General features: G+C 69.5%; 195 protein-coding genes, 7 tRNA genes and 13 pseudogenes (2 of these 215 only partly in view). 102 read left to right on the forward strand and 113 right to left on the reverse strand.

The window, feature by feature from the left end:
- The 3 genes from HUV60_RS16315 to HUV60_RS16325 all read left to right on the forward strand — a co-directional run.
- On the forward strand, positions 1-207 hold the 3' portion of the coding sequence (locus HUV60_RS16315; RefSeq protein WP_257850571.1) for a Dabb family protein. 87 nt of this gene lie to the left of the window's left edge; the window shows 207 of its 294 coding nt (coding positions 88-294); its start codon lies off the left edge, out of view; it ends in the stop codon at positions 205-207.
- Between the two features lie 162 nt (positions 208-369).
- Positions 370-1,299 carry an RNA polymerase sigma factor SigF gene (locus HUV60_RS16320; RefSeq protein WP_257851675.1) on the forward strand — a complete coding sequence of 310 codons (930 nt, stop codon included), beginning with the start codon at positions 370-372 and terminating at the stop codon, positions 1,297-1,299.
- Between the two features lie 245 nt (positions 1,300-1,544).
- A complete protein-coding gene (locus tag HUV60_RS16325) occupies positions 1,545-2,492 on the forward strand; it encodes an RNA polymerase sigma factor SigF (RefSeq protein WP_257850570.1) in 948 nt (315 codons plus the stop codon).
- 153 nt (positions 2,493-2,645) lie between these two features.
- On the opposite strand, the gene HUV60_RS16330 is transcribed toward HUV60_RS16325, so the two are convergent.
- Positions 2,646-2,843, reverse strand: a complete 198-nt coding sequence (locus tag HUV60_RS16330; RefSeq protein WP_257850569.1) for a hypothetical protein — start codon at positions 2,841-2,843, stop codon at positions 2,646-2,648.
- A 267-nt stretch (positions 2,844-3,110) separates the two neighbouring features.
- On the opposite strand from HUV60_RS16330, the gene HUV60_RS16335 reads away from it, so the two are divergent.
- The 3 genes and pseudogenes from HUV60_RS16335 (at position 3,111) to HUV60_RS16345 (ending at position 6,026) form a co-directional block, all read left to right on the forward strand.
- A complete protein-coding gene (locus tag HUV60_RS16335; protein ID WP_257850568.1) occupies positions 3,111-3,635 on the forward strand; it encodes a MarR family winged helix-turn-helix transcriptional regulator in 525 nt (174 codons plus the stop codon).
- A 21-nt stretch (positions 3,636-3,656) separates the two neighbouring features.
- Positions 3,657-5,318 (forward strand): annotated as a pseudogene (locus tag HUV60_RS16340) (MDR family MFS transporter); the annotation flags it as partial.
- A 237-nt stretch (positions 5,319-5,555) separates the two neighbouring features.
- Positions 5,556-6,026 (forward strand): PPOX class F420-dependent oxidoreductase, encoded by a 471-nt coding sequence (locus tag HUV60_RS16345; RefSeq protein ID WP_257850566.1) that lies wholly within the window; start codon positions 5,556-5,558, stop codon positions 6,024-6,026.
- 64 nt (positions 6,027-6,090) lie between these two features.
- On the opposite strand, the gene HUV60_RS16350 is transcribed toward HUV60_RS16345, so the two are convergent.
- Genes HUV60_RS16350 through HUV60_RS16365 form a run of 4 tightly spaced genes read right to left on the reverse strand, consistent with a single transcriptional unit; the run spans position 6,091 to position 12,435 of the window.
- Positions 6,091-8,346 (reverse strand): ArnT family glycosyltransferase, encoded by a 2,256-nt coding sequence (locus tag HUV60_RS16350; protein ID WP_257850565.1) that lies wholly within the window; start codon positions 8,344-8,346, stop codon positions 6,091-6,093.
- A complete protein-coding gene (locus HUV60_RS16355; protein WP_257850564.1) occupies positions 8,343-10,022 on the reverse strand; it encodes a glycosyltransferase in 1,680 nt (559 codons plus the stop codon). The genes HUV60_RS16350 and HUV60_RS16355 overlap by 4 nt, the downstream gene beginning before the upstream one ends.
- A 50-nt stretch (positions 10,023-10,072) precedes the next feature.
- Positions 10,073-11,698 carry a sensor histidine kinase gene (locus HUV60_RS16360; RefSeq protein ID WP_257850563.1) on the reverse strand — a complete coding sequence of 542 codons (1,626 nt, stop codon included), beginning with the start codon at positions 11,696-11,698 and terminating at the stop codon, positions 10,073-10,075.
- The gene (locus HUV60_RS16365; protein ID WP_257850562.1) at positions 11,695-12,435 is read right to left on the reverse strand and encodes a response regulator transcription factor; all 741 of its coding nucleotides are present in this window, start codon (positions 12,433-12,435) and stop codon (positions 11,695-11,697) included. The genes HUV60_RS16360 and HUV60_RS16365 overlap by 4 nt, the downstream gene beginning before the upstream one ends.
- Before the next feature lie 47 nt (positions 12,436-12,482).
- Here HUV60_RS16365 and HUV60_RS16370 point away from each other — a divergent pair, with 47 nt between their 5' ends.
- On the forward strand, positions 12,483-12,731 hold the full coding sequence (locus HUV60_RS16370; RefSeq protein ID WP_257850561.1) for a hypothetical protein: 249 nt from the start codon (positions 12,483-12,485) through the stop codon (positions 12,729-12,731).
- Positions 12,732-13,013: 282 nt separating this feature from the next.
- Here the strand turns inward: HUV60_RS16370 and HUV60_RS16375 are convergent.
- Positions 13,014-13,334 (reverse strand): annotated as a pseudogene (locus HUV60_RS16375) (DUF2797 domain-containing protein); the annotation flags it as partial.
- Positions 13,335-13,500: 166 nt separating this feature from the next.
- Here HUV60_RS16375 and HUV60_RS16380 point away from each other — a divergent pair.
- Together HUV60_RS16380 and HUV60_RS16385 are read left to right on the forward strand one after the other, a co-directional pair.
- Positions 13,501-13,932 carry a DUF7144 family membrane protein gene (locus HUV60_RS16380; RefSeq protein WP_257850560.1) on the forward strand — a complete coding sequence of 144 codons (432 nt, stop codon included), beginning with the start codon at positions 13,501-13,503 and terminating at the stop codon, positions 13,930-13,932.
- Positions 13,933-13,960: 28 nt separating this feature from the next.
- A complete protein-coding gene (locus HUV60_RS16385; protein WP_257850559.1) occupies positions 13,961-14,506 on the forward strand; it encodes a potassium channel family protein in 546 nt (181 codons plus the stop codon).
- A 67-nt stretch (positions 14,507-14,573) separates the two neighbouring features.
- Here HUV60_RS16385 and HUV60_RS16390 read toward each other — a convergent pair.
- Both HUV60_RS16390 and HUV60_RS16395 read right to left on the reverse strand, forming a co-directional pair.
- A tRNA-Arg gene (locus HUV60_RS16390) sits at positions 14,574-14,646 on the reverse strand.
- A gap of 188 nt (positions 14,647-14,834) precedes the next feature.
- Positions 14,835-14,925, reverse strand: a tRNA-Ser gene (locus HUV60_RS16395).
- Positions 14,926-15,325: 400 nt separating this feature from the next.
- Between HUV60_RS16395 and HUV60_RS16400 the strand changes: the two genes are divergently transcribed.
- Positions 15,326-19,888, forward strand: a complete 4,563-nt coding sequence (locus HUV60_RS16400) for a hybrid sensor histidine kinase/response regulator (RefSeq protein ID WP_257850558.1) — start codon at positions 15,326-15,328, stop codon at positions 19,886-19,888.
- A 147-nt stretch (positions 19,889-20,035) separates the two neighbouring features.
- Here the strand turns inward: HUV60_RS16400 and HUV60_RS16405 are convergent, their stop codons facing one another.
- From HUV60_RS16405 to HUV60_RS16415, 3 genes are all read right to left on the reverse strand, one after another.
- Positions 20,036-21,691 carry a long-chain fatty acid--CoA ligase gene (locus tag HUV60_RS16405; RefSeq protein ID WP_257851674.1) on the reverse strand — a complete coding sequence of 552 codons (1,656 nt, stop codon included), beginning with the start codon at positions 21,689-21,691 and terminating at the stop codon, positions 20,036-20,038.
- Between the two features lie 136 nt (positions 21,692-21,827).
- Entirely contained in the window at positions 21,828-22,388 is a 561-nt protein-coding gene (locus HUV60_RS16410) for a SigE family RNA polymerase sigma factor (protein WP_257850556.1), read from the reverse strand.
- A 645-nt stretch (positions 22,389-23,033) separates the two neighbouring features.
- Positions 23,034-23,360, reverse strand: a complete 327-nt coding sequence (locus HUV60_RS16415) for a hypothetical protein (protein WP_257850555.1) — start codon at positions 23,358-23,360, stop codon at positions 23,034-23,036.
- Between the two features lie 356 nt (positions 23,361-23,716).
- On the opposite strand from HUV60_RS16415, the pseudogene HUV60_RS16420 reads away from it, so the two are divergent.
- Positions 23,717-24,254, forward strand: a pseudogene (locus HUV60_RS16420) (bifunctional DNA primase/polymerase); the annotation flags it as partial.
- Here HUV60_RS16420 and HUV60_RS16425 read toward each other — a convergent pair.
- Positions 24,244-24,503, reverse strand: a pseudogene (locus HUV60_RS16425) (hypothetical protein); the annotation flags it as partial. The pseudogenes HUV60_RS16420 and HUV60_RS16425 overlap by 11 nt on opposite strands.
- Before the next feature lie 83 nt (positions 24,504-24,586).
- Between HUV60_RS16425 and HUV60_RS16430 the strand changes: the two are divergent.
- On the forward strand, positions 24,587-25,348 hold the full coding sequence (locus HUV60_RS16430; RefSeq protein WP_257850553.1) for a GntR family transcriptional regulator: 762 nt from the start codon (positions 24,587-24,589) through the stop codon (positions 25,346-25,348).
- A 154-nt stretch (positions 25,349-25,502) separates the two neighbouring features.
- Here HUV60_RS16430 and HUV60_RS16435 read toward each other — a convergent pair.
- Together HUV60_RS16435 and HUV60_RS16440 are read right to left on the reverse strand one after the other, a co-directional pair.
- Positions 25,503-25,589: transfer RNA gene (locus HUV60_RS16435), tRNA-Ser, on the reverse strand.
- A 65-nt stretch (positions 25,590-25,654) separates the two neighbouring features.
- Positions 25,655-27,208, reverse strand: coding sequence for a S1C family serine protease (locus tag HUV60_RS16440; protein ID WP_257851672.1), 1,554 nt, complete (start codon positions 27,206-27,208; stop codon positions 25,655-25,657).
- A 321-nt stretch (positions 27,209-27,529) separates the two neighbouring features.
- Here HUV60_RS16440 and HUV60_RS16445 point away from each other — a divergent pair, with 321 nt between their 5' ends.
- The 3 genes from HUV60_RS16445 (at position 27,530) to HUV60_RS16455 (ending at position 30,424) form a co-directional block, all read left to right on the forward strand.
- Positions 27,530-28,357, forward strand: coding sequence for a glycerophosphodiester phosphodiesterase (locus HUV60_RS16445; RefSeq protein ID WP_257850552.1), 828 nt, complete (start codon positions 27,530-27,532; stop codon positions 28,355-28,357).
- Positions 28,358-28,593: 236 nt separating this feature from the next.
- Entirely contained in the window at positions 28,594-29,232 is a 639-nt protein-coding gene (locus HUV60_RS16450; RefSeq protein WP_257850551.1) for an ATP-binding protein, read from the forward strand.
- A gap of 202 nt (positions 29,233-29,434) precedes the next feature.
- Entirely contained in the window at positions 29,435-30,424 is a 990-nt protein-coding gene (locus HUV60_RS16455; protein ID WP_257850550.1) for an SEC-C domain-containing protein, read from the forward strand.
- A 610-nt stretch (positions 30,425-31,034) separates the two neighbouring features.
- Here the strand turns inward: HUV60_RS16455 and HUV60_RS16460 are convergent.
- On the reverse strand, positions 31,035-31,700 hold the full coding sequence (locus tag HUV60_RS16460) for a bifunctional DNA primase/polymerase (RefSeq protein ID WP_257850549.1): 666 nt from the start codon (positions 31,698-31,700) through the stop codon (positions 31,035-31,037).
- Positions 31,701-32,227: 527 nt separating this feature from the next.
- Between HUV60_RS16460 and HUV60_RS16465 the strand changes: the two genes are divergently transcribed.
- A complete protein-coding gene (locus HUV60_RS16465; protein WP_257850548.1) occupies positions 32,228-33,781 on the forward strand; it encodes a PP2C family protein-serine/threonine phosphatase in 1,554 nt (517 codons plus the stop codon).
- 342 nt (positions 33,782-34,123) lie between these two features.
- A complete protein-coding gene (locus HUV60_RS16470) occupies positions 34,124-35,644 on the forward strand; it encodes an aminopeptidase P family protein (RefSeq protein ID WP_443047315.1) in 1,521 nt (506 codons plus the stop codon).
- Positions 35,645-35,798: 154 nt separating this feature from the next.
- On the opposite strand, the gene HUV60_RS16475 is transcribed toward HUV60_RS16470, so the two are convergent.
- Positions 35,799-36,263, reverse strand: a complete 465-nt coding sequence (locus HUV60_RS16475) for an ATP-binding protein (protein WP_257850546.1) — start codon at positions 36,261-36,263, stop codon at positions 35,799-35,801.
- Positions 36,264-36,483: 220 nt separating this feature from the next.
- On the opposite strand from HUV60_RS16475, the gene HUV60_RS16480 reads away from it, so the two are divergent.
- The 9 genes from HUV60_RS16480 to HUV60_RS16520 all read left to right on the forward strand — a co-directional run bounded on the left by HUV60_RS16480 (position 36,484) and on the right by HUV60_RS16520 (position 46,785).
- Positions 36,484-37,377 (forward strand): hypothetical protein, encoded by an 894-nt coding sequence (locus HUV60_RS16480; RefSeq protein ID WP_257850545.1) that lies wholly within the window; start codon positions 36,484-36,486, stop codon positions 37,375-37,377.
- 258 nt (positions 37,378-37,635) lie between these two features.
- Positions 37,636-38,382, forward strand: coding sequence for a YcnI family copper-binding membrane protein (locus HUV60_RS16485; RefSeq protein WP_257850544.1), 747 nt, complete (start codon positions 37,636-37,638; stop codon positions 38,380-38,382).
- Between the two features lie 92 nt (positions 38,383-38,474).
- Entirely contained in the window at positions 38,475-39,128 is a 654-nt protein-coding gene (locus HUV60_RS16490) for an SCO family protein (protein ID WP_257850543.1), read from the forward strand.
- Positions 39,129-39,208: 80 nt separating this feature from the next.
- Positions 39,209-39,652 (forward strand): copper chaperone PCu(A)C, encoded by a 444-nt coding sequence (locus tag HUV60_RS16495; protein ID WP_257850542.1) that lies wholly within the window; start codon positions 39,209-39,211, stop codon positions 39,650-39,652.
- Positions 39,653-39,665: 13 nt separating this feature from the next.
- Complete coding sequence (locus tag HUV60_RS16500; protein ID WP_257850541.1) at positions 39,666-41,720, forward strand: copper resistance CopC/CopD family protein; 2,055 nt, start codon at positions 39,666-39,668, stop codon at positions 41,718-41,720.
- A gap of 6 nt (positions 41,721-41,726) precedes the next feature.
- Positions 41,727-43,031, forward strand: coding sequence for an iron uptake transporter deferrochelatase/peroxidase subunit (gene efeB, locus HUV60_RS16505; RefSeq protein ID WP_257850540.1), 1,305 nt, complete (start codon positions 41,727-41,729; stop codon positions 43,029-43,031).
- 93 nt (positions 43,032-43,124) lie between these two features.
- Positions 43,125-44,057: a prephenate dehydratase gene (pheA, locus tag HUV60_RS16510; RefSeq protein WP_257850539.1), complete on the forward strand. Its 933-nt coding sequence runs from the start codon at positions 43,125-43,127 to the stop codon at positions 44,055-44,057.
- 641 nt (positions 44,058-44,698) lie between these two features.
- Positions 44,699-45,976, forward strand: coding sequence for a serine--tRNA ligase (gene serS / locus HUV60_RS16515; protein WP_257850538.1), 1,278 nt, complete (start codon positions 44,699-44,701; stop codon positions 45,974-45,976).
- Positions 45,973-46,785 (forward strand): HAD family hydrolase, encoded by an 813-nt coding sequence (locus HUV60_RS16520; RefSeq protein ID WP_257850537.1) that lies wholly within the window; start codon positions 45,973-45,975, stop codon positions 46,783-46,785. The genes serS and HUV60_RS16520 overlap by 4 nt, the downstream gene beginning before the upstream one ends.
- Positions 46,786-46,833: 48 nt before the next feature.
- Here the strand turns inward: HUV60_RS16520 and HUV60_RS16525 are convergent.
- The 10 genes and pseudogenes from HUV60_RS16525 to HUV60_RS16570 form a co-directional block, all read right to left on the reverse strand.
- A tRNA-Ser gene (locus HUV60_RS16525) sits at positions 46,834-46,918 on the reverse strand.
- A 330-nt stretch (positions 46,919-47,248) separates the two neighbouring features.
- Entirely contained in the window at positions 47,249-47,503 is a 255-nt protein-coding gene (locus HUV60_RS16530) for an SGM_3592 family protein (RefSeq protein WP_443047525.1), read from the reverse strand.
- Positions 47,504-47,681: 178 nt separating this feature from the next.
- Complete coding sequence (locus tag HUV60_RS16535) at positions 47,682-48,401, reverse strand: ABC transporter permease subunit (protein ID WP_257850535.1); 720 nt, start codon at positions 48,399-48,401, stop codon at positions 47,682-47,684.
- Positions 48,402-48,412: 11 nt separating this feature from the next.
- Positions 48,413-49,324, reverse strand: a complete 912-nt coding sequence (locus tag HUV60_RS16540; RefSeq protein ID WP_257850534.1) for an ABC transporter ATP-binding protein — start codon at positions 49,322-49,324, stop codon at positions 48,413-48,415.
- Positions 49,321-50,238, reverse strand: coding sequence for an ABC transporter permease (locus HUV60_RS16545; protein ID WP_257850532.1), 918 nt, complete (start codon positions 50,236-50,238; stop codon positions 49,321-49,323). Before HUV60_RS16545 ends, HUV60_RS16540 begins: the two co-directional genes overlap by 4 nt.
- Positions 50,228-51,271, reverse strand: coding sequence for an ABC transporter ATP-binding protein (locus HUV60_RS16550; RefSeq protein ID WP_257851671.1), 1,044 nt, complete (start codon positions 51,269-51,271; stop codon positions 50,228-50,230). The genes HUV60_RS16545 and HUV60_RS16550 overlap by 11 nt, the downstream gene beginning before the upstream one ends.
- Positions 51,272-51,542: 271 nt before the next feature.
- Complete coding sequence (locus HUV60_RS16555) at positions 51,543-52,787, reverse strand: IS110 family transposase (protein ID WP_257850531.1); 1,245 nt, start codon at positions 52,785-52,787, stop codon at positions 51,543-51,545.
- A gap of 540 nt (positions 52,788-53,327) precedes the next feature.
- Positions 53,328-54,230: an LLM class flavin-dependent oxidoreductase gene (locus HUV60_RS16560; RefSeq protein ID WP_257851670.1), complete on the reverse strand. Its 903-nt coding sequence runs from the start codon at positions 54,228-54,230 to the stop codon at positions 53,328-53,330.
- A gap of 192 nt (positions 54,231-54,422) precedes the next feature.
- A pseudogene (locus HUV60_RS16565) lies at positions 54,423-54,806 on the reverse strand (NUDIX domain-containing protein); the annotation flags it as partial.
- Positions 54,807-54,820: 14 nt separating this feature from the next.
- A complete protein-coding gene (locus tag HUV60_RS16570) occupies positions 54,821-55,771 on the reverse strand; it encodes an FkbM family methyltransferase (RefSeq protein WP_257850530.1) in 951 nt (316 codons plus the stop codon).
- Positions 55,772-55,940: 169 nt separating this feature from the next.
- Here HUV60_RS16570 and HUV60_RS16575 point away from each other — a divergent pair, with 169 nt between their 5' ends.
- The gene (locus HUV60_RS16575; protein WP_257851668.1) at positions 55,941-56,867 is read left to right on the forward strand and encodes an HAD-IIB family hydrolase; all 927 of its coding nucleotides are present in this window, start codon (positions 55,941-55,943) and stop codon (positions 56,865-56,867) included.
- 91 nt (positions 56,868-56,958) lie between these two features.
- On the opposite strand, the gene HUV60_RS16580 is transcribed toward HUV60_RS16575, so the two are convergent.
- From HUV60_RS16580 to hisC, 5 genes are all read right to left on the reverse strand, one after another.
- Positions 56,959-58,023 carry a M23 family metallopeptidase gene (locus HUV60_RS16580; protein WP_257850529.1) on the reverse strand — a complete coding sequence of 355 codons (1,065 nt, stop codon included), beginning with the start codon at positions 58,021-58,023 and terminating at the stop codon, positions 56,959-56,961.
- Between the two features lie 202 nt (positions 58,024-58,225).
- Entirely contained in the window at positions 58,226-61,777 is a 3,552-nt protein-coding gene (gene cydD / locus HUV60_RS16585) for a thiol reductant ABC exporter subunit CydD (RefSeq protein WP_257850528.1), read from the reverse strand.
- 12 nt (positions 61,778-61,789) lie between these two features.
- Complete coding sequence (gene cydB, locus HUV60_RS16590) at positions 61,790-62,794, reverse strand: cytochrome d ubiquinol oxidase subunit II (RefSeq protein ID WP_257850527.1); 1,005 nt, start codon at positions 62,792-62,794, stop codon at positions 61,790-61,792.
- Positions 62,795-62,815: 21 nt separating this feature from the next.
- Entirely contained in the window at positions 62,816-64,321 is a 1,506-nt protein-coding gene (locus HUV60_RS16595; RefSeq protein WP_257850526.1) for a cytochrome ubiquinol oxidase subunit I, read from the reverse strand.
- A gap of 244 nt (positions 64,322-64,565) precedes the next feature.
- Positions 64,566-65,645 (reverse strand): histidinol-phosphate transaminase, encoded by a 1,080-nt coding sequence (hisC, locus tag HUV60_RS16600; protein ID WP_257850525.1) that lies wholly within the window; start codon positions 65,643-65,645, stop codon positions 64,566-64,568.
- A 568-nt stretch (positions 65,646-66,213) separates the two neighbouring features.
- Between hisC and HUV60_RS16605 the strand changes: the two genes are divergently transcribed.
- The 3 genes from HUV60_RS16605 to HUV60_RS16615 all read left to right on the forward strand — a co-directional run bounded on the left by HUV60_RS16605 (position 66,214) and on the right by HUV60_RS16615 (position 69,874).
- On the forward strand, positions 66,214-67,326 hold the full coding sequence (locus tag HUV60_RS16605; RefSeq protein WP_257850524.1) for a LacI family DNA-binding transcriptional regulator: 1,113 nt from the start codon (positions 66,214-66,216) through the stop codon (positions 67,324-67,326).
- Between the two features lie 403 nt (positions 67,327-67,729).
- Positions 67,730-68,821: a metallophosphoesterase gene (locus tag HUV60_RS16610; protein ID WP_257851663.1), complete on the forward strand. Its 1,092-nt coding sequence runs from the start codon at positions 67,730-67,732 to the stop codon at positions 68,819-68,821.
- 183 nt (positions 68,822-69,004) lie between these two features.
- A complete protein-coding gene (locus tag HUV60_RS16615) occupies positions 69,005-69,874 on the forward strand; it encodes a hypothetical protein (protein WP_257850523.1) in 870 nt (289 codons plus the stop codon).
- 186 nt (positions 69,875-70,060) lie between these two features.
- On the opposite strand, the gene HUV60_RS16620 is transcribed toward HUV60_RS16615, so the two are convergent.
- The gene (locus HUV60_RS16620) at positions 70,061-71,560 is read right to left on the reverse strand and encodes a VWA domain-containing protein (protein WP_257850522.1); all 1,500 of its coding nucleotides are present in this window, start codon (positions 71,558-71,560) and stop codon (positions 70,061-70,063) included.
- Between the two features lie 100 nt (positions 71,561-71,660).
- Positions 71,661-73,475: a phosphomethylpyrimidine synthase ThiC gene (thiC, locus tag HUV60_RS16625; RefSeq protein ID WP_257850521.1), complete on the reverse strand. Its 1,815-nt coding sequence runs from the start codon at positions 73,473-73,475 to the stop codon at positions 71,661-71,663.
- A gap of 256 nt (positions 73,476-73,731) precedes the next feature.
- Here thiC and HUV60_RS16630 point away from each other — a divergent pair, with 256 nt between their 5' ends.
- A complete protein-coding gene (locus HUV60_RS16630) occupies positions 73,732-75,453 on the forward strand; it encodes a YibE/F family protein (RefSeq protein ID WP_257850520.1) in 1,722 nt (573 codons plus the stop codon).
- A 136-nt stretch (positions 75,454-75,589) separates the two neighbouring features.
- Here the strand turns inward: HUV60_RS16630 and HUV60_RS16635 are convergent, their stop codons facing one another.
- The 4 genes from HUV60_RS16635 to HUV60_RS16650 form a co-directional block, all read right to left on the reverse strand.
- Positions 75,590-76,024 (reverse strand): SsgA family sporulation/cell division regulator, encoded by a 435-nt coding sequence (locus tag HUV60_RS16635; RefSeq protein WP_257850519.1) that lies wholly within the window; start codon positions 76,022-76,024, stop codon positions 75,590-75,592.
- 98 nt (positions 76,025-76,122) lie between these two features.
- Entirely contained in the window at positions 76,123-76,836 is a 714-nt protein-coding gene (locus HUV60_RS16640) for an IclR family transcriptional regulator domain-containing protein (protein ID WP_443047526.1), read from the reverse strand.
- A gap of 321 nt (positions 76,837-77,157) precedes the next feature.
- Complete coding sequence (locus tag HUV60_RS16645; RefSeq protein WP_257850518.1) at positions 77,158-77,367, reverse strand: DUF5326 family protein; 210 nt, start codon at positions 77,365-77,367, stop codon at positions 77,158-77,160.
- 151 nt (positions 77,368-77,518) lie between these two features.
- Entirely contained in the window at positions 77,519-77,836 is a 318-nt protein-coding gene (locus HUV60_RS16650; RefSeq protein WP_257851660.1) for a cupin domain-containing protein, read from the reverse strand.
- Between the two features lie 59 nt (positions 77,837-77,895).
- Between HUV60_RS16650 and HUV60_RS16655 the strand changes: the two genes are divergently transcribed.
- The 6 genes from HUV60_RS16655 to HUV60_RS16680 all read left to right on the forward strand — a co-directional run bounded on the left by HUV60_RS16655 (position 77,896) and on the right by HUV60_RS16680 (position 82,667).
- On the forward strand, positions 77,896-78,273 hold the full coding sequence (locus HUV60_RS16655; RefSeq protein WP_257850517.1) for a phage holin family protein: 378 nt from the start codon (positions 77,896-77,898) through the stop codon (positions 78,271-78,273).
- Between the two features lie 5 nt (positions 78,274-78,278).
- Positions 78,279-78,770, forward strand: coding sequence for a low molecular weight protein-tyrosine-phosphatase (locus HUV60_RS16660; protein WP_257850516.1), 492 nt, complete (start codon positions 78,279-78,281; stop codon positions 78,768-78,770).
- On the forward strand, positions 78,767-79,939 hold the full coding sequence (locus tag HUV60_RS16665) for a cystathionine gamma-lyase (RefSeq protein WP_257850514.1): 1,173 nt from the start codon (positions 78,767-78,769) through the stop codon (positions 79,937-79,939). Before HUV60_RS16660 ends, HUV60_RS16665 begins: the two co-directional genes overlap by 4 nt.
- A 225-nt stretch (positions 79,940-80,164) precedes the next feature.
- The gene (locus tag HUV60_RS16670; RefSeq protein WP_257850513.1) at positions 80,165-81,070 is read left to right on the forward strand and encodes a LysR family transcriptional regulator; all 906 of its coding nucleotides are present in this window, start codon (positions 80,165-80,167) and stop codon (positions 81,068-81,070) included.
- 87 nt (positions 81,071-81,157) lie between these two features.
- Positions 81,158-81,640, forward strand: coding sequence for an NUDIX domain-containing protein (locus HUV60_RS16675; protein WP_257850512.1), 483 nt, complete (start codon positions 81,158-81,160; stop codon positions 81,638-81,640).
- A gap of 154 nt (positions 81,641-81,794) precedes the next feature.
- Positions 81,795-82,667, forward strand: coding sequence for a GNAT family N-acetyltransferase (locus HUV60_RS16680; protein ID WP_257850511.1), 873 nt, complete (start codon positions 81,795-81,797; stop codon positions 82,665-82,667).
- A 71-nt stretch (positions 82,668-82,738) separates the two neighbouring features.
- Here HUV60_RS16680 and HUV60_RS16685 read toward each other — a convergent pair whose 3' ends face one another.
- Positions 82,739-83,161, reverse strand: a complete 423-nt coding sequence (locus HUV60_RS16685) for a GlcG/HbpS family heme-binding protein (protein ID WP_257850510.1) — start codon at positions 83,159-83,161, stop codon at positions 82,739-82,741.
- 168 nt (positions 83,162-83,329) lie between these two features.
- A pseudogene (locus HUV60_RS16690) lies at positions 83,330-84,076 on the reverse strand (MFS transporter); the annotation flags it as partial.
- A gap of 417 nt (positions 84,077-84,493) precedes the next feature.
- Between HUV60_RS16690 and HUV60_RS16695 the strand changes: the two are divergent.
- On the forward strand, positions 84,494-84,958 hold the full coding sequence (locus HUV60_RS16695; RefSeq protein WP_257850509.1) for a MarR family winged helix-turn-helix transcriptional regulator: 465 nt from the start codon (positions 84,494-84,496) through the stop codon (positions 84,956-84,958).
- A gap of 143 nt (positions 84,959-85,101) precedes the next feature.
- On the opposite strand, the gene HUV60_RS33930 is transcribed toward HUV60_RS16695, so the two are convergent.
- The 3 genes and pseudogenes from HUV60_RS33930 to HUV60_RS16705 all read right to left on the reverse strand — a co-directional run bounded on the left by HUV60_RS33930 (position 85,102) and on the right by HUV60_RS16705 (position 87,859).
- The gene (locus HUV60_RS33930) at positions 85,102-85,464 is read right to left on the reverse strand and encodes a helix-turn-helix domain-containing protein (RefSeq protein WP_443047528.1); all 363 of its coding nucleotides are present in this window, start codon (positions 85,462-85,464) and stop codon (positions 85,102-85,104) included.
- A gap of 9 nt (positions 85,465-85,473) precedes the next feature.
- Positions 85,474-86,771 (reverse strand): annotated as a pseudogene (locus HUV60_RS16700) (ISAs1 family transposase).
- A 491-nt stretch (positions 86,772-87,262) separates the two neighbouring features.
- The gene (locus tag HUV60_RS16705; protein WP_257850508.1) at positions 87,263-87,859 is read right to left on the reverse strand and encodes a hypothetical protein; all 597 of its coding nucleotides are present in this window, start codon (positions 87,857-87,859) and stop codon (positions 87,263-87,265) included.
- A 284-nt stretch (positions 87,860-88,143) separates the two neighbouring features.
- Here HUV60_RS16705 and HUV60_RS16710 point away from each other — a divergent pair, with 284 nt between their 5' ends.
- Both HUV60_RS16710 and HUV60_RS16715 read left to right on the forward strand, forming a co-directional pair.
- On the forward strand, positions 88,144-89,394 hold the full coding sequence (locus HUV60_RS16710; protein WP_257850507.1) for a hypothetical protein: 1,251 nt from the start codon (positions 88,144-88,146) through the stop codon (positions 89,392-89,394).
- 325 nt (positions 89,395-89,719) lie between these two features.
- On the forward strand, positions 89,720-90,118 hold the full coding sequence (locus HUV60_RS16715) for a hypothetical protein (RefSeq protein WP_055592324.1): 399 nt from the start codon (positions 89,720-89,722) through the stop codon (positions 90,116-90,118).
- A 225-nt stretch (positions 90,119-90,343) separates the two neighbouring features.
- Here HUV60_RS16715 and HUV60_RS16720 read toward each other — a convergent pair whose 3' ends face one another.
- The 8 genes and pseudogenes from HUV60_RS16720 to HUV60_RS16750 all read right to left on the reverse strand — a co-directional run bounded on the left by HUV60_RS16720 (position 90,344) and on the right by HUV60_RS16750 (position 96,630).
- On the reverse strand, positions 90,344-90,658 hold the full coding sequence (locus HUV60_RS16720) for a hypothetical protein (RefSeq protein WP_257850506.1): 315 nt from the start codon (positions 90,656-90,658) through the stop codon (positions 90,344-90,346).
- Between the two features lie 52 nt (positions 90,659-90,710).
- The gene (locus tag HUV60_RS33935; RefSeq protein WP_443047529.1) at positions 90,711-91,280 is read right to left on the reverse strand and encodes an ISL3 family transposase; all 570 of its coding nucleotides are present in this window, start codon (positions 91,278-91,280) and stop codon (positions 90,711-90,713) included.
- Positions 91,208-92,044: pseudogene (locus HUV60_RS16725) on the reverse strand (transposase); the annotation flags it as partial. The gene HUV60_RS33935 and the pseudogene HUV60_RS16725, both read right to left, overlap by 73 nt.
- 124 nt (positions 92,045-92,168) lie before the next feature.
- Positions 92,169-93,782, reverse strand: a complete 1,614-nt coding sequence (locus HUV60_RS16730; RefSeq protein WP_257850505.1) for a TniQ family protein — start codon at positions 93,780-93,782, stop codon at positions 92,169-92,171.
- Positions 93,779-94,486 (reverse strand): TniB family NTP-binding protein, encoded by a 708-nt coding sequence (locus HUV60_RS16735; protein WP_257850504.1) that lies wholly within the window; start codon positions 94,484-94,486, stop codon positions 93,779-93,781. Before HUV60_RS16735 ends, HUV60_RS16730 begins: the two co-directional genes overlap by 4 nt.
- Before the next feature lie 32 nt (positions 94,487-94,518).
- Positions 94,519-96,043: pseudogene (locus HUV60_RS16740) on the reverse strand (ISKra4 family transposase).
- 81 nt (positions 96,044-96,124) lie between these two features.
- Complete coding sequence (locus HUV60_RS16745; RefSeq protein WP_269441195.1) at positions 96,125-96,364, reverse strand: hypothetical protein; 240 nt, start codon at positions 96,362-96,364, stop codon at positions 96,125-96,127.
- Positions 96,361-96,630 (reverse strand): hypothetical protein, encoded by a 270-nt coding sequence (locus tag HUV60_RS16750; RefSeq protein WP_269441196.1) that lies wholly within the window; start codon positions 96,628-96,630, stop codon positions 96,361-96,363. The genes HUV60_RS16745 and HUV60_RS16750 overlap by 4 nt, the downstream gene beginning before the upstream one ends.
- A gap of 317 nt (positions 96,631-96,947) precedes the next feature.
- Between HUV60_RS16750 and HUV60_RS16755 the strand changes: the two genes are divergently transcribed.
- Positions 96,948-97,364, forward strand: a complete 417-nt coding sequence (locus tag HUV60_RS16755; RefSeq protein ID WP_257850503.1) for a hypothetical protein — start codon at positions 96,948-96,950, stop codon at positions 97,362-97,364.
- Positions 97,365-97,698: 334 nt separating this feature from the next.
- Here HUV60_RS16755 and HUV60_RS16760 read toward each other — a convergent pair whose 3' ends face one another.
- From HUV60_RS16760 to dnaB, 14 genes and pseudogenes are all read right to left on the reverse strand, one after another.
- Positions 97,699-98,634 (reverse strand): aminoglycoside phosphotransferase family protein, encoded by a 936-nt coding sequence (locus HUV60_RS16760; protein ID WP_257850502.1) that lies wholly within the window; start codon positions 98,632-98,634, stop codon positions 97,699-97,701.
- 220 nt (positions 98,635-98,854) lie between these two features.
- On the reverse strand, positions 98,855-99,265 hold the full coding sequence (locus tag HUV60_RS16765) for an HAD family hydrolase (protein ID WP_257850501.1): 411 nt from the start codon (positions 99,263-99,265) through the stop codon (positions 98,855-98,857).
- Positions 99,216-100,046, reverse strand: a pseudogene (locus HUV60_RS16770) (IS701 family transposase); the annotation flags it as partial. The pseudogene HUV60_RS16770 and the gene HUV60_RS16765, both read right to left, overlap by 50 nt.
- 25 nt (positions 100,047-100,071) lie before the next feature.
- Complete coding sequence (locus HUV60_RS16775; protein WP_257850500.1) at positions 100,072-101,358, reverse strand: IS256 family transposase; 1,287 nt, start codon at positions 101,356-101,358, stop codon at positions 100,072-100,074.
- Positions 101,351-101,512 carry a hypothetical protein gene (locus HUV60_RS16780; protein ID WP_257850499.1) on the reverse strand — a complete coding sequence of 54 codons (162 nt, stop codon included), beginning with the start codon at positions 101,510-101,512 and terminating at the stop codon, positions 101,351-101,353. Before HUV60_RS16780 ends, HUV60_RS16775 begins: the two co-directional genes overlap by 8 nt.
- 95 nt (positions 101,513-101,607) lie before the next feature.
- Complete coding sequence (locus HUV60_RS16785; protein WP_257850498.1) at positions 101,608-101,838, reverse strand: hypothetical protein; 231 nt, start codon at positions 101,836-101,838, stop codon at positions 101,608-101,610.
- A gap of 238 nt (positions 101,839-102,076) precedes the next feature.
- On the reverse strand, positions 102,077-103,519 hold the full coding sequence (locus HUV60_RS16790; protein ID WP_331461996.1) for an NF041680 family putative transposase: 1,443 nt from the start codon (positions 103,517-103,519) through the stop codon (positions 102,077-102,079).
- Between the two features lie 228 nt (positions 103,520-103,747).
- Complete coding sequence (locus HUV60_RS16795; RefSeq protein ID WP_269441197.1) at positions 103,748-105,046, reverse strand: ISAs1 family transposase; 1,299 nt, start codon at positions 105,044-105,046, stop codon at positions 103,748-103,750.
- Positions 105,047-105,281: 235 nt separating this feature from the next.
- Positions 105,282-105,587 (reverse strand): transposase, encoded by a 306-nt coding sequence (locus HUV60_RS16800; RefSeq protein ID WP_257847782.1) that lies wholly within the window; start codon positions 105,585-105,587, stop codon positions 105,282-105,284.
- Positions 105,588-105,940: 353 nt separating this feature from the next.
- On the reverse strand, positions 105,941-106,405 hold the full coding sequence (locus tag HUV60_RS16805; protein WP_257850495.1) for a hypothetical protein: 465 nt from the start codon (positions 106,403-106,405) through the stop codon (positions 105,941-105,943).
- The gene (locus HUV60_RS16810) at positions 106,398-108,530 is read right to left on the reverse strand and encodes a transposase (protein WP_257850494.1); all 2,133 of its coding nucleotides are present in this window, start codon (positions 108,528-108,530) and stop codon (positions 106,398-106,400) included. Before HUV60_RS16810 ends, HUV60_RS16805 begins: the two co-directional genes overlap by 8 nt.
- Positions 108,527-108,937, reverse strand: coding sequence for a TnsA-like heteromeric transposase endonuclease subunit (locus tag HUV60_RS16815; RefSeq protein WP_331462048.1), 411 nt, complete (start codon positions 108,935-108,937; stop codon positions 108,527-108,529). Before HUV60_RS16815 ends, HUV60_RS16810 begins: the two co-directional genes overlap by 4 nt.
- A 206-nt stretch (positions 108,938-109,143) precedes the next feature.
- A complete protein-coding gene (locus HUV60_RS16820) occupies positions 109,144-109,470 on the reverse strand; it encodes a TnsA-like heteromeric transposase endonuclease subunit (protein WP_257850493.1) in 327 nt (108 codons plus the stop codon).
- Between the two features lie 231 nt (positions 109,471-109,701).
- The gene (gene dnaB / locus HUV60_RS16825) at positions 109,702-111,180 is read right to left on the reverse strand and encodes a replicative DNA helicase (RefSeq protein WP_257850492.1); all 1,479 of its coding nucleotides are present in this window, start codon (positions 111,178-111,180) and stop codon (positions 109,702-109,704) included.
- 460 nt (positions 111,181-111,640) lie between these two features.
- Here dnaB and HUV60_RS16830 point away from each other — a divergent pair, with 460 nt between their 5' ends.
- Positions 111,641-112,978, forward strand: a complete 1,338-nt coding sequence (locus HUV60_RS16830) for an MATE family efflux transporter (RefSeq protein WP_257850491.1) — start codon at positions 111,641-111,643, stop codon at positions 112,976-112,978.
- A 93-nt stretch (positions 112,979-113,071) separates the two neighbouring features.
- On the opposite strand, the gene rplI is transcribed toward HUV60_RS16830, so the two are convergent.
- The 4 genes from rplI to rpsF form a co-directional block, all read right to left on the reverse strand.
- Positions 113,072-113,518, reverse strand: coding sequence for a 50S ribosomal protein L9 (rplI, locus tag HUV60_RS16835; RefSeq protein WP_257850490.1), 447 nt, complete (start codon positions 113,516-113,518; stop codon positions 113,072-113,074).
- 18 nt (positions 113,519-113,536) lie between these two features.
- Positions 113,537-113,773, reverse strand: a complete 237-nt coding sequence (gene rpsR, locus HUV60_RS16840; protein WP_003949403.1) for a 30S ribosomal protein S18 — start codon at positions 113,771-113,773, stop codon at positions 113,537-113,539.
- Between the two features lie 42 nt (positions 113,774-113,815).
- Complete coding sequence (locus HUV60_RS16845) at positions 113,816-114,415, reverse strand: single-stranded DNA-binding protein (protein ID WP_257850488.1); 600 nt, start codon at positions 114,413-114,415, stop codon at positions 113,816-113,818.
- A gap of 77 nt (positions 114,416-114,492) precedes the next feature.
- Positions 114,493-114,783, reverse strand: a complete 291-nt coding sequence (rpsF, locus tag HUV60_RS16850; RefSeq protein ID WP_062188887.1) for a 30S ribosomal protein S6 — start codon at positions 114,781-114,783, stop codon at positions 114,493-114,495.
- 319 nt (positions 114,784-115,102) lie between these two features.
- On the opposite strand from rpsF, the gene HUV60_RS16855 reads away from it, so the two are divergent.
- The 3 genes from HUV60_RS16855 to HUV60_RS16865 all read left to right on the forward strand — a co-directional run bounded on the left by HUV60_RS16855 (position 115,103) and on the right by HUV60_RS16865 (position 117,807).
- On the forward strand, positions 115,103-115,417 hold the full coding sequence (locus HUV60_RS16855) for a hypothetical protein (protein ID WP_257850486.1): 315 nt from the start codon (positions 115,103-115,105) through the stop codon (positions 115,415-115,417).
- A gap of 184 nt (positions 115,418-115,601) precedes the next feature.
- The gene (gene femX / locus HUV60_RS16860; protein ID WP_257850485.1) at positions 115,602-116,723 is read left to right on the forward strand and encodes a peptidoglycan bridge formation glycyltransferase FemX; all 1,122 of its coding nucleotides are present in this window, start codon (positions 115,602-115,604) and stop codon (positions 116,721-116,723) included.
- Between the two features lie 52 nt (positions 116,724-116,775).
- Entirely contained in the window at positions 116,776-117,807 is a 1,032-nt protein-coding gene (locus HUV60_RS16865) for an alanine racemase (RefSeq protein WP_257850484.1), read from the forward strand.
- Between the two features lie 198 nt (positions 117,808-118,005).
- On the opposite strand, the gene HUV60_RS16870 is transcribed toward HUV60_RS16865, so the two are convergent.
- A complete protein-coding gene (locus HUV60_RS16870; RefSeq protein WP_257851655.1) occupies positions 118,006-119,514 on the reverse strand; it encodes a glycosyltransferase family 87 protein in 1,509 nt (502 codons plus the stop codon).
- Between the two features lie 99 nt (positions 119,515-119,613).
- Positions 119,614-122,289, reverse strand: coding sequence for a transglycosylase domain-containing protein (locus HUV60_RS16875; protein WP_257850483.1), 2,676 nt, complete (start codon positions 122,287-122,289; stop codon positions 119,614-119,616).
- Positions 122,290-122,683: 394 nt separating this feature from the next.
- Here HUV60_RS16875 and HUV60_RS16880 point away from each other — a divergent pair, with 394 nt between their 5' ends.
- The 4 genes from HUV60_RS16880 (at position 122,684) to HUV60_RS16895 (ending at position 126,443) form a co-directional block, all read left to right on the forward strand.
- A complete protein-coding gene (locus HUV60_RS16880) occupies positions 122,684-123,367 on the forward strand; it encodes a PadR family transcriptional regulator (protein WP_257850482.1) in 684 nt (227 codons plus the stop codon).
- Between the two features lie 43 nt (positions 123,368-123,410).
- Positions 123,411-124,493 (forward strand): inositol-3-phosphate synthase, encoded by a 1,083-nt coding sequence (locus tag HUV60_RS16885; RefSeq protein WP_257850481.1) that lies wholly within the window; start codon positions 123,411-123,413, stop codon positions 124,491-124,493.
- Positions 124,494-124,594: 101 nt separating this feature from the next.
- A complete protein-coding gene (locus HUV60_RS16890; protein ID WP_257850480.1) occupies positions 124,595-125,857 on the forward strand; it encodes an MFS transporter in 1,263 nt (420 codons plus the stop codon).
- Positions 125,858-126,143: 286 nt separating this feature from the next.
- Entirely contained in the window at positions 126,144-126,443 is a 300-nt protein-coding gene (locus tag HUV60_RS16895) for an LppU/SCO3897 family protein (RefSeq protein ID WP_257850479.1), read from the forward strand.
- A 98-nt stretch (positions 126,444-126,541) separates the two neighbouring features.
- Here the strand turns inward: HUV60_RS16895 and HUV60_RS16900 are convergent, their stop codons facing one another.
- A complete protein-coding gene (locus HUV60_RS16900; RefSeq protein WP_257850478.1) occupies positions 126,542-128,011 on the reverse strand; it encodes a CCA tRNA nucleotidyltransferase in 1,470 nt (489 codons plus the stop codon).
- Between the two features lie 251 nt (positions 128,012-128,262).
- Here HUV60_RS16900 and HUV60_RS16905 point away from each other — a divergent pair, with 251 nt between their 5' ends.
- The 7 genes from HUV60_RS16905 to trxA all read left to right on the forward strand — a co-directional run bounded on the left by HUV60_RS16905 (position 128,263) and on the right by trxA (position 138,921).
- Positions 128,263-130,686 (forward strand): DUF6049 family protein, encoded by a 2,424-nt coding sequence (locus HUV60_RS16905; protein ID WP_257850477.1) that lies wholly within the window; start codon positions 128,263-128,265, stop codon positions 130,684-130,686.
- Positions 130,687-130,730: 44 nt separating this feature from the next.
- Positions 130,731-133,052: a murein biosynthesis integral membrane protein MurJ gene (gene murJ / locus HUV60_RS16910; RefSeq protein WP_257850474.1), complete on the forward strand. Its 2,322-nt coding sequence runs from the start codon at positions 130,731-130,733 to the stop codon at positions 133,050-133,052.
- A gap of 141 nt (positions 133,053-133,193) precedes the next feature.
- Entirely contained in the window at positions 133,194-134,891 is a 1,698-nt protein-coding gene (locus HUV60_RS16915) for a serine/threonine protein kinase (protein ID WP_257850473.1), read from the forward strand.
- Positions 134,892-135,718: 827 nt separating this feature from the next.
- Complete coding sequence (gene sigM, locus HUV60_RS16920) at positions 135,719-136,444, forward strand: RNA polymerase sigma factor SigM (RefSeq protein ID WP_257850472.1); 726 nt, start codon at positions 135,719-135,721, stop codon at positions 136,442-136,444.
- A complete protein-coding gene (locus HUV60_RS16925) occupies positions 136,441-137,385 on the forward strand; it encodes an anti-sigma factor family protein (protein WP_257850471.1) in 945 nt (314 codons plus the stop codon). The genes sigM and HUV60_RS16925 overlap by 4 nt, the downstream gene beginning before the upstream one ends.
- 192 nt (positions 137,386-137,577) lie before the next feature.
- The gene (gene trxB, locus HUV60_RS16930) at positions 137,578-138,546 is read left to right on the forward strand and encodes a thioredoxin-disulfide reductase (protein WP_257850470.1); all 969 of its coding nucleotides are present in this window, start codon (positions 137,578-137,580) and stop codon (positions 138,544-138,546) included.
- Positions 138,547-138,588: 42 nt separating this feature from the next.
- The gene (trxA, locus tag HUV60_RS16935) at positions 138,589-138,921 is read left to right on the forward strand and encodes a thioredoxin (protein ID WP_257850469.1); all 333 of its coding nucleotides are present in this window, start codon (positions 138,589-138,591) and stop codon (positions 138,919-138,921) included.
- Positions 138,922-139,010: 89 nt separating this feature from the next.
- Here the strand turns inward: trxA and HUV60_RS16940 are convergent, their stop codons facing one another.
- From HUV60_RS16940 to rpmH, 9 genes are all read right to left on the reverse strand, one after another.
- Complete coding sequence (locus tag HUV60_RS16940) at positions 139,011-139,628, reverse strand: GNAT family N-acetyltransferase (protein WP_257850468.1); 618 nt, start codon at positions 139,626-139,628, stop codon at positions 139,011-139,013.
- Positions 139,629-139,963: 335 nt separating this feature from the next.
- Complete coding sequence (locus tag HUV60_RS16945; protein WP_257850467.1) at positions 139,964-141,067, reverse strand: ParB/RepB/Spo0J family partition protein; 1,104 nt, start codon at positions 141,065-141,067, stop codon at positions 139,964-139,966.
- On the reverse strand, positions 141,064-142,140 hold the full coding sequence (locus tag HUV60_RS16950) for a ParA family protein (RefSeq protein ID WP_269441198.1): 1,077 nt from the start codon (positions 142,138-142,140) through the stop codon (positions 141,064-141,066). The genes HUV60_RS16945 and HUV60_RS16950 overlap by 4 nt, the downstream gene beginning before the upstream one ends.
- A gap of 344 nt (positions 142,141-142,484) precedes the next feature.
- Positions 142,485-143,204 (reverse strand): 16S rRNA (guanine(527)-N(7))-methyltransferase RsmG, encoded by a 720-nt coding sequence (gene rsmG / locus HUV60_RS16955; RefSeq protein WP_257850465.1) that lies wholly within the window; start codon positions 143,202-143,204, stop codon positions 142,485-142,487.
- A 115-nt stretch (positions 143,205-143,319) separates the two neighbouring features.
- Positions 143,320-143,832 (reverse strand): Jag family protein, encoded by a 513-nt coding sequence (locus HUV60_RS16960; protein ID WP_257850464.1) that lies wholly within the window; start codon positions 143,830-143,832, stop codon positions 143,320-143,322.
- A 15-nt stretch (positions 143,833-143,847) separates the two neighbouring features.
- Positions 143,848-145,119, reverse strand: coding sequence for a membrane protein insertase YidC (yidC, locus tag HUV60_RS16965; protein WP_257850463.1), 1,272 nt, complete (start codon positions 145,117-145,119; stop codon positions 143,848-143,850).
- A gap of 3 nt (positions 145,120-145,122) precedes the next feature.
- A complete protein-coding gene (yidD, locus tag HUV60_RS16970) occupies positions 145,123-145,494 on the reverse strand; it encodes a membrane protein insertion efficiency factor YidD (protein ID WP_257850462.1) in 372 nt (123 codons plus the stop codon).
- Complete coding sequence (gene rnpA, locus HUV60_RS16975; protein ID WP_257850461.1) at positions 145,491-145,862, reverse strand: ribonuclease P protein component; 372 nt, start codon at positions 145,860-145,862, stop codon at positions 145,491-145,493. The genes yidD and rnpA overlap by 4 nt, the downstream gene beginning before the upstream one ends.
- Before the next feature lie 21 nt (positions 145,863-145,883).
- Positions 145,884-146,021: a 50S ribosomal protein L34 gene (gene rpmH / locus HUV60_RS16980; RefSeq protein ID WP_030215407.1), complete on the reverse strand. Its 138-nt coding sequence runs from the start codon at positions 146,019-146,021 to the stop codon at positions 145,884-145,886.
- A 375-nt stretch (positions 146,022-146,396) separates the two neighbouring features.
- Between rpmH and dnaA the strand changes: the two genes are divergently transcribed.
- From dnaA to HUV60_RS17025, 9 genes are all read left to right on the forward strand, one after another.
- Positions 146,397-148,331, forward strand: coding sequence for a chromosomal replication initiator protein DnaA (gene dnaA, locus HUV60_RS16985; protein WP_257850460.1), 1,935 nt, complete (start codon positions 146,397-146,399; stop codon positions 148,329-148,331).
- Positions 148,332-149,401: 1,070 nt separating this feature from the next.
- The gene (gene dnaN / locus HUV60_RS16990) at positions 149,402-150,532 is read left to right on the forward strand and encodes a DNA polymerase III subunit beta (protein ID WP_257850459.1); all 1,131 of its coding nucleotides are present in this window, start codon (positions 149,402-149,404) and stop codon (positions 150,530-150,532) included.
- A 299-nt stretch (positions 150,533-150,831) separates the two neighbouring features.
- On the forward strand, positions 150,832-151,707 hold the full coding sequence (gnd, locus tag HUV60_RS16995) for a phosphogluconate dehydrogenase (NAD(+)-dependent, decarboxylating) (protein WP_257850458.1): 876 nt from the start codon (positions 150,832-150,834) through the stop codon (positions 151,705-151,707).
- 150 nt (positions 151,708-151,857) lie between these two features.
- On the forward strand, positions 151,858-152,979 hold the full coding sequence (gene recF, locus HUV60_RS17000; protein ID WP_257850457.1) for a DNA replication/repair protein RecF: 1,122 nt from the start codon (positions 151,858-151,860) through the stop codon (positions 152,977-152,979).
- The gene (locus HUV60_RS17005) at positions 152,976-153,521 is read left to right on the forward strand and encodes a DUF721 domain-containing protein (protein ID WP_257850456.1); all 546 of its coding nucleotides are present in this window, start codon (positions 152,976-152,978) and stop codon (positions 153,519-153,521) included. The genes recF and HUV60_RS17005 overlap by 4 nt, the downstream gene beginning before the upstream one ends.
- A 444-nt stretch (positions 153,522-153,965) precedes the next feature.
- Positions 153,966-156,026 carry a DNA topoisomerase (ATP-hydrolyzing) subunit B gene (gyrB, locus tag HUV60_RS17010; protein ID WP_257850455.1) on the forward strand — a complete coding sequence of 687 codons (2,061 nt, stop codon included), beginning with the start codon at positions 153,966-153,968 and terminating at the stop codon, positions 156,024-156,026.
- 42 nt (positions 156,027-156,068) lie between these two features.
- Positions 156,069-158,660, forward strand: coding sequence for a DNA gyrase subunit A (gene gyrA / locus HUV60_RS17015; RefSeq protein WP_257850454.1), 2,592 nt, complete (start codon positions 156,069-156,071; stop codon positions 158,658-158,660).
- An 18-nt stretch (positions 158,661-158,678) separates the two neighbouring features.
- Positions 158,679-159,425: a DUF3566 domain-containing protein gene (locus HUV60_RS17020; RefSeq protein WP_257850453.1), complete on the forward strand. Its 747-nt coding sequence runs from the start codon at positions 158,679-158,681 to the stop codon at positions 159,423-159,425.
- 120 nt (positions 159,426-159,545) lie between these two features.
- Positions 159,546-159,619, forward strand: a tRNA-Ile gene (locus HUV60_RS17025).
- Between the two features lie 461 nt (positions 159,620-160,080).
- Here HUV60_RS17025 and HUV60_RS17030 read toward each other — a convergent pair.
- Positions 160,081-160,458 carry a DUF6344 domain-containing protein gene (locus HUV60_RS17030; protein WP_257850452.1) on the reverse strand — a complete coding sequence of 126 codons (378 nt, stop codon included), beginning with the start codon at positions 160,456-160,458 and terminating at the stop codon, positions 160,081-160,083.
- A gap of 338 nt (positions 160,459-160,796) precedes the next feature.
- Between HUV60_RS17030 and HUV60_RS17035 the strand changes: the two genes are divergently transcribed.
- On the forward strand, positions 160,797-160,925 hold the full coding sequence (locus tag HUV60_RS17035) for a DLW-39 family protein (protein WP_003999697.1): 129 nt from the start codon (positions 160,797-160,799) through the stop codon (positions 160,923-160,925).
- A gap of 306 nt (positions 160,926-161,231) precedes the next feature.
- The gene (locus tag HUV60_RS17040) at positions 161,232-162,431 is read left to right on the forward strand and encodes a hypothetical protein (RefSeq protein WP_331461998.1); all 1,200 of its coding nucleotides are present in this window, start codon (positions 161,232-161,234) and stop codon (positions 162,429-162,431) included.
- A gap of 161 nt (positions 162,432-162,592) precedes the next feature.
- On the opposite strand, the gene HUV60_RS17045 is transcribed toward HUV60_RS17040, so the two are convergent.
- Positions 162,593-164,332 (reverse strand): serine/threonine-protein kinase, encoded by a 1,740-nt coding sequence (locus HUV60_RS17045; protein ID WP_257850448.1) that lies wholly within the window; start codon positions 164,330-164,332, stop codon positions 162,593-162,595.
- Between the two features lie 167 nt (positions 164,333-164,499).
- Complete coding sequence (locus HUV60_RS17050) at positions 164,500-165,048, reverse strand: helix-turn-helix domain-containing protein (protein WP_257850447.1); 549 nt, start codon at positions 165,046-165,048, stop codon at positions 164,500-164,502.
- A gap of 182 nt (positions 165,049-165,230) precedes the next feature.
- On the opposite strand from HUV60_RS17050, the gene HUV60_RS17055 reads away from it, so the two are divergent.
- Positions 165,231-165,303, forward strand: a tRNA-Ala gene (locus tag HUV60_RS17055).
- A gap of 219 nt (positions 165,304-165,522) precedes the next feature.
- Here the strand turns inward: HUV60_RS17055 and HUV60_RS17060 are convergent.
- Entirely contained in the window at positions 165,523-166,224 is a 702-nt protein-coding gene (locus HUV60_RS17060; RefSeq protein WP_257850446.1) for a DUF5324 family protein, read from the reverse strand.
- Between the two features lie 322 nt (positions 166,225-166,546).
- On the opposite strand from HUV60_RS17060, the gene HUV60_RS17065 reads away from it, so the two are divergent.
- A complete protein-coding gene (locus HUV60_RS17065; RefSeq protein WP_257850445.1) occupies positions 166,547-167,074 on the forward strand; it encodes a peptidylprolyl isomerase in 528 nt (175 codons plus the stop codon).
- Between the two features lie 129 nt (positions 167,075-167,203).
- A complete protein-coding gene (locus HUV60_RS17070) occupies positions 167,204-168,091 on the forward strand; it encodes a rhomboid family intramembrane serine protease (RefSeq protein ID WP_257850444.1) in 888 nt (295 codons plus the stop codon).
- Between the two features lie 309 nt (positions 168,092-168,400).
- Here HUV60_RS17070 and crgA read toward each other — a convergent pair whose 3' ends face one another.
- The gene (crgA, locus tag HUV60_RS17075; RefSeq protein ID WP_257850443.1) at positions 168,401-168,655 is read right to left on the reverse strand and encodes a cell division protein CrgA; all 255 of its coding nucleotides are present in this window, start codon (positions 168,653-168,655) and stop codon (positions 168,401-168,403) included.
- A gap of 140 nt (positions 168,656-168,795) precedes the next feature.
- Between crgA and HUV60_RS17080 the strand changes: the two genes are divergently transcribed.
- The 6 genes and pseudogenes from HUV60_RS17080 (at position 168,796) to HUV60_RS17105 (ending at position 173,182) form a co-directional block, all read left to right on the forward strand.
- Positions 168,796-169,575: a DUF881 domain-containing protein gene (locus HUV60_RS17080; RefSeq protein ID WP_257850442.1), complete on the forward strand. Its 780-nt coding sequence runs from the start codon at positions 168,796-168,798 to the stop codon at positions 169,573-169,575.
- 124 nt (positions 169,576-169,699) lie between these two features.
- A pseudogene (locus tag HUV60_RS17085) lies at positions 169,700-170,362 on the forward strand (class E sortase).
- Between the two features lie 52 nt (positions 170,363-170,414).
- Positions 170,415-170,576, forward strand: coding sequence for a hypothetical protein (locus HUV60_RS17090; RefSeq protein WP_176726179.1), 162 nt, complete (start codon positions 170,415-170,417; stop codon positions 170,574-170,576).
- Positions 170,573-171,211 (forward strand): aminodeoxychorismate/anthranilate synthase component II, encoded by a 639-nt coding sequence (locus HUV60_RS17095; RefSeq protein ID WP_257850441.1) that lies wholly within the window; start codon positions 170,573-170,575, stop codon positions 171,209-171,211. Before HUV60_RS17090 ends, HUV60_RS17095 begins: the two co-directional genes overlap by 4 nt.
- Positions 171,208-172,404, forward strand: coding sequence for a class E sortase (locus HUV60_RS17100; protein WP_257850440.1), 1,197 nt, complete (start codon positions 171,208-171,210; stop codon positions 172,402-172,404). Before HUV60_RS17095 ends, HUV60_RS17100 begins: the two co-directional genes overlap by 4 nt.
- A 13-nt stretch (positions 172,405-172,417) precedes the next feature.
- A complete protein-coding gene (locus HUV60_RS17105; RefSeq protein ID WP_257850439.1) occupies positions 172,418-173,182 on the forward strand; it encodes a class E sortase in 765 nt (254 codons plus the stop codon).
- 324 nt (positions 173,183-173,506) lie between these two features.
- Here HUV60_RS17105 and HUV60_RS17110 read toward each other — a convergent pair whose 3' ends face one another.
- From HUV60_RS17110 to HUV60_RS17140, 7 genes are all read right to left on the reverse strand, one after another.
- Entirely contained in the window at positions 173,507-173,677 is a 171-nt protein-coding gene (locus HUV60_RS17110; protein WP_257850438.1) for a hypothetical protein, read from the reverse strand.
- A gap of 188 nt (positions 173,678-173,865) precedes the next feature.
- Positions 173,866-175,872: a Stk1 family PASTA domain-containing Ser/Thr kinase gene (gene pknB / locus HUV60_RS17115; RefSeq protein ID WP_257850437.1), complete on the reverse strand. Its 2,007-nt coding sequence runs from the start codon at positions 175,870-175,872 to the stop codon at positions 173,866-173,868.
- Between the two features lie 169 nt (positions 175,873-176,041).
- Positions 176,042-177,514, reverse strand: coding sequence for a peptidoglycan D,D-transpeptidase FtsI family protein (locus tag HUV60_RS17120; RefSeq protein ID WP_257850436.1), 1,473 nt, complete (start codon positions 177,512-177,514; stop codon positions 176,042-176,044).
- On the reverse strand, positions 177,511-178,947 hold the full coding sequence (locus tag HUV60_RS17125; protein WP_257850435.1) for an FtsW/RodA/SpoVE family cell cycle protein: 1,437 nt from the start codon (positions 178,945-178,947) through the stop codon (positions 177,511-177,513). The genes HUV60_RS17120 and HUV60_RS17125 overlap by 4 nt, the downstream gene beginning before the upstream one ends.
- A gap of 27 nt (positions 178,948-178,974) precedes the next feature.
- Positions 178,975-180,525 (reverse strand): Stp1/IreP family PP2C-type Ser/Thr phosphatase, encoded by a 1,551-nt coding sequence (locus HUV60_RS17130; RefSeq protein WP_257851653.1) that lies wholly within the window; start codon positions 180,523-180,525, stop codon positions 178,975-178,977.
- Positions 180,526-180,657: 132 nt separating this feature from the next.
- Entirely contained in the window at positions 180,658-181,167 is a 510-nt protein-coding gene (locus HUV60_RS17135; RefSeq protein WP_042163133.1) for an FHA domain-containing protein FhaB/FipA, read from the reverse strand.
- A gap of 10 nt (positions 181,168-181,177) precedes the next feature.
- Positions 181,178-182,029 (reverse strand): FhaA domain-containing protein, encoded by an 852-nt coding sequence (locus tag HUV60_RS17140; protein ID WP_257850434.1) that lies wholly within the window; start codon positions 182,027-182,029, stop codon positions 181,178-181,180.
- 645 nt (positions 182,030-182,674) lie between these two features.
- Between HUV60_RS17140 and HUV60_RS17145 the strand changes: the two genes are divergently transcribed.
- Positions 182,675-182,758: transfer RNA gene (locus tag HUV60_RS17145), tRNA-Leu, on the forward strand.
- A 348-nt stretch (positions 182,759-183,106) separates the two neighbouring features.
- Here the strand turns inward: HUV60_RS17145 and HUV60_RS17150 are convergent.
- Positions 183,107-183,238 carry a hypothetical protein gene (locus HUV60_RS17150; RefSeq protein WP_257850433.1) on the reverse strand — a complete coding sequence of 44 codons (132 nt, stop codon included), beginning with the start codon at positions 183,236-183,238 and terminating at the stop codon, positions 183,107-183,109.
- A 280-nt stretch (positions 183,239-183,518) separates the two neighbouring features.
- Between HUV60_RS17150 and HUV60_RS33580 the strand changes: the two genes are divergently transcribed.
- The 5 genes from HUV60_RS33580 to HUV60_RS17175 all read left to right on the forward strand — a co-directional run bounded on the left by HUV60_RS33580 (position 183,519) and on the right by HUV60_RS17175 (position 187,782).
- Positions 183,519-183,920: a TetR family transcriptional regulator gene (locus HUV60_RS33580; RefSeq protein ID WP_331461999.1), complete on the forward strand. Its 402-nt coding sequence runs from the start codon at positions 183,519-183,521 to the stop codon at positions 183,918-183,920.
- Positions 183,917-184,162: a hypothetical protein gene (locus HUV60_RS33585; protein WP_331462000.1), complete on the forward strand. Its 246-nt coding sequence runs from the start codon at positions 183,917-183,919 to the stop codon at positions 184,160-184,162. The genes HUV60_RS33580 and HUV60_RS33585 overlap by 4 nt, the downstream gene beginning before the upstream one ends.
- Positions 184,163-184,420: 258 nt before the next feature.
- A complete protein-coding gene (locus tag HUV60_RS17160) occupies positions 184,421-185,884 on the forward strand; it encodes a DUF2252 domain-containing protein (protein ID WP_257851652.1) in 1,464 nt (487 codons plus the stop codon).
- Positions 185,885-186,520: 636 nt separating this feature from the next.
- Positions 186,521-187,378 (forward strand): hypothetical protein, encoded by an 858-nt coding sequence (locus tag HUV60_RS17170; protein ID WP_257850432.1) that lies wholly within the window; start codon positions 186,521-186,523, stop codon positions 187,376-187,378.
- A 74-nt stretch (positions 187,379-187,452) separates the two neighbouring features.
- Positions 187,453-187,782, forward strand: coding sequence for a rhodanese-like domain-containing protein (locus HUV60_RS17175; RefSeq protein ID WP_257851649.1), 330 nt, complete (start codon positions 187,453-187,455; stop codon positions 187,780-187,782).
- A gap of 635 nt (positions 187,783-188,417) precedes the next feature.
- Here HUV60_RS17175 and HUV60_RS17180 read toward each other — a convergent pair.
- From HUV60_RS17180 to paaA, 5 genes are read right to left on the reverse strand one after another with little or no spacing between them, the layout of a single operon-like run.
- Positions 188,418-189,476, reverse strand: a complete 1,059-nt coding sequence (locus HUV60_RS17180; RefSeq protein ID WP_257850431.1) for a 2Fe-2S iron-sulfur cluster-binding protein — start codon at positions 189,474-189,476, stop codon at positions 188,418-188,420.
- On the reverse strand, positions 189,476-190,066 hold the full coding sequence (gene paaD, locus HUV60_RS17185; protein ID WP_257850430.1) for a 1,2-phenylacetyl-CoA epoxidase subunit PaaD: 591 nt from the start codon (positions 190,064-190,066) through the stop codon (positions 189,476-189,478). Before paaD ends, HUV60_RS17180 begins: the two co-directional genes overlap by 1 nt.
- The gene (gene paaC, locus HUV60_RS17190) at positions 190,060-190,815 is read right to left on the reverse strand and encodes a 1,2-phenylacetyl-CoA epoxidase subunit PaaC (protein WP_257850429.1); all 756 of its coding nucleotides are present in this window, start codon (positions 190,813-190,815) and stop codon (positions 190,060-190,062) included. The genes paaD and paaC overlap by 7 nt, the downstream gene beginning before the upstream one ends.
- Positions 190,812-191,099 (reverse strand): 1,2-phenylacetyl-CoA epoxidase subunit PaaB, encoded by a 288-nt coding sequence (gene paaB, locus HUV60_RS17195; protein ID WP_257850428.1) that lies wholly within the window; start codon positions 191,097-191,099, stop codon positions 190,812-190,814. Before paaB ends, paaC begins: the two co-directional genes overlap by 4 nt.
- On the reverse strand, positions 191,096-192,094 hold the full coding sequence (paaA, locus tag HUV60_RS17200; RefSeq protein ID WP_257850427.1) for a 1,2-phenylacetyl-CoA epoxidase subunit PaaA: 999 nt from the start codon (positions 192,092-192,094) through the stop codon (positions 191,096-191,098). The genes paaB and paaA overlap by 4 nt, the downstream gene beginning before the upstream one ends.
- A 391-nt stretch (positions 192,095-192,485) precedes the next feature.
- On the opposite strand from paaA, the gene HUV60_RS17205 reads away from it, so the two are divergent.
- Genes HUV60_RS17205 through HUV60_RS17215 form a run of 3 tightly spaced genes read left to right on the forward strand, consistent with a single transcriptional unit; the run spans position 192,486 to position 195,527 of the window.
- Positions 192,486-193,361 (forward strand): DUF5819 family protein, encoded by an 876-nt coding sequence (locus HUV60_RS17205; protein ID WP_257850426.1) that lies wholly within the window; start codon positions 192,486-192,488, stop codon positions 193,359-193,361.
- Positions 193,358-194,680: an HTTM domain-containing protein gene (locus HUV60_RS17210; RefSeq protein WP_257850425.1), complete on the forward strand. Its 1,323-nt coding sequence runs from the start codon at positions 193,358-193,360 to the stop codon at positions 194,678-194,680. Before HUV60_RS17205 ends, HUV60_RS17210 begins: the two co-directional genes overlap by 4 nt.
- Positions 194,681-194,690: 10 nt before the next feature.
- On the forward strand, positions 194,691-195,527 hold the full coding sequence (locus HUV60_RS17215) for a TrmH family RNA methyltransferase (RefSeq protein ID WP_257850424.1): 837 nt from the start codon (positions 194,691-194,693) through the stop codon (positions 195,525-195,527).
- Positions 195,528-195,550: 23 nt separating this feature from the next.
- Here the strand turns inward: HUV60_RS17215 and paaN are convergent, their stop codons facing one another.
- On the reverse strand, positions 195,551-197,242 hold the full coding sequence (gene paaN, locus HUV60_RS17220) for a phenylacetic acid degradation protein PaaN (protein WP_257850423.1): 1,692 nt from the start codon (positions 197,240-197,242) through the stop codon (positions 195,551-195,553).
- 245 nt (positions 197,243-197,487) lie between these two features.
- Here paaN and HUV60_RS17225 point away from each other — a divergent pair, with 245 nt between their 5' ends.
- On the forward strand, positions 197,488-199,002 hold the full coding sequence (locus HUV60_RS17225) for a 3-hydroxyacyl-CoA dehydrogenase (RefSeq protein WP_257850422.1): 1,515 nt from the start codon (positions 197,488-197,490) through the stop codon (positions 199,000-199,002).
- Complete coding sequence (locus HUV60_RS17230) at positions 198,999-199,589, forward strand: TetR/AcrR family transcriptional regulator (RefSeq protein WP_257850421.1); 591 nt, start codon at positions 198,999-199,001, stop codon at positions 199,587-199,589. The genes HUV60_RS17225 and HUV60_RS17230 overlap by 4 nt, the downstream gene beginning before the upstream one ends.
- Before the next feature lie 30 nt (positions 199,590-199,619).
- Here HUV60_RS17230 and HUV60_RS17235 read toward each other — a convergent pair whose 3' ends face one another.
- A complete protein-coding gene (locus HUV60_RS17235; protein ID WP_257850420.1) occupies positions 199,620-200,114 on the reverse strand; it encodes an Lrp/AsnC family transcriptional regulator in 495 nt (164 codons plus the stop codon).
- A 190-nt stretch (positions 200,115-200,304) separates the two neighbouring features.
- Here HUV60_RS17235 and pdhA (HUV60_RS17240) point away from each other — a divergent pair, with 190 nt between their 5' ends.
- The 6 genes from pdhA (HUV60_RS17240) to HUV60_RS17265 all read left to right on the forward strand — a co-directional run bounded on the left by pdhA (HUV60_RS17240) (position 200,305) and on the right by HUV60_RS17265 (position 207,729).
- Positions 200,305-201,477: a pyruvate dehydrogenase (acetyl-transferring) E1 component subunit alpha gene (gene pdhA, locus HUV60_RS17240; protein ID WP_257850419.1), complete on the forward strand. Its 1,173-nt coding sequence runs from the start codon at positions 200,305-200,307 to the stop codon at positions 201,475-201,477.
- Entirely contained in the window at positions 201,474-202,478 is a 1,005-nt protein-coding gene (locus HUV60_RS17245; RefSeq protein ID WP_257850418.1) for an alpha-ketoacid dehydrogenase subunit beta, read from the forward strand. The genes pdhA (HUV60_RS17240) and HUV60_RS17245 overlap by 4 nt, the downstream gene beginning before the upstream one ends.
- Positions 202,478-204,028 carry a dihydrolipoamide acetyltransferase family protein gene (locus HUV60_RS17250; RefSeq protein ID WP_257850417.1) on the forward strand — a complete coding sequence of 517 codons (1,551 nt, stop codon included), beginning with the start codon at positions 202,478-202,480 and terminating at the stop codon, positions 204,026-204,028. The genes HUV60_RS17245 and HUV60_RS17250 overlap by 1 nt, the downstream gene beginning before the upstream one ends.
- 73 nt (positions 204,029-204,101) lie before the next feature.
- Positions 204,102-205,157, forward strand: coding sequence for an NTP transferase domain-containing protein (locus tag HUV60_RS17255; protein WP_443047322.1), 1,056 nt, complete (start codon positions 204,102-204,104; stop codon positions 205,155-205,157).
- Positions 205,154-206,638 carry a molybdopterin molybdotransferase MoeA gene (locus HUV60_RS17260; RefSeq protein ID WP_257850416.1) on the forward strand — a complete coding sequence of 495 codons (1,485 nt, stop codon included), beginning with the start codon at positions 205,154-205,156 and terminating at the stop codon, positions 206,636-206,638. Before HUV60_RS17255 ends, HUV60_RS17260 begins: the two co-directional genes overlap by 4 nt.
- A complete protein-coding gene (locus HUV60_RS17265; protein WP_257851646.1) occupies positions 206,635-207,729 on the forward strand; it encodes a potassium channel family protein in 1,095 nt (364 codons plus the stop codon). The genes HUV60_RS17260 and HUV60_RS17265 overlap by 4 nt, the downstream gene beginning before the upstream one ends.
- A gap of 117 nt (positions 207,730-207,846) precedes the next feature.
- On the opposite strand, the gene HUV60_RS17270 is transcribed toward HUV60_RS17265, so the two are convergent.
- Positions 207,847-208,698: an ABC transporter permease gene (locus HUV60_RS17270; RefSeq protein WP_257850415.1), complete on the reverse strand. Its 852-nt coding sequence runs from the start codon at positions 208,696-208,698 to the stop codon at positions 207,847-207,849.
- Entirely contained in the window at positions 208,695-209,714 is a 1,020-nt protein-coding gene (locus tag HUV60_RS17275; RefSeq protein WP_257850414.1) for an ATP-binding cassette domain-containing protein, read from the reverse strand. Before HUV60_RS17275 ends, HUV60_RS17270 begins: the two co-directional genes overlap by 4 nt.
- A gap of 217 nt (positions 209,715-209,931) precedes the next feature.
- Between HUV60_RS17275 and HUV60_RS17280 the strand changes: the two genes are divergently transcribed.
- Complete coding sequence (locus tag HUV60_RS17280) at positions 209,932-210,912, forward strand: NAD(P)H-quinone oxidoreductase (protein WP_257850413.1); 981 nt, start codon at positions 209,932-209,934, stop codon at positions 210,910-210,912.
- A 50-nt stretch (positions 210,913-210,962) separates the two neighbouring features.
- On the opposite strand, the gene HUV60_RS17285 is transcribed toward HUV60_RS17280, so the two are convergent.
- Complete coding sequence (locus HUV60_RS17285) at positions 210,963-211,703, reverse strand: hypothetical protein (RefSeq protein ID WP_257850412.1); 741 nt, start codon at positions 211,701-211,703, stop codon at positions 210,963-210,965.
- Between the two features lie 194 nt (positions 211,704-211,897).
- Between HUV60_RS17285 and HUV60_RS17290 the strand changes: the two genes are divergently transcribed.
- The gene (locus tag HUV60_RS17290) at positions 211,898-212,446 is read left to right on the forward strand and encodes a bacterial proteasome activator family protein (protein WP_257850411.1); all 549 of its coding nucleotides are present in this window, start codon (positions 211,898-211,900) and stop codon (positions 212,444-212,446) included.
- A gap of 87 nt (positions 212,447-212,533) precedes the next feature.
- Here the strand turns inward: HUV60_RS17290 and HUV60_RS17295 are convergent, their stop codons facing one another.
- Positions 212,534-214,198: a protein kinase domain-containing protein gene (locus HUV60_RS17295; protein WP_257850410.1), complete on the reverse strand. Its 1,665-nt coding sequence runs from the start codon at positions 214,196-214,198 to the stop codon at positions 212,534-212,536.
- A 358-nt stretch (positions 214,199-214,556) separates the two neighbouring features.
- Between HUV60_RS17295 and HUV60_RS17300 the strand changes: the two genes are divergently transcribed.
- Entirely contained in the window at positions 214,557-216,161 is a 1,605-nt protein-coding gene (locus HUV60_RS17300; RefSeq protein ID WP_257850409.1) for a protein kinase domain-containing protein, read from the forward strand.
- 104 nt (positions 216,162-216,265) lie between these two features.
- Here the strand turns inward: HUV60_RS17300 and HUV60_RS17305 are convergent, their stop codons facing one another.
- Entirely contained in the window at positions 216,266-217,297 is a 1,032-nt protein-coding gene (locus HUV60_RS17305) for a phosphotransferase (protein WP_257850408.1), read from the reverse strand.
- Positions 217,298-217,747: 450 nt separating this feature from the next.
- On the opposite strand from HUV60_RS17305, the gene pdhA (HUV60_RS17310) reads away from it, so the two are divergent.
- Genes pdhA (HUV60_RS17310) through HUV60_RS17320 form a run of 3 tightly spaced genes read left to right on the forward strand, consistent with a single transcriptional unit; the run spans position 217,748 to position 221,552 of the window.
- Positions 217,748-219,079 (forward strand): pyruvate dehydrogenase (acetyl-transferring) E1 component subunit alpha, encoded by a 1,332-nt coding sequence (gene pdhA / locus HUV60_RS17310; protein ID WP_257850407.1) that lies wholly within the window; start codon positions 217,748-217,750, stop codon positions 219,077-219,079.
- Position 219,080: 1 nt separating this feature from the next.
- On the forward strand, positions 219,081-220,058 hold the full coding sequence (locus HUV60_RS17315) for an alpha-ketoacid dehydrogenase subunit beta (RefSeq protein ID WP_257850406.1): 978 nt from the start codon (positions 219,081-219,083) through the stop codon (positions 220,056-220,058).
- A gap of 15 nt (positions 220,059-220,073) precedes the next feature.
- A complete protein-coding gene (locus tag HUV60_RS17320; RefSeq protein ID WP_257850405.1) occupies positions 220,074-221,552 on the forward strand; it encodes a dihydrolipoamide acetyltransferase family protein in 1,479 nt (492 codons plus the stop codon).
- Between the two features lie 23 nt (positions 221,553-221,575).
- Here HUV60_RS17320 and HUV60_RS17325 read toward each other — a convergent pair whose 3' ends face one another.
- Together HUV60_RS17325 and HUV60_RS17330 are read right to left on the reverse strand one after the other, a co-directional pair.
- Positions 221,576-221,971: a hypothetical protein gene (locus HUV60_RS17325; RefSeq protein ID WP_443047323.1), complete on the reverse strand. Its 396-nt coding sequence runs from the start codon at positions 221,969-221,971 to the stop codon at positions 221,576-221,578.
- Positions 221,972-222,197: 226 nt separating this feature from the next.
- Positions 222,198-223,097 carry a D-alanyl-D-alanine carboxypeptidase family protein gene (locus HUV60_RS17330; RefSeq protein WP_257850404.1) on the reverse strand — a complete coding sequence of 300 codons (900 nt, stop codon included), beginning with the start codon at positions 223,095-223,097 and terminating at the stop codon, positions 222,198-222,200.
- A gap of 494 nt (positions 223,098-223,591) precedes the next feature.
- On the opposite strand from HUV60_RS17330, the gene HUV60_RS17335 reads away from it, so the two are divergent.
- Both HUV60_RS17335 and HUV60_RS17340 read left to right on the forward strand, forming a co-directional pair.
- Positions 223,592-224,245 carry a GntR family transcriptional regulator gene (locus HUV60_RS17335; protein WP_257850403.1) on the forward strand — a complete coding sequence of 218 codons (654 nt, stop codon included), beginning with the start codon at positions 223,592-223,594 and terminating at the stop codon, positions 224,243-224,245.
- Positions 224,242-225,549, forward strand: a complete 1,308-nt coding sequence (locus tag HUV60_RS17340; RefSeq protein WP_257850402.1) for an MFS transporter — start codon at positions 224,242-224,244, stop codon at positions 225,547-225,549. The genes HUV60_RS17335 and HUV60_RS17340 overlap by 4 nt, the downstream gene beginning before the upstream one ends.
- A gap of 78 nt (positions 225,550-225,627) precedes the next feature.
- Here the strand turns inward: HUV60_RS17340 and HUV60_RS17345 are convergent, their stop codons facing one another.
- Positions 225,628-226,452, reverse strand: coding sequence for a maleylpyruvate isomerase family mycothiol-dependent enzyme (locus tag HUV60_RS17345; protein ID WP_257850401.1), 825 nt, complete (start codon positions 226,450-226,452; stop codon positions 225,628-225,630).
- Positions 226,453-226,669: 217 nt separating this feature from the next.
- Here HUV60_RS17345 and HUV60_RS17350 point away from each other — a divergent pair, with 217 nt between their 5' ends.
- Positions 226,670-227,488, forward strand: coding sequence for a carbon-nitrogen family hydrolase (locus HUV60_RS17350; protein ID WP_257850400.1), 819 nt, complete (start codon positions 226,670-226,672; stop codon positions 227,486-227,488).
- 31 nt (positions 227,489-227,519) lie between these two features.
- On the opposite strand, the pseudogene HUV60_RS17355 reads toward HUV60_RS17350, so the two are convergent.
- From HUV60_RS17355 to HUV60_RS17375, 5 genes and pseudogenes are all read right to left on the reverse strand, one after another.
- Positions 227,520-227,900, reverse strand: a pseudogene (locus HUV60_RS17355) (TetR/AcrR family transcriptional regulator); the annotation flags it as partial.
- A 1-nt stretch (position 227,901) separates the two neighbouring features.
- Positions 227,902-228,416 (reverse strand): annotated as a pseudogene (locus HUV60_RS17360) (LURP-one-related/scramblase family protein); the annotation flags it as partial.
- Positions 228,417-228,447: 31 nt separating this feature from the next.
- The gene (locus HUV60_RS17365) at positions 228,448-228,696 is read right to left on the reverse strand and encodes a DUF6458 family protein (protein WP_257850399.1); all 249 of its coding nucleotides are present in this window, start codon (positions 228,694-228,696) and stop codon (positions 228,448-228,450) included.
- A 146-nt stretch (positions 228,697-228,842) separates the two neighbouring features.
- Positions 228,843-230,141 (reverse strand): M18 family aminopeptidase, encoded by a 1,299-nt coding sequence (locus tag HUV60_RS17370; RefSeq protein WP_257850398.1) that lies wholly within the window; start codon positions 230,139-230,141, stop codon positions 228,843-228,845.
- Between the two features lie 143 nt (positions 230,142-230,284).
- Positions 230,285-230,686, reverse strand: the 3' portion of a protein-coding gene (locus HUV60_RS17375) for an acyl-CoA dehydrogenase (protein WP_257851644.1). Its footprint extends 1,425 nt past the window's final position; the window shows 402 of its 1,827 coding nt (coding positions 1,426-1,827); its start codon lies off the right edge, out of view; the stop codon is at positions 230,285-230,287.

Consider the following 230,686-nt stretch of genomic DNA (forward strand, 5'->3'; position numbering starts at 1 on the left):
TCGCTCGGGGGCAGGATCCCGGAGATCCGCTTCTGGGAGTGCGCCTGGAACATCAGTGACCGGCCCGTCGCCTACGACTTCGCCATCAACTCGGCGTTCGACGACGTCGGCGCGCTGCGTCGGTATGTGGAGCACCCGGAGCATCAGGCGGGTGTCGGCCTGTGGCGCGAGTTCGCCACGTGGGTGATCGCCGACTACGAGTTCTGAGCCTTCGCCCCAGCAGCCCTCCGTCGCGACGACGGGGGGCTTTCCCGCATTCCCGGCACCACTCGCCCTCAACACGGAATATGCGGTGCTTGCACACAGTGAGCATGTCTTGTGATGCTATGACTGCTTTTGACGGATGAGTTGACCGATGAAGAGGTGGCGTTGACCGTGTCGGCCAGTACTGCGCCGCCCCAGGACCAGGTGTCCGCCCTGACTCCGGCTTCGGCTCAGTCCCCGGACACCCCGGCCACGCCCGCCGCCCCTCCCGCCTCCCTCGCCGGCCCTCCCGACACTCCACCGTCCGCCGCCGCCCTGTCCCCTGCCAAGCGACGCGGGGCGGACACCCGGGCGCTGACCCAGGTGCTCTTCGGCCAGCTCAAGAACCTTCAGCCGGGCACGCCGGAGCACACCCGCGTACGTGCCGCGCTCATCGAGGCCAACCTGCCGCTCGTGCGCTACGCAGCCGCCCGCTTCCGCTCCCGCAACGAGCCGATGGAGGACGTGGTCCAGGTCGGCACCATCGGGCTCATCAACGCCATCGACCGCTTCGACCCGGAGCGGGGCGTGCAGTTCCCGACGTTCGCGATGCCGACGGTGGTCGGCGAGATCAAGCGGTACTTCCGCGACAACGTCCGCACCGTCCACGTACCGCGCCGGCTGCACGAACTGTGGGTGCAGGTCAACAGCGCGACCGAGGACCTCACGACCGCCTTCGGGCGCTCCCCGACGACCGCCGAGATCGCCGAACGGCTGCGCATCACCGAGGAGGAGGTGCTCTCCTGCATCGAGGCCGGACGGTCGTACCACGCCACCTCCCTGGAGGCCGCACAGGAGGGCGACGGACTCCCCGGGATCCTCGACCGGCTCGGCTACGAGGACCCGGCACTGGACGGTGTCGAGCACCGCGACCTCGTCCGGCATCTGCTCGTCCAGCTCCCCGAGCGGGAACAGCGGATCCTGCTGCTGCGGTACTACAGCAACCTCACCCAGTCGCAGATCAGCGCCGAACTGGGCGTCTCCCAGATGCACGTGTCCCGGCTCCTCGCACGCAGTTTCCAGCGGCTGCGTTCCGCAAACAGGATCGATGCGTAATCCCTGAGAGCGAATCGCTCACCAGTACCCTTACATGCCTTTCTGGCCTGAAACACCACCAGACCCCTTGTTTCCAGGGCCGATTCACGGAATCGATGTCGACATGTCACTACAGCGCGTTGCCGACATGTGACATTCTGCCGGAAGCGCGTTTGCCGAAGCCCCGGCTCCGGTATTCAGGTGAAGGCTGCGTTCCTCGGACGGGAGCGTCGGCCGCGACCGTCCCGCGACCCAAAGGGGGTGGCATGTCCGCAGACCAGGGCAGCTCGAAGGTGCTCACGCTCACGGAGAGCGAGACAGCTCCCAATGCTCTCGACGTACTCGGCCCCATCGACGATGCTCCGGCCCTTGCGGCCGCGCCGGCTCCAGATCTTCCGGAGGCAGTCCTTCCGGAGACAGTCCTTCCGGAGGCAGTCCTTCCGGACACGGCGGCGATCGACACCCGCACCCTGTCCCGTTCCCTGTTCCTGCGGCTCGCCGCACTCGACGAGAACAGTCCGGAGCACGGCTATGTCCGGGACACCCTGATCGAGCTCAACCTCCCACTGGTGCGGTACGCGGCGGCCCGTTTCCGCTCGCGCAACGAGCCGATGGAGGACATCGTCCAGGTCGGCACCATCGGGCTGATCAAGGCGATCGACCGCTTCGACTGCGAACGTGGCGTGGAGTTCCCGACGTTCGCGATGCCGACGGTGGTCGGCGAGATCAAGCGCTTCTTCCGCGACACGTCGTGGTCGGTGCGGGTGCCGCGCCGGCTGCAGGAACTGCGCCTGGCGCTGACGAAGGCCGGCGACGAACTCTCCCAGAAGCTCGACCGCTCCCCGACGGTCGCCGAACTCGCCGCGGTCCTGGGCGTGTCCGAGGAAGACGTCGTCGACGGACTCGCGGTCGGCAACGCGTACACGGCGTCCTCGCTGGACTCCCCGGCGCCCGAGGACGACGGCGGCGAGGGCTCGCTCGCGGACCGCCTCGGTTACGAGGACATGGCGCTGGAGGGCGTGGAGTACCGGGAGTCGCTCAAGCCCCTGCTGGCCAAGCTGCCGCCCCGGGAACGGCGGATCATCATGCTGCGCTTCTTCGCCAATATGACGCAGTCACAGATCGGCGAGGAGGTCGGCATCTCCCAGATGCACGTCTCCCGGCTGCTCACCCGGACCCTGGCCCAGCTGCGCGAGGGCCTCATCGCGGACTGAGACACACCGACCGCCGGTAGCCACTGGCTCTCGCCATCGGACATCGGCCCATGGGCTCCATCGGCCACCGGTTACCGGTACCGGCCCGGACCTGCGGCCGCCGGGGCGCCCCTCACGGGCGCAACGGCGGCCTCCGCGCGTCCTGCCGCCGGGTCAGCCCAGCGCCAGCCAGGCCACGGCCGCGACGATCGCCACGGCGACGACGACGCCGACGATCAGACCGATACGCGGACCGCCACCGCTCGTCGCGGTGGCCTGCTGCCCCTGAGGGGCGTCGTCGACGAACGCGCGGAACATCTGGGTGCTGCCGGCGGGGTCGTGGTTGCCCTGCGGGGCCTGGGAGTTAGCCATGGCCCGAGACACTAGCGAACCGCGCGCACAGGCCCCAAGCGGGGGCGCCTCCCGGGCGCCCGCACGGAGCGCCCGCACGGAGCGGCCCCGATGGCGGCCGGAGCGCCAAGCCGGTAGGGCGGAATGGCCGACGAACCGCCCCACCTGCGCATTTACGATTCACCATGCGTGTCTTTGCCAAGTTTTGGGTACTTGAACCTCGTTCTTTATGTGCCTTCAGCAACCATCCCCTTCTACCGTTGCCCTAAGCAACGAACGGGAGGTGTCATGGCCGAGCAGGCGCGGTACGAGGAGCTGGTACGGCAGCTCAGTGCCTTCAGCACGGTGAAGCGGGAGCTGCGCCGGAACATGTCGGCCGACTTCCACAGCGGCTCCGCCGCCGTGCTGACGGCCATCGGCCGACACGGCGACATGCGTATGAGCAGGCTCGCCGAACTGCTCGCCGTCGATCTGTCGGTCACCAGCCGCCATGTCACCCATGTGGCCGAGCGCGGCTGGATCGAGCGCTCCCCCGACCCGGCCGACAAGCGCTCCCGCATCCTGCGCCTGACCCCGGCGGGCCAAGACCAGCTCGACGCGTTGTTCCGACAGGCCACCCAGCTGCTCGCCGAGCGCCTGGACGACTGGTCCGACGACGAGATCGGCCTGCTCGCCCAGCTCATGTCCCGGCTTCGGGACAGCTTCAGCGACTGCCGACCCACGCCCCGTGCGACACCACCGCCGAGCCCCGCACCACCGGCGCCTCGCGCCCCGCAGGACACCGAGACCGCCCCTGCACCCGTACACCCGTAAACGAGTAGGAGAAGGAAGTCCATGGCAACGACCACACCGACCGGTGTGCGGGCTCGGGCCGGGCACGGGGGAGACTCCTCCGGAAACGGCGCTCCGATGTCCCACCGGCAGATCCTGGAGGCGCTGTCGGGCCTGCTGCTCGGCATGTTCGCAGCGATCCTGTCCTCCACCATCGTCTCCAACGCCCTGCCCGAGATCATCACCGACCTCGGCGGCGGCCAGAGCGCCTACACCTGGGTCGTGACGGCGGCGCTGCTGTCGATGACGGCGTCCACCCCCCTGTGGGGCAAGCTGGCCGACCTGATCAGCAAGAAGACGCTGGTCCAGACGGCCCTGGTCATCTTCATCGTGGGCTCCGTGGTCGCCGGCACGGCGCAGAACCCCGGCATGCTGATCACCGCCCGGGTCATCCAGGGTCTCGGCGCCGGTGGTCTGACCGCGCTGGCCCAGATCATCATGGCCGCGATGATCTCCCCCCGGGAGCGCGGCCGCTACTCCGGCTACCTGGGCTCGACCTTCGCCGTCGCGACCGTGGGCGGCCCGCTGATCGGCGGCGTGATCACCGACACCTCGTGGCTCGGCTGGCGCTGGTGCCTGTACGTCGGTGTGCCGTTCGCGCTGATCGCCCTGGTCGTGCTGCAGAAGACCCTGAAGCTGCCGGAGACCAGGCGCAGGGTGAAGGTCGACTGGCTCGGCGCCTTCTTCATCACCGCGGCCGTCAGCCTGCTGCTCATCTGGGTCACCTTCGCCGACGACAAGTTCGCCTGGGTGTCCTGGCAGACATACACGATGGTCGGCGGTGCGCTGCTGCTCGCCCTGGTCTTCCTGTTCGTCGAGGCGAAGGCCGCCGAGCCGATCATCCCGCTGCGGCTGTTCCGCAACCGCACCATCACGCTGGCCTCGGCCGCCTCGCTGTTCGTCGGTATCGCGATGTTCGCCGGAACCATCTACTTCAGCCAGTTCTTCCAGCTGGCTCGGAACGAGTCCCCGACCATGTCGGGTGTGCTGACCATCCCGATGATCGGCGGTCTGTTCGTCTCCTCGACCGCCTCCGGTCTGATCATCACTCGGACCGGCAAGTGGAAGGCCTGGCTCGTCGTCGGCGGCGCGCTGCTGACCGCCGCTCTGGGGCTGCTGAGCTCCATACGCCACGACACCCCGTACTGGCACATCGGCGTCTTCATGGCGATCATGGGACTCGGCGTCGGCATGATGATGCAGAACCTGGTGCTGTGCACGCAGAACCAGGTCGATCCGAGCGACCTCGGAGCCGCCAGTTCCGTCGTCACCTTCTTCCGGTCGCTCGGCGGCGCGGTGGGCGTCTCGGTGCTCGGCTCGGTCATGTCGACCCGGATCAGCCACTACGCCCAGGACACCATCGGCTCGCTGAGCCCGCAGGAGCAGGCCGCCGCCGCCAGGTCGGCCGGCTCCGGCGCACTGCCGGACATGGACCTGCTGCCCGACGGCATCCGCACCTGGCTGGAGAGCGCCTACGGCCACGGCATCGCCGACATCTTCCTCTACGTCGCCCCGATCGCCTTCCTCTCCTTGCTGGTGACGCTGTTCATCAAGGAGGTCCCGCTGCGGACCTCGGGCGCGCTGGCCCAGGCCGCCGGGTCGCTCTCCGCCGTGCCGGTTCCGGTGGCTGCCGGGACGACGGGCGGGACCACCGGCGGGGCGGCAGAGGCCGACACCGGTGCCGACGCCGACGCCGACGCCGACGCCGCGAACGTCCCGAGCCGGTCCGGCTCCGGCTCCGGCTCCGGCTCCGGCTCCGGCTCCGGCAAATAATCCGGGACCGCACGGTCCCCACGGCCCCGGTCCGCGGCGGCCGGCGCGCTCTCAGCGGAGGCGCGCCCCGCCGCGGGCCGTTCTTCTTCGCCGCGGGTGGAGGGAACCCGCCGGCCCTAGGCTGGCGCCATGGCACCGAACATCGCGACGAACACCCGCGTCTCCCTCGACGAGTTGCTGGACTTCGTACGGCCCCGGCACCGCGCGATCCTGCTGACCCGGCGGGCCGACGGAAGTCCTCAGGGGTCGCCGCTGACCTGCGGGGTCGACGACTCCGGCCGGATCGTGCTCTCCACCTACCCCGAGCGCGCCAAGACCCGCAACGCCAAGAGGGACACCCGCGTGAGCCTGATCGTCCTCAGTGACGACTGGAACGGGCCCTGGGTACAGGTCGACGGCACCGCCGAGGTCGTCGACACGCCCGAGTCGGTGGAGCCGCTCGTGGAGTACTACCGGAACATCGCCGGTGAGCACCCCGACTGGGACGAGTACCGGGCGGCCATGGTCGAGCAGGGCAAGTCGATCATCCGGATCACCCCGGAGCGGTGGGGCCCGGTGGCGACGGGCGGTTTCCCTGCACGGCTGGCCGAGGGGGAATAGCGAAAGGGCGGTGGCTCCCGGTGCCACCGCCCTTCGCCTGCTTGCCTGCGCCCGCTGAGCGGCGTCAGCCGTCGGCCTTCCGGGTGAGGTCGTAGAAGGTGGCCGAGCCTGCCGTCACCTCCTTGAAGTTCTCCTCCACCCAGGACGTGATCTGCGAAGAGGTGCTGGAGTCACCGGAGCCGTCGCCCTCGCCCGTGCCTCTGCCCATACCGCCGCCCACGCCACCGCCGGCGACGAAGTAGTGGATCTTGCCTTCCGTCACGTACTGCTGGAACTGGGCAAGGGACGGCGACGGGTCGGTGCCGTTGAAGCCGCCGATCGCCATCACGGGTTCGCCGGTGGCGAGTTGGTAGCTCGCGGCGTTCTGGGCGCCGATCGCGGCGGCGACCCAGGTGTAGTCCTCGGCGTCGGTCTCCAGCAGTTCCCCGGCCTCGGGGTCGACACTCGCGCCGCCGAGCAGTCCGCCCGTGCCGCCGCCACCGCCGCCCGGCATGCCGTTCTCGGCGCTGCCGCCGATACCGCCCTGCTGGTTCCGGCCCCTTTGGCCGTCCTGGCCCATCGGTCCGCCGCCGGGGAAGCCGCCATTGCCGCCATTGCCGCCGTTGCCGTCGGTGCCGCCCCCGGGCGGGGCCTGGCCCTGCTGGTTCTGCCGGCCCTGACCTCCCCCGCCGGGGAAGCCGCCGCCTCCGCCAGGACCGTCACCCCCGCCCTGGCCACCCCTGCCGCCTGTGCTCGCGCCCGCCGGACCCGCCGTGACGAGGGAACCTGTGTGCCCTTCCTGCACCGTGCTCAGCGTGTACGCCGTCGGACCGGCCAGCGCCACCACCAGCGCCGACCCGGCCACCGCGAGCGCCGGGCGGCGGCCGAGCCGGCCCACGAAGACCAGTCCGAGTGCCGCGGCCAGCCCGCCGACCAGAACCAGCCACTTCAGCCAGGGCAGGTAATCGGGCGTGCGGGCGAGCAGGACGTACCCCCAGGCGGCGGTGGCCGTCGCGGCGGCCGCGAGGGCGAGGGACGCAGGAACCGAACGGCGCCTCTCCCACAGGGCGACCGAGCCCATGCCGACCAGTGCCGCGACGTACGGCGCGAGGGCCACCGTGTAGTACTCGTGGAAAATGCCGGCCATGTAGCTGAAGACGGCGGTCGTCATCAGCAGCGAGCCGCCCCAGACCAGGAACGAGCCGCGCGCCGGGTCGGTCCGCCCGGCCCTGCGGGTGAGAACCAGCCCCGCGACCAGCAGGATCAGCGCGGCGGGCAGCAGCCAGGAGATCTGGCCGCCGATCGAGGAGTTGAACATCCGGTCCCAGCCGGTCTCACCCCACTGCCCGCCCCCGGCACCACCGCCGGGCCCACCGGCGCCACCACCGGCGACACTGCCCGTCTCCTCGCCGTTGAGCCGCCCGAGACCGTTGTAGCCGAAGGTCAGCTCCAGGAAGCTGTTGTTCTGCGAGCCGCCGACGTACGGGCGAAAGGACGCGGGCCACAGTTCGACGACCGCCACCCACCAGCCGCCGGAGACGACCAGCGCGAGGGCCGCCCATGCCAGCTGCACCAGCCGCTTCCTCAGCTTCACCGGGGCGCAGACGCCGTAGACGAGCGCGAGGGCCGGGAGGATGAGGAAGGCCTGCAGCGTCTTCGCCAGGAACGCGAAGCCGATCGCGGCACCGGCCCACACCAGCCACTTCGTACGGCCGTCCTCCAGGGCCCGGACGACGAGGTAGCAGGCGAGGGACATCAGCAGCGCCAGCATGGCGTCGGGGTTGTTGAACCGGAACATCAGCGCGGCGACCGGCGTCAGCGCCAGTACGGTGCCCGCGATCAGACCGGCGGCCGGACCGAAACGGCGACGCACGGACGCGTACACGACGGCGACCGTGCCGACGCCCATCAGCACCTCGGGCACGAGGATCGCCCAGGAGTTCAGGCCGAAGAGCCGCACCGAGAGCTCCATCGGCCACAGCGAGGCCGGGGGCTTGTCCACGGTGATGGCGTTCGCCGCGTCCAGCGAGCCGAAGAAGAACGCCTTCCACGACTCGCTACCCGCCTGCACGGCCGCCGAGTAGAAGGAGTTGGCGTATCCGGACGCGCTCAGGTTGTACAGGTACAGCAGCCCGGTCGCCAGCAGCAGGCCGAGGAAGGCCGGGCGCGCCCAGTGGGGATCCTCGGACCCGCCGCGCCACAGTCTCCTGGAGAGCGGCTGCCGCGGTTCACCCGCCGCGGGGGCAGGAGCAGGGCGGGAGGCCGACCGGGGTGGTCCCCAGGGGGCGGGGTCAGCCCCGGGACTCGCCCCGGGACTCGTCTGATCGGACTGCGTGGTCATCGAGGGTTCCTCGGGTCGGTGTCGGCCGGGCCGGACGCGCGGGAGGCGCGGGAGGCGCGGGTGGCGCGGGTGGCGCGGGTGGCGCGGGGCACGTAGGGCGGGCACGCCGGCGGGAGCCGCATGGTCGCGTCCCGCCAGGAGCGGTCGGTGTCGGAGGTGTCGGAGGTGTCGGAGGTGCCGAAGGTGTCGGAGGTGCCGAAGGTGTCGGAGGTGCCGAAGGTGTCGGAGGTGCCGAAGGTGTCGGAGGTGCCGAAGGTGTCGGAGGTGCCGAAGGTGTCGGAGGTGCCGAAGGTGTCGGAGGTGCCGAAGGTGTCGGAGGTGCCGAAGGTGTCGGAGGTGCCGGAGGTGCCGAAGGTGTCGGAGGTGCCGGAGGCCCGGACCTGCGGCGCGATGTCGCCGTGGTGACGGAGGGCATGGGGGGCGCGGTCCGGGAACACCCATGCCCGGAACAGCAGGAACCGCAGCACCGTCGCGGCGAGGTTGGCGGCGATGAGGACCGCCAGTTCGGTGGAGTGGGCGGGATCGCCGGCCGCGGCGTCGAGCGCGGCGAGCGAGCCGGCGGTCAGCAGGAGGCCGATACCGAAGACCACCAGCCCCTGCGCCTGATGCCGCACCACGCCGCCGCGCCCCCGCACCCCGAAGGTCAGTCGGCGGTTGGCAGCCGTGTTGGCGACCGCCGAGACCAGCAGGGCGAGCCCGTTGGCGGTCTGGGAACCGGTGAAGCTCCGGAAGCCGCTGTAGAGCAGCAGGTAGAGCAGGGTGGACAGCACGCCGACGGTGCAGAAGCCGACCAGCTGCCGTGCCAGCCCTCTCGGTACGCCCGTCAGTTCGCGGTCGCGCGGGTCGTCGCCGAAGGGCCTGGCCAGCCGGTCCAGCGGCAGTGAACCGGTGGCCAGCGCCCTGCCGACCCGCCACACGCCCTTGAGGTCGTCGGTCGCCGTCCGGACGATGTGCACGGTCGAGTCGGGGTCGTCGACCCAGTCGACCGGTACCTCGTGGATCCGCAGCCCCGCGCGCTCGGCGAGCACCAGCAGTTCGGTGTCGAAGAACCAGCCGCTGTCCTCCACCAGCGGGAGCAGCACCTGGGCGACGTCCCGGCGGATCGCCTTGAACCCGCACTGCGCGTCGGAGAAGCGGGCCTGGAGCGAACCCCGCAGGATCAGGTTGTACGAACGGCTGATGAACTCACGCTTGGCACCCCGCACGACCCGCGAACTCCGGCTCAGCCGGGAGCCGACGGCGAGGTCCGAGTGACCGGAGATCAGCGGGGCGACCAACGGCAGCAGGGCGTTCAGGTCGGTGGAGAGGTCCACGTCCATGTAGGCGAGGACGGGTGCGTCCGAGGCCGACCAGACGGCCCGCAGGGCCCGGCCCCGCCCCTTGTGCTCCAGCCGGAAGGCCCTCACCTCCGCGATCCGCTCCGCCAGCCCCGCCGCCACCTGTGCGGTGGTGTCCGTGGAGGCGTTGTCCGCGATCGTGATGCGGAACGCGTAGGGGAAGGTGCGGGTGAGGTGCCCGTGCAGTCTGCGGACGCACGGCTGGAGGTCCTTCTCCTCGTTGTAGACGGGGATCACTACGTCCAGGACCGGCGTGGCTGCTCCCTCGACCGGGAGGTGCTCCCGGGCCGGCAGGTGCTCCCACGCCGGCCCGCTGTCGGAGAAAAAGTCGGTTCGCATGACACCAACTCTTCTCAAGTCCCCTGTTCTGACCGTGTGTTGAGGCTGTGCTACACCTGTGAGTACGGAGCCTGGGACGCAGACACGTGGGGGTACGGGGACGCGTAGGACGCGGGCGCCGGCTGCGGTGCGAGCGGGGAGAGCGGTGCGAGGGCGGGCAGCCGGAGCGTGAACACCGTCCGCCCCGGCACGCTCCGGACGGTCACCGCACCGCCGTGCGCGGTCGCGACGGCCTGCACGATGGCCAGCCCCAGACCGGTCGAACCACCGGCCGGAGAGACCACGGAGGCCGAGCCGCCCGAGCGGGTGCGCGCCGCGTCTCCGCGCGCGAACCGTTCGAAGACGTGCGGAAGCAGCGCCGGCGGGATGCCGGGCCCGTTGTCCTCCACCTCCACGTACAGCCAGGGACCGTGGAGCAGCACCCTCGCGGTCACGGTGGTGCCCGGCGGCGTGTGGGTGCGGGCGTTGCCGAGCAGGTTGACGAGCACCTGCTGGAGGCGGGCCGCGTCGGCGTGCGCGGTGGCGGGTTCGTCGGGCAGCTCCAGCCGCCAGTGGTGGTCCGCGCCGGCCACGCGGGCGTCGCTGACGGTGTCCACGACGAGCGGTACCAGGTCGGTCTCCTCAAACTGCAGGGGGCGCCCGGCGTCCAGGCGGGCGAGCAGCAGCAGGTCCTCGACGAGCAGGGTCATCCGGCCCGCCTCGGACTCGATCCGCCGCAGCGCGTGCCGGGTGTCGGGGCCGACCTTTTCCCGTCCCCGCCGGGTGAGTTCCGCGTAGCCCCGGATGGAGGCCAGGGGCGTACGCAGCTCATGGCTGGCGTCCGCGACGAACTGCCGTACCCGCGTCTCGCTCGCCTGCCGGGCGTACAGCGCGCCGTGGACGTGGTCGAGCATCCTGTTCAGGGCTGCGCCGACCCGGCCGACCTCGGTGTGCGGATCGCACTCGGCCTCCGGGACCCGTTCCTCGAGGGTCACCTCGCCGTGGTGCAGCGGCAGTTCGGAGACACGGGTGGCGGTGGCGGCGACCCTGCGCAGCGGACCGGTCGCGACGCCTACGAGGACGAACCCCGCGATTCCCGCCGCCACCAGCCCGGCGCCGGTGACACTCACCTCGACCAGGAGGAGGGTGCTGATGGTGTCGTCGGTGTTCTCGGTCGGCAGCGCGACGTAGAACACGCCCTTCCGGCCACCCAGGTACTCCACGCGGTACTCGCCCAGCCCGGGGATCTGTGCGGTGTGCGGCTTCTCGTCGCGGGGGACGGCGGCGAGCGCGGCGAGCTGGGCGTCGGTGAGCGGCTCGGCCTCGGGCGTCGTGAACCCGTTCTCCTCCTTGGAGTTGCTGACGGTCCCGTCAGTCACCCGGTCGTCCTCGACCGTCGCACCGATGGTGCCGATGCCCTGCGGGCCGGTCACGACGAATTCGAGCGGATCCTGGTCGTCCAGGTGCTGGGGCCACGGCCGGCCGTCGTCGGGCCCGCCGACGGCACGCATCGCCACCTCGTGCAACTGCCCGTCCAGCTGCTCGTACAGATGCGAGCGCAGGGCCAGCGTCGTCACCGTGCCAATGACCGTGCACACCATGGCGATCAGCACCACGGACGCGACGACGAGCCGGGTCCGGAGCGTGCGCGGTGTGCCCGCTCTCCGCCGTGGACGCGGCCGTCGCCGTCCGCTCACGACACCGCGGGCTTGATCAGGTACCCGGCACCGCGCCGGGTGTGGATCATCGGCTCCCGGCCGGCGTCGATCTTCCGGCGCAGATACGAGATGTACAGCTCGACGACGTTCGCCTGCCCGCCGAAGTCGTAGGACCACACCCGGTCGAGGATCTGCGCCTTGCTGAGCACACGGCGCGGGTTGCGCATCAGGTAACGCAGAAGTTCGAACTCGGTGGCGGTGAGGTGGATGCCCACCCCGCCCCGGGTCACGTCGTGACTGTCCTCGTCCAGCGTGAGGTCGCCGACGACCAGCAGGGACTCGGACCGGCGGTCGGCAGCGCCGGAGCGCCGGATCAGCCCGCGCAGCCGCGCGACGACCTCCTCCAGGCTGAACGGCTTGGTCACGTAGTCGTCGCCGCCGGCGGTCAGGCCCGCGATACGGTCCTCTACCGTGTCCTTGGCGGTGAGGAACAGGACGGGCACGTCCTGGTGCTCGCGGCGCAGCCGCCCAAGCACGGCCAGCCCGTCCATGTCCGGCAGCATCATGTCCAGGACGACGGCATCGGGCCGGAACTCGCGCGCGGCCCGGACGGCGCCCTGACCGTCCCCCTCGCTGCGGATCTGCCAGCCCTCGTAGCGCAGGGCCATGGAAAGGAGTTCGGTGATCGACTGCTCGTCGTCCACCACAAGCACGCGGACGGGGCTCCCGTCCGGCCTCAGCAGTTCGGTGCGCCCCTGGGGCGAGGTCGTGGTCATGCTCCACAACCTCGCGGGGACCTCTGAGAGGGCCCTTTCGTAAGTCTGTGTTTTCCCTGAGAATCCCGGTGCGCGACGGGGTGGCGCGCGTTTCGGCCGGTGCTGTCGGCGAGGCCGGCCTTGTCGCCGAGGCCGGCGAGGTGTGCAGGCAGCCGGGCGTACGGCGGGCGAAGCCGACCGCCCAGCCGTTCAGCCACCGCGCCATGCCGGACTTGTGCGGACAGAGCATGGCCGTGAAGGCGCGTACCCCGAACTCCCTCAGCGGATCGGCCCGTTCGCTCTCCTGCTGCCGGTAGGTGATCGGCCACTCGACCCCGCCGGTCAACGGTCCGAGCGCGTCGAAGTAGGCCCACACCCTGCGCAGCACCCGCTCCGGCATGAAGTGCGTGTGCACGTCGACCAGCCCGGGAAGACCGGGAAGACCGGGCCCCTCCCCGAACCGCCGCACCTCGACGGATTCCGAAGCAGCGGCCGAGCCCGCCGCCGACACCGACTCCGCCGCCGTGAGGTGATCACCCGTACCCCCACGATCACCCGTGGCCGCCCCCCGGGTCCCCCCGTACGGCGGGACCGAACGAGCAGACCGCGCCCTGTTCCAGCAGCCGCGCCGGGCCCCGGGTCACCCCGGTGATCCCCGCCTTGACCATCCCCGGTCCGAACCACGCCAGATACACCCGGTACGGCCACGGAGTGCGCCCCCCGCACTTCCGCGCCGGCACCACCCGCACCGAGCGGACACGCGTGCCCCCGCGCCCCGCCACATGTCCGTACGCCCCCTTCCTCGACCGCGAAGGCCACTCGTTTCCCCAGGTCAACGCGGTACGCCGCCCGCCCTCCCACACCAGCACGAGACCGTCCGCCGACCAGCGCAGCCCCGAGCATCTCCATACCCGTGCCATCTCCGACGAGAGTAGGGGCGGGCACTGACAACGCCCCGCGTCCACTCCCTGCCCGTCCACACCGAGGTGCCGAGTGCCCCCCGTGGTGCAAACCTGGAGGAGGCGCCGTGCACCTCGGCGCCCACTCGGGGACAGACCGCTCGGGGACAGCCGGAAGGGCGAGCACATGGCAAGCAATGTCGGCGGAACACACCGGGCAGGCTGGGAGCCGCGCAGCGCCTGGGCGACGAGCTGGACAGCGGCCGCGGCGGTGCTGATGACCTTCGGCGGGATCATGGCGATCTTCCAGGGGATCGCGGCCATCGCCGAGGACGACGTCTTCGTGACCACCAGCAACTTCACCTACGCGTTCAGCCTGACCGGCTGGGGCTGGGTGCACCTGATCCTCGGCGCCCTCGTCCTGGCCGCCGGGCTCGCCCTGTTCAGCGGGGCGGTCTGGGCCCGCGTCACAGGCGTCGCACTGGCCGGCCTGAGCATGCTCGCCAACTTCGTGTGGCTGCCCTACGCGCCGGTCTGGTCGATCGTCCTCATCGTCATCGACGGCTTCATCATCTGGGCCCTGTGCTCACCACGCCGCGAGACGACGCCCCAGACCTAGGAACACCACCCCGGCCTCCCCCCGCCCCATGGAAAGCAGCGAGAAGAAACCCGCCACGGCATCGAGCAGCGTGTGGCGCCGACTCGCCCAGACGGCCGGCGCGACCGTTCTGGTCACCGCCTACTTCCTGCTCCCCCTCGACCGCCTGGGCCCCCGCCAGCCCGTTCTGAGCTGGACCCTCTTCGGCCTGGCACTGGGTCTCATCGCCGCCCTTCTGCTCCAGCAGATCGGCCACGTCCTGCTCGACCACCCACACGCCCGGCCCGGACTGGTCATCCCCCTGCTGATGTGCCTGTCCATCCTGGTCTTCGCGACGGCCTACCAGGCCCTGGCCCAGCACCCCGGCGAACTCGTCGGCCTCGCCACCCGCCTGGACGCCCTCTACTTCACGCTGGTCACCCTGGCCACCATCGGCTACGGCGACATCACCCCCCACGGCCAGGCGGCCCGTCTGGTCGCCATCCTCCAGATCCTCTACACCTTCATCTTCCTCACCGCGGCCGCCACAGCCCTGAGCCGCCAGCTCCACACCACGCTCCTCCGCCACAGAACCGATCACCGGCACAAATCCTGATCCCGCCCGGTCCCTTTTCCGGCACGCAAGAGCCCCGCCGGTTCGACCGGCGGGGCTCTTGTCTCTGTGCACTCGGCAGGATTCGAACCTGCAACCTTCTGATCCGTAGTCAGATGCTCTATCCGTTAAGCTACGAGTGCGCGTTTTTCAGTTTCCTCGCCGCTCCCAGCCCTCTGCGGGCTCGCTCGCGGCGACAGGAAGAACATTACATGACCGCCACCGCCATGTGAAATCCGTTTGGCCCACCCCTTGTGACCTGGGGGAACAGCGGTTCGGACCGATATACAACGAAGCCCCGGCCAGGCGGGCCGGGGCTTCGCAATCGGTGCGGAGGCGGAGGGATTTGAACCCTCGATGGGCTTTAAGGCCCAAACCGCATTAGCAGTGCGGCGCCATAGACCGGACTAGGCGACGCCTCCGTGCACACCATCCCTCGCGCGAGCGCGGTTCATGTGGTGCGTGCCGATGATGACACAGTCGTGCGTGGTGTCACCAATCGCCCCCCACGGTACTAGGCGCGACGGCCGCAGAGCAAAGCTCTTCCGGCAGGCGCACGGCGGGCGCGTCGTCACCGTATGCGGGCAGGCCGAACCGCGTGGAGGTCCCGCAACGGTTCGGGGTGCGGCGGGACGGGCCGTGGCCGGTGACGGGCGGCGGAAGCGTTACGTCACCTTCACGTTACGTTACGTGCGACCTCGGTCTCATCCGGCGTCGCGAGAGCAACCCCAGCCCTTAGACTCCCTCGCGTGACACGTCGGGGGCCGGTTGGCAAGATGGCCCGGACGGTCGGCACGCAGCGGAACAGGAAGGAAGCGCCTCGTGAGCAGCAGGCCATCCCGAGGCACTGCTCGCCTCGCAGCCATACTGGACGCACTTCCGGACGCCTTGGTGCTGGTCAACGCCAACGGAACGGTCGTCAACGCCAACACCATCGCCCTCGAGGCCTTCGAGACCCCGGGCACGGCGCTGGTGGGGCGCGGGCTGCTCGACCTGCTGCCGGAGTTCGACTCCAAGCTCATCCCCGGCTCCATGCGCCGGCCCGACCACATCGACCCGCGGGCCCGCACCAAGCCGACGCGGATGGTCGCCCGGCGGACCGACGGGACCGAGTTCCCGGTCGAGGTCACCAGTGCGAATCTGGAGACCGGCCAACAGGCCTACGACAATTACGGCTACGCCGGCGACGAACTGCTGATGCTCGTCGTACGCGATCTGTCCGGCACCGTGGACACCGAGGCCGAACTGGCGCGTTCGCAACGGCAGACCGAGATGATCCTGCGGGCCGCCGCCGAGGGCGTCGTCGGCACGGACACCGACGGGCGGATCGTCCTCGTCAATCCGGCCGCCGCCCAGATGCTGGGCTACCGCGCCAGCGACCTCGGCGGACGTGAGCTGCACACCCTCATCCTGCACTCGCGCGCCGACGGCTCCCCCTTCCCGTACGGCGAGTCCCCGCTCGCCGACACCCTGCGCTCCGGACGCAAGCACCGGGTGCGCGGGCAGGTGCTGTACTCCAAGAGCGGCGACAGGGTGTCAGTCGACCTGACGACCGCGCCGGTACGCGACGGCGACCAGCTCGTCGGCGCCGTCATGACCTTCACCGACCGGCGTCCGTACGACACGCTCGTCAAGGAGAAGGAAGAGACCGAGCGGCAGCACGCCGAGGAACTGGAGCGGCTCGACGAGGAGCACGCCTCCGAGCTCACCGCCCTGCGCCAGAACCACGTCCGCGAGCTGGAGGAACTGCAGGAGGCCCACACCGAGGAACTCGCCGCGAACGAGGAGCGGTACGCCGCGCTCGGCGAGCGGGAGAAGGACCGCTTCGAGGCCCTCACCGGCCGGCACGAGCAGTTGCTGACGCTGCTCGGGCAGTCACTCAGGAGCCCGCTGGAGGAACTCCGCCGCGACCTGACCGCGCTGGCCGCCGACGACGCCGGACAGCTGTGGCCCGAGGCCAACCAGGTGCTCCACCACCTGTCGGCCGGCTACTCCCGGATCACCACTCTCATCGACAACGTCCTCGGCTTCCAGCGGCTCGACTCCGGAACAGAGAAGATCACCCGTACGAAGGTGATGCTCGACGCCGTCGTCGCCGCCGGTGTCGACGGGGCCGTGGAACTCATCGGGCCCGGCCGGGTGCAGTTCGCCGTGCACGCGCCGCCCATCGAGGCCGAGGTCGACGCGCACCTGCTCGCCACCGCCCTCGCCCACCTCGTCGCGGATGTCGCGGGCGTCGACGCCACCGGCAACACTCCCGTGTCGGCGGGCGGTTATCTGGACAACACGGTCGTGGTCGCGGCGGCACAGCGCGGCGAGGTCGTACGCATCGAGGTGCGCGGGCCGTACAGCGGCGGCGACCCGGTGCACGAACCGATCGTGCGCGGGATCGTACGGGCGCACGGCGGTGTGCTGCAGACGCACGAGGTACCGGGGATGAGCGGCAGCGCGTTCGTCCTCGAGGTGCCCATCGGGGCCGGTGCGGGTGTGGTCGCCGCAGGCCAGGCGCCCGCTCAGCTCGCTCTGCCCGCTGGAGCACCCGCGGCCGAGGGGCAGGGCGTGGCACCGGTGCCCGGAGCCGCGCCAGGCGCGGCTCCGGCCGAGGAGGCTGCCGCGGGCGGTCAGCGGGGTTCCGGTGGCGGACGGCGGAGGGCCCGGCGGTCCTCGGTGGACGCGTTCCTGGACAGCAAGGTGCCGGGGGCCGACGACGACTCCGGCGCCGGTACGGACGCCACGGCACCCACCGGCCGGCGCAGGCGCCGGGCGTCCGCGGAGCCCGTACAGCCCGTACAGGTTCCGGCTCAGGCGTCCGGCGGGACCGGACGGCGACGCGGTCGGCCGGCCGAGGGCTCGGAGGCCGCTGCTGCCGCCGTCGGCCCGGGTGCGGGTGGGGTCGTCGGCCCGGCCGGTGCGATCGGCTCCGGGTCCGGTGTGTCCGAGGGGGCCGTTGTCACGGCCGCCGAGTACGCGGCGGGGTCCGCCGCCTCGAACACCGGGCTGGGCGGGACCGTACCGCCGCAGGGCGTGCCCGTCCCCGCCGGGGGGCAGCGTGCCCGGCAGGCCTCCGGTGAGCAGCACGCCCTGCCGCCCGCGTTGCCCGCGGTGGGCGGCGGGGACGGAACGGCCGGTGTCTCCCAGGGGCAGGGGCCTGACCAGGGGGAAGGGCAACAGGCTCAGGCAGCCGGGCGACGCCGGCGTGTGCTGGCGGCGGCGACCGAGCGGGCGGCGGCGCAGGAGGCCGCGCCCCGTACGGTGTTCGCCCTGCCGCCCGCCGAGCCGGACCAGGGGGAACAGGCCGGGGCCGTCGACGTGGTCGGGCAGAGCCCGGCGCAGGGGCCGGCACAGGGCCCGGTTCCCGTGACGGCGCCCGGACCGGCTGCTTCCGGGGCCGCGCCGATCGACGGGGGGCGCCATGACGCCGCCCCTCACGACCAGTCTGACGATCACACTCCTCCGCAGCCGCACCCCACCAGCGCCCCGACGGGCCGCCGCCGACGGGCCGCCGCCCAGCCCGCCGAGCAGGGCACGGCGCCTTCGCCGGCGCAGGCCGCTCAGGCTCCGGCATCGGGGGTTCCGGTTCAGGCCCCGGGGGGCCCGGCCGGAGGTCCCGCTCAGCCGGTTCCCGTACCGGTCGCGCCGGTGCAGGGTGCTGCACCGCAGGGAGCGGCCCTTCCGTCGGGCGCTCCGCCGCAGGACATCACGGTGCAGGGGCACATGGCCGCCGTCCCGGGACAGCTGCCGCAGGCACAGGCGCCGGGGCAGGCATCCCACGATCAGCTCCAGGCGGCTTCCGCCGGACAGCCGTTGCCCCAGCCGACAGCGCTACCGCCCGCTGCCCGGGAACAGCCCTCGGCGCAGGGACAGGCGCAGCCCGTCGCTCCGGCCGCGGAGCAGCCCGCCTCCGTGGCCCAGCCGCTGCCGGCCGAGGCCGCGCCTGGGCAAGGAACTCCTCCGCAGGGCGACCCGTCCGCGCGGCCTCCGTGGCCCGCCCCCGGTGACACCTCCGGCGCCGGAACTCCCGTACCGCCGAACGGCATGCCGGCGCCGACGCCCGCGCCGGCCGCCCCGCTGCCTCCCGAGAGCGCGACGCCCGCGCAACGGACCGCTCAGCCGCTCCCCGTCGAAACGGCGGCACCGTCGGTGCCGGTGGACCCGAACTCGACCCAGGGGCGTGCGTTCAGTGTGCGCACGCTGGGGCAGGGCGTGCCGTTCACCCGGCAGGCCGCCCAGGTCCAGCAGCCGCTGCCGTCGGCCACGCCGCCCCCGCATCAGCCGGGCGGCTCGGGCCGCCGCCGCAAGCTCGGTACACGCCCCGAGCCGGCCGCGGGCCAGGAGCAGAGCGCGCACCCGTACCCGGCGACCGGCTCCGCCCCCACCCAGCGGCAGGCCCAGGCAGTGCCCCAGACCCCCGCCCGCGCCCAGGCGCCCGCGCAGACACCGCCCCCGCAGCCCCCGTCACAGACCCAGCCGCAGCACTCGATCGCCGGTCAACCGGGCCAGCCGGGCCAGTCGCGGCTCGCACCCACGACCGAGGGCACGGGACGCTCGTACGCCATAGGAGCACCGGACGCGGACGCGGCCGAGGGGCCCGAGCCGCTGGACGGTCCGGGCGGGGCCGTCGAGGTGGCGGACCTCCCTCGTCCGCAGCCGATGGACGACGAACTGCCGCCTGAGCCCTTGGACAACCCGCGTCGGCTGCTGGTGTGGCCCGCGCCGGACGTCGCCACACAGCAGGCGCTGAGCGACCGCGGCTACCGGCCGGTGATCGTGCACTCGCGTGAGGAGGTCGACGCCCAGATCGCGGCGTTCCCCGCCGCGCTGTTCGTGGACCCGCTGACCGGGCCGATCACCCGTACGGCGCTCCAGTCGCTGCGGACGGCGGCGGTGGCCGCCGACGTACCGGTGCTCGTCACGGCCGGACTGGGGCAGGCCTCGCGCGACGCCGCCTACGGCGCCGATCCCGCGGTACTGCTGAAGGCCCTCGCGCCGCGGGACAGCGAGCAGCATCCGCCGCGGGTGCTGCTGATCGAGGAGCACGCGGAGATCGCGCTCGCGCTGACCGGAACGCTGGAGCGGCGCGGCATGCAGGTCGCGCGGGCCGCGGGCGACGCGGACGCGGTGGCGCTGGCGGGGCAGTTCCGGCCGAACCTGGTGGTGATGGACCTGATGCAGGTACGCCGTCAGCAGGCCGGGATCGTCGACTGGCTGCGGGCGAACGGGCAGCTCACCCGCACCCCGCTCGTCGTCTACACCGCCACCGTCGACCAGGGGGACCTGCCTCGGCTGGCCTCCGGCGAGACGGTGCTGTTCCTCGCGGAACGCTCCACGAGCGACGAGGTGCAGGACAGGATCGTCGACCTGCTGGCCCGCATCGGCACCAACTGAGGCACGCCGGTCCGTACCGGGGGTGCCGCGCCTTGCCTCCGGGCGTATGCCGACGCGGCCCCGCGCACGTCGGCCCGGTGGTCGACCGGCGCATGCGGGGCGCTTCACAGTGCGTCCGGCGCGCGCCGAGGTGCGCGCCGGAGCCCGTCAGAGCTGGGTGATGTCCAGTGTGCCCTCGGCGTACTGCCTGCGCAGCACCTTCTTGTCGAACTTGCCGACGCTCGTCTTCGGCACCGACTCGATCACGGTCCAGCGCTCGGGCAGCTGCCACTTGGCGATCCTGCCCTCGCCGGCGAGGAACTCGCGCAGCGTGGCGAAGCCTGCGGTGGAGCCCTCCTTGAGGACGACGGTGGCCAGCGGGCGCTCGCCCCACCTGTCGTCCGGGACGGCAACGACGGCGGCCTCGGCGACGTCCGGGTGAGCCATCAGCGCGTTCTCCAGATCGACGGAGGAGATCCACTCGCCGCCGGACTTGATGACGTCCTTGGCCCGGTCGGTGAGGGTGAGGAAGCCGTCGGGCGAGATCGTGCCGACGTCCCCGGTCTTCAGCCAGCCGTCCTCGCTGAACTTGTCCGCGGGGCGCAGGGGTTCGGCCTCGGTACCGTTGTAGTAGGCGCCGGCGATCCAGGGGCCGCGCACCTCCAGCTCGCCCGCGGACTCGCCGTCCCAGGGAAGGCGTTCGCCGCCGGGGCCGGTGAGCCGGGCCTCGACACCGGTCGGGAAGCGGCCCTGGGTCAGGCGGTAGGTGAACTCCTCGTCGGTGCCCACGGCATGGGCCGGCGGGCGGGCGATGGTGCCGAGCGGGGAGGTCTCCGTCATGCCCCAGGCGTGACAGACCCGCATGCCCAGCTGGTCGAACGCCTCCATCAGGGAGGGCGGACAGGCCGAGCCGCCGATGGTGACCTGGGTGAGGGAGGAGACGTCCCGCGGCTTGGCCAGCAGTTCGGCCAGCAGGCCCTGCCAGATGGTGGGGACGGCGGCGGCGTGGGTCGGGCGCTCGCCCTCGATCATCTCGGCGAGCGGCGCGGGCTGCAGGAAACGGTCCGGCATCAGCATGTTGACGCCGGTCATGAAGGTGGCGTGCGGCAGACCCCAGGCGTTGACGTGGAACTGGGGGACCACCACCAGCGAGGTGTCCTGGTCGGTCAGACCCATCGACTCGGCCATGTTGACCTGCATCGAGTGCAGGTAGATCGAACGGTGGCTGTAGACCACGCCCTTGGGGTCCCCGGTCGTGCCCGACGTGTAGCACATGGCCGCGGCGGCACGTTCGTCCAGCTCGGGCCAGTCGTAGGCGGTGGGCTTCCCGGCGATCAGGTCCTCGTACTCGTGCACCCGTACCTGCGCCCGCGCCGCGGCGTCCGCCAGCGCGGAACGGTCCCCGGGGCCGGACACGACAACGTGTTCGAGCGACTTCAGATGCGGCAGCAGCGGAGCGAGCAGTGGAACCAGCGAACCGTTGACCAGGACCACCCGGTCGGCGGCGTGGCCGACGATCCACACGAGCTGCTCGGCCGGAAGGCGGAGGTTCAGCGTGTGGAGCACCGCGCCCATGGAGGGGATCGCGAAGTACGCCTCGACATGCTCGGCGTTGTTCCACATGAGGGTCGCGACCCGCTCGTCGCCGGTCACTCCGAGGTCGTCGCGCAGGGCGTGGGCCAGCTGCGCCGCGCGGGTGCCGATCTCGGCGTAGGAACGGCGGTGCGGGTCGCTCTCGCCGGTCCAGGTGGTCACCTGTGACGTGCCGTGGAGCACCGACCCATGGGTCAGGATCCTCGAAATCAGCAGCGGTACGTCCTGCATGGTGCTCAGCACGGCGTCCTCCCGGGCGACATTGCCTACGCGGCGGTAACGGATGTGCTGATTCTGCGCACATACCGCTTGGTATGTCACTAGGGGGACGGATGATCGATCACACCCCGCGAAACGACTTTTCCGGTCAGGATCGGACTAGACCCAGCTCAGCGTCGTCCCGCAGCTTGCCGAGCGCCCGCGACACGGCCGACTTCACCGTGCCCACCGATACGCCGAGCACCTCGGCCGTCTGCACCTCACTGAGGTCCTCGTAGTACCGCAGGACGACCATGGCGCGCTGCCGCGCGGGCAGCCGCATGATCGCCCGCCACATCGCGTCGCGCAGCGCCTGCTGCTCGGCCTGGTCGTCGGCCGCGGACGGCGGATCCGGCTCGGGCAGTTCCTCGCAGGCGAACTCGTCCACCTTTCGCTTGCGCCACTGCGACGTCCGGGTGTTCAACAGCGTCCGGCGCACATAGCCGTCGAGCGCACGGTGGTCCTCGATGCGCTCCCAGGCGACGTACGTCTTGGCGAGCGCGGTCTGCAGCAGATCCTCCGCGTCACTCGGGTTCCCGGTCAGGGACCGGGCGGTACGCAGGAGCACCGACTGGCGGGCCCTCATGTACGACGAGAACGACGGGTACGGGAGGGTCTGCGTCGCTGGAGCAGCGGCGTTCGAAGCGCTGGTGCAGACGGGTGTGGTCATGCCTCAACGCTATGAGCGGGGCGCGTCCGGCGGATCGGCCCCAGGTCCCGAAGCCACGTCCCCCTCAGGTTGTAGGGGCCGTGCCTGCTGCACCTCCTGAGGGTGGACGAGCGGTGGAGAGCCACTGCGGGTTCACCCCTGAGGGGAGGCACACCAGCACCCAGGGACCTCACCCGTCCCCCAAGGGCTCTCCCCGACATCCTGGGCGCCCCCGCGCCCCGAGCGCCGAGGTCTGTATGCCCACGTCCTCCGCCACGAGAGCCCGCCTCTCGTGCGACTTCACCGCGCCTCGAACGGCAGCGGGCACCCCAACCCCCAGCGGCTCCCCGGCCCCTCCCTCACCGTCGGCCCCCGCTCACGCGGCCCCTCGTCGTCCCGCACCGCCTCCTCTCCCCCCCTTATCCCCTCACGAGCCATGAGGTTCCCGACCGGCCGCCAGACATCACCTCCTTTTCAGCTCCACCCCCTCACGCACACGCACACACGGGTACAAGCACAGGCACGCGGACCGCCTCCCACCCGATCGGGGAACCCGCCCCCGCGAGACATGTGCGCGGCTGTGCCGAAACACCGACGCGCACACGCCCCGCGCCCCACGAAGCACACCCCGCGCAGGCCGTCAGAGGACCGCCGGCCCCCCGCGCCTCACCACCACAGCGGGGCGAAGCTGATCGCCACGTTGTCGTTGCCCTGACTGACGGCCGTGAAGGCGGAGCCGTTGACCTGGGCGGTGCTGCTCTGGTTCGAGGCACCGGAACCGACGGCCTGCTGCTGCGAGGTGGCCGAGTTGCCGAAGTTGTCCCCGCCGACGCCGCTTCCGACCACACCCGCCGTGGCACTCGCGGCCGTGGCGCTCGAGCCGTCCTCCGCGAGAGCGCCGCTCTCCGCCGCCGCGACGCCGGTGAAGAGGGCTGCCGCCAGCGGAAGGGCGGAGACGGCGGCGATGACGCGGGCGGTACGGATGCTTGCCATGTTGTGTTTCCTCCAGGACCGAGGACACACCGGCTCATGACCGCGTGTGTCCGATATACGGCTGTCACCAGGAAAGTCGGCCGACCGCCCCGGGCTGTACTCGACGTCGCAAGAGCAGGATTGCCCACCGAATAACCGCGAACCACCCCTGAAGCCATCATTCGCACGCAAGCGTGAGGACAAGTCAATAAACCCCTACCGAACCCCTAATCCATCCTCTCCGCTCGAAAAGGGCACCTCGCATCAAGCCCCACAAGAGGTGAAGCGTTTCGGCACACTTCCCGCCGCCCGCGCGAACCCCGGCGCGCCACCCCACCCCTCTTCCTTTCTTCGAACATACGTACGAACATAGAGGCATGGCCACCACCGACCGGCAGGCCACGGCGCCGGCCCTCGCACACGCCCTGTCCGCCGCCGAACGCGGACTGGCCGTCATCCCGCTGTCCCGGACGAAACTCCCCGCGCCGCGTTCCCCACACCGCGACGAACCCGATTCCCGTCCCGATCCCGCCATCCGCTGCCGCGGCGAGTGCGGCCGCCTCGGGCACGGTGTCCACGACGCCTCTGCCGACCCCGCCCGCATCCGCGCACTCTTCGCCGCCGCCCCCCAGGGCCACCGGCTACGGCATCGCCTGCGGACTGCCCGCGCACCACCTGATCGGCATCGACCTGGACACGAAGACCAGCACCGACCCCTCCGCCGCCCTGCGCGAACCGGCCCTGCGCCACCTGTTCACGATCCCCTCCACGGTGGTCGTCCTGACCCCCAGCGGCGGCCGCCACCTGTGGCTCAGTGGCCCGCCGGACGTCGTCGTCCCCAACTCCGCGAGCCGGCTCGCCCCCGGCATCGACGTCCGGGGCGCCGGCGGCTACCTGGTCGGCCCGGGCTCCCGACATCACCCGTCGCGGGGACCGTTTGCGTACGACCGCCCAGAGGGTGCGGTCGTACGAACTGGTGGCGAGGAGGCCGAAACGGTCGGCCGTGGCCACCGCGTCCAGCACCTCCCGCCACGACTGTGCGGAGAGTGTTTCCGGCACCTCCGCCTCGATGGCCGTGCAGTCGTCGCGCTCCTCCACGCGCGTGGCGGGCCCGACGGCCGATAACCGGGCCGCGACGGCCCCCGCGCGCTCCTTGGAAGCAGGCGCAGGACAGCCCTTCGATCAGCGGCGACCACTTCGAGTGAAGCTGATTAACCAGATCAGAGCTAGTGGACCAGCTTCTCCATATGCCTGAGCAACCGCCCTATCTCCGCATCGCCGACGAGCTACGGCGGCGGATCGCGGAGCACGAGTGGGAGCCGGGGGAACGACTCCCCTCCCGCGCCCAGATCGGCCAGGAATACGGCGTCGGTGACAACGTGGTGCGCCGGGCGCAGGAGTTGCTGATCTCCCAAGGTGTGCTCGAAGGCCGCGCCGGTTCCGGCACCTACGTCGCCGAGCCCCGACAGCGCGTGTGCGTGGTCCGGTCGTCCGCGCGGAATGGTGAGCAGCCCAGCGGCTCACCATTCCGCGCGGACATGAAGACCGTGGGCAGGCACGGGGACTGGGAGAGCCGGACCGAGGCCAAGGTCCCCGCCCCGGCGGAGATCGCTGCGCGGCTCGGTATCGCCGAAGGCGATCTGTGCGTACGGACCGCGTACGAGTTCCTCGCAGACGGGCGGCCGGTACAGCTGTCGACGAGCTGGGAGCCGTACGACCTCACCGCCGGCACACTCGTCGTCCTCCCCGAGGGAGGGCCGCACGCCGGGGCAGGGGTCGTGAACCGCATGGCCGCAATCAGCATCACCGTCAGCCACGCCGTGGAGCAGCCCGAGCCACGGCGGGCGACCGCCGAGGAGGCCCCACTCCTGGGCATCCAGAAGGGCTCACTCGTCACGCACATCCGACGGACGTACTACAGCGACCAGGGCCGCCCCGTGGAGACCGCGGACATCGTCGTACCCGCCGCGCTCTGCGAAATCGTCTACGAGATCCCGAACTCTCGATAGCCGTCCGCGCGTGCCCCCTACGTGCCCCAGCGTGCCCCTTGCGTGCCCGTTCGAGCGGGAAACCGCGGGGAACAGCGGGGAGCAACAGGGCCGGACATGAGAACGACCCCCGACCGAATTACCAGGTCAGGGGCCGTTCTCACTGCTCGTCGTGCGGAGGCGGTGGGATTTGAACCCACGGTGACATCGCTGCCACGACGGTTTTCAAGACCGTTCCCTTAGGCCGCTCGGGCACACCTCCCCGCGCCCGCCGGGTGATCGGCGGTGCGGGGACAAGGGTAACGGGTCGGTGCGGGCGGGGTGGGATCAGCTGTCGCCGACGCGGGAGCCCAGGGTGAGTTCCGTGGTCTGCTCCTTGCCGTCACGCTCGTAGGTGAGGGTGACCTCGTCGCCCGGCTTGTGGGTCCAGATCTCGCCGATCAGGGTCGGACCGGAGTCGATGACGCGGTCGTCGAGCTCGGTGATGACGTCACCGGGCCGCAGGCCGGCCTGGTCGGCGGGACCGTCGGGGTCGACCGCCTCGGAGCCGGCGGCACCCTGTTCGGTGATCTTCGCCCCGCCCGTGCCCTCCTCGAGGGAGACCGACGCGCCGATCTTGGCGTACACCGGCTTGCCCGTCTTGATCAGTTCCTGGGCCACGTACTCGGCCTGGTTGATCGGGATGGCGAAGCCCAGTCCGATGGAGCCGGCCTGGCCGGTGCCGAAGCCGCCGTTACTGGTGGACTGGATGGCGGAGTTGATACCGATGACGTTGCCCTGGGCGTCCAGCAGAGGTCCACCGGAGTTGCCCGGGTTGATCGAGGCGTCGGTCTGCAGGGCGCTCATGTACGAAGCCTGGCTGCCGGCGCCGTCACTGGAAGCCACCGGGCGGTTCTTGGCACTGATGATGCCGGTCGTCACCGTGTTGGACAGGCCGAACGGGGCACCGATGGCGATCGTCGAGTCGCCGACGGCGACCTTGTCGGAGTCGCCCAGGGTGAGGGGCTTCAGGTTCGAGGGGGCATTCCGCAGTTTGATGACCGCGACGTCGTAACCCTGGGCGTTGCCGACCACCTCGCCGTCGTACTTCTTGCCGTCCGGGAAGGTCACCACGACCTTGCCGCCGTCCACGGCATCCGCCACCACGTGGTTGTTGGTGACGATGTGCCCCTGGGTGTCGAACACGAATCCCGTGCCGGTCCCGCCCTCACCGCTGCTGCTCTCCGCCTCGATGGTAACCGTGCTCGGCAGTGCCTGGGCGGCCACGCCCGCGACCGTGCCCGGGTCGCGCTTGACGTTGCCGCCGCTGGTCGACGACGAGACGGTCGTCGAGCCGTTGCTGTCGTTGTTCTTGGCCAGCGTGTAGCCGAGGCCGCCACCCAGGCCGCCCGCGACCAGCGCGGCCAGCAGGACTGTGGCGATCAGGCGGCCACGCCTGCCACCCTTCTTCGGTGCCGGCGGCTGCTGGTACGAAGAGCCCCAGCCGCCCGCGCCGTGACCGGCGCCACCGTCGTACGACGGGGTGCCCGACGCCGGGGGCGGGGGCCAGGAGGCGTCGGGCGGGGAGGAGACTCCCGACGGAGAGCCGGCCTGGGGCTGGTTCTGGGCGCCATGGCCTCCCTGAGCGGTATGTCCGGCCGGCTCGCCGTATCCGCCGCGGTCGCCGCCACCGTGTGCCGGGTACTGCGACGAGCCGTGGCCCTGTGCCGCCCCCGGCACGTTCGGCGGGACGGGGGGCAGGGGGGTCGTCGGGCTGCCCCCGTCCGGAGCCTGGTGCTCCGGATGCGCCTGAGCAGCACGAGCGTCCACCGGCGTGGGCGGTACGGGCGGGGCCGGGGGTACCGGTACGCCCTCGCTTGTGCCCTCGTTCTCGGTGCTCACAGCTCTCTCCTCGATCCACGGCTGTTGTTCCAGGTCGCACTCGGTCACGCTCATTCACGCTCGTTCACGCATGTCGACGAGTCCGGCGCGCTTCAGCTGTGCGTATCTCTTTGTATGCCGTCAGCTTTTCCCATGGGCCGTCAGGGCACCATAAGCCGTTCCTGTGGGTGCGAGGCCCTTCCTTATACAAGGCATTACTCACCAAGGGTGCATCATCCCCATACCTCCGGCCCATGCCCCCGATCAGACCGTCGCGTCGACCCGCCCATCGACACCCAGGCGACCGCACCGGCACCCCCCGTGCGATGGCACCATGACGCGGTGACCCATGCACGTCAACGTCCGATCCAGGTCGTCGCCCACCGCGGAGCCTCCGAGGACGCCCCCGAGCACACCCTGGCCGCGTACCGCAAGGCGATCGAGGACGGCGCGGACGCGCTCGAATGTGATGTACGCCTGACCGCGGACGGTCATCTCGTCTGCGTTCACGACCGCCGTGTCAACCGTACGTCCAACGGCCGCGGTGCGGTGTCGGCACTGGAGCTCTCCGATCTGTCCACCCTGGACTTCGGCTCCTGGAAGACGCGCGACCCACTCGGGGGACGGGTCGAGGAGCCCGACTGGGAGCACAGGCCGGAGGACAGGGAGGCGACCTCCGTCCTCACCCTGGAGCGGCTGCTGGAGCTGGTCGCCGATGCCGACCGCCGGGTGGAGTTGGCGATCGAGACCAAGCACCCCACGCGGTGGGCGGGACAGGTGGAGGAGCGGCTGCTGCTCCTGCTGAAGAGGTTCGGCCTGGACGACCCCGGCTCCCCCGAGGAGTCACCGGTACGCGTGATGAGCTTCTCCCCGCGGTCGCTGCATCGTGTGCGCGCCGTCTCACCCACCCTGCCGACGGTCCATCTCATGCAGTTCGTCTCGCCCCGGCTGCGCGAGGGGCGGCTGCCGGAAGGGGTGCCGATCGCGGGCCCCTCGATCCGGATCGTCCGCAGCCACCCCGCGTACGTCGAGCGCCTGAAGCAGTCCGGCCACCAGGTGCACGTGTGGACCGTGAACGATCCCCAGGACGTGGACGCCTGCGTCGGCCTCGGGGTCGATGCCATCATCACCAACCGCCCCCGCGCGGTGCTCGACCAGCTCGACCGCTGAGCGACACGGGACGGATCGACCAAGCGGTCCGTGCGGTCCGTGCGGTCCGTGCGGTCCGTGCGGTCCGCGGTGCCCGCGCTGTCCATGTTGCCCGTGCGGGGCTCTTGACCGCGGACCCCCTCTCACTCCATCCTCACATCTCGGCCACATCGACGAAATCCAGCCACTCGATTGCGGAGAGTGCTCCGGCGCATTCGGTAAGCGCTCGGTTGTTTCGAGTGCGTCACCGCACATGAATGGGCCGGTTTCCGGTTCAGGCCCATGGGGCATTCACACCGTGGCGTGGGGCGAAGGAGGTCTCGGGGGTGGCGTTGGTGGTGGCACAGGAGGTGCCCACGTCGTCGAGCATGGCCGTATCCCATGGCCCTGTGGACGTGGGAAAAGCGAGGCGCCGTATGCGCCTGCAGTTGCGCGACGGCGGCGTGGCGGACGCGGTCATCGACGACGCCGTACTGATCCTTTCCGAACTGCTGAGCAACGCGTGCAAACACGGCAGGCCCCTGGGTGGCGCCCTGGCCGGGGAGGGCGACGTCCGCGCAGCCTGGCAGGTGGATCCCCGCGGCCGGCTCATCGTGGAGGTCACAGACGGTGGAGGCCCGACCCGGCCGGCGCCGGCGACCCCGTCGGTCACCGCGCACGGCGGCCGGGGGCTGAACATCATCACAGCCCTGGCCGAGGACTGGGGTGTACGTGACGAGGTGCCCGGCGAGGTCACGGTATGGGTCGTCGTCCACGACGACGTGTACGACCCGGACGCCGGACACCGGCGCGACGACTTCGCCGCACGGGTGACGACCCCCGCGGTGTCCGAGATGGCCGAGATGACCGAGATGGCCGGCCTGGGGTTCGCGGACGCCTTCGACCGCCTCGACTGACCGGCGCACGTGCGGCGATCCCCACGGCCACCCCGCGTGGCCGTCCACCGCCGGCCCCGTCGGCCGTCTCGCGCGGCCCCGGTCCCGTACCGCTTGTGCGTTGCCCACAGGCGGCACGTCGTCCGCAGGGTCCCTTCGGCCGCGTCGTGAACGACTAGGCTCCCGCCCGTACGAGACGAGCCGTAACCGGGAGACACCCACGATGGCCAAGAAGCGCCCCCAGACCAAGGCCAAGCGCCCGCAGCCCACGGACGGAGCCCGCGCCGCAGGCGCTGACGGGAACTTTCCGGTCGTCGGCGCCCGCGAGCCCTGCCCCTGCGGCAGCGGACGCCGCTACAAGGCCTGCCACGGCCGTGCCGCCGCACACGCCGTGACCGAACTGGTGCAGCGCCCGTTCGAGGGAGTGCCGGGCGAGTGCGACTGGGTGGCACTGCGTGAACTGGTGCCTGCGGCCACCGTCGAACTGCCCCTCAAGGACGGCCTGCCCGACGGCGTCCCGTCGGTCACCCTGGCCACCGTGCTGCCGATGGCCTGGCCCGCGCTGCGCCGTGACGACGGTTCGGTCCTCCTCGGCCTGCAGAACGACACCTCGTCCGGTGACATCAGCCGCGACCTCGCCGACACCCTGCGGCGGGCGCTCACCGCCGCTCCGGGCACACCGGTGCAGGCCCGCCGCGCTCCGGCCGAGGGGCCCCGGCTGCAGGACATCCTCGACCCCGAGGGCACGTTCGAGCCGGTGGTGCACAGCGGCTTCGAGTTCTGGGTCCCCGACCCGGAGACCGCCACCCCGGACGTGACCGCCTCCCTGGAGCGGGCCAACGCGGCGGCCATCCCGACCGTCAAGCTCTCGGGCGTGGACTCCGCGTACTGGTGCGAGACGCCCGAGAAGAACCATCTGCGGTGGGTCATGCCGCACCCCGAGGAGCAACTTCTGGACGCCTTGGCGCGACTGCACGCGGCAGGCCGCTCCTCTCTCGGCGAGGGGACCCGTCTCGTGGGCTCCTTCCGCGCCCACGGACTGACCGTCCCAGTCTGGGACCTGCCCAGCGGGGTCGGGGCCGAGGACGTGGAGAAGCCGGCGGCCGAGTTCGCCGAGCGCCTCGCCGCGGCCCTGGCCACCGACGCCCCGCTCACCGGCGACGAGCGCCGTGCGCGCGGCGGCCTGACCAACCGCCAGGTCACCCTCAGCTGAGGCGCGAGCACACTCCCCGGTCGCGCCGACCGCCCGGTCCACGTGACCGTCTTCATCCACAACTCCCGGTGGAGACAAGCCAGTCGGTGACCGGAAAAGCTGAGATCGAATTTGCTAACAGCCGATCTCTTGTTACCGTTCCAGTAGCCCGGTTGCTGGTGCATCCCCCGTCGCCAGCAACCGGGTCTTCGCTTGGCCGCGCTTCTTCACGCAACGCGGTCGTGCCTCAGCCACCGGTTTCCCCCGGACAGCTGCTCCCGGAGCGCAGGTCGGCAGCGCGACGGCGGCCGACGGCCCTCGTACGGCCTGGTCGGCGAGATCGGTGACTGCGCGCCCCACACGCGCAGTGCCGCGAGAGGCCATCCCGCCGAGGCTCCGCCGGAAACCATGGGGACTCTGCTGCTCAATTCGAGGGAGGGTCACGCACCGCATCCGAGAGGGGCCGGCCGGGGCGCCGGACCGCCTCCCCGCGAGGCCCGTTCCCTGCGCCCCGCCGACAGGCCGGCGTCACTCTCCGCAATTGAGCAACAGAGTCCATGGGGACGACAAAGCCACCGGATGCCGCGCGCGGCGACAGGAAGTAACCGGACCACGCGCTCGTCGGCAGCCACTACATCTCGGGCGCGCTCACGCCCGTACCGGTGAGGGCCTCCACCACGGCGTCCACCACGGCCTCGACGTCGGGAACCCAGGGCGAGGCCGAGCCGGGCAGCGGCGCGCGCTCCCAGCGGACATCGCCCAGGCCGGTGACGGACGGGGGCAGGGCGAGGTAGCCGCCCTCGCCGTGGAAGCGGAGCGAGCCGGGGACGAAGTCCTTGGCGTACAGCAGCTCGCCCAACTGCTCCAGGGAGTACGGCTTGACCAGGATCGCCCAACGGTCCGCCGAGGCGACGACCGGGCCGAGCCGTATGCCGAGCCGGTCGAGGGCGACCAGGGCGCGGGCGGCCGGCGCAGCGGGCAGGGAGACCGCGCAGGGAGCCCTGCCCCCCGTGGCCAGGACGATGGGCGCCGTGGGCCGGTTGCCCCACCACCAGCGCACCATGCGCGCGTCGGTGGTGGCGGCGAGGAGCCCGGGGTCGAAGGGATGCGCGCCCGGCACCGTGCATTCGGGGTCCGGGCAGCCGCAGCGGGACCCGCCCTGCGGATCCGTCGCCACACCCGGGAGTACCGGCCACTGCCAGTCCGAGGCGAAGGTCAGGGCCGCTTCGATCAGCTGGGGCCCCCTGTCGCCTCGCTGGAACAGGAGCCTGCGTCGCCTTCCGAGGATCTCGCGCATGAGCGCTCGTTCCTTTCCGTTGCACGCCTGGCAACACCGTGGTCCACATCACAACATGTGTCGATCACTGCACTGTGCGTACCTGCTGCGCGTACCTGTCGGCGCATCGCACCCCTGCACCGGGCAAAGGGAGCCCCTACGGGCCGAACAAGGACTGCCTCCGCGGCCGCACCACCCATACTGCGTCGACCGGAAGCACGGGGGTGGCGTGGGGGTGGCGAAGTCTGGCGTTTACCGTCGCGCGTGTTTCTCTCCGCCTCCGCCACGGGAGGATGGGGCACGGTCGTCGGTGGTTAAGACGCCCGGATCCGTCGCCAGGTTCCCGGGTGATCCCAACCACCCCTGGCTTTCTCCGAGTACGTACCCATCACGACCGCTGTGACGCTCCGTCGAGCGAGCCCAGTCGACCGCAATCAACCTCCCCTTGAGGCAGTTTCAAGCCAAGTTACCTTATCGGCAAGAGGGCGGGAGTGAAGTCTTTCCGGACTCCCTCCAGCCCCACGGACACCAGTAATCCCCGCAGGACAATGCTGTGCACCTCCTCACGAGAACGTGCACATGTGGAGACACTGCCGGCGACGCAGAACGACATGAGGGCTTGCGATGCTTTTGAACAGTTCGTACCGGCAGGAAAGCCGGACACCATGAACGCCCCGCACCCTGCGAAAGTGGCTGGAATCGATTCAACAGTTCCAGCCCCCGCACAGACTGTCGCGTCCGCTGCTACGGGTACCTCTCCGGCTGCCCCGACAAACCCCCAGAACGCACCGGGCGTGCTCCCGCAGGACCGACTCGCGGGATGGGTCTCCGATCTCACGACCCTCCATGAGCTGACCGCGCACCTGGCCCGCACGAGCTCCCTCGACGAGGCGCTCCGGGAACTGCTGCGCGCCGGTGCCGCCCTGGTGGGCGCCCGACGCGGTCTCGTGGTCCTGGAACCCGCCGACGGTCGCGGACCGGCCACCACAATCGGTCTCGGCCTGACCCGCGCGGATCTCGGCCACATCGAGACGATCCCGCGCAGCGCGGTGCCGTACGGAAGGATCCTCGACGGACTGCCGCCCGGTGCCGACGACGGCATCGCCGTACCCGACCTGCTCGCCGAGAAGGGACTCGACCCCCGACACCGCGAGGTCGCCGCCCGCCTCGGCTACGCCGCGAGCTACACGCTGCCCCTCACCCCCGAGGCCCCGGCAGGCACGGACGCCACACGGACAGCGGAGGCGGCGCGTCGCCTGGGCGCCGCGGTGTGGCTCTACGACGAACCCGCCGAACCGTCAGAACGCCAGCGGCACCTCGTCGGCCTCTACGCCCGTTACGCCGCCGAGCATCTCGCCCGCCTCCTGGAACTCGAGCGCACGCGTGCGTCCATGGCCACCATGTACGAGGAACTCCTCCCCTCGCGCCTGCCCCGGATCCCCGGCGTCCAGCTCGCCGCCCGGCACCGCGCCTCCCCGCACGGCGGCGGCGACTGGTACGACGCGCTGCCACTGCCGGACGCCGCCCTCGGCCTCGCCGTGGGGTCGGTCACCGGGGCCGGGCCGAGCGCGGTCGCCGCGATGGGGCGGTTGCGGGCGGCCCTGCGCGCCTACGCCGTGATGGAAGGCGAGGACCCGGTCGCCGTCCTGTCCGACCTGGAACTGCTGCTGAGAGTCACCGAACCCGCCCGGTCGGCCACCGCGCTGTTCGGTTACTGCGAACCCACGCTGCGCAGGATCACGCTGGCCGGTGCCGGTCACAGTCCGCCGCTGTTGCTCGGCGAGCGCCGTACGGAGTTCGTGGAGACGTCGGTCTCGGCCCCCCTGGGCATGCTCGCCTGCTGGGAGGCGCCGAGCGTGGAGGTTCACGCGGAACCGGGAGAGACGGTCCTGCTCTACACCGACGGGCTGCTGCACCGCACCGGTGACCCCACCGACCGCGCCTTCGCCCGGCTGCACGCGGCTGCCGCCGGGGTGCCCCAGGCGCTGCGCCGCGACCCGGGCGCGATCGCCGACCACATTCTGCGCACCGTGCTGCCCGTGGGTGCTCGGACGACGGACTCCGCGGAGGACGTCGTCCTGCTGGCCGCACGGTTCGAGTAGCCGCACCGCGCAAGGCGGGGCGGGAAGGGGACGATGCCGCGCGGGCAGGAACCGGACAGTCAGGAAGGTGCCGGTTCGAAGCACCCCGTTTCGCGGCATCGGTTCGCGGCATCGGTTCGCGGCCGACTCGGTGCCCGTTTCTGTACTCGTCCCCATGCCCATGCCCATGCCCATGTCCGTGCCCGTGCCCGCTCCCGTACCCGTTTCCGTCGCCCCCCGCGCGCCCTTGGTAACAGGTCCTTCCCCCGGGTGACCGTTTCGCCGGTAACCGTACGATGGGGGAGACCCCCGGCTCGGACGAAACCGACACCCTGGGGGAGGCCCAGAGCCTTACCGAGGAGGATGACCGCTGTGGCAGAAGAGTTCCCGACCGCGTTCGACGAGGCCGCCGGGACGACAGGCCCCGAAGGTCCAAAAGCCGCGGCGGGCCCCGAGAGTGTTGAGGAAGAGCCCGTCAAGCAGCGCAAGAACGGCCTCTACCCCGGTGTGTCCGACGAGCTGGCCGAGAGCATGAAGAGCGGCTGGGCCGACACCGAACTGCACGGTCTCGAGCCGATCCCCCAGGCCACGGAGACCGCCGCCCGCCGTGCCGCGCTGTCCGCGCGCTTCCCGGGCGAGCGCCTGGTCGTCCCCGCGGGCAACCTGAAGACGCGGTCCAACGACACCGAGTACGCCTTCCGCGCGTCGGTCGAGTACACGTACCTCACCGGCAACCAGACCGAGGACGGCGTCCTCGTCCTGGAGCCGACGGCCGACGGCCACCGGGAGACGATCTATCTCCTCCCGCGCTCGAACCGCGAGAACGGCGAGTTCTGGCTGGACGGCCAGGGCGAGCTGTGGGTCGGCCGCCGCCACTCCCTCACCGAGGCCGAGAAGCGGTACGGCATCCCCGCCGCCGACGTGCGCGAACTGGCCGGCGCCCTGCGCGAGGCCAACGGCCCGGTGCGCGTCGTGCGGGGCCACGACGTCGGCATCGAGGCGGCGCTGACCGACAAGGTCACCGCCGAGCGCGACGAGGAGCTGCGGGTCTTCCTCTCCGAGGCTCGGCTGGTCAAGGACGCCTTCGAGATCGGCGAGCTGCAGAAGGCCGTCGACTCCACCGTGCGCGGCTTCGAGGACGTCGTGAAGGTCCTCGACAAAGCCGAGGCCACCAGCGAGCGCTACATCGAGGGCACGTTCTTCCTGCGCGCGCGGATCGAGGGCAACGACGTCGGCTACGGCTCCATCTGCGCCGCCGGCCCGCACGCCACCACCCTGCACTGGGTGCGCAACGACGGCCCGGTCCGCTCCGGCGACCTGCTGCTGCTCGACGCCGGCGTGGAGACACACACGTACTACACGGCGGACGTCACGCGCACGCTGCCGATCGACGGCACGTACAGCACGCTGCAGAAGAAGATCTACGACGCCGTGTACGACGCCCAGGAGGCCGGTATCGCGGCCGTGAGGCCCGGCGCCAAGTACCGCGCCTTCCACGACGCCGCCCAGCGGGTCCTGGCCGAGCGGCTCGTCGAGTGGGGTCTGGCCGAGGGCCCGGTGGAGCGGGTGCTGGAGCTGGGTCTGCAGCGCCGTTGGACGCTGCACGGCACCGGCCACATGCTCGGTCTGGACGTCCACGACTGCGCCGCCGCGCGCACCGAGACGTACGTCGACGGCACCCTGGAGCCGGGCATGGTGCTCACAGTCGAACCGGGTCTGTACTTCCAGGCCGACGACCTGACTGTCCCCGAGGAGTACCGGGGCATCGGCGTCCGCATCGAGGACGACATCCTGGTGACCGAGAACGGCAACCGGAACCTCTCCGCCGCACTGCCCAGGCGCTCGGACGAGGTCGAGGCGTGGATGGCGGCTCTCAAGGGCTGATCACGGCTCGAGAGGTTCTCCAGGTGCTGACGAACCGCTCGAGTGATGGAGTGATCGAGCATGAGCTGATGCGCGTACGCGCACTGCGGCCGGGCACCCGGAAGAGGTGCCCGGCCGCAGTGCGACGGAGGTTCGGTGCGAGCGGGTGGCGGGGTCACACCGCCACCAGCGGCGCGCCCTTCCGCCATTTGAGGATCTTGTCGAAACTCACCACGGCGCCGCCCCGGTCGGGCTTGTTGCCGATGTGGACGTGGTCGGCGAGCTCCTGGATGAGGCAGAGGCCGCGGCCGTGCTCCGCGTCGTACGGCGCGGGGCGGACCGGCGGATGGGCGCGGCCGCCGGCCACGGCGGGAAAGCCGGGGCCCGCGTCGGCGACCTCGATACGGCACTTCTCACCCTCGAGATAGGCGGTCACCCGGTACGCCTCCGCACACCCGCCCCGGACGGTGCCCCCACCGTGCTCGACGGCGTTCGCACAGGCCTCGGTGAGGGCGACGGAGAGGTCGTAGGAGATGTCGGGGTCGACGCCCGCGGTCTCCATCGCGCCGAGAAGGAGGCGACGCGCGAGCGGCACGCTCGCAGCATCACGGCGCAGATGGAGTGACCACCAGATGCTCATGCTCCAGCCTCCTGGCCGCGGCTCGACATACCGTTACCTATTGCCCTGCGTACCCGCTTGTAAGCGTCCCGCTGACGTGATAACCCCCATATGGTGGGTGCGTCATGAGGTCGGCCGGTGTATATGGGACGCCCTGCCACAGAGGTGACCTTCCGGTTGTAGCTCTCCTTGCGGACCTGCCGTACGGCGGCTGGAGGCCCAGTGCGATGATGAGCCCGCCATGACTGCTCCCCACCCGCACACGATGCGCTCCGGACGCGGGCTCCGGATGCCGCGGGCCGCGGTGCTCGCCGCGGTCTGTGTCGTGCTGGCCGGGGCAGGTCACACACTCGCCTCCCACGCCGCCGTTCCGCTGTGGACGCTGGGCGTCGGGTTCCTCGGAATGTTCGTGGCCACGCTGCCGCTCGCCGGACGCGCGCGGTCCCTGCCCGGTATCGCCGCCCTGCTGGCGGTCGGCCAGGTGGTGCTGCACACCGTGTTCGGCATCGGCCAGCACGGCGCCACGGCCCCCGCGAACGTCTCGTCGGCCGCGTCGTCCTCCGTGGCCGGTTCCGTGTCCGACGCCTCGCTGATCGAGCAGGCAGCCCGGCTGATGTGCGGTGCCGGCACTGCGGCCATCAGCCCCGCACAGGCGCAGCGCATCCTCACCGACGCCCGGATCCACCCCGGGAAGACCGGCACGACCGGTACGGAGAGCGCAGTCGGCGGGACCCACGCCGGACACAGCCAGGAGGGCTTCCTGTCCCTGGCCGCGGACCCTTCGGCCACGGGCGCGGCGATGCCGCTGCTGCCGTCCCTGCCGATGCTGCTCGTGCACGTCCTCGCGGCGCTCGCCACCGGCTGGCTGATGCGCCGCGGCGACCTGGCATTGCTGCGGCTCACCGAACTGTCGGCGCACGGCGTCGCCGAGGGCACCCTCGTACGGTCCCTGCGCGCGGCGCTCGCCCTGGTACTTGCCCTGCGCGCGGGTCTCCCGGGGGCCCCGCGAGCGGCCCCGCGCCGACTGCGCTCCGTACCGCCCGCAGCGCCCACGCCCCGGATCACCGCACTCCAGCACACGGTGATCCGCCGGGGCCCGCCCCCGGCCGGTACCGCACTCGCCCTCGCCGCCTGACGCGACCGGGCCACCACTCCACACCGCCGGGCCTCCGGGCGGGAGAGGGGCGCCGGCGTGCGGTCCGGCACGCGCGCGTGCGTCAGCTTCCCCGCGCGTTCCCCGCGTGTTCCCGCGCACTTCCCGCTTGCTTCGCTCGTGCTTCTTTCGCACGAGCGGGCCGGCTGCGGCCCGGCCGCCGACGACCGGCGGGGACGTACGCCCGTACGCGGATCCCTCACCGTCAGCAAAACCCAACCGAAGCGGAGTGCTCCTGCCATGAAGGCTTCCCGTATCGCCGCCGTCGGCGCTGTCGCCGGCGTCGCCGTCCTCACCTTGTCCGCCCCCGCCATCGCGCACGTCAGCGTGCAGCCCGAGGGCGAGGCGGCCAAGGGCGGTTACGCGGTCGTGGACTTCAAGGTCCCCAACGAGCGCGACAACGCGTCGACGACCAAGCTCGAGGTGACGTTCCCCACCGACCACCCGCTGGCCTCCGTGATGCCGCAGCCGGTCGACGGCTGGGACATCAAGGTCACCAAGTCCACGCTGGACAAGCCGCTGGAGATGCACGGCAAGAAGATCGACGAGGCCGTCACCAAGGTCACCTGGACCGCCGCCGACGACGACGGCATCGAGCCGGGCTTCTTCCAGAAGTTCCCGGTGTCCGTCGGCACCTTGCCCGAGGACGCCGACGAACTGGTCTTCAAGGCGCTGCAGACGTACTCCAACAAGGAGGTCGTCCGCTGGATCGAGGTGCCTCAGGAGGGTCAGGAGGAGCCCGACTTCCCGGCCCCCGTGCTCGCCCTGGCCGAGGCCTCCGCCGACGGTCACGCGCACGGTGCGTCGGACGGTGAGGCCGACGACGCCAAGGCCGACGAGACCACCGAGAACGCCTCCGCGGAGACCGGCTCCGACGCCGACAGCACGGACACCACCGCCCGGGTCCTGGGCATCGTCGGCATCGTGGTCGGCGCCGCGGGCGTCGCCTACGGCGTACTCGCCGGACGCAGGCGCGCCGACGCCTGATCCCTCCCCCTGTTCAACGGCGCGCACCGGGGCCGCCCACGGCCCCGTGGAACCCCGGTGCGCGCCGGAGTACCTACCTTCTGGACCTCATCATGCGCAAGAAGACCCTCGCGGCGGCGGCCCTGCTCGCCGCCACCCTGACCCTCTCCGCCTGCGGCAGCGGCGACAGCGACAGCGACAGCCCCATCGCCATGGTCTCCGAGGAGGCCGGCGCGGAGAAGGCCGCCACAGTCCTCGACAACCCGTTCGAAAAGCCTGACCTCGTCCTCACCGACACGCAGGGCAAGGAGTACGACTTCCGCGCGGAGACCGCCGGCAAGCCCACAGTGGTCTACTTCGGTTACACACACTGCCCCGACGTCTGCCCGCTGACCATGAACAACCTCGCGGTGGCCAAGAAGCAGCTGCCCCGGGACCAGCAGGACGAACTGCGGATCGTGTTCGTCACCACCGACCCCGAGCGGGACACCTCCGCCGAGCTCGGCAAGTGGCTCAAGGGCATCGACTCCCAGGCCGTCGGCCTGACCGGCGACTTCGACACGATCCAGGCCGGCGCCCGCACCCTGGGCATCTCGATCGACGCGCCGCGCAAGGACGACAAGGGCCAGGTCGTCTCCGACCACGGCACCCAGGTCATCGCCTTCTCCCCGAAGACCGACGGCGGCTACCTCCTCTACGGCGAGGACGCCACCGTCGAGGACTACACCGCGGACCTCCCCGAGATCATCAAGGGTGAGAACCCGTGAATCGGCTTGCCCGGAAGCGGCCCGCGGAAAGGCAGCTGTCTGGGAGACAGCTCCTCGGGAGGCCGCACGGCCTCGCGGCAGTGGCCCTCACCGGGGTGCTGACCCTGGCCGGCTGCGGCGGCTCGGACTCGGAGAGCTCGGGCTCGGACGGCGAGGCGGACCTGTCCGTCGGCTCCGCGTACATGCCGCAGCCGGTGTCGGACATGGCGGCCGGCTTTCTCGTCATCAGCAACAAGGGCGGCGCGGCCGACCAGCTGACCTCGGTCAGCAGTGACGCCGCCGACCACGTCACCGTGCACGAGACCGTCGACGGGGCCATGCAGGAGGCCGACGCGCTCGACATCCCGGCCCACGGCAGCCTCGTACTCGAGAGCGGCGGCAGTCATCTGATGTTCGAGCAGCTGAAACAGCAGCCGAAGCAGGGTCAGAAGGTCTCCGTCGAGCTGCGCTTCGCCCACTCCGCCCCCGTCACGGTCGAGATTCCGGTGCAGCCTGCCACCTACACCCCGAAGCACGGACACTAAGGGAGAAACCCCTGTGACCCAGACCATCGCCCCCCGCGCCCGGATCCTGGTGCTGCTGTTCCTGGCCGTCACCGGCGCGCTCCTCGCCGGGGCCGCTCCCGCCTCCGCGCACGCCGCGCTGACCGGCAGCGATCCCCAGCAGGGGACGGTGGTCGACCAGGCCCCCGCCCAGGTCTCACTCACCTTCTCCGAACCGGTCGCGGTGAGCGAAGACGCCCTGCGCGTCCTCGACCCCAGGGGCGAGCGGGTCGACAAGGGCGGCCCGGCCGACGCGAGCGGCACCACGTACACCGTGCGGCTGCTCGGTGGTCTTCCCGACGGCACCTACACCGTCACCTACCAGGTGGTGTCCGCGGACAGCCATCCCGTCGCCGGTGCCTTCACCTTCTCCGTCGGGGCCCCCTCGGAGACCTCCGTCGAGGCCACCGCCCAGGCCTCCGACGACGGACTGGTCGGCTCGCTGTACAGCATCGGGCGGTACCTGTCGTACGCCGGGTTCGTGGTCATGGTCGGCGGGGCCGCCTTCGTGCTCGCCTGCTGGCGGCACGGCTCCGGCGTACGGGCGGTGCAGTGGCTGGTCGTCTCCGGGTGGCTCACGCTCACCGCGGCCACCCTCGCGCTGCTGCTCCTGCGCGGTTCCTACACGAGTTCCGGGAAGGTCGCCGACGTCTTCGACCTGACGCTGCTCAGCGAGGTACTGCAGACCAAGACCGGCGCGGCCCTCGTGTCACGGCTGCTGCTGCTCGCCGCGGCGGCGCTGTTCATCGCGGTGCTCTTCGGTGCCGCCCAGTACCAGCGCAGCGACGAGGAGACGCGGGACCTGTCCTTCGGGCTCGCGATCGGCGGGACGGTCGTGTCGGCCGGGCTCGCCGCGAGCTGGGCCATGTCCGAGCACGCGTCCCAAGGGGTCCAGCCGGGCATCGCGATGCCGGTCGACGTCGTCCACCTGCTGGCCGTCGCCGCCTGGCTCGGCGGGCTCACCGCCCTGCTCGTCGCGCTCTACCGGGCCCCTGCCGAGACCGCGGTCGACGTGGCCGCCGTCCGGCGGTTCTCTCGGCTCGCGTTCGGCAGTGTGGTCACACTGGTCGTCACCGGGACCTACCAGAGCTGGCGGCAGCTCGGCTCCTGGTCGGCATTCACCGACACCCTGTACGGGCAGTTGCTCCTCGCCAAGATCGGGCTCGTGGTGGTCATGGTCGGGATCGCGTACGCCTCCCGGCGGTGGACGGCGCGACTGGCGGAGCCCGGTACGCCGGTGTCACGCCGGGAGGAGCCGAAGGAAACCATGGCGGGGGTGTCAGCCGCGAAGGGCGGGGTGACCGGTACGGAGAAGGGCGTCCCTGTCTCCGACACCGACACCGACACCGACACCGACACCGAGGTGGAACGGGGGAAGGCCGCGGACGGCACGGGGCCTGCAGAGGTTCATTCGGAGGAGTCCGGCGCCGGGGCGAAGGCCGGCGGGGACTCCGTGCGGGCCGCGCAACTCGCCCGACAGCGGGCCGCCGTGGCGACCGCCCGGCAGAAGCGGCTGCGGGACTCCGACCCGAACCGCTTCGGGCTGCGTCGCTCCGTGTTCGCCGAGGCCGGTATCGCCGTCGTCCTGCTCGCGATCACCACCGTGCTCACGCAGACCGAACCGGGGCGCACGGAACAGGAGGCAGCATCGGCCGCCTCGTCGCCCTCGGCCACGTCGTCGCCCTCGGCCACGCCCGCCCAGGGAACCGGTGCGGTGACCCTGAACATGCCCTTCGACACCGGCGGCAAGGACGGCAAGGGCGTCGTCACCATCGACCTGGACCCCGCACGCGTGGGCGCCAACGACATGCACGTCTATGTGGAGCGGATCGACGGCAAGGTCTTCGACGTCCCCGAGCTCAAAGTCGCCTTCACTCTCGAAGCGAAAGACATCGGACCGCTGCCCGTCGTTCCCGACCACCTCGCCACCGGACGCTGGTCGGCGAGCGGGGTGCAGATCCCCATGGCAGGAGACTGGACGGTCGAGGTGACCGTACGGACCTCCGACATCGACCAGGTGACCGTCTCCAAGAACGCACAGATCGGCTGAACCACCATGGCTGACCAGTCCATTCCGGAGGCCCGCACCCCTGCGGCGCCAGAATCCCGGGAAGGCACCGCCGCGCCCGCCGACCGGGAGGGCATCTCTCGGCGCCGCCTGCTCGGCACCGCCGGGGCCACCGGAATCGTGCTCGGTGCCGCAGGCGGTGCGGTGGGCTACGCCGCCGCCGCGCCCGCCGCGCCCGCCGAGGTCATCCCGCTGACCTCCGTAGGCGAGGGCCGGGCGATGTTTCACGGGAAACATCAGCCCGGCATCACCGACGGGCTCCCGGCCCGCGGTCATCTCATCGCCTTCGACCTCGCGCCGGGCGCCGGGCGCAAGGAAGCGGCTGCCCTGCTGCGCCGCTGGTCGGACACGGCCCGACGGCTCATGGCAGGTGAACCGAGCGCCGATGGGGACACCGGTGTGGCCCAAGACGCCGGGCCCTCCTCACTGACCCTCACCTTCGGCTTCGGTCACAGCTTCTTCGCGCGTACCGGACTGGAGAAGCAGCGTCCGCCGGCCCTGGACCCGCTGCCCGACTTCTCCTCCGACCACCTCGACAAGGCTCGCAGCAACGGCGACCTGTGGGTGCAGATCGGTGCCCATGACGCCCTGGTCGCCTTCCACGCACTGCGCGCCGTGCAGAAGGGCGCCGGTTCCGCGGCCAGGGTGCGCTGGCAGATGAACGGGTTCAACCGCTCACCCGGCGCCACCGCCCGCCCGATGACCGCACGCAACCTGATGGGCCAGATCGACGGCACCCGCAACCCCAAGCCGTCCGAATCCGACTTCGACCAACGGATCTTCGTACCGGCGAACGGTGACCCCGCCTGGATGGCGCACGGCTCCTACGTGGTCGTCCGCCGCATCCGCATGCTGCTCGACGACTGGGACAAGCTCGCGGTCACGGAGCAGGAGGCCGTCGTCGGGCGCCGCAGGTCCGACGGAGCGCCACTGTCCGGAGGCACCGAGACGTCCGAAATAGACCTGGAGAAAACGGACTCCGCGGGAAATCTGGTGGTTCCCGTCAACGCCCACGCCCGGATCACCCGCCCCGACCAGAACGGCGGTGCGGCGATGCTCCGGCGCCCCCTCTCGTACCACGACGGCATGGACCCGGACGGCGTGCCCGACGCGGGTCTGCTGTTCGTCTGCTGGCAGGCCGACCCTCTGCGCGGCTTCGTTCCGGTGCAGCGCAAGCTCGACCGGGGCGACGCGCTGACGCCGTTCCTCCGGCACGAGGCGAGCGGACTGTTCGCGGCGCCGGGCGGCGCGGCAGAGGGCGAGTATGTGGGGCAACGGCTGCTGGAGGGCTGAGGTCGCCCGTGTCACGTGCATGCCACCCCGTGGCGCCACTCCTGGGCGGGCGTCCGAGGGCACCTCCGGCGGTGGGCCCATTAGGGTGAGGTCATGCCAGCGAGCTACGCGTATCTCGGCCCCGAGGGCACCTTCACCGAAGTCGCCCTGCGCACTCTCCCGGAGGCGGCCACCCGGGAACTGATCCCGTACGTGTCCGTGCAGTCCGCGCTCGACGCGGTGCGCGCAGGGGAGGCCGAGGCCGCTTTCGTCCCCATCGAGAACTCCGTCGAGGGCGGCATCACCACCACTCTCGACGAACTGGTCGCGGGCACCCCGCTGACCATCTACCGCGAGGTGCTGCTGTCGATCACCTTCGCGCTGCTCGTCCGCCCCGGCACCAGGCTGTCGGAGATCAAGACCGTCACCGCCCACCCCGCCGCCCAGCCGCAGGTCCGCAACTGGATGAAGAAGCACCTCCCGGACGTCGTCTGGGAATCGGCCGCCTCCAACGCGGACGGGGCCCGACTGGTGCAGGAGGGCCGGTACGACGCGGCCTTCGCCGGCGAGTTCGCGGCGGCCCGGTACGGGCTGGAGGCCCTGGAGACCGGAATCCACGACGCGGAGAACGCCCAGACCCGCTTCGTCCTGGTCGGACGGCCCGCGCGGCCCGCCGCGCCCACCGGCGCGGACAAGACGTCCATCGTGCTGTGGCAACGCGACGACCACCCCGGTGGCCTGCGCGATCTGCTGGGCGAGTTCGCCACGCGCGGCGTCAACCTCATGCTGCTCCAGTCCCGGCCCACCGGTGCCGGTATCGGCAATTACTGCTTCTGCATCGATGCCGAGGGCCATGTCTCGGACCGCAGGGTGGCCGAGACGCTGATGGGTCTCAAGCGGGTCTGCCTCCAGGTGCGCTTCCTCGGTTCGTACCCACGTGCGGATGCAGGGCCGGCGAAGGGACGGGATCTCCAGCCCGGGACCTCGGACGACGAATTCGCCTCCGCGGCGGACTGGGTGGCCCGCTGCCAGGACGGCCGGTTCTGAGAGCCCGAAGGCCGGGTGAGGGATCGGTCGTGGGCGGCCCTGGGTCGCTTGCGGCCAACCCCTATCAGTCTTATCTTCCGATTTTCGTTATCCACAGAAGTTATCCACAGGCCCACTTCTCGACCTGGGGACAAGTCGACAGCATGGTGCGGGTTCATCGACAAATCCCTCCACTGCTCCTGGTCGCACCCACTCACCCGGGGATCACCCTTCGTTCGCCCTTCCCCTTTAGCCAATCCTCCAGAGTGACCCCTTTCTACCCAAAAGTGGAGGTAAGGGGAGTTCGCGACGGGAATCCTCACCCCCAGCCGCGCGCTTCGGAGTGACCGATTCCGAAATCCACAGATTTTCTTCACACCCTGTGGATAACTTTCGGAAGCCCCTGGATGCCTGTGGATAAACGGGTGCCGCTCACCGACTCCCGTAAGGGATTGCAGCCAACGGGCAGCCCGCGGACCGCCCCCCTTTTTTTCCGGGAGGGGATCACTCCCGTTGACCTCGAGCCGACCCTGAGGCACTTCATGGGGGCCTCGAATCAACCCTTACGGATACAGGGGGCAATTCACTCATAACGGTCGGCGAGTGACTCCGGTGGAATAGTGAGTCGTGGGGCGTCCCCCCGCACCGGTAGCCTTGACCGCGTGATTGACCTTCGCCTGCTCCGTGAGGACCCCGACCGTGTGCGTGCTTCGCAGCGCGCCCGTGGAGAGGACGTCGCGCTCGTCGACTCCCTCCTGTCCGCCGACGAACGGCGCAGGTCGTCCGGCGTCCGCTTCGACGAGCTGCGCGCCGGACAGAAGGCACTCGGCAAGCTCATCCCCAAGGCTGCCGGCGACGAGAAGGCCGAGCTGCTGAAAAAGGCCGGCACACTCGCGGCCGACGTCAAGGCTGCCGACGCGGAACGGGACACGGCGGCGGCCGAGACGCAGGAGCTTCTGGGCAGGCTGAGCAACCTCGTCCACCCCGACGTCCCGGTCGGCGGCGAGGAGGACTTCGTCACGCTGGAAACGCACGGCACCGCACGTGACTTCGGCGCCGAGGGCTTCGAGCCCAAGGACCACCTGGAGCTCGGCCAGCTCCTCGGCGCCATCGACGTCGAGCGCGGCGCCAAGGTCTCCGGGTCGCGCTTCTACTTTCTGACCGGCGTCGGCGCCCTGCTCGAGCTGGCGCTGGTGAACGCCGCGATCGCCCAGGCGACCGCGGCCGGCTTCACCCCGATGCTGACCCCGGCCCTGGTCCGGCCCCAGTCCATGGCGGGCACCGGCTTCCTCGGCCAAGCGGCCCAGGACGTCTACCACCTCGAGAAGGACGACCTCTACCTGGTCGGCACGTCCGAGGTGCCGCTCGCCGCCTACCACATGGACGAGATCATCGACGCCGACCGGCTGCCCCTCCGGTACGCGGGCTTCTCACCCTGCTTCCGGCGCGAGGCCGGCTCCCACGGCAAGGACACCCGCGGCATCTTCCGCGTACACCAGTTCGACAAGGTCGAGATGTTCTCCTACGTCGCTCCGGAGGACTCGCAGGAGGAGCACCAGCGGCTGCTGGAGTGGGAGAAGCAGTGGCTGACGTCGCTGGAGCTGCCGTTCCGCGTGATCGACGTCGCCTCGGGCGACCTGGGTTCCTCCGCCGCGCGGAAGTACGACTGCGAGGCGTGGATCCCGACCCAGGGCAAGTACCGCGAGCTGACCTCGACCTCGGACTGCACCGAGTACCAGTCCCGTCGGCTCCAGATCCGCGTGCGGGACGGCAAGCAGGTGCGTCCGCTGGCAACGCTCAACGGCACCCTGTGCGCCGTACCGCGCACGATCGTGGCCGTCCTGGAGAACCACCAGCAGGCCGACGGTTCGGTGCGGGTCCCTGAAGTGCTGCGTCCGTACCTGGGCGGCCGGGAGCTCCTGGAACCGGTCACCAAGTGAGCGCGGCGTTCCCGTACCAGCTCGTCGCCACCGACCTCGACGGCACACTGCTGCGTGAGGACCACTCGGTCTCCGAACGCACCCGGGACGCGCTCGCCGCCGTCACCGCGGCGGGCGCCGCCCACATCGTCGTCACCGGCCGCGCGGTTCCCTGGACCCGGCCCATCCTCGACGACCTCGGCTACCAAGGGCTCGCCGTCTGCGGCCAGGGCGCCCAGGTGTACGACGCCGGGGCGCACAGGCTGCTCACGTCGGTGACCCTGGACCGGCAGCTGGCCTCAGTGGCGCTGGCCAAGATCGAGGCGGAGGTAGGTCCGCTGCACCTGGCCGCGAGCCGCGACGGTCTGGACGGCGAGGTACTGGTCGGCCCCGGCTACGAGGTGACGGGCAGGCTGCCCTCGGCGCCGCTCACGGACGCGGCGGACCTGTGGGCGGCTCCCCTGAACAAGCTGTACATCCAGCACCCGGCACTCACCGACGACGAACTCACCGAGGTGGCCACCCGTACCGCGGGCGGTTTCGTCACCGTCGCCATGGCGGGCGAAGGCATCGTCGAACTGCTTCCCCTCGGCCTGTCCAAGGCCACCGGGCTGTCCCTGGCCGCTCGCCGGCTCGGGGCGAAGGCCGCGGGCACGATCGCCTTCGGCGACATGCCCAACGACATCCCGATGTTCGCTTGGTCCGCGTACAGCGCCGCCATGGCCAACGCCCACCAGGAACTGCGGGCGGTGGCCGACGAGGTGACGTCCTCCAACGAGGAGGACGGGATCGCGGTGGTGCTGGAGCGGTTGCTCGGCCGAGGGGCCTGAACCCGCGAAGGCCCGCGCTCAACGAGCCTTCGCGGGTTCAACGTCGTGCGGAGGATGCACGGATCGAACGTGCGCGGACTTTCGCCCGACCTCGGCTCAGCAAGCCGGTGCCTTACCTCTCGGCCAATCCTCCGGGTGGGCGGCCCACGCGGCTGATGCGCGTGCTCGAAGCGGCCGCCCCGGGCAGCTCCCCGTGGGGCGGACTCGGCGACGGAGCAGGAACTACTCCGGAGCCCGCCGTCGGCTGCCCTGGCAGGAGCTGGACGTACTGCCGTGCATGGACATCGTCCCGCTCCTCTCCCGGATCACGGCACCGGGCGTTCCCGGCGATGCGGACACAACCACTCTGCCCGCCGGGCGAGTTGGATGCCACTCATTTAAGGCCCGGCCGGGCCCGGCCGACGGAGTGTGCCAAAAACACGGGGCCGAGAGCCCGGAGCCACGGGGCCCTGCGCCACCCCGTTCACCCCCGCCGGTGCCGCCACCCGCGTCGGCGTGCCTTGCTGAAGAACCATCCTGTCGGCGGCTCGTCGGAGCGCCAGGGCCGCGGCTCCGGCTCCTCGTGCCGCCAGCGTTCGGTCAGCATGCGGGCACGGGCAGACGGCTCGGCGGTCTCGGCGGCGTGGATGAGGGCGTCGTCCAGAGCCACGTCGTCCGGGGTGGTGGAGTCACTGCCCCGGCCCCGGTGTCCCCGGCCCGATCGCCAGGTCGGGGACAGAGCGGGTCGCCGGGCCGGGGCCGGGCCGGTCGTCGCTCTCGTGCTTCCGTCGTTCGCCGTGCCCGAACGTCCCGTCCGCCCTCGCGATCGGCCCTTTCGCCGGATCAGGAGCCGTAGCCCTCGGTGTCCCCCTGCGCCCGGTGTGCCGGAGTGGAACAGGGGGCGGAACGAGGTGAGGTCACTCCTCTCCGGCGAGCGTCAGCGTGCGCAGCTTCTGGCCGGCGTACCAGGTGGCCAGGACGGTGACGACGACCAGCAGGACCGTCGCGGTCGTCAGACCGACGTCCGAGGTGACCAGGTCGCCCCCGGAGACCTTCTGGGCCACCGCGAGCGACCACTGCTGGACGCTCAGCGTGCGGGCGCCGGGCACCAGGGAGCCGAACAGGGCCTCCCAGACCAGCGCGTAGACCAGCCCGAACACCACCGCGTGCCGGGAGACCGTACCGAGCAGCAGGAAGAGCGCCGCGTACGCGATGGAGGCGACCAGCACGGCCACCGTGTAGGCGACGGCGACCTGCTGGCCGTTGCCGTTGAGGATGAAGCCGGCGATCAGGGTGGGCACCGCCGAGAAGACCATCGTCACGGCGATCGCCACGATCAGCTTGGTGAAGATGATCGTGGACCGCTTGATCGGCTTGGCCAGCAGGTACATCACCGAGCCGTCGTCGATCTCGGGGCCCATGGCGCCGGTGCCGGCGATGACACCGATGATCGGCACCATGGTGGCGAGCGCCAGTCCGCCGAGCACGTCGGCCGCGGTCTGGTCGTCGGCACCGGCGAGGGCGCGCACCGCCAGGGAGATCGCGATCAGCAGCAGGGGCAGGGCGCCCAGGATGAGGGCCCTGCGACGGCCGAGCAGGGCCCGGTAGGTGAGTCGGGCGACTGTGGGGTCGTACATGGTTCGGCCTCCTACGCCGCGACGAGATACGAGAAGACGGACTCGAGGGACTCGTCGGACGGCGAGACCGTGAGCAGGCGGATGCCGTGTTCCTTCGCGACCCTGGGTAGCAGGGACGTGAAGCGGGCGAAGTCGACGGCCTGGATCCGCAGGACGCCCTCGCTGTGGTCGACCTCGATGCCGGACGTGGACGGGTCGGCGATCAGCGCGGCCGCGAGGGCGCGGTCGTCGCTGGAGCGCACCAGGTAGCGGTGCGGGCGGTCCGTCATCAGGCGGCGGATCTTGCGGAAGTCGCCGCTGGCCGCGTGCCGGCCGGCGACGACGACCTCGATGTGCCAGGCGAGCTGCTCGACCTCTTCGAGGATGTGCGACGAGAACAGCACGGTGCGGCCCTCGTCGCCCATACGCCGCAGCAGGTCCATCAGCTGCATGCGCTGGCGCGGGTCCATGCCGTTGAACGGTTCGTCCAGCAGGAGCAGGGACGGCTCGTGGACGAGCGCGGAGGCCATCTTCACTCGCTGCCGCATGCCCTTGGAGTACGTCGCGATCTTACGATCCTGCGCGTACTCCATCTCGACCGTCGCCAGGGCCCGCTGGGCCGCCTTGGCGCCCAGTCCGTGCAGCTCGGCGTTGGCGACGACGAACTCGCGGCCGGTGAGGAAGTCGTACATCCCCTCGCGCTCGGGGACGATGCCGATGTGCCGGTAGATCTTCTCGTTGCGCCACACGGCCTCGCCGTCGAGGGTGACGGTGCCGGTGGAGGGGGCGAGGAAGCCGCCCATCATGTTGATGAGGGTGGACTTTCCGGCTCCGTTGGGGCCGAGGAGGCCGGTGACGCCGGGGCCGATGGTCATGGTGATGTCGTTGACGGCGACCACGTTGCCGAACCAGCGGGAGACGTGGTCGATGGAGAGCGTGGTCACAGGCCCACCTTCCGGTAGCGGCGCGTCAGAAGGCCGTAGCAGGCCGCGATCAGGCCGAGGGTGAAGAGGACGTACACCACGCCCTCGCCGTTCGACGGTCCGGTTCCGCCCGGGAAGGTGCTGCTCGCGCCCAGGAAGGCGGACTGCACACCGTCGATGAGGGTGATCGGCGAGAACAGCCCGATCCAGGCGATCGAACCGGAGCTGTCCTGGACGTCCGCGATCGCCTGGAGGATGGAGACCGCGCCGTAGGAGATGGTCAGGACGGCGATCACGGCGGCGATGCCGAAGCCGCGGCGCGGGGTGACCGCCGCGATGACGAGGCCGATGCCTGCGAAGAGCAGTGAGAGCAGTGCCACGGAGACGAGCCCCTGCGCGAATCCCTTGGTCTGGTCGGTGAAATCGAGCTCGGCCAGCAGCGCGCCCACATAGAGCACGAGCAGGGGAACGGCGGTCAGGATGAACAGGGCCGAGGCCAGTGCCGCGAACTTGGCGCGCACGTAGTCCGTGGTCTCGATGGGCCGCGAGAAGTACAGGGGAACCGTCTTGAAGCGCAGGTCGCGCGAGACGGATTGGGGCGCCTGAGCGGCGACGTACAGGCTGATGACCGCCTGCATGATGATCGCGTAGCGCGTGTAGTCGACGGGCAGTTCCTTGACGTTCGTGGCGACCGCGACGGCGACCATGATGGCGGCGGGCACGCACATCACCACGAACAGCAGCATCGGCAGCACCTTGGACTTCGCCGAAAGTCCGAGTCCATAGGAGCCGCGCAGGGACTGCGAGTACAGCGAGAGCCTGGCGTAGGAGCGTCCGAGACGGGGTCCGTCGTAGGAGCGGTAGCCGATGTTGTGGATCCGGGTCTGGTCACCCGGCGTCGGTGCGGGTGTCCGCAGGGGCTGCTCAACCGCCATGGCCGACCGCCTCCTTCCGCTGCTCGCCGTTGCCGCCGTCGGCCCCGGTGCCTTTGGCTGTCCCTGTGTCCGTGCCTGTGTCGGCGTTCGTGTCGTTCGTGTCGTTCGTGTCGTTCGTGAAGACCTCGGCAATGTGGTGGCGGCGCTGTTCCATACGCACCAGGCCGAGTCCGAGGTCGGCGATCACGTCCCGCACCAGGTCGTAGGTCTCCTCCCCCTGGGCGGTGAGAAGGAGGACGTGTCCGGAGCCCGGAAGTCCGCTGCCGTCCTGGACCGTCACTCCGCGCGCGTGGAGCGCGTCACGCACCGCGCGGGTGCCGTCGGGGTGCTCGTCGGTGTCGGTGACCTCGATCGCGAGGGCCGTCGTGATCTGGGTGAAGTCCGTGGTGGAGCTGGAGCGCAACAGCTTGCCGCCGTCCACGACGACCACGTGGTCACAGGTGCGCTCGAGTTCGCCCAGAAGGTGGGAGGTGACCAGGACCGAGATCCCGAAGTCGGTATGGATACGACGGATCAGACCGAGCATCTCGTCGCGGCCGACGGGGTCGAGACCGTTGGTCGGTTCGTCCAGGAAGACCAGGTCCGGGTCGTGCACCAGGGCCTGCGCGAGCTTCACACGCTGCTTCATGCCCGTCGAGTAGCCGCCCATGGGGCGGTAGCGCTCCTCGTACAGGCCGACGTGACGCAGGGTGTCCGCGGTGCGCTCCCGCGCTGCGGTGGGCGGCAGGCCCGACATCCGTGCCATGTGGACCACGAACTCGGTGGCCGAGACGTCAGGCGGCAGGCAGTCGTGCTCCGGCATGTAGCCGACCCGCTCCCGGATGGCGGCGCCCTTGGTCGCGACGTCGAGGCCGAGCACTTCGGCGCGGCCCTCCGTCGCGGGGGACAGACCAAGAAGGATCTTGATCAACGTGGACTTGCCGGCTCCGTTGGCCCCGACGAGCCCGGTCACACCGGGTCCGACATCCATGGAGAGCCGGTCAAGCGCGGTCACCCTGGGGAACCGCTTGCTCAGGCTTTCGGTCGCGATCACAGTCACACCCCCGACGTTAGTGACCCTCGCCACGCGGGTCGTCAGACCGGAGAGCTGTCTTCGCGTCCGCCTGGAGTTGTACGTGCCCGTAGGGGATCCCCCACCAGGGGGCTGTGAACCGCCCCGTGTCGGATTTGCCGACGGCATCGTCTTTTCTCCCCCAACACCTCATCGCTGACTCTGACGCGTAAATAACTGCAGGTGGGTGCTCTCTCGGACAGGGGTATCGGCCCGGTCGGAGTCGTCTCCGCCGGGCTTCGGACATGCTCGTTCATCCAGCGGCGTCCATCGGGTCGAGGGTGACGCGGTAGCCGAGTTCGTTCAGCCGGGAGACGGCTCGGCGTGCGGCCCGCTCGGGATCTCGTTGGGTGAAGTAGCTGCCGCCGAGCTCGTGGTAGGGCACGTTGTCGTTGAGCATGTGCCAGATCGCGGTGATGATCGAGTGCTCGACGGCGACCAGCGCCTTGATCGGGCCGCGGCGAGCGGTCAGCCGCTTGTAGCGTGCCTGCAGGAAGGAGTCCTTGGTCCGTGCCGCTCCGAATGCGGCCATCCCCAGTGCCCCTTTCAGGTAGGGGTTGCCGGGCCGGACCCGGGTACTGCGGACCCGGCCGGCCGATTCGTGGTGTCCCGGACACAGCCCGGCCCAGGAGGCCAGGTGCTTGGCCGAGGGGAACCGGGCCATGTCACCCCCGGTCTCGGCCACGATCACTTCCGCCACCGCCCGGTTCACTCCCGGGATCGTGTCCAGCAGGTCCAGCGCCGGGCGAAAAGGGGTCATCGCCTCCTCGATGCGGGCCGTCAGCTGGTTGACGGCACCGGACAGGTGGTCGTACTGGTCGAGATAGAGGCGGGTCAGGAAGGCGTGGTGTTCGCGGAAGCGGCCGGTCAGCGCCTGGGTCAGCTCGGGAATCTTGCTACGCATGCGGCGCTTGGCGAGGTCGGCGAGGACCTGCGGATCACGCTGCCCGTCGATCAGGGCCTGGAGCATGGCGCGGCCGGAGACTCCCATCAGGTCGGAGACGACGGCGGAGAGCTTGATGCCGGCATCTTCCAGCAGCTTCTCCAGGCGCTGCACGACCTGGGCGCGTTCGCGGGTGAGCTGGGTGCGGGCCCGGGTGAGATCCCTCAGCTCGCGTACGGGCTGTGGAGGCACGAACGAGGCCCGCACCAAGCCGTGGGAGCCGAGTTGGGCCAGCCAGGCGGCGTCGGAGACGTCGGTCTTGCGGCCGGGCAGGTTCTTCACCTGACGGGCGTTGACCAGGATGACGTTCAGTTCCTCGATCAGCAGGTAGTAGAAGGGCTTCCAGTAGTCGCCGGTTGCCTCCATCACCACCAGGGTGACGTCCGCGCCGAGGAGGTGTTCGCGCAGGTCGAGGATGGCGTTGGTGGTAGCGCCGAAGGTCGTGGTCTGCTGGGTGAACGTCCCTTTGCGTCTGGGGCTGGGGGTGCGCACGCACACCTTGGCGTCCCGCTTGCTGATGTCGATGCCGGCGCAGCGTTCGTGAAGGACGTCCATGGCCACGGCTCCGCTTCTGTTCGGTTGTCGCTTCGCGGTGCCGTTCCGGGAGGGCCAAGGCAGTGCGCAGAATCTGACGCGCGTGCTCATGGCAACACTCCACGGTTCCCGTGGACGGCCCTCAGTACCATGCTGTCGTGCGAGCTCGGAGGCATCACAGAGTCGTCGGTCTCGTCCGGAACGAGCAGTTCCACTGTCCCGACGCGATCGTTCCCGCGACAGGGCGGTCAGGACCGCGCACGGCGCACGCCGACCCATTTACTGTGCCCCCGGCGCACGGCGAAGCCGTGCTGAGTTGCTGTCGCTCAATTCGGGGGAGGGTCACGCACCGCATCCGGGAGGGGCCGGCCGGGGCTGGACCGCTTCCTCGCGAGGCCCGTTCCCTGCGCCCCGTCGACGGGCCGGCGTCACTCTCCGCAATGGGGCAACAGAGTCATCGCTGTGCGCAAAGCCTTGCGGGCTCTCACAGGAAAGGGGAGAGATCAAGCCCTATTGACGATGGTGGTCAGCGTCCCCGGACCGCCCGTCGATCGTCGGCGTTCAGCCGAGCTGGGCGACCGCTTCTGTGGCGATCTGCTCGAAGACTGCCTTGCCAGCCGCAAAGCCCGAGTCGGGGATCGGCCAGTGGATCACCATCTCGGTGAAGCCGAGCTCTTGGTGGCGGCCGGCGAAGTCGACGAAGGCGTCCACGGATTCCAGCGGCCTGTTCTGGTCGGGGGTGAAGCCGTGGAGCAGGATTTTGTCTAGGTCGGCCACGTCTCGGTCGGCCTCGGCGCACGCCTTGCCGAGCCTTTCGATCTGCCCGCGCAGTGCCTCGACCGACTGCTCCGGTGTCCCCTCCTCGTACAGCTTCGGGTCACCCGTCGTCACCCACGCCTGCCCATGTCGCGCAGCGAGCTTCAGGCCGCGTGGGCCGGTCGCCGCCACCGCGAACGGCAGTCGGGGGCGCTGTACGCAGCCGGGGAGGTTGCGGGCCTCCTCGGCGGTGTAGAAGTCGCCCTTCTGTGAGACCACGCCCTCGGTGAGTAGACGGTCGAGCAGCGGCACGAACTCGCCGAACCGGTCTGCCCGCTCCTTCGGTGTCCACGCCTCCTGGCCGAGCGCGGTGGCGTCGAAGCCGTTGCCGCCGGCGCCGATGCCGAGGGTGACCCGCCCGCCGGAGATGTCGTCGAGCGAGATCAGTTCCTTGGCGAGCGTCACTGGGTGCCTGAAGTTTGGCGACGTAACCAAGGTGCCCAGGCGCAAGCGGTCCGTAGCCGTGGCGGCGGCGGTGAGGGTGGGAAGGGCACCGAACCACGGGCCGTCGCGGAAGCTGCGCCAGGAGAGGTGGTCGTAGGTGTACGCGGCGTGGAAGCCGAGTTCCTCGGCGCGCTGCCACTTGGCGCGACCTCCCTCGTGCCAGCGGTCGACAGGAAGGATCACGGTGCTCAGGCGCAGGCTCATGCCGGTGAGCCTACGTCGAGCGCGTTCCTGGTCGGGGCTCGACGTAGGCGAGTCCCCACTGATCAGGCGCGGTGCCGTGCGGCCGCCGGGCCGTCCAGAACAGCGAGACGATTCAGTTCGTGTGATGGTGGTCGGCCATCCGTAGCGGGAGAAGGACGGGCCGCCATCCCTGTACGCAGCCAGGGCTTGTGCGGCCGTCGGAAACGCGGGCTCGGGGAGGCGTTCGGCCGCGAGCCACTGGACTGCGAGGTGCTTGTCCGGTTCGGTGTTGGTCAGTTCACCAGTCCAGGTGTCGGTGGCGAAGGCGAAGAGCACGAACTGCCCAGACCGGTCCCAGCCCTGCTCGACGTGAACGACGTGGACGAGTGAAAGGTTGGCCGGGTCGACGAGAAGGCCCGTCTCCTCCTTGAGTTCGCGGGCAGCGGCTTCGTCGAGGGGTTCGCCGGGTTCGGCCTTGCCGCCGGGAAGGGTCCAGACCGGTTTCGGGGACCAGCTACGGGCTCCATAGAGCAGGGATGCGACCGTGTCGGTGTTCTTGTCGTGGACGATCACGCAGACCGCATTGCGACTGTTCATCACGCTGTTGTCGCTCACCGTGTCCGCTCCTTGTCGACGTGCTTCGGATTCGGCGGGGGCGTGCGAGCATCCGGGGTGCCAGCTCCCCCTTGGAGCGCGGGCGCCTTCAACGCCCCGACGCGAGGTGGTCCGCATCGGTCCGCGAGAACACCAGGTCGGTCATCTCCTCGGGGGACCTTGGTGCATCGAACGGGCGGCTGTGGGTGCCGCATGGTCCTGGGACAGGTGGTCGGGTCGTAGTCATTGGTGAGCGTGTACGCATGGAAGCCGTTCTGGCTCAGGATGTCGATGATCCCGGTGGCGCTTTCGCCCTGCTTGGCCAAGAGCCGAGGGGTGACCTCCACGACAAGTTCCGCGTCGTCCGGCAAGTGCGCGAACGCCGGTAGGAGTCCGCGGACGGCTGCTGCTTCGGCGCCTTCGACGCCGATCTTGATGATCCGAGTGGTAGCGAACCGGGCGCTGCTGATGAGGCCGGCCAGGGGCGCGGTCTGTACGTTGAAGGTCATGTGGACGTGGCGGGGCCGCACGGCGGTGGTGTGGCCGAGGTTGGCGGGGTCCTCCAGGTACAGGGTCTGCCTGCCGTGGGGGTCGGAGACTGCCGATCGGATCGACTGGATGTTGGTCCGGCGGTTGGCAGTGATCGCGGCGGTCAGGTCGTCGTGGAACCGCGGGGAGGGTTCCACGACGATGACGTGCCCGTGGGGGCCGACGGCGTGGGAGGCAAGGAGGCTGAAGGCACCTCGGTGGGCGCCGACGTCGATGAAGGTGTCTCCGGGGCGGAGCCGGTCGCGGAGGAAGGCGCTCAGGTTCGGCTCCCACTCGCCGAAGAGGTACTGGTAGCGCTGGATGACGCCACTGGTGGTGACGCCGATCTTGTCGCCGGACCGCAGCCTGACGGTGGTGTGGGCGGGGTGGGCTCGCAGGTGCTCGTCGAGGAAGTGGCCGACGAGCCGGGCCTTGCCCACCGTTCCGGGGGCGTAGCGGACTGAGGTGCCCCGACTCGGATCTCGCGGCGGACCAGAAGGCCTTCGAGCGGATCGCCATGGAGGCGCCGACCCAGCTGGGCCGAGCGGGCCGCTCACCAAGAGCGGTCATCACTCACACGTGCGGAGTGCCGCACACCCGTGCGGACCCATACGGGACAATGGCCGGGTGACCTCAGCGACCGCACAGCCCGACACCCCGGGCTCCCCCCCGTTCTCGACCTCGCTCGGGCGGGGAGGCAGCCCTCTCACCCCGCCGCGGCTCATCGCCACCGACCTCGACGGCACCCTGCTGCGCGACGACAAGTCGGTGTCCCCCCGCACGGTCGCCGCACTGGCCGCCGCCGAGAAGGCGGGCATCGAGGTCTTCTTCGTCACCGGCCGCCCGGCCCGCTGGATGGACGTCGTCAGCGACCACGTCCACGGCCACGGGCTCGCCATCTGCGGCAACGGTGCCGCCCTCGTCGACCTGCACGGCGGCCCCGGTGCCCACCGCTTCGTGAAGGTGCGCGAGCTGGCCCGGCAGAACGCGCTGGACGCGGTGCGCCTGCTGCGCCAGGCGGCGCCGGGCACCGTGTACGCCGTCGAGCAGACCTACGGCTTCCACCAGGAGCCGGCGTATCCGAAGCTGCACAGGGAGATCCCGGACATCCGTGCCCAGGCCGAGGAGCTGCTGGCACCCGACGGCGCCGCCGCCGCCGAGCCGGTGCTCAAGATCCTCGCGCACCACCCCGAACTCGACCCCGACGCGTTCCTCACGCTGGCCCGGCTGGCCATCGGCACCTGCGCCAACGTCACCCGCTCCAGCCCCAGCGCCCTGCTGGAGATCAGCGGACCCGACGTGTCGAAGGCCAGCACGCTCGCCCTGTGCTGTGCCGAGCGCGGGATCCCTCACGAGGAGGTCGTGGCGTTCGGTGACATGCCCAACGACATCGAGATGCTGACCTGGGCGGGCCGTTCCTATGCGATGGGCAACGCCCACCCGGACGTCCTCGCCGCCGCCTCGGGGCACACGGTCGCCAACAACGAGGACGGCGTGGCCGTGGTGATCGAACAGATGCTGGCCCAGCTGCCCTGAGCGGATCCGGGCACCCGGATGGATCCACCCCGGTCCACCCCCTCGACCGGGCCAGGCACGACCGGCGGAGTGGACCGGGCCCGGTGCCCGCTCAGAGGCTCACCCCTCGTTGTGCCAGCCACGACACCGGGTTCACCGCCGCGCCCATCTCGGGCGTGACCCGCACCTCGAAATGCAGGTGCGGCCCGGTGGAGTTTCCGCTGGTCCCGGACTGGCCGATCCACTGGCCGGGCGAGACGCGCTCGCCCTGGTCCACGGCGACGGCGGCCAGGTGAGCGTACTGCGTGTAATAACCACCCACGTGTTCGACCACGATCTCGATACCGAACACCCCTCCGCAGGACACCTTCACCACCCTGCCCGCGCCCACGGACCGCACCGGCGTGCCGATCGGCACCGCGAAGTCCTGGCCGGTGTGCCGGCTCGCCCAGCGTGCACCACCACTCCCGTAGGAAGCGGACAGCGCGTAGGTCTCCACCGGCGCCACCCAGGAGTCGGCGAACATGGTCTCCGGCTGATCGAGCCGCACCGCACCACGGCAGGAACCGGCCGCCACCGAGGCGTCCGCCTGACCCTGGAGCTGCCACCGAGCTGCCTCCAGCTTCTGCTCGATGCCGCTCTTGAGGTCGGCGAGTTCCTTGTTCCGTTTCTCCAGCGACTTCCACGCCCCCGCCGCCTTCGCCTCGGCGCGGGCGAGCCGGGCCTCGGCCCGCGCGTTCTTCCCGATCGCCCTGTCGAGAGCCAGGTTCGCCTTCCACAGGGCACGCTGACCACGCATCACTTCCTCCGGGTCGTCCGCGAGGATCATGTGCGCGGTCAGCGGCAGTCCGCCGCCGCTGCGGTACTGGGACCGTGCGATACGACCGAGGTCGTCGCGCAGGACCTCGGCGTCCTGTCGCTTCCGGTCGCGCAGCTTCTCCAGCCGTCGCACCTCGGTCCGCTGCCGGTCGGCCTCGCGCCGGCCCGTCTCGTACTTCAGTGTCGCCGCGGCCGCGTCCTCGTAGAGCCGCGCCACCTGTGCGCTGATCCCGGACTCAGGACCGTGACCAGGAGCATGCGGACCGTCGCCCCCACCGTCGGTGGGCCGGGCGGCGAGCACGGCGAGCGCGCACAACGGTACCGCGACGAGCAGCGGATGACGGCGAGTGAGACGCATGACAGCGATCCTGGTCCCCACCCCGGCCCACGGCCCTGTTCACGTCGTACGCCTGGGGGACCGGACGACCCGGATGGACCAGCGATACCGCCGAACAGAGCTACAAAGGGGAGTGGTTGACAGGGTGTCAGGCATCCTTCCGTCACGTACGCCCGTACCGGGCGTACGCGTCCCGTGCCGCATGCCCGTCCCCCGCACCCGGTCAGTCCACCTCCACCAGCTCCACCAGCCGGTCCGACTCGGCCTCGCGCCGCGCCATCCGCCGCAACGGCCCTGCGGTGGAAGCAAGTTCCTCGTACGCCCCGCGCTGCACCACACGCCCCTCATCCAGCACGATCACCTCGTCCACCGCCTCGAGCCCGGCCAGCCGGTGGGTGATCAGCAGTGTCGTACGGCCCTCGGTGGCGGCGAGCAGGTCGGCGGTGAGGGCGTCGGCGGTCGGCAGGTCGAGGTGCTCCGCAGGCTCGTCCAGCACCAGGACGGGGAAGTCCGCGAGCAGCGCCCTGGCCAGCGCCAGCCGTTGCCGCTGGCCGCCGGAGAGCCGCGCCCCGTGCTCGCCGACGAGTGTGTCCAGGCCGTCGGGCAGGCTGTCGGCCCACTCCAGCAGCCGGGCACGGGCGAGCGCGTCGCGCAGCTCTTCCTCTGTGGCCTCGCGCTGGGCGAGCAGCAGGTTCTCGCGTACGGAGCTGTCGAAGAGGTGAGCGTCCTGCGCGCACAGCCCGACCAGCCCTCGTACGTCGTCGCCGTCCAGGGCGTACGCGTCCACACCGGCCAGCGTGTACGAACCGGCGCCGGGGTCCAGGAACCGCAGCAGCACCTGTGCGAGCGTCGTCTTGCCGGAGCCGGACGGACCGATCACCGCGATCCTGCGGCCCTGCTCCAGCCTCAGGTCCAGCCCGGCGAGCGCGTCCCGTTCCTGCCCGGCGTGCCGGGCCTCCAGCCCTTTGACCACGAGCGGGAACGGCGACGCGGGCGCCTGCCGGAGTTGCTCCGGCTCCTGTACGGGCACCGGGGCGTCCAGCACCTCGTACACGCGCTCGGCGCTCTTGCGCACCCTCTGCCGGTACTGCACGGCGAGCGGCAGCCCGAGTACGGCCTCGAAGGCCGCGAGCGGAGTGAGGACGACGACGGCCAGTGCCACTCCGTCCAGCCGGCCGGCGGTCACCGCCTGGATGCCGACGACGGCCGCGGCCGTGACGGTCAGGCCCGAGACGAGTGCGCTGAGACCGTCGCCGAGAGCGGTGGCGGTGGCGGCGCGCGAGGCGATCCGGGTGAGCACGCCGTCGGCCCGCCGGGTTTCGGCGGTCCGCGCGGGCAGGGCCCCGGCGACCGTCAGCTCCCCGGTGCCGGTGAGCAAATCGGTGACCTGGGTCGCGAGGACTCCGCGGGCGGGCGCCAGTCTGCGCTCCGCACGCCGGGCCACCGCGTCCGTGAGGAGTGGCAGACCCGCCCCCGCCACGAGCAGCCCGACCGCGAGGACGGCACCGGCCTCGGGGAGCAGCCAGGCCGTGAAGCCGACGGACAGGGCCGAAACGGCCACCGCTGTACCGGCCGGCAGCAGCCAGCGCAGCCAGTAGTCCTGGAGTTCGTCCACATCGGCGACCAATCGGGAGAGCAGATCGCCCCGGCGGGCCCCGCGCAGTCCGGCGGGCGCCAGCCGCTCCAGCCGCCGGTACACCGCGACCCTGGTGTCGGCCAGCATCCGCAGCACCGCTTCGTGCGACACGAGCCGCTCGGCGTACCGGAACACGGCCCGCCCGATACCGAAGGCCCGGGTCGCCGTGACGGCGAGCATCAGGTACATCACGGGCGGCTGCTGCGAGGCCCGGGAGATGAGATACCCGGATGTCGCCATGAGGCCCACGGCGCTGCCCAGCGCGAGGCTGCCGAGCAGCAGCGCGAGCGTGAGCCGCCCCCGGTGGGCGCCGGACATGGCACGGACGCGGGCCAGCGCGCCCCCCGCTCCGGCCGCCGCGACCGGCCCGGTCGGTGCCGAGCTCTCGGAGTCGGCGGGCTCGGCCTTCTCCGCCTGCTCCCAGTCGAGTGCGGGCTGGACATCCGCCCGTTCCCGGCCGGCACCGGGGAGGGCGTCACCGTGCTCGGGCTGCGGCCGGTCACCGGGCGCGGGTTCGGTCAGCCGCACCACGCGGTCCGCCACCGCGAGCAGCGCCGGACGGTGCACCACCAGCAGTACCGTCCGGCCGGCCGCCAGGCGCCGTACCGCCGCCACGACCCCGGCCTCGGTGGCACCGTCCAGTGCGGCCGTCGGCTCGTCGAGCAGCAGCACGGGCCGGTCCGCGAGGAACGCACGGGCGAGCGCGAGCCGTTGCCGCTGTCCCGCGGACAGTCCCGCCCCGTCCTCGCCCAGCACCGTGTCGGTTCCCTCGGGCAACTCGTCCACGAACTCCAAGGCACCCGCGTCCCGCAGGGCCCGGCGGACGATGTCGTCGTCCGCGTCGGGCCGGGCCAGGCGTACGTTCTCGGCGACCGTCCCGGCGTACAGGTGTGGTCGCTGCGGCACCCAGGCCACCTGGCTGTGCCACTGGGCCGGATCGATACCGGTGAGATCGGCCCCCCCGATCCGGGCCCGCCCCTCGGTCGGCCGTACGAAGTTCAGCAGCACGTTCAGCAGCGTCGACTTGCCCGTCCCGCTCGGCCCGACGAGCGCGACCGTCTCCCCGGGTTCGACGGAGAACGACACGCCCGACACGGCGTCCGACGACCGTCCGGGATAGCGGACGGTCACACCCTCGAAGGACAGGGCACCCGACGGCACCGCCGCGGCCCCCGGTGCCGGAACGGGTGTCTCCAGGACCTCGAAGATTTCCTCTGCGGCGGCCAGTCCCTCCGCCGCCGCGTGGTACTGCGTGCCGACCTGACGCAGGGGCAGATAGGCCTCGGGCGCGAGGATCAGGATGAGCAGGCCGATGGACAGGTCCATGTCGCCGTACACGAGCCGCATGCCGATCGTCACGGCGACCAGTGCCACCGAGACAGTGGCGAGGAGTTCCAGCGCGAAGGAGGAGATGAAGGCAATCCGCAGGGTCCGCATGGTCGCCCTGCGGTACTCGGCGGTGATCCGCCGGATCGACTCCGCCTGCGCCTTGGCCCGTCCGAACACCTTCAGCGTCGGCAGCCCGGCCACGACGTCCAGGAAGTGGCCGGACAGTCGGGACAGCAGCTCCCACTGCCGGTCCATCCGGGACTGGGTGACCCAGCCGATCAGCATCATGAAGGCCGGGATGAGCGGCAGGGTGACGACGATGATCGCCGCCGAGACCCAGTCCTCGGTGACGATCCGCGCCAGCACCGCGACCGGAACGACCACCGCGAGCCCCAACTGGGGCAGGTAGCGGGAGAAGTAGCCGTCGAGTGCGTCGACCCCGCGGGTCGCCAGGGCGACCAGGGAGCCGGTCCGCTGCCCGGTCAGCCACCCCGGGCCGAGCGTCGTCGCCCGCTCCAGCAGCCGGCCTCGAAGCTCCGACTTGACCGCCGCACTCGCCCGGTGCGCGGCCAGCTCGGTGAGCCAGCCGACCAGGGCACGGCCGACCGCGACACAGGCCAGAAGCACCAGGGGAGTGCCGAGGTCTGCCACGGCCATGCCGTGCTGGAAGGAACCCACCACCACCTCGGCGATGAGCGTGGCCTGGGCGATCACCAGCACCGCGCCGACGACACCCAGGGCGACCACCGCCACCAGGAAGAGCCGTGTGGCGCGAGCGTAGCGGAGCAGCCGCGGATCGATTGGTTTCACGTGAAACACACCTCAGTGCACGGGATCGGCGATGTGCTGGGTGCCGATCCGCTTGCGGAAGACCCAGTACGTCCAGCCCTGGTAGACCATGACGAGCGGCGCAGCGATCACCGTGAGCCAGGTCATGATCGTCAATGTGTAGTTGCTGGAGGAGGCGTTGGTGACGGTGAGACTCCAGTCCGCGTCCAGTGTGGACGGCATGACGTTCGGGAAGAGCGTCAGGAAGAGCATCGTCACGGCGGCCACGATGGTGACACCGGACAGGGCGAACGACCATCCCTCGCGCTCTGCCTGGTTCGCCACCAGCGCGGCGACCAGGGCCGCCACCGCGACGACCATCGCGACCAGGCTCGCGCCGTCACCGCGCTCGATCTGCGTCCACACCAGGAAGGCCAGCGCGAGGGCAGCGGCGATCAGTCCCGTTCGCAGGGCCGTCTGCCGGGCCCGGCCCCGGATGTCGCCGACGGTCTTGAGTGCGGCGAACACGGCTCCGTGGAATGTGAAGAGCGTCAGCGTGACCAGACCGCCCAGCAGCGCGTACGGGTTGAGCAGGTCCCACACGTTGCCCACGTACTCGAACTCGGCGTCGAGCTTCACTCCACGCACGATGTTGCCGAACGCCACACCCCAGAGGAACGCGGGGATGAGCGAGGTCCAGAAGATCGCCGTCTCCCAGTTGCGCTGCCAGCGCTCCTCGGGCCGCTTGACCCGGTACTCGAAGGCGACACCACGGATGATCAGGCAGACCAGGATGACCAGCAGCGGCAGGTAGAAGCCGGAGAAGAGCGTGGCGTACCACTCGGGGAAGGCCGCGAAGGTAGCGCCGCCGGCCGTGAGCAGCCACACCTCGTTACCGTCCCAGACGGGGCCGATGGTGTTGATCAGCACCCGCTTCTCGGCGCGGTCACGGGCGAGCAGCCGGGTGAGGATCCCGATTCCGAAGTCGAAGCCCTCCAGGAAGAAGTAGCCGATCCACAGGAAGGCGATCAGAACGAACCAGACGTTGTGCAGTTCCATGACTCTGTGGCTCCCTCGGGCCTAGTACGAGAAGGCCATCGGCTTGTCGGCGTCCCGGAGATCGCCACCGATCTTGGTGGGCGGGTTGAGATCGGCCTCGGTGAGTTCGGGCGGGCCCGCCTTGACGTACTTGGCGAGCAGCTTGACCTCCACCACGGCCAGAGCGGCGTACAGCAGGGTGAAGACGGTCATCGAGATGACGACCTCGGCCTGGGACACTCCGGGGGAGACCGCGTGCCGGGTCTGCATCACGCCGTAGACGACCCAGGGCTGCCGGCCCATCTCGGTGAATATCCAGCCCCAGGCATTGGCTATCAGAGGGAAGGCCATGGTCCAGAGCGCCAGGAGCCAGTACAGCCGGGTGAGCCTCGCGCCCAGCGGCTTCTTCAGCAGCACCAGGTGCGGCACCTCGTCCTCCCCGCTGCGCAGGGCTGAAGGCACCAGGAACCTCTTCCTCGTGAGCCAGAGCCCCAGCAGCGCGAGCGAGAAGGAGGCCATGCCGAAGCCGATCATCCAGCGGAAGCCCCAGTAGGCGACCGGCACGATGGGCTTGTAGTCACCGGGGCCGAACTGCTCTCGCAGGGCTTCATTGGTGTCGTTGATGCCGGGCACGTACGAATCGAAGTCGCCGTGGGCGAGGAAGGACAGCAGCCCGGGTATCTCCAGGGCGACCTCGTTGTGCCCCTTGTCGACGTCGCCGTATGCGAACACGGAGAACGGCGCCGGGTTCTCGCCCTCCCACAGCGCCTCGGCGGCGGCCATCTTCATGGGCTGCTGCTCGTACATGACCTTGCCGAGGGTGTCTCCGCTGATCGCGGTGAACATGCCTCCGACCGCCATGGTGACCAGCCCGAGCCTGAGCGACGTCCGCATCACCGGGATGTGCTTCTTGCGCATCAGGTGGAAGGCTGCGATGCCGACCATGAAGGCGCCGCCGGTCAGCGCGGACGCCGAGAAGCTGTGGAAGACCTGGTTGAGCGTGGTGTTCTGGGTGAGCACCAACCAGAAGTCGGTGAGTTCCGCCCGCCCCTTCTCCTCGTTGATCCGGTAGCCGACCGGGTGCTGCATCCAGGAGTTGGCCGCCAGGATGAAGTACGCCGACAGCAGCGTGCCGAGGGAGACCATCCAGATGCAGGCCAGGTGGATCTTCTTGGGCAACTTGTCCCAGCCGAAGATCCACAGGCCGATGAAAGTGGACTCGAAGAAGAAGGCGACCAAGGCCTCGAAGGCGAGCGGGGCGCCGAAGACGTCACCGACGAACCGCGAGTAGTCGGACCAGTTCATGCCGAACTGGAACTCCTGCACGATGCCGGTGACCACCCCCATCGCGATGTTGATCAGGAAGAGCTTTCCCCAGAACTTCGTCGCCCCGAGGTACTTCTCCTTCCCGGTGCGCACCCAGGCGGTCTCCAGCCCGGCCGTGAGAGCGGCCAGCGAGATCGTCAGAGGAACGAAGAGGAAGTGATAGACGGTGGTGATACCGAACTGCCACCGCGCCAGTGTCTCCGGCGCCAGAGCCAGGTCCACGTCGCCGCTCCTTACATCGCCGTGGTCACAACGACCTTTTAATCCTGTTCGCCCCCACATCCCGGAGGGAACAGGATGCGCTTGTGAACGCGTTCACATTCACAAGCAATTATGACCTACCGCTTTTCACCTCTGGAAGGGGGGTCCCCTGTGACGTCACCCCCTTCTCGGCGACGGCGGAGGCACAGGAGTGCCGGGCGACGGGTCGCCCGGCACTCCTGAACCTGCTCCCGACCGTGTGCCGCTACAGCTTCTTGCGGAAGGCTTCCGTCACCTTCAGGAAGATGTCGTTCGCCTCGGCCTCGCCGACCGTTACCCGCACGCCCTCACCGGGGAAGGGCCTGACGACCACCCCTGCCTGCTCGCACGCCTGCGCGAACGCCGTCGCGCGCTCCCCCAGCCGCAGCCACACGAAGTTGGCCTGGGTCTCGGGAACCTTCCAGTCCTGGGCGCGCAGCGCCTCCACGACACGGTTGCGCTCACATACCAGCGAACCGACCCGCCCGATGAGCTCGTCCTCGGCACGCAGCGAGGCGATCGCGGCGTCCTGTGCGACCTGGCTCACACCGAACGGCACCGCTGTCTTGCGCAGCGCCGCGGCCACCGGCTCATGGGCGATCGCGAAGCCGACCCGCAGCCCCGCCAGACCGTAGGCCTTGGAGAAGGTCCGCAGGACACAGACGTTGGGCCGATCCCGGTAGAACTCCACACCGTCCGGGACCTCGGGGTCGCGGATGAACTCGCGGTACGCCTCGTCGATCACCACCAGGACATCACGGGGCACCCGGTCGAGAAAACGCTTCAGCTCCGCCCGCCGCACCGCCGTGCCGGTCGGGTTGTTGGGGTTGCAGACGAAGACCAGCCGGGTCCGTTCGGTGATCGCCCCGGCCATCGCGTCCAGGTCGTGCACATCGCCCGGTGTCAGCGGCACCTGCACGGCGGTGGCACCGCTGATCCTGGTGATGATCGGGTACGCCTCGAACGAGCGCCACGCGTAGATCACCTCGTCGCCGGGGCCCGAGGTGGCCTGCAGCAACTGCTGGGCGACGCCGACCGAGCCGGTGCCGGTGGCCAGATGGGAGACCGGGACGGCGAAACGCTCGGACAGCTCCGCCATCAGAGACGTACAGGCCATGTCGGGGTAGCGGTTGAAGGCGGACGCCGCGGACGTCACGGCCTCCATCACCCCCGGCAGGGGTGGATAGGGGTTCTCGTTGGAGGACAGCTTGTAGGCCACCGGGCCCCCGGCCGCCGCCGGCTTGCCCGGCCTGTACGTGGGAATACCCTCCAGCTCGGCGCGCAGCTTGGGGCTCGTCTCGCTCACCGCAGTCCTCCTCCGAAGACCGGCGGCCCTTGACCGCCGCCGACATCCAATGCTGCTCACCTTAAGAGGATTCGGCGTCACTGCGTAGACGCGTACAGCGACGGCACGGACGGGCCTGCCGGGGTTCGGGTCATGGTGCGGCCCGGCGTGCGTGTCGGCGGGTACGTCGTGGTCCGCGTCGGCATGGGCACCGAGGGGCGGGGCGACCTTACGAGAACCGTCGGAACGATCAGCCCCCTGAGCCACATCGGTTCCTTCGGCAACAGGGGTATCACCCTACGAAGGCGCACAAAGGGCGTCCACGCAAGGGGCGCGCCTCACATATATCTACGCGCCGGTGGCTCGCGCCGTGGCGCGCATCCCTCGTGCAGGTGAGTTGAGACCTCTTCGCAACATCGCCCCCTCGACAGGCTCACATGCGCCGATACGCCAGGTCTTGGCATTGGGACGTTCAACCTCCTTGCTTTCCAAGGAGATTACTACTCAATGATCATGCAGAAACGTGCCTGTCAATGCGTGCATATGCGTCCGCCCTACCCCACCGCATGAGCCCTACTATCGGCTCGCCATGACAGCAGCAGGGAAGCACCAGGTGAGCCGCGCGGAAACCTCACGCCGAAGCAGCAGGCCGGGCCGGGCGGGCATCAGGGACGTGGCCGCCGCAGCCGGAGTATCCATCACGACCGTCTCCGATGCCCTCAACGGCAAGGGCAGACTCCCGGACGCCACCCGGCGCCACGTCCGCGAGGTCGCCGACAGACTGGGCTACCGTCCCTCGGCTGCCGCCCGTACGCTCCGTACCGGCAAGTCGGGGCTCATCGGCCTGACCGTGACCACGTACGGGGAAGAACCTTTCACCTTCACCGAGTTCGCGTACTTCGCCGAGATGGCGCGCGCCGCCACCTCCGCCGCGCTGGCCCGCGGCTACGCCCTCGTGATCCTCCCCGCGACCTCCCGCCACGACGTGTGGTCCAACGTCGCTCTGGACGGCACGGTCGTCATCGACCCCTCGGACCAGGACCCGGTCGTCAGCGAACTGGTCCGGCAGGGTTTACCGGTCGTCTCCGACGGCCGCCCGGCCGGCTCGCTCCCGGTCACGGCCTGGGTGGACAACGACCACGAAGCGGCGGTCCTCGGAATCCTCGACCACCTGGCCGACGCCGGCGCCCGCCGCATCGGCCTGCTGACCGGAACCACGACCGACACATACACCCACCTGTCGACCACCGCGTATCTGCGCTGGTGCGAACGCGTCGGCCAGGAGCCGGTGTACGAGGCCTACCCGGCGCACGATCCGTGTGCGGGCACCGTCGCCGCCGACCGGCTGCTCGCCCGTCCCGACCGCCCTGACGCCGTCTACGGCCTGTTCGATCCGAACGGCACCGACCTGCTCGCCGCCGCACGCCGCTACGGCCTGCGCGTCCCGGACGACCTGCTGCTGGTCTGCTGCAGCGAGTCGGCCGTCTACGCCAACACCGAGCCGCCCCTCACCACGCTCTCGCTCAAACCGCGCCGCATCGGCACGGCGGTGATCCAGCTGCTCATCGACGCGATCGAGGGCGTCGCCTCCGGGCACACGGTGGCGCAGGTCATACCCACCGAGCTGATCGTGCGCACCTCGTCGCAGCGCCGCCCGCCGCGCACGACGGTCAGCCCGCCGCGGTCACCGGAGCGGACGTGACGGAGCGCGGGGCTCGGCAGCGGGCGGAGAGGGAGGCGGCGGCAGCGGCTTCCGGAAGGGTGGAGCCATTGGCTTTCCGCTGGAGTGCGGCGCCGCACTCCAGCGGCCTTCCTGCGGTTTTCCCCAGCCGCTCCTCCGGCCTTCCTCGGAACCCTCCTCCGCAGGAAACAGGCCGGCCTCCCGAAGGCGGCGACCGCGGTCCCGTGAGGAGCCCGCGCCGCCGAACGGCTTCCGGGCGGGCCGAAGACCTGACCAATCAGGAAAAAAGCCGCGGTGAACCGGAGTCGTGCCCCGATTCACCACCCCTGGGTCATCACACGACGCGATCCACATTCCTATGATGGGCCCACGACACCGCGGGCCGCTGCGACCAGGCAGTCCGACGCGGTGCAGTTGCGGCTTGATGGTGGAGGGGTCGATGACTCAGGGGGCCGGTCAGAAACCCGAGGCGGAGCGCACAGCGACGGTGCGCGACTTCCGGGTACCCGCTTACGTCCACGAGACCGGTCCGTACGCCCACAGCATGCACCCCGGCGATGTGGCCCCGCCCTCCGAGGCGAGCCACCCGGAGGGATACACGCCCACGCAACGGGACCTCCCGGTCATCAATCGGGGTGACACTGTGCAGGTGACCGTCGACCCCGCGTCCGTACCCGCACCACAGCCCGCCACCGGGCCCGGCCCGCTCTACGTGGTCGGTGACGTCCACGGCTACCTCGACGAGCTGGTGGCCGCCCTCCAGGAGCAGGGCCTCGTCGACTCCGCGGGCCAGTGGTGCGCCGGCCCCGCGCGGCTGTGGTTCCTCGGCGACTTCACCGACCGCGGCCCGGACGGCATCGGCGTCATCGACCTCGTGATGCGGCTGTCCGCCGAGGCCGCCGCGGCCGGCGGCTACTGCAAGGCCCTGATGGGCAATCACGAACTGCTGCTGCTCGGCGCCAAGCGGTTCGGCGACACCCCCGTCAACTCCGGCGCGGGCACCGCCACCTTCCAGGCCGCCTGGCTGCTCAACGGTGGGCAGAAGACCGATATGGACCGCCTCCAGGACCACCACCTGCAGTGGATGGCCCGCCTGGACGCCGTCGAAGCCGTCGACGACCACCTGCTGCTGCATTCCGACACCACCGCCTATCTCGACTACGGCCGCTCCATCGAGGAAGTCAACGACACCGTCCGCGAGACGATCACCCGCAACGACGCCGACGAGGTCTGGGACCTGTTCCGCAAGTTCACCAAGCGGTTCTCCTTCCGCGACGAGGGCGGTGCCGAAGCGGTGCGCTCCCTGTTGGATACGTATGGCGGCACCCGGGTCGTTCACGGTCACAGCCCCATTCCGTATCTGCTGGGCGAAGTGGGCTCCGAGGACGACGAGGACGACAACGGTCCCGTCGTCGAGGGTCCGCACGTCTACGCCGAGGGACTGGCCATCGCGATGGACGGTGGCGTGACGATGGCCGGAAAGCTGCTGGTCCAGCAACTGCCGCTCGCGAAGTGAACGGTTGCCGGGCCCGGCCCCCCCGGCCCGGCCCGGCACCGGACCGAGGCCCATTTCGGTAAACCCCCTGTCACGGCGCACCGTCGGCGCTCTACCATCGGCTTATCCGTAGCAGGCTCCCCTCCGTTTCTGCCCGACGGCTCGTCAGCATGCCGAGCCACAAGCCCTACGGAGCATCGGGGGATGCACATGAACAGCGTTCCGCAGCATCTGTTGACCGAGGACCGCCAGGATTACGTGCGGATCCTCGACGAGGTGCTGCGCTCCGCACCACAACGCCCGGAACTGGCCACTGTCGGACAGCGGCTCACCTCCGAACAACTGCGCACGATGGCGCTCAACGCCACCGCGGTCGTCACGGCGGCCGCGGCGACCGAGTACCGGCACTACTCCAAGGTCCGCGAGGAACTGCGCCGGCCGCCGGCATCGTCCACTCCGCCCACACGCGCGTCCGGCTCCTCGGAGCCGGAGCCGGGCACGGCGGGAATCGCCACGACCATGGGAGAGGCCGCCGAGACCGCCGGCGCGGGTGCCGTCGCCGTCGTCGCCGTTCTGGCGCCTGTTCTGGCCGGAACCGCGGCCGCGATATTCCTGCTGGTCGGTTACGTCCTGCGCATGCTCGACCCCAGCGCGGCCTTCGCCCGGACCATGCTCACCACCGGCTGGACATTCGGCGCCGTGACCGTGGTCGCCATCCTGGTCGCCGCGGTGGGCCTCCTGCTCACCGCACTGCGCAACAAGCCCTTGGCCCGAAGCGGACCGTACGGCGAAGCCGACAAGGAGATGACCCTGGCCAGGGAAGCCTGGCACGAGGCACTGCTGGAACGGGGGATCGTCCCGTTCCTGCGGGACGCACTCGCCGACCCGGGTACGGCGGCCGCACTGCACTGTGCGGCACCGGCCGAACCGGCCGGCCGTATCCCGCATCTCGGTTACGACCGACCAGGATTCACCAGCCCCGGTGAGGGTGCGAACCGCGGGCGACGGCCGAGCTACTCGAGCCCCGACTACACCAGCCCGGACTTCGGAGGGCCGGAGCACAAGCCGGAATAGCCGGATGAGCCGGATGAGCCGGATGAGCCGGATGAGCCTGCCGGATGGACCACGGTATTCGGACGGCCCGGCCGTCGGCTCACGCTCCCCCACCGGCGGAGCCCGTTCCCGAGGCTCCGCGCCGAGGGGCGTGAGCCGGGTGCCCGGCGCGCCGTCCTGTGCCCTTACCGGCCTGGGCCATGGCTGTCAGGAACGGAGAACGCCCGCCCGGACCGCTGCGGTGATCCACTGAGGGAACTCGGACAGCAAGCGGTCGTACAACTCCGGGTCCGGCACGGTGCCGATGTCGTCGACGGCAAAGAACCCGACGTTGTCGACAAGGCGTCCGGGCAGCGTGTCGAACCGCTCCAGCACACCGTAGTTCGCCCGGCCGAGGCCCACGAACTGCCAGAAGATCGGTTCCTCCACCGCTTCCCGGAGCTCCCGCTCGATCTCCGCGTTCCGGTAGACACCGCCGTCGGAGAAGAACAGCACGAGCGTCGGGGCCGCTGCGGGGTTGTGCCTGACGAACGAGCGGATCTCGGCGATGACCTTCTGCTCCTCGTTCTGGATACCGACCTCCCGCATGTCGACCTGGCTCGGGTCCAGCCCCTTCTTCCGCCCGCGCCGGAAGAGGCTCATCTCCCCCACCCGTACGTGCAGCCGGAGCCATTCGGGCAACCCGCCCAGGATCAGGTCCGGCAGCCGCGCCGGGTTCGAGGCGAACGTCCAGGCCTGCATTTCACCGTCGTCGTCCAGTTGCGCCGCGACTGCGGCCATACGTTCGACGACGTCCGCCACGACTCCCTTGGAGTACAGGAAGGACATGGAACCGGAGGCGTCCAGTACGAGGATGACGCGCGCTGTGACCCCGGTGGCCCCGTGCTTACGCAGACTGACTGCCACCTGCTCCTTGCGCAGCGACAGCCGCGTGCGCATGTCCACCGGCAGCCGCTCCTCGCCCTTGGCGAGCCGCGGAGCAGCCGACGGGGCGGAGGGCGGAACAGAGGGCCCCGGGGCGGGGGCGGCGGGCGCGACCGAGGACCGGGGCGGGAGCGGGATGGTGGATACCGCGGGTGGGACCGACGGCACCGCGGGCGCGGCAGGAGGCCTCGTCGCACCGGGTGCCGTGGTGGAGCCGTCAGCCGTCGCGGAGGCCGCTGCCGCCGGGGAAGCGTCGTCCACGGTGATACCGAAGTCGGTGGCCAGCCCGGCGAGCCCCGAGGCGTACCCCTGCCCCACCGCACGGAACTTCCATTTTCCCTGGCGCCGGTACAGCTCGCCCCCGATGAACGCGGTCTCCGTCCCGGCCACCATGTCGAACCGGGTGATCTCGGCCCCCGTACCGGCGTCGAGCAGCCTGAGCACCAGTCCCGGCACCTGACCGAACGTCCCGCCGTCGGACGACGCGCACAGCACGATCCGCTCGACGGCCGGTTCCAGCAGGCGCAGGTCCACCTCGATCGTGTCGGTCGCGGCGCCGGCGGCGCTCCGCTTCCCCAGGTGTGTCACGGCGTCGGAGGTGTGCCGCGGCTGGTTGTAGAAGACGAAGTCACCGTCGTCCCGCACCCGCCCGGCCTCCGTGAGCAGCAGAGCCGACGCGTCGATGTCAGGCACACCGGCTCCGGCCGCCCAAGCGAGCTCGACGTGCACCGCCTGGGCGTCGACGGGAAGGTTGGACCCTTTGCTCATTGATCTCGCTGTCATGGCATCCAGTCTGCCGACCCGTCCTCCCGGGAGGGGAGGGGGGCGGACCCGAACGGCCCGCCCCCTCGCCCTTCCGGTCCGCTCGCTCGTTTTGTCCGTCTCAGTCCGTCAACGGCAGATACACCCGGTTGCCTGTCTCTGCGAACTCCTTCGACTTCCGCAGCATCCCCTCGGCGATCTCCTCGGCCGACGCGCTCTCCGCCGAGGTCCCGCCGAACCGCTCCGTGATACTCCGGCTGATCTTCATGGAGCAGAACTTCGGCCCGCACATCGAGCAGAAGTGCGCCGTCTTCGCGGGCTCCGCCGGAAGGGTCTCGTCGTGGAACTCTCGTGCCGTGTCCGGGTCGAGGGCCAGGTTGAACTGGTCCTCCCACCGGAACTCGAAGCGCGCGTCGGACAGAGCGTCGTCCCACTCCTGCGCCCCCGGATGCCCCTTGGCGAGGTCGGCGGCATGGGCAGCGATCTTGTAGGTGATGACGCCGGTCTTGACGTCGTCACGGTCGGGCAGGCCCAGGTGCTCCTTGGGCGTGACGTAGCAGAGCATCGCCGTACCCCACCAGGCGATCATCGCCGCACCGATGCCGGAGGTGATGTGGTCGTACGCGGGCGCGACGTCCGTCGTCAGCGGGCCGAGCGTATAGAACGGGGCTTCATCACAGATCTCCTGCTGAAGTTCGACGTTCTCCTTGATCTTGTGCATCGGGACATGTCCTGGTCCCTCGATCATGGTCTGCACGTCCAGACGCCTGGCGACCCGGTTGAGTTCCCCGAGCGTGCGCAACTCCGCGAACTGGGCCTCGTCGTTGGCGTCGGCGATCGAGCCCGGCCGGAGACCGTCACCGAGCGAGTAGGTGACGTCGTACGCCGCAAGGATTTCGCAGAGTTCCTCGAAGTTCTCGTACAGAAACGACTCCTTGTGATGTGCCAGGCACCACGCGGCCATGATCGAGCCGCCGCGCGAGACGATGCCCGTCTTGCGGTGGGCGGTGAGCGGCACATACGCCAGCCGTACGCCCGCGTGGACCGTCATGTAGTCCACGCCCTGTTCGGCCTGCTCGACGACCGTGTCCTTGTAGATCTCCCAGGTCAGTTCTTCGGCCCTGCCGTCGACCTTCTCCAGCGCCTGGTAAAGCGGCACCGTACCGATGGGGACGGGGGAGTTGCGCAGTACCCACTCCCGGGTGGTGTGGATGTTGCGGCCGGTGGACAGGTCCATGACCGTGTCGGCACCCCATCGGGTCGCCCAGGTCATTTTCTCCACCTCCTCCTCGATGGAGGAGGTCACCGCGGAGTTGCCGATGTTGGCGTTGACCTTCACCAGGAACCGCTTGCCGATGATCATCGGCTCGATCTCCGGATGGTTGACATTGGCGGGCAGCACCGCGCGGCCTGCCGCGATCTCCTCCCGCACAACCTCCGGCGAAACGTTCTCCCGGATGGCCACGTACTCCATCTCGGGCGTGATCTCGCCGCGGCGTGCGTACGCCAACTGTGTGACCGCCCCGCCCGCGCGGCCCCGGCGCGGCTGACGGGGCCGGCCGGGGAACACCGCGTCGAGATTGCGCAACCCACCGCGTGGCGAGGTGTGCTTGATCCCATCGTCCTCGGGGCGGACCGGACGACCCGCGTACTCCTCGGTGTCACCCCGCGTAATGATCCAGTTCTCCCGCAACGGCGCCAGCCCTCTGCGCACATCGGTGTCGACCAAGGGGTCGGTGTAGGGGCCCGATGTGTCGTACAGCGTGACCGACTGCCCGTTGGTGAGGTGCACCTGGCGGACCGGCACCCTCAGATCGGGGCGTGTGCCCTCGACGTACGCCTTGTGCCAGCCGATGGACTTCCCGGCCTCCTCCCGCACCGACGCTTCCGTCGGATCCTGGGTGGAGGCAGGCGTGCGTGCGTCCTTGTTGGTCATGAGACCTACTCCCTACGCCGGCATTACCCGGTAACAGGTTCAGCGGTCGACGCAGCGGCTTCCGTCCGTCGGCGTTCCGTGTGAAACATCACTCGAACAACAGTGATGTTTCGTGTGAAACATCGTTGGGACGGAGGTCAGCGTCCTCTCAGCCCGGTGCTCCGAGCTCCCGCGTGTACAGAAAGGTACCTCCACGCTAGCGGGAATTCTGGCGCGGTGAACAGAGGGCCCTCGTTGTTCTTGCGATGATCGGGCGGTGACCTCGACGCAACCTCCCCCGTACCCGCCACCCGAACCACCCCGCGGCTCCGGCGCCCGACTCGGCGGCGACCGTGGCAGAGGGCCCGCGCCCGACCACGGCCTGAGTTCCGGGGACGGCCAGGAAGACGGTCCCGGTTCCGGAGACTGGTTCGGGCACGGTCCCGGCGAAGCACCGGCGGCACAGAGCCACCTGCCCGGCCGGGGCCCGGGTCACGAGCCGAGGCAGGGACGAGGAGGGCAAAGCCAGGGTCGAGCCCGTGGCCAGGATCACGGACCTGGTCATGACCACAGCCAGGACCTCGGTGGCGGGGGCCGCGGGCGTGGCTCGAACTCCGGTGGCGGCCCGAACTCGGGCGGTGGGCACAACGGTCCGCCTCCGGGCGACGGCGGGCACCAGCACAGTCCGGGCTCCGATGGCGGGCACGGGCACAGTCACAGCCATGGCCCGGCCGCCCCTGTCTCGAAGCACCTGCGCAAGGTCATCGCGGCAGTCCTCATCCCGTTCGGCGCTGCGGTGCTGATCGGTCTCACGGTGCTGTGGCCGGGTGGCACACCCGGCCACGAACGCACCGGCGTCGGCTTCGACCGGCAGACGCAGCAGGCCACGGTCACCAAGGTGGACGAGGTGAGCTGTTCGTCCGTCAACGCGTCCGGAGGCGTCCCGACCGGCGACACCTCGACGGCCGAGGGGTCCTCCGCACAGCAGCAGGCGGACGGCACGTGCAAGAAGGCGACGGTCCGGGTCGACACCGGCGACGATGCGGGCCGCACCTTCACCGAGATCGTGCAGCCGGACCAGTCACGGCAACTGAGCGAAGGTCAGGAGGTCGTGGTCGCCTACGAGCCCTCCGCACCCGAGGACCTCCAGTACTCGGTCGCCGATGTGAACCGGCGCGTGCCGCTGGCCCTGCTCGCCGGCATCTTCGCGGTCGCCGTCGTGGCCGTCGGACGGCTGCGCGGTGTGATGGCACTGATCGCGTTGGCGGTCAGCTTCCTGGTGCTGAACTTCTTCATCCTGCCCGCGATCCTGCAGGGATCGAACCCTCTGGCCGTGGCGGTGGTGGGGGCGAGCGCCATCATGCTGCAAGCCCTGTACCTCTGCCACGGACTGTCGGCACGCACCTCCGTGGCGGTGATCGGAACCCTGATCTCGTTGCTGCTGATCGGCATTCTGGGCTCGGTCTTCATCAGCTGGGCAGCGCTGACCGGCGACACCGACGACAACACCGGTCTGATCCACGGTCTATACCCCGACATCGACATGAGCGGTCTGCTGCTGGCCGGCGTCATCATCGGATCGCTCGGTGTCCTCGACGACGTGACGGTCACGCAGACGTCGGCCGTCTGGGAACTGCACGAGGCCAACCCGTCGATGGGCCGGCGCGGGCTGTATCGCGCGGGCATCCGCATCGGCCGTGACCACATCGCGTCCGTCGTCAACACCTTGGTCCTCGCCTACGCGGGCGCCGCCCTGCCCTTGCTGCTGCTGTTCTCCATTGCGCAGAGCAGTGTGGGGACGGTCGCCAACAGCGAGCTGGTGGCGGAGGAGATCGTGCGTACGCTGATCGGATCGATCGGTCTGGTCGCCTCGGTGCCGGTCACCACGGCGCTGGCCGCCCTGGTGGTCTCGGCCGACCGTTCGACGGCACAGGCGGCCGGGGAGGGCATCCGGGCGGCTCCGGCACGCGGCGGGCGGGGCCGACGCCGCAAGCGCTGACCCGCTGCGCCGGGCCGTGCCGTCGGCCCGTGACCGTCCGCGGTCCCTCCCCCGGCAAGCAGCCTCCGACAGCCGGCCACCGGTCACCCGCTACGGGCCGGCCAGTCCGCCACCGGCTACCCGGTGGCGGAGCGCTTCACCCGGCGCTCCGCTCCGCCAGGATGCGGTCCAGCGCGTCGTCGAGGTGGGCGTCGAAGTCGGCGAGCGCCCCCTCCTGCCCCAGGGGCACCAACTTGTCCGTGCGGTCGAGGAAGGCCACGAGCGGAGCCGTCGATGAGCGGAACAGCGCGTGGTCGCCGCCGACCTGGAGGCGGATCAGCACCTCGCCCAGGGCGTCGGGATCGACCGGCGATACGCGTACGTCGCCCTCGCCGCATGGTCTGCCCACGCCGTCGATCAGTAGCTCCCGACCGAACGCCCAGGTCACCGGTGCGTCACCGGGAAGATGGAAGGTCAGCCGTACGGCGTAGGGATCACAGGTGTCGTAGCGGAGCTCCACCGGAATACGGAAGGACAGCTCCTCCGACACGAGAAAGCTCATCATGACCTCTGCCTGCACGGACTCGCGCATCGCCTACCCCGTCATTCGCTACGGACCGGCCGGGAATGGGCCCCTGACACTAGGCGAATATTACTCAACGTGCACAATATGCCACAAGGAGTGATTTTTCAGATACTGATAGAGAGCGCCAACGGCCCCAGCAGTCGGCCCACTTCCGTCTGCAACTGCTGGACGGCAGGATGCAGCCGGTGGACCTGATGGACCGGTAGAGAGACGGCGACCGTCGCGGCCGTGGTACCGGCTGTGATGGGGACGGCCGCGCACACCGTACCCAGCGCGTACTCCTGACGCGCGAACACCGGCTCCATGCGACGCGTCCGCTCCAGGCGCCGGAGCAGGCTGTGCCCGTCGCGCACGGTGTACGGCGTGACGGGCTGCACGGGGTAGCGGTCGAGGTGGTCCCGGCGGGCGGCCTCGTCGAGCTGGGAGAGCAGGCACTGTCCGATGGCGTGCGCGTGACCGGTCGCCCGGAAGTCTGCCCGTTCCTGGACCGCGGGATGACCCGGGGTGTCGGAGACGCACACCAGGTCGATCTCGCCCTCGTGGTACACCGCGTAGTACACGGGAGCCCCGATTGCGTCACGCCAGCGCGCGAGCGCGTCGACGACCGTGCTGCGACGTTTCTGCGGGGCTCCGGTACTGGTCAGCCGCTCGGCCGCGTCACCGAGGAAGAACAGTCCCTTGTCGCGGCGCAGATAGCCCTCATGCACCAGGGTGCGCAGCAGGTGGTAGGCCGTGGGAAGCGCCAGCCCCGTCTCGCGGGCCAGCTGTTTGGCCGGGGCCCCGTACTCGTGTCCCGCGACGAACTCCAGCAGACGCATCGCGCGCTGCACCGAGCCGATGAGGGTCGCGGTGGGCGCCGGCTCGGACGCCGCCCGTGCACGGGGCTGGCAGGGAACGGCGGACAGATGTGCGGGGACGGTGGCAGCCGTGGCCAAGGGTCACTCCCGGAGCGAGGGGGCAGCCCGTGCGGGGGGGGGACACGGGGTGGGGGTGTACGCCGCTCGCGGGGGTTGTCCCCGCATGGCTTTCCGGACTCTAACCGCCTGTCACCGCAGACAGACGGTCCGTCCGGGAAACTTCCCCCACCAGAGGGAACCGGCGCCGGCCGTTACCGCTTCACCGGCTTCCTGTGGGGCTCATCAGTCGCCGCGCGACGTCGAACTCGACGTGAACTTCCTTACCACGTAGATGAGTCCGCCAACCAGGGCAACGAAGACCAGCACCTTGAAGAGCAGTCCGATCACGAAGCCGACCACACTGGCTATCAGGCCGCCGAACACCACCAGGGCGATGACGGGCACCGCGATCCACTTCACCCACCACGGCAGTCCCATGAAGATCTCTCGCATCGCCTTCGTCCTTACCTGCTCCGCCCGTCTCATACCGGGTCGCGTGAATGATGTCCTGCACTCGATGCTAGGGCGGCAGGAGCCCTGCCGGGGGCCTCGGACCCCCTTGTCCTCCCCTGAGCGGTCCCCTAGGGAACCCGGAGACCGCAGCTCAGCCCTCGGGCGGAGAGAACACCACCAGGACCCTCAGATCCTCACTGATGTGGTGGAACTTGTGCGCGACCCCGGCCGGCACGTACACGACGCTGCCGCGGGCCACCTGCGTGGTCTCCGTGCCGACGGTGATGGCCGCCCTGCCGCTGACGACGAAGTACACCTCGTCCTGGCCGTGCGGCTGCTGCGGATCCTGCCCGCCCGCCTCCAGGGCGTACAGACCGACCGACATGTTCCGCTCACGCAGGAACTGGAGGTAGGCGCCCTCGTTGGCGGCGCGTTCGGCCTCCAGTTCGTCCAGCCGGAATGCCTTCATAGCCTTGTCCGCCCCTGCCTCACTGCTCACATCCGGTCCTGTCTGCCACGATCAGACACATGAAGAATTTCGTAGTCAAGACGATCGCCAACGCCGCGGCCCTCGCGGTCGCGGTGTGGCTGATCGACAAGATCACCCTGTCCGGCGACAGCACGGGCAAGGAGATCGGTACCCTCATACTCGTCGCGTTGATCTTCGGCGTAGTGAACTCACTGGTCAAGCCACTCGTGCAGCTCCTCAGTCTCCCACTTCTCATCCTGACCCTCGGGCTGTTCACGCTGGTGGTGAACGCTCTGATGCTGCTGCTCACCTCCTGGCTCGCCGACGTGGTCGACCTGAGCTTCCATGTGGAGGGCTTCTGGACGGCCGTGCTGGGCGGTCTGGTCGTCTCGGTCGTCTCCTGGGCCCTCAACGTCGTCCTGCCCGACGGGGACTGAGCAGCATGCCCTACCGCGTCTGTTTCGTCTGCACCGGCAACATCTGCCGATCCCCGATGGCCGAATCCGTCTTCCGCGCGCGCATCGTCGAGGCGGGCCTCGACGGCCTGGTCGAGGCCGACAGCGCCGGCACCGACGGCTGGCACGCGGGCGACGGCGCCGATCCCCGAGCGGTGGCCGTCCTTGAGGAGAACGGCTACACCGCCGAACACACCGCCCGGCGGTTCGCCCCGTCCTGGTTCGCCCGCCTCGATCTGGTCATCGCCCTCGACGTGAGCCATCTGAGGACCCTGCGCCGTCTGGCCCCCACCCAGCAGGACGCGGGCAAGGTACGCCTTCTGCGCTCGTACGACCCCGGAGCGGGCGACGATCTCAACGTGCCCGACCCTTACTACGGGGAAACCGACGGCTTCCACGCGTGTCTTGAGATGCTGGAGGCGGCGAGCACCGGGCTGCTCTCCTCGATACGTGAGCAAGCGGAAGGACGGGCGGTATGAGCGATCCGGCAAAGGACAGCGGCTACGGGGTGAGTGCGGGGGAAGCGTCTCCCGGTGACGGCACGCGCGCGGTGCGGGCGGGGCTGCCCGAGCCGGTCAAGCACGAGCCGACTCTGCCCGGTCCCGTCTTCGCCGCCCACTTCCACCTGCCCGGCGACCCCGCCGGCCCCTACACCTACGGCAGGGACGAGAACCCGACCTGGACGCTGCTGGAGCGGGCCATCGGAGAGCTGGAGGCACCGGGACAGGACGGCGTCGAAACCCTGGTGTTCCCCTCGGGCATGGCCGCGATCTCCTCGGTGCTCTTCTCCCAGCTCCGCGCCGGGGACGTTGCCGTCCTGCCGAACGACGGCTATCAGGCACTGCCTCTGGTACGCACCCAGCTGGAGGCCTACGGCATCGAGGTACGCACCGCTCCGACCGGCGGCGACGCCCAACTCGATCTTCTCGACGGCGCGAGGCTGTTGTGGATCGAGACCCCCTCCAACCCCGGGCTCGACGTGTGCGATGTGCGGCGGCTGGCCAAGGCGGCGCACGCGCGGGGTGCGCTGGTCTCCGTCGACAACACCCTCGCGACGCCGCTCGGCCAGCGCCCCCTGGAGCTGGGTGCCGACTTCACCGTGGCCAGCGGTACCAAGCAGCTCACCGGGCACGGCGACATCCTCCTGGGATACGTCGCCGGCCGCGACGCCGAGGCGATGGCCTCGGTACGCCGCTGGCGCAAGGTCGCCGGCGCCATTACGGGGCCCATGGAGGCCTGGCTCGCACACCGTTCGATCGCCACGCTCCAGTTGCGGGTCGACCGGCAGAACGCCACGGCACTGACGCTGGCCCAGGCTCTTCGGGAACGGCCGGAGGTGACGGGGTTGCGCTATCCGGGACTCCCGGACGACCCCTCGCACAAGATCGCCTCACAGCAGATGAGGCGCTACGGATGCGTGGTGTCCTTCACGCTGCCCTCACGCGCGCGTGCGGACCGGTTCCTCGACGAGCTGCGGCTCGTGGACGACGCGACGAGCTTCGGCGGTGTACGGTCCACAGCCGAACGACGGGGTCGTTGGGGCGGAGACGCGGTACCGGAGGGGTTCGTCCGCTTGTCCGTCGGCGCCGAGGACCCTGCCGATCTGGTGGCGGACGTATTGCGCGCACTCACCGAGTCGGCCGGCTGACCGGTCCGTCCGGGCGTGGTACCAGGAACCCGGCTCGAACGACGGACGGTCCGAGTCTCCCCCCCTCGCGGCTCGGACCGCCCCGGTTCTTCGCACGCGAAGAACCGTGCGACCAAGGCTAGTTGACTCTATGTCAGTGTCCAATCACTGTAATGGCAGTAACCTATCGACATATTTATAGTTATGCCGGATCGGCAGCAGGGCCGACAAACGGGAGGGTGTGCTGTGGATCTAGCCTTGCTGCGGACCTTCGTGACCGTGCACCGAGCCGGGTCCTTCACCCGTGCCGCCGCCCTGCTCGGCCTCTCCCAGCCGGCTGTGACCTCACAGATCCGGACCCTGGAGCGGCAACTGGGGCGGCCGTTGTTCCTGCGGCAGGCCCGTGGCGTGACACCCACGACCATCGGGGACGAGCTCGCCCACAAAGCCGCACCTCATCTCGACGCCCTGGTGGAGATCACCGAAACCGGGCTCGACGAGGGCTCCTCCTCACGGACGCTGCACCTGGCGGGGCCCTTGGAGTTCACCTCCGAGCGGGCGGTGCCCGTGCTCACCACGCTGCCCCGCGGAGGCGGCCAGAGTCTCACCCTACGCGTATCCTTCGGAACCGCCGAGGAGACGCTGGAAGGGCTGGCCGCCGGGCGACACGATCTGGCCATCAGTACGGTCCGACCACGCGGCGCACTACTCTCGGCGACTCCGCTCTGCGACGAGGAACACGTCCTCGTCGCCGCGCCCCGCTGGACCGAGCGGGTCGACTCCGGCAGGGTTCACCCCACGGGGGTATCCGCTCTGGAACAGATCCCGGTGATCGAGGTGCATGAGTCGCTCCCCCTCGTCTCCCGATACTGGGCCTCCGTCTTCGACTCCCGGCCTGCCACCGCGGGCACTGTCGTCGTCCCGGATCTACGCGCGGTGCTGGCCTGCGCCGTCGCAGGGGCCGGGCTGGCCGTACTGCCCCGGTATCTGTGCGCGGCCGCACTCGAACGGGGGGAGGTCACCGCCCTGCACGAGCCCGCAGTGCCACCGTTACGTACATACTTCCTGGTGGTCCGGAACGGCACCCTGACCATGCCGCATGTCACACGCGCCCATGAGGCGCTGCAGGAGGCGGCCACCGACTGGTGCTGACCCTCCGGCCGTACCGCCCACGCCGGAAATCCCGCCGGTGATGTGTCGTGATGTTTCACGTGGAACGAGCTGGGCCAGATTTCCTCCATGACCGTCCGACCCGTGGTCAAGCGCACTGCTCGAGCCGTTCTGCTGGACGGCGACCATCTGATCCTGATCAAGCGCACCAAGCCCGGCGTGGATTCCTACTGGATCACCCCGGGCGGTGGTGTGGAGCCGGAGGACTCGACCGTCGTCGATGCTCTCCACCGAGAGGTGTACGAGGAGCTCGGCGCCAAGATCAGTGATGTGGTGCCCTGTTTCGTCGACACGGTGGAACACATCGGCGCGGACGGCGGCGCCACCGGCGTGAAAGTGCAGCACTTCTTCGTCTGCCACCTCGATTCCATGGACCCGTCGTTGCGGCACGGCCCGGAGGTCGACGAGCCCGCCGGCGAGTACCAGATCGTCCGCGTGCCGTTCACTCGCGTGGGCATCGCTTCCGTCCACCTCGTCCCGTTGTCGCTGCGGCACTACCTGGACGGCAACATCGAGGGTGTGCGCGCCCTGCACGCTCCCGACCTGGACTGATCCCCTCTGGCGAATTCATCGGTTTCAAGCGTTTCACGTGAAACATCCCCGGCTGACAACTGCATCTCGTATCGGCCTCGGTGTGACCGAAAGGTCGCATCGATCTTCGGAAACAAGTGGACGCCGACAGCCGACGTCGGACAGCCTGACCTGCGTGCCGACACCTCACCCTGTTTCTCTGCCCATCCGCCGCCTGACGCTCCGCGATCTCTCGGCCTGCGCCGACTTGTCCGAGGACCGGGGGTGGCCACGCGAAGAGCACAAGTGGAGATTCCTCCTCTCCGCCGGGAAGGGCTACGGCATCGACGCCCCCGACGGCGGGCTGGTCACCGCCTGCGTCGTCACCGAGTACGGACCCCAGGAACAGCCCACACTCGGCGCCATCGGCATGGTTCTGGTCGCGGAACGGCATGCCCGGCAGGGCGTCGGACGTCGGCTGATGCACCACGTGATCTCGGCGATGGGCTCCACGCCGCTGACACTGCACGCGACGTCGAACGGCCTCCCGCTCTATGAGGAGCTCGGTTTCAAGGTCACCGGCCGGGCGGAGATGCTCCACGGGCACTTCGTCCCGGGCGCGGGCGAACCGGGGGCCGGGATGTCCACTCGAACCGCGACCGCCGGGGACCTGCCCACCCTCCTGCGGCTCGACCAGGACGTGTTCGGAGCGGACCGCACACACATCGTCGCCCGGCTCCCCGCATTCGCCGACCAGCTGCGTGTGGCCGAGAAGGACGGCCGGATCGTCGGCTACGCCGCTGCGTGGCCCAACATGGACACTCATGTCGTGGGCCCCCTGATCGCCCGCGACACCTCTGCGGCCAAGGCGCTCATCGCCTCGCTCGCCGCCCACACCGACCGGCCGCTGCGCACCGACATCGACGTGCGGCACGAAGAGCTGCTTACCTGGGCGAAGGAGCACGGTCTGGGGTCCATCACCTTCAACGCGGTGATGACGTACGGGAGCACGGACCTGCCCGGCGACTGGACCAGACGGTTCGCCCCTGTGACCGTCGCGGCCGGCTGACGCCGTCCGGACACGACGACGCCGGTTCCCGCAGGTGCCGGGAACCGGCGTACGCGTCTGGGACACGCTGTTCAGGCGAGAGCCTCCACGGCGGTCGTGGCGAAGGAGTGATTCTGCTCCGGCGTGCCTCCGCCGACGTCGATCGCGCCGATCGGACGGCCGCCACGCTGGACGGGCACGCCCCCGGCGATGAACAGCAACGGCCGCTCCAGTGCGGTGGGCAGGGTGTGGAAGAGCCCTCCGGGCTGTACGGCGTCGACGAGGTGGGCTGTGGGCGCGTTCACCTGAAGAGCGGTGTACGCCTTGCGGGTGCTGGTCTCGCCGGAGATCAGCGCGGCGCGGTCGTCCCGCCGGAAGGCGAGCAGATGCCCGCCCGCGTCCAGGACGGTCGTGCTGACCGCGACCCCGGCGACCTCGGCGGCCTGTCGTGCGGCCATGACGAGGGCTTCGGCGTCGGCGGTGGTGAGTGGGGTGACAGCTGTGCTGGTGTTCATGAAGAGGTGCTCCTCGGTGTGTGGTGTGCAGTGGCGATGCCGTTTGAAGCGGTGAGGTCCGTGATGGAAGTGGTGCGGGAGGGTGAAGGCAATACCGACTGTGGCGGCAAAGAGATCCGACGGAGGGGATGGAGGCGGCCCCGGTCTCTGTGCCCACAGGCGCCCCGGTCAGTGGCGGACCGCGGTCTGCCGCTCGGCAGAAGCCTGACTGACCGTCACGATGCCCAAGGCCTTGCCGCGACGGTCGAGGGCAGCGGAGACGAAGGCCAGCACCAGGGCGCTCGCGGCAAGAACGGCACCGACCCAGGTGGGCGCGGTGTAACCGAGACCGGCCGCGATCACCAGGCCGCCGAGCCAAGCGGACAGGGCGTTGCCGAGGTTGAAGGCGCCGATGTTCACGGCCGAGGCCAGCGTGGGGGTGCCGTGGGCCTGGTCGAGAACACACTTCTGCAGAGGCGGAACGGTGGCGAAGCCCAGGCCGCCGATCAGAACGATCGTGACGGCCGCCAGGACCTTGTGGTGCGCGGTCAGGGTGAAGAGCGCGAGGACGACGGAGAGAGCACCCGGGGACACGTACAGCAAGGGCATCAGAGCGCGGTCCGCATACCTGCCGCCGACGAGGTTGCCCCCGACCATGCCGAGACCGAAGAGGACCAGCAGCCAGGTGCCCGATCCGTCCGCGAAGCCGGTCACCTGCGTCGTCATCGGCGCGATGTAGGTGATGGCCGCGAAGACACCGCCGAATCCAAGGACGGTCATCGCCATGGCGAGCAGTACCTGGACGTTCCTGAAGGCAGCCAGTTCGTGACGCACCCGTACCCCCTCGGGTGCGGGAAGGTCGGGAACGAGCCCGGCGATACCGGCCGGTCCGATGACACCGAGCACGGCGACGAGCCCGAACGTGATCCGCCAGCCCCTCCCTGTCACCGTGAGGTGAAACATCCCGGCCTCCGTCCATTTCGGCACCGCTGACGAGATCCGCGACCAGCGGGCCGTCACCCTGGCCAAGGCGTACGAACAGCACCCCGAACGCTTCACCCGCCGCCCCCGACCGCCCGAGATACCCCGCCAGGCGTGGATCAACGATCCCGCGAAACGACGCCTACCCGAACAACAAGCCTCATAGCTCGCAATACGTCTCATTTGACTTGACAATCACCGTCGCTAGGGCCAGAAGCGCAAGAGACATGAGGAGACAGCCCTTCCCGAAAGATTGCAGTATCACTTTGCGTACTCATGCAATAATTTCAAGCGCGGCATAAACGCGAGCGCAGTCTCTTTCGATGTTGCTCTACCCTGGTTCCAGCAGCTCCTGGACGGAGGGAAACGCCAATGACAGCCACGGACCCCGCACTCACCGCCCTTGCGCAGGGTTGGTGCGCCCTCTCCCTGCTGCACGGGAGGGTCGAGGCCCACATCGAGCGGGGCCTCCAGGCCCGGCACGATCTGAGCGTGCGGGAGTACTTCCTGCTCGACGTGCTGAGCCGACAGCACGACGGCGACGGGGGGCATCTGCAGATGAAACAGGTAGCAGACGCGGTCGTGCTCAGCCAGAGCGCCACCACTCGCCTGGTGACCCGGCTCGAGGACCGTGGCCTGCTGGAACGCTACCTCTGCCCTACGGACCGGCGCGGCATCTACACCAACGTCACGCCCGCCGGCCTCGCCCTTCTTGAGGAGGCGCGGCCGACCAACGACTCCGCATTGCGCGAGGCGCTCGACGCAGCGGCGAAGAACCCCGACCTGGCCCCGCTGGTACGCACGGTGGAGACGCTGAAGGCGTCTGTAGCGGCATGAGCCGACCGCTCCGGAGCATGCCTGCTGTCTGCGTAATCTGCGCAAGGTATCGCCATGGAAGATCTTGAGATATGCGCCGCGGCCGCCGACGACATCCCCCGCGATCTCTGCTGTCCCGTGTGCGGCGTCCCGACACGGACTGGTCACATGATCGGCGGGACAAGTCCTGGTTCTGCCGCCGCATGGATCGCTGCGACTACGGCTTCGCCGATCGGGGTCAATTTCATTGGTGACGCCGTGGTTGCACGGATGAGGAGTGGGTGTCCGATCTCGCGACACAGTCTTCCGACTCTCGTGATCAGGGCCGTGTGATGGGTTCCGAGTGCTTCGGCGGCTTCCTTGAGTGTGCGGTAGCGCGACAGGGCAGCGAACTCGCGGAGGCGGTCCCATGCGCCTGGCCCCGTGAAGGCAGGACGGAGGATTTCCGGTGCCTTGCTGGCCTGAGCTGCCAGCTGCGCGAGTTCGGGGCGGGTGTGCCCCAGGGCCTCGGCGTTTGCCTCGGATATCCGGGTTGATCATGTGATGCCGTAGAGGGCGAGGACGCGGTGGCGTTCGGTGTGGGCTCGGCGTCCGGCGGCGGTGTTGACGTACCCGGCGAGCTTGAGCGCGCTGCGGATCAGGTCGCGGACAGCGGCGAGTACGGCGGGCGTATTACGTGTCCTGACCTGGGACTTGTCCTCGCCACAGACAACATTGCGCACCCAGTGGACGGTGTTCTCCACGGTCCAGTGGCCGCGGGCCCAGGCGGCGGCCTCGGCCGCGTCGGCCTGCTCGGCGGGCAGGTCGGTGATGGCGTAGACGGTCTCGCTGGACCACTTCTTCGCCCCGTACAGGCGGCGCCTGCGCTGGATGCGCAGGACCTGGCGGGCGTGCGGGAAGAGCAGGCCGTCAACGGTGACTACCTGCACCGGGCGCTGCTCGTGGCGGCTGTGGCCGCGGGCGTCGTCCCGGTGGATCACGGGCACCTCCTTCCAGGGCAGCCGGTGGAGCTGGCGGGCCTGACCATGCTGGTTGTTCTTGATCGTGAGGAGGTAGTGGGCGCCGCGTTCGCGCAGGTAGACGGCGTGGGCGTGCTGGGCGTGCTGGGCGTGGAGAGCATCGGCGGTGATGACAGCCCCGGCGAGGTCCATGTCGTCGACCTGGTCGAGCAGCGGCGCGAACGCGGGAATCTCGTTCGTCTTCGCGCCGGTCTCACGCGGGGCGAGGGTGATGCCGTCGCCGTGGCGGACCGCGGACAGCACGAGAACCCGGCTGCCGTCAGGGCGTCGTGCACCGCGCAGGCACTTGCCGTCCACCGTGATCGCCCGGCGCCTGCGGCGCACCGGATCGGCCTGGGTGGCAGCCTGGTGGGCCCGGCGCTGTTCCCGCTCCTGGCCGCCGTCCGGCATCAGCGGCGGGGGAGTCGCGCCCTTGTCGGGGAGCAGGGATTTCAGGTAGGTGAACCCGGCCGCGTTGAGCTCGGCCGGATCGAGGCGCCCCAGCACGCTGCGCAGGGTCTTCTCGCCCGGCACCCGGAAGCGGCCCTGGAGCGGGTGGTAGGGCAGGCCGGAGGCGGCCGGTTCCTCGGGGCCGCACGCCGGCACCACTCTGCCGCGGCGGTGATCGAGTCGTGGCCCGCGGGTGTCATCGCGCAGACCACCAGGGCGAGCAGGGAGGAGAGCCGGTAGCGCACCCCGCCGGCTCCGCGCGGACCGGTGAGCGACTCGAACTCGGCTACCGGGCTGCGGACTTGATCCCGCGCGACCTCCGCACCCAGGGCTTCCAGACGGGAGGAGGGACAGACGGGGGGGAGGGACAGACGGGGGAGGGACAGACGGGGGGAGGGACAGGCAGAGGGAGGGACAGACGGGGGAGGGACAGACGGGGGAGGGACAGGCAGAGGGAGGGACAGACGGGAGGAGTGAGGGGGGATGATGGTGGGACGAACACGGCACCTTCATGGATCTTGAAGCGTAGAGAACTCCATGATCCGCAGGGGCCGTGTTCGCCTACTTCCGGGGTCCACCGCAGGCATCAATCAACCCAAGTTCGGACGAGCCGGGCAAACGCCGGGGCCCTGGGACATCACCAGTGGGAAAAGGACACGGGATCTGGGATCCCACAGGGATGTAGGTTCTCACTTTCGGTGTCATGCGCCGACGCTATGACCTGGACGTTCCCCTCCAGTCTCACGACGTGTCGGCAGGCGGCTGTCTCAGATCGATGTCATTTCCTCAGACTGCCCAGCCGGCTGCACCGCTTGTCCGCGTCCCGTCTGAGTGCACCACCACGTACGGAGATACGTGCACCGGCAAGCAGTTCATGTCATCGCGCGGGCATGACGGTGGCGGGGAGGCAAACCTCCAGGATGACTGCGGTGCCAGCCACGGCTCGGTCCTCATGCATGGTGATCTGCTGGCCGGGCTGGACGTGCGTCCAGTGGGAGGGAGTGAGGGGCACAAGGCGAACCGTGGCTCGCCCGCCGGGCTTTAGCACGGGCATGTTCTCAACCCAGAGCCCAGCGATGCTGACCGCACGTCCGCCGGCGGGTGAGAGGAGACCGATGTCCCACATGGGCCGCAGAACACCCGCGCCGGAGATTGGCGTCGTGCGTCGCGCCTCGGCGGCAGGGCGGAGCGTCAAATCCGCCCTGATCACGCCGTTGCGGAACTCGGAGCATCGCCAATGGCACCAAGCCGCACTCCGCTCCAGCTGAAGCTGATCAGCCGCTTCGGCTAGCTCCTCCCAGAAAGCCAAAGGGAGCGAGTGAGCCTCCCCAAACTCCTCCAGCAGACCCAGGGCGATCTCCCACTCGTCGTGAACGAGGTAGTCCCAGACGTCTCCCACCGTGATGTCATTCTCGGTGGCGGTCTCTTCCGGAACCAACAGGAAAGCTGCTTCGAGCAACTCAGGGACGTCCATGCGCTCATTGTCGACCGCATGAACCTGCTGCCCGGTCCGGATGTCAGACCCTGCGCTTAGAGTGCGGCGGGATGGGGCCGGTCCCGAGGCCGCCAGCACCGGAAAACGGCAGCCTCCCTGGTCTGCTCGGGGGTGGTTTCGGCCCAACCAGCGTCCAGGCATCGTTGAGGGCCACGAGTGCAGCCTGTCAGCCCGGCCCCTTTGAGTACCTAATCGGAGTCAGTATCGAGCGACCCGGTGCATCGCACCCGCCCCGGGCGCATTCACCGCGATCGGAGAGCATCGTGAAGAACAGCGCGTTGTGGCGAGTGGTTGACAACCAGAGTGGTACCCAGTCCATCGTCAGCACGCCCTCCGAGGCGGTCGCGTTCGTCAACAGCCGGTTCGACACCGATGACGACGACGAGCCGTTCAGCATCACCGAGGTCGGCCCTCTCCTTCCGAAGCCGCTCGGGATCATCACCGCATGGGCCGCCAAGAAGGACGGCGAGCGAACCGACGGGCGTACTGCCCCGATCACCATCAGGCCGGTTGTGACGGACAACGCCAGCGAGTGCGACGACGTCGTGCTCTGGGACGACGTGTATGTGTCATGGGACCACGACATGTACACCGTCGAGGAGCCGGACAGCTCCGAGTACAGCGAGGCTTACAGCGCAACCGAGTTGAGCGCGATCCTCGACGAGTACGCCGACGACTATGAGTACGCGCCTGAAGGGCCTGAAGGGCCCGACAGCCACAGGTGGCCGAAACCGGAAGAGTTGATCACCTACGGCGCCCAGGAGTGTGCCAAGCGGTTCGGGCACCTCGACGACGACGCCCTGCTGTGGCTCGCTGCCACCCGCATCACGCTCGCCGTGTGGCGCAACACACCCGTCGAGAACTGGCATGCCGGGAAGAGTCCGCTCCACGACGGCACAATGATGCGGATCAACACGGCAACCACCCGACTCGTGCGCTCGATGCTGTCGTTCGACCATGTCGACTGGATCGGTCTCAGTCTCGCGATCGTCAACCCGTCCCGGGTTCTACCGACAGGGCAGTCCGTACTCGAGCTCGGGCTGGCCTGCCACAACCCTGACGACCCGGCGCACGAGGTTGATCCGCGAGAAGAACTCGCGGAGATGGCACAGGTCGCGATCTCATGGGGGCGAAGGTACTGCCTTCGCGAGAAGGAGTTCGGCCTGCGAACCCTGATCGAATCCTTCTGTGCGTCCGACAACGGCTGGTTCGGAGCACCGAGTTGGGGGCGCATCGTCGATCGGTTCCTTACGGCTGTCGACGACCGGGAGAATGCGCACTGGCGCCTGCACCGGGACGAGCCTTGGTTCGACGAGTGGTTCACCAACCGCCCGGCCGACATTGCGGACACCACGGAATTTCGTCGGCTGCTCCATGCCGGGCCTGACCTGCTGTCCGAGGAGGCCGCCGAATGGTGCGTGGATGGTGCCATCGGCTACGTCTGCCAGGACGACCACGCGAACGGCTGCTGGCGGTGCGGTATCCCACCGGCAACGGAGTCCCCCAACGAGTGAACGTGGGCACCAGCATAGAAAAGCATCAAATCCACTGACCGCGCTCTCGCCCACCTGCTCGGCGGCCTCCCCTGCTCGGGGAGCCAGTCGCGGCTCCACTAACTGGAGATGTGCGGGTGCTTCTGACAGATCTGTGGCAGCAACGCTGGCCCGGCTGCCCGCCGGTCGGTCACAAGCTCCGTGAGCCCTACAGAATGTCTGGGTCCGCTTCCACAGTCCGTCGGGTCTTTGTCATCAGCATCACCGGCCTGCCGGTTTCTTGATAACCACGGCTTCCACGACACGGAGGTCGAGCAGTTCGCCGGACCTCCGGGATCATGACGCCATGCAACTCCGATACTTCAATCAGACCGGATGGACCGCCATCTTCAATGGCACTGAGACCGAGATCGGTCGCATGGTGCGTGTGGAGGGATGGGATCCCGCAACCGGGACAGCCTTGGTGGTCGACCCGCAGCGAGGGGCACTGCGCCAGGTCACGGACTACGTGGACTTCTCCCACTTGGAGCGGGCCGATCAGGTCGTTGCCGCGATACCCGGTGGGGGATGGCGGGCACACTGGACGGATGAAGGGCCGGGTGGATCACCTCTCACGGAGCAGGTGCTGGCCTGGTTGATCACTTCGCAGGGCCGGGCGACTGCCATCACGGTCGATGCTCAGGGGCATGTGGAGGACGCCGACAGCGCCGACGCCTTCATACCGCCGGGTGAGGAGCTTCAGTGACGGCGTCGATGCCGCAACAGGCGGGCCCGGCGTCTGAGGGTCGGGCTTCTGATGCCGGCTGGGAGGCTCCCTATTACCGGGGTCGGGCCGCCGGCTTCCAGGTGCTCTTCCTCGTGGAACCGGACGAGGCGATCGAGGAGGTCTGCAACGTCGATGCCGAGGTTCATCTTACCGACGGGTCGCGCTGGAGTTCCACGATCTTCACACCAGTGCGGCGCCGAGAGGTCAGCTGGGCCGGGATGCGATCTGCTGACGGGCAGAGCCCCAGACATCCTCGAACTCCTCGAAGGTGAGTTGTTCGGGGTCGTGGCCTTCCCATTCCGAGACGGGCAGCTCGGCAGTGATCCCGAACCTGCTGTCGTACTCATCGAGGCGGCCGACGTCATGGGCCTGCTGCCATTCGCTCAGGGAGGCGGCTGCGATCGGTGTCAGCTCCGGACCTTGGAGTTCGACCTGCCGTGTGACCCAGCCTTCGGCGTCGACCTCGAAGTAGAACCAGGTGTCTTCCTCATCCCAGTAACAGCGCACCCATGCGATCACCAGGCCATGATACCGGGTTAGTGGTGGCCCCGGCCATCTTGGGTCTTCGAAGTTAGTCGGGGACCCCCTCGCGGCGGGCTCGTCTCGTGGTCGCGCAGAGTGACCGTAGGCGTTGGTTGGCGCGGTTGCGATAGCCGAAGGCGCATCGCGCGTCGAGCTTGATGACGCGGTTGTTGCCCTCGCTGGCGGCGTTCGTGATCCCGGTCAGGACGTATGCCTCGATGCCGTTCCACCACTGATCGACGGTTTCGGCGAGGGTGACGAGTTCGGGCAGGTGGGCGTGGTCGGCGACGTGGGCGTTGAAGCGGTGGCGGGCTGCGGAGATCGCGGAGCGGTCGGGGGTGACGTGGGTGCGGTGGACGGCCAGGCCGAGGAGGTCACGCAGGAGTTCCTTGGCCTGCCAGGCCGCGTAGATCTGACGGCCGTAGGTGCCCATGTACTCCAACTCGACCTTGAGCAGGGCGAGTTGTTCTCCGGTGAGGTCTTCCTTGTTGCGGCGCAGGAGTTTGCGGACGGTGTAGACGCTGTCTCCTTGCGGGCCCGGCGGCCGTGCTGTTTCCAGGTGAGGCGTCGGCGCAGGTCGGCGAGGTGGCGCTGGGCGAGTTGCACGATGTGGAAGCAGTCGATGACGACGGTGGCGTGGGGCAGGGCGCGGTGGATTGCGGCGCGGAAGGTGGCGCACAGGTCGATGGCGACGTAGCGCACGTGTTCGCGCCAGGCGGCGGGCTGGGCGCTGAGCCAGTCGGCGACCGAGTCCGCGTTGCGGCCCTCGACCTGGCCGAACAGGCCGCGTCCGCCGATCGCGTCGACGAAGCCGATGTGCCAGGCATCCGCGACCAGCTCCCACTTCTCCGTGTCCGGGTTCTGCTTCCATACCGGCTTGCCCCGCCTCGTCTCGTCGATCCCGATCGCCTCGGTCGTCGGCAGTGCGGCGGGCAGGTGGCGCTCGGCGTAGGTGCGGGTGGCGCGCATGACGACCGGCCAGGACGGCCCCAGGTCGCGGCCGGTCTGCACCACGGTGCGTCCGCCGTCGGCCACGGCCTGCCCGCACGCGGTCCGCAGCCGCTCGGTGAGCCGCATCCGTGCGGGTATCTGGGGAATCTGTTCGGTGAACGAGCCCCGCTCACAGGCATCTTCACGACACTGCCAGCGCCGTTTGTGCCAGCGGATCCGTACCGCGCCACCGCCATGGGCGAGGTCACGAGGCCGCGTCACGGCCCGTTCCTTGACCCGGGTGGCGAAGGTCCCGCACGCCGGGCAGGCCCGCGCCGCCGGGGCCGTGGTCACCAGACGCACCGTACGTATCCCGTCCTCGTCGCGGACGACCTCGGCCACCGCGACCCCCTCCAGATCGAACAGCGCCGTCGCGCCGGTATCGTGGCCCATGCCGCCCGTGTCTGTTTGAAGATCGGCTGTCTAGACACCAGTCATGATCCACAAGCAGCGCGGGCGGTCTGCGTTCACCCCTCACGCACCCACGACGGTCACTCTCGGCAACCGGCGGTACAGGTCACGGGCGGCCCTCCCCGACTAAATTCGAAGACCCGCGGAAGGCTCCGGTGGCGCGACAGATGTCCTCCCACTGCTCGTCCGGCAGCAGTCCGGTGTAGTCGAGGCTGCGGCGGTGCCGGTAGTCAATGGGGGGTGGATTCCGCGCGAGGTGGTCGGCCAGCCGGGTCAGCGCCGCTGCGATCTGCGGCCAGCTCGGGGTGTCCTCCAGAACCTGGAGGATGCGGCTGATGTTGTCCGGGTCGATGGCTTTGCCGAGCTCGGCGGCGACGGTGTCGATCTCGATGCGGATGCCGGTGATCAGCACGCAGGCCGAGAACGCCGGCCGCAGGAATCGATCCCAGGTCCCTCCGGGCGATAGGCGAGCCGCCCAGGCCGGCCAGAGCAGGCCAGGTGTGCTGCGGGCGAGCTTGTCGACACGCTCGCCCGAGCGGTCCGGGTAGGAGGCAAGCGGGCCGGCAGTGCGGTAGCGCAGACGATCGCTGGGACGGAAGTCCTCCTCAAGGGAGACGAGTTGGGTGGCGAGCAGGACGGGGCTGGTTCCGCTTCCCCACTTGCTGAGGGTGCTGGCGGTCACGGTCACGTCACGCTCGCGGGCCTCGGTGGTCAGCCAGCGCATCCGCTCGGCGGCCTGACGGATATCGGGTGCGGTAAGGATCTCGACGGCGGCGGTGACTCCGGCTGCGGCGACCGCGGCCTGGGAGGGGGCCATGAACCCTGGCCGGGCATCGGCCAGGGCGGGGCCGCGCGGGACGGGTTCTTGGGCGCGGGCTTGGCGGTAGGCGGCAAGAAGATCGTCGGGCAGGCGTCGGGCCAACTGCCTTGCACTGGTGTCGGCCAGAGCCCGTCCCGCGATCGCACGCAGGTCGGCCAGGGCTGATGCGGCCGGGACCGGATGGTTGGCGTAGGTGCCGAAGGACGCGGTGCCGGAGGCGATGAGGTCGAAGACGTGCTGCTGGGCGGCCAGAGTGGGGTGCTCTTCGGACAGCGTGAGGACCGGGGCGTCGCGCAGGTCGGCGCCGCAACGCGGGCGGCGGTGTCCGCGTACTCGTTGCGGCTCTGGGTCGTCCACCGGCCGTGCGTGGGGGCAGTGGCCTGGATGGACTGCCAGGAGGCGGGGGTGAGGTGTATCCCGCTGTGATCGTCCGCAAGCGGGGCAGGCATCCTGCAGGAGGCAGTGGTGCCGCATGCAGGCGAACGACCAGCCCAGGCGCCACTCCAGCCGCCAGCGCCCACCGGTCTCGGCCAAGCACGGTGGGCAGTATCGGGAGCCTCGGCCCCGTCCCCAGAGCAGACGGCGCTTGACGTGGCGGGTGTCTGAGTCGATGAACACGGCCCGTCCGTCATAGGCGGCGAGCGTCATCGCGGCGATGGCATCCGGGGCGATCCGACACACTGCGGCGATCGCCTCGGTCTCGTGCGGCCTGAGCATCACTGTCCACTCGGTGGGGATGTCCTGGGTCCGCCTTCGGTGTTCGGGCCTCGGCAGGCCGAGTTGCGGCAGCAGCTCGCCGAGCGGGGTGTGCAGGCGGTGTGCGAGCGCTTCGAACCACGAGTCCAGCGCCTCCCCAGGCAGCGGCTCGAAGCGCAGGGGAAGAGTGCGCGGAATGCTCATGCCGCCCGCTTGCGGGGGCGGCTGGTGCGCCGGCCGCTGGCGAAAGCCGCTTCCAGCTCCCGGCGGGCCCGCTCGGAAGCGGCGTCATTCTTGACGGTGTTCAGCAGCTCCTCGTCCAGGCGCTCGGCGCCGGTGCGTACGGCTTTCTGGCAGCCGCGGTTGAGCACGGTCATGAGCGAGCCAATGTGTCCGGTGCTGCGAGCGAAGAGGTAGTCGGACAGCTCGTCCGCGATCATCCCCGGAGTCTTGTCGGCCAGCACGACGCGCTGTTCGATGGCCAGCAGCAGGTCACGCCAGTCGCGACGCCCCTTCTCGGTGTCGATGGTGAACGGTTTCATGCCCAGCCGGGTGGTGCGGCGTCCGGTCTGGGCGATCGCCGCGTCCTCGAAGTCTTCTCCTTCGTCGAACAGCCCACGCTTGGCCAGCCCGACGCCGATCAGCAGCAGGGTGACGGGGAACTCGTTGGCGATGTACTTGAAGTGGTTGCTGATCTCGGCACCATTTCGGTCCCGGAACTTCAGGAAGTGCAGGTCGTCAATGATGACAAGCTCCGCTCCGCTGGAGAGCACGCAGTCCAGGGCTCGGTAGCCGAAGTCGGCAGCGGTGCCGCGGAAGCGGCCGGGGTGAGCGTAGAACTCCAGGATGCCGCGGTTGAAGTCACGCATCCCGGTGTTCGCGGTGAGCCCGACACGGCAGATCGGCATGGGTGCGGATCCTTCTGGGGGAAGGTCGTTGATCAGGCTCCGAGTTGGTAATCCCGCTGTTCGGGGTAGGTGCGCTGGTGCTCGCGGGTGTGGTGGTAGGCGAGGTAGTCGTCGAGGTCTCCGTTGGCGTGGACGGCGCGGAGTTTGAGTACGGCTTCGGCGCTGTCGAGGCCCCAGCGGGCGCCGGTGATGTCGAGGCGGTCACCGATGAGGTGGCGGCAGGCTCCCTCGACGGAACCGGTCGCGATCGGCCACCCGTTCTTCAGCGCGATGTCGTAGCGGAGTCGGGCGAGGTGCCCGGTCAGGTAGCGGACACAGGTGCCGACGGCCTCGCGCTTGGAGCCGGTGAGCTGGTCTTTCTCGGCCTGCGTGGTCATCTCGCGGGTGACGCGGGCGGCGTGTCCGTGCAGGATCGCGGTGAGTTTCTCCGCGGCGAAGGTCTCCGCGGCCTCGCTGCCGACCGGGTGGAAGGCGTGGGCGGCCGTCCAGAGGTATTCCGCGACATGCACGAAGTCGATCAGGACGTGGATCGTCGCCTTGCGCCGCCGTGCCTCGGCCTCGACCAGATCGAGTTGGTGGTGGGCGCCGTCGACGAGGACGAGCCAGGGCCGCAGGTGGCCCCGGTCGCGGTCGGCGGCCTGGGTGAACGCCTCGGCGATCACGTCGGCCGGGTCGTGGATGAGCGAGGCGGTGCACCACCGGTTGACCGCCTTCGGGCCGGGACTGGGTGGGCGTGCGCAGGCCGCTGCGGCCGCCCGGCGGGTGGACGATGTCGTGCGGACGACGCACGGCGGGGACGGTGTCGTGGACGCAGGCGATCGTCGCCATCCGTTTCCTGTCCGGTTTCTCACCCGGCGCGAGCCGGGCCCGTCGGCCGCGGCGCTTCTTGGCCTCGGCGGCCCGCCGGGTGGCCTCGCGCAACGCTTCGGGCCGCATCACCACACCCTTGCCGTCGACCTGGATGACCAGGGGCATGTCGGCCGTGCACGCGGGGGCGATCTTGTGGTGGTAGAAGGCGTCGATGTCGACGGCGGCCTCAACGACCAGGGATTCGGCCCGTCGCTTGCCCAGGACCTTCCCGCACCGGTCGGTGACCGCCGAGACGGCCTGGTCGTAGGAGGAGCGGACCGCTTCGCGGACAGCGAGGCGTTTGATGCCGTGACTGTACCGGCCGTGCGGCAGCGACAACCGCGCGTCCGCCGGGTGCGCATTGGCCCGCCCCCGGCTCCGCCAGGCGCACCGGGTCACGGTCACCTTTCCGAACAGACAGGTCAGCTGCCGTTCGTGTCCCCGCTCGCGGTACGGTCGCCTCTCTCCGTCCGCACCGAGGACCGGCTCCGGCGGCGGGTGCTGTTCTTCGCGGACCGCGCGCAGATCGAGGTGGTCCTGGAAGAAGCGGCGCAGGATCTCCCTGCCGTCGACCTCGATCAGACGCTCCACCGCGGCGTGGTCCAGCTCGGCGGTCTCACGCGCCGACAGCCGTGCTGCCAGCGACTTCACCGCCTCCATCGAGCAGGCAAACGGGTCGGGGACATCGCTGGTGCCGTAGCGTTCCATCCGGGCTCTTCTTCCTGATGTTCGTTTCGGTTCGCACCTACGAATGTAGGGAGAAGAGCCCCTTGAACACCGGGAGTTGACCTACCTCACCGAGCCGGCTGCCGCCCGGTGGGCCGAGATGGTGAACTGCCCCGGCGCCTGTTCGGCCAGCCAGCCCCGCTCAACCAGCCTCTTCAGCTTCGACCGTGTCGCCTCGATCTTCGAGGTCTGGGCGGGCAGCCCGATCCTGGGCACGATCTGCTTCGCCTGCACCGCCCCCGGCGCGTCGTCGATCACGTCCACGATGTCGCGGTAGACCGGCGGGAGATCCACGCTGGTCATCCCTCCCGCCAGAAGGTCACGGTCTGCACCCCCACCACCCGGCCCCCGCCCACCGGCAAGGTCTCCGCCGGCGGCCGGGCCACTTCGAGGGCCACTCCCTCGGCCGCGAGTTCCTCCAGAGTCTCCCGCGTCACCGTCAGCCGATCCAGCCGGCCCCGCTCGGCCTCCAGCCGAACGGTCAACGCGGCCACCTCCCGCTCGAGTTCCTCCACCCGCAACCGCACCGCCGCCTGGCGTTCCTCCAGCTCACCGATCAACGAGCCCATCCGGCACCGCCTCCTCTACCGCCACGGTAGACAAGCCGCCACCCCACCCACACCCGGATCAGCGAAACCCCAGCTCAACCATCCCTGGAAAGGATCCGCACCCATCTGCGTCAGCGGCCCGACATGTGATCTGCAAGGGCGTGCTCGCCATTCTCGTGCCAGGGCACAGCAGACCGGACAGCATCAAAGTCCTTGGGGGAAGAGGCACCGGTGTGATGGGGACGCTGCCGCAGCCAACACATCCGTTTGACGAGCATGGCGGTGCGGCTGACAGTTACGCTCCCGCACACGGCAACATCCGCGCCTTGGGGGGAACCATGCGCCGCACCACCATCCTGCTCGCCGCCGCCTGCCTGCTCGTAGGGGCCGCGGTCGGCTGCTCGAAGTCCTCCGGCGATAAAGCCGAAGACTGCGCCACCGCGCTCACGGAGCGGACCGGAGGCGACTCCGCAGACACGCCGACCGTCAGCGAAGCGGAGAAGCGGGTCGACGCACTCGACACGACGCTGGCAGACATGGTCCGCACGGGGTACGAGGGAGTGGCCAAGGACGCGGCTGACACGGTGGAGAAGAAGACCAAGGAGGGCGGTAAGAGTCGGCCGGAGGCATGCGAGCCGCTCTCGGAGAACGACTACACCGTGCTGTTGATGGCCAAGACCATCCACGGCCTGGGGTGGACGGACAAGGACGGGCAGTTCGACAAGCTCAGGATGGTGAAGGGTCTGTCCGACTAGCACTGCTGTCGTCGTGGTGAGGCCCCGCTCGGAGGTCCGGAGCGGGGCCTCGCTGCGTACCCTGATGCAATGAGCGCGTGCGCGTGAACTGGGTGCCGGTACCGGGCGAAGCCCGCTCTCCCAGGTGGCTTTGTTCACGACTCTCTCGACAGCGTTTGTTCAGCAAACTCATGAACAATCCGTCTCGAGGCCGGTGGCTTCGTGCCTCCCGATCCAGTGACGAAGTGCTGCCCGTTCTTCTCGTGGACAGAGCCACCCAGGCTGCTCGCGAAACCGACTTTCAGCGCCTGGACGGGCCGTACCAGCCACGGACACGAGCGAGACAGCTGCGGTTTCAACTCAAGCGGTAGCCAAGGAGCGAGAGGCCGGCGGCCGCAGCGCGGTGCTGGTAGGCGCGCAGTCCTGGGGCGCCGGGGGGTACGGGCTTGCGGGCGTTGCGGTGCCAGTGGCCGGTGAGTGCGACGAGGAACGCTGTGGTGGTGTCGGGGCTGCTGGCGGTGGCGGGGTGGTCGCGGAGCAGGCGGGCGACGTCTGCGGGCGTGTGTCCGGCGAGGATGAGCTGCGGGGCGAGGGAGGCGGCGTCGATGCAGGCCGGGCCGGTGGTGGCGTGTGCCCAGTCCACGAAGGTCACTCCGAGGTGGTGGTCGCGGACCATGTTGTCGGCGCGCAGGTCGCCGTGGACGATGCGGTCGCCGTGGGCGAGGGCGGGCCAGGCCGCCTCGAGTTCGGCGAGCTGCTCCAGGCGGTCGCGGGCGGCGGGGGCAAGGTCGGCCGGCGGGTCGGCGAGCAGGGCGTTCCAGCCGTGCAGGGCCACCGTGGTGGAGGGTGTGCTGTTCACTGCTGCCGCGTAGGAGGCCGGGGCGGGGCTGGAGGTGAGCTTGTCCAGCAGGGCCCAGGTCTGTTCGGCGTCGCCGGAGTCCGGGGAGAAGTCGGGGTGCGGGCCGTTCAGGTGGGCGATGACGACGGCGGTCCAGTGGGCGGCGCGGTGGATGCCGAGCAGGGCCGGGGCCGGGGCGCCGGGTGGCAGCGAGGCGAGGACAGCGGCCTCATGGAGGTTGGCGGCGGTCAGCGGGTCGTCGTCGGGGGCTGCTTTGACGAAGGCCCGGCGGCCGTCGGCCAGGGTGAGCGCGGCGGCGAGCTGGTGGCCGAAGCCACCGCCGGGGGTGACCGTGTCGGTGACGGGTGCGCCCAGGGCGTCCTCGAGGCGGGCGCGCAGGGGGGTGGGGACGTCGGTCCATTGCAGGCGGCCGCTGGTGGGCGGTACAGGCATCAGGGGTATCTCTCAGAGGTCCGGAAAGTCGGGTGGCGGGGTGATGGGGTGCGCGCCGAGCCGGACCGCGAGTCGGGGCTGAGAAACGGGTTCCTCAGTGCTCCAGCTCGACGCCGGGTGCTCGTCGCCGCATCACGCGCATTCGCCTGTGTCCTCTTGAGTGCAGAAGTGCAAAGGGGCGCCCGTAGGGGCGCCCCTCCACTGTAGTGGTCTGGTTGGGTCACGTGCTGCCGATTAGGGGCAAGTGGTGCAGCAGGGACGACCCGATACTGGCGGGCTCGGGCAGGAGGTGATCGGCCCCGGCGGCGCGCAGGGCTGCGGGAGGGTGCCAGCCCCACACGGCTCCGAGCGCGACGACTCCGGCGGCGCGGGCCGCGGTCATGTCGGTGGGGCTGTCCCCGACGAACACGGCGCGCTCCGGTGGAACGTCCAGTCGGCTCAGGGCGGCGTGAAGGCCGTCGGGGGCCGGTTTGGGCCGGGTTTCCTGGCGGGTGATGACGACGTCCAGCAGGTCGGACAGGGCCGGCGGCAGCAGCCACCGCAGGCGGTCGGGGTCCTGGAGGGTGACCGCGCCGGTGGCCGTGTTCGGCGGTGGCGGCGGCCTGGGCCAGGCGGCGGGACCGGACCCCACCCGGCCGCACCCGCAGTGCCAGGAAACGCGAGCGCATCGGCCCGCGGGAGCCTTCGCGCCAGGTGACCTCGGTGAACGCCTGCCGCCCGTGACCTGTGGCCAAAACGGACACAGGGGAGGGCTTGTCCCGGTAGCGGGGCTGCGGCCTGCGGCCGTTGCCGGACCATGCCGGGGCGGTGGGCCGCGCGTCGTGCGGGTGCACGGTCACGTCCGAACGGATGGCCACGACATAGCCGATGTCCCGCCGGCTCAGGCCGTCGCGGAAGTCGGCGTTCTGTCCGTAGCCGGCGTCGGCCACCACCACCGGCGGCACCGGACCCCACCCCGCCAGCCCGTCGAAGGTGTCCAGGGCCAGGCGCCACTTCTCCCGGTGCCCGACCTCATCGGGCACCCGGCAGCGACGCCGGCGTTCGGCGTCGCTGTCCCACTCCCTGGGCAGGAACAGCCGCCACTGAAGCGGGACGGAGGCGGTATCGGTGACCGCGTGCACGCTGACCGCCACCTGACAGTTCGCCTGCTTGCCCAGGGCCCCGCAGTACTGGTGCGCGACAGCGACCGACATCTTCCCGTCCTTGGGAAACGACACGTCGTCGACCGCCCAGGCATCCGGGCCGATCAGCGGCACCATCCGCTGCGCGATCCGCCGCCGGACCGGCACCGGATCCCAGGTCGACTGGTTCACGAACTGCTGCAGGTTCTGCTCGTTGCCATCCGGCAGCCGAGCGGCCATGGCCTGGACGGACTTGCGTCGCCCGTCCACCATCAGTGGGTCTGTGTAGCAAACGGTGGAACTCGGTCGGATTTCTTCAGCGGCGTCCGGCGGTGAGCCGGCCGTCGAAGGTGATGTCGAAGGCTTGGAGCGCGGCCTTCCAGCGCATGGTCCAGCGTTTGCGTCCGGTGCCGGTCGGGTCCAGGCTCATGACGGCCAGGTAGACGCACTTGAGCGCGGCCTGGTCGGTGGGGAAGTGTCCCCGGGCCCTCACGGCCTTGCGGATCCGTGCGTTGATGCTCTCGATCGCGTTGGTGGTGCAGACGATCTTCCGGATCTCGACGTCGAACTGGAGGAAGGGTACGAACTCCGCCCACGCGCTTTCCCAGAGCCGGACGATCGCCGGATACTTCCCGCCCCAGGCGTCGGTGAACTCCACGAACCGCTCCAGGGCGGCGTCTTCGCTCGGCGCGGTGTAGACGGGCCGGAGCGCCTTCGCGATCTTCTCCCAGTCCTGCCGGGCCGCGTATCGGAAGCTGTTCCGCAGCAGGTGAACGACGCAGGTCTGGACGATCGTCACAGGCCAGACGGTGTTCACGGCGTCCGGGAGCCCGGTCAGGCCGTCGCAGACGAGCATCAGGACGTCGGCCGCGCCGCGGTTCTTGATCTCGGTCAGGACCTGGAGCCAGTACTTCGCGCCCTCACCGCCGTCACCGATCCACAGGCCCAGGATGTCCCGGTGCCCCTCGGCGGTGACCGCCACCGCCATGTAGACCGGCCGGTTGGCGACCTGCCCGTCCCTGACCTTCACGTTCACGCAGTCGATGAAGACGACCGGGTAGACGCTGTCCAGCGGACGGTTCTGCCATTCGGCCATGCCGGCCATCACACTGTCGGTGATCGTGGAGATGGTGGACTTGGAGATCTCCGCCCCGTAGACCTCGGCGAGATGCGCGGAGATCTCCCCGTGCGTCAGCCCTTTCGCCGACAGGGACAGGACCATTTCGTCCACCCCGCCCAGCCGGCGCTGCCGCTTCTTGACCAGCTGCGGTTCGAACGACCCGGCCCGGTCCCGCGGCACCGCGATCTCGACCGGCCCCGACTCGGTGATCACCGTCTTCGACCGGCGCCCGTTGCGGTAGTTCTCCCGGCCGCCTTCGGCCCGCTCACCGGGCTCATGGCCCAGATGGTCGGTGAGCTCGCCCTCCAGCGCGGACTCCAGCACCCGCTTGGTCAGCTGCTGCAGCAGGCCGCCCTCCCCGGTGAGCTTCACCCCACCGGCCTGGGCCCGGGCCACCAGCTCGGCAACCAGCCCGTCATCCACGGCACCCGTCCCACTCACCACGGCCTCCCCGGCCTTGATGTCACTCGCCACGTCAGTCATCAACTGTCGCTTCCAGCTCGGGAGTTACACCGCTCACCGTACAGACCCGACGGCGGGGGAAGCGTGGGTGCATCTGCTGGTTGTCGGCCATGGCGAGTGCCGCCGGGAGCGGTTCTCCGTCCTGGCGGTCTTCGTCGGCCAGTTTCAGGGTCACGCATTCGTCGTCGTGGTGAAGCCGGGGCGGCCCGGGCAGGTGCTTGCGGCAGCTCTCCGTAGCGGTGGGTGTGGGGCCCGGGGGCGTGCGGGTGTTCAGTTGGTGCTGTTGTTCTCCTTGCCTGACGTTTTCGTGTTCGCGTTGTTGTTCGACTCGTCCGGAAGGGCGCCGTTGAGGAGCGCGCCCAGGGGGTTGCCGGAAGCCAGGGCGGAGACGTTGTTGAGGGTGCCGTCGATGATACCGGCCTGCGCGGGGGCCGCGGAGGCGAGGGCTGCACCGGTGGTGAGCGCGGCGATGGCGAGGATGCGGGAGGATGACTTCTTCATACCGTGATCAACTCCCACAACGCCTGCCGGGATACGCGTGCAGTCCGCTGAAGGGGCCAATCGTGTTTGTCTGCCGGAGGCGGCTGCCTCCCACAAGGGCACCTGCGCCCGGACCGGCCGGGCGCACTGCCTGGATACGGGCCCGGCCGGCCCTCGCAGTGCACTGCGGCCCCGGAGGCGCCCCAAGGTGAAACCGTAGTTCAGCGGTTCGTACGCCTTGCCCAAGCTTGTTCTTTATCTACCAAGATCTTCCGGGCTTGCCGATGGCCTTGAGGGTCTCGGGGCGTTTGACGGTTTTGCCGACGTCGTAGCGGGGTGCCTGGTGTCTGTTCTTGGCGCCGGAGGGTCGTCCGGGGCCGGCGCCGCGGGGTTTGGGAACGCGGGCCGGGCAGGCGAGGTGAGCGCGGATGTTCCTGAACCCCCGGCGGACCCGGGCCGGGCTGAGCCGGTCCGAGGCGGTGGGTCTCTCCCAGGGCCGGCGGAGGTCTTCGGCGAGAGGGCGGGCGAGCCGGAGCTGGGTGTGAGCGACGATCAGGATCCAGGTCCAGTGGTCCGCCGCCTCGGGAGTACGGAGTTTCGGGGTGGTCCAGCCGAGGGTCTGCTTCGCGAAGCGGAAGGTGTGCTCCAGATCGAAGCGACGGAGAAATGCCTGCCAGAAACGGTCCACATCGTCCGGGGTGGCGCCGGTCTTCGAGGACCATAACCACACCGGCGGAGCGTCTCGTTCCTTTGACAGGTGCTCGACCTTCAGCCGGACCAACGTGCCCTCAACCAGGGGTAGTTCACCGTCGTGGTCGAGCCAGGACGAGCGGTGGGTGAGCCTTGGGTGGACTCGGTCCCATGCCTGTGTTTCGGCCTTGCCGTAGTTGGTGGTGTCGGTGACGGTGGTGATCGCGGGCTCGGGCCAGGTCTCCGGCTTGGTGAAGCGGAACTCCGGTCCGTGCTTGGGCGGCCTGCCGTTCGTCCCCGGCCGGCGGGGCGGCTTCGGCAGCCGCATGACGCGGTCGGAGCGGACCCGGCCGACCAGCTCGACCGGCAGATCGCGCAGGACCCACGCCAGGCGGGTGACGTCATAGCCGACGTCGCTGACGATCACGATATGCGGGTCCCCGTTCTGCCACTGGCCCGCGGTGATGAGCCGCTCGACGACTCCTCGCAGCTGGGCGGCGGTGACCGCGGTCGCGTCGTCCACCGGTCCGAGCCGGACCGCGTCCAGGATCGCGGTCCAGGACGTGGCGCCCGGCTCCAGCACGGCGACGAAGGAGTAGGGCCAGCCCGGAATGAACTGCGACGCCGTCTTCGCACGGCCGTAGACGTGGCAGAACAGCCGTTCCGCCGAGCACGGCGCGTCCGAGCGAAGCCACGATGACACGTCGACCGCCAGCACCAGGCGCCCGCCGTCGAAACGCGGCAGCGACAGCCCGGCCAGCACCGTCCGCAGCCGATCGGTGTCGATGCGGCCGTGGTTCAGGCCGCCGTACATCGCTCCGTGTCCACGACGATGTTCGGGCAACAGTGTCAGGTCCACCGGGGACTTCACCGCACCGTCGGCACACAGCACCGCGTCCGCCAGCTCGAACAACTCATCCCGCCGGGCGGTCAGACACTCGTAGAACTCTCCCCAGAAGCGTGACGCTTCCGCGAACGCTTCCCTCCGTACGGCATCAGGCAGCAGACTCACCCTCACGGCCTTCGTCTTGGTCAGTGCACCTTGGTCGGAGCACATAATCAGACGAAGGCCGCCCCCGCGTCCGGCGAATCCCTAGGTGAGCGACTCAGTTCGAGACACCGTTCGAGGCCGGAAGAAAAAGAACAAGCTCAGTCACCGAAAGCGAAACGGTCCACCGACTCCGTCGGCAGACCCACGGCCCCGGCGTAGTTGTGTGATGTCCGGTCCCGTGGTGGTTGGTCAGATGCCGTAGACGGCGAAGGCGTCTTCGTGGCGGAGGAGGTCGCGGCGGGCGTGGGCGATGTTGGCGCGTCCGGCGAGGCGGATGGTGCTGATCGCCAGGTTGCGGAAGCCGGCCAGGGCTCGGGGTGCTGTACCGGTCCTGAGCTGGGAGTTGTCTTCTCGGAAGGTGACGTCCCGCACCCAGTGGATCTTGTTTTCCACAGTCCAGTGGGTTCTCTCGTAGTGGTTGAGGTGAGCGGGGCCGGCGAGGTCGGGCGGCAGGCTGGTGACGCCGAAGACGATCTCCTTGCTGGTCCATTCGTCGTCGAGGTTGCCGGTGTCGCGGCGGAGGCGGAAGACCTGGGATGCGCCGGGGAACAGGGTGTCGTCGGCGGGTGCGGTGCGCAGGGTGCGGCGTTCGGTGCGGCCGTGGCCGCGGTCGTCGTCGATCGCGGTGGTCTCGGTGAAGTCGGCGTCCGCGCCGGTCAGCAGCGCCTGGGCGGCGGCGTGGGCGAGGGGCTGGTTGCCCTTGAGGATCAGGACGTAGTGGCTGTGGAGAGGGCCTGTGATCAGGCGGGCGGTCTTCTTCGTGGTGTGCAGCGCGTCCAGGGTGAACACCCTTCCGGGCAGGTCGAGTCGGGTGAGCAGGGCCCGTGCGGCCTCGCCCTCGCCGCGCTTGTCGGGGACCTGCCTCTGGCCCAGGACCGCGCCGCTGGTGTGGTCGATCGCGCCGACCAGGAAGACCCGTCCGCTCTCGGTGCGGGCGCCGGCCAGGGCCTTGCCGTCCAGGGCGGCGGTCGGCAGCAGCCCGTCCGGCACCGGGTGCTCGGCTGAGCGTTGAGCGGCGCGGCGCTGTTCGCGTTCCACCGGTCCCGGGGTGGCGGGGATCTCGGGCGCGGGGACGGTGCCGCGCGCGAGGTCTGTGGTGTATTCGCAGGTCACGGCGTCCAGGGCGTCGGCGTCCAGATGGGCGAGCACTCGCCGGAAGGTGCGCTCGCTCGGCACGAGGTAGCGGCCGGCCAGCGGGTCGTACCGGGCACCGATGCGGGCCAGTTTCGCTTGCGGGGCACGGGTCGCCCACTGCCAGATCGCGGCGATCGAGTCGCCGCCGATCACCAGCGTCGCGCACGCGGTCAGTGTCAGGATCACCGCGAGGGCGTGGCGTCGGCCACGCTTCGCGCGCAGGTCCGGGACCTGCCGCAACCTGCTGACCAGCTTGGACTCCACTGCCGCAGGGCCGGTGGCGAGCTCGGCCTCCCACAGGGCGAGGTCGGCGAGTTGGCCAACGGCAGGGGGGATCGGCGAAGATACGGGCACGAGCGCGACTCCTGTGACGATCTTTTGGCGTAGAGACCTGAAAGATCATCAGAAGTCGCGCTCGTCCTGCAACCAGCCACATCAAACCGGGGCAGAACAACTCAAGGGAGAACTACGCCGGGGCCGTGGTAATAGCCAGACTTGGACACGCCGAGCCGTTCACACATGAACTCGACGGAATACGCGCACTCCGCTGTGCCGAGCCGCATCGTTTCGATGAACTCGTACTTGCTCGCTACCGGGGATCCTTCGCGAAGTACGCTGCGGCTTTTTTCAAGAAGGAGACTTCCGCCTCCAGTTCACGGATGCGCCGGTCCTGTTCCTTCAAGCGCGCCCGCTCATCGAGCGTCAACGGTGCACCGGCAGCTGGCTCGTTCCGTTTCTGGTGTTTCTTCACCCAGCCCCGGAGTGTCTCCGAGTTCAATTCGAGCTCGCGGGCCGTCTCCGAGATGGTCTTGCTGGACCGGAGTGCCATCTGGACGGCTTCCTCACGAAACTCCGGGGTGTACTTGCTGGGTGGCGCCACTTCGAACTTCCTCATTTCCTTGACAGAACAACCCTTTGGGTCCCTGTCCGGAAACTCCGGGGCACCTCAGTCGCCGCGCGTTGTGGAGGTGCTGGGAAGGCTGAGTGCGGTGTCGAGGACGGAGCAGGCCTGGCCGACGGTGCGGGTGCGGGAGACCAGGTTGGGTGTGGCTCCTTTGGAGGGACGGCCCTAGCTGCGTGAACTGCGGCTTGAGGCACGCCCGAGTGATCGACTCGACCACGACAGCGGGTCACGCGGTGACCGGCACCCTCCGCGCTGTCGATCTTGATGCGACGCGCGGGCGTGACCTGCTGGTTCCGAAAGGATCTCCACGACCGGCAGTCGAGCCCAACCGGCAAATGCCCAGCTCAGCCTGTCCCTCCAAAGGAGCCACACCCGATCGGCATCCGGTCCCAGCCTTCTTCGGTGAAAGCGCCTTCCTCGGAGATCCGCTGGCGGTGGAACTTCTTGGCGAACGACAGCACGGCGGTGGTCTTGCCCAGGCCTGGGAAGGCGTCAAGGGCGATGGCTCCCTTGACCTTGTCGCCGTCCTGGTCGTTGCTGTTGACGATGTCCCACAGGTCCTCGTGGAGTGCGGCCATCTGCGGGGTCTGGAGCGGGCCGAGGTTCGCGTGCCACTTGCGGCGGAGACGGTCGTACTCGATCCGGGCCGCGTCGCTCAACGCCTTCAGCTGCCGGCGGGTCAGTAGCTCGGGCCGGGGCCTCGGTAGCGCCTCGGCCATGCGCTTGAACCCTTCCTGACGCGAGAGCGTGAGACGGTCCAGCCGCGTCCTCAGCTCATCGGCGGCCTCGGGCGTGCGGCGGTTACTCATCGGCATCCTTCAGCGCGGTCGCGTAGAACTCGTCGTCGTCCGCCAGGTCCTCGAAGTCGGTGGGGTCGTCGTCTCCGCCCTCCGCTTCGTCGGCCTCTTCCGGCCCGGCCTGCGGCGCGTCACCTTCCTCGCCCAGCGCACGGCGTACCGAGGGAAGGGTCACGGCTGTCTGGCTTCCGACGTCCGGCAGCTCGATGGCCTGCTCGCGAGAGAGCCGAAGCGCCATGCGTCGCTCGGCCGGCGTGCTGCCCAGCCCCGCGTTCCAGCGCTCCAGCAAGTCGGCAACCGCGAGACGGTCGTCGGGGTAGGCGTACTTCCTCACCGCGAGCTTCCTGGCGAAGGCCAAGGCCTCCTCGCTCAGCGGCATTCCCGCCGTCGGCGCGTGTTCCCACTCCAGGGCGTGCCAGACCCTCTCCAAGTCCCGGAAGTAGATCTTCGTGATGTCATCGGGGTTGACCTGGAACGGCCAGTGCTCGTGCTTGCCCCGCCAGGTGTAGGGGCTCTTCGAACCAGGCGGCGGCAGACCCGGGCCGCGGTAGCGACGGCCGTCGATCTCGACGCCGTAGTGCTGGATCGTGCGCCACTTCGTGGGCAGGAACTCGAAGGCGAGATCCCGGTCGCGGGGCACCTCGACGTAGCCGGCCCTCGCCATGCCGTGTTCGAACATCTGCGCTGGCGACATCCGTAGCCCCGGCAACCCCGGGTCAACGAGACCAGAGTGCGGTCGACAGTGAAATGTCGTCGCGGTCCACTCTCGGATGATTTCTTCCAGCTCATCCAAGAAGAAGAACGCGTCTGCCTCCGGATCCTCGCCGCGGGAGTGGATGTCCGGGCCCTTGTAGCCGGGCAGAGCTTGCAGCAGATCCTCACGCAGGGTGCGGAAAAACCGCTCCACCGGCCCCTTGTCCCGTCCTGTGCGCAGCCGGGCCGGCTGGATGGAGATGCCCATCCGGCGGCAGACGCTGCTGAGATGGTCCGAGACGTAGACCTTGCCGTGGTCGACCACCAGCGTCTCCGGGACGGTCGGTGGCGAGGCAAGGCCAATCCCCTCGACGGCGACGTCGACCAGCGCGGTGCGCGGGATGCCGTGCTCAGGCCAGACCGCCCCGCGCGGCCAGTCCTTCCCGAACGGCCGGGGGCGGAAGGACTGGAAGAGCACCGCTGCCACGTCCACGGCCTTCGTCGAGACCGGCGTCACCCTGATCCCGGTGATACAGCGGGTGTACCAATCCATCCCCACCGAGAGCTCGGCCTGCACCCACCGCAGCGTGAGCGGATCGAACGCGAACACATCAAGCCGCGTGGAGTCCATCAGCAGGTACTCACCCGGCCTGGTCGGCCGCAACTTCCCGTAAGGTCCCTCCGGCCGGTCAGCGATGTCCCGGTTCCGCTTCGTACTCAGCCGGAACAGCGGATGCCGACGCTCCAGCTCTGCCAGCACCCGGTAGGCGACCGCTCGGCTCGGCAGTCTCACCACCTCGGGTCCATAGCGGGCAATGACGCGGGCCCTGGTGCGGTCGATCACCATCTTGCGCGACGGCTTCGAGGCATCGGTGTGCTCGACCATCACCTCCAGCGCGGTCTCGACCCACCGCTCGTCGACCCGGTCAGCAGCAGACTTCCCCGGCCGTGTCCGCGGCGCCAGCCTTGCCTCGCCGCCACGCTGGTATGCCGCCGCCCACCGTCGCACCGTGCGGTCCGCGACGCCGAGTTCGACCGCCTTGGCGGCATATCGGGCGTCCAGGGGAAGGTCCGGTGCGAACTGCGGGCGCGGCTCCCCGTCGCGGGGCAGTTCACGACTCCCGGAGCGGAAGCCTGTCAGCACCTCCCGGACGTGCTCTGCCTGCTCGATCACCTGCTGTCGTTGCGCCTCCGACAGCTGCCCCAGCACGACCCCTGCGAGTTCCTCCTCGTCGGTGGCCCTGGGGCCGTCCTGAGCAGGAATGATTGCTGCCCGGTCGGAGAAGAGCAGTTCCTTCAGGCTGATCCGCAGCAGTCCTCCGCGAGCGTTCTTGAGGACCACCTCGTTGCCCGCTGCGGTCGCGGCCGTCTCCACCACCTCGACAGTCTCGCCGTCGTAACGGAAGTGGCTGCCGATGCCCACCCGGGTGCCGGCCCCACTCACGCCGGCCTCCACAGCACATGTGCAGGAGCCAACGGTTGCCGAAGGTCCGTCGTGAACCGTCCTGACCACAGCAGGTGGAAGACCCCGGCTCGAACGAGCTCCGGGGCAAACCCGCCCACAGCGCCGATAGCCTCCCCAAGGGCCATCCCGTCCACGATGGCCCCATCGGCCGCTTCCAGCAGGTCAGCGGGGAAAAGCCAGTCACGGCGGTATCCGGCGAGGAATCGCACGTTCTCCAGCAACGCCGGTTCCGGTTCGCTCAGCACCTGATACCCCCACCCGCGGTCCTGCACGACCTGGCGTGTCCAGGCGAAGGTGAAGGCCACCTCCGGGTTCTCCAGTCGGCGACTCGGCTTCACATCGACGACCAGTGGCCCCGCCCGCGTCAGCAGCAGGTAGTCGGGGATGGGTGTGGCTCCTTTGGAGGGACGGCCCTAGCTGCGTGAACTGCGGCTTGAGGCACGCCCGAGTGATCGACTCGACCACGACAGCGGGTCACGCGGTGACCGGCACCCTCCGCGCTGTCGATCTTGATGCGACGCGCGGGCGTGACCTGCTGGTTCCGAAAGGATCTCCACGACCGGCAGTCGAGCCCAACCGGCAAATGCCCAGCTCAGCCTGTCCCTCCAAAGGAGCCACACCCGTCGGGGATGTGCTTACGGACTTTGCCTTGCACCCGTGCCTTCAGCAGGAAGGGCTGGGCCACGATGTGCCGTACTGACGGGTCGAAGTCGGCGAACAGTAGCCGTGCAAGCTCCAGTCTCGACTCATAGATCACGTGGTCGCGTACCGTCGCCGACCAGTACGTACCCGAGTAGTGCCGCTGCCCGCTGTACCAGCGGAACGTACGCCACGGCGATGCCTGCGACAGCCGGGAGATATCCACACCCTCCCAGGGGCGGTCCTCCTCAACACCCCCATCGGCACGACGGCGGCTCACTGTCACACCCTCAGCCGGTCCGGTCTCCACGTTCCACCCCCTGTCGGCCGCTCAGCGCGACACGAGGAGAGTGGCATCAAGCACGTACCGCAAGGAGGCACAGTTCAGGGGCGTCACCTGATCGGGTGACGCCCCTGAACTGTGCTTCTCCAGCGGGTGTCAGAAGTGCCATCGTCATGACACGACGACGGAGAAAATGACGCGGAAACCGAGAACCCACAAGGGAGCCGGTCAGGTCTGCGCCATGTCCACGAAGCGGGAGTAGTGGCCCTGGAAGGCGACCGTGATGGTCGCCGTCGGGCCGTTTCGGTGCTTGGCCACGATCAGGTCGGCCTCGCCCGCGCGCGGGGACTCCTTCTCGTACGCGTCCTCGCGGTGCAACAGGATGACCATGTCTGCGTCCTGCTCGATGGAACCCGACTCACGCAGGTCGGAGACCATCGGCTTCTTGTCGGTTCGCTGCTCGGGGCCACGGTTGAGCTGGGAGAGCGCGATGACCGGGAGTTCCAGTTCCTTGGCGAGCAGCTTGAGGTTACGGGACATGTCCGAGACCTCCTGCTGACGGCTCTCCGCCCGCTTGGAACCGCCGGACTGCATCAGCTGGAGGTAGTCGATGACGACCAGCCTCAGGTCGTTACGCTGCTTCAGCCGACGGCACTTGGCGCGGATCTCCATCATCGACAGGTTCGGGGAGTCGTCGATGTAGAGCGGCGCCGCCGAAACGTCCGGCATCCGGCGTGCGAGGCGGGTCCAGTCCTCGTCGGTCATCGTGCCGGACCGCATGTGGTGCAGAGCGACCCTGGCCTCGGCGGACAGCAGGCGCATCGCGATCTCGTTGCGCCCCATCTCGAGTGAGAAGACCACACTCGGCAGGTTGTGCTTGATGGACGCGGCACGGGCGAAGTCCAGCGCGAGCGTCGACTTGCCCATCGCGGGGCGCGCGGCAATGACGATCATCTGCCCTGGATGCAGCCCATTGGTGAGCGAGTCGAAGTCCGTGAACCCCGTGGGCACACCGGTCATCTCACCGCTGCGCGAACCGATCGCCTCGATCTCGTCGAGCGCGCCCTCCATGATGTCGCCGAGCGGGAGGTAGTCCTCACTGGTGCGCTGTTCGGTGACGGCGTAGATTTCGGCCTGCGCACGATTGACGATCTCGTCGACGTCGTCGTCGGCCGCATACCCCATCTGGGTGATGCGCGTACCGGCTTCGACCAGGCGGCGCAGCACGGCGCGCTCGTGCACGATCTCCGCGTAGTACGCCGCGTTGGCCGCCGTGGGCACCGTCTGGACGAGGGTGTGCAGATACGAGGCCCCGCCCACCTTGTTGATCTCACCGCGTTTGGTCAGCTCCGCGGCGATCGTGATGGGGTCGGCCGGCTCGCCCTTCGCATAGACGTCGAGGATGGCCGTGTAGACGGTTTCGTGAGCCGGTTTGTAGAAGTCGTGGCCCTTGAGGATCTCGACGACATCGGCGATGGCGTCCTTGGACAGCAGCATGCCGCCCAGAACGGACTGCTCGGCCTCGAGGTCCTGCGGGGGCACCCGCTCGAAGGCGGAGCCCGTGCCCTCCCATCCGCCGGAGTCACGGCCGCGGTCGTGTTGCTCGTCGCGGCCCCGTCCCCCGTCCTCACGGCGCCGGGAGGCGGGCAGCCGATCACTGGGTCCACTGTCGGCCCACGGGTCGTCCAAGGGCTCGGAAATGCTCACCGAGCCACCTCCTCCCGTCCGCCGAGCGGACCTCGCCATGCCCCTCTTTTTCTACGGCACGGCACTGACAAATAGGACGCCCGACTCCGGTTGCCACGCGCCGGTTTTGCGACCTTTTGGAAACCGGCGGACGGAGCATGTGCCGGACCACCGTAGGCCCCTCCGCACCGTCAGCCAATCTGGTTATCCACAGGCCATGTGGACGACCGGCCCAATGCTGTGGAGAAGTCCACCAAACCTGTGCACGACCCGGTGGACAGCCCTGTGAACAAGACCCACATCGATCCGCGACAAGGGACCTGACCTGGCATTTCATCGTCCACCGCCTGTGCAGAACAAAAACTTTCCCTATCGGCCCAAGTTCTCTTCAGGTGCCGTATGCAAGCACACACCCTGCGCCATCACGTAAGGGTCTATAGAGCATTGCATCTCTTACCTGTGGACGATTAGATTGGTGCACATGACACAGGCCCCCGCGCGCCCTCGAGCCGTCCGACGGCAGCACGACCGCGAGATCGTCATGCTGGCCGTACCGGCCTTCGGCGCCCTCGTCGCCGAACCCCTCTTCGTCATGGCAGACAGCGCCATCGTCGGCCGTCTCGGCACAGCGCAGCTCGCCGGACTCGGCGTCGCCTCGGCCCTCCTGATGACCGCCGTCAGTGTCTTTGTCTTCCTCGCCTACGCCACCACGGCCGCCGTCGCCCGTCGAGTAGGTGCCGGCGACCTCCCCTCAGCCGTCCGTCAGGGCATACACGGAATCTGGCTTGCCCTCTTCCTCGGTGCCGGTGTCGTCGCCGTGGTCCTGCCCACGGCGCCCGCCCTTGTGGATCTGTTCGGCGCCTCGGACACCGCGACCCCCTATGCGATCACTTACCTGCGTATTTCCTCCCTCGGCATACCAGCCATGCTGATTGTGCTCGCCTCGACCGGTGTTCTCCGCGGACTGCAGGACACCAGGACCCCCCTCTACGTCGCCGTCGGCGGTTTCGCCGCCAACGGCGTTCTCAATGTCGCGCTCGTCTACGGCGCCGGTTTCGGTATCGCGGGCTCCGCCTGGGGCACGTTCATCGCCCAGTGGGGCATGGCCGCTGTCTATCTGATCGTGGTGCTGAGGGGCGCGCGCAAGCACGGCGCCTCGCTACGCCCGGACCTCACGGGGATCAGATCCTCTGCCCAGGCCGGCGCACCCTTGCTGGTACGGACCCTCTCACTCAGGGCCATCCTGATGATCGCCACCGCCGTCGCCGCCCGAATGGGGGATTCCGACATCGCGGCTCACCAGATCGTCCTCTCCCTGTGGAGCCTGCTCGCCTTCGCGCTGGACGCCATAGCGATCGCCGGGCAGGCCATCATCGGCCGCTACCTGGGAGCTGGGGATGCCCAGAGCGCCCGCCAGGTGTGCCGTCGCATGGTGGAGTGGGGCTTCGCGGTCGGGGCCGTCCTCGGAGTACTCGTGGTGCTCACCCGGCCAGTCTTCCTGCCTCTGTTCACCAGCGATTCCACGGTCATGGACACGGCGCTGCCGACTCTGGTGATCGTCGCGTTGTCCCAGCCGATCTCCGGCATCGTCTTCGTTCTGGACGGGGTGCTGATGGGTGCGGGCGACGGGCCGTATCTGGCATGGGCGATGCTGATCACCCTGGCGGTCTTCACTCCGTTCGCTCTACTGGTCCCGGTGTTCGGAGGTGGGCTCACCGCGCTGTGGGGCACGATGGCGCTCATGATGAGCGTTCGGCTGCTGTCCCTGTGGTTCCGGACCCGCTCGGGCCGCTGGGTCGTCACCGGCGCCACACGCTGACTGTTTCACGTGGAACCCCGCGTTTCACGTGAAACGGCGATGGGGCCGCCCCCTGAAAGGCGCGACCCCATCCCACTGCTACAACGAACAGACTTACTCCGGGACAACCTCGAGGTCGACCTTGGCGGCGACCTCGGGGTGCAGACGCACGAACGTCTCGTGGGCGCCGAGGGTCTTGATCGGCGCACCGAGCTCGATGCGACGCTTGTCGACCTGGGGACCGCCAGCGGCCTTGATCGCGGAAGCGATGTCGGCCGGCGTGACGGAACCGAAGAGACGACCGGCGTTGCCAGAGCGGACCGCGAGGCGAACCTTGACGCCCTCGAGCTGAGCCTTCACCTGGTTGGCCTGCTCGATGGTCTGGATCTCGTGGATCTTGCGAGCGCGACGGATCTGCTCGACGTCCTTCTCGCCACCCTTGGTCCAGCGGATCGCGAGCTTCCGCGGAACCAGGTAGTTGCGAGCGTAACCGTCCTTGACGTCGACGACGTCACCCGCGGCACCGAGGCCGGAGACCTCGTGGGTGAGGATGATCTTCATGAGTCGGTCACCCTTCCCTTATCGCGCGGTGGAGGTGTAGGGCAGCAGCGCCATCTCACGGCTGTTCTTGACGGCCGTGGCGACGTCACGCTGGTGCTGGGTGCAGTTGCCGGTCACACGACGGGCACGGATCTTGCCGCGGTCGGAAATGAACTTCCGCAGCATGTTCGTGTCCTTGTAGTCCACGTACGTGACCTTGTCCTTGCAGAATGCGCAGACCTTCTTCTTCGGCTTGCGCACAGGCGGCTTCGCCATGATGTATCTCCTGTGTGATCAAGAAGTGTGGTGCGGCCCCACCTAGAAGGGGGGCTCGTCCGAGTAGCCGCCACCACTGCCGCTGCCGCTGCCGCTGGAGCCTCCGCCCCAGCCGCCGCCACCCTGGCCGCCGCCCTGCTGGCCACCGGCAGGAGCGCCGGATGCCCAGGGGTCGTCGGCCGGAGTGCCGCCGCCCTGCTGGCCACCACCGGGGCTTCCGCCCCAGCCGCCGCCACCCTGGCCGCCGCCACCGCCGTAACCACCCTGGCCACCGCGGCCGGTGGTCTTGGTGACCTTGGCCGTGGCGTTGCGCAGGCTGGCGCCGACTTCCTCGACGTCCAGTTCGTAGACCGTACGCTTGACGCCCTCCCGGTCCTCGTAGGACCGCTGCTTCAGCCGGCCCTGCACGACGACGCGCATGCCTCGCTGGAGCGACTCGGCGACGTTCTCCGCCGCCTGACGCCAGACCGAGCAGGTCAGGAACAGGCTTTCGCCGTCCTTCCACTCGTTCGTCTGGCGGTCGAAGGTGCGGGGAGTCGATGCGACACGGAACTTCGCGACGGCCGCACCGGACGGGGTGAAGCGCAGCTCGGGGTCATCGACAAGGTTGCCGACGACCGTGATGACGGTCTCGCCTGCCATGGGGGAACCTCTCGGCGGGTTTGCTGCTGGCTGCTTGTACTGCTACTCGGATCCCGAGACCAGCTGAGCGAAAAGGCTCAGTGGTTCTCGGGGCGGAGGACCTTGGTCCGGAGGACCGACTCGTTCAGGTTCATCTGGCGGTCGAGCTCCTTGACGACCGCAGGCTCGGCCTGGAGGTCGATGACCGAGTAGATGCCCTCGGGCTTCTTCTTGATCTCGTACGAGAGACGACGACGGCCCCAGGTGTCGACCTTCTCGACCTTTCCGCCGCCGTCACGGACGACAGAGAGGAAGTTCTCGATCAGCGGGGAGACAGCACGCTCCTCGAGATCGGGGTCGAGGATGACCATCACCTCGTAGTGACGCATGTGGAACCCACCTCCTTTGGACTCAGCGGCCACGGTCGTTCCGTGGCAGGAGGGTCGTGATGCGTTGCGCAACGATGCCTGTCAGTAGAACAGCCGCCACTGACAATCGAGGTCGAGCGGCGGTTTCTCCAGGTCGGCCGGGGCGGGCCTGTGACCCTGTCCTGAACGTAACTGGATCTGCCCGAACAGACACCGGTGCAGACGGTACAGAGTACCCGCACAGCGGCTTCCGGTTGAAATCCGTCCCGCAAGCCCGTCAGTCTGTACACATCGGGGGTGTATGGCGCTACGATGCGCCGTCTTTCGCAGGAGGTGCCCCATGGCACAGGCATTGCGACCCAACACCGCCGGAGGCCTTTTCGCCACGGACGGCAAACCCCACCCTGTCCAGGACACCCTGCTCGCGGTGACCCTGGTGCTGGGGGTCACGTCTCTCGTCACCGCGATGTTCCACCACCTGCACCTGCTCAGCTCCTGGACCGGCCTGGTGGGCATCCTCACCGGCGCGTACGGCCAGTGGATCTCGGAGACGACGCGGGAGCGCTTCGGCCTGATCCTGGGACTGGGCGCCGCAGCGATCGGTTTCTTCCTCGGCATGTCGCACGGCGGCCTGTTCGGCGGGGTCGTCGACTAGGGCCTGTCCGGCGGACCATTCCGTCGGGCGTCTCCTCCCGCATACCGTGGAGCGCCCCGGCCGTGACGGGCCGGGGCGCAGGTCCCGTGTGCCCAACCGGGGCGCCCCCACGGCGCAGTAGGCTTCGCGCGAGAGCCGGAGCCCCTGAACCCATGGGGACACACCAGCCCGAGGAGCGCCCCGAATGAGCCTGACCCTGAGGACCATCAGCCGAGAGCAGCATCTGGCCTACATCCAGAGCCTGCCGTCGGCGAGCCACATGCAGGTCCCTGCCTGGTCGGACGTCAAGGCTGAGTGGCGCGCGGAGAACCTCGGCTGGTTCGACGACCGGACCGGTGAGATCGTCGGCGCAGGCCTCGTCCTCTACCGGCAACTCCCCAAGATCAAGCGCTACCTGGCCTATCTTCCCGAAGGCCCGGTCATCAACTGGTTCGCGCCAAATCTTCAGGAGTGGATCGAGCCGATGCTCGCGCATCTGAAGCAGCAGGGCGCGTTCTCGGTGAAGATGGGCCCGCCGGTGATCATCCGGCGCTGGGAGGCGACGACCATCAAGAAGGGGATCCAGGATCCGGACGTGAAGCGTCTGCGCGATCTGGAGGCCGACTTCATCGAGTCCCGTGCCTTCGAGGTCTCCGACAAGCTGCGCCGTATGGGATGGCAGCAGGGCGAGGACGGCGGGGCCGGCTTCGGCGACGTACAGCCCCGCTACGTCTACCAGGTGCCGCTGGCGAACCGCTCCCTGGAAGAGGTCCACAAGAACTTCAACCAGCTGTGGCGCCGTAACATCAAGAAGGCCGAGAAGGCCGGTGTCGAGGTCGTCCAGGGCGGTTACGACGACCTGGACGAGTGGCAGCGACTGTACGAGATCACCGCCGTGCGCGACCATTTCCGGCCACGTCCGCTGTCGTACTTCCAGCGCATGTGGACCGCCCTCAACACCGAGGACCCCAACCGCATGCGGCTGTATTTCGCCCGGCACAACGGCGTCAACCTGTCGGCGGCGACGATGCTGATCGTCGGAGGTCACGTCTGGTACTCCTACGGCGCCTCCGACAACATCGGCCGTGAGGTCCGTCCCTCGAACGCGATGCAGTGGCGGATGCTGCGCGACGCCTACGCGCTCGGCGCCACCGTCTACGACCTGCGTGGCATCTCCGACTCGCTGGACGAGACCGACCACCTCTTCGGCCTGATCCAGTTCAAGGTCGGCACGGGCGGCCAGGCCGCCGAATACCTCGGTGAGTGGGACTTCCCGCTGAACAAGCTGCTCCACAAGGCGCTCGACATCTACATGTCGCGCCGCTGATCCCGGCTCCCTCCGACACACCACAGCCACGAGAAAGGTTCCAGGTCCGGCCATGGCGCTCACGCTCTACGTCGACACCGCGCGCTGGCGGGCGCATCACAAGCACATGCAGCAGCAGTTCCCGGGGCTCGTCCCAGTCTGCAAGGGCAACGGCTACGGCTTCGGGCACGAGCGGCTGGCCGAGGAGGCCACCCGGCTGGGCTCGGACGTCCTCGCTGTCGGCACGACGTACGAGGCCGCGCGGATCAAGGACTGGTTCGGCGGCGATCTGCTCGTGCTGACGCCGTACCGGCGCGGCGAGGAGCCCGTCCCCCTCCCCGACCGGGTCGTCCGCTCGGTTTCGTCGATCGACGGTGTGTACGGCCTGGTCGGCGCCCGGGTGGTCATCGAGGTGATGTCCTCGATGAAGCGGCACGGCGTCAGCGAGCAGGATCTGCCCCAGTTGCACTCCGCCATAGAGAACGTCCGGCTCGAGGGTTTCGCGATCCACCTGCCCCTGGACCGCACCGACGGCTCGGACGCCGTCGAGGAGGTCATCGGCTGGATGGACCGGCTGCGGGCAGCCCGTCTTCCGCTGCACACCATGTTCGTCAGCCACCTCAAGGCCGAGGAACTCGCCCGGCTGCAGCAGCAGTTCCCTCAGACGCGGTTCCGCGCCCGGATCGGTACGCGGCTGTGGCTGGGGGACCACGAGGCCACCGAGTACCGCGGTGCCGTCCTGGATGTCACGCGCATAGCCAAGGGCGAGAGGTTCGGATACCGGCAGCAGAAGGCCGCCTCCGACGGCTTCCTGGTGGTCGTGGCGGGCGGTACGTCGCACGGGGTGGGTCTGGAGGCCCCCAAGGCTCTGCACGGCGTCATGCCGCGTGCCAAGGGCGTTGCCCGTGCCGGACTGGCCACGGTGAACAGGAACCTCTCCCCCTTCGTCTGGGCCGGGAAGCAGCGCTGGTTCGCCGAACCGCCGCACATGCAGGTGTCGATTCTGTTCGTGCCCGTGGAGGCACCGGAACCGCAGGTCGGTGAGGAGTTGGTGGCCCACCTGCGGCACACCACCACGCAGTTCGACCGGGCCCTGGACCGCTGAACGGTACGCGGCACGGCGAAGACGGAGCGGGCGGGGACGACAACAGAGGCGGCGCCTGAGCAGGGGTCGGCACAACGAGAAGGGCCGTGCACGGTGCTCCCGTGCACGGCCCTTCCCCTGCTTCTCACCAGCATCCGGGGTGATCTGCCACCGAACCGGTCGCCTTTCCGGCTGCCCGCCCGTCCGCTGGCCGTTCGCTCAGAGTGAACCACCTGTGGCGCCGGCCTTGCCCCACTCGGCCCGCGGACCGTCGGAGTGCGCGGTGTCCCGAGCGGGCCGAGCAGCGGGGCCGAGCACGAAGGCGTCCTCCGCTCCGTCCAGCACCCCGCCCGAGGGGTCGTCGTCACCGGACTGCCGCACCGGGTCCCGCTCCGGCATCAGGATGTCGCGCACGATCATGACGCACAGATAGAGCGTCCCGAGCAGATGCAGGACGATGGTCCAGTGGTAGCCGTCGGCGGGCAGTCCCTTGTGTGCGTCTCCACTGGTCGTGTAGGCGAGGTACATCCAGATGCCGAGGAAGTAGGCCACCTCGCAGGCCTGCCAGATCAGGAAGTCCCGCCACTTCGGCCGGGCCAGGGCGGCCAGGGGCACCAGCCACAGGACGTACTGGGGCGAGTAGACCTTGTTGGTGAGGATGAACGCCGCGACGATCAGGAAGGCGAGCTGCGCGAAGCGCGGTCGGCGGGGGCCCGCGAGAGCCAGCGCCGCGACACCCACACAGCACAGCAGCATCAGCAGTGTGGCAAGGGTGTTGACGGTCTCGGTGCTGAGCGGGTCGGACGAGTTCTGGGCGATGATCAGCCAGAAGGACCCGAAGTCGACGCCCCGCTCCTGGCTGAAGATGTAGAACTTCGACCAGCCGTCAAAGGCGAAGAACATCACCGGCCCGTTCACCACGGCCCAGGCGACGACGGCACCGCCCAGGGCCTTCCCGAACTCCCGCCAGCGTCCCGCACGCCAGCACAGGACCAGCAGCGGCCCCAGGAGGAGCATGGGGTAGAGCTTGGCGGCCGTGGCCAGGCCCAGGAGGACTCCGAAGGCGAGAGACCGGCTACGCGACCACATGAGCATCGCGGCGGCCGTCAGTGCGACCGCCAGCAGGTCCCAGTTGATCGTCGCGGTCAGGACGAAGGCAGGCGCCAGGGCGACCAGCAGACCGTCCCAGGGTCGCCGGGCGTGTGTGCGGGTCACACAGACGGCGATGATCGCCGCGCACACCATGAGCATCCCTGCGTTGACCATCCAGTACCACTGCTCCTGGTCCTGGATGCTCCCGCTGCCGGGTGTGAGCCAGGACGCGACCTCCATGAACACACCGGTCAGCACCGGGTATTCGAGGTACTGCATGTCGCCGGGAAGCTGATCGAAGTACGGGACGAGGCCGTCGGCGAAGCCCCGCCCCTGGTAGAGGTGCGGGATGTCCGAGTAGCACGCGTGGGTGTACTGGGAGCCGGCGCCGAAGAACCACGCGCCGTTGTAGCAGGGCGCTTTCTGGACCAGGCCGAGGGTGAACATACCGATCGCCACAAGCGCGATCACCCGGACCGGGGTCCACCAGGACGCCCCCAGCAGGGCACGCCTCCCGAGCGGACCGCCGATCAGCTCACTGCCGGCCTTGGCGACCTTGTCCTCCCGGGTCGGTTCCACCAGTTCCGGCTCGTGGGCGCTCGCTTGCATCGATTCTCCACTGGGCATACCGCACATCCTGCCGTACGTGCCGGGGCCAATGCCGAGGGCCGCCGTACCCGAGAGGTACGGCGGCCCGCGTTTCACGTGAAACACCTAATTCGGTTGAAAAGACGCCTAACCGGCCGGTCCTCCGAGAAGGCTGCCGTTACCGTTGCCGTTGCCTCGGCTGTCGTCTTCCTCCTCCGATTCCGAAGCCGTCGGTGAGCTGGTTGCCCCACCGTCCGTCCCGCCGGCGTCCGCGCCACCCGACCCGGTACCACCTGTGTCTTCTCCCTCCTCCTCGCAGTTGAAGTCGAAGGGGCGACAGGTATCGGTCTCGGTCGGAGTGGGGTCGCTGGGCTCAGGCTCCGACTCCGAGGTGGTAGGAGACGCCGACGGAGTCTCCTCCTCGGTCTCGGTGGGCGAGGGAGTGGCGGTCGGCGACGGAGTGTCGTTGACGATCTCGCCGATGGGTTCCGGCGTCGGGAAGGGCTCCGGCTTCTGGCCCTTCAGCGCGTCCTCCATGTAGTCCGCCCAGATCTCGGACGGGAACGAGGCACCATGGATACTTTCCTGGTCACCTGTTCCGTACATCTCCAGGAACTGGCGGTTCTTGATGGTCTCGTCATCGGGGTACCGGAACATGCTGATCGCGGTGGACAGCTGCGGGGTGTAGCCGACGAACCAGGCAGACTTGTTGCCGTCCGTGGTACCTGTCTTTCCGGCCACCTCGCGCCCTTCCAACTGGGCGTTGGTGCCGGTTCCCTCCTCGACGACGGTCTTCAGAACGTCCGTGACGTTGTCGGCGACCAGGGCGGTGAACGCCTGCTCGGTCTGGGTCTTGTGCGTGTAGACCGTGCCGTCCTTGCTCGTCACCTTCTTGACGGAGAACGGATCGCGCTGCTCGCCACTGGCCGCGAAGGTGGCGTACGAACCCGCCATGCGGATCGCACTGGGGTTTGAGGTGCCGAGGGAGAAGGACGGGTAGTTCGTCCCGGCGAGGCTGCTCTCCAGAAGTCCGGAGTCCACCGCGGAGGCCTTCACCTTGTCGAGGCCGACATCCACGCCGAGCTGGACGAAGGAGGAGTTCACCGACTCCCTCATCGCCTCACGAAGATCGATCTTGTAGTCGGGAGCGGTGCCGTAGGTCTCGTCGCCGTCGTTGACCTGCTCCCACTGCTCGCCCTTCTCGTTCTGCCAGACCGAACCGTCGTATTCCTTGATCTTGAGCTTGTTCTTACCGCTGTACAGGCTCTTCTCGGAAACCTGCGTACGCTCGTCCTGGGCCTGTACCGGGTCTCCGTCGGGGTCCCGGACGCCCCACTTCATGGCAGCCGCCAGCACGTACGGCTTGAACGTCGAGCCCACCTGGGCACCGGTCGAGTCGGCGTTGTTGGTGAAGTGCTTGGTCGCGTCGGTACCGCCGTAGATGGCCTCGATCGCACCGGTCGCCGGGTTCACCGAAGCCCCGCCGAACTGGACGTGGGTGTCCTCCGGGCGTTCCTCGGGCTTGATGTTCTCCTTGTAGACCTTCTGGACCGCCTTCTCGAGCTCCTCGACCTTCTTCCTGTCGAAGGTCGTGTGGATCGAGTAGCCGCCCTGTTCCAGCTGGTTGGCGGTGATCCCGGTTTCCTCGCTGTTGTTGACGATGTACGCCTTGGCGAGGTCCACGAGGTAACCGATCTGCCCGCTCAGCGCGGTGTTCGACCGGGGGTTCTGCACCTTGGGCAGCTTGGTGTGCTTGGCCCTGGTCGTGGGATCCAGATGCCCGTACTCGACCATCTTGTCCAGCGTGTCCTGCATCTGGGTCAGGGCACGCTTCTTGTTGGCCTCGGGGGTGGCGCCGACCGGGTCGATGGAGGTCGAGCCAGCCGGATCGTAGTAGGTGGCGCCCTTGAGGACCGACGACAGGAAGGCGCACTCGCCCTCGTTGAGCTCGAGTGCGTCCTTGTCGAAGTACGCGCGGGCGGCGGCCTGGATCCCGTAGGCGCCACGGCCGTAGTACGCCGAGTTCAGGTAACCCTCGAGGATGTCGTCCTTGTCCTCGGTGGCACCCACCTTGACCGAGACGAAGATCTCTTTGAACTTGCGGGTGAACGTCTGCGACTGGTCGTCCAGCATGGCGTTCTTCACGTACTGCTGGGTGATCGTGGATCCACCCTGCGTGTCGCCGCCCCTGGCCATGTTGAACACGGCGCGGGCGATACCCCGGGGATCGATGCCGCTGTCGTCGTAGAAGGTCTTGTTCTCCTGAGAGATGACCGCGTACTGCATCGCCTTGGGGATCTGCTCGAGATTGACGATCTGGCGGTTGCGCTCACCACCCGTGGCGACCATCTGCTTGCCGTCGGACCAGTAGTAGACGTTGTTCTGCGCCGTGGCGGTCTCGGCGACGACGGGCACGCTCACCAGCGCGTACCCGATCCCCGCGGCGGCCACCGTGCTGCCGAAGAACGCGATGCACAGCCCGGCGACGAACTTCCAGGACGGCATCCAGCGACGCCAGCCGTACTTGTCGTGGCGCGGATAATCGATGATCCGCTTCTTGCCGGTAGGCGCAGCACGGACCCGGCCAGGGCCGGTGGAGCCTGCCCGGCGGCCCCCGCCTCTCTGTGCCGCGCGTCGTGCTTCGGCGCGGCTTCCATAGGTGTGGCCCTCACCACCCGAGTCCGACCCATAGGAATCGGACGGAGACCCGGTGGCGCCTCGCGGTGCCGCGCGGCGGCCGGAGGACGAGCCGGACTGGCCGCGTCGGGCCGCGGCACGTCCGCCTCCCTGCGGCTGCGGCGGTTTGCGACGGTGCTCGCTCATCGAACGACTACTCCTCGGGCAGGCGCATCTCGCGCGCCTGGAAACGGCAGCTGGTTTCCGGTCCCCCCGAAGTACGGATGCGGTGGGTTCCGCATTCATCCCGTACTGCACCAGGGACGGGGACGCCCCCGGGCGTCACTTGGTTCCCGGTGTTGCGCATGGCGCACAGACTACGCACCGCCAAAACCCGCCGAGCACAGAAGTTCATCTCAAATCAGGCAACTTGCTCGCATTGAATCGATGATGTGATCCCGTTCACCACACCCCCTCTTGTCCCAGCCGAAACGCCGTTCTATCGTCATGATGTATCGAGTCGATACATCAGCTCGGCATAAGGGTGGCGATGAGCCACACAAGGCCGTCACCGCACGACCGCGGCAGAGAGGAGGCGACGATGGGCCGGCGTTCCGGGATCCTCGAGTTCGCCGTACTCGGCCTGCTCCGCGAGTCTCCGATGCACGGCTACGAGCTGCGCAAACGACTCAACACATCACTGGGTGTGTTCCGTGCCTTCAGCTACGGGACGCTCTACCCCTGCCTCAAGACGCTGGTCACCAACGGCTGGTTGATCGAGGAGCCGGGGAACACTACCGAGGACGCCCTCGCCGCTCCTCTCACGGGCCGCCGCGCCAAGATCGTCTACAGGTTGACGGCCGACGGCAAGGAGCATTTCGAACAGCTGCTCTCCCAGACGGGCCCCGACGCGTACGAGGACGAGACCTTCGCCGCGCGGTTCGCCTTCTTCGGACAGACTTCACGCGACGTGCGCATGCGTGTACTGGAAGGCCGCCGCAGCCGGCTGGAGGAGCGCCTGGAGAAAATGCGTGCCTCACTGGCGCGCACCCGGGAGCGTCTGGACGACTACACGCTTGAGCTCCAGCGCCACGGAATGGAGTCCGTGGAGCGGGAAGTGCGCTGGCTGAACGAGCTCATCGAGAGCGAGCGGGCCGGGCGGGACCTGAAGGGCCCTGCCTCAGGGGCGCCCCCTCGACAGGACACCACATCTGGAGCGTCGGGCGACCTGCCCCGGTCCGGGGACACACCCCGGACCGGTTCGCCCGACGACACCGCCACGTGAGTCCCATTCAGGGCCTCACTCGTACACATAGGGAGCAACCGGAATGGGTTCGGTTCGCGTAGCCGTCGTCGGCGTGGGCAACTGCGCCGCGTCACTGGTACAGGGCGTCGAGTACTACAAGGATGCCGACGAGGCGTCCAAGGTGCCGGGCCTGATGCACGTCCGGTTCGGCGACTACCACGTCAGCGACGTCGAGTTCGTCGCCGCTTTCGACGTGGACGCCAAGAAGGTCGGTCTCGACCTCGCTGACGCCATCGGCGCCTCCGAGAACAACACCATCAAGATCTGCGACGTCCCCAGCACCGGTGTGACGGTCCAGCGCGGCCACACCCTCGACGGCCTCGGAAAGTACTACCAGGCCACCATCGAGGAGTCGGCCGAGGAGCCGGTCGACGTCGTCCAGGTCCTCAAGGACAAGCAGGTCGACGTCCTGGTCTGCTATCTGCCCGTCGGTTCCGAGGACGCGGCGAAGTTCTACGCCCAGTGCGCCATCGACGCCAAGGTCGCCTTCGTCAACGCCCTCCCGGTGTTCATCGCCGGCACCAAGGAGTGGGCGGACAAGTTCGCCGAGGCCGGTGTGCCGATCGTCGGTGACGACATCAAGTCCCAGGTCGGTGCCACCATCACGCACCGTGTCATGGCGAAGCTTTTCGAGGACCGCGGTGTCGTCCTGGACCGCACGATGCAGCTGAACGTCGGCGGCAACATGGACTTCAAGAACATGCTCGAGCGGGAGCGTCTGGAGTCCAAGAAGATCTCCAAGACGCAGGCCGTCACCTCCCAGATCCCCGACCGGGACCTCGGCGAGAGGAACGTCCACATCGGCCCGTCCGACTACGTTCCGTGGCTGGACGACCGCAAGTGGGCCTACGTGCGCCTCGAGGGCCGCGCGTTCGGTGACGTTCCGCTGAGCCTGGAGTACAAGCTCGAGGTCTGGGACTCCCCGAACTCCGCCGGCGTCATCATCGACGCCCTGCGTGCCGCGAAGATCGCCAAGGACCGCGGCATCGGCGGCCCCATCCTGTCGGCCTCCTCGTACTTCATGAAGTCCCCTCCGGTGCAGTACTTCGACGACGAGGCTCGTCTGAACGTCGAGAAGTTCATCCAGGGCGAGGTCGAACGCTAGGACCCCGCTCCTTCGGGTGAGGACCTTGCCTCCCCTGCGGGTGATCGAGGGTCCCCGGACGCATGTCCCGGGGACCCTCTCCGTATGTGAGGCTGTGCCCCATGGCCGTCGTCCGTGACCTGCGCGTCCTGCTGCGTTTCCAGGGCTTCAGGCGCCTGCTCGCCGTCCGACTGCTCTCCCAGGGCGCCGACGGCGTCTTTCAGGTCGCACTCGCCTCCTACGTGGTCTTCTCACCGGAGAAGCAGACGTCGGCCGCGGCGATCGCCTCCGCGATGGCGGTCCTGCTGCTTCCCTACTCCCTGGTCGGCCCTTTCGCCGGGGCACTGCTCGACCTCTGGCGCCGCCGCCAGGTCTTCCTGTACGGCAACCTGCTGCGCGCACTGATGGCCTCGGTGACCGCTGTCCTGATTCTCGGCCAGGTCCCGGACCGGCTGCTCTTCGCCTCCGCCCTGTGCGTAACAGCTGTCAACCGCTTCGTCCTCGCCGGCCTCTCCGCCGCGCTGCCGCGCGTGGTGGACTCCGAGCGGCTGGTCATCGCCAATTCCCTCTCCCCGACCGCCGGAACGCTCGCCGCGACCGCGGGCGGCGGACTCGCCTTCCTCGTACGCCTGGCCGTCTCCGAATCGGACGCGGCCGTGGTACTCGTGGGCTCGGCGCTGTACCTGTGTGCGGCTCTGGCATCGCTGCGCATGGGAAAGGAACTGTTGGGCCCCGAACGGGCGCTGGTGCAGACGCGGCTGACCGCGGCGCTCACCGGCACCGCTCGCGATCTGCTGGCAGGTCTGCGCCATCTGGCGGCGCCCTCGCGCAGGGAGGCCGCCTGGGCGCTTACCGCGATGTCTCTGATGAGGTTCTGCTACGGCGCCATGCTCGTCATGCTGCTGATGCTGTGCCGGCACGCCCTGACCGACACGACGGAGGGGGGACTCGCCTTGCTGGGCCTGGCATTGGGCGTGTCCGGCGCCGGTTTCTTCGTCGCGGCCGTCGTGACCCCCTGGGCCGCGGGACGGTTCGGGCCGGGCCGCTGGATCATGCTGTGTTCGGCGGCTGCCGCAGTCCTGGAACCCGCGCTCGGTCTGCCCTTCGCCAGTGGCCCCCTGCTGCTCGGGGCATTCGTTCTTGGCCTGACCACCCAGGGCGCGAAGATCGCCACGGACACCATCGTTCAGTCCTCCGTCGACGACGCCTTCCGTGGCCGGATCTTCTCTCTCTACGACGTCCTGTTCAACGTGGCCTTCGTCGGTGCCGCCGCCGTGGCCGCCCTGATGCTGCCACCGGACGGTCGATCGGTCCCCCTGGTGGTGACAATCGCCGTTATCTACGGGGCAGTAGCTATGACTATCGGCCGTTTTGAGCGTCAGTAAGTGTCACATCAATGCCACAGAGTCCTCTGATCGTGTGGCGCTGTCAGTGGTGCCCGGTAACTTACATACGTCTTATCAGCGAGCCATTCACGCCACACGATCGCGTTCCAGGGGGACCTCCAAGTAGCCGCCCCGCCACCTCGGGGCAACCCGTTCACCCAGGGTCAGCCGGGCTTTCCCCAGCAGGCCGGTCAGCCTGGTTTCCCCCGCAGGGCGCCCCGTACCGCCGGAGCAGCCACGCCGCAAGATCGGCTTCAAGACGATCAAGAACATCGTCATCGTCGCGGTGGTCGCCGCTGTGGCCATCGGCGGTTTCCTCGCCAGCCGGGACGACGCCCACACCGCGGCAGTCGGCGACTGCATGCACCGCGACAGCACCAGTGACGACAATCCCGACCTCGAGGTCGTCGACTGCAGTTCCTCGGACGCCCAGTACGAGGTGCTGGCCAAGATCGACGGCTCATTCCTCTCCGGCACTCCGGCATCCAGCAAGTGCGAGGCCGAGGCCAAGAACTTCCAGTACATGTACACCCAGAGCGATGACGGCACTGACTTCCTGCTCTGTCTGAAGGACCACAAGAAGTAAGGCGACACACGGGGGCGGTGTTTCACGCGAAACACCGCCCCCCCATACATCCCGAACGGGGTCATGTTTCACGTGAAACATGACCCCGTTTCGCGTTCTCAGCCTTGCTGCTGCCCAGCCCACCACTCCTTGAGGGCCGCCACGGCTGCGTCGCACTCCATCGGCCCGTTCTCCAGTCGCAGTTCCAGCAGGTGCTTGTACGCCTGACCGACAGCCGGCCCAGGACCGACTCCGAGGACCTTCATGATCTGGTTCCCGTCGAGGTCCGGACGGATGGCGTCGAGCTCCTCCTGTTCCTGAAGCCTGGCGATCCGCTCCTCCAGACCGTCGTACGCGCGCGAGAGGGCTGCTGCCCTGCGACGGTTGCGCGTCGTGCAGTCCGAGCGGGTCAGCTTGTGGAGCCGACTCAGGAGCGGCCCCGCGTCGCGGACATAGCGACGGACAGCGGAGTCCGTCCACTCTCCCATGCCGTAACCATGGAACCGCAGGTGGAGTTCCACCAGGCGCGAGATGTCCCTGACCAGTTCGTTGGAGTACTTGAGGGTTGTCAGACGCTTCTTCGTCATCTTCGCCCCCACCACCTCGTGGTGGTGGAACGAGACCCGGCCGTCGTTCTCGAAACGGCGCGTGCGCGGCTTCCCGATGTCGTGCAGCAGTGCCGCCAGGCGGAGGGTCAGGTCGGGGCCTTCCTCCTCCAGGGCCATCGCCTGTTCCAGAACGATCAGTGTGTGCTCGTAGACGTCCTTGTGCCGGTGGTGCTCATCGCTCTCCAGACGCAGGGCCGGCAACTCGGGCAGCACATGGTCGGCGAGCCCGGTGTCGACGAGCAAGGTCAGTCCCTTGCGGGGATGAGCGGACAGAACCAGCTTGTTCAGCTCGTCCCGTACCCTCTCGGCGGAGACGATCTCGATACGTCCGGCCATCTCCTGCACAGCCGCGACCACCTCGGGAGCCACCTCGAAATCGAGCTGAGCGGCAAAACGCGCGGCCCGCATCATCCGCAGCGGATCGTCCGAGAAGGACGCCTCGGGGGTGCCCGGCGTACGCAGCACGCCTGTCGCGAGATCGTCCAGACCGCCGTACGGATCGATGAACTCCTTCTCAGGCAGTCCGACGGCCATCGCGTTCACGGTGAAGTCACGGCGGACGAGGTCCTCCTCGATGGAGTCGCCGTACGCCACCTCGGGCTTGCGTGACATGCGGTCGTACGCCTCCGAGCGGTAGGTCGTCACCTCGATCTGAAAGCTTCGATCAGCGTCTCCGACACGGGCCTCCTTCTGGGCTCCGACAGTGCCGAAGGCGATGCCTACCTCCCAGACCGCGTCCGCCCATGGACGGATGATCTTCAGAACGTCCTGCGGGCGGGCGTCGGTGGTGAAGTCCAGGTCGTTCCCGAGCCGACCGAGCAGCGCATCCCGGACCGAGCCTCCAACCAGAGCAAGTGAGAACCCGGCCTCCTGGAAGCGGCGGGCGAGGTCGTCGGCGACCGGGGCGACTCGCAGCAGTTCGTTCACCGCTCGGTCCTGCACCTGGCTCAGGGCACTGGTTTGTTCGTTGGCATTCGGCACAACAGAAAAGGGTACGTGGCCCGGGCGACCAAAGCCTCCCCCATTGATCTGCCGCGCAGGCTCCCACAGTCCCCGCACAGGACCTGCGTCCACTCTCGGCAAGCGCTCCGCCGATACGGCCACATACAGGACAGCGCGATGGCCGACCCGATCTTGCAGACCGGTCCGCGGCACTCAGCCTCACGGGGCATCGTTACCATGCGTGGACGCACATCCGACGACCACTGACGACGATAGGGACGGGCGAGCGCGTGGCCGAGGCGGCAGACTTCCAGGGGATGAGTCCCTCACCTGCCCGCCGCTGGCTGCGGCGCACCGGCACCCTGTTCGCCGGAGTCCCCCTGCTGGCGGGTCTGCTTCAGATTCCCGCCATGGCGCCTGCGACCGCCGCCGCGGGGAGCACCGCACGGTCTGCCACCGACGTGGGCTCGGTCTCCGTCTCCGTGAACGCGCTCACGCCCAGCGTCCCCGGTGAGGACGACACCGTCACGGTGTCCGGCACGGTGACCAACAAGGGCAAGCAAGCGGTCACCGACGCCCACGTCGGTCTGCGGGTGGGCCCTCTACTGAACACGCGTTCCGGGATCGACAGCGTCGCCCGGAACAGCGACGACGTCCAGGGCGCCATCGGCCCGGAGAGCGACGACAAGTACGCCCAGAGGTACGCCGAGCTCACGCCCGGCGTCTCGCAACGCTTCAGCCTCTCCGTCCCGGTCGACGAGCTGGACCTCGGGGAGGACGGCGTCTACCAGGTGGCCGTGGTCCTCTCCGGACAGACCGCCGCGCGGCCCTGGGAACAGACCCTCGGTGTCCGGCGGACGCTCCTGCCATGGCAGCCCGACGAAGACGACACGAGGATGAGCACGACGTTTCTGTGGCCGCTGATCTCCACGGTCCACACGATGGCGGAGACAGGTTCCAACGAGCAGCAGACCCCGGTCCTCCGTGACGACGTCCTGGCCAAGGAGATCTCCCCGGGCGGCCGTCTGGACCGGATGGTGGCGCTGGGCAAGAACCTCGACGTCACCTGGGTGATCGATCCGGATCTGCTGGCATCCGTCGACGCCATGACCGAGAGCTACGAGGTCCAGGGCGAGGATGACACCACCACGCCCGGCGGCCATCAGGACACCGCCAAGCGGTGGCTCGCCGACGTACAGAGCGCGGTGAAGGGCAGAGAGGTCGTCGCGCTGCCCTTCGGCGACCCGGATCTGGCCTCCCTCGCCCACAACGGCACCTCGGTCACCGGCTCCCTGAGTCATCTCAAGGAGGCCACGGACGTCGTCGTCAACACGGTGGAGCCGATCCTCCACGTGAAACCGACCACGGACTTCGCCTGGCCCGTCAACGGCGCGGTGGACCCCCCCATCGTCAAGGTCGCCACCTCCGCCGGCGCCGACAAGGTGATCGCCCGCAGCGACAGCTTCCGGGAGACCGGGGACCTGTCGTACACGCCCTCGGCCGCCCGTCCCATCGGCGGCGGCACCACGGCGGTCGTAGCGGACTCCCGGCTGTCCACCGTGTTCCAGGGCGACATGACCGAGGCCTCCACGGCCACGCTCGCCGTCCAGCGGTTCCTGGCCCAGAGCCTGACGCTGGGCCTCCAGACCAGCCGTCAGCGCAACGTCGTCGTCGCTCCCCAGCGCACCCCCACGGCCAGCCAGGCCCAGACGATGGCCGAGGCCCTGAAGGCCGTCCAGGACGGGAACTGGTCCGAGCCCGAGGATCTCACCGCTGCGGCGAAGGCCGAGCCGGACCCTGCCGCCACCACCGAGGTGCCCGCGGCCTCCTCTTACCCCTCCTCGCTGCGCAAGCAGGAGCTGCCACGGTCCGCGTTCGAGCAGATCGCGAGGACGCAGGACAAGCTCGACAAGTTCAAGGTGATCCTCTCGGACCCGTCCCGGGTCGTGACCCCGTTCGGCCGGGCCCTGAACCGCGGGATGTCCGTCTCCTGGCGTGGCCGGATCGCCGAGGCGGCCACCTACCGCAGCGGCGTCGAGGTGTACCTCGACGGGCTCCTCGACCAGGTGAAGCTGATCGAAAAATCGGAGACGAAGCTCTCCGGCCGCAGCGCCACGATCCCCGTAACCGTCCAGAACAACCTGGTGCAGGGGGTAGAGAACCTGACGCTGCGGCTCACCTCGACCAACCCCACCCGCCTCGAGATCGGCGGGGACGCCTACGAGGAACAGCCGGTCGCCGTCTCCGGCGGGCACAGCCAGTCAGTGAAATTCACCACGTCCGCCAACGCCAACGGCCGCGCGACGGTGATCGCCCAGCTGTACACGCAGGACGGCGAGAAGTACGGCGAGCCGGTCACGTTCGACGTCAAGGTCACCGAGATCACCGCCACGGTGATGCTGGTCATCGGCGGCGGTGTGCTGCTGCTCGTCCTCGCCGGTTTCCGGATGTACACGCAGCGCAAGCGTGCCGCGGCCCGAGAGGCCCAGGAGATCCGGGAACAGAACCACGCCGAGGACGAGGGCGGCGACGACCCGCAAATCCCGGACACCACCGCGGAAGGTCCTGCCAAGAAGCCGGAGAACGGCCCGGAGACGAAGAAGCCGGAAGCCGGCTCCGGGACGGACGACCCAGAGCAGCCGAGTGACCCGGTACCGGACACCGAACCGGAAAACGCAGGCCCGTCCGGCACGGGTGAGAGAGTGGACCGTTGAGGATGTCGTGGCCGGTGGGCCCGGGACGATGAGGTGGGATAACCATGAACGCGCCGTACGACGGTGACCGCGGCCATGCCGCGGGCAACTCGGGCCGTCCCGAGTCGGGCCCCCAGGGGGGTCCGCCACCCGGTCACGACCAGGCGCCGCAGCCGCCCGCCGACATGTACCTCCGGGACGCCTACGACCAGGACCCCTACCGGGCACAGGACATCGCCGCCCAGGACCCGGTCTCCGAGGCCCTGTACGACCGCGCGGCACACCCCCCGCCCCCGACGGGCACATACCCCCCTCAGCAGCCGTTGTACGGGCAGCCGCCCCGGTCGCCGTACGCGCCCGACCCAAGGATCTGGGCACAGACCCCCGCTCCGGAGCCGGACGGTCCGACACAGCACCTCCCGTACGGGGACGACCCGCGCACGACGCAGTTCGTCGGCGTGGACGACCTGGTCGGTCAAGCCGGGGACCAGCGTCACGAGCCGGACGCCTTCGCCCATCTCTTCCGGGACCAGCAGCAGGGCAGCGGGCATGCCGGACCGTACGACGGGGGGCATCCCGAGCAACAGGACAGCGGGCACCCCGGCCACCAGCCGGTGGCCGACAGGCAGCCATACGAGTCCGCTTCCGTGCCCGGCCCGGCCTCTGCGGCCCCCGGTCACTACGCGGGCGCCACGCCCCCCTCGGTCGCCGAGGCTCCCGTGCCGGAACCGGCTCCCGCGGCCCCCTCGAAGAAGGGCGGCCGGGCCGGAGGGCTGCTGAAGTCCAGCGCCGTGATGGCGGCGGGCACGATGGTGTCCCGCCTCACAGGCTTCATCCGGTCCGCACTGATCGTCTCGGCTCTCGGTCTGGGCCTTCTCGGCGACTCGTTCCAGGTCGCGTACCAGTTGCCGACCATGATCTACATCCTCACCGTCGGCGGTGGCCTCAACTCCGTCTTCGTGCCGCAGCTCGTCCGTTCCATGAAGGACGACGCCGACGGTGGCGTCGCGTACGCCAACCGGTTGCTCACCCTCGTGATGGCGGCCCTGGCCGCACTGACCGCCGTCGCGTGGCTCGCCGCACCGCTTCTCGTAAGGGCGCTGTCGAACCCGGTCGCCTCCGACCCTTCGGCCAACGAGGTCGCCGTCACCTTCACCCGCTACTTCCTGCCCTCGATCTTCTTCATGGGCGTGCACGTGGTGATGGGGCAGATCCTGAACGCGCGCGGCCGGTTCGGCGCGATGATGTGGACCCCGGTCCTCAACAACATCGTCATCATCGTGACCCTCGGTACGTTCATCTACGTCTACGGCACCGCAGCCGACTCACGGATGTCCGTCACGAGCATCCCGCCGGAGGGCCAGCGTCTCCTCGGCATCGGTGTCCTGCTCGGCCTCGTCGTCCAGGCTCTGGCCATGATCCCGTACCTGCGCGAGACGGGATTCAGCATCCGTCTGCGCTTCGACTGGAAGGGCCACGGGCTTGGCAAGGCGGCGATGCTCGCCAAGTGGACCATCCTGTTCGTGCTCGCCAACCAGGCGGGCGCGCTGGTCGTGACCCAGCTGTCCACCGCTGCAGGTCTGGACTCCGACGTCCAAGGCACCGGTTTCGCCGCCTATGCCAACGCCCAGCTGATCTGGGGCCTGCCGCAGGCCATCATCACCGTCTCCCTGATGGCCGCCCTGCTGCCCCGTATCTCCCGCTCGGCGGCAGAGGACGACGGCGGCGCCGTCCGGGACGACATCTCCCAGGGCCTGCGCACCACGGCCGTCGCGATCGTGCCGATCGCCTTCGGCTTCATCGCGCTCGGCATCCCGATGTGCACCCTGATCTTCGGCTCCTCGGGCATCAGTGAAGCGACCAACATGGGATACATGCTGATGGCCTTCGGCCTCGGCCTGATTCCCTACTCCGTGCAGTACGTCGTCCTGCGTGCCTTCTACGCCTACGAGGACACCCGAACTCCCTTCTACAACACGGTCATCGTTGCCGCGGTCAACGCGGTCGCCTCGGCGGTCTGCTTCTTCGTTCTCCCGGCCCGTTGGGCGGTGGTCGGCATGGCCGCCTCGTACGGCGTGGCCTACGCGACCGGCGTCGGTATCGCCTGGCGGCGGCTGCGCACGAAGCTGGGCGGAGACCTGGACGGCGCTCGGGTCCTGCGGACGTACGCCCGGCTGTGCATCGCCTCGGTTCCGGCCGCGCTGCTCGCCGGCGCGATCTGCTACAGGATCGGACACACCCTCGGTCAGGGCGTCGTCGGTTCCTTCACCGCACTGGTGGCCGGTGGAGCCGTGCTGCTCGGTGTCTTCTTCGTCGCCGCGCGCCGGATGCGCATCGTGGAGGTCAACTCGCTGGTCGGTATGGTCCGCGGACGCCTGGGACGCTGAGGCCCGGGTAGGCGCACAACCATCGTCGGCCCTTGTGTGTCGTGCATACCGGCGGACTGTGGGCACAATTGGTTTCGGCGTCGGACGGCACGCACGGGCCGTCGCCCGACGCGTACATGGATGGGGAGGCAGGGAACGACGGTGGCGGAACGGAGCACAGCTGCCGTCGACGTGGCAGACAACAGCGACGACCAGTCGCTGACCGCGCAGGCGGACCAGTCCACGGCCGACGGGGTGGCCAAGAACCGGGAGCAGGACACGGACAGCGACGCGGCACAGGAGAACGCCGGGACCGACGGTCCCGGGAAGACACCGCCGCTCGAACTGCACAGCGGTCACAAGCTCGCCAGACGCTACCGCCTCGAAGAGTGCGTCACCCGTCTGGACGGGTTCAGCAGTTGGCGTGCCGTGGACGAGAAACTCCGCCGCGCCGTCGGCGTGCACATCCTGCCCGCGGATCACTCGCGCGCCCGCTCCGTCCTGGCCGCGGCCCGTTCCTCCGCCCTGCTGGGCGACCCGCGCTTCGTCCAGGTCCTGGACGCCGTGGAGGAGGACGACGTCGTCTACGTCGTCCACGAGTGGCTTCCCGACGCCACCGAGTTGACCGCCCTCCTGGCGGCCGGACCGCTGGAGGCCTACGACGCCTACCAGATGGTCAGTCAGATCTCCTCCGCCATGGCCGCGGCGCACCGTGAGGGGCTCGCCCATCTGCGTCTGAACCCCAACGCCGTACTGCGCACTTCGACCGGTCAGTGGCGCATCCGCGGCCTCACCGTGAACGCGGCGCTGCGCGGTGTCAGCTCCGACGCCCCGCAGCGCACCGACACCGAGTCCATCGGTGCCCTCCTCTACGCCGCTCTCACCCAACGCTGGCCGTACGAGAGCGACGCCTACGGCATGTCCGGTCTGCCGAAGGACATCGGTCTGATCCCACCGGACCAGGTGCGGGCCGGCGTCCACCGCGGCCTGTCCGAGCTTGCGATGCGGGCGCTCGTCAACGACGGGGCCACCGCCTCGCGTCACGAGTCGCCGTGCACCACCCCGGAGGAACTGGTGAAGGCGATCGGCGAGATGCCCCGCATCCGCCCGCCGGAGCCCGCGTTCACCACTCCGCCCGAGTACCAGCGCACGACCTACCAGCAGGGCACGTACGGCCGCCCCGCGCCGCATCCCGGCGCCACCCAGCCTGTGCAGGCTCCGCCTCCCCCACTGCAGAGCCGCACGGGCAAGGCACTGAAGTGGGCCGTCTCGGCCCTGCTGATCGCCGCGCTCGGCCTGGGCAGCTGGCAGCTGGCGGACGCCCTCATGGAACAGGGCGGCAAGGCGGACGACACGAACAAGACCCACACGACGGACGAGGACGACAAGAGCAGCAGCACACCCGAGCCGGCTCGACCCATAACCATCACGAGTGCTGACGACTTCGACCCCATGGGTGACGGTTCCGAGAAGCCGGCCGATGTGGCGAAGGTCTATGACGACGCTCCCGGTACGTACTGGCAGACCGACTTCTACCTGAGTTCGGACTTCGGCCGCCTCAAGCCCGGGGTTGGTGTCGTCCTGGACCTCGGCAAGGTCCAGGAAGTCGGCGAAGTCACCGTTTCCTTCGTAGGGGACACCTCGGTCGAGCTGCGTGCGGCTTCCAGCAACGCAGGAGGGCAACCGGCGTCCTTGGACGGATTTGCCAAGGTCGCCCAAGGGTCTGGCAACAGTGTCGCCCTCAAGCCCGAAGAAGCACTCAAGTCCCGGTACTTGCTGGTCTGGCTGACTGAGCTGCCGGTACAGGCGGACGACGGGAAATGGCGCGGCAGGGTCGTGGACGTCAAGGTGAGCAGCTGAACTCGGTGGACCGCGCGGTCTGCGGTTACTGGGACCTGCGGACCGCCATTATTCGAATTCCTTCGGCGAGCAGCTTTCGAGTCGCCATCGGCTTCGGTCCGGTCGTCGTTTAACTGACACATCTCCCACTTCTCACACACAAACGACCGACGGGCGAGAAACCGCCGCCCGCCGCAGATATCGCCAACTCGGCGCCAAGCCCCACAGTTGCGATCGATCCGCCACCAGTGAAGCAGAAGGAAGCGCCGTTGTAGGCGGATTCCAGTTGCTTCACGTCATTGAACGTCCCGGCGCCACACCAGCGAAGGAAGCCACAGGCGCCACTTTGATCACTACTGAAGAAAACCGCAGCATTGACGTCGCCTGCCGGGCAAGCGAGAAGCGAGGCGGAGACTGCAATAAAGCACCAGGAAGCGACCGTCACTCGGGCAGTTGCGGTACGCGGTTGCCGAATCAGCAGACGGCAACGGAAAACACTGCGGAGACGGTCACGACCGCAGCGATGACACGGCGTTCCATTCCCCCTCATCACGATAAGATCCGCACACGCAAAAAGTCGGAGATTGCAAAAGAATCGACCAGCGGAATATGAATATCCGCATTCGATCTTGATTTGCAAGAAATGCAAGAGTTCTCGCTCACCGGCCACGGCGTGCCTTTGTCGGCACTTTTAGGTGGATCTGCTCTCCATGCGTAATTGGTGCAGTGTGGGGTGAATCCCTCCCCGCCCCGTTACATCCCGACCCACTGTGTGCCATTCTGTCGGTCAGGATTACGAGTTGGGCAGCAGCGCCATGGCTGCCTCCCCAAGGACGCGGGGAATCTGTGTGGACAATGAGTCGCGCCGAGCTGATCGCTCAGACGCCGAACTCCTGGCATCCCATATCTCGGGGGACAAGGACGCCTTCGGTGAGCTCGTCCGTCGTCACCGTGACCGCCTGTGGGCGGTAGCCCTGCGGACACTGGGGGACCGTGAGGAAGCCGCTGATGCGGTTCAGGACGCCCTTGTCTCCGCCTACCGGGCCGCCCACACCTTCCGGGGCCAGTCGGCCGTCACGACGTGGCTGCACCGAATCACGGTGAACGCCTGCCTGGATCGTGCGCGCAAGGCTGCGTCCCGGAAGACCTCCCCCGTCGACGATACCGAGCGCCTGGAGCAGCTGCTGGAGCCACACGAGTCCGCTTCGGCTCCCGCGGAACGGAACGATCTGCACCGCCAGCTCATCGAAGCGATGGGAACACTCCCGCCCGATCAGCGGGCGGCACTCGTCCTTGTGGACATGCAGGGATACCCGGTGGCCGAGGCCGCCCGCATCCTTGACGTACCCGCCGGGACGGTGAAGAGCCGCTGCGCCCGGGGCAGAGCCAGACTCCTGCCACTTCTGCATCATCTACGACCGGACGGCAGCGGTGACGGCGGGAAGCGTGGCAAGGAGCGGAACCGGACGCGGGGAGCATCCGTCCCACCCGCAGCGGAACCGCGTCGAGCGGATCCGCCGGATACAGGACCGAGTGACTCAGCGGCAGTGAAGGGCGGAGGTGGGCGAGCGTGACCTCGACGACAGACATGACGGAGCACCCAGGCGTCGAGGAGATCTCCGACCTCGCCGAGGGACTTCTGTCACCCGCACGGGACACCGCTGTGCGCCGGCACCTGGACGAGTGCGAGATCTGCGCGGACGTCCGCGCCTCACTGGCGGAGATCCGGGGGCTGCTCGGCACAATGCCGAGTCCACCCCGTATGCCGGCCGAGACGGCGAGTCGTATCGATGCCGCGCTCGCCGCAGAGGCACGGCTCCACGCCACAGTGACGGAGCCCCAGATCATCACCGAACCGGTCGGCGCAGAACCGGTCGACACTTCTCCTGCCCTTTCCGACGAAGACCGTGCACATGTTTCACGTGAAACATCGGTACCGCGTGAAACAGCGGCGGCGGCGGACCGCCCCACTGGGCACCCTCGGCCCTCCAGTACCGGCCCGGGCCGTAAGGGCCGCATGCACCGTGGACGCCGTCGGGCCGCTGTGCTGGGAACGGTGTTCACCGTTGCGGCTCTGGGACTCGGCACGGTATTCCTGTCGTCCGAGAACGAGGACTCGGGAGACAGTCGACAGACAGCCGCCGCAGACACCTTCTCCGAGGGAAAGCTGGAGGAGCGGGTCTCCGCTCTCCTCGCACAGGGCCAGATGCAGACCGCCCCCTCCAACAGCCTGCAGACCTTCGGCCTCGAGTCGGCGCCCGGTTCGGCCACCAGCCCCAGGGTGCTCAGGTCCGTGGTTCCGGAATGCATTCGCAAGGGGATCGGCCACGATGACGCCGCCCTCGCCACGGAGGAAGGCACCTACAAGGGGCGGGAGGCCCTGCTGGTGGTGCTTGCCGATCCCTCCGACGACACCCGGGTGACCGCCTACATCGTCGATACCGCCTGTGTCTCCCGTCCCGCCTCCGCCTCCGCGGCGAGGATTCTGCTGAAGCACTCCTATACACGCGCTTGACGGCCGACACTTCACCCGCACCCTGTGTGGTGTCCCCTGCCCTGTGCGCCTCCCGTGCCTGCCCGCGGACCCCGTCCGTGTACTCGGGCACAGCGGGAATGCGCGCCCCGTAGGATCCGTTGAGTGAGGTGAGAGTTCAGACAGAAACTCCCACCGGTCGGATGACACAGACCAGAGACGAGGAACCAAGCCGTGAGCGACGTCCGTAACGTGATCATCATCGGTTCGGGGCCGGCCGGATATACCGCGGCGCTCTACACCGCCCGTGCGTCGCTGAAGCCTCTGGTGTTCGAGGGCGCCGTCACCGCCGGTGGCGCGCTGATGAACACGACCGATGTCGAAAACTTCCCAGGTTTCCAGGACGGCATCATGGGCCCCGAGCTCATGGACAACATGCGCGCCCAGGCAGAACGCTTTGGTGCCGAGCTCATTCCGGACGATGTGGTCTCCGTCGACCTGACCGGCGAGATCAAGACCGTCACGGACACCGCAGGCACGGTCCACAAGGCGAAGGCCGTCATCGTCACCACTGGCTCGCAGCACCGCAAGCTCGGTCTGCCGAACGAGGATGCCCTCTCCGGCCGCGGCGTCTCCTGGTGTGCTACGTGTGACGGCTTCTTCTTCAAGGACCAGGACATCGCCGTCATCGGCGGCGGCGACACCGCGATGGAGGAGGCCACCTTCCTCTCCCGGTTCGCCAAATCCGTCACGATCGTCCACCGCCGCGACACCCTGCGGGCCTCGAAGGCGATGCAGGAGCGCGCCATCGCCGACCCGAAGATCTCGTTCGTCTGGGACAGCGAGGTCGCTGAGGTCCAGGGTGACCAGAAACTCTCGGGTCTGAAGCTGCGGAACGTCAAGACCGGTGAACTTTCGGATCTGGCGGTGACCGGTCTGTTCATCGCTATCGGGCACGACCCTCGCACGGAGCTCTTCAAGAGCCAGCTGGAGCTGGACGCCGAGGGCTACCTGAAGGTCGAAGCGCCGTCGACACGTACGAACCTCACCGGCGTGTTCGGCGCCGGTGACGTGGTCGACCACACATACCGCCAGGCGATCACCGCGGCCGGTACGGGCTGTGCCGCCGCGCTCGACGCCGAGAGGTTCCTAGCCGCTCTCTCCGACGAGAAGCAGGCCGAGCCCGAGAAGACCACTGTCTGACCCCCCACCCGCCCCACGCATCAACCAGTTAAGGAGCCCGCCGTGGCCGGCACCCTGAAGAACGTGACGGACGATTCCTTCGACGAGGACGTCCTCAAGAACGACAAGCCTGTCCTGGTGGACTTCTGGGCCGCCTGGTGCGGTCCGTGCCGCCAGATCGCTCCTTCCCTCGAGGCAATTGCCTCGGAGTACGGGGACAAGATCGAGGTCGTCAAGCTGAACATCGACGAGAACCCGGGTACGGCCGCCAAGTACGGCGTCATGTCCATCCCGACCCTGAACGTCTACCAGGGGGGCGAGGTCGCCAAGACCATCGTCGGCGCCAAGCCGAAGAACGCGATCGTCCGCGACCTCGAGGACTTCATCGCTGAATGATCACCGGCCGCCTGACCGGTGGCGCATGTTTCACGTGAAACGCGAAGGGCCGCCCCACAGTGGGGCGGCCCTTCGTATGACCAGCCCCGTCAGAGAGGGCGCAACGCTGGTTCTTTCTGGACAGCTCCAAGCAGGCGATCCAACGCCATCTCGACATCGTCCTTCCATGAGAGCGTCGTCCGCAGTTCCAGCCTGAGCCGGGGATACGTGGGGTGCTGACGGACCGTCTTGAATCCCACTGCCAGGAGATGGTCAGCGGGCAGCACGCAGGCCGGCGCCTTCCAGCGCGCGTCACCGAAGGCTTCGATCGCTTTGAACCCACGCCGCAACAAGTCCTTCGCCATCGTCTGCACCATCACCCGCCCCAGCCCTTGCCCCTGATAGCCCGGCGCGATGAACGCGGTCATCAACTGCACCGCATCGGGCGACACGGGGCTCGTGGGAAAGGCCGTGGCACGCGGTACATAGGCGGGCGGGGCGTAGAGAACGAAACCCACAGGGGTGTCATCCACATAGACGACTCTTCCACACGATCCCCAGTCCAGTAGGACAGCAGAGATCCACGACTCCTTCTCGGCCACCGACGTGCCCGCCTTTACCGCTGCCTCACCGCTGACGGGGTTGAGCTCCCAGAAGACACATGAGCGACAGGCCTGGGGAAGGTCCTGAAGGTTGTCCAGCGTGAGCGGTACGAGCCGACGCCCCATGAAGCCTGTGCCCCGCTTCCTTCGCCTGCTGCGTCGCGGACGGTCCTCAGAGCGTGCCACTCTTTGAGCAGACTGCCGATGAACCCACCGAAGACAGCAACCACCAGCCCTGTTCTCACCAGTCCAGTGCGGCTCATCATTCTCATGGCCCCTGCCTTGCGCTCAGAGATTCAGAGGTACGGCCGGTGAATCGCTCCGTATATGAATGCATCGTATCCACGAAGCGATTCCATCGATACCGGCAAAAAGCAAAAGGCGGACCATTATCCGTCACATACCAGACATGATCCGCCTCCGGTCAGCTGTTCGGCTGACCGAGCCGATGCGCCGATGCCTCAGGAACCGCTCTCTGCGACGTCGTCGTCCACGAGACTCTTCTGCAGAACCGGCCCCTCATCGGGAGCAAGCGTGCCGAGGATGCGCTCGAGATCCTCCATGGAGGCGAACTCTACGGTGATCTTTCCCTTCTTCTGCCCCAGGTCGACCTTCACCCGCGTCTCGAAGCGATCCGAGAGACGCGTAGCCAGATCTGACAGCGCCGGTGACACCAGAGCGCCCGCCCTCGGCCCCTTGGAGCGCGGTGCCCTCTGCGGGCCTGCCCCCATCAGGGTGACGATCTCCTCGACAGCCCGCACCGAGAGCCCTTCGGCCACGATCCGATGGGCCAGCCTGTCCTGCTCCTCGGAATCCTCGACGGAGAGCAGGGCCCGCGCATGCCCGGCGGAGAGCACTCCGGCAGCCACCCGGCTCTGGACCCTTGGCGGGAGCTTCAGCAAACGCAGAGTGTTGGACACCTGCGGGCGGGAGCGGCCGATGCGGTCCGCCAGCTGATCGTGGGTGCAGCTGAAGTCCTTGAGCAACTGGTCGTAAGCAGCTGCCTCTTCCAGCGGGTTCAACTGGGCCCGGTGCAGGTTCTCCAGAAGGGCGTCCAGAAGGAGCTTCTCGTCCTCCGTGGCCCGCACGATCGCCGGGATGGCTTCGAGCCCCGCCAGGCGGCAGGCTCGCCAGCGACGCTCACCCATGATGAGCTCGTAGTGCGCCGGCCCGACCTGCCGTACGACAACGGGCTGGAGGAGGCCGACCTCCTTGATGGACGTGACAAGCTCGGCCAGCGCGTCCTCGTCGAAGACCGCTCGGGGTTGACGCGGGTTCGGTTTGATGGACTCGAGGGGGATCTCAGCGAAGTGTGCCCCCGGGGGAGGAGACATGAGCGTCTCCGCTGCGCCCTGGGTCGAGGACTCCTCTGTTTCACGTGAAACAGGAGACAGCCCTGCCAGCTTCGCAGCGGCCACCCCGCGCTCATTCGAGACCACCGGCGAGCCGGCGGGAGACGCGGGCCCGGCGCCTCCCGTCACGGTCGGGGCGACCATCTTCTCTGTCGGGGCAGCAGGGATCAGTGCACCAAGACCACGACCCAACCCTCTCCGTCGCTCACTCACTGGACGCCCTCCACCGTGCTCGGATCATTCTGCTGCGCGTCGATGTGCGCGTTCGATGCGTCATAACTGACACCTACGCCCCTCAACGCAATCTCTCGTGCCGCCTCAAGATAGGAGAGGGCGCCGCTCGATCCAGGATCGTAGGTCAGTACCGTCTGCCCATAGCTCGGTGCCTCCGAGATGCGTACGGAGCGGGGAATACTCGTCCGCAGCACCTCTTCACCGAAGTGGCTGCGCACCTCGTCCGCGACCTGGGACGCGAGCCGCGTCCGACCGTCGTACATGGTGAGCAGGATCGTCGATACATGCAGGGAGGGGTTGAGATGCCCCCGCACCAGATCGACATTGCGGAGCAGTTGCCCCAGTCCTTCCAGCGCGTAGTACTCGCACTGAATCGGGATCAGAACCTCCTGACCTGCCACCAGCGCATTGACCGTCAGCAGGCCGAGCGACGGAGGGCAGTCGATGAGGACATAGTCCAGAGGCTGCTCGTAGGCCTGGATCGCACGCTGCAGCCGACTCTCACGTGCCACCAGGGACACCAGCTCGATCTCCGCACCGGCAAGATCGATCGTGGCGGGTGCGCAGAAAAGACCCTCCACGTCAGGGACCGGCTGGACCACTTCCGCCAGCGGCCTACTCTCGACCAACACGTCGTAGATGGAGGGAACCTCGGCGTGGTGGTCGATCCCCAGGGCGGTGGATGCGTTGCCCTGAGGGTCGAGGTCGATTACCAGGACCCGAGCGCCGTGGAGTGCGAGCGACGCGGCAAGGTTGACGGTCGTCGTCGTCTTGCCGACACCACCCTTCTGGTTGGCGACCACCATGAGGCGTGTCTGTTCGGGTCGCGGCAGTCCCTCGCCCGCGCGGCCCAGCGCGTCCACCGCCAGCTGGGCAGCACGACCGATGGGAGTGTCGTCCATCGGAGGCGGTGTTTCACGTGAAACATCCGCCCCCATCGATTCGGTACGGGGGCCGGGGACCGGGTCGGTCATCGGTCCCGCGATGTTGGCGTCGGACCGCAACGATTCACTCTCCTCGACTTCAGGCTCGCAATGAACAGAGCCTCCCATGTCTTCGGGGTCGTGAACCAGTGAGGCCTTACGTTCTGTGGAGAAATCCCCCTCTGTGGACAACTCCGTACCCCCCGAGGGGGATGAACTCTCGTCGGGAACAGGACCCTCTCCGAGTGAACCGAGAGGCTTACGGTCGCGGGGTTCGGCCGCGGCGCGACCGCGACTGATGATGCCATGCAGCAGGGAGCGACGTTTCACGTGAAACACGATGCACAGCAGCCGGGGCTGCACTGCCGCGACACTCCGGCACACGGAGGTTCGGCAGCTTGTGTGGAGTACGTCTGCCCCCTCAGAGCGTATGCCTGGCAGTCAGCCGTCCCGCCACAAGACGCGCGTACCCATTATCCGCGCCGGCGCCGTACACGCCCCGTGCGGGCGGCCTTAGCACGCTTCGCCGCGAAGCGCACACCTCCGGGGCTTTCCCCGACCTCGACCCGCACTACCGTGGACATCGGAGCCACCACGCCCTCACCCACATGCACGACCGATGTCGCCACCGCGCCGAGCTTGTTCAGAGCAACGGTCGCGCTTTTCAGCTCCTCCTCGGCAGCATCACCCTTGAGTGCGAGCATCTCTCCGTAGGGCCGCAACAAAGGGATGCCCCACGTGGCAAGACGGTCAAGCGGTGCCACAGCCCGTGCGGTCACCACATGCACCGGAGGCAACGTTCCCATGACCTCCTCCGCCCGCCCACGGACGACCGTCACGTGATCCAGCCCCAGCAGCTCCACGACTTCGGTCAGGAAGGTGGTACGCCTCAGCAGCGGTTCCAATAGCGTGATCTTGAGGTCCTCCCGGACCAGAGCCAAAGGAATGCCGGGCAGGCCGGCGCCTGAACCGACATCGCACACCGTCACGCCCTCGGGAACGGCCTCCGAGAGTACCGCGCAGTTCAGCAGATGCCGCTCCCACAGCCGAGGCACCTCCCGAGGACCGATCAGACCACGCTGCACGCCTGCCTCAGCAAGCAGCTCCGCGTAACGCACCGCGTCCGCAAAGCGATCACCGAACACTTCACGAGCCTGCTCGGGCGCGGGGGGAAGCTCTGCTGCCTCCGTCACAGTGGACCGTCCTTCCGTATGGTGCCGACGCACGGGCCGACACCACAGAACTATCAGGCTGACAAAATTCGGCCCCGTCTGCGCAACAGACGGGGCCGGTGGAACGTGGAACCGCTCAGGCGGGAAGCACGACAACGAAGCGCTGCGGCTCCTCGCCCTCGGACTCACTGCTCAGGCCGGCGGCCTTGACCGCGTCATGCACGACCTTGCGCTCGAACGGCGTCATCGGGTCGAGCTTCACGGGCTCACCGCTGCTCCTGGCCTCGGCGGACGCCTTCGCGCCGAGCTCGGACAGCTCGGTCCGCTTCTTGGCACGGTATTCCGCGATGTCGAGCATCAGCCGACTGCGGTCACCAGTCTCACGGTGCACGGCCAGGCGTGTGAGCTCCTGGAGTGCTTCGAGTACCTCACCGTCACGACCGACCAGCTTCTGCAGGTCACGGCCGGATGAGTCGCTGATGATCGAGACAGAGGCACGATCGGCCTCGACGTCCATGTCGATGTCACCGTCGAGGTCGGCGATGTCGAGCAGACCCTCCAGATAGTCCGCTGCGATCTCGCCCTCCTGCTCCAAGCGGGTCAGGGTGTCTGCGCCCTCGGCAGCGGCGGAGGTGGTGCCTTCCGTCACGGGATGGACTCCTTCTTACTTCTTGGACGGGGACTTGGGCCGCTGCGGGCCCTTGCGCTGTCCGGACTGGGCCTTGCTGCGGGTGCTTCCGCCGGGCTTCGCATTGCCCTTCTTGGCAGCGGCGGGCTTGACGTCGTCGTCCTTGGGTTCCTCGGCCTTGGTCAGCGAGGGGGACTCACCGGCTGCCTTCGCCGCACCCCCCTGGCGCTGGGACTTGCTCTGCCGCCTGGGCTGCTGCCGCTTGGCAGCCTGGGCCGTGGTCGGGGCACCGTCCTCCGCCTGGGCGACGGCCGTGGCGTCGCTCTTGCCCACCGCGCCGTCGGTCTGGGCCGCGAGCCCCGCCTTGTTCAGCCCGTTGATGAACTTGCGCTCGTACTCGTTACGGTCCCGGCCCTTGGCGACGATGGCCTTGACGATGGCCCGCTCACGGCGGTTACGAGTCTTGCCGTGCCGGGTGAGGGTCTTGGAGAAGCGCTCCAGGTACGCGGCCTGTGCCTTGGAACCCGGCGTCGGGTTGTTGTGGATGACGTACATCTGCTGGCCCATGGTCCACACGTTGGTGGTCAGCCAGTAGACGAGGACACCGACGGGGAAGTTGATACCGAAGACGGCGAAGATGACGGGGAAGACGTACATCAGCATCTTCTGCTGCTGCATGAACGGCGTCTTCACCGTGGTGTCGACGTTCTTCGTCATCAGCTGACGCTGCGTGTAGAACTGCGACAGGGACATCAACACGATCATGAGCGCCGTGACGATGCGCACATCGGTCAGGGAGGCGTTGAGGGCCTCGACCTTGTCCGCGTTGTCCGTGAACTTCGCCGCGAGCGGGGCGCCGAAAATGTGCGCCTTCTGCGCGCTTTCCAGCAGACGCTCGTTGATCACGCCGACGGTGTCGTTGGACGCGATGCTGTTGAGCACGTGGTACAGGGCGAAGAAGAACGGTGACTGCGCCAGGATGGGAAGGCACGAGGAGAGCGGGTTGGTGCCCGCATCCTTGTACAGCTTCATCATCTCTTCGGACTGGCGCTGCTTGTCGTTCTTGTAACGCTCCTGGATCTTCTTCATCTCCGGCTGGAGCGTCTGCATCGCGCGCGTCGCCTTGATCTGCTTCACGAAGAGCGGGATCAGGCAGATACGGATCAGAATCACCAGGGACACGATGGACAGGCCCCAGGCCCATCCGGTGTCCGGGCCGAAGATGGCCCCGTACACGCTGTGGAACTGGACGATGACCCAGGAGACAGGTGTCGTGATGAAGCTGAAGAGGCTGGCAATCGTGTCCACTAATCATGCTCCTTGGGCATGGGGCGAGGTCTCTGCGGCCGGACTCGAAGAGCCCGGACTCACAGGAGAGATCCGTCCTTCGGTGGCCGGTTCGGCGGAGGCGGGCCCGCCCTTGCGTGCACGCCAGGCGTTACGCAGCATTTCGTGCCACCTCGGGCGCTTGCGCGGCGGGACATGGTCCACGCCGCCCAGCGACCACGGATTGCACCGCAGGATGCGCCAGGCCGTGAGTGCTGCGCCCTTGATGGCACCGTGCCGGTCGATGGCCGTGTAGCCGTAGTGGGAACACGACGGGTAGTACTTGCATACAGGCCCGAGCAGAGGACTGATCGTCCACTGATAGAGCTTGATCAGAACCAGCAGCGGGTACTTCATCGCGCGCCCCCTCCCAGCAACCGCTGAAGAGCGGCATCCAGGTCTTGGGCCAGTTGTGCATGGTCGGCGTCACCCGCTCCGGGCAGCGCTCGTACGACTACCAGGCTACCGGGGGGCAGCAGGGCGACTCGATCGCGCATCAGGTGGCGAAGCCTGCGCTTCACCTTGTTCCGCATGACCGCGCCGCCCACCGCCTTGCTTACGACGAAACCCGCACGCGTCGGGGCATCGTTCTCCCCAGGCGCATGCGGGTCCGTGACACCGCTGCGTAGGTGCACGACGAGGTACCGGCGTCCGGCCCGGCGCCCCCGTCGTACCGCGGTCGCGAAGTCCTCGCGCCGCCTCAGCCGGTTCTCGGTGGGCAGCACGACGTCATGACCTGATCAGGATCAGGCGGACAGACGGGTGCGACCCTTGCCACGGCGGGACGCGAGGATCGCGCGGCCGGCACGGGTGCGCATACGCAGCCGGAAGCCGTGGGTCTTGGCGCGACGACGGTTGTTCGGCTGGAAGGTGCGCTTGCTCACTCGGGGGCTCCAGAAAGAGTTCGTAGATTGCGGGGTGCCGTCCTGGCTGTCACCGTGCGCCCACGAGTAGCTCGCGTTACGCCCGAGTGCACCGCTGACCGATCATCTTGCGCGATCTGTGCCCATCGGAGGCAGGCGGCAGCAGCCATCGACAACTCGACCTCGTCACGGTACGCGCGGCTGCGCCGTCCGGTCAAACCAGCCGTTGCCGGGAGACACTTGTCCACAGGCTGGGGACAACAACTTGAACCGTACCGGCCGCCCTGACTACCGTGGCTGAACTCCGCTTCGTTCCTTTGTCCCTCCAGCACCCCCCTTAGAACCCACCCCGTCCCTGAACCACACGTTCGAGGGACCTGCGAGAGAGCGTGCCCTGTGGCTGACGTACCTGCCGATCTTGCCGCAGTGTGGCCACGCGTACTGGAGCAGCTCCTGGGAGAGGGCCGGGGCCAGGGAGTGGAGGGGAAGGACGAACACTGGATCCGGCGCTGCCAGCCGCTGGCGCTGGTCGCCGACACCGCCCTGCTCGCCGTGCCGAACGAGTTCGCCAAGGGCGTGCTCGAAGGCCGTCTGGCACCGGTCGTCAGCGAGAGCCTGAGCCGCGAGTGCGGGCGCCCCATCCGCATCGCCATCACCGTCGACGACTCCGCGGGAGAGCCTCCGACCCCGCTGGCCCCCCGCCCCCAGCAGCGCTACGAGGAACCCGAGCTCCGGCAGGACCGTCCGGACAGACAGGAGCGCCAGGAACGTCAGGAGCGCGAACAGTACGACGATTACGACAGCTACGAGGGCTACGGCCGACGCCGCGCCGACCACCGTCCCGGGCCGCCGGGCAACCAGCTCCCCACCGCCCGTCCGGCCTACCCCTCGGAGTACCAACGCCCGGAACCCGGCTCCTGGCCCCGCCCAGCACAGGACGAATACAGCTGGCAGCAGCAGCGCCTCGGTTTCCCGGACGGGGATCCGTACGCCTCACCGTCCCAGGAGAGGTACGGCTCCCAGGACGGCTACGGTGGCGCGCCCCCACAGGACTACCGTCCGCAGCCGATGGAGCGCCCGTCCTACGACCAGCAGCGCTCCGACTACGAGACCTCACGCGCGGAGTACGACCGCAAGGACCACGACCAGCGCGACGCAGTCCGGCGCGAGCCGCCGAAGCCTCCCTCCGGCACGGGACACGTCCATCGCGGCGGCCCCGTCGGCCCGAACCTGCCCGCCAGTGGTGCACCCGGCCCGTTGGCCGCGCAGCCCGCGCCGGCAACCGGTCCCGGTGAACCGACCGCCCGGCTGAACCCGAAGTACCTTTTCGACACGTTCGTCATCGGCGCCTCCAACCGCTTCGCGCACGCGGCGGCGGTGGCGGTGGCCGAAGCCCCCGCGAAGGCGTACAACCCTCTCTTCATCTACGGCGAGTCCGGACTCGGAAAAACGCACCTGCTGCACGCGATCGGTCACTACGCGCGCAGTCTCTATCCCGGCACCCGGGTGCGATACGTGAGCTCGGAGGAGTTCACCAACGAGTTCATCAACTCCATCCGCGACGGCAAGGGCGACAGCTTCCGCAAGCGGTACCGGGAGATGGACATCCTGCTGGTCGACGACATCCAGTTCCTCGCGGACAAGGAGTCGACACAGGAGGAGTTCTTCCACACCTTCAACACGCTGCACAACGCCAACAAGCAGATCGTGCTCTCCAGTGACCGGCCGCCCAAGCAGCTGGTGACGCTGGAGGACCGGCTGCGCAACCGTTTCGAATGGGGTCTGATCACCGACGTCCAGCCGCCGGAGCTGGAGACGCGGATCGCGATCCTGCGCAAGAAGGCGGTGCAGGAGCAGCTCAACGCCCCGCCGGAGGTACTGGAGTTCATCGCCTCCCGGATCTCGCGGAACATCCGTGAGCTGGAGGGCGCGCTGATCCGGGTGACGGCCTTCGCCTCGCTCAACCGGCAGCCGGTGGACCTCGGGCTGACCGAGATCGTTCTGAAGGACCTGATGCCCGGCGGGGACGACTCCGCGCCGGAGATCACCTCGACAGCCATCATGGGCGCGACCGCCGACTACTTCGGGCTCACGGTCGAGGACCTTTGTGGCACCTCGCGCGGGCGCGCACTGGTGACCGCACGGCAGATCGCGATGTACCTGTGCCGTGAACTGACCGACCTGTCGCTGCCGAAGATCGGCGCATTGTTCGGCGGCCGTGACCATACGACGGTGATGCACGCGGACCGGAAGATCCGCAATCTGATGGCGGAGCGGCGCTCCATCTACAACCAGGTCACCGAACTCACCAACCGCATCAAGGCCGGCTAGACACTCACAGAGTGCCCGTCGCGGCACGAGGGAGTCCAGTGCCCGTTCATAGCGGCCGGCGACTCCCTCCCCCTCCCCCTCCCCCTCCCCCCGAGGCGGGCTTGGCCTCTTCAGAGGCATTCAGGCGTACGAGGAAGGGCGTCCCCGGATGTGGTCCGGGGACGCCCTTCCTCGTACGCCCGCAGCCGAGCCCCTCCGCCATCCTCGCGCCGAGTCCCGGTCAGGCCGTCGGTCGCGCCGAGTCTCGGTCAGGCCGTCGGTCGCGCCGTCTTCGGGACCCCGTCCGCCGTTCGATTTCGGCGTCGGGTTACGGCCTTCCTCCACAGATTCGTCAAGTTTTTTCCCTCCACATCCTGGGGACCGCAAAGTTATCCCGATCCTGTCCACAGGGCTGCCAGACGGAGGACGATAGGACCAGGTCAACCGTCTGTGGATTTGTGGACAATCGATCCCCACAGGGTGTGGACAGAGTGATGATCCACAGCCTGTGCATAAAGTTTTCCACAGGCAATCCACAGGGTGAGCCCCCTCGTCCCCAGCGATCATGCGCTTCTCCACACGCCTGTCCACTGTTCGGCAACGCGACGCGGCCCCTCACCGGGTCGAGTGAAAGGCGTCACACCAAGGTGCCGAGGGAGCCTGTGGGAAAGACCGGCAAACCTGGGGATGGAGCTGGGGACAACTCGGTCCGACCTGTGCACGGAGTGTGCAGAACTTTCTGTTCTCCACAGAAACCCCGAGTTGTCCACCGGCTCCGCCCACAGGGGCAGTGGACAAAATCTTGGCCCTGAGCTGGGAAAACGAGGTTATCCACGGTATCCACAGGCCCTACTACTACTCCCAACTAGAGAGAGTGAGGAATCCGTTTCGAAGAGGGTCCTGTGCACAACTCGCCGCTTCGCCGCCGACTGCCCCTCGTCACGACTTGACCCCGAGGGGCATCTACTGTCAGTGCGGTGCGTCAGACTGTTCCCGGTGTCCTTCCCCTCCCAGAGGCCGACGACACCGAGTCAGATGACGAAGGCGAAGCAGGGCGCGAGAACGCCGGCAACAGCAGGAGGCGGCTTACGGTGAAGATCCGGGTGGAACGCGACGTACTCGCGGAGGCAGTGGCCTGGGCGGCGCGCAGCCTCCCGGCCCGTCCGCCGGCGCCGGTCCTCGCAGGCCTGCTGCTGAAGGCCGAGGCGGGACGGCTGAGTCTGTCCAGCTTCGACTACGAGGTCTCCGCGCGGGTCTCGGTGGAGGCGGAGGTCGAGGAGGAGGGCACGGTCCTCGTCTCGGGCCGGCTGCTCGCCGACATCTCCCGAGCCCTCCCGAACCGGCCGGTGGAGATTTCCACAGACGGTGTACGGGCGACGGTAATCTGCGGCTCCTCGCGGTTCACGCTCCACACGCTGCCGGTGGAGGAGTACCCGGCCCTGCCCCAGATGCCGAACGCGACGGGCACGGTCCCCGGCGAGGTCTTCGCGTCCGCCGTGCAGCAGGTCGCCATCGCGGCAGGCCGCGACGACACCCTGCCCGTCCTGACCGGTGTCCGCATCGAGATCGAGGGCGACACGGTGACGCTGGCCTCCACCGACCGCTACCGCTTCGCGGTCCGGGAGTTCCTGTGGAAGCCGGAGGACCCGGAGGCCTCGGCCGTCGCGCTGGTGCCCGCCAAGACGCTTCTGGACACCGCCAAGGCGCTGACCAGTGGCGACCAGGTGATCCTGGCGCTGTCCGGCTCGGGTGCGGGGGAGGGCCTGATCGGATTCGAAGGCGCAGGCCGACGCACGACCACGCGGCTGCTGGAGGGTGACCTCCCGAAGTACCGCACGCTGTTCCCGACCGAGTTCAACAGTGTCGCCGTCATCGAGACCGCCCCCTTCGTGGAGGCCGTCAAACGTGTGGCCCTGGTCGCCGAGCGCAACACCCCGGTGCGGCTGAGCTTCGAGCAGGGCGTGCTCATCCTGGAGGCCGGTTCCAGCGACGACGCACAGGCTGTGGAAAGGGTCGACGCCCAGCTGGAGGGCGACGACATCTCGATCGCCTTCAACCCCACGTTCCTGCTGGACGGCCTGAGCGCCATCGACTCCCCGGTGGCCCAGCTGTCGTTCACCACGTCCACCAAGCCCGCGCTGCTCAGCGGCAGGCCCGCGGTGGACGCGGAGGCGGACGACGCCTACAAGTACCTGATCATGCCGGTGCGGCTCAGCGGCTGAGCCGCACCGCCTGCCCGAGGCCGCCCACATCGGTCCACAGGTGTGCACAGTCCTTGCGGGCCCGGTGAACACCGGACCGGGAGTGTGGATGACCGGATCGCACCGGGCCCGGAAGGGGCAGGAAACAGCAGGAAGACGGCCGGCCGGCCGGCGCAGGTGAAACCGCAGGTGAGGGCGTACGCCTGAGCGCGTATGCCCACAGATGTGCGTGAGCGCCCGGGTTTAGGGTCGGGGCGGTACGTAAGTGCCACGGCACGCTCGTGCCGCCACGCCACGTCGCAACCTAAGGAACACAACTGATGGAGCTCGGTCTCGTCGGCCTCGGCAAGATGGGCGGCAACATGCGCGAGCGGATTCGCCGCGCGGGCCACACCGTCCTCGGATACGACCGCAACCCGGACCTCGCCGATGTCCACAGCCTGGAAGAGCTTGTGGGCAAGCTCGAGGGCCCGCGTGTGGTCTGGGTGATGGTCCCGGCAGGCGAGGCCACCCAGTCGATCGTCGACGAGCTCGCGGTGCTGCTGCAGCCCGGCGATGTCGTCGTGGACGGCGGCAACTCCCGCTGGACCGACGACGAGAAGCACGCCGGGGAGCTGGCGGCCAAGGGCATAGGCTTCGTCGACTGCGGTGTCTCCGGCGGCGTCTGGGGCCTGGAGAACGGCTATGCGCTGATGTACGGCGGTGACAAGGAGCACGTAGCCAAGGTGCAGCCGGTTTTCGACGCCCTGAAGCCCGAGGGCGACTTCGGCTCGGTGCACGCCGGCAAGGTCGGCGCCGGCCACTTCGCCAAGATGGTCCACAACGGCATCGAGTACGCGATGATGCAGGCTTACGCCGAGGGCTGGGAGCTGCTGGAGAAGGTCGACTCGGTGACCGATGTCCGGGAGGTCTTCCGCTCCTGGCAGGAGGGCACGGTCATCCGCTCCTGGCTGCTCGACCTCGCGGTGAACGCGCTGCACGAGGACGAGCACCTGGAGAACCTCCGGGGATACGCGCAGGACTCCGGTGAGGGACGCTGGACCGTGGAGGCCGCGATCGACAACGCGGTCCCGCTGCCGGCGATCACCGCGTCGCTGTTCGCGCGGTTCTCCTCCCGCCAGGAGGACTCGCCGCAGATGAAGATGATCGCGGCGCTGCGCAACCAGTTCGGCGGCCACGCGGTCGAGAAGAAGTAACCCGCAGAGGGGCAGCCCGTGGAGAAGTAGCCCACCGAGCAGTCGGAGCAGCCACGGGCCCGAACGGTCAGGGTCGTTCCGGGGCTGCCGTCCACAGGACCACAGGACCATACGACGGTTCATAACGCCGGAGGAGGTCGGCGAACGATCATGCATGTCACGCATCTGTCGCTGGCCGATTTCCGGTCCTATCCCCGGGTCGAGGTCCCGCTCGACCCGGGGGTCACGGCCTTCGTCGGCCCCAACGGGCAGGGCAAGACGAACCTCGTCGAGGCGGTCGGCTATCTCGCCACCCTCGGCAGCCACCGTGTCGCCTCCGACACCCCGCTGGTCCGCATGGGTGCCGACCGTGCGATCATCCGGGCCCAGGTCCGGCAGGGCGAGCGGCAGCAGCTCGTCGAGCTGGAGCTGAACCCGGGCCGCGCCAACCGCGCCCGGATCAACAGGTCCTCGCAGGTCAGGCCCCGGGACGTGCTGGGGATAGTCCGCACGGTCCTGTTCGCGCCCGAGGACCTTGCCCTGGTCAAGGGCGATCCCGGCGAGCGGCGTCGGTTCCTGGACGAGCTGATCACCGCCCGCTCCCCGCGCATGGCCGGAGTCCGCTCCGATTACGACCGTGTCCTCAAACAGCGCAACACGCTGCTGAAGTCGGCCGCGCTGGCCCGCCGCCACGGCGGGCGCACCACGGACCTGTCCACCCTCGACGTCTGGGACCAGCACCTCGCGCGTGTGGGTGCCGAACTGCTGGCCCAGCGGCTGGATCTGATCGCCGCGATCCAGCCACTCGCCGACAAGGCGTACGAACAGCTCGCGCCGGGCGGTGGTCCCGTCGCGTTGGAGTACAAGCCGTCGGCACCCGGTGAGGCGCACACGCGCGAGGGCCTGTTCGAGCAGATGTCGGCCGCGCTCGCCGAGGCGCGCAAGCAGGAGGTCGAGCGGGGCGTCACCCTGGTCGGTCCGCACCGCGACGATCTGCTGCTCAATCTGGGCCGGTTGCCGGCCAAGGGCTATGCCTCCCACGGCGAATCCTGGTCCTACGCGCTGGCCCTGCGCCTGGCCTCCTACGACCTGCTGCGTGCCGAGGGCAACGAGCCGGTGCTGGTCCTCGACGACGTCTTCGCCGAACTGGACACCCGCCGCCGTGAGCGCCTCGCCGAGCTGGTCGCGCCCGGCGAGCAGGTGCTGGTGACCGCGGCCGTCGACGACGACGTCCCCCGTGTGCTGTCGGGGACGCGGTTCGCTGTGGCCGAGGGAACGGTGGAACGGGTATGAGCGGGCCCGAGGGCCTCCCCGCGGGAGCTCGGAAAGAGACCCCCGAGTCCTCGGGTGTCGACCTCGCGCGCGTGGCGCTGCGTGCGGCAAAGGAGGCGGCACGCGCGCGTGGGGACGTGGCGCAGCAGAAGAAGCAGGCACGGCACGGTGGTCTGCGCTCGGGCGCGCGCGGGGACCGGCGCGATCCCATGGCGCTCGGCGCGGCGATCAACCGGCTGCTCACCGAGCGCGGCTGGGAGGCGCCGGCCGCGGTGGGCGGTGTGATGGGGCGCTGGCCGGAGATCGTCGGTGAGGACGTGGCCAAGCACTGCGAGCCGGAGCGTTACGACGAGGACGAGCGGGTGCTGGTCGTGCGCTGCGACTCCACCGCGTGGGCGACGAATCTGAGGCTGCTCGCTCCGACCCTGGTCGCCCGGCTGAACGAGGATCTGGGGCACGGCACGGTGAGGCTGATCAAGGTCAACGGACCGGGCGGTCCGGCCCGCCGTTACGGCCCGTTGCGCGCCCCCGGGAGCACCGGCCCCGGCGACACGTACGGGTGACCGAGGCCCGTTCAGGGCTGTTTTCCAGGCCTTCCCCGGCGTGGTGACCGACGTCACATCAAGGGCTTCCGGGGGCGTGTCCGGTCCGGGGGGTGTCCCTTTCGTCGGGCCCCTGGACCGGGAGCCGGATCGCCACCTGACTCGTAAGTAGCCAAGGGTGGACGGCCGGAAGCGCTGAGCGCCCTCGTGAGCCTCTTGGAGCCCCCATCCGCATATCGGGAGTCGGGCGAGACCGGTTGAGGGCGGCACATGCGGACTCAGGTACCGGCAAACCCCCATCGATGTCCGCGCTACCGGTAGACTGGAAGCAATCCCGCCCCGATCGTGGGGACCGCCCGGGAAAAGCTGAGCAACGCTGATCAAGGCTTATCAACGCAACATGCCGCAGCCGCTCCGGCAACCCGCCGCCGAGCCTGGCTCGTGGTGTGCCAGAAAGGGCGCTTCGTGGCCGATTCCGGCAACCCCAACGAGAACATCCCGTCCACCGACACCGGCGTACAGAACGAGGCGACCGCCCTCAACGGCGAGATCACCGCCCTGTACGACGCCAGTGCCATCACCGTCCTCGAGGGTCTGGACGCGGTCCGCAAGCGACCCGGTATGTACATCGGCTCGACCGGTGAACGAGGGCTGCACCACCTGGTGCAGGAGGTGGTCGACAACTCCGTCGACGAGGCCCTGGCCGGGCACGCGGACACGATCGATGTGACGGTCCTGGCCGACGGCGGTGTCCGGGTCGTCGACAACGGCCGCGGCATCCCGGTGGACATCGTCCCCTCGGAGAACAAGCCGGCCGTCGAGGTCGTGCTGACCGTGCTGCACGCGGGTGGCAAGTTCGGCGGCGGCGGATACGCGGTCTCCGGCGGCCTGCACGGCGTCGGTGTCTCCGTGGTGAACGCCCTGTCGAGCAGGGTCTCCGTGGAGATCAAGCGCGACGGTCACCGCTGGACGCAGGACTACAAGATGGGTGTTCCCACGGCCCCACTGGTCCGGCAGGAGGCCACGGACGAGACCGGGACCACGGTCACCTTCTGGGCCGACGCGGACATCTTCGAGACCACCGAGTACTCCTTCGAGACGTTGTCGCGGCGTTTCCAGGAGATGGCGTTCCTCAACAAGGGACTGCGGATCAACCTCACCGACGAGCGCGAGTCGGCGAAGGCGACCGCCGGGGCGGACGAGGCGGGCGAGGATGAGAAAGACCAGGTCAAGGCCGTCTCATACCACTACGAGGGCGGCATCGTCGACTTCGTGAAGTACCTCAACTCGCGCAAGGGCGACGTGGTGCACCCCACCGTGATCGACCTCGAGGCCGAGGACAAGGACAAGCTCCTGTCCCTCGAGGTCGCCATGCAGTGGAACAGCGGCTACACCGAGGGCGTCTACTCCTTCGCCAACATCATCCACACCCATGAGGGCGGTACGCACGAAGAGGGCTTCCGCGCGGCGCTCACCTCGCTCATCAACAAGTACGCGCGCGACAAGAGGCTGCTGCGGGAGAAGGACGACAACCTCACGGGCGACGACATCCGCGAGGGTTTGACCGCGATCATCTCGGTCAAGCTGAGCGAGCCCCAGTTCGAGGGTCAGACCAAGACCAAACTCGGCAACACCGAGGTGAAGACCTTCGTCCAGAAGGTCGTCTACGAGCACCTGGCGGACTGGCTGGACCGCAATCCCAACGAGGCCGCGGACATCATCCGCAAGGGCATCGCGGCGGCCACCGCGCGTGTGGCGGCCCGCAAGGCCCGCGACCTGACCCGTCGCAAGGGCCTGCTGGAGTCGGCGTCCCTGCCGGGCAAGCTCTCGGACTGCCAGTCGAACGACCCCGTCAAGTGCGAGATCTTCATCGTCGAGGGTGACTCCGCCGGCGGTTCGGCCAAATCCGGCCGGAACCCGCAGTACCAGGCGATCCTCCCGATCCGGGGCAAGATCCTCAACGTCGAGAAGGCGCGCATCGACCGGATCCTGCAGAACCAGGAGATCCAGGCGATGATCTCCGCGTTCGGTACCGGTGTGCACGAGGACTTCGACATCGAGAAGCTCCGCTATCACAAGATCATCCTGATGGCGGACGCCGACGTCGACGGCCAGCACATCAACACCCTGCTGCTGACGTTCCTGTTCCGCTTCATGCGGCCGCTGGTCGAGGCCGGGCACGTGTTCCTTTCCCGTCCTCCGCTCTACAAGATCAAGTGGGGCCGGGACGACTTCGAGTACGCGTACTCCGACCGCGAGCGCGACGCGCTGATCGAACTGGGCCGCCAGGCCGGCAAGCGTATCCGTGAGGACTCCGTCCAGCGTTTCAAGGGTCTCGGCGAGATGAACGCCGAGGAACTGCGCATCACCACGATGGACCAGGAGCACCGCGTCCTCGGCCAGGTCACCCTGGACGACGCCGCGCAGGCCGACGACCTGTTCTCCGTCCTCATGGGTGAGGACGTGGAGGCCCGTCGCCAGTTCATCCAGCGCAATGCCAAGGACGTCCGCTTCCTCGACATCTGAGTCGGTCTCAGCTGACCGCACCAGGAAGGATCTTCACCAGCAATGACCGACGAGAACACTCCCGTCACGCCCGAAGAGGACGGCCCCGCCCTGCGCGTCGAGCCCGTCGGGCTCGAGACGGAGATGCAGCGTTCGTACCTCGACTACGCGATGTCCGTCATCGTCTCGCGCGCGCTGCCGGACGTCCGTGACGGCCTCAAGCCCGTCCACCGCCGTGTGCTGTACGCCATGTACGACGGCGGATACCGGCCCGAGCGCGGCTTCTACAAGTGCGCGCGCGTCGTCGGCGACGTCATGGGCAACTACCACCCGCACGGCGACTCCTCGATCTACGACGCGCTGGTCCGCCTCGCGCAGTCGTGGTCGATGAGGATGCCTCTGGTGGACTCCAACGGCAATTTCGGCTCCCCGGGCAACGACCCCGCCGCGGCCATGCGGTACACCGAGTGCAAGATGGCGCCGCTGTCGATGGAGATGGTCCGCGACATCGACGAGGAGACCGTCGACTTCACGGACAACTACGACGGCCGCTCCCAGGAGCCGACCGTCCTGCCGGCTCGCTTCCCGAACCTGCTGATCAACGGATCGGCCGGCATCGCGGTCGGCATGGCGACCAACATCCCGCCGCACAACCTGCGCGAGGTCGCGGCCGGCGCCCAGTGGTACCTGGAGCACCACGAGGCGTCGAACGAGGAACTGCTCGACGCGCTCATCGAGCGGATCAAGGGCCCCGACTTCCCGACCGGCGCCCTGGTGGTGGGCCGCAAGGGCATCGAGGAGGCGTACCGGACGGGTCGCGGCTCGATCACCATGCGCGCGGTGGTCGCGGTCGAGGAGATCCAGAACCGCCAGTGCCTGGTGGTCACCGAGCTGCCGTACCAGACCAACCCCGACAACCTCGCGCAGAAGATCGCCGACCTGGTGAAGGACGGCAAGGTCGGCGGCATCGCGGACGTCCGCGACGAGACGTCGTCCCGTACCGGCCAGCGCCTGGTCATCGTGCTCAAGCGGGACGCGGTCGCCAAGGTCGTCCTGAACAACCTCTACAAGCACACCGACCTGCAGACCAACTTCGGCGCCAACATGCTGGCCCTGGTCGACGGAGTGCCCCGCACGCTCTCCCTGGACGCGTTCATCCGCCACTGGGTGAACCACCAGCTCGAGGTCATCGTCCGCCGTACGCGCTTCAGGCTGCGCAAGGCCGAGGAACGGGCCCACATCCTGCGGGGCCTGCTGAAGGCCCTGGACGCCATCGACGAGGTCATCGCGCTGATCCGGCGCAGCGACACCGCCGAGATCGCGCGCGGAGGCCTGATGGGCCTCCTGGAGATCGACGAGATCCAGGCCAACGCGATCCTGGAGATGCAGCTCCGCCGACTGGCGGCACTGGAACGCCAGAAGATCGTCCAGGAGCACGACGAACTCCAGACGAAGATCAACGGGTACAACGAGATCCTCGCCTCCCCGGCCCGCCAGCGCGGGATCGTCAGCGCGGAACTGGCCGCACTGGTCGAGAAGTACGGTGACGACCGCAAGACGAAGCTGATCCCCTATGAGGGCGACATGTCCATCGAGGACCTGATCGCCGAGGAGGACATCGTCGTCACGGTCACGCGCGGTGGCTACATCAAGCGCACCAAGACCGACGACTACCGGGCCCAGAAGCGAGGCGGCAAGGGCGTGCGGGGCGCGAAGCTCAAGGAAGACGACATCGTCAACCACTTCTTCGTGTCCACCACGCACCACTGGCTGCTGTTCTTCACCAACAAGGGCCGGGTCTACCGGGCGAAGGCGTACGAGCTGCCCGATGCCGGCCGGGACGCGCGCGGCCAGCACGTGGCGAACCTGCTGGCCTTCCAGCCGGACGAGGCGATCGCCCAGATCCTCGCGATCCGCGACTACGAGGCGGTGCCCTACCTGGTCCTTGCCACGAAGGCGGGCCTGGTGAAGAAGACGTCGTTGAAGGACTATGATTCGCCGCGCTCGGGTGGTGTGATCGCGATCAACCTGCGGGAGCAGGAAGACGGTTCGGACGACGAGCTGATCGGAGCCGAACTCGTTTCGTCAGATGATGATCTACTACTGATCAGCAAGAAGGCGCAGTCGATCCGGTTCACCGCGACCGACGAAACTTTGCGGCCCATGGGCCGTGCGACTTCGGGTGTAAAGGGCATGAGTTTCCGCGAAGGGGACGAACTGCTCTCGATGAATGTTGTTCGACCCGGTACGTTCGTGTTCACTGCCACAGACGGCGGGTACGCGAAGCGGACCGCTGTCGACGAGTACCGCGTCCAGGGTCGCGGCGGCCTCGGAATCAAGGCCGCCAAGATCGTCGAGGATCGTGGAACTCTCGTCGGTGCGTTGGTGGTCGAGGAGAGCGACGAGATCCTCGCCATCACGCTGTCGGGCGGTGTGATTCGTACGCGAGTCAGCGGGGTCAGGGAGACGGGCCGTGACACCATGGGCGTCCAACTGATCAATCTGGGCAAGCGCGATGCCGTGGTCGGCATCGCCCGTAACGCCGAGGCGGGACGCGAGGCGGAGGAAGTCGACGGCGACGTGGCCGTGGACGAGACCGATGAAGGTGCCGTGACCACCGGCACGGACGAGGGTGAGGTGCCCTCGGCCGAGTAGCACGAGGAGTGAGTCAGCGTGAGCGGAGCCACGGGCGCCGGACCGACCGGTACCAGTACGGGTGCGGACGGCGGTGGCCGTGGCTCTGCCGCGCGGGCTACGGATCCGCACACGACCAACCTGAAAGCGATCAAGTCGCCCGGCAAGGACTTGCCTTCGTCCGACAGACATGGATCCCAGGGGGGAACCGTGACGGACACCCGAGGCCAGCGGCAGAGCGCGCCCGGACAGGGCGCCGCTGCTCACGCGGCCTCACCGCTGCCGGGGGAACGGCAGCCGCAACAGCAGGCGGGGCCGTACCACCCGCCGCAGGCCTACCCGGCACAGGCGGGCACGGCAGAGGGCCAGACCGGCGCGGTACGCCGTCCGCGTACCGGGGCGCGCACCACACCGCGCGTACGCAAGGCACGCCTACGGGTGGCCAAGGCCGACCCCTGGTCGGTGATGAAGGTCAGCTTCCTGCTCTCCATCGCCCTGGGTATCTGCACGATCGTCGCGTCCGCGGTGCTGTGGATGGTCATGGACGCGATGGGTGTCTTCTCCACCGTCGGTGGCACCATCTCCGAGGCGACCGGCTCCAACGAGTCGAACGGCTTCGATCTCCAGTCGTTCCTGTCGCTGCCCAACGTGCTGCTGTTCACGACGGTCATCGCGGTCATCGACGTCGTCCTGGCGACGGCCCTGGCGACTCTCGGCGCGTTCATCTACAACCTCTCCGCGGGTTTCGTGGGCGGTGTCGAGCTGACGCTGGCCGAGGACGAGTGAGCGGCGCTCAGCGCCTTTCCGCCTGCTCCGACGGCCTTCCGGCAATCGATTTTGGGACTGCCCCGGTCGTGCGCTAATCTTCAGGAGTCAGCGCGCGGGATATACACCGCAGAGCGCGGCGGGGCTATAGCTCAGTTGGTTAGAGCGCATCCCTGATAAGGATGAGGCCACAGGTTCAAATCCTGTTAGCCCCACAGATCATCGCGAGACCCCCGGTCGATACGGCCGGGGGTTCTCCGCGTCTCCGGGGCTGTCGTGTCCGGGGCTTGCCGTCGCCCGTGCCGTGTGCGGTGTGGCTGGGGAGGCGTGTTCAGTAGTGGGTGGGGGCATGCGTGGTCGGCATCGGCCGGTGTGGCCGTGAGGGCGTTGTGGTGGTTCTGTTTCGCCTGGGTTCGTTTTCCCCGGCCCGTTCTGCCGTGGGACGTGGCTTGGACGCCTCGCTTCGTGCCCTTCGCTGTCTGCGGCTGGTGAGTGTGCTGGTGTCTTCGGCTCTGAGGCATCCGGTGGGTGTGAGCGTGGGGACATGAGGAAGGCCCGGCTGCTCGGGTTCGAGCGGCCGGGCTGTCCTCCGCGTGCCGTTGGGGCTGTACGCGAGTTCGCCGGTACTTCGGGGGAGCCGGAACGGCACGGGAGGGAGGGCTGTGGGCTCCGGGGCTCAGCGCTGGAGCGGGAGGTGGCCCCTGGGGGGTTCTGCGGGGGACGTGGTGCCGTCGTCGGAGCAGTTCGTGGAGGCGGCCGGGGCGGAGGCCGGGGCCGGGTTCGTGAGACGGCGGCTGCGGCAGCTGGGGGATGCGCCGTGGGCCTCCGCGCGGATGCGCTGTTTCATCGTGGGAGGCAGGGCCGCCGCATGGGACCAGGGCCGGGTGGACGCCGCCGGCGCCGTCGTGTCCGGGGCGCTCTCGCTGTTGCGCGCCGTCTCGGGCCGGGGTACGGCGGCCGAGGCGGTCGTGGTGACGAGTCCGAGCGCCGTGCACAGCGCGAGGAAGGCGGTGACGAGGGCGGTCCACAGCTTCATGACCTTGTTCCGGGCCATTGGCCTCTCACTTTCAGGTCGGGCGATTTGCGTACTTTCCTCATGATGTGTATGCGGGCTTCGAAGTGGTGGACCTGCGCCCGTGGCGCGTCGATGTTCAGATGAACACCACCCGGATGGGCGCAAGAGGGGTGAAAAGCGGAAGATCGCGGAGAGAGGTGGAGGAAATCGCCGACCGTGCAGAGGTGGTCACCCTCCGGTCCGGTCGGGTTTCCCCGCTTCTACTGCGCAGCGCAGGAGGGGAGTTGGCGGGCCGACACAGGTCACCGATCGGTCTCGGCCGGTGTGTATAGTCGGGCGCCAGAGGTCCCCTACGTCAAGAAAGACGAGGTAGCGCGGTGAAGAAGCTTCTCCTGGTCGCACTGGCCGCCATCGGCGGGCTCCTCGTGTACCGCCAGATCCAGGCGGATCGCGCCGAGCAGGATCTGTGGACGGAGGCGACTGACTCCGTGCCCACGGGTTCGTGAGTACCGACATACGACGCTGAACAGACCCCGGCCGCGCTCGCGGTCGGGGTTTTGTGTGTCGTGGGGCCTTGCCGACGCCCCTTGTCCGCGGGGCAGGATGGTCACGGTGCGACATCCGGCGACGACGAGGAGTGGCGTGTGAGGGCGCGGCGGTGTACTGCGTGGGGGCGGCGTGCACGGGCGGGGAGGAGCGGCCGGGCCTCCACCGCCGGACGCTCCGGAGCGGCGGCGCTCGCGGCAGTGCTGCTGACGGGGATGCCGGGCCTGCCCACGGGGCAGGAGGCGGTTGCCGCCGGGGCTCCTGGGATGTATGCCTTCGACGAGGGTGCGCCGCGGGCCGAAGGAGCTCTGAGCACCGCGGACGCCGTACAGCTGGAGGCCGGCCGCACCTACCGGAGCACCCTCCCGGCGGGTGGCCCGGTCCACTACCGTCTGGAACTCGACGACACCTCGAACGTCTACGTCTCCGCCACCGCCGTCCCGCCGGAGGGCGGCACCGCCGCCGTCATCGACGGCGTCAAAGTGTCCGTACAGGACGGTGACGGCCGCTCCTGCGATGTGGACACGGCGACCTTCGGCGCCGCCGCCAGTCCACACCCGGTCGCCGCGTGGGCCGCGCGCGAGATCTCCCCCAGGCGGTCCCTCTGCAAGGACGCCGGCACGTACTACGTGGCCGTCGAACGCGCGGATCCGGACGGGAAGGGTGCCTCTCCCGACACCTGGGAGCTGGAGCTCACCACCGTCTCGGAACCGCGGCCGGCGCAGGCCGGGGCGACGACCGCGCCGGACACGTGGAACTCCGCCTCGCCCGAGCCCGTCGCCGGAGAAGCCCGACGGCGCGCCGGCGGCGCCGGTTTCGCCGAAGCCACCCCACTCGGAGAGGGAGCCTGGCGGGACGACATCCGGCCTGGCCAAACGCTCTTCTACAAGGTTCCGGTCGGCTGGGGCCGGCAGTTCAACGCATCCGTCGAAATGGGCAGTTCGAGCTCGGACGGTACCGGATTCGTTCCCGCCGCCCTGGACCTGGACCTCTACAACCCCGTACGCGGGCATGTCGCGGATGTGGGTGTCGGATACGACGGCAGGCAGAAGTCGGACAGCCTCGCCCCGCTGCCCCCCGTTGCGTACGCCAATCGCCACGCCCCCAACAGCCAGGTCGCGGCGATGCGCTTCGCCGGCTCGTACTACCTCGTCGCGCACCTCGCGGAGAAGGTCGCGGACGACTTCGGTGACGGGCCCGTCCCGCTGACGCTGCGGGTACGCGTGAGCGGGACGGCACAGGGCGGGCCCGGGTACGCGGGGGAGTCCGTACCGTCGGACGTCTTCGCGGTGGGCGAGGAGGACCGCGAGGCAGCGGCGGGCGGGCAGGCGGCGGGTCCGGGACAGGGGGACGACACCGCGATGACGGCGCTCGCGGTGGGCGGTATCGGCACCGGCAGCGCACTACTGGTGGGCCTCGGCGTGTGGACGGTGGTGGCTCGAAGGAGGACGGTCTCCCCGCATTAGGTCCTGTCATCACATTCCCGTCGTCCGCCCGCAGGGCGGGCCTCGTGGCGTCATGGGGGGTCCTCCTGCCCGACCGAAGCCGAGGACGTGGGGGAGTGTCCATGGCGCCGGGAGGCACAGTCCATGGGCAGGGCTGTCCCCGGGGCGGCTGTGAGGGATGATCAGATCCTGGTGAGCGCCCAGAACCCCACGGCGTAGCAGGCCAGGGCCAGGAACAGGAGAGCGACGGCTACCTGCGCGGGCGGGCCGGGGCGGCGCCGGCGTCGGCTGCTCGCTCCGTGCCGTGGTCCTGCCCTGCCCGGAGACGGAGCCTCGGTGACTCCGGTGGTGTATTCGGCCGTGGAGGGGTCGTCCCGGTGCGACGCGGGGCGGTGGCGCGCCGACGGCTGGGGATGGGGGGAAAGCAGCGGGCGAGTGGGGTCGTGAGGGGATGCGCGGGACATGCGGCCGAGCTGGCCGGCGCGGGCGACCTGGGGCTGCGCGTGGTACGGCGACTGGTGCTGCCCGGGTGCCCGAGACCGCGCCGGTAACGGTGCCTGCACCGGTGGTGGCGGTGGTGTGTGCGCGTGGTGCGGCGGAGCGGGTGCGGGGGACGGTGTGACCGTGGCCTGCGGAGGGGGGAGAGGGAAACTGCCGGTGTCCGACATGGAGGGTGGCTGCGGTGGGACGGACGGTGCAGGAGGGGGGACGGCGCTGGAGTCGGAGGCGGGTGTCCGGGGGGCGCGGGGGACGGAACGTGGTTCCGGAGAGATGCTCTGGCGCGGGTCGGTGGGGGCGGTGCCGCCGTCCATGGAGGACGAATCCGGTGACGCCGGGGTGCTGTCGCCTCCGCCGAAGGGCCGGAGCACCGGGCCTGCCGGCCCGGCGTCCGCCGACCTGAGGTCTGCCGGTCCGGGCCCGACTGGTCCGTGCCCGACTGGTCCGGCGTCCCCCCGGAGGCCCGTCTCCTCGTCCTGCGGACGGAGCCCTTCCGCTCCGGGACGGCCCCTGCCCCCGCCCGAGCGCACACCCGCCGCCGCCTTCAGGGGGCCGTCGGGGCCGAAACCAGCCGGGAGAGGGCCGAGTTGGTCGAAGACCTCGATCATCTCGTCGTCGGGACCGGGCTTCGTGAGCAGCTCCCTGGCCGCCGCCAGGGCCTTGCGCGCCCCCGTGGCCGTACGGAACCGCGCCTGCGGGTCCGGCTGCAGCAGTGTGGCCACGACCTGCCACAGCGGCTCGGGGATGCCCTGGGGCGCCCCGGGCGTCCCGTGTTCGGCGAAATACTGGATGAGGGCCTTGGCGTCCGGTTTGACGCCCTCCAGCAGGTACAGTGCGACCAGACCCACGGCGAACAGGTCCGCAGGAAAGTCCGGTTCGGAGCCCATGATCTGCTCCGGCGCGAGATAGCCGGGCGTGCCCACCACCAGGTCGGTCTCGGTCAGGCGGGGCTCTCCGAGCCGCATGGCGATGCCGAAGTCGGACAGCCGCAGCCGTGGCGTGCCCGTACCGGTGGCCTCCAGGAGGATGTTGGCGGGCTTGATGTCGCGATGCACGACGCCCTCCGTGTGTACCGCGGCGAGTCCCGCCAGGAGCTGGTCGAGCAGAGTGCTGACGAACACCGGCGGCAGGGGACCGTAGTCGCCAACGAGGTGGACCAGTGAACCGCCGGTGACCAGGTCCATGGTGAACAGGACCTTGTCGTCGTCGGCGGCCCAGCTGGTCGGGGCGAGCACATGGGGGTGGTCGATCCGCAGAGCCTGCTCGCGCACGAAGCGGAGCAGGGAGTGGGCATCGCTCTGCAGCAGGACCTTGGCGGCCGCGTAGCGACGACGACGGTGGTCCCAAGCACGCCAGACGGCACCGACACCTCCGCGCCCGATCGGGTCGACCAGTTCGTACCGGCCGGCAAAGACCTCACCCATGGCTGTGCGTCGCTCCTCCCCCGGCGGTGCCGTGCCTGGCCCTGCCCTACCCCTTCTGCCTCACACCGATCTCTCCCCCTCGGCTGCCTCCCCCATGACAAGCGGTTCGACTCCTCCCCGGCGCCCTCCGTGTCCTCGGCCGCCGGCCCTCCCCGGCGGCCGGGCCGTCAGCTCTGGTGGGACTGGTAGTGCGTGACCGCGTCGGAAGTCCGGCCGGCGCCGTAGACCCGGAGGAACTCTGCCAGCTCGGGGTGGGTCGGGGCGAGGGTGTCGGCGGCATCGATGATGTCACCGGCGGCCGCCACCGAGCGCAGCAGCGACTGGATCTCGCGTACCACCCGTCTGACCGTGGGCGCCCCCGAACCGCTCGTCGTCTGTGTGGTGTTGCTGAGTACCGAGCCGCCCTGCGACTTCTTGATCTCCTCCATGCGCTCGGCGGCCTCGGCCGCGCTGACGCTTCCGTCCGCGACCTGTCCCGCCAGGTCCTGCAGCAGCTGCACCCGCTGGACCACCGCGGGGTTGCCGATCTTCGCACGCTGACCGCTCATCAGCTGCGACAGCATCGGAGCGGACAGTCCCAGTACCCCCGCGAGACGAGCCTGGTTGAGGCCGAGATCGTCTATGAGCTTACGGAAGAGCGCCCCCAGTGGCTCCCCGTACCAGTTCCGCTGCAGTTCCCGCGCTCTTGCGGTGGCTTCCTGCTGTGCGGCGTCCATTGCGTCTCCCCATCGCTTCCCCAAGAACCGTGGTTCGCTCCAGCGAACCACGTCGAGCATCTTACGGAGAGTGGTCGGTCACGGGGACCCCAATCCTTTTTGCGGAACCCCCCGGGTGACCCGGTACTCTGGTGTCCGGCGCCCGCCCGGATGTCCTTCTTCCTGGTGGACGCATTGTTCGCGGGGCCTTAGCTCAGTTGGTAGAGCGCTGTCTTTGCATGGCAGATGTCAGGGGTTCGACTCCCCTAGGCTCCACAAGGAAACCCCTCCCACCTGCGGAAACGCAGAGGGAGGGGTTTTTGCGTATCGGCACCCGTTGTCCGGCATCCGCCTTCCGGCGCTCGTGCCCGGCTCCCGTTCCCGGCCCGGGAGCTGTTTCACGTGAAACAGCCCGGTGGGTCAGAAGACGTTGAAGTCTTCTGACCCACCGGGCTGTTGACACCGCAGGCTGGCGGGGCCGCCGCGCGGACAGACCTAGGGCTGCTCGTCGCGCTTGGTGGCCTCTTCCTCGTCCTCCTTCGCCCGGACCTCGAGGTCGAGCGTGGACCCGCGGCTGCCGTCCACCGACGCCAGCGTGCCGGACTCCTGGACATCGGTCGCGGGCGGCGGTTCCACCAGCCAGTCCGGGTTGGCCTGCTTGTCCCACCACTTCCAGGCGGCGAAGGCGCCACCTGCGACGGCACCCAGAACAAAGACCACCTTCGCGGCACGGCCGGCTTTCGCGCGCCGCCGCTGCTTGCGGACCAGCTTCTGGATCTGCTGGGCCGAGACCTGACCGCGCAGGGCAGCCAGCGCCGCCGCGCTGCGCGCCGCCGCCTGCTCCTTCGCCGGCCCGGCGGCGGCCCTGGCCTGCTCGAGCCTCGGCCGGGAGTATTCCGCCGCCTGCTGGGCGGCCTTACGGGTCCGGGCGGCGGCCTCATGAGCGGCCAGGTCGGCCTTCGGTGGCACATGGGTACGGGCCTGCTCCACGTACGGCTGGACATGGGCGCCGTACTGGACGAGGGCGTGCCCTGCGGCCCGCGACACCTTGGGGGCCAGCCGTACGCGTGCCTCCTGCGCGCACTGCGCGGCCTTCACCTTGGCCGTGTCGGCGTAGGGCGCCACCACGTCCGCGGCGTGCAGCACGCTGTCCTTCGCCGAATCAGTCGCAGTGCGCACGCTTTCGATGCGGGTCACGGTTCCTCCTCCTCGGTGGCGTACGTTTTTCGACTGTCCACCCTTTTACGGATCATGCCTCCCGCTTCGCCGTTGGGCATGTGCGGGCGGGCATACGGGTTCCGATGGCGTTGACCGAGTGCAATAGCGGATGAATACGGGGAACGTCGGCCAGTCGTCGACCATGCCACGGATCGCTGCCGAGTGCCCTTGTCGCGGCGGCACTCACCCGGTTTCCGCAAGCCGTTCGGCTCTGTCGCCCCCTGTGCAAGGGCGTCGGGCGACTGCGCGCCCCGTCCGTGCGAGGATCAGGGCGTTACGGAAAGACAACGGAAGGCACACCGTGGCTGACCAGCTCTACGCCACCCTGAAGACCAACAACGGCGACATCGAGGTCCGGCTCTTCGCGAACCAGGCACCGATCACCGTCAAGAACTTCGTCGAGCTCGCCAAGGGCGAGCGGGAGTGGACGCACCCGGAAACCGGGGCGAAGTCCACGGCCAAGCTCTACGACGGCACGGTCTTCCACCGGGTGATCAGTGGCTTCATGATTCAGGGCGGGGACCCGCTGGGCAACGGCACCGGCGGTCCCGGCTACGAGTTCGAGGACGAGTTCCACCCGGACCTGCGCTTCGACAAGCCCTACCTGCTGGCGATGGCCAACGCGGGCCCGGGCACCAACGGCTCGCAGTTCTTCATCACCGTCTCTCCAACGGCGTGGCTGAACCGCAAGCACACCATCTTCGGCGAGGTCACCGACGCCGCGAGCCAGAAGGTGATCGACACCATCGCGGCCGTGCAGACCAACCCGCGCACCGACCGTCCGCTCAATGACGTCGTCATCGAGTCGGTCGAGATCCGCGAGGGCTGAGGACGCCCCCGAGGGCTGAGGACGGCCCTGTCCCCGAGGAGTGCGCAAGCCCCCAGAGGGAACCAAACGCCCCGCTCATCCGTAAGGAGGGGCGGGGCGGGGCTTTTTCCACACGACCTAGGGGATCCCATGGACGACCAGGCTGCCGGCAGCTCGCAGGACGCCCACGGCGTCCTCGTCTGCTATCGCCACCCGGACCGTGAGACCGGCATCCGCTGCACCCGCTGTGAGCGCCCGATCTGCCCCGAGTGCATGATCAGCGCCTCGGTCGGGTTCCAGTGCCCCGAATGTGTCCGCGGCGGTTCGGGTACCGGCCACGCGCCCACGGCCTCCATGCCCCGCACGATCGCGGGCGGCACCATCGCCGCGGACTCCCGGCTGGTCACCAAGATCCTTCTCGGAACCAATGCCGCGGTGTTCGTCGCGGTGCATGTCTGGTCGTCGCTGCTGGGCCATCTCGTGCTGATCGGGGTCTGGCCCCCGGTGCTCTTCAATCCCTCCCAGGGCGTCGCCGAGGGTGAGTGGTACCGCCTGGTCACCTCGATGTTCACTCACGAGGCGATCTGGCACATCGCCTTCAACATGCTCAGTCTGTGGTGGCTCGGTGGTCCGCTCGAGCAGGCCCTGGGCCGAGTCCGCTATCTCGCGCTCTATCTGATCTCGGGTCTGGCGGGCAGTGCGCTGACCTATCTGCTGGCCTCGGGGACCACGGCCTCGCTCGGTGCCTCCGGTGCCATCTTCGGGCTGTTCGGCGCAACCGCGGTCCTGGTGCGCCGGCTCAACTACGACATGCGGCCGATCATCGCACTGCTGGTGATCAACTTGATCTTTACCTTCAGCTGGAGCAACATCGCCTGGCAGGCCCACATCGGAGGGCTCGTCGCCGGTGTCGTGATCGGGTACGCCATGGTCCATGCCCCGCGTGAGCGGCGGGCGCTGATCCAGTACGGCACCTGTGCACTGGTTCTCGCCGCGGTCGTGCTGATGACCCTGGTGAGGACGGCCCAACTCGTCTGAGTGCGGGTTGTCCACAGCGTGTGGCGGATCTTGTGCACACTGTCCGAGGGCGTCGGTACACGATGTCGCTGCCCGTTATTTCCCCAGCTCAGAGGCGTGCGAACGAGTATTCGGTTACCGGTGCTTCTGTCGTACCGGCGTCAACGTTCGAGGGGTTATCCACAGATCGTGGTTTCTTTTCCCCACGCTGTGGAAACGCCTGTGGATAACTCGGTGGATAATCCTGCCCAGAGCTGGCGGCATCCCTGCTCCGAGCTGCCGTGCAGCTCGGAGCAGGGCCTGGTCCAGTGGGCGACGGGCTGCCGGACGTTACTTCCACTGCGTGGAGACGCCGAATCCGGCGGCGATGAAGCCGAAGCCCACCACGATGTTCCAGTTGCCCAGGGCATCGATGGGCAGCTCGCCGTCGGTGACGTAGAAAACGACGATCCAGGCCAGACCGATCAGGAACAGGGTCAGCATCACCGGCGCGACCCAGGCACGGCTGGTCAGCTTGAGAGCGGTCGTCTGCTTCGCCGCAGGCGGCGTGTAGTCGGCCTTCTTGCGGATACGTGACTTCGGCACGAGGGTCTCTCCTGTCGATGCGCTGCGTGGCCGCGCAGGGAACTGGGTCGGGCTCGGGGCGTTTGGAAGGGGGCTCCGGGCGCTCCCCCGGGCGTCCGTTAGCGTAGTCCTTCCGCGGCGCCGAAGGAGATAAGGGTACGTTGAGCAATTCTGCCGACTTCCCCGGGAGGGAATCCAGCCCTGTCCGCCGACGGCGCTTCCGGCCTGTCCGGATTTTCACCGCGGGTGTCTTCGCCCTCGCGGGTCTGCTCTTCTTCACCAGCTTCAACACGGCGAAGGGGACCAACATCCGCACGGACGATTCCCTGCTGAAGCTGTCCGACCTCATTCACGAGCGCAGCCACAAGAACGGTGAGCTGGAGGAGTCCAACGGGGCCCTGCGCGGGGACGTCGAGTCCCTCGCCGAGCGCGACTCCGGCAGGAGCGTGGCGGAGGACGACGAACTCGCCGGCCTGGAACGCCGCGCGGGGACGCGGGAACTCGAGGGCGAGGCCGTCACGGTCACACTCGACGATGCCCCGCCGGACGCTACCGCCAAGCTTCCCGGATACCCCGAGCCGGAGCCCGACTATCTGGTCATCCACCAGCAGGACCTCCAGGCCGTGGTGAACGCGATGTGGCAGGGCGGCGCCGAGGGCATCAAGGTCATGGACCAGCGGCTGATCTCCACCAGCGCGGTGCGCTGTGTGGGCAACACCCTGATCCTCCAGGGCCGTGTCTACTCGCCGCCGTACAAGATCACGGCGGTCGGTGACCCGGAGAAGCTGAAGAACGCGCTCGCGGCCTCCCCGTCGGTCCAGAACTACATGGTGTACGTCAACGTCTACGGGCTCGGCTGGAAGGTGGAGGACGACGGGCCGGTGACGCTGCCCGGCTACTCGGGCACCGTGGACCTGCACTACGCGAAGCCTGTGGGATAGAGCCCCGGGGGGCGGATTCCGGACCGGGACGGGGACCGGGGGCGAGGCCGGGGCGAGGCCGGGGCCGCCGGTGTGTGATCGTCAGGGCCGTCGCGAACTGCGCATCACCGTCGGCACCCTGATCATGCTCTTCGTCGTCTACGTCCTCTTCCGGACCGGGGCCAGGGCCGGCCAGGTCATGAATGACCGGATCGCTCGCCTCGAGGACCTGTGGGCGAGCGGGAGCGCCCGTGCCGACCGCCACGTCCTCGCCCGTGCCCACCGCGAGGTCCGGTGCCGGCGCTGCCCCTGCGGGCTCTTTGGAGCCGAAGCCGTACGTCACGGAAAGCCTTTCGCGATCATGTACATCCCGCGTCTTGGTTTCACGTGGAACAAGCCCGTGCTCGAAGGCACGGAGACCGGGACCCTGAAGAAGGGGCTCGGACGCTACGCGAACACCGCGCAGCCGGGCCCGTGAGGGAAACTTCGCCGTCGCCTGCCACCGGGCACCCATGGTGACCCGTTCAAGGACTTTCCCCGGCTCAGGCGGGGTGACGCGGTGGTGCTGACCAACGGGACGACCTGGTCCACGTACCGGATCGACCGGGGCCCGTACAAAACGGTGCTGACGGACATCGAGGTAATCGACCCTGTGCCACGTACTTCCGGGTACACGCGTCCGGGTCGCTGTCTGACGCTGACGACGTGCGAACCGGGACGGGGGCGCAGCCACCTGTTGGTCGTCTGGGCGTATCCGGCCTCCACACAGCCTGTGGAGGCCGGGAAACCGGAGGCGTTGCGCCGTTAGTCTGGTGACGTACGGCGTGGGTCTGGTGCCGTGGTGCGACGGAAGGGACGGCATGTACAGCTGGATCTGGCGGCATCTGCCGGGGAACGGATGGGTGCGGGCACTCATCTCGCTCGTGCTGATCATCGCTGTGGTCTATGTCCTCTTCCAGTACGTCTTTCCCTGGGCCGAGCCGCTGCTGCCCTTCAACGATGTGACGGTGGACAACCAGTGAGCGCGCGCATTCTCGTGGTCGACAACTACGACAGCTTCGTCTTCAACCTGGTCCAGTACCTGTACCAACTGGGCGCCGAGTGTGAGGTCCTGCGCAACGACGAGGTGTCGACGGCGCATGCGCAGGACGGTTTCGACGGCGTTCTGCTGTCCCCGGGGCCCGGCACTCCCGAGCAGGCCGGGGTCTGTGTGGACATGGTGCGGCACTGCGCGTCGACCGGGGTGCCCGTTTTCGGTGTCTGCCTCGGCATGCAGTCCATGCAGGTGGCCTACGGCGGTGTCGTGGACCGTGCGCCCGAGTTGCTGCACGGAAAGACCTCGCGGGTCGAGCACGAGGGCCAGGGTGTGTTCGCGGGCCTGCCGTCGCCGTTCACGGCGACGCGCTATCACTCGCTGGCCGCCGAGCCGGACACCGTGCCGAAGGAGCTGGAAGTGACGGCCCGGACGCCGGACGGCATCGTGATGGGTCTGCGCCACCGTGAAGTGCGTGTCGAAGGTGTGCAGTTCCACCCCGAATCCGTGCTCACCGAGCATGGGCACCGGATGCTGGCCAACTGGCTGGTGGAGTGCGGGGACGAGGGAGCGCCGGCGAGATCGGCGGGGCTCGCCCCGGTGGTGGGCAGGTCGCCGGCGTGACCGCGCTGCGCCCCGAGCGCGAGTCCGGTGCCGGGCACGGGGAGTCCTTCACGGACGGCTCCTCGTACGGCACCGGCGGCGAACAGGGGACCTCGTACGGGCAGCAGCAGCCGTACGGGGCACCCGGCACGCTCGGGGACGGCGACTGGTACGACACCACCCAGCAGGGCGCCTACTCCTACGGCGGCGCGGGCTCGGCCGGCCCAGGCTCGGTCGGCAGCGGTGCGGCCGGGGCCGAGGACAGCACCGTGTACCTGCCGCCCGTCGACGAGGGCGCGTACCTGCCGCCCGTCGACGAGGAGACGATGGCGCTGCGGATCCCTGATCCGCCGCCGCAGCACAGGGAGTCCCCGGTGGCTGCCGGGGGCCGGGCGGATCGCAGGAAGGCCGCCAAGAGGCGCCAGGGGCGCCGTGGCGGGACGAACAGTCCCCCCGAGGTCCGCGATGCCCCGCAGAGCCGTAGCGGGCCCCGGGCGCCGCTCTCGCGCGTGGAGGCGCGGCGGCGGGCCCGGGAGCGGAAGGCCAGTCCCGCCGCCGTCGCGAGCCGGGGGATCGGCGAGGTGTTCATCACCTGTGGTGTGCTGATGCTGCTGTTCGTCACCTACCAGTTGTGGTGGACGAACGTGCGCGCGCAGGCACAGGCCGGCCGGGAGGCCAGCGATCTCCAGAGCGACTGGGCCAACGGAGAGCGCAAGCCGGGCGCGTTCGAGCCGGGGCAGGGTTTCGCGCTGCTGCACATTCCACGGCTGGACGTGGTGGTGCCGATCGCCGAGGGCATCGACAGCAAGAAGGTGCTCGACCGGGGAATGGTGGGTCACTACGCGGAGGGCGCCCTGAAGACGGCGATGCCCGACGACAAGGAGGGCAACTTCGGGGTCGCGGGACACCGCAACACGCACGGGGAGCCGTTCCGGTACATCAACCGGCTGGAGCCGGGCGATCCGATCGTCGTGGAGACGCAGGACACGTACTTCGTCTACAAGATGGCGTCGATCCTGCCGGTGACACCGCCGAGCAACGTGAGCGTCCTCGAACCGGTTCCGAAGGAGTCGGGCTTCACCGAGCCGGGCCGCTACATCACGCTGACCACCTGCACGCCGGAGTTCACCAGCAAGTACCGCATGATCGTCTGGGGCAAAATGGACGAGGAACGGCCGCGCAGCAAGGGCAAGCCGGATGCGCTCGTCAGTTAAGGGCAGAGGAAACGTGGCAGCGACCGCCGACGACACCGAAGAGCACACCGCCGGGCCCGCGTCACCGTCGCCTCCGGCCCGCCGCCGTATGGGGCCGGGCGCGATGCTGGCCGGCGCCCTCGGGGAACTCCTCATCACCGCGGGCCTGGTGCTCGGCCTGTTCGTCGTCTACTCACTGTGGTGGACGAACGTGCTCGCCGACCGCGAGGCGGGGAAGCAGGCGGACAAGGTGCGCGACAACTGGGCCCAGGGGCCCGGCGGCGACGGCACTGGTGACGGCCCCGCCTCCTACGACAGCAAGAACGGCATCGGCTTCCTGCACGTGCCCGCGATGGGTGACGGCATTCTGATCGAGAAGGGCACCACGACGAAGGTGCTCAACGACGGCGTCGCCGGCTACTACACCGACCCCGTGAAGGCGACCCTGCCGACGTCCGGCAAGAAGGGCAACTTCTCGCTGGCCGCACACCGGGACGGTCACGGGGCCAAGTTCCACGACATCCACAAGATCAAGGACGGTGACCCGATCATCTTCGAGACGAAGGACACCTGGTACGTCTACAAGACGTACGCGACCCTTCCCGAGACCTCGAAGTACAACGTGGACGTCCTTGCGAAGGTGCCCGAGGAGTCCGGCCGCAAGAAGGCCGGCCACTACATCACCCTGACGACCTGCACGCCGTTGTACACCAGCAAGTACCGCTACGTCGTCTGGGGCGAACTGGTCCGCACGGAGAAGGTCGACGAGGACCGGACGCCGCCGGAGGAACTGCGCTGAGGCGACAGAGTTACTTCGAGTATCTCGGTCGCCTGACATGGTGAAGGCCCGCAGCCGCAACTTTCTCTAGGCTGTGTGCGGGCCAGGTACTCCAGGTCCAGGAGGTAGGCACGCACCTGACGTGCTACTTCGCTGTCACGGAGCAGCATGGCGACGTTGAGGACGGCACGGCGGGAGTGGAGGGCGAGGGACCGGGGGCGCGACCGGATCCCACTGACCTCCTTGAAGGAGGTCGGTTCTGTACCGTACCTGCCAATACGCGGTACCCGTTGGCAGCCGTTTCCTCCCGGTGATCGAACACCAGTGACTCGATGGCCTTGCGGCTTACCCCGAAGTACGCCGCCACCCTCGCCAGTACGCCGCCATCACCGCCGTCGTCACAGGCATCCCGTCCGGCAGCGGTGACAGGGCCTTGTCCTTCCCGAGCGTGTCCGTGCGGTCCAGCACACTGCTGCGCAGCGTCTGTGATTCCAGCAGTACCGATTCCTCGATCACCTTCTGCTCCTTCGGTTCTCGTGGTCGGAGCAGAACTCGGACGCCTCACCCCACCCGATCAACGAGCGGTGGAAGGCGAAGGAGCGAGCGAAGTGGGGACGCGTGTTCAGGCCGGGACCCATGACGGAGCCCCGGTCCCCTCCAAGAGGGCGCCGGGGCTCCGTCGTGTCCGGGGTGCCGGAGGCGGGTCAGTCGTCCTCGTTGCCGCCGGTGAGGCCGCCGAAGAGGCCGCCGCCGTTGTTGCCGCCGTTGTTGCCGCCCTGGTCCAGGGTGAAGAGGCTGACCGCCTTACCCTTGTCGATCTGGTTGCCCTGGCCCGGGTCGGCGCCGATGACGCGGGAGTTGGGGTCCTGCGAGCCCTTGATCTCGCCGACCGCCAGTCCGGCGTCCTGGAGCAACTTCTGGGCGTCCTTCAGGTTCTGGCCGTTGACGTTCGGGACGGTGACCTTCTCGTTCGCCTTGGCCTTGCCGACGACGATCTGCACCTGGGAGTTCTTGTCGACCTGCTGGTTGGCGCCCGGCGTGGTCGAGATGACCTTGCCGACCTGGTTCTGGTCGTCGACCTCCTGCTCGGTGCAGGCGCCCACCAGGTCGTTGTCGGTCATCTGGGCCTTGGCGTCGTCGCACGTCCTGCCGAGGACGTCCGGGACCGTCGACCTGGCTACCGCCTTGGCGACGGTGAGGGTGACGGTGGTGCCCTTCTCGACCTCCTCGCCGAGAGCCGGGTCCTGTTCGAGGACGGTGCCCGCTGTCTCCGAGGACTCCTTCTCCTCCGTCTTGACGACGAAGGCGTACTCGTCGCCCTCCAGCTCCGCCGTGGCGTCGTCGACGTTGTCGCCGACGACGCTCGGCACCGCCACCTTGGGCGCCCCGGTGGACACCACGAGGCTGACGGTGGACTCCTTCTTGACGTCGGTGCCCGGATCGATGTCCTGGCTGCAGATGTTGCCCTTGGTCTGGTCCTCGCAGGGTTTCGAGGTGAACGCCAGGACCAGGTCCGTGTTGGTGGCCTGTTTCTCCGCGGCTGCCTTGGTCGTGCCGACGAAGTTCGGGACCGCGACGTTGTCGTTGCCCACGCCTCCGTTGCCGGAGAAGGCCCAGCGGCCGATGAGGATGGCGCCGATCAGGACCAGGACGCCTGCCGCGACCAGCAGGATCGTCGAGGTGTTGTTGTTGTTCTTCTTCTGCTGGCGGCGCCGGCCGGGACGGTCGTCGTAGCCGTAGCCGCCGTCGTCCGGGTTCATGGGGGGCAGCATCGACGTCGCGGCGCCGGAGTCCGAGCGCAGGGCCGTCGTCGGCTGGTTGTCGGGGTAGCCGCCGTAGCCGGCCGCGCCCATCGTGGCGGCGGCAACGGGCTGGCCGTCGAGGTAGGCCTCGATGTCGGCGCGCATCTCGTCGGCCGACTGGTAGCGGTAGTCGGGGTCCTTGACGAGCGCCTTCAGCGTGATCGCGTCTATCTCGGGCGTGACCTCGGGGTCGAAGACGCTCGGAGCCTGCGGTTCCTCCCGGACGTGCTGGTAGGCGACCGCGACCGGGGAGTCGCCGACGAACGGCGGTCGGACGGTCAGGAGTTCGTACAGCAGACAGCCGGTGGAGTACAGGTCGGAGCGGGCGTCGACCTGTTCGCCCTTGGCCTGCTCCGGCGAGAGGTACTGCGCGGTGCCGATGACCGCCGAGGTCTGCGTCATCGTCATGCCGGAGTCGCCCATGGCGCGGGCGATGCCGAAGTCCATGACCTTGACCTGGCCGTTGCGCGTCAGCATGACGTTCGCGGGCTTGATGTCGCGGTGGACGATGCCGGCCCGGTGCGAGTACTCCAGGGCCTGGAGGATGCCGATGGTCATCTCCAGCGTCCGCTCCGGCAGCAGCTTGCGGCCGCTGTGCAGGAGTTCACGGAGCGTGGAGCCGTCGACGTACTCCATGACGATGTACGGGATGGAGACCCCGTCGATGTAGTCCTCGCCCGTGTCGTAGACCGCGACGATCGCGGGATGGTTGAGCGAGGCGGCCGACTGGGCCTCCCGGCGGAACCGGGCCTGGAAGGACGGGTCGCGCGCGAGGTCGGCGCGGAGCGTCTTCACTGCAACGGTGCGGCCGAGGCGGGTGTCATGGGCGAGGTAGACCTCTGCCATGCCTCCGCGGCCGAGCACCTGGCCCAGTTCGTACCGGCCGCCGAGGCGACGCGGCTCTTCCATAGCTACCTACCAGCCCTCTCCGTCGGTCCCGGCCGGCACGTTCGTGCGACCGGAGGCTGCCGTCCGGGCCTACCGTACCCGGCTCGCTTTGTGTGACCTGGCCAAGTACCGCAGCCGATACAGGACCGGTACCGCTACGTGCACCTATGGGCAGCGGACGTGATCGGGGTCACTGCTTGCCCTTGACGACCGCCTCCATCACGCTCTTCGCGATCGGGGCCGCGAGGCCACCACCGGAGATGTCGCCCCGTACGGCGTTGTCGTCCTCGATGATCACGGCGACGGCCACCGGCGAGGTGCCGTCCTCACCCTTGGCGTAGGAGATGAACCACGCGTAGGGGTTCTCGCTGTTGTCCACACCGTGCTGGGCGGTACCCGTCTTGCCGCCCACCGTGACGCCGTCGATCTGCGCGTTGGAGCCGGTGCCCTCGGAGACGACGGTCTCCATCATCGACTGGAGGATCTGGGCGTTCTCCGCCGACATCGGCTTGCTCAGCTCCTCCGGGTCCACCTTCTCGATGGTGTCGAGGCTCGGGGCCTGGAGTTCGTCGACCATGTAGGGCTGCATCAGGGTGCCGTCGTTGGCGATGGCGGCGGTGACCATGGCCATCTGCAGTGGAGTGGCGGCGGTGTTGAACTGGCCGATGGAGGAGAGCGCGGTCTGCGACTCGTTCATGTCGTCGGAGAAGATCGAGGAGCTGGAGCGGACCGGGGTGAACTGCTCCTCGGTGAAGCCGAACTTCTTGGCGTACTCGAGCATCGTGTCGTTGCCGAGGTCGGCGCCGATCTTGCCGAAGACGGTGTTGCAGGAGACGCGGAGTGCTTCGCGGAGGGTGGCGTCCTCGCAGGGGAGGTCGCCGTCGTTCTTGAGCTCGGTCGTGGTGCCCGGCATGACCCACGGCAGGGGAGTGTCGGTCTTGTCGTCCGCGCTCTCGTACAGGCCCTCCTCCAGGGCGGCGGCCGCGGTGAGGACCTTGAAGGTGGAGCCGGGCGGGTAGACCTCGCGCAGGGCCCGGTTCAGCATCGGGTCGTCGTCGTTGTCCTTCTTCTGCAGCTTCTGCCACGCCTCGGCGTCCTCGGCGCCGTCGCCGGCGATCGTGGACGGGTCGTAGGAGGGGAAGGAGGCGAGCGAGAGGATCTTGCCGGTGGAGGGTTCGATGGCGACGACGGAGCCCTTGCCGCCCTGCTTCTTCAGTCCCTCGTAGGCGGCCTTCTGCGCGTCGGCGTTGAGAGTGGTGACGACGTTGCCGCCCTCCTTGTTCTTGCCCGTCAGCATGTCGAGCGTGTTGCGGAAGAACAGGCGGTCGTCGTTGCCGGTGAGGATGCCGTCCTCGATGGACTCCAGCTGGTTGGCGCCGAAGGCCTGGGAGACGAAGCCGGTGACCGGCGCCCACATGGCGCCGTCCTTGTAGGTGCGCTTGTACTTGAAGTCGCCCTTGGTGGTGGCGTGTCCGGTGATCGGTTCGCCGCCGACGATGATGTTGCCGCGCGGTGACGCGTACCGCTCGATGGCGACCCGGCGGTTGTGCTCGTCGGTCCTCAGCTCGTCGGCCTGGACGTACTGGAGCCAGTTGTCGCGGATGAGGAGCGTGAGGATGAGGAGGCCGCAGAAGATCGCGATTCGGCGCAGGGGCTTGTTCACGGGCGGACCACCTGGGTCATCTCGGCGTCGGGGTTGGCGGCGGGGGCGGGGGCGGGGCGTCTGGCCGTGTCGCTGATTCTCAGCAGGATGCCGATCAGTGCCCAGTTGGCGATGACGGACGAACCGCCGTACGCCAGGAACGGCATCGTCATACCGGTCAGCGGGATCAGGCCCATGACGCCGCCGGCGACGACGAAGACCTGGAGCGCGAAGGCGCCGGACAGGCCGATGGCGAGCAGTTTGCCGAAGGGGTCGCGGGCGGCGAGGGCGGTGCGCACGCCGCGTTCCACGATCAGTGCGTAGAGCAGGAGCAGGGCCATGACGCCGGCCAGGCCGAGTTCCTCGCCGAAGGTGGCGAGGATGAAGTCGGAGTTGGCGGCGAACCGGATGAGGTCGGAGTGGCCCTGGCCCCAGCCGGTGCCGAGGGTGCCGCCGGAGCCGAAGGCCCACAGTGCCTGCATGGCCTGTTCGGAGTGGCCGACGACGCCTTCCCGGCTGAGGGTGTACTCCTTCATCGGGTCGAGCCAGGCGTCGACGCGCTGCTGGATGTGGGGTTCGAAGCTGGCCACGCCGACGGCGCCGACGGCGGACATCAGCAGGCCGAAGACGATCCAGCTGGTGCGTTCGGTGGCGACGTACAGCATGATCACGAACATGCCGAAGAACAGCAGCGAGGTGCCGAGGTCGGTTTCGAAGATGAGGATGAGGATCGACATCGCCCAGACGACGAGGATCGGGCCGAGGTCGCGTCCGCGCGGCAGGTACAGCCCCATGAAGCGGCGGCTGGCCAGGGCGAGCGCGTCGCGCTTCACCATCAGGTAGCCGGCGAAGAAGATCGCCAGGACGATCTTGGCGAACTCGCCGGGCTGGATGGAGAAGCTGCCGACCTTGATCCAGATCTTGGCGCCGTAGATGTTCTGGCCGAGGCCGGGCACCAGCGGCAGCAGCAGGAGGACCAGCGCACCGAGCATCGAGATGTAGGTGTAGCGCTGCAGGACGCGGTGGTCCTTGAGGAAGACCAGCACGGCGACGAACAGGCCGATGCCCATGGCGGTGTAGAGCAGCTGCCGGGGTGCGGCGGTGCCCGCCTGCTTGATTCCCTGGAGGAGTTCGGACTGGTCGAGCCGCCAGATGGCGACGAGTCCGAGCCCGTTGAGCAGGGTGGCCAGCGGCAGCATCAGCGGGTCCGCGTACGGTGCGAACTTCCGTACGACGAGGTGGCCGATGCCGGCCATCAGGCCGAGGCCCAGGCCGTAGCTCAGCAGGCCGGCCGGGATCTCGTCGTTGAGGGCCAGCCCGACGTTGGCGTAGGCGAAGACCGGGATGACGACGGCGAAGACGAGCAGCGCGAGCTCGGTGTTGCGCCGGCTCGGCGCCCCGATCGCACCGATCGTGGACGTGTGCTGCGCCGATGGATTGGTAGTACTGCTCATCGTGTGACAGGGCCTCTCACGGCTTGCCTACTGCTTACCGCACAGCGAGACGACCTTCTGCTCCTCCTCCGAGAGGCTGGGGCCGGGGCTGGGAGTAGGTGCGGACGGGGGCGTGGACTGCTGCGGTGCCTCGGTCGAACCCGAGGGGGTCGGCGTCGGCGTGGCCTTGGACGTGAAAGAGGCGGGTGTGGTTCCCGTGGTGCCTCCGGCCTCGCCCTCGCCGGTCTTCGCGCTGTTCTTGCTGTCGGTGGCGCGGCGCTCGGCTTCCTTCCTGCACGCGGAGGCCTGTACCGCGAGTTCGTCGATCTTCGTCCGGGCGCCGTGCAGGTCGCCCTCGGCGATGGTCGCCTCGACCAGCTCCCGCTGGTAGGGCGGCAGGTACTTGAGTTCGATCTCGGGGTGGTCCTTCTCGACCTTCGAGAGCGAGACCCAGGCCAGGTCCTGGCTGATGCCCTGGTAGAGCGCGACGTGTTCGCCGTTGGTGCCGACGTAGTACTGGGTCTGTGTCCAGCGCCAGCCGCTGTAGACGCCGCCGCCGATGACGGCGAGGGCGAGCAGGCCGAAGAAGGAGAGTTTGAGCCACCGGCGGCTCTTGCGGGGTTTGACGAAGGTGTCCTCGTCGTAGCCGAAGCCGTCGGTCTGGATGAAGCCGGTGACGTCGCCGCCGCTGCCGGGCGGGCCGAACTCACCCTCGCCGTCCCCGCCGCCGCCCTGGCCGCGTCTGCGGCCGAGTCCGGCGGCGCGGCCGGCCGGGGTCTGCATGGCGCTGCTGTCGCTGGGCTGGTTCTGGTTCTCGGCGACGGCGCCGACCACGACCGGGGCGTCGGACAGCTGGCCGGCCAGGGTGTCGCCGGTGTCGAGGTCGAGGACGTCGGCGATGATCACGGTGATGTTGTCCGGGCCGCCGCCGCGCAGTGCCAGCTCGATCAGGTTCTGGACGGTGTCCTCGGGGCCCTGGTAGCCGGCGAGGGCCTCCTCCATGGTCTGGTGGGAGACCACGCCGGACAGGCCGTCGGAGCAGATCAGGTACCGGTCGCCCGCCCGGACCTCGCGGATCGACAGGTCGGGTTCGACGTGGTCGCCGCTGCCGAGGGCCCGCATGAGCAGGGACCGCTGCGGGTGGGTGGTCGCCTCCTCCTGGGTGATCCGGCCCTCGTCCACCAGCCGCTGCACCCAGGTGTGGTCCTGGGTGATCTGGGTGAGGACGCCGTCACGCAGCAGGTAGGCCCTGGAGTCGCCGACGTGGACCATGCCGAGGCGCTGGCCGGTCCACAGCAGCGCGGTCAGGGTGGTACCCATGCCCTCGAGCTGGGGGTCCTCCTCGACCATCATGCGCAGCTGGTCGTTGGCGCGCTGTACGGCCGAGCCGAGGGAGGTGAGCAGGTCGGAGCCGGGTACGTCGTCGTCGAGCGAGACGATGGTGGAGATGGCCTCGGAGGAGGCGACCTCGCCGGCCGCGGCCCCGCCCATGCCGTCGGCGATGGCGAGCAGGCGGGGACCGGCGTAACCGGAGTCCTCGTTGCCCTCGCGGATCATCCCCTTGTGCGATCCGGCGGCGAAGCGCAGGGACAGACTCATGCGCACCTCGCCCGTCGGCTCCGGGTACAGCCGGTCGTGTCGAGCCACACTGCCCACCCTCCGGTCGGGAGCGCGCCGGGGCCCGGGGTGGGGGCCCCCACTGCGTGCTCGCTCCGCTCGCTCATTGTCGTACTACTTCCGCAGCTCGATGACGGTCTTGCCGATGCGGATCGGGGAACCCGGTCCGATCGGTGTGGGGGTCGTCAGCCTGGACCGGTCCAGATAGGTGCCGTTCGTGGAACCCAGGTCCTCGACGATCCACTGGCCGTCGCGGTCCGGGTAGATCCGGGCATGGCGGCTGGAGGCGTAGTCGTCGTCCAGCACGATCGTGCTGTCGTGTGCCCGGCCCAGCGTGATGGTCTGGCCCTGGAGCGCGACGGTGGTGCCCGTGAGGGTGCCCTCGGTCACGACCAGCTTGGTGGGGGCGTTGCGGCCGCGGCGGCCGCCCCCGGACTGCTGGCGCTGCGGCGGTGGTGCCTGCCGTGCGCTCTGTTGCGGCCGGGCGGCCTCCCGGCGTGCCCCGCGCTGGGTGACCCGCGTGCCGAACAGGTCACTACGGATGACCTGCACGGCCACGATCACGAACAGCCACAGAACGGCCAGGAAACCCAGCCGCATGACCGTGAGGGTCAGCTCTGACATTGCCCCCGCTTCACCCTTCGGCTTGCCGGTAAATGATGGTGGTGCTGCCCACGACGATCCGCGAGCCGTCGCGGAGCGTAGCGCGGGTGGTGTGCTGTCCGTCCACCACGATGCCGTTGGTGGATCCGAGATCCTGGATCGTCGAGGGCGTTCCGGTCCGGATCTCGCAGTGCCTGCGGGAGACGCCGGGGTCGTCGATCCGCACGTCGGCCTCGGTGCTGCGGCCCAGTACGAGTGTCGCGTTGGAGATCTGGTGGCGGTTGCCGTTGATCTCGATCCAGTGCCGGGTGCGTCCGGCTGACGCGGGTGCGGCGGGGGGTCGCTGGCCGCCCGCGGGCTGTTGTGGGTAGCCGTAACCGCCGGGCGGCGGCGCGGCCGGCATGGGCGGGGAGCCGGCCGCGGGGCCGGCGGGCGGATAACCGTAGCCGCCGGGTCCGCCGGGGGGCGGGCCGCCCGTGCCGGGTCCGCCGGGGCCCGCCTGGCTGCTGGAGGAGGCGAGCGTACGGCTGCGCACCCGGTACAGACCGGTGTCGAGGTCGTCCGCCTTCTCCAGGTGCACCTTGATGGGGCCCATAAAGGTGTAGCGCTGCTGCTTGGCGTAGTCGCGCACCATGTCGGCGAGTTCGTCTCCGAGCTGCCCGGAGTACGGGCTGAGCCGCTCGAAGTCGGGGGTGCTCAGCTCGACGATGAAGTCGTTGGGGACGACGGTGCGGTCGCGGTTCCAGATGGTCGCGTTGTTGTCGCACTCCCGCTGGAGAGCTCCCGCGATCTCCACGGGCTGCACCTCGGACTTGAACACCTTGGCAAAGGTGCCGTTGACCAGGCCTTCGAGTCGCTGCTCGAACTTCTTCAGGACTCCCATGGGGCACCTCCTCCGTCGTTGCCGTCCTGTGTACTGCCCTGTCTTCCACTGCTACTTCTACTGCGTCTACTGCCCGGTGCGCTGCCGCGTGCACCGCATAACTGGTACTGCTTACTGATCGTATCCACGCCCTGGTCGATCGGCTGGTTCCCCCTGCCCGCCCGGCCGACGGGTGTCGACGCCCGGCGGGTTCCTCGGGGCTCTCCTCCGAACTCCTTCGGCCGTGCTTGTGCGAGTCCCCGCCATGGATCGTAGAGGGGGCCGCGGACCAGTGTCCCGCACCCGGCTGCGCACTCCGCCCGGCACCTGGGGAGACGGGGGGTACCGGTACGAGGTTGATACGTGAAGCGGTTCTCGCCGGTTCCCGATCGGTTCTCGGGGTTGAGTGGGAGCGATAAGGGGCGGGGCGGTGGGACGGCGCGGGGGTGGTCGGGGGTGGTCGGAGGGTGCTTCGAGGGCAGCCGGTGTGCGGCTTGAAGGCTGCTCACCGGCCGCTCGTGGGCTGCTCACGGGCAGCGGTGCTGCTCAGCGCGGGCGGGGCCGGGGCGGGGGAAAGGGATGTGAACCCACCCCGACCAGCGTGCTAATGTTCAGGAGTCGGAGGGCGTCGGACCCCACGGGGAAGAGCCTGACGACACACCCAATGCGCGGGTGGCGGAATAGGCAGACGCGCTGGATTCAGGTTCCAGTGCCCGCAAGGGCGTGGGGGTTCAACTCCCCCCTCGCGCACACCGTCGAACGGGCGGCATCCCTCTCGGATGCCGCCCGTTTCGCATGCCCGGACCAGGTGCGGCGGGATGAGGGCGGGGTGGGGACGGACTCGGACCGTGTGAGGAACATCTCATGATCCTTCTGAGTGCGCGGTAACCAGGTGTGCGAGTGCCGCCACGTTCCGCAGTCGTGGCGAGGGTTGTGGGGTGGTCGGGGTTCGAGGGTGCGACCGAGTGGCCTCGTGGCTCACGGGGCGGTGTCGAATGCCTGTCGAACGTCTGTCGCGAGAGCCAAACCGACGGGTCGGTTTGGCCTCGGGGTGCGGGCTCAGGGGCGGGTGGGCGTGGCGGCCGCGGTGGCGGTCGGTCAGGGGGCGGTGGTGAACGACCGGTACCAGGGGGCTGCGTGCGGGAACGCGCGGAGGAAGGGCTCACCCGGGGAGCAGCCCAGGGCGTCCCAGAGGGTGTCGTCCTTGAACCAGTGGTCGACGGTGAGCATGCCGAGGTGATGCAGTGAGGAACCCTCCGGACAGAAGGTCTGGATCCGGTCGACTTCGCCCTAAGGTACGGGCGAGCCGGTCCTTTCAAGGGTGATCCACATTGTTGGGGGTCGAACCCACGGCCCGCGCGCGTTCGAACGCGGTGCGGTGCGGCGGTAGGGCGACCGAGTTGCTCCCGCCTGGCTACTTCACGGCGATCCACGAGCCCCACGGGACCTACAGAGGCCTACAGAGATCCACAGAGGCCTACAGAGATCCACAGAGATCAGGAGGCGTCCGATGGCGCGACAGGAGCGTGCGATCCGCACCCGGCGGACCATTGTGGACGCGGCGGCGGCCGTCTTCGACGAACGTGGTTACACCTCGGCGACCGTCGGCGAGGTCCTGGACCGGGCCGGGGTGACCAAGGGTGCGCCGTACTTCCACTTCGGCTCCAAGGAGGAGCCGGCGGTCGCTCTGCCGCCCCGGTCCAGCAAGCTCCAGGAGCTCGTCGACTCCGGTCTGGTGCTGGCCCTGCGGCTGTGTACGGACCCGCTGGTGCGCGCCAGTGTCGGACTGGCCCTGGAACGGGGGGCGTTGGGACCAGACCGGACTCCGGCGTTCCGGATGTGGATCGACCAGGTCGCCCGGAGCCTGGCCGGGGCAAAGGCGGGGGCGAGCTGCTGCCGCACGTCGAGGTGACGGAGACGGCGGAACTGCTGGTCGCGAGCTTCTCGGGAGTGCAGCCCCGCTCACAGCTGCGCTGTCAGCGGCAGGACCTGGAGCACCGGGTCGTGGTGCTGTTCCAGCACATGCTGCCGGGCGTCGCGGTGCCGGCGGTGCTGGCCCGGTTGGACATCTCGGCGGACCGCGGCCGGCGGGTCCTCGCGGAAGGGAGACTGGAACCGGCCACGGGAAGTGTGGCCGAGGAGGGAGCGGGATAGCGGGCGGGACAGGCGGGCGCCGCCCAGGTGGTGGCAGGGGGTGCGCGTGGGTGACGATGTTGTCCACAGCCCCGGAGCTGTCCACAGGGCCTGATGTGTTTCGGCCACCAGGTTGTACGGTCGGCACGGTTGATGTCGTGGCCTGCGCCGGTGTCCGTGTCGGCTTCGAGGCGGGCCGACGGCCGGATCGTCGTTCGCGTGCGGCCGGCCGACGTGTGGGTACGGGCGTACCTGTGGGCGTACGGGGAGGCGGTTGTGATGACCGAGGTGGATGCCGGCGGGGCCGGGGCGGGCCGGGCGGCGGAGCGGGCGGAGCCGGAGCCAGCTGCCGGGGAGGCGCGGCGGCTGCCGCGCGTACCGGGTTTCGCGGCGTGGCCGCCCGAGGGCTCGGCCAAGGAGGACGGCAAGGCCCTGCGCCGGCTGGTGCCGCGCAGTGCGCATTCCGCTCTCGGCCTGGACCCCTCGCGCCCGGACGCGGTCAGCGCGGTCGAGGAATCCAGTCGTGGCCGGCTGCCCGAGCTGACGCCGATACGGGTGGGCCGGATGGCGGCGACACCGTTCGCCTTCCTGCGCGGATCGGCGGGCCTGATGGGCCACGACCTGGCCCGCACCCCCATGACGCGGATCCGCACGCAGCTCTGCGGCGATGCGCACGCGGCGAACTTCGGTCTGTACGGCGACGCGCGCGGCGGGCTGGTCATCGATCTGAACGACTTCGACGAGACGGTGTGGGGCCCCTGGGAGTGGGACCTCAAGCGGCTCGCCACCTCGCTGGTGCTCGCGGGACGGGAGGTCGGCGCGGACGAGGACACCTGCCGCAAGGCCGCCCGTGACACGGTGGGCGCCTACCGTCGCACGATGCGGCTGCTGGCGAAGATGCCGGTGCTGGACGCGTGGAACGCCATCGCCGACGAGGAACTGGTCTCCCACACCGACGCCCACGATCTGCTCGGCACGCTGGAGCGGGTCTACGCGAAGGCCCGCGCCAACACCAGCGGCCGCTTCGCGGCCAAGTCCACCGTGGCCGTGGAGGACGGCGGGCGCCGCTTCGTCGACGCCCCGCCGGTGCTGCGCCGTGTGCCCGACGCCGAGGCCCTCGCGGTGGCCATCTCCCTGGAGCAGTACGTCGGCACCCTCCAGCCCGACCGGCTTCCGCTGCTGGCCCGGCACGCGGTGCAGGACGTGGCGTTCCGCGTCGTCGGTACGGGCAGCGTGGGCACCCGCTCGTACGTCGTGCTGCTCCTCGACCACCGGGGCGAGCCCCTCGTCCTCCAGGTGAAGGAGGCCCGAGCCTCGGCGCTGGTGCCGCACCTGCTGACAGCCGGCTTCGACGTCCCCGACGCCGACCACGAGGGCCGGCGCGTGGTCCTGGGCCAGAAGCGGGTGCAGGTGGTCAGCGACAACCTGCTGGGCTGGACGACCGTCGACGGGCGGCCCTTCCAGGTACGGCAGTTCCGCAACCGCAAGGGCAGCGTCGACCCGGTGGCCCTCTCCGCCGACGAGGTCGACGACTACGCCCGGATGACCGGCGCCCTCCTGGCCCGCGCCCACTCCCACAGTGCCGACCCCCGTCTGATCTCGGGCTACTGCGGCAAGAACGACGAACTCGACGAGGCCATGGGCGACTTCGCCTTCCGCTACGCCGACCGCACGGAGGCGGACCACGCGGACCTGGTGGCAGCGGTCCGGTCGGGCCGGATCGCTGCCGAGACGGGGGTCTGAACACCGTCTCACCGTCTCACCGTCTCACCGTCTCCGGCGGCTTCCCGGTGGCTGATCTGTCGCGGGACGACGTCTCGTGCTTCTTCGACCCGGACCCGGTGGGGGCGCTGCCGGACCTGTGTGTTCCCGATGCCTCGGCGCAGGCCTGGCAGGCGGTTCTCGATCTCGTCGTCGCGCGTGGCGGGGACCGCGGGTACGCCGAAGGCGGGACGGTGCTGCCGGTTTTGCGGGCGGAGGCTGCGCTGTCCCGTCCGGCCGACGCGGAGTGCCCGGGCCTGCGGGCGTGGCCGACTGCCGATGCGCCGGCGATCTTCCGTTTCTGGCCGGTGGACGCGATCGGCTTCGACGTGGATCTGCGGGAGCTTCGGGGGCAGGAGCGACTCGATGGGTTCCGCGGGTCCCGCGGGTGCTCGGGTGGCTGCTGGGCAAGCCGGTGGGCATGCAGGGCGGGGGCGGTGGCGGCGGCGGCCCGGTGCCGGGGCACGGCGTCGGGGCCGATCGGGTCGGGGTGTGGGTGGAACCGGTGGGGCCATGACCCCGGTCGGCCGGGACGGAGACGGCTGTCGGGAGGCGGGGTGGAGACAGGGGACAGAGGGCCGGAGGCCGGGGGCCGCGGTCGTGGCCTACGCTGTCCGGGTGACGACCTCGGAGGGTGAGCAGGGCAGCGGCGGCACCGGCGCGGAGCAGGTGGCGGCCGACGGTGGTGCGCAGCAGCGGCCCGAGGCGCGGCTGGAGCAGGCCGTGCGGGCCGCGGAGCGGGCGCTGATCGAGTTCGAGATCGCGGTGGACACCTTCCGCATCGAGGTCGAGAACTTCTCCCGGTTGCACGAGCAGCGGCTCGGCCCCGTGTACGCCCGTCTCGAGGAGCTGGACACCCGCATCCTGGAGGCCAAGGCCACCCGCAGCGGTGACTCCGAGGACCGCCTGCTGGCCGACGACGCGCGCTCCCGGCTGCAGCCGATTCCCGGTGTGGAGGAACTGCTGGGCGGCTGGATGGACGGCAACGGTCTCTTCCCCGAGGCCGCGGCCATGCTCACCGACCAGCCCGTCCGGCCACCGGAGCGGGTGCGGCCCAGCGAGGAGGCGCGCAGGCTCTACCGAGACCTCGCCCGCAGGGCTCACCCGGATCTGGCGCAGGAAGAGGCGGAACGCCAGCGCCGTGAGGAGTTCATCACCCGCGTCAACGCCGCCTACGCCCGCGGCAGCGAGGCCGAGCTGCGGGAGCTCACCGCCGAATGGGCGGCGGGCCCCAAGCTGAAGGAGCAGGCCCCGAGCGCCGGCGAAGAGCTCTACGCCCGGCTCGAATGGCTTGCCCGGCGCAAGGAACTGCTCACCCTGGTCGCGAAGGAGCTCGAGGAGGGTGCCATCGGATCGATGCTCCGGCTGGCCCCCGACGACCCGGACCGCCTCCTGGAGGAGATCGCCGAACAACTGCGGGCCCAGGTGGCCGAGCGCGAAGCGGAACTGGCGGCCCTGGAGGCGCTCGAGGGCTGAGCTGCCGGTCCCGTGGGCGTGGGCCCCGGCCCGGGGCTTCCGGTAGCGTCGGGGGCATGAGTTTTGCGACTGGGGTGCCCACGGTCCGGGTCTGTGACCTCAAGGACGACGACTTCCTGCTGGACGTCCGCGAGAGCGACGAGTGGGCGTCCGGTCGTGCCGAAGGGGCGCTGCACATCCCGATCAGCGAATTCGTCGCCCGTTACGGCGAGCTGACCGAGGCGGCCCCGCAGGACGGCCGGGTGCACGTGATCTGCCGTTCCGGCGGGCGTTCGGCTCAGGTCACGATGTATCTGGTCCAGCAGGGCATCGACGCCGTGAACGTGGACGGCGGCATGCAGGTGTGGGAATCCGAAGGACGCCCCGTCGTCACCGACGACGGACAGCCCGGACACGTCCTGTAGTACAGGGAGGGGCAGGCGGCCGTCGCGGGCCGCGCATCGGGCCTCGTGGAGGTGACGGTCGCCGCCACGGCCACCACCGCCGCTTCATCGGTTTCAGCCCGGCGGACGTGACGCAGGCAGGTCTCCCAGGGTCTCCTCGTGTGCCGGCGCCGGTCGTGTCCCACGGCGTGGGGCAGGGGATCAAGCGCTCGCGTTCCGGTACGAGGCCCGTGGCGGCCTTCGTGAAGGCGGCAGCCCGAGAAGTGTCGCGTCGGGGCGGGTTGAACACCCGAACCGGCGGGACCGCCGTCCCCGGCCTGTGGATTCCGAGGTCCTGATCCCCTGCCCCACCTGGCGGGACGCCATCCCGGCGCCTGGCCGGGCGGGAGCTCCGGATGCCTGACCGGGCGTGGTATCGGTGCCGTTGGGCGGTCCGCGTCGGTGCCGGATCCCCGTGCGGGCCGCACGGCCCGCCGGACCCCTTCCGCCGCGCGGATCCCGGCGACGGCGGCATCCCCGGTGCCCGGCAGGGCGGGAGCTCCACGCCCGGAGTCCCGCAGGCCCCCCTGGTGCCCCGGAGCCGATCCGACCGAACGGCGTCGCAGGGGCCCCGGGGCGGGGCGGCGCAGTGTCTGCGGGAGGGGTGCGTGCCGCCGTCACCGGTCGAAGTCCAGCTCCACCCTTTCCGTCACCGGACGCGACTGGCAGGCCAGGACGTAACCCGCCTCGGTCTCCTCCGACTCCAGCGCGAAGTTGCGGTTCATCCGCACCTCGCCCGAGACGAGGAAGGCGCGACACGTTCCGCACACCCCGCCCTTGCAGGCGTAGGGGGCCTCGGGGCGGTTGCGCAGCACCGTCTCCAGCAGGGACTCGCCCTCCCGGACGGGCCAGGTGCCGCCGCGTCCGTCGAGCAGGGCGGTGACCGTGCTGTGGGCGGGGGCCGGCGCCGTGGGGGCGGCCGGGGAGCCGGTGTCCACGTGGAAGATCTCCTCGTGGATGCGGGAGCGCGCCACACCGAGACCGCGCAGGGCCCGCTCGGCCTCCTCGACCAGCCCGTACGGGCCGCACAGGAACCAGCCGTCCACCTGCCCCACCGGCAGCAGGGCCGGCAGCAGGGCGGCGAGCCGCTCCTGGTCGAGCCGTCCGGACGGCAGGCCCGCCTGCTGCTCCTCCCGCGAGAGCACCGGCACCAGCTGGAACCGGTCGGGGTAGCGGTCCTTCAGGTCGGCGACCTCCTCCAGGAACATCGTCGAGGCGGCCGTCCGGTCACTGCGGATCAGACAGAACCGGGCTCCGGGCTCGCGCTCCAGAAGGGTCGAGACGATGGAGAGCACCGGGGTGATGCCGCTCCCGCCGACGATCGCCGCGTACCGGCCGGGTGCGGGCGGGAGGGTGAACCGGCCCGCCGGGGTCATCACCTCCAGCTCGTCCCCGACGCCGACCTCCTTCAGGGCGTACGGCGAGAAGGCGCCGCCCTCGACCAGACGTACCCCCACGCGCAACGTACCGGGCCCCTCACCTTCGGGTGCCGGGGAGCAGATCGAGTAGGTGCGCCGGATGTCCTCGCCGTCGGCCCTGCGCCGCAGGGCCAGGTGCTGGCCGGGAGCGTAGCGGTACTCCTCACGCAGGTCCGGCGGGACGCTGAGGGTGAGGGCGACGGAGTCGTCGGTGAGCCGGTCGACGGCGGCCACCCGGAGCCGGTGGAAGCGCGCCATCACAACTCCTTGAAGTGGTCGAACGGTTCACGGCAGTCCAGGCACCGGCGCAGCGCCTTGCAGGCGGTGGACGAGAAGCGGCTGAGCAGCTCGGTGCCGGCGGAGCCGCAGTGCGGGCACCGCACGGGCCCGGACGCCTCGGCGGGTGCCTCCTCGGACATGGGCTCGGGCGTCCCGTTCGCCCACGGCTCACGGGTACGCGTGCGGGTCGGCCCGAGGTCCACCGCGACCGCTCCCGAAGCCGGCCGTACGCGCGGTGGGGCGATGCCGAACTCCCGCAGCTTGCGGCGCCCTTCGTCGGTGATGTCGTCGGTCGACCAAGCGGGTGCGAGCACTCTGCGGACGGTGACCTCGCGCACCCCGTGCTCACGCAGCACCCGCGCTATGTCCGCCGACATCGCCTCGACGGCCGGACACCCCGTGTACGTGGGGGTCAGCTCGACCTCGACGGTGTCCGTACCGCGCGCGTGCACCGCGCGCACCACGCCCAGCTCGCGCAGGGTCAGCACGGGCAGTTCGGGGTCGGGTACCGAACCGGCCAGTTCGAGCAGTTCCGCCTCGAGTGGAGTGAGGGCCGCCGGGGTCACCATGTCGCCCCCGGGTGGCTTCGGTGCAGGTGCTGCATCTCGGCGAGCATGCGACCGAAGGACTCGGTGTGCAGCCCCTGGCGTCCGGCACCGGCCGCCCACGCACCCGCGCGCGGGCTGTCGGGCACGGTGAGGGTGGCCCGGCCCAGTACCTGCGTGATCCGCTCCAGCCAGGCCGCCTCCAGGCCAGACCAGTCGACGCCGAGGCCCTCGACCGGCTGGAACATCTCGCCGGTGTACTGCCACAGCGCGTCCACGGCCCGCTGCATCCGGGCGTGGCCGGTGTCGGTGCCGTCGCCGAGCCGCAGGGTCCACTGCTCGGCGTGGTCGCGGTGGTAGGCGACCTCCTTGACGGCCTTGCCGGCCAGCGGCGCCAGCGGGCCGTCCCCGGCGGCGAGTCCGGTGTGCAGGAGGTACTGGTAGGCGGAGAAGTACAACTGGCGGGCGATGGTGTGGGCGAAGTCGCCGTTCGGCTGCTCGACCAGCTGGAGGTTGCGGAAGGCGCGCTCCTCGCGGAGGAACGCCAGTTCGTCCTCGTCGCCCGCCATCGACAGCAGCACGCGGGCCTGGCCCAGCAGGTCCAGCGCGATGTTGGCGAGGGCGACCTCCTCCTCCAGCACGGGGGCGTGGCCGGCCCACTCGCCCAGACGGTGGGAGAGCACCAGGGCATCGTCGCCGAGGGCGAGTGCGGCCACCGTGAGGACGGTGTCCTGGGCGGGTGCACGGGTGCCGGAGCGGGGTGTCGTCGTCACAGGTGGCGCACCCCCTCGGGGATCTCGTAGAACGTCGGGTGCCGGTAGGGCTTGTCGGCGGCCGGCTCGAAGAACGGGTCCTTCTCGTCGGGTGAGGAGGCGGTGATCGTGGACGACGGCACGACCCAGATCGAGACGCCCTCGCCGCGGCGGGTGTACAGATCGCGGGCGTTGCGCAGAGCCAGCTCCGCGTCCGGGGCGTGCAGGCTGCCGGCATGGGTGTGGGACAGTCCCCGGCGCGAGCGCACGAAGACCTCCCACAGGGGCCAGTCGGTGTCGGTCATCCGTGGGTCGCTCCTGTCTCACCGGTGGTGTGCTTGGCCGCGTAGGAGGCCGCCGACTCCCTGACCCAGGCGCCCTCCTCGTGGGCACGCCTGCGCCGGGTCAGCCGCTCCTCGTTGCACGGACCGTTGCCCCCCAGGACGTCCCGGAACTCCGTCCAGTCGATCGGGCCGAAGTCGTGCTGTCCCTGTTCCTCGTTCCATCGCAGGTCCGGGTCGGGGAGGGTGAGGCCGAGCGACTCGGCCTGGGGGACGCAGATGTCGACGAAGCGCTGCCGCAGCTCGTCGTTGGAATGCCGTTTGATCTTCCAGGCCATCGACTGCGCGGAGTGCTGGGACTCGTTGTCGGGCGGGCCGAACATCATCAGCGACGGCCACCACCAGCGGTCCACCGCGTCCTGCGCCATCGCGTGCTGCTCCGGGGTGCCGCGGCTCAGGGCCAGCAGCAGCTCGTAACCCTGGCGCTGGTGGAAGGACTCCTCCTTGCAGATGCGCACCATCGCGCGCGCGTACGGGCCGTACGAGCAACGGCACAGGGGCACCTGGTTGGTGATCGCGGCGCCGTCCACCAGCCAGCCGATCGCGCCGACGTCGGCCCAGGTCAGCGTGGGGTAGTTGAAGATCGAGGAGTACTTCTGGCGGCCGGAGTGCAACTTGTCCAGCAGCTCCTCGCGCCCCGTCCCGAGGGTTTCGGCGGCGCTGTAGAGATACAGGCCGTGCCCCGCCTCGTCCTGCACCTTGGCCATGAGGATCGCCTTGCGGCGCAGCGAGGGCGCGCGGGTGATCCAGTTGGCCTCCGGCTGCATGCCGATGATCTCGGAGTGCGCGTGCTGGGCGATCTGCCGGACGAGCGTGGCGCGGTAGGCGTCGGGCATCCAGTCGCGCGGTTCGATCCGCTCTTCGGCGGCGACGGCCGCGTCGAAGGCGCGCTCGTACTCCGCGCCGCCGCGCGCGCTGTCACCCGCGTCGGCGCCGACGCTGTCGACTGCTGTCGCCATGAGGTCCCCTTCGACCTGGGTTCTTCTCGGCCTGGGTTCTCCCGGGTTCTTCCCGGAACACGCTCCCGACCGATCGTTCGGTTCGTGCGATTCCATGGTGAGACGGGCGCCGCGAGGTGTCAACAGCTGTGGAAAACCTGCGCGCGGGATCGTCGGGGCGGGCTGTCCGTGGACAACCCGGGCCCGACCGGACCCGGCCGTGGATGTGGTGACGGCCGCGGAGTGCGCGGACCGCCGGGACTGTGCCGGGACGGCCGGTGCTGAGTACCGTTCCCGTGCGACGTTGCGAAGCGGTGTGCGGGCGGCACGACGCTCTCGCACGCCGCACGGTGGCGGTGATCGACCGGGATCCGGACCGGGATCCGGACCGGAACTGTGGGAACGGGGCGGGATGGACGCGTACGACGAGGACTCGCAGGCCCGGCACGGGCGGACCGGGCCGGGCGCGCCGGGCTGTCCTGCCCCTGCACCGCCCCCGGATCCGCCCTCTCCCGCGCCCCCTCCCGCACAGCCTCTCGCCCCGCGTGCTCCCGCACCGGAGGGGCCCGCTGCCCAGGAGGACCCCCGGCACTCGAACGCCCCTCCGGCCCCGGACGCGGACCCCCCGCCCCCCGGATCCCGTACCGGCGTGGCCGCCCTCCCGCTCCGCCACCGGATCGTTGCCGTCGTGGCGCTCGGGGTCGTCGCGGTCGTCGTCTGTGTGCACATAGGCATGGCGTTCCTGCACGTAGCGCCTGCGAACACGGTCTCCAAGGAGCACGCCGAGGCGGTCGATGACTGGATCTACCCGGAGTTCGAGCAGAACTGGAAGCTGTTCGCGCCGAACCCGTTGCAACAGAACATCTCCGTCCAGGTCCGTGCCGAGGTGCTGACGCCGGCCGGGGGAGTGCGGACCACCGGCTGGTACGACCTGTCCGCCGAGGACGGCCGGGCCATCGACGGCAACCTCCTGCCCAGCCACACCCAGCAGAACGAGCTGCGCCGCGCCTGGGACTTCTTCGTCGCCACGCACGACGGTGCGGACCGGCCGGTGGGGATGCGCGGCACGCTGGCCGAGTCGTATCTGCGCCGGATCATGGTGATGCGGCTCGACCGGTCGGCCGCGGCCGGGCCGGGCGGTGTCGTCGACCGGATCCAGGTCCGCTCCCGCACGGCCGATGTGCCGCCGCCCGAGTGGAGCGAGGAGGAGGTCTCCACGAAGCCGGTGTACCGCACGCTGCCCTGGTGGCCGGTGCCGGAGGACGAGGCTGGGGGAGGTACCGGGTGAACCGCTTCTCGACCAAGGTCTCCGGTGCCGTCGCACGGGTCACCGATGCGGCCCTCGGCCCTCACCAGACCGCGGTGATCCGGATCGGGTTCAGCGCGACCTGGCTCCTGTTCCTGCTGCGCGAGTTCCCCCACCGCCAGGAGCTGTACGGGCCCGACGGCCCGTGGGCCTGGGACCTCGCCGATCAGCTCGTCGGGTCCAACGGAGCCTTCACCGCGCTGCTGTGGTCAAACAACCAGGGCTGGTTCGAGGCCCTCTACCTGCTCGCGGCGGTGTGGAGCGTCCTGCTGCTGCTGGGCTGGCGTACCCGCACCATGTCGGTGCTGTTCATGGTGGGCGTGCTGTCGCTGCAGAACCGCAGCGTCTTCATGGGCGACGGCGGCGACAACGTCCTGCACCTGATGGCGGTCTACCTCGTGTTCACGCGCTGCGGCCAGGTGTGGTCCCTGGACGCGCGGCGCGCCCGGCGCACGGACGAGGCACGCGCGCGTGGAGAGCGGCCGCAGGACCGGACAGGCCCCGCGCTGTGGGGGGTGCTGGGTTTCCTGCTGCTCCTGGCGACCCTGGCCGGGCGGATGGACGGCGACTGGTTCGTGCCGACGCTGCTGTGGGCCGTATGGCTGGCGCAGGCGCTGTGGTGGCTGGTGGGGCGCTGTGCGAGGACCCCGCAGCCACGCGCCCTGCTGGACGTCGTCACCAACATCGTGCACAACGGCGCCCTGCTGGTGATCATGGCCGAGGCCTGTCTGATCTACGCCACGGCCGGCTGGTACAAGATCCAGGGCTCCCGCTGGCAGGACGGCACCGCGGTGCACTACCCGCTGCACCTGGAGTACTTTTCCCCCTGGCCGGCCCTCGGTGACCTGCTGACCGCCAGCGGCACCCTGGTGATGCTGGTGACCTACGGAACGGTCGCCGTACAGGTGGCCTTCCCGTTCACCCTGTTCAACCGGCGGGTCAAGAACGTGCTCCTGGCGCTCATGGTCACCGAGCACGCGGTGATCGCCGTCGCCCTGGGGCTGCCGTTCTTCTCCCTGGCGATGATCGCGGCCGACGCCGTCTTCCTGCCGACGTCGTTCCTGTGCCGCCTGGGCCACGTCTTCACGCGCCTCTGCGCGTGGGTACGCAGCCCGGTACTCCGGATACCGCCGCGCACGCGCAGGCACTCGGGTGGTGCGCCGGTGCCCGCACCCAGGGCCGGAAGCCCGGGAGAGCCGGTGGATCGGGTGGGCCGGATGGAGCCGGAGGAGCCGGTGGATCGGGCCGGTCAAGGGCCCGCCGTCCCCGCGCCCGGGAAAGCACCCGGCACGCGCCCGTAGGCTGCACGTCATGGCAGCCCCCGACCGCGACACCGCCCCCGAGGGCACCTCCGTGCCTCCTGCGCCTCCTGCGCCTCCTGCCCAGGAAACCACCACCGTGACCCACTGGCACCGGCGGAGCGGGGGCGCTGTCCTGCTCGACGGCTTCCACGCCCTCAAACACGCCGTACGCTTCGGCGCCGACGTCGAGATGGCGGTCACCGCGGACCGGGCCGCCGCGCTCGCCCTCGCCGACGAGCTGGCCCCGGACGTCCGGGAGGCGCTGGCGGTGCTGCTGGCCGAGGTGCCGTACGAGGCGTACGCCTCGCTCGTGCCGCGCCCGCATCCCACCGCCGTCGCCGCCCTCGCCGTACGCCCCTTCCGCGCGGGCAACCTGGAGAGGCTGGCGCACACCCCGCGCACCGCCCCCGTGGTGGTCCTGGACCAGCCGCGCAACCTCGGCAACGCGGGCGCCGTGATCCGGCTGGCCGCCGGTTTCGGGGCGACCGGGGTCGTCACCACCGGCACCCTCGACCCCTGGCACCCCACCGTCGTGCGCGGCGGGGCCGGGCTGCACTTCGCGACCGCCGTGGAGCGGCTGGCCGTCGGCGAACTGCCCGGCGGCCCGGTGTTCGCACTCGATCCGGAGGGCGAGGACATCCGCGCGCTGGAACTTCCGGACGACGCGCTGCTCGCCTTCGGCTCGGAGCGCAGCGGGCTCTCGTCCGAGCTGCGCGCGCGTGCCGACCATCTGGTGGCGCTGCCGATGCGCCCCCAGGTCTCCAGCTACAACCTCGCGACCAGCGTGGCCATGACGCTGTACCACTGGAGCGCCACCGGGGGCGCACCTGGTGGTGCTCCCGCGTAAGAACACGGGCCCACGAGGAGGGCTCATGCCTCCCGGCGCACCTCGATCACCCGGAAGCGGTTGGCCACGAAGGCGGTGTCGGTGAGGGCCGCGTTGGCCGCCGGGTTGCCGCCGGAGCCGTGGAAGTCGGAGAAGGCGGCCGTCTGGTTGACGTACACCCCGCCGGTGAGGTTGAGGGAGAGCTGGGCGGCCTCCTCCAGGCAGACCTCCCGTACCGTCTCCTCGAACTCCGGGGAGGTCGTGTACGCGCCGACGGTCATCGCGCCCCTCTCACGGACGGTGCGCCGCAGCAGCTTCGCCGCGTCGGACGCGGAGTCGACGGCGACGGCGAAGGAGACCGGTCCGAAGCACTCGTTCATGCAGGCGGCCTCGCCGTCCGGCTTCGCACCGTCGAGCTTCACGATCACCGGCGTACGGACCACCGCGTCCGGGAACTCCGGGTGGGTGATCCCGCGGGAGGCGAGGGCGACCTCGCCGAGCCCGGCGGCGGCTTCCAGGCGGGCCCTGACATCGGGGTTGACGATCGCGCCCAGCAGGGCGTTCGCGCGCGTGTCGTCGCCGAGCAGGCCGTCGACCGCCTGCGCCAGGTCGGCGACGACCTCGTCGAAGGACTTGGGGCCCTGGTCGGTGGTGATGCCGTCGCGCGGGATCAGCAGGTTCTGCGGGGTGGTGCACATCTGGCCGCTGTAGAGCGACAGGGAGAACGCCAGGTTGGCGAGCATGCCCCGGTAGTTCCCGGTCGACTCCACGATCACCGTGTTGACGCCGGCCTTCTCCGTGTACACCTGCGCCTGGCGGGCGTTGGCCTCCAGCCAGTCGCCGAACTCCGTGGAGCCGGTGTAGTCGACGATCCGGATCTCCGGACGTGTGGCCAGGGTCCTGGCGATGCCCTCGCCGGGCCGCTCGGCGGCCAGCGCCACCAGGTTCGGGTCGAAGCCGGCCTCGGTGAGCACCTGGCGCGCGACCTGCACGGTGAGGGCGAGCGGCAGCACCGCGCGGGGATGCGGCTTGACCAGGACCGCGTTGCCGGTGGCGAGGGAGGCGAACAGGCCCGGATAGCCGTTCCATGTCGGGAAGGTGTTGCAGCCGATGACCAGACCGATGCCGCGCGGGACCGGCGTGAACTGCTTGGTCAGCGCCAGCGGGTCGCGCTTGCCCTGCGGTTTGGTCCACTCCGCGGCGGTGGGGGTGCGCACCTGCTCGGCGTACGCGTACGCCACCGCCTCCATGCCGCGGTCCTGCGCGTGCGGGCCGCCCGCTTGGAACGCCATCATGAACGCCTGGCCGGAGGTGTGCATGACGGCGTGGGCGAACTCGGGCGTCCGGTCGCTGATCCGCTTGAGGATCTCCAGGCAGACCACCGCGCGGGTCTCGGCGCCCGCGTCCCGCCAGGTCCGCATCCCGGCCCGCATGGCGGGCAGCAGCACGTCGAGGTCCGCGTGCGGGTAGCTGACGCCCAGCTCGATGCCGTACGGGGAGGTCTCGCCGCCCACCCAGTCGTCGGTGCCGGGCTGGCCGAGGTCGAGGCGGGTGCCGAGCAGCGCGTCGAAGGCGGCCTGGCCCGCCGCTGGGTCCATGCTGCCGTTCTCCCCGTAGGCCTTGGGGTGCTCGGGGTGCGGGGACCAGTACGCGCGCGTGCGGATCGCTTCCAGCGCCCGGTCCAGGGTGGGCCGGTGCTGGGCGGTCAGCTGCTGCGCGGTGTTCTCGGCGGTCATCGGGGACCAACTCCTCGTCGAGTTCGGGGACCGGGCAAAGCCTTGGGCAGGAAGCAGGAAGCAGGAAGCAGGAAGCAGGGGGCAGGGGGCAGGGGGCGGAAGCCGACGACGCCAAAGCCAAAGCGGAGGGCGTCGGGGCAGGAGATGTCGGAAGTCGGACGGTCGGAGTTAGAGTAACCGAACGATCGGTCGGGACAAGAGGTCCGCCGCATCTGTGGACAAGCCCGTGCGGGAGGATCGCGCACATGACAGCACTCGACCTCAGCAGCCCCGTGGCCGTCGTCGGCACGGGCACCATGGGCCAGGGCATCGCCCAGGTCGCACTGACCGCGGGTCATCCCGTGCGGCTGTACGACGCCGTCCCCGGCCGGGGACGGGAAGCCGCCGAGGGGATCGTGGCCCGGCTCGACCGGCTCGTGGCGAAGGGGCGGCTCACCACCGCCGACCGGGACGCCGCCCGCGACCGCCTGCTGCCCGCCGACGACCTCACAGGACTCGCCGACTGCGCCCTGGCCGTCGAGGCCGTCCTGGAGCGCCTGGACGTCAAACAGGAGCTGTTCCGCGCGCTGGAGGACGTCGTCTCCGACGACTGCCTGCTCGCCACCAACACCTCCTCCCTGTCGGTCACCGCCGTCGGCGGCGCCCTGCGCCTCCCCGGCCGCTTCGTGGGGCTGCACTTCTTCAACCCGGCGCCGCTGCTGCCGCTCGTCGAGGTCGTCTCCGGCTTCGCCACCGACGCCACCTGCGCCACGCGCGCGTACGAGACGGCCCGCGCCTGGGGCAAGACGCCGGTCGCCTGCGCCGACACCCCCGGCTTCGTCGTCAACCGCATCGCCCGGCCCTTCTACGCCGAGGCCTTCACGGTGTACGAGTCCCAGGGGGCCGATCCGGCCACGATCGACGCGGTGCTGCGCGAGTCCGGCGGCTTCCGCATGGGCGCCTTCGAACTGACCGACCTCATCGGGCAGGACGTCAACGAGTCCGTCACCCACTCGGTGTGGCAGGCCTTCTTCCAGGACGTGCGCTTCACACCCTCGCTCGCCCAGCGCCGGCTGGTCGAGTCCGGCCGCCTCGGCCGCAAGAGCGGCCGGGGCTGGTACGGCTACGCGGACGGCGCCGAGCGTCCCGAGCCGCGCACCGCGGAGCAGGCCGGGGCACCCGCGTACGTGGTCGCCGAGGGTGATCTGGGGCCCGCCTCGGACCTGCTCGCCCTGATCCGCGAGGCCGGAATCCAGGTCCGCGCGGAGGACGAGGACAACGGCACCCGCCTGGTGCTGCCCAGCGGCGGCCAACTGGCGCTCGCCGACGGCCAGACCTCCGTGGAGTACCGCGACGTCGTCTACTTCGACCTCTCACCCGACTACCGCGGGGCCACGCGCATCGCCCTGTCCCACTCCCAGGACACCTCCGCGCGGACCGTCGCCGAGGCCACCGGACTGTTCCAGGCGCTCGGGAAGAAGGTCAGCGTCATCGGGGACGTCCCCGGCATGATCGTCGCGCGCACGGTGGCGCGGATCATCGACCTGGCGTACGACGCCGTCGCCAAGGGGGTGGCCACCGAGGAGGACATCGACACCGCGATGCGCCTGGGTGTCAACTACCCTTTGGGGCCCTTCGAGTGGAGTCGCCGCCTCGGCCGCGGCTGGGCCGGTTCCCTCCTCGACGACCTGCACGAGCGCGATCCGTCCGGCCGCTACGCGCCCTCCCTCGCGCTCTACCGGCACGCGTGCGCCACCGAGAAGCGGGAGGACACCCCGTGACCACCGCGAGACGCGACACGTACACCCCGGAATCCCTGCTCTCCGTCGCCGTCCGGGTGTTCAACGAGCGTGGCTACGACGGCACCTCCATGGAGCATCTCTCCCAGGCCGCAGGTATCTCCAAGTCGTCGATCTACCACCACGTGGCGGGCAAGGAGGAGCTGTTGCGGCGCGCGGTGACCCGGGCGCTGGACGGCCTCTTCGGCATCCTCGACGAGGAGTACGCGCGTGTGGGGCGTGCCGCCGAGCGCCTGGAGTACGTCGTACGGCGCATGGTCGAGGTCCTGATCGCGGAGCTGCCGTACGTGACGCTGCTGCTGCGCGTGCGCGGCAACACGGGCACCGAGCGGTGGGCCCTGGAGCGGCGCCGCGAGTTCGACCACCGGGTGGCGGCGCTGTTGAGAGCCGCGGCGGCCGACGGGGACGTGCGGGGCGACATCGAGGTGCGCCTGGTGACCAGGCTGGTCTTCGGAATGATCAACTCGCTCGTCGAGTGGTACCGGCCCGACGGGCGCGGCATGAGCGAGCGCGAGGTGACCGACGCGGTGGTCCGGCTGGCCTTCGGAGGGCTGCGCAAGGCGGGCTAGGACGGGCTCCGGGAGGGCCGGTCCGGCGGTTCACCCCTGCGGCTCCAGGTCCTCCTCCTCGAACACCAGCAGGGTGCGTGTGCTGAGCACCTCGGGGATCGCCTGGAGCCGGGTCAGCACCAGTTCCCGCAACGCCCGGTTGTCCGGGGTGTGCACCAGGAGCAGTACGTCGAAGTCGCCGCCCACCAGGGCGATGTGGGAGGCGCCGGGGAGCTGCCGGAGCTGCTCGCGAACCGTGCGCCAGGTGTTCTGGACGATTTTCAGGGTGATGTACGCGGAGGTGCCGTGACCGGCCCGTTCGTGGTCGACGCGAGCCCCGAAGCCCCGGATGACGCCGTCCTCGACGAGCCGGTTGATCCGGGCGTAGGCGTTCGCGCGGGAGACGTGGACCCGGTCGGCGACGGACCGGACGGAGGCGCGGCCGTCCGCCTGGAGCATGCGCAGGATGTCCTGGTCTATGGCGTCCAGAGGACGCGCGGGCGGCACCGGCCCGCTCCCCTCCGGACCCCCGGCACTCTCGGCCATTTGTTCAGACGACACCCGGCCCCGCCTCTCCGCCTTGGACGTACTGCGTCCATCTCAGGCTGTGGAGAACCGTTTGTCCACAGCCTGGTACCACCCGTAGCCAAAATGTGCCGGCGACCGAACAATCGGTTGGTGGGGCGCGTCACAGACGCCGCACCCCACCAAGCGACTCCCACGAGGAGGTGCCGTCATGACGGTCATGGAGCAGCGGGGCGCGTACCGGCCGACCCCGCCGCCCGCCTGGCAGCCACGTACCGACCCCGCGCCGCTGCTGCCCGACCCGGAGCCGTACCGCGTGCTCGGCACCGAGCGGGCCGACGCGGCCGACCCGGAGCTGCTGCGCCGGCTGTACGCGGAGCTGGTGAAGGGCCGCCGCTACAACGCGCAGGCCACCGCGCTCACCAAGCAGGGCCGTCTCGCGGTCTACCCCTCCAGCACCGGTCAGGAGGCCTGCGAGGTCGCCGCCGCGCTGGTCCTGAAGGAACAGGACTGGCTCTTCCCGAGCTACCGCGACACGCTCGCCGTCGTCGCGCGCGGGGTGGACCCCGTCGAGACCCTCACCCTCCTGCGCGGTGACCGGCACACCGGCTACGACCCCTACGAGCACCGGGTCGCGCCGTTGAGCACGCCGCTGGCCACCCAGTTGCCGCATGCCGTCGGACTCGCGCACGCCGCCCGCCTCAAGGGCGACGACGTGGTCGCGCTGGCGATGGTCGGCGACGGCGGGACCAGCGAGGGCGACTTCCACGAGGCACTGAACTTCGCCGCCGTGTGGCGGGCACCGGTCGTCTTCCTCGTCCAGAACAACGGCTTCGCGATCTCCGTCCCGCTTGCCAAACAGACCGCGGCCCCGTCGCTGGCACACAAGGCCGTCGGCTACGGGATGCCCGGCCGACTGGTCGACGGCAACGACGCGGCCGCCGTGCACGAGGTCCTGGCCGACGCCGTGCACCACGCGCGCGCGGGAGGCGGCCCGACCCTGGTCGAGGCGGTCACCTACCGCGTGGAGGCGCACACCAACGCCGACGACGCGAGCCGCTACCGGGGCGACGCCGAGGTGGAGACCTGGCGGGAGCACGACCCCGTCACGCTCCTCGGACAGGAACTGACCCGCCGCGGCCTGCTCGACGACGACCGTCTCGCCGCCGTCCGTCAGGACGCCGAGACCATGGCCGCCGACCTGCGGGCGCGCATGAACCAGGACCCGGTGCTCGACCCCATGGACCTGTTCACCCACGTCTACGCCGAGCCCACGCCCCAGCTGCTGGAACAACGGGAGCAGCTGCGGGCCGAGCTGGCGGCCGAAGCCGAAGCCGAAGCCGCGCCCGGTTCCGGGACCGAGCCGGGGGGCACGCAGCGATGACCACCGTCGCCGCCAAACCGGCCACCATGGCACAGGCGCTCACCCGCGCGCTGCGCGACGCGATGGCCGCGGACCCCTCCGTGCACGTGATGGGCGAGGACGTCGGCACCCTCGGCGGTGTCTTCCGGATCACCGACGGACTCGCCGAGGAGTTCGGCGAGGACCGCTGCACGGACACCCCGCTGGCCGAGGCGGGCATCCTCGGGACAGCCGTCGGCATGGCGATGTACGGGCTGCGGCCGGTCGTGGAGATGCAGTTCGACGCGTTCGCCTACCCGGCGTTCGAGCAGTTGGTGTCGCACGTCGCCAGGATGCGCAACCGCACGCGTGGCAGGATGCCCCTGCCGCTCACCATCCGCATCCCCTACGGGGGTGGCATCGGCGGCGTCGAGCACCACAGCGACTCCTCCGAGGCGTACTACATGGCGACTCCCGGGCTTCATGTCGTCACGCCCGCGACCGTCCCGGACGCCTACGGGCTGCTGCGGGCCGCCATCGCCTCCGACGACCCGGTCGTTCTCCTCGAGCCCAAGCGCCTGTACTGGTCGAAGGACTCCTGGAACCCGGAGCAGCCGACGGCCGTCGAACCCTTGGGCCGTGCGGTGGTACGGCGCTCCGGCCGGAGCGCCACGCTCATCACGTACGGGCCGTCCCTTCCCGTCTGCGTGGAGGCGGCCGAGGCGGCCCGCGCCGAGGGCTGGGACCTGGAGGTCGTCGATCTGCGCTCGCTGGTGCCGTTCGACGACGCGACGGTGTGCGCCTCGGTGCGGCGGACGGGACGTGCGGTCGTCGTCCACGAGTCGGGCGGTTTCGGCGGTCCCGGCGGGGAGATCGCGGCCCGGGTCACGGAGCGCTGCTTCCACCGTCTGGAGGCACCGGTGCTGCGTGTGGCAGGGTTCGACCTCCCGTATCCGCCGCCGATGCTGGAGCGTCACCACCTGCCCGGCGTGGACCGGATCCTGGATGCCGTGGGGCGTCTGCAGTGGGAGGCCGAAAGCTGATGGCAGAGGTGCTGGAGTTCAAGCTGCCCGACCTCGGTGAGGGGCTCACCGGGGCGGAGATCGTGCGCTGGCTGGTCGAGGTCGGCGAGGTCGTCGCCGTCGACCAGCCGGTCGTCGAGGTCGAGACGGCCAAGGCGATGGTGGACGTGCCCTGCCCGTACGGGGGCGTGGTCACCGCCCGCTTCGGCGACGAGGGCGCCGAGGTGCCGGTGGGCGCCCCGCTGATCACGGTCGCGGTGGGCGGCCCGGCCGACGAGGACGGCCGTCCGGCGCGGGAGACGCCTTCCACGACGGACGGCTCTCCCGCCGATGCCCCGCGTGCGGCGGTTTCCCGCGCAAAGGGCCCGCAGCCGGCGGGGTCCGGCAACGTGCTGGTCGGTTACGGAACGTCGGAGGCACCGGCCCGGCGGCGCAGGGCGCGGCCGGGCCGGCCGGCGCCGAGCGCGCCGGCGTCGCCCGCCGCTTCCACCGCTTCCTCCCCGGCCACGGCGAACGGTTGGACCGCCGCCGAAGGACAGGCACCCGCTGCCCGGCAGGCCCGTACGGCCGCCGGGGCGGTGGACGGGCCGGTACCCGTGATCTCGCCGCTGGTGCGCCGACTGGCCCGGCAGCATGGTCTGGATCTGCGCGAGATGTCCGGTTCCGGGCCCGAGGGGCTGATCCTGCGGGCGGACGTGGAGTACGCCCTCCGGGCCGCCGGAACGCAGTCGGGCAGGGACAAGGACCGGACGCCCACACCCTCCACCGAGCCGCGCGCGCCGCGGACACCGGCACAGGAACCGGCACCGTCGCAGGTGTACACGCCGGCGGTCGGAGTCCCGACTGCCTCGGAATCCGCCCGTATCCCCCTCAAGGGCGTCCGCGGTGTCATGGCCGGCAAGCTGTCCCGCAGCCGCACCGAGATCCCCGACGCGACCTGTTGGGTGGACGCCGACGCGACCGAGCTGATGCGGGCGCGGGACGCGATGCGGCGTTTCGCCGAGGAACGCCCGCAGAGCCCCGCGGCCGGCGGGCCGAAGATCTCCGTGCTCGCTCTGCTGGCCCGGATCTGCACCGCCGCGCTGACCCGCTTCCCCGAGCTCAACTCCTCCGTGGACATGACGGCCAGGGAGGTCGTCCAGCACAGGGCCGTGCATCTCGGCTTCGCCGCGCAGACCGAGCGCGGGCTCGTCGTCCCCGTCGTCCGGGACGCGCACACGCGCAACGCGGAGTCGCTGACGGCGGAGTTCGCCCGGCTGACCGAGGCGGCCCGCACGGGAACGCTGCCGCCGGCGGAACTCACCGGCGGCACGTTCACGCTGAACAACTACGGCGTCTTCGGCGTCGACGGCTCCACCCCGATCATCAACCACCCCGAGGCCGCCATGCTCGGCGTCGGCCGCATCGTCCCCAAGCCGTGGGTGCACGAGGGCGAGTTGGCGGTGCGGCAGGTCGTGCAGCTCTCGCTCACCTTCGACCACCGGGTCTGTGACGGCGGCACGGCGGGCGGCTTCCTGCGGTACGTGGCGGACTGTGTGGAGCAACCGGCGGTGCTGCTGCGCACGCTGTGACGTCTTTTCCGTCCGACCGCGTTGTCCGTGCCCCCGCGTTCCCTGTGATCGCGGGGGCACGCATACTCGGGGGGTGACCGAGTACGAGCTCCCGGGTGCCCCCGGAGCCGCTGGCGACCGCACCCGTGACCGCGACCCCGAGCCGGGCCGGGCGGCACCCGCCGCGTACGACGAATCCGCCGCGCACTCGCCGTTCCCCACACCCGCCGCGCCCCTCGTCCACGACGCCCTCGTGCTGGCCGGTGGCGGTGCCCGGAGGCTCGGGGGCGCGGACAAGCCCGGGGTGCGGGTGGGCGGCCGGGCACTGCTCGACCGGGTGCTGGCCGCCTGCTCCGGCGCCCGCACCACCGTGGTCGTGGCCGACCCCCGGCCCACCTCCCGGCCCGTGTCCTGGACCCGTGAGGAGCCGCCGGGCGGCGGACCGCTCGCCGCGCTCGACGCGGGGCTCCGGCTGAGCACCGCTCAGTATGCCGTACTGCTCTCCGCCGACCTGCCGTTCCTCGACGGCCCCACGGTCGACGAGCTGCTGACCACCCTGCGCACGAGTACGGCCGACGGGGTTCTGCTGACCGACGGCGACGGCCGGGACCAGCCGCTCGTGGCCGCGTACCGGACGGCTGCCCTGCGCCGCGGACTGGCCGCGCTCACCGAGCGCCACGGCGCGTTGGCCGGGCTGCCTCTGCGCCGGCTGACCGGCTCGCTCGACCTCACCCGAATCCACGGCCCGGAGGCATCGTTCGACTGCGACACCTGGGACGACATCGCCGCCGCCAGAGCACGCATCAGGGAGCATGGACACGTGTTGGATGAATGGATTTCCGCAGTCAAGGACGAGCTGGGCATCGAGCTGGACGTCGACACCGGCCTCCTCCTCGACCTCGCCCGTGACGCCGCCCACGGTGTGGCCAGGCCGGCGGCGCCGCTGACCACCTTCCTCGTCGGCTACGCGGCGGCCCGCGCGGGCGGTGACCGGGAGGCCGTCGCCGAGGCCGCGCGCAAGGCCGCCGCCCTCGCCGTCCGCTGGGCCGACGAGGACACCACCGACGCCGCGTCCGCGCAGCCCGCAGACAAGCAGCCCGACGCCTCCGCCGCCGACGCAGCCCCCGGTGCGCGCCCGGACGCCGAATGAACACGCCCGATGCCCGGGCCGACAAGGACACCGGGACCACCGACGACGCCGAGGATTCCGACGACCTCGACGTCGAGGAAGCTCTCGCCCTCGTGAACGACACCTCCGGCCGTACCTCCGGTGGCCCCGCGCACGCACGCTCCCCCCGCAGGGGCGGAACCCGGCCCGCCGCGGACGGTCCGAGCCCCGCCACCCGTCACCACCCGCGCCACTCCCTTTCGTGGACCGAGGCCCGTGACGTCGCCGAGCGTGCGGCACGCCAGGGCACCGGCAGCCGGTCCACCCACCGCACCCCGGTCCCCGTGCCGCTCGACGCCGCCCTCGGTCTCACCCTCGCCGCCCCTCTCACGGCCCTCACCGACCTGCCGTCCTTCGACACCTCGGCCATGGACGGCTGGGCGGTCTCCGGCCCCGGGCCCTGGGCCGTACGGGAGAAAGACGTCCTCGCCGGGTACGCCGAGCACCCGCCGCTCACCGACGGTGAAGCCGTCCGTATCGCCACCGGGGCCCGCGTCCCCCCGGACACCACCGCCGTCCTGCGCAGCGAACACGGCCGCACGGACGACAACGGCCGGCTGCACGCCATCCGGCTCCGAGCCGCCACCGCAACCCGGTCAGGGGGCGCACCCCACGCCGGGCCCGCCTCCGCAGTCGCGCACGGGCAGGACATCCGCCCCCGCGGTCAGGAGTGCCGCAGCGGCGACCAGTTGCTGTCCGTCGGCACCCTGGTGACCCCGGCCGTGCTGGGCCTCGCCGCGGCTGCCGGATACGACACGCTCAGCGCTCTCCCCCGCCCCCGCGTCGAAGTCCTCGTACTCGGTGACGAACTGCTCACCGGAGGCCTTCCGCACGACGGACTGATCCGGGACGCCCTCGGCCCGATGCTGCCGCCCTGGCTGCGCGCACTCGGCGCCGAGGTCACCGCCGTCCGCCGGGTCCGCGACGACGCGCGGACGCTGCACAAGGCGATCACGAAGTCCGACGCCGACGTCGTCGTCACCACCGGAGGCACCGCCGCGGGCCCGGTCGACCACGTTCACCCGACGCTGCGCCGCATCGACGCCGAACTCCTCGTGGACGGAGTCGAGGTGCGCCCCGGCCACCCCATGCTCCTGGCCCGCACCAAGGAGAACCAGTACCTCGTCGGTCTGCCGGGCAACCCCCTCGCCGCGGTTTCCGGGCTGCTCACGCTCGCCGAGCCCTTGCTGCGGACTCTCGCGGCCCGCCCGGCACCCGAGCCGTACACGATGCCGCTGCGGGACGCCGTCCACGGGCATCCACACGACACCCGGCTCATCCCGGTCGTCCTGCGCGGTGACGTGGCCGGGCCGTTGCACTACAACGGTCCGGCCATGCTGCGCGGCATCGCGGCGGCCGACGCCCTCGCCGTCGTCCCCCCGGGTGGTACGCGACCCGGTCAGGAGGCGGAACTGCTCGACCTGCCCTGGGCGTCCGGAGGAATCGGGGTGTGTTTCACGTGAAACTTCCGGGCCAGGACGCCATTGCCCGCCAGGCGGACGAGCATCTGGTGACCCATCGGGTGAAGCTGCCGAGGAAGGTGGTCGAGCACCCGATCCGCCAGGTCACCAAGCGGCTGTCCATGGCGTTGCTCCTCCTCGTGGTCACGGCGTTGATCGTGTACATCGACCGCGACGGCTACACCGACAACTCCGACGGCCCTCTCGACTTCCTCGATGCCTTCTACTACGCGACCGTCACGCTCTCCACCACGGGGTACGGCGACATCACCCCGGTCAGTGACGCCGCCCGGCTGACCAACATCCTCGTCATCACGCCGTTGCGTGTGATGTTCCTGATCATCCTGGTCGGCACCACCCTCGAAGCCCTCACCGAACGCACGCGGGAGGAGTGGCGACTGAACCGCTGGAGGTCCACGTTGCGTGATCACACCGTCGTCGTCGGGTTCGGCACGAAGGGCAGGTCCGCGATCAAGACCGTCTGCGCGACGGGGCTCCGCAAGGAGCAGGTCGTGGTCGTCGACCCGAGCAGCAAGGCGATCGAGGCCGCCGCGGCCGACGGATACGCGGGTGTCATAGGGGATGCGACGCGCAGCGAGGTGCTGAAGCGGGCCGAGGCCTACCGGGCGAAGCAGATCATCATCGCCACGCAGCGCGACGACACCGCCGTGCTGGTGACACTGACGGCCCGTCAGCTCAACCGCGGCGCGAAGATCGTGGTCGCGGTGCGCGAGGAGGAGAACGCCCCGCTGCTGAAGCAGTCGGGTGCCGACGCGGTCATCACCAGTGCCAGCGCGGCCGGCCGGCTGCTCGGTCTGTCCGTGCTCAGCCCCGCGGCCGGCAGGGTGATGGAGGACCTCATCCAGCAGGGCACCGGTCTCGACATGATAGAACGGCCGGTCATAAAGGCCGAGGTGGGCAAATCGCCGCGGCAGATCGACGATCTGGTGGTGAGCGTTCTCCGAGGGCACCGGGTGCTCGGCTACGACGACGAGCACGTCGGGACGCTCGAGCTGACGGACCGGCTGATCACCATCGTGCGGGCGACGCCGGGCACCCCGGTCACCCCCGACATCCGTCCGCTCCACGACTGACGCCGCCGGGACGTTACGAGAAACACGAGAGATCACAAGAGGCCGCGAGGAACAACGCGGAGTCCCCGGGCACCCGGCCCGGGGACTCCGCGTTTCCGCCCGCCTCGCCGGTCCGCGTCACTTGCGGTTGTAGAGCCGCATCGTGACCGGCCCGAAGACCAGGACGAACAGGGCGGACCACCCCAGCGACCAGGCGACCTCGTCGGCCGGCCAGTCCCCCGCCATCAGTTCGCGCACCGCGGACGCGAGGTGCGTGACAGGACTGTTGTTGACGAAGGCCTGGAGCCAGCCCGGCATGGTGCCTGGGTCGACGAAGACGTTGGACAGGAAGGTGAGCGGGAAGATCACCATCATGCTGACGCCCATCACCGACTTCTCGGTGCGCAGCATCAGCCCGAACATCGTCCAGATCCACGAGAACGCGAACGCGAAGACCACCAGCAGCGCGATCCCGGCGAGTACACCGGCGACCCCGCCGTCCGGCCGGTAGCCGAGGATGATGCCCACGGTGAGCATCACGACGGACGCGATGGTGTAGCGCAGGGCGTCGCCGAGCAGATAGCCGACCATCGTCGAGGGCCGCCAGATCGGCAGGGTGCGGAACCGGTCGAAGACGCCCTTCTCGATGTCCGTGTTGACCGAGACACCGGTGTACATCGTGATCATCACGACCGACATCACCAGGATGCCCGGCAGCAGGAACTGGATGTACTCCGTCGGCGAACCGGCCAGCGCCCCGCCGAAGAGGTACGTGTACATCAGCACCATCATGATCGGGAACGCGGTGACGTCGAAGAGCTGCTCCGGCACATGCTTGATCTTGAGGATCGCGCGCCAGCCGAAGGTCAGGGAGGCCGACCACGCGCTGGGCCGTGGCGGACGCTCCTTGGCGACCAGCAGCTCGGCGAGGGAGTCGGTGCGGACCGGGGCGAGTTCTGTGCTTTCGGTGGTCGTCGTCACGGTACTCATGCCGCCACCTCGTCCTTCGGGTTGTGGGAGTCGGCGGAGCCGGTCTGGGTGTCGTGGCCGGTGAGGGCGAGGAACACCTCGTCCAGGCTCGGCTGGCCGAGCGAGAAGTTGTCGACGGTGACGCCGGCCGCGGCCAGTTCGTTCAGGGCGCGGGCGGCCTGTTCGGCGGCGGTGTCCTGGCTCGCGGCCGCGCCCAGGCGGGCGGTGAGCGTCACCGGGTCGGGCTCGGGCTGCACCGTCACGTCGAGCAGGCGGCGCAGCAGATCCGCGGCGAGCGGCCGTTGATCCGGATCGCGCAGCCGCAGATGGACGGTGCCGGCGCCGACGGAGGCCTTCAGTTCGCCCTTGGTGCCCTCGGCGATCACCTTCCCGCGGTCGATGACGGCGATCCGGGACGCCAGCTGGTCGGCCTCGTCCAGGTACTGCGTGGTCAGCAGCACGGTCGTGCCCTGGGCGACCACCGCGCGCACGATGTCCCACACCTGGTTGCGGCTGCGCGGGTCCAGGCCGGTCGTCGGCTCGTCGAGGAACAGCAGGTCGGGGGTGTTGAGGATGGACGCGGCGATGTCGATACGGCGCCGCATGCCGCCCGAGTAGTGCTTGACCTGCTTCGCCGCCGCGTCCGTCAGGCCGAACGCCTCCAGGAGCTGGGCGGCACGGGTGCGGGCGGCCGGTTTGTGGTGGCCGAGCAGCCGGGCCAGCAGAATCAGGTTCTCGGCACCGGTGAGGTCCTCGTCCACGGACGCGTACTGCCCGGTGAGGCTCACCAGGCCGCGCACCGTGTCGGCCTCGCGCACGATGTCATGGCCGAAGACACGGGCGTCGCCGCCGTCCGGCCTCAGCAGGGTGGCGAGCATCTTCACGGTGGTGGTCTTGCCGGCGCCGTTCGGTCCGAGGACGCCGTACACCGTCCCGGCCGGTACGGCGAGGTCGACCCCGTCGACGGCCCGGGTCTCACCGAAGGTCTTGACCAGGCCGGCGGTCTCGATCGCCAGGCCGGACGTCTGCGTACTCATGCTTCGGGTCCTTCCATGTGCTTCCAGGTGCTGGGGCTACGCAGGGAGAGACCTTCACCGTCGCGCAAATTCATCGCTCCCGCACATGGTTTTCCCGCGAACCGGTCCAACGACGGACCCCGCCCCCGTCCATGGACCCAGGCCGGCCCCGGGCCGGACCCAGACCCGCCCTCGCACCTGAGCCGCCCACGGTCCGGCCAGGGGTAGCGTCGTTCTCATGTATGCGATCACGATTCCCGAACCCGGTGGGCCCGAGGCGCTGGTGTGGGAGAAGGTCCCCGATCCCGTTCCCGGCGAGGGCGAAGTGCTGGTAGAGGTGGTGGCCGGCGCCGTCAACCGTGCCGACATCATGCAGCGACAGGGTTTCTACGACCCCCCGCCCGGTGCCTCCCCCTACCCCGGCCTGGAGTGCTCCGGCCGGATCACCGCACTCGGTCCCGGGGTGACCGGGTGGGCGGTCGGTGACGAGGTGTGCGCGCTGCTCGCGGGCGGCGGCTACGCGGAGCGGGTCGCCGTCCCGGTGGGCCAGCTGCTTCCCGTCCCCAAGGGGCTCGACCCCAAGCAGGCGGCGGCACTCCCGGAGGTCGTCTGCACGGTCTGGTCGAACGTCTTCATGGTGTCCCATCTCCGCCCCGGCGAGACACTGCTCGTGCACGGCGGCTCCAGCGGCATCGGCACCTTGGCGATCCAGCTCGCCAAGGCCGTCGGCGCCAAGGTCGCCGTCACGGCCGGTACGAAGGAGAAGCTGGAGCGCTGCGCCGAGCTGGGCGCCGACATCCTGGTCAACTACCGCGAGCAGGACTTCGTGGCCGAGCTGGAGCAGGCCACCGACGGCGCCGGCGCGGACGTCATCCTCGACAACATGGGTGCCAAGTACCTGGACCGCAACGTCAAGGCCCTCGCCGTCAACGGTCGGCTCGCGATCATCGGCCTGCAGGGTGGTGCCAGGGGCGAGCTGAACATCGGCGCCCTCCTGAGCAAGCGCGCCGCCGTCAGCGCGACCTCGCTGCGCGCCCGGCCGCCGGCGGAGAAGGCGGCGATCGTCGCGGCCGTACGGGAACACGTCTGGCCGCTGGTCGACGGCGGCCATGTCCGCCCCGTCGTCGACCGTGAGATCCCGATGCCGGACGCGGCCGCCGCCCACCGGGTCGTGGAGGCCAGCAGCCACATCGGCAAGGTGCTGCTGATCGCGCCGTAGGACTGCCGGATGCCGGATGCCGGATGCCGGATGTCCGTGGGCCCCGGGCCTCAGCTCCGCCGCAACCTGAGGCCCGCGAACGCCAGCCCCAGCCCGAGCCCCATCAGGACGAGTCCGCTGCCCAGCGGCAGGATGCGCAGCATGGGCTCGGCGGAGCGCCCGGTGCCGGTGGCGGCGTTCGCCGCAGGCTGCCGCGACACCTCGGAGGGCACCACGGGGGAGGTCTCCCGGGACTGGGCCGCGTCCGGGGCGGACCCGGTGTCCGCCGCGTCGGCATGGGCCTTGCCCGGGTTCTCGGGGACGCCGCTCACACCGTCGCCGGTGTCGCGTCCGCCGTCGCCCGGTCCGTCGTCCCGTCCGTCCCACGGGCCGGCCTTCCCGGCCTCTCGGGGACTCTCGGGCCTCTCGCTTTGTTCCTCCGCTGCGGGCACCTCCCGCCCCGGCCGCTTCCGTCCTTCCCCGGGGCGGCTGCCGGCCCTGGAGGGTTCCGCGGAGGGCGAGAGCGACGGCTTCTCGGCCGAAGCGGGAGCCGAGCGGAAGGGCGGGGGAACGGAGGAGGCGGAGGAAGGGCGCGTGGTCGCGTGGGAAGGCGCGTCGGGCGGCCCGCCCAGCACCTCCTGGCGCCCGCCCGCCGCCCCGTCGGCTCCGTACGCCACCGACGTACCGAAGGACGCCGCGACAGGGCTGTACGGCATCATCACCCCCGCCCCCGTCATCACCCCGAGCACGACACCCGCTCGCAGGGCGAGCCCCGCCCCCGTCGCCCCCGTTACACGTAGCCATGAAGTCACGAGGTGACCTCCCGCGCCGGCCGGTGCCCGTTCGCACCGTCGGCAAGATGGGCCGGATGGACCCCCACAGGCTCGCATTACCGTGTGCACCCGGCATTTCGGATTCCTCCACTCAGGGGGGCGGCCGGGGGAGCGGCCCGGGGGCGGTCAGGGGGCCTCGGAGGTGTGCGGCGGGTGTGCGAGAGAATGGTCGTATGGAGATGCCGAGGAATGAACGGTCGCCGGACAATCCGCAGGTTCTGGTCGTCGGCCAGGACGGCATGGCGCTCGGTGGGGGCACCGGGGACGGGGACGAGGACTCCCGCGAGGTCCCGGTGACGGATCAGGTGGAGCAGCCCGCGAAGGTCATGCGGATCGGCAGCATGATCAAGCAGCTGCTGGAGGAGGTGCGCGCGGCTCCTCTGGACGAGGCCAGCAGGGTCCGGCTCAAGGAGATCCACGCCAGCTCGGTGAAGGAGCTGGAGGACGGGCTCGCGCCCCAACTGGTCGAGGAGCTGGAGCGGCTCTCGCTCCCCTTCACGGACGAGGCGACCCCGAGCGACGCCGAACTGAGGATCGCGCAGGCCCAGTTGGTGGGCTGGCTGGAGGGCCTCTTCCACGGCATCCAGACCACCCTCTTCGCCCAGCAGATGGCCGCGCGCGCCCAGCTGGAGCAGATGCGCCGGGCCCTTCCGCCGGGTGTCGGTGACGGCGGCCACGAGGACCCCCCGATGGGCGGCCGCTCGGGCGGCCCCTACCTGTAGTCGTCCGCGTTCCCGCCCCGCTGCGGCAGGAACAAGCCAAAGGGGCCCGGCACCGAAGCCGGGCCCCTTTCGTACGTCCTTGTGTACTCAGGCGTTCGGCGGGTTGCCCGTGGAGACGTCGAGCTGGATCTTGGGCATGTCCTCGGGGTCGACGTCCGTGCCGGCGGCGGGGAACTGGTTCATGACCGCGCCTTCGCCGTAGGTGTTCTCGTCGACGGTGCGCACCTCGAGGTCCCAGCCGGCGGCCTGGAAGCACTCCTTGACCGACCTGATGTACTTGAACTTCAGCTTCGGGACCTGGACCTTGTCCTCGTCGTTGTAGGACTCCTGCGGGTCCGTGCACTCCTCCGGGTCGATCGTCTTCGTCGTGTCGGGCCCGCGGTGGCCGGACACCTTGGACGCCGACACCGAAGCGCCGACGCCCGGGTCGCCGCCCCTGTTGTCCTCGTCACCGCCGCCGTTGGCCAGCAGGGCCGCGAGCAGGCCGCCGACGGCGAGGACGGACACGGCGATCGAGCCGATGATCACCGGCTTGTTGTTCCTGCCGCCGCCCGGTCCGCCCGAGCCCGAAGCCCGGGGCGTCAGGTTGTACGGCGGCGGCGTCGACGGACCGCCCTGCTGCGCGCCGTAAGGGGAATGGGGTGTCGCGTAGCCAGCCTGCGGGGCGCCCTGCTGCGGATAGCCGTACGCCGAGGGGGCCGGGGCGCCGTACGGGTTCGGGGTGTGGTGCTGGGGCGGGACCGGTGCGTACGGGGTCTGGACGCTGCCCGGGGCCGCCTGCGCCGACTGGTCGATGGGCGGGAACACCGCGGAGCCGACGCCCGCGCCGCTCTGCCCGTGCGCTCCGGGGACGATGCTCGGCGGGGCCGCCTGGAAGGACCGGCTCACCCGCAGGCACTCGCCGCGCATGGCCTCGGCGCTGGGGAAGCGCTCGTTCGGGTTCTTCTTCAGCGCGCGGGCGATCAGCGCGTCCACGGCCGGGGGCAGCGCGCGGTTGACCGAGGAGGCGAGCGGCGGCTCCTCCTGTACGTGCGCGTACGCGATGGCCAGCGGCGAGTCGGCGTCGAACGGAAGCCGTCCGGTGACCAGCTGGAAGAGCATGATGCCGACCGAGTACAGGTCGGAGCGGGCATCGACGCCCCGCCCGAGCGCCTGCTCGGGCGAGAGGTACTGCGGGGTGCCGACGACCATGCCGGTCTGCGTCATCGACGTCACGCCGGACTGCATGGCGCGGGCGATGCCGAAGTCCATCACCTTGACCACGCCGCGCTTGGCCGTCATCACGTTGCCCGGCTTGATGTCCCGGTGGACCAGGCCCATCTCGTGGCTGATCTCCAGGGCGGCCAGCACGTCCGCGGTGATCTTCAGTGCCTTGTCGGCGGGCATCGCGCCCTGCTGCCGCACGTCCTCGTCGAGCACGGAGCCGAGCGGGCGGCCCTCGACGTACTCCATGACGATGTACGGCGTCAGCATGCCCTCCACATCGTCCTCGCCGGTGTCGAACACCGAGACGATGTTGGTGTGCGTGAGCTTCGCCACGGACTGGGCCTCGCGGCGGAAGCGTTCGCGGAAGGCCTGTTCCCTGCCGAGTTCCGTGTGCAAGGTCTTGATCGCGACCTGACGGTCGAGCACGCTGTCGTACGCGAGGTGGACCGAGGCCATGCCGCCCTGGCCGAGCAGGTCCCGAAGTTGGTAGCGGCCGCCTGCGAGCGCCCGCCCCGCGTTGTGGTCCTGTGCGCCGTCCTGGCTCATGTTCCGCGTCCCCCGTAGCCTCTCCGGCGCTGCCGTCGGCGACCGATTCCTCGTAGATCCCATGCGCTATTCCCGGCCAAGTCTGCCCGAGGCCACGGACACGTCAAGCGTGGGGCCCGTTCCGTGACCGTACGGGACAGAAGAGTCGCGGAAGCGTTACAGGGGGCGGGAGCCCGGGCCGCCACCCGGCGTACAGAATTTGCACGACGATACGGACTACGGGTTTCATGGCCGGTCCGTCTCGTGCCGGTCCGGGCATCCCGTCCCGGACCGGAGGTCGGCGCGGAGGCTGTAGCGTGGCCGACGGAGACCGTGACAACACCGCGCGCACCGCGGGCAGAAACGACGGCGAGGACTGATGGCACAGCAGCAGCGCGCCCAGGGCCCGTCCGACCCCGAGGCGACTGGCGGCGGCATGTCGGACGCGCCGGACAACTGGGGTAACGGCGGACTTGTGGGCGACGGCCGTTACCGGCTGACGCACAGACTCGGCCGGGGCGGCATGGCCGAGGTGTTCGCCGCCGAGGACGTGCGCCTCGGACGTACGGTCGCCGTCAAACTGCTGCGCGCCGATCTCGCCGAGGACCCGATCTCCAAAGCGCGGTTCACCCGCGAGGCGCAGTCGGTGGCCGGTCTCAACCACCACGCGATCGTCGCCGTGTACGACTCCGGTGAGGACGTCGTGGGCGGCCAGTCCGTGCCGTACATCGTCATGGAGATCGTCGAGGGCCGCACGATTCGCGATCTCCTGCTCAACGCCGAGGCGCCCGGTCCCGAACAGGCGCTGATCATCGTCTCCGGCGTCCTGGAGGCGCTGGCCTACTCGCACCAGCACGGCATCGTGCACCGCGACATCAAGCCCGCCAACGTCATCATCACGCACAACGGTGCCGTGAAGGTGATGGACTTCGGCATCGCCCGCGCGCTGCACGGCGCGTCCACGACGATGACGCAGACCGGCATGGTCATGGGCACCCCGCAGTACCTCTCGCCCGAGCAGGCGCTCGGCAAGGCCGTCGACCACCGGTCCGACCTGTATGCGACCGGCTGCATGCTGTACGAACTCCTGGCACTGCGGCCCCCGTTCACGGGCGAGACGCCGCTGTCCGTGGTCTACCAGCACGTGCAGGACACCCCCACGCCCCCGTCGGAGGCCTCGGACGGCAGTCCGCCGGAGCTTGACGGGCTTGTCATGCGCTCACTCGCCAAGGATCCGGACGACCGGTTCCAGACGGCCGAGGAGATGCGCGGACTGGTCCAGTACGGGCTGCAGATGCTCTACGACCAGGGCGGCCACACGGGCACCTGGAACACCGGCCCGGTCGACATGCACGACGGCCGGCACACCCCGGCGGCGGGTTTCGCGGGCACGGCCGCGATGCCGCACCCGGACGCCTCCGGTACCGCGGCCATCCCGAAGCCGATCCTGCCCAACCGGTACGGCGGAGGGGACGACGGCGGCTTCGAGGGCGGCGACAACCGGGGCGACGGCCGCGGCAAGCTGTGGATCCTCGCGGTGCTCGCGGTGATCGCCGTCGTCGCGGGTGTCGCGCTGGCGCTGAGCGGCGGCGACAGCGAGGGTGACAAGAACCCGACCGAGTCGCCTTCCTCCTCGCAGACCACCGAGGAGGAGAAGCCCAGTGAGACGCCGACCGAGACCGAGACCGAGACCGAGGAGCCGGAGGCGCCGAACACGGACACCGGCACCGGCAGCGGTTCCGGTGGTGGTGGCTACGTCCCGTCGTACGACCCGGCTCCGACACCGACGCAGAGCGAGACGGAGACAGAGGAGCCGACGGGCGACCCGACGGACGTCCCGACGACGCCGACCGAGACCGAGACCGAGGAGCCGCCGGAGACGGGCGGCAGTGAGGGCGGTGCGGCCGACGGCGGCGGTGAGGGCGGTGCGGCCGACGGCGGCGGTGAGGGCGGTGCGGTCGACGGCGGGATCACCGGCGGCTGACCACCGGTCACGGACCACGAGGCGGGCCCAGAGCCCGCCGCCCCACCCCGCGCGGAGCGCGTCCGCGCGGGGTGACGTCGTGAACGGGCCGCCGGGCACCCGCCTCACGCGGTGAACGCCGCGCGCACCGCGTCGTACTCCCGGGTCCACCACACCACCAGCGCGGCCGTGGCCGGGAACTGGGGATCCGCGCGGGTGTCGCCGCGCTCGTAGTGCCAGCGGAGCATCCAGAAGTCGTTGAGTCGTTCCCACCACACCCGGTGCACCGCCGCGGCGAGTTGGGCGGGCGTGGCTTCCGCGCCGCGCCGGTACGCGCGGGCGTAGGACCGTACGCGGGGCAGGTCGAGGGTGCCCGAGGGCCGGACGAAGAAGATCGCCGCGGCGCGCACGGCCTCCTCCGCGCGGGGCCGCACACCGAGCCGGTCCCAGTCGACGATCGCCGCGGGCGCGTCCCCCCGGTACAGCACGTTGAACGGGTGGAAGTCGCCGTGCACCCACCCCACCGCGCCCCCGCGCGGAGGACGCCGGTCGGCGTGCCGCTCCAGGAGGGTCCGCCGTTCCAGGAGCCGGCGGCGGGCGAGGGCGTCGAAGGAGTCGACGGGACGGTGCCGGCGGACGCGGCCGAGCAGGTCGTCGATGAGGGTGAGGGTGCCGGCCGGATCGGCGCTCTCCGCCGGAGCGCCGTGGGTTCGCGCGTGGGCCGGCATGACGCGTTCCAGACCGGCGTGCACTGCCCCGAGCAGTGCCCCGAGCCGTGCGCACTGCCCCGGTGTGAGCTGCCCGCCGTGCCGGTGCCGACCGTCGATCCAGGGGTGCAGGGCGTACGCGTGGCCGCCGACCACGGCGACCGTGCGCCCGTCCCGGGCGGGCAGCGGCGGGGCCACCGGCACGCCCAGTTCGGCCAGGCTCCGGGTGGCCCGGTGCTGGCGGACGATCGCGGCCGGATCCGCGGTCTCGGGGTCGAAGTGATGCTTGAGGAAGTAGCGGCCGTGGGTCGTCCGCAGGCGGTAGCCGCGGTTGAGCAGCCCTTCGTCGACGGGTTCGCAGGTCACCGCGGAACCGGCGGAATACCTGCGCAGCAGGGCGCCCAGAGGGGGCGTGCAAGGAACAGGGGGTGGTACACGTAAGCACGACACGCGCCAGATGCTAGGGCACCGCGCGAGGCCGTGAGCTGGGCGTTGTCGCATTAAGTCATTTCCGGTCGCACTGTGTGCTCGATCTGCCGCCGGGCGGGTGCCCGGGCGCGGGACACGACCCTTCCCGTGTCCGGGGTCTCCGGGATAACGTGCCGGTGCTCCGGCCTCCTGCAAGGCTGTGACCAGCGCGCCTTTCCCGCCTTTCCGATTTACTTGGAAATCCAAGCAAAATCGCAGGTCAGGAAGGGTTTCACAGAAATGTGGCGCACTGGGTAACGTGCTATTTGCAGGTCGCTCGCCGGGGCACCTGTCACGCCTGTTCCCGGCCGGGCGGCACCCACCCCGTGCCCGTGGTCGAGAAGAGGTGAGCCTCCCCCAGGCCTCGACGCGCTGGAGGGGGACCCCAGACCTGCCGGCAACCCCGGGGGTCGGACCGACGGAGGAGCACACGTGACCGTGGAGAGTACTGCCGCGCGCACACCGCGACGCGGCGCCGGAAGCGATGCCGGCGCCACCGGCACCAAGCGCACTACCGACACCACCGGCACCACCGCCAAGAAGGCGACCCCGGCGAAGAAGGCGACCCCCGCCAAGAAGGCGACCCCCGCCAAGAAGGCGTCCACGGTGAAGAAGGCCACCGTCGCCAAGAAGGCCCCGGCGGCCGGGAGGACCGGCGGCGCGAAGCCGCAGAGCGTCGCCGAACCCGGCCTCCTCCAGCTGCTGACGCCCGAGGGCGAGCGGGTCGAGAACGCCGAGTTCGACCAGTACGTCTCCGGCGTCACCCCGGAGGATTTCCGCGGCCTGTACCGCGACATGGTGCTCACCCGTCGCTTCGACGCCGAGGCCACCGCGCTCCAGCGCCAGGGCGAGCTGGGCCTGTGGGCCTCGCTGCTGGGCCAGGAGGCGGCGCAGATCGGCTCCGGGCGCGCGCTGCGCGACGACGACTACGTCTTCCCGACCTACCGCGAGCACGGCGTCGCCTGGTGCCGCGGGGTGGATCCGACCAACCTGCTCGGCATGTTCCGCGGCGTCAACAACGGCGGCTGGGACCCGAACGGCAACAACTTCCACCTGTACACGATCGTCATCGGCTCCCAGGCGCTGCACGCCACGGGCTACGCGATGGGTGTCGCCAAGGACGGCACGGACAGCGCGGTGATCGCCTACTTCGGCGACGGCGCCTCCAGCCAGGGCGACGTGGCCGAGGCCTTCACCTTCTCCGCGGTCTACAACGCCCCGGTGGTGTTCTTCTGCCAGAACAACCAGTGGGCGATCTCCGAGCCGACCGAGAAGCAGTCCCGCGTTCCGCTGTACCAGCGTGCGCAGGGCTTCGGCTTCCCGGGCGTACGGGTGGACGGCAACGACGTGCTGGCGAACCTCGCCGTGACCCGGTGGGCGCTGGAGCGGGCCCGCGCAGGTGAGGGGCCGACACTGATCGAGGCGTTCACCTACCGCATGGGTGCCCACACCACCTCCGACGACCCCACCCGCTACCGCCACGACGAGGAACGGGTTTCCTGGGAGGCCAAGGACCCGATCCTGCGCCTTCGCCGTTACCTGGAGTCCGCACACCACACGGACGAGGGATTCTTCGCGGAACTGGAGACCGAGAGCGAGACGTTGGGCAAACGAGTGCGCGAAGCGGTCCGCGCCATGAAGGACCCCGACCACTTCGCCATCTTCGAGAACGTCTACGCGGACGGACACGCCCTCGTCGACGAGGAGCGGGCCGAGTTCGCCGCGTACCAGGCGTCGTTCGCGGACGCAGACGGGGGTAAGTGACATGGCGGAGAAGACGGCTCTGGCCAAGGCGATCAACGAATCGCTGCGCCGCGCCCTGGAGGAGGACCCCAAGGTCCTCGTCATGGGTGAGGACGTCGGCAAGCTCGGCGGTGTGTTCCGGGTGACGGACGGACTGCAGAAGGACTTCGGCGAGAGCCGCGTCATCGACACCCCGCTCGCCGAGTCGGGCATCGTCGGCACCGCGATCGGCCTCGCCCTGCGCGGCTACCGTCCGGTGGTCGAGATCCAGTTCGACGGTTTCGTGTTCCCGGCGTACGACCAGATCGTCACGCAGCTCGCGAAGATGCACGCGCGGTCGCTGGGCAAGGTGAAGCTCCCGGTCGTCGTGCGCATCCCCTACGGCGGCGGCATCGGTGCGGTGGAGCACCACTCCGAGTCCCCGGAGTCGCTGTTCGCGCATGTGGCGGGCCTGAAGGTGGTCTCGCCGTCGAACGCGTCGGACGCGTACTGGATGATGCAGCAGGCCGTCCGGAGCGACGACCCGGTGATCTTCTTCGAGCCCAAGCGGCGCTACTGGGACAAGGCCGAAGTCAACACCGAGGCGATCCCCGGCCCGCTGCACACCGCGCGCGTGGTCCGCGAGGGCACCGACCTGACGCTGGTGGCGTACGGCCCGATGGTGAAGCTCTGCCAGGAGGTCGCGGACGCGGCCGCCGGGGAGGGCCGCTCCCTGGAGGTGCTGGACCTGCGCTCGGTCTCCCCGCTCGACTTCGACTCGATCCAGGCGTCGGTGGAGAAGACCCGTCGTCTGGTCGTCGTCCACGAGGCACCGGTGTTCTTCGGTTCGGGCGCGGAGATCGCCGCGCGGATCACGGAGCGCTGCTTCTACCACCTGGAGGCCCCGGTCCTTCGGGTGGGCGGATACCACGCCCCGTACCCGCCGGCCCGCCTGGAGGAGTCCTACCTCCCGGACCTGGACCGGGTGCTGGACGCCGTCGACCGCTCGCTGGCGTACTGAGAGGGGGAGAGAGCCATGACGACGACACAGACGCCCGTGCGTGAGTTCAGGATGCCCGACGTGGGCGAGGGACTGACCGAGGCCGAGATCCTCAAGTGGTACGTCCAGCCCGGTGACACGGTCACCGACGGCCAGGTGGTGTGCGAGGTCGAGACGGCGAAGGCGGCCGTGGAGCTTCCCATCCCCTATGACGGGGTGGTCCGCGCACTGCACTTCCCCGAGGGCACCACGGTGGACGTGGGCACCTCCATCATCGCGGTGGACGTCTCGGGGGGCGCGGCCCCGAAGACCCCCGCCGAGCCGGCCGCCGAAACCCCGGCCGCCGCCGAGCGGCCGGCTGAAGCCGGGCCGACGGCGGCGGTCGGCTCGGGCCGCCAGCCCGTACTGGTCGGCTACGGCGTGGCGACGTCCTCCACGCGACGCCGCCCCCGCAAGGCCGCCCCGGACCTCCCCGCCCAGCAGGCGGCAGCCTCCGCCGTACCGGCGGAACTGAACGGCCACGCGGCGGTACCCGTACCGGCACCCGAGCCCGCTCCCGCTCCTGAGCCCGCACCGGTCGCCGGAGGGCAGCGCCCGCTGGCGAAGCCGCCGGTGCGCAAGCTGGCGAAGGACCTCGGCGTCGACCTGGCGACGGTCACCCCGAGCGGCCCGGACGGCGTCATCACCCGCGAGGACGTCCACGCGGCGGTGGCCGCCACCGGGGCCGGTCCCACGGCACCGGAGCCCGGGGCACCCGCCCCGGCAGTCCCCGCCGCTCCCGCCTCCGTGCCGGCTCCCGCGTCGTACGACACCGCTCGCGAGACCCGCATCCCGGTCAAGGGCGTCCGCAGGGCGACGGCGGCGGCGATGGTCGGCTCGGCGTTCACGGCGCCGCATGTCACGGAGTTCGTGACGGTGGACGTGACGCGGACGATGAAGCTGGTCGAGGAGCTGAAGCAGGACAAGGAGTTCGCGGGCCTGCGGGTGAATCCGCTCCTGCTGATCGCCAAGGCTTTGCTGGTCGCGATCAGGCGCAACCCGGACGTCAACGCGTCCTGGGACGAGACGGCCCAGGAGATCGTGGTCAAGCACTACGTCAACCTGGGCATCGCGGCGGCCACCCCGCGCGGTCTGGTCGTCCCGAACATCAAGGACGCGCACACCAAGACGCTGCCCCAGCTCGCCGACTCCCTGGGCGAGCTGGTGTCCACGGCCAAGGAGGGCAGGACGTCCCCGGCCGCGATGCAGTCGGGCACGGTGACGATCACCAACGTCGGCGTCTTCGGCGTCGACACGGGCACGCCGATCCTCAACCCCGGCGAGTCCGCGATCCTCGCGGTCGGTGCGATCAAGCTCCAGCCGTGGGTCCACAAGGGAAAGGTGAAACCCCGTCAGGTCACGACCCTGGCCCTGAGCTTCGACCACCGCCTGGTCGACGGCGAACTGGGCTCCAAGGTCCTGGCCGACGTGGCGGCGATCCTGGAACAGCCGAAGCGGTTGATGTCCTGGGCGTGAGGGCCAGGAACCGAATAGGTTCGTCACAGGAGGGGCGCCGCGAGTCGGAGTTGCGGCGCCCCTCCTGCCGTGTCCGGGCCCAGACCTGATGGAGCACGTACACCGGAGCGCCGTCCCGGCCCGGCCCCGCCCCGCGAGCGAGTGCAGGCGTGCTTGCACAGCAGCCGGAGGCATTCATTGACACGGCGTACGGGGATCCCCGTACGGGCGGCGATCGACTCCAGCGGCTCGCGCAGCTCACCCTCTTCGACGAGCACCGGGGCGATCACCACGGCCACCGCCCACACGTCCCCGGTCACGGACAACCGTTGCCGCCAGTCGGCCAGCACCGACTCGGTGGTGGGCAGCGCGGTGAGGTGGCCATGGAGCGTCCGACGTTCGAGGACGAGGGTGTCGAACCGGTCTGCGATACGTTCCATCGCCCGGACCGCGGCCTGTTGCACGGCGAGGGCGGCCTGTCGCGTGGCCGGCGTCTCCCTGTGCAACGCGATCGGTTCGCGCTGCCCGCCGACCGGTTCCCCGTCCAGTCGGAGGTTGTGCGCTTCCAGTTGGACGGGGGCATCCAGGCATGGGAAAGGGGCCCACCGGGATCGGTGAGCCCCGTGACGACCCGCGTAACTTCGTACCTTCGTACCTTCGAGAGGATCAGATCTTGCCGAAGCCGTAGTTCATGATCTTCTTGGTGTCCGTTTCGCGCTGGACGGACCCCGTCGAGGCCAGGACCGTGCCGATGACCGTCTTGCCGTTGCGCGTCGCGGCGAAGACCAGGCAGTACTTGGCCTCCGGGCCCGAGCCGGTCTTCACGCCGGTCGTGCCGCTGTAACTGCTCAGCAGCCCGTTGGTGTTGGTCCACGGCGCCATCGTGCGGGTGCTGCCCGTCTTCGTGACGGTCTTCGCCGTGTACTTCTTCGTCCTGACGATCGCGCGGAAGTCGGCGCTCTTCATCGCGCTGCTGGCGATCTTCGTCAGGTCGCGCGGCGTGGAGTAGTTCTTGCCCTTGCCGATGCCGTCGAACGAGTCGAAGTTGGTGTTCTTCAGGCCCAGTTTCCTCGCGTCGGCGTTCATCTTGCCGATGAAGGACTTCACGCGCGCGGCCCGAGTCGAGCCGGTGCCGAACTTGTCGGCCAGCGCGTACGCCGCGTCGCAGCCGGACGGCAGCATCAGGCCGTACAGCAGTTGGCGCACGGTGACCTTGTCGCCGACGATCAGTCGTGCGGACGACGCGTTGTTCGCCACGATGTAGTCGCTGTAGGCCATCTGGATCGTGACCTTGGCGTCCAGGTTCAGGTTCTTCTGCGCGAGCACGACCTTCGCGGCCATGATCTTCGTCGTGGAACCGGTCGAACGCCGGGTGTCCGCGGCCTTGGTGTAGAGGGACTTGCCGTTCGCGTTGTTCATCACGAAGCCGCCCTTGGCGGCGATCGTGGGCACGGTGGCGGCCTGCGCGGGTGCCGCGCAGAGGGTGCCGGAGGCCAGCACGGCGCCGGTGGTCACCGCGACGCCGACGGCTCTGCGGACCCGGATGCCTTGAATGCCGATGTTCAACTGAATACCCCGATTGCGTCGAATGTCCCGTTGTTGTGGCCGACTTGAGGCGCGACCCGGAGGGGCCGCACGAGTCTGACGCACACCCGGCGCGGATGGTTGTACGGGAAGGCCGGGACTGCTTTCGGGGTTCGCATCGTGGACGGGGCGCGGTTCGTCGTGCCGGGGCCCCGGACTGCTGCTCGCCCTCCCCCGCCCCGCCGAGGTGGCGGCGGGCCGGAGTGGCGGTACTCGTACCGGTCCCGGCCCGCCCCGCGTACGGCGGTGTGCTCTGTCGAGCAGCGCGCGGGCCCGGCCGTACGGGAGCCGGGCGAAGCCTTCGAACCGGCCCCGCAGCTCGGGGAACGTCAGCCACCCGTCAAGGCCGACGAAGGCTTGACGCACGATCTGACCTGGATGTCCCAGGCCTTCGGTCTCGCGTGAACCGCCCGCGCGGCCGGTCCGGATGACGGACGGATGCGTCCATGCGTACGTGTTGTATCTATCCTGTCGGCATGAGTTCGGTCCCCGTGAAGCAACCCCCCGCCGCCGATCGCGTCTACGCCCATGTCAAACAGGGTGTCCTGGAGCGCCGTTACGAGGGCGGCACGCTGCTGACCGAGGGGGAGCTGGCTGACGCCGTCGGGGTCTCGCGCACACCGGTGCGCGAGGCGCTGCTGCGGCTGGAGGCCGAGGGGCTGATCCGGCTCTACCCGAAGAAGGGCGCCCTCGTTCTGCCCGTCTCCGCGCAGGAGATCGCCGACGTCGTCGAGACCCGGCTGCTCGTCGAGGAGCACGCGGTGCGCAAGGCCGTCCCCGCGTCCCCGGGGCTCATCGAGCGGCTGGAGGCCCTGCTCGCCCGGCAGAAGGAGCAGGCCACCGCCGGTGACTTCGCCGCCGCGTCCGTCACCGACCGCTGTTTCCACGCCGAGATCGTCCGCAGCGGCGGCAACGAGATCCTCTCCCGTCTCTACGACCAGCTCCGCGACCGTCAGCTGCGCATGGGAGTAGCCGTCATGCACTCGCACCCCGACCGCATCGCCAAGACCCTCTCCGAGCACCGGGAGATCCTCGAGGCGCTGCGCTCGGGGGACCCGGACGCGGCCGCCGAGGTCGTGGGCCGGCACGTCGGCTGGTTCTCCCACCTGGCCCGGGGAGAAGTGCGATGAGCGGTACCGGAGTTGCGGGTGCCCTGCCCGTGGACCCCCCGGGCGGGCGGCGCGCCCTGGTGATGTGGGGGATCGGCGTCTCGGTCTACTTCGTCGCCGTCACCTTCCGTACGTCCCTGGGCGTGGCCGGCCTCGACGCGGCCGACCGCTTCGGCGTCAACGCCTCCGCCCTGTCCACCTTCTCCATCCTCCAGCTGCTGGTCTACGCGGGCATGCAGATACCCGTCGGCCTGCTCGTCGACCGGCTCGGCACCAAGAAGGTGCTGGGCATCGGCGTCGTGCTGTTCACCGTCGGGCAGCTCGGCTTCGCCCTCTCCCCGTCGTACGGCATGGCGCTCGCCTCCCGCGCCCTGCTCGGCTGCGGGGACGCCATGACGTTCATCAGCGTGCTGCGGCTGGGCGGCCGGTGGTTCCCGGCCCGGCGCGGGCCGCTGATCGGGCAGTTCGCCGGGCTGGCCGGCATGGCGGGCAACCTCGTCTCCACCCTGGTCCTGGCCCGGCTGCTGCACGGCGTCGGCTGGACGGCCGCCTTCGGGGGCAGCGCGCTCGCCGGTGTCGCGGTGTTCGTCCTGCTCGTCCTGTTCCTGAAGGACCACCCCGAGGGCCACGAGCCCGGACCCGTCCCGCACCGGGGCGCCGCCTACGTACGCCGGCAGATCGCCGCCTCCTGGCGCGAACCGGGGACCCGGCTCGGGATGTGGGTGCACTTCACGACGCAGTTCCCGGCGATGGTGTTCCTGCTGCTGTGGGGCATGCCGTACCTCGTCGAGGAGCAGGGGCTGTCCCGGGCCGCCGCCGGTGAGCTGCTCACCCTCGTGGTGCTGTCCAACATGGTCTTCGGACTGGCCTACGGCCAGGTCATCGGGCGTCATCACGGCGCGCGGCTGCCGCTGGCCCTCGGGACGGTGGGGGCGACGGCCCTGCTGTGGGCCGCCACGCTGGCCTACCCGGCCGAGACGGCGCCGATGTGGCTGCTCGTGATGCTGTGCACGGTGCTGGGCGCCTGCGGACCGGCCTCGATGATCGGCTTCGACTTCTCCCGTCCGGTGAACCCGCCGGAACGGCAGGGCACGGCGTCCGGCATCACCAACATGGGCGGTTTCATCGCGTCCATGACCACCCTGTTCGCCGTCGGCGTCCTGCTGGACGCGACCGGCGGGGACTACGGCGTCGCCTTCACCGCGGTCTTCGTCCTCCAGGCCCTCGGGCTCACCCAGATCCTGCGGCTGCGCGGGCAGGCGGCGCGCAGGGAACGGGAACGGCTGGTCGCCAGCCGGGTGGAGAGCGTGCACGTGCCGGTGTAGGGACGCGGGAGTGCCCGGGGCGGGAGCGCCGGGTGCCGGCCATCGCACCCGCGCCTCCCGCTGCCCACACCGGTACACCTAGGGCGTCACCGCGAAGTGGCGCAGGATCGCCGCCGCCAGGTCCGGGTCGCCCTCCGTCTTCACCCGGCCCGACATCGCGTCCGGCGTCACCCGGCCGCAGGCCAGGCGGACGTACGTCTCCCAGTCGAGGACGAGGGTGACGGCCGGGCCGAGGGCCGGGGCGGTCTCCAGCGTGCCGCGGCCCTGGATGTCGACGCGGACGGTGCGCAGGAACTCCACGGGGCCGTGGACGTCGATGACCACGGCCGAGCTGCGCGGTGCCTGGGCCTTCTCGGCGACCACCCGCGGCAGCTCGGCGAGCAGCACGTCGCGGGCGATGTGCGCGCCGGGGGAGTCGAGGTTGCCGGGGCGGCCGAGGGCCGTCCGCAGGTCCTGCTCGTGCACCCACACGTCGAACGCGTGCCGGAGCATGGACTCCTCCAGCGTGAGCTCCGAACCGAGCGGGCCGCGCACCGTTCTGCCCGGCTCACGCGACTCGTTCCGCAGCTGGCGGCTGCGGCGGATGACGACGTACTCCAGCTCGGAGGTCATCTCCGGTGCCGTGTGGTGGCGGCGCACGTCGACCTGGATCTCCGCGTAGCGCTGCCGGTCGTTGGTGACGTGGAACAGGTCGCGCGGCAGGGTGTGGATGGGGCGGGGGTCGCCCAGCATCTCGGTGTCCAGTCCGATGACATGGGAGACCACATCGCGGACCGACCACCCCGGGCACGGCGTCCGCCGGTTCCAGTCGGCCTCCACGAGCGGCTGCACCAGCTCGGATATCGCCTCGACGGAGTGGTTCCAGGCGTCGGCGTAGGGCTGGAGGGTGGGATGCAGACTCACGGAACGGGACCCCTCGGCGGTCGGTACACGGGCGGTTGCGGCGGCGGTGCCAGTGGGTGGTGGCTGCACTCGGCGGGCGTCTCGGGACTCCCCCGGTTCTCGGCTACGCTCGAACCGGGAGGGCCCCCAAGTTACGCTGCGGTGAGGCACCCCGGCAGTGCTTTCGTGTGACGATCGTAGGCCGTGCCGACGAGTCGAATGCCAGGACGGTGGTATTGTGCGCGCTTCGTTGCTCCAAGTCGCCGTGAACGAGGGTGAATCGGTCGAATCCCGTCGGCGCAGGGTCGCCGCTCTGGTGCGGGAGCAGGCCGGAGCCGACCTCGTCGTCCTGCCGGAACTGTGGACGACCGGCGCGTTCGCCTACGAGGACTTCGCGCACGAGGCGGAAGCCCTCGACGGGCCGACCCGCGAGGCGATGGCCGCGGCCGCGCGCGACGCGGGCGTATGGCTGCACGCGGGATCCGTCCCGGAGCGGGGCCCCGCCGGCGGCGCTCCCCCGGTGGGTGACGGGCCGCTCCACAACACCTCGCTCGTCTTCTCCCCCGCCGGCGACCTGGCCGCCGTCTACCGCAAGATCCACCGCTTCGGCTTCGACGAGGGCGAGGCCGTGCTGATGAGTGCGGGCGACGCGCTGGTGACGGTGGAGCTGCCGCACACCACGCTCGGTGTGGCGACCTGCTACGACCTCCGCTTCCCCGAACTCTTCCGCGGTCTGGTCGACGCCGGGGCCGAGACGCTCGTCGTCCCGGCGGGCTGGCCGGACCGCCGCCGGTCCCACTGGACGCTGCTGGCGCAGGCGCGCGCCGTGGAGAACCAGGCGTTCGTCCTCGCGTGCGGAACGGCCGGGACCCACGCCGGAGTTCCGCAGGCGGGTCACTCGATCGTGGTCGACCCGTGGGGAGAGGTGCTGGCCGAGGCGGGCCCGGGCGAGCAGGTCCTCACGGTCGACTTCGACCCGGCAGAGGTCGCGAAGACCCGCGACCGGTTCCCGGCCCTCAAGGACCGCGTCCTCGGCCTGGACCGCCCGCACCGCTGAGCCCGCGCCCCGGTACTGCTGAGGGCCACCCGTCGGCCGTCATGGCGCGGTGAACACGCTCACGGAGCAGGGCGCGACGCTGCTCGTGCAGTTCGGGGGGCTCCTGCGCGGTCGCCGCGTAGACATTGCTGACCGGTGACCACGCCATCGACATGGCGACAACCATGGACATCACGTCGAACGGGTCTCCGTGGCGTACCAGGCCGACGGCCTGGGCCTCGGCGACGGCGCGCAGTTTGCGGTCGTCGAGGCGGTCGGGGTCGTCGACCAGGTGGCCGGCCGGGCGTCGCTCCGGGCGTGCCCAGGTGGCCAGCCGGATGAGGTCGGGGCGGCGGAGATACTCGCCGTACAGGCGTACGGCCCAGTCCGCGAGGTCGGTGGCGTCGATCGGGACGACGTTCACGATCCGTTCCCACCGCGATCAGCAGCGCCGGGTCCGCGTCGTCCCGTACGACGTCGACGCCGTACGTCTCCCGAATGTGCCGCCAGCGCCGTGAGACCACGGCGAGCAGCTCACCGTCGTATTCCACGGCGAACTCACGGTCGAGGATCTTGCCGCTGACGTCCAGCTCGGTGCCGTCCCTCAGGGCGACCCGGTAGTGGTTGCGCGGCAGGGAGAGCCGCTTGCGCCGGATCGTCGCCAGATCCTCGTCGTCGCCAGATCCTCGCCGTCCCGCTCGATCACCATGGTGTCGCGCAGGGCGAACATCTTCTTGCGGATGTCGATGAGGACGCGGCCCTGGACGTCCTTCAGTTCGAACGTGTCCCGCAGTCGCATGGCCTTGCCGTCGACGAGGAAGATCTTGTTGCCCCGGTCGTCCTCGATCCAGTAGTCGTCACCGATCCCGAGGATCCGGTCGCGTACGAGGAATCTCGTGACACCAGGGGTGCCCTCTCTCCCGTGTGCCGACGCCGCCGCTGGGCCGATTGCCGGGGCCCGGGCCGGGCCCGACGCCCCGTCAGACCCCGTACCCGTCGCTGTAACCGTCGCGGCTGCGCGGACGGGTGTCGTCGACGACCGGTGTGGCGGGCGGTACGACGATGCGCCTGCGCCGCGCGATGCTGCTGAAGGTCGCCACACCGATCAGGCCGACGATCATGAGGATGATGCCGACCAGGTCAAGGTTGACCCCCTGCATGTCCCAGTCGGTCGCGAAGGTGAGGATCGCCCCTGCGGCGATCAGGATGATGCACCCTCCGAGTCCCATGAGTGCCGCCTTCCTGGCCGGTGCTTCCGGCTCTTCCCCGGTCCTTCCGGTTGCTTCCGGGTACCCGGGCAGTCATCACTCATGCGTCGGAGGCGAGTTGACCTCCTGCCGGAGGAGGCGGGCGTCCGGCAGGAGGTCGGCCCGCTCTAGCTGTTCAAGAACGCCGTCAGTGCGTTCGCCAGCAGGAACGGGTCCTTCGCTCCGCACAGTTCGCGCGCGCTGTGCATCGACAGGATGGCCACGCCGATGTCGACGGTCCTGATGCCGTGCCGGGCCGCGGTGATCGGACCGATGGTGGTGCCGCACGGCATGGAGTTGTTGGAGACGAACGACTGGAAGGGCACACCCGCCTCCTCGCAGGCCGCCGCGAACACGGACCGGCCCGAACCGTCCGTGGCGTAGCGGTTGTTGACGTTGACCTTGAGGATCGGGCCGCTGTCGACGCGCGGGTGGTGCGTGGGGTCGTGCCGCTCCGCGTAGTTGGGGTGGACGGCGTGTCCGGTGTCCGAGGAGAGACAGACGGTGCCGGCGAAGGCGCGCGCCCGGTCCTCGTACGAGCCGCCGCGGGCGAACACCGAGCGTTCCAGCACGCCGCCGAGCAGCGGTCCGTCCGCACCGGTGTCGGACTGGGAGCCGTTCTCCTCGTGGTCGAAGGCGGCGAGGACGGGGATGTGGGGCAGATCCGCCCCGGCCGCGGCGGACGCCGTCAGCGCGGCCGTTCCGGCGTGCACGGACAGCAGGTTGTCCATGCGCGGGCCGGCCAGCAGTTCCTCGTCGCGGCCCAGGTACGCCGGCGGTTCCACGGAGTGCACCATCAGGTCCCAGCCGGTGACCTCGCCGGACGGGACCCCGGCGGTGTCCTCCAGGAAGGCGATGAGGTCGCCGTCGCGCACGTCCTCACCCAGGCCCCAGACCGGCTGCATGTGGCGCTGCTTGTCGAGCTTGAGGCCGTCGGCGTTGACCGAGCGGTCCAGGTGGACGGCGAGCTGCGGGACACGCAGCAGCGGACGGTCGACGTTCACCAGCCGGGTCGATCCGTCCCGCAGGGACAGCCGGCCGGCCAGGCCCAGGTCGCGGTCGAGCCAGGAGTTGAGCAGCGGGCCGCCGTAGATCTCCACGGCCACCTGGCGCCAGCCCTGTGTCCCGCTGTCGGGCCGTGGCTTCACCCGCAGGTTGGGGGAGTCGGTGTGGGCGCCGACGATCCGGAACGGCGTGTGGGGGGCCGCGCCCTCGGGCGCGTACCAGGCGACGATCGCGCCGCCGCGCAGTACGTACCTGCCGCCGGCCGTCCCGTCCCAGGCGTCCGTCTCCACGACCTGCCGGAAGCCTGCCTTCTCCAGCCGCTCGGCGGCGTTCGCCACCGCGTGGTAAGGCGTGGGTGAGGCGGCGAGGAAGGTCATCAGGTCGTCGGTGTGGCCGCGGTCGAAGCGGGGGGGTTCGCTCATGGGTTCAACCTTAACGAGGGCGAGGGCCCGCTTCCCTGTGCGGAAGCGGGCCCTCGTACGGGCTCGGACGGTTCCCGGACGGTCTCGGAGGGAATCTCGGACGGGATCTCCTCCGATCCCGTGCCGGGAGGTCCGGGGACGTCCTAGAAGGCCGCCTCGTCCAGCTCCATCAGGTCCAGCTCGACGCCCTCGGCGACCTTGCGGGCCAGGGTGACGCCGGGGAGCACGTTGGCCGCGAAGAACCTCGCCGCGGCGATCTTGCCGGTGTAGAAGGGGACGTCCTTGCCGGAGGCCGTCTGGAGCTTGCCGGCGGCGACCGCGGCCCCCCGCAGGAGCAGGTAGCCGACGATGACGTCGCCGGAGGCCATCAGCAGGCGGGTGGTGTTCAGACCCACCTTGTAGATGTTCTTGACGTCCTGTTCGGTGGCCGCGAGGTCGGTGAGCATCAGGCCGACGATGGCCTCCAGCTCGACGGTGGCCTTGGACAGGTGCTCGCGGGCGCCCGCCAGTTCCTCACCGCCGGTGCCGAGGGCGAGGAACTGCTT

Origin of the sequence: Streptomyces sp. KMM 9044 (assembly GCF_024701375.2) — a bacterium.
Lineage (GTDB): Bacteria > Actinomycetota > Actinomycetes > Streptomycetales > Streptomycetaceae > Streptomyces.

Coding starts and splice junctions, on each gene's coding strand:
- HUV60_RS16325 (WP_257850570.1), top strand. CDS start 1,545: ATGTCCGCAGACCAGGGCAGCTCGAAGGTGCTCACGCTCACGGAGAGC.
- HUV60_RS16330 (WP_257850569.1), bottom strand. CDS start 2,843: ATGGCTAACTCCCAGGCCCCGCAGGGCAACCACGACCCCGCCGGCAGC.
- HUV60_RS16335 (WP_257850568.1), top strand. CDS start 3,111: ATGGCCGAGCAGGCGCGGTACGAGGAGCTGGTACGGCAGCTCAGTGCC.
- HUV60_RS16345 (WP_257850566.1), top strand. CDS start 5,556: ATGGCACCGAACATCGCGACGAACACCCGCGTCTCCCTCGACGAGTTG.
- HUV60_RS16350 (WP_257850565.1), bottom strand. CDS start 8,346: ATGACCACGCAGTCCGATCAGACGAGTCCCGGGGCGAGTCCCGGGGCT.
- HUV60_RS16355 (WP_257850564.1), bottom strand. CDS start 10,022: ATGCGAACCGACTTTTTCTCCGACAGCGGGCCGGCGTGGGAGCACCTG.
- HUV60_RS16365 (WP_257850562.1), bottom strand. CDS start 12,435: ATGACCACGACCTCGCCCCAGGGGCGCACCGAACTGCTGAGGCCGGAC.
- HUV60_RS16380 (WP_257850560.1), top strand. CDS start 13,501: ATGGCAAGCAATGTCGGCGGAACACACCGGGCAGGCTGGGAGCCGCGC.
- HUV60_RS16385 (WP_257850559.1), top strand. CDS start 13,961: ATGGAAAGCAGCGAGAAGAAACCCGCCACGGCATCGAGCAGCGTGTGG.
- HUV60_RS16405 (WP_257851674.1), bottom strand. CDS start 21,691: ATGCAGGACGTACCGCTGCTGATTTCGAGGATCCTGACCCATGGGTCG.
- HUV60_RS16410 (WP_257850556.1), bottom strand. CDS start 22,388: ATGACCACACCCGTCTGCACCAGCGCTTCGAACGCCGCTGCTCCAGCG.
- HUV60_RS16415 (WP_257850555.1), bottom strand. CDS start 23,360: ATGGCAAGCATCCGTACCGCCCGCGTCATCGCCGCCGTCTCCGCCCTT.
- HUV60_RS16430 (WP_257850553.1), top strand. CDS start 24,587: ATGCCTGAGCAACCGCCCTATCTCCGCATCGCCGACGAGCTACGGCGG.
- HUV60_RS16450 (WP_257850551.1), top strand. CDS start 28,594: ATGGGCCGGTTTCCGGTTCAGGCCCATGGGGCATTCACACCGTGGCGT.
- HUV60_RS16455 (WP_257850550.1), top strand. CDS start 29,435: ATGGCCAAGAAGCGCCCCCAGACCAAGGCCAAGCGCCCGCAGCCCACG.
- HUV60_RS16460 (WP_257850549.1), bottom strand. CDS start 31,700: ATGCGCGAGATCCTCGGAAGGCGACGCAGGCTCCTGTTCCAGCGAGGC.
- HUV60_RS16465 (WP_257850548.1), top strand. CDS start 32,228: ATGCTGTGCACCTCCTCACGAGAACGTGCACATGTGGAGACACTGCCG.
- HUV60_RS16470 (WP_443047315.1), top strand. CDS start 34,124: ATGACCGCTGTGGCAGAAGAGTTCCCGACCGCGTTCGACGAGGCCGCC.
- HUV60_RS16475 (WP_257850546.1), bottom strand. CDS start 36,263: ATGAGCATCTGGTGGTCACTCCATCTGCGCCGTGATGCTGCGAGCGTG.
- HUV60_RS16480 (WP_257850545.1), top strand. CDS start 36,484: ATGACTGCTCCCCACCCGCACACGATGCGCTCCGGACGCGGGCTCCGG.
- HUV60_RS16485 (WP_257850544.1), top strand. CDS start 37,636: ATGAAGGCTTCCCGTATCGCCGCCGTCGGCGCTGTCGCCGGCGTCGCC.
- HUV60_RS16490 (WP_257850543.1), top strand. CDS start 38,475: ATGCGCAAGAAGACCCTCGCGGCGGCGGCCCTGCTCGCCGCCACCCTG.
- efeB (WP_257850540.1), top strand. CDS start 41,727: ATGGCTGACCAGTCCATTCCGGAGGCCCGCACCCCTGCGGCGCCAGAA.
- pheA (WP_257850539.1), top strand. CDS start 43,125: ATGCCAGCGAGCTACGCGTATCTCGGCCCCGAGGGCACCTTCACCGAA.
- HUV60_RS16535 (WP_257850535.1), bottom strand. CDS start 48,401: ATGTACGACCCCACAGTCGCCCGACTCACCTACCGGGCCCTGCTCGGC.
- HUV60_RS16545 (WP_257850532.1), bottom strand. CDS start 50,238: ATGGCGGTTGAGCAGCCCCTGCGGACACCCGCACCGACGCCGGGTGAC.
- HUV60_RS16555 (WP_257850531.1), bottom strand. CDS start 52,787: ATGGACGTCCTTCACGAACGCTGCGCCGGCATCGACATCAGCAAGCGG.
- HUV60_RS16560 (WP_257851670.1), bottom strand. CDS start 54,230: ATGAGCCTGCGCCTGAGCACCGTGATCCTTCCTGTCGACCGCTGGCAC.
- HUV60_RS16580 (WP_257850529.1), bottom strand. CDS start 58,023: ATGCGTCTCACTCGCCGTCATCCGCTGCTCGTCGCGGTACCGTTGTGC.
- cydB (WP_257850527.1), bottom strand. CDS start 62,794: ATGGAACTGCACAACGTCTGGTTCGTTCTGATCGCCTTCCTGTGGATC.
- HUV60_RS16605 (WP_257850524.1), top strand. CDS start 66,214: ATGACAGCAGCAGGGAAGCACCAGGTGAGCCGCGCGGAAACCTCACGC.
- HUV60_RS16610 (WP_257851663.1), top strand. CDS start 67,730: ATGGTGGAGGGGTCGATGACTCAGGGGGCCGGTCAGAAACCCGAGGCG.
- HUV60_RS16615 (WP_257850523.1), top strand. CDS start 69,005: ATGCACATGAACAGCGTTCCGCAGCATCTGTTGACCGAGGACCGCCAG.
- HUV60_RS16620 (WP_257850522.1), bottom strand. CDS start 71,560: ATGACAGCGAGATCAATGAGCAAAGGGTCCAACCTTCCCGTCGACGCC.
- thiC (WP_257850521.1), bottom strand. CDS start 73,475: ATGACCAACAAGGACGCACGCACGCCTGCCTCCACCCAGGATCCGACG.
- HUV60_RS16635 (WP_257850519.1), bottom strand. CDS start 76,024: ATGCGCGAGTCCGTGCAGGCAGAGGTCATGATGAGCTTTCTCGTGTCG.
- HUV60_RS16640 (WP_443047526.1), bottom strand. CDS start 76,836: ATGCGTCTGCTGGAGTTCGTCGCGGGACACGAGTACGGGGCCCCGGCC.
- HUV60_RS16645 (WP_257850518.1), bottom strand. CDS start 77,367: ATGCGAGAGATCTTCATGGGACTGCCGTGGTGGGTGAAGTGGATCGCG.
- HUV60_RS16650 (WP_257851660.1), bottom strand. CDS start 77,836: ATGAAGGCATTCCGGCTGGACGAACTGGAGGCCGAACGCGCCGCCAAC.
- HUV60_RS16655 (WP_257850517.1), top strand. CDS start 77,896: ATGAAGAATTTCGTAGTCAAGACGATCGCCAACGCCGCGGCCCTCGCG.
- HUV60_RS16660 (WP_257850516.1), top strand. CDS start 78,279: ATGCCCTACCGCGTCTGTTTCGTCTGCACCGGCAACATCTGCCGATCC.
- HUV60_RS16665 (WP_257850514.1), top strand. CDS start 78,767: ATGAGCGATCCGGCAAAGGACAGCGGCTACGGGGTGAGTGCGGGGGAA.
- HUV60_RS16675 (WP_257850512.1), top strand. CDS start 81,158: ATGACCGTCCGACCCGTGGTCAAGCGCACTGCTCGAGCCGTTCTGCTG.
- HUV60_RS16685 (WP_257850510.1), bottom strand. CDS start 83,161: ATGAACACCAGCACAGCTGTCACCCCACTCACCACCGCCGACGCCGAA.
- HUV60_RS16695 (WP_257850509.1), top strand. CDS start 84,494: ATGACAGCCACGGACCCCGCACTCACCGCCCTTGCGCAGGGTTGGTGC.
- HUV60_RS16705 (WP_257850508.1), bottom strand. CDS start 87,859: ATGGACGTCCCTGAGTTGCTCGAAGCAGCTTTCCTGTTGGTTCCGGAA.
- HUV60_RS16715 (WP_055592324.1), top strand. CDS start 89,720: ATGCAACTCCGATACTTCAATCAGACCGGATGGACCGCCATCTTCAAT.
- HUV60_RS16730 (WP_257850505.1), bottom strand. CDS start 93,782: ATGAGCATTCCGCGCACTCTTCCCCTGCGCTTCGAGCCGCTGCCTGGG.
- HUV60_RS16735 (WP_257850504.1), bottom strand. CDS start 94,486: ATGCCGATCTGCCGTGTCGGGCTCACCGCGAACACCGGGATGCGTGAC.
- HUV60_RS16745 (WP_269441195.1), bottom strand. CDS start 96,364: ATGACCAGCGTGGATCTCCCGCCGGTCTACCGCGACATCGTGGACGTG.
- HUV60_RS16750 (WP_269441196.1), bottom strand. CDS start 96,630: ATGGGCTCGTTGATCGGTGAGCTGGAGGAACGCCAGGCGGCGGTGCGG.
- HUV60_RS16755 (WP_257850503.1), top strand. CDS start 96,948: ATGCGCCGCACCACCATCCTGCTCGCCGCCGCCTGCCTGCTCGTAGGG.
- HUV60_RS16760 (WP_257850502.1), bottom strand. CDS start 98,634: ATGCCTGTACCGCCCACCAGCGGCCGCCTGCAATGGACCGACGTCCCC.
- HUV60_RS16775 (WP_257850500.1), bottom strand. CDS start 101,358: ATGACTGACGTGGCGAGTGACATCAAGGCCGGGGAGGCCGTGGTGAGT.
- HUV60_RS16785 (WP_257850498.1), bottom strand. CDS start 101,838: ATGAAGAAGTCATCCTCCCGCATCCTCGCCATCGCCGCGCTCACCACC.
- HUV60_RS16800 (WP_257847782.1), bottom strand. CDS start 105,587: ATGAGGAAGTTCGAAGTGGCGCCACCCAGCAAGTACACCCCGGAGTTT.
- HUV60_RS16805 (WP_257850495.1), bottom strand. CDS start 106,405: ATGAGTAACCGCCGCACGCCCGAGGCCGCCGATGAGCTGAGGACGCGG.
- HUV60_RS16830 (WP_257850491.1), top strand. CDS start 111,641: ATGACACAGGCCCCCGCGCGCCCTCGAGCCGTCCGACGGCAGCACGAC.
- rplI (WP_257850490.1), bottom strand. CDS start 113,518: ATGAAGATCATCCTCACCCACGAGGTCTCCGGCCTCGGTGCCGCGGGT.
- rpsR (WP_003949403.1), bottom strand. CDS start 113,773: ATGGCGAAGCCGCCTGTGCGCAAGCCGAAGAAGAAGGTCTGCGCATTC.
- HUV60_RS16845 (WP_257850488.1), bottom strand. CDS start 114,415: ATGGCAGGCGAGACCGTCATCACGGTCGTCGGCAACCTTGTCGATGAC.
- rpsF (WP_062188887.1), bottom strand. CDS start 114,783: ATGCGTCACTACGAGGTGATGGTCATCCTCGACCCCGATCTCGAGGAG.
- HUV60_RS16855 (WP_257850486.1), top strand. CDS start 115,103: ATGGCACAGGCATTGCGACCCAACACCGCCGGAGGCCTTTTCGCCACG.
- femX (WP_257850485.1), top strand. CDS start 115,602: ATGAGCCTGACCCTGAGGACCATCAGCCGAGAGCAGCATCTGGCCTAC.
- HUV60_RS16865 (WP_257850484.1), top strand. CDS start 116,776: ATGGCGCTCACGCTCTACGTCGACACCGCGCGCTGGCGGGCGCATCAC.
- HUV60_RS16870 (WP_257851655.1), bottom strand. CDS start 119,514: ATGTGCGGTATGCCCAGTGGAGAATCGATGCAAGCGAGCGCCCACGAG.
- HUV60_RS16875 (WP_257850483.1), bottom strand. CDS start 122,289: ATGAGCGAGCACCGTCGCAAACCGCCGCAGCCGCAGGGAGGCGGACGT.
- HUV60_RS16880 (WP_257850482.1), top strand. CDS start 122,684: ATGGGCCGGCGTTCCGGGATCCTCGAGTTCGCCGTACTCGGCCTGCTC.
- HUV60_RS16885 (WP_257850481.1), top strand. CDS start 123,411: ATGGGTTCGGTTCGCGTAGCCGTCGTCGGCGTGGGCAACTGCGCCGCG.
- HUV60_RS16890 (WP_257850480.1), top strand. CDS start 124,595: ATGGCCGTCGTCCGTGACCTGCGCGTCCTGCTGCGTTTCCAGGGCTTC.
- murJ (WP_257850474.1), top strand. CDS start 130,731: ATGAACGCGCCGTACGACGGTGACCGCGGCCATGCCGCGGGCAACTCG.
- HUV60_RS16940 (WP_257850468.1), bottom strand. CDS start 139,628: ATGGGGCGTCGGCTCGTACCGCTCACGCTGGACAACCTTCAGGACCTT.
- HUV60_RS16950 (WP_269441198.1), bottom strand. CDS start 142,140: ATGGGAGGCTCTGTTCATTGCGAGCCTGAAGTCGAGGAGAGTGAATCG.
- yidD (WP_257850462.1), bottom strand. CDS start 145,494: ATGAAGTACCCGCTGCTGGTTCTGATCAAGCTCTATCAGTGGACGATC.
- gnd (WP_257850458.1), top strand. CDS start 150,832: ATGGAGCTCGGTCTCGTCGGCCTCGGCAAGATGGGCGGCAACATGCGC.
- recF (WP_257850457.1), top strand. CDS start 151,858: ATGCATGTCACGCATCTGTCGCTGGCCGATTTCCGGTCCTATCCCCGG.
- HUV60_RS17005 (WP_257850456.1), top strand. CDS start 152,976: ATGAGCGGGCCCGAGGGCCTCCCCGCGGGAGCTCGGAAAGAGACCCCC.
- gyrA (WP_257850454.1), top strand. CDS start 156,069: ATGACCGACGAGAACACTCCCGTCACGCCCGAAGAGGACGGCCCCGCC.
- HUV60_RS17030 (WP_257850452.1), bottom strand. CDS start 160,458: ATGGCCCGGAACAAGGTCATGAAGCTGTGGACCGCCCTCGTCACCGCC.
- HUV60_RS17040 (WP_331461998.1), top strand. CDS start 161,232: ATGTATGCCTTCGACGAGGGTGCGCCGCGGGCCGAAGGAGCTCTGAGC.
- HUV60_RS17045 (WP_257850448.1), bottom strand. CDS start 164,332: ATGGGTGAGGTCTTTGCCGGCCGGTACGAACTGGTCGACCCGATCGGG.
- HUV60_RS17050 (WP_257850447.1), bottom strand. CDS start 165,048: ATGGACGCCGCACAGCAGGAAGCCACCGCAAGAGCGCGGGAACTGCAG.
- HUV60_RS17070 (WP_257850444.1), top strand. CDS start 167,204: ATGGACGACCAGGCTGCCGGCAGCTCGCAGGACGCCCACGGCGTCCTC.
- HUV60_RS17090 (WP_176726179.1), top strand. CDS start 170,415: ATGTACAGCTGGATCTGGCGGCATCTGCCGGGGAACGGATGGGTGCGG.
- pknB (WP_257850437.1), bottom strand. CDS start 175,872: ATGGAAGAGCCGCGTCGCCTCGGCGGCCGGTACGAACTGGGCCAGGTG.
- HUV60_RS17125 (WP_257850435.1), bottom strand. CDS start 178,947: ATGAGCAGTACTACCAATCCATCGGCGCAGCACACGTCCACGATCGGT.
- HUV60_RS17130 (WP_257851653.1), bottom strand. CDS start 180,525: ATGAGTCTGTCCCTGCGCTTCGCCGCCGGATCGCACAAGGGGATGATC.
- HUV60_RS17135 (WP_042163133.1), bottom strand. CDS start 181,167: ATGTCAGAGCTGACCCTCACGGTCATGCGGCTGGGTTTCCTGGCCGTT.
- HUV60_RS17140 (WP_257850434.1), bottom strand. CDS start 182,029: ATGGGAGTCCTGAAGAAGTTCGAGCAGCGACTCGAAGGCCTGGTCAAC.
- HUV60_RS17150 (WP_257850433.1), bottom strand. CDS start 183,238: ATGCTCACCGTCGACCACTGGTTCAAGGACGACACCCTCTGGGACGCC.
- HUV60_RS33580 (WP_331461999.1), top strand. CDS start 183,519: ATGGCGCGACAGGAGCGTGCGATCCGCACCCGGCGGACCATTGTGGAC.
- HUV60_RS17160 (WP_257851652.1), top strand. CDS start 184,421: ATGACCGAGGTGGATGCCGGCGGGGCCGGGGCGGGCCGGGCGGCGGAG.
- HUV60_RS17180 (WP_257850431.1), bottom strand. CDS start 189,476: ATGGCGCGCTTCCACCGGCTCCGGGTGGCCGCCGTCGACCGGCTCACC.
- paaD (WP_257850430.1), bottom strand. CDS start 190,066: ATGGTGACCCCGGCGGCCCTCACTCCACTCGAGGCGGAACTGCTCGAA.
- paaB (WP_257850428.1), bottom strand. CDS start 191,099: ATGACCGACACCGACTGGCCCCTGTGGGAGGTCTTCGTGCGCTCGCGC.
- paaA (WP_257850427.1), bottom strand. CDS start 192,094: ATGGCGACAGCAGTCGACAGCGTCGGCGCCGACGCGGGTGACAGCGCG.
- HUV60_RS17205 (WP_257850426.1), top strand. CDS start 192,486: ATGGACGCGTACGACGAGGACTCGCAGGCCCGGCACGGGCGGACCGGG.
- HUV60_RS17215 (WP_257850424.1), top strand. CDS start 194,691: ATGGCAGCCCCCGACCGCGACACCGCCCCCGAGGGCACCTCCGTGCCT.
- paaN (WP_257850423.1), bottom strand. CDS start 197,242: ATGACCGCCGAGAACACCGCGCAGCAGCTGACCGCCCAGCACCGGCCC.
- HUV60_RS17225 (WP_257850422.1), top strand. CDS start 197,488: ATGACAGCACTCGACCTCAGCAGCCCCGTGGCCGTCGTCGGCACGGGC.
- HUV60_RS17235 (WP_257850420.1), bottom strand. CDS start 200,114: ATGGCCGAGAGTGCCGGGGGTCCGGAGGGGAGCGGGCCGGTGCCGCCC.
- pdhA (WP_257850419.1), top strand. CDS start 200,305: ATGACGGTCATGGAGCAGCGGGGCGCGTACCGGCCGACCCCGCCGCCC.
- HUV60_RS17245 (WP_257850418.1), top strand. CDS start 201,474: ATGACCACCGTCGCCGCCAAACCGGCCACCATGGCACAGGCGCTCACC.
- HUV60_RS17250 (WP_257850417.1), top strand. CDS start 202,478: ATGGCAGAGGTGCTGGAGTTCAAGCTGCCCGACCTCGGTGAGGGGCTC.
- HUV60_RS17260 (WP_257850416.1), top strand. CDS start 205,154: ATGAACACGCCCGATGCCCGGGCCGACAAGGACACCGGGACCACCGAC.
- HUV60_RS17270 (WP_257850415.1), bottom strand. CDS start 208,698: ATGAGTACCGTGACGACGACCACCGAAAGCACAGAACTCGCCCCGGTC.
- HUV60_RS17275 (WP_257850414.1), bottom strand. CDS start 209,714: ATGAGTACGCAGACGTCCGGCCTGGCGATCGAGACCGCCGGCCTGGTC.
- HUV60_RS17280 (WP_257850413.1), top strand. CDS start 209,932: ATGTATGCGATCACGATTCCCGAACCCGGTGGGCCCGAGGCGCTGGTG.
- HUV60_RS17290 (WP_257850411.1), top strand. CDS start 211,898: ATGGAGATGCCGAGGAATGAACGGTCGCCGGACAATCCGCAGGTTCTG.
- HUV60_RS17295 (WP_257850410.1), bottom strand. CDS start 214,198: ATGAGCCAGGACGGCGCACAGGACCACAACGCGGGGCGGGCGCTCGCA.
- HUV60_RS17300 (WP_257850409.1), top strand. CDS start 214,557: ATGGCACAGCAGCAGCGCGCCCAGGGCCCGTCCGACCCCGAGGCGACT.
- HUV60_RS17315 (WP_257850406.1), top strand. CDS start 219,081: ATGGCGGAGAAGACGGCTCTGGCCAAGGCGATCAACGAATCGCTGCGC.
- HUV60_RS17320 (WP_257850405.1), top strand. CDS start 220,074: ATGACGACGACACAGACGCCCGTGCGTGAGTTCAGGATGCCCGACGTG.
- HUV60_RS17325 (WP_443047323.1), bottom strand. CDS start 221,971: ATGGAACGTATCGCAGACCGGTTCGACACCCTCGTCCTCGAACGTCGG.
- HUV60_RS17335 (WP_257850403.1), top strand. CDS start 223,592: ATGAGTTCGGTCCCCGTGAAGCAACCCCCCGCCGCCGATCGCGTCTAC.
- HUV60_RS17340 (WP_257850402.1), top strand. CDS start 224,242: ATGAGCGGTACCGGAGTTGCGGGTGCCCTGCCCGTGGACCCCCCGGGC.
- HUV60_RS17365 (WP_257850399.1), bottom strand. CDS start 228,696: ATGGGACTCGGAGGGTGCATCATCCTGATCGCCGCAGGGGCGATCCTC.
- HUV60_RS17370 (WP_257850398.1), bottom strand. CDS start 230,141: ATGAGCGAACCCCCCCGCTTCGACCGCGGCCACACCGACGACCTGATG.